Annotated in this window: 179 protein-coding genes, 2 pseudogenes and 1 riboswitch; of the genes and pseudogenes, 97 read left to right on the top strand and 84 right to left on the bottom strand. The window is 69.0% G+C overall.

The genetic code is table 11. The features are described from left to right. The 4 genes and pseudogenes from ON41_RS34045 to ON41_RS34060 all read left to right on the top strand — a co-directional run. Positions 1 to 593 (top strand): annotated as a pseudogene (locus ON41_RS34045) (MlaD family protein); the annotation flags it as partial. After that, positions 590 to 1,861 (top strand): MlaD family protein, encoded by a 1,272-nt coding sequence (locus ON41_RS34050; RefSeq protein WP_051163128.1) that lies wholly within the window; start codon positions 590 to 592, stop codon positions 1,859 to 1,861. The pseudogene ON41_RS34045 and the gene ON41_RS34050, both read left to right, overlap by 4 nt. A gap of 47 nt (positions 1,862 to 1,908) precedes the next feature. Beyond that, the gene (locus ON41_RS34055; protein ID WP_040752612.1) at positions 1,909 to 2,505 is read left to right on the top strand and encodes an Rv1363c family protein; all 597 of its coding nucleotides are present in this window, start codon (positions 1,909 to 1,911) and stop codon (positions 2,503 to 2,505) included. A gap of 102 nt (positions 2,506 to 2,607) precedes the next feature. Continuing rightward, complete coding sequence (locus tag ON41_RS34060) at positions 2,608 to 3,204, top strand: TetR/AcrR family transcriptional regulator (RefSeq protein WP_040752613.1); 597 nt, start codon at positions 2,608 to 2,610, stop codon at positions 3,202 to 3,204. A 118-nt stretch (positions 3,205 to 3,322) separates the two neighbouring features. On the opposite strand, the gene ON41_RS34065 is transcribed toward ON41_RS34060, so the two are convergent. From ON41_RS34065 to mftR, 4 genes are all read right to left on the bottom strand, one after another. Next, positions 3,323 to 3,721: a DUF427 domain-containing protein gene (locus ON41_RS34065; RefSeq protein ID WP_040752615.1), complete on the bottom strand. Its 399-nt coding sequence runs from the start codon at positions 3,719 to 3,721 to the stop codon at positions 3,323 to 3,325. An 18-nt stretch (positions 3,722 to 3,739) separates the two neighbouring features. Then, positions 3,740 to 4,567, bottom strand: coding sequence for an acyl-CoA thioesterase (locus ON41_RS34070; RefSeq protein WP_051163132.1), 828 nt, complete (start codon positions 4,565 to 4,567; stop codon positions 3,740 to 3,742). A gap of 56 nt (positions 4,568 to 4,623) precedes the next feature. Beyond that, complete coding sequence (locus ON41_RS34075) at positions 4,624 to 5,877, bottom strand: amidohydrolase family protein (RefSeq protein WP_040752616.1); 1,254 nt, start codon at positions 5,875 to 5,877, stop codon at positions 4,624 to 4,626. A gap of 112 nt (positions 5,878 to 5,989) precedes the next feature. Next, positions 5,990 to 6,595: a mycofactocin system transcriptional regulator MftR gene (gene mftR / locus ON41_RS34080; RefSeq protein WP_040752617.1), complete on the bottom strand. Its 606-nt coding sequence runs from the start codon at positions 6,593 to 6,595 to the stop codon at positions 5,990 to 5,992. A 175-nt stretch (positions 6,596 to 6,770) separates the two neighbouring features. On the opposite strand from mftR, the gene ON41_RS34085 reads away from it, so the two are divergent. Genes ON41_RS34085 through ON41_RS34095 form a run of 3 tightly spaced genes read left to right on the top strand, consistent with a single transcriptional unit; the run spans position 6,771 to position 9,481 of the window. Next, positions 6,771 to 7,607 (top strand): mycofactocin-coupled SDR family oxidoreductase, encoded by an 837-nt coding sequence (locus tag ON41_RS34085; RefSeq protein WP_051163134.1) that lies wholly within the window; start codon positions 6,771 to 6,773, stop codon positions 7,605 to 7,607. A gap of 44 nt (positions 7,608 to 7,651) precedes the next feature. Then, positions 7,652 to 8,611, top strand: coding sequence for an adenylate/guanylate cyclase domain-containing protein (locus ON41_RS34090; protein ID WP_051163136.1), 960 nt, complete (start codon positions 7,652 to 7,654; stop codon positions 8,609 to 8,611). Between the two features lie 12 nt (positions 8,612 to 8,623). Further along, positions 8,624 to 9,481 carry an LLM class flavin-dependent oxidoreductase gene (locus tag ON41_RS34095; protein WP_040752619.1) on the top strand — a complete coding sequence of 286 codons (858 nt, stop codon included), beginning with the start codon at positions 8,624 to 8,626 and terminating at the stop codon, positions 9,479 to 9,481. 78 nt (positions 9,482 to 9,559) lie between these two features. Here the strand turns inward: ON41_RS34095 and ON41_RS34100 are convergent, their stop codons facing one another. From ON41_RS34100 to ON41_RS34110, 3 genes are read right to left on the bottom strand one after another with little or no spacing between them, the layout of a single operon-like run. After that, positions 9,560 to 10,927 (bottom strand): amidohydrolase family protein, encoded by a 1,368-nt coding sequence (locus ON41_RS34100; RefSeq protein WP_040752620.1) that lies wholly within the window; start codon positions 10,925 to 10,927, stop codon positions 9,560 to 9,562. Positions 10,928 to 10,985: 58 nt separating this feature from the next. Continuing rightward, entirely contained in the window at positions 10,986 to 12,305 is a 1,320-nt protein-coding gene (locus tag ON41_RS34105; protein ID WP_051163138.1) for a CoA transferase, read from the bottom strand. Continuing rightward, positions 12,302 to 13,396: an enoyl-CoA hydratase/isomerase family protein gene (locus tag ON41_RS34110; RefSeq protein ID WP_063709999.1), complete on the bottom strand. Its 1,095-nt coding sequence runs from the start codon at positions 13,394 to 13,396 to the stop codon at positions 12,302 to 12,304. The genes ON41_RS34105 and ON41_RS34110 overlap by 4 nt, the downstream gene beginning before the upstream one ends. 252 nt (positions 13,397 to 13,648) lie before the next feature. Between ON41_RS34110 and ON41_RS34115 the strand changes: the two genes are divergently transcribed. The 7 genes from ON41_RS34115 to ON41_RS34145 all read left to right on the top strand — a co-directional run bounded on the left by ON41_RS34115 (position 13,649) and on the right by ON41_RS34145 (position 19,338). Then, positions 13,649 to 14,131 (top strand): MarR family transcriptional regulator, encoded by a 483-nt coding sequence (locus ON41_RS34115; RefSeq protein WP_040752622.1) that lies wholly within the window; start codon positions 13,649 to 13,651, stop codon positions 14,129 to 14,131. A gap of 82 nt (positions 14,132 to 14,213) precedes the next feature. Further along, positions 14,214 to 15,212 carry an acyl-CoA dehydrogenase family protein gene (locus ON41_RS34120; RefSeq protein ID WP_040752623.1) on the top strand — a complete coding sequence of 333 codons (999 nt, stop codon included), beginning with the start codon at positions 14,214 to 14,216 and terminating at the stop codon, positions 15,210 to 15,212. Further along, positions 15,196 to 16,371, top strand: a complete 1,176-nt coding sequence (locus ON41_RS34125) for an acyl-CoA dehydrogenase family protein (RefSeq protein WP_040752624.1) — start codon at positions 15,196 to 15,198, stop codon at positions 16,369 to 16,371. The genes ON41_RS34120 and ON41_RS34125 overlap by 17 nt, the downstream gene beginning before the upstream one ends. A 93-nt stretch (positions 16,372 to 16,464) precedes the next feature. After that, positions 16,465 to 16,977, top strand: coding sequence for a hypothetical protein (locus ON41_RS34130; protein ID WP_040752800.1), 513 nt, complete (start codon positions 16,465 to 16,467; stop codon positions 16,975 to 16,977). A 166-nt stretch (positions 16,978 to 17,143) separates the two neighbouring features. After that, positions 17,144 to 18,652, top strand: coding sequence for a class I adenylate-forming enzyme family protein (locus tag ON41_RS34135; protein WP_040752626.1), 1,509 nt, complete (start codon positions 17,144 to 17,146; stop codon positions 18,650 to 18,652). A 22-nt stretch (positions 18,653 to 18,674) separates the two neighbouring features. Next, positions 18,675 to 18,977, top strand: coding sequence for a hypothetical protein (locus tag ON41_RS34140; protein ID WP_040752627.1), 303 nt, complete (start codon positions 18,675 to 18,677; stop codon positions 18,975 to 18,977). 19 nt (positions 18,978 to 18,996) lie between these two features. Next, positions 18,997 to 19,338, top strand: a complete 342-nt coding sequence (locus ON41_RS34145; RefSeq protein ID WP_051163140.1) for a hypothetical protein — start codon at positions 18,997 to 18,999, stop codon at positions 19,336 to 19,338. 48 nt (positions 19,339 to 19,386) lie between these two features. On the opposite strand, the gene ON41_RS34150 is transcribed toward ON41_RS34145, so the two are convergent. Genes ON41_RS34150 through ON41_RS34160 form a run of 3 tightly spaced genes read right to left on the bottom strand, consistent with a single transcriptional unit; the run spans position 19,387 to position 21,054 of the window. Beyond that, positions 19,387 to 20,223: a helix-turn-helix domain-containing protein gene (locus ON41_RS34150; RefSeq protein ID WP_040752630.1), complete on the bottom strand. Its 837-nt coding sequence runs from the start codon at positions 20,221 to 20,223 to the stop codon at positions 19,387 to 19,389. Then, positions 20,220 to 20,741, bottom strand: a complete 522-nt coding sequence (locus tag ON41_RS34155) for a DUF6879 family protein (protein ID WP_040752631.1) — start codon at positions 20,739 to 20,741, stop codon at positions 20,220 to 20,222. The genes ON41_RS34150 and ON41_RS34155 overlap by 4 nt, the downstream gene beginning before the upstream one ends. Then, positions 20,722 to 21,054 carry a hypothetical protein gene (locus ON41_RS34160; RefSeq protein WP_040752801.1) on the bottom strand — a complete coding sequence of 111 codons (333 nt, stop codon included), beginning with the start codon at positions 21,052 to 21,054 and terminating at the stop codon, positions 20,722 to 20,724. Before ON41_RS34160 ends, ON41_RS34155 begins: the two co-directional genes overlap by 20 nt. 218 nt (positions 21,055 to 21,272) lie before the next feature. Here ON41_RS34160 and ON41_RS42030 point away from each other — a divergent pair, with 218 nt between their 5' ends. Both ON41_RS42030 and ON41_RS34165 read left to right on the top strand, forming a co-directional pair. Beyond that, the gene (locus tag ON41_RS42030; RefSeq protein WP_157185732.1) at positions 21,273 to 21,425 is read left to right on the top strand and encodes a hypothetical protein; all 153 of its coding nucleotides are present in this window, start codon (positions 21,273 to 21,275) and stop codon (positions 21,423 to 21,425) included. 330 nt (positions 21,426 to 21,755) lie between these two features. After that, positions 21,756 to 22,286 (top strand): class IV adenylate cyclase, encoded by a 531-nt coding sequence (locus tag ON41_RS34165; RefSeq protein ID WP_040752632.1) that lies wholly within the window; start codon positions 21,756 to 21,758, stop codon positions 22,284 to 22,286. A 47-nt stretch (positions 22,287 to 22,333) separates the two neighbouring features. Here ON41_RS34165 and ON41_RS34170 read toward each other — a convergent pair whose 3' ends face one another. From ON41_RS34170 to ON41_RS34185, 4 genes are read right to left on the bottom strand one after another with little or no spacing between them, the layout of a single operon-like run. Beyond that, on the bottom strand, positions 22,334 to 23,941 hold the full coding sequence (locus ON41_RS34170; protein WP_040752634.1) for an FAD-dependent oxidoreductase: 1,608 nt from the start codon (positions 23,939 to 23,941) through the stop codon (positions 22,334 to 22,336). 23 nt (positions 23,942 to 23,964) lie between these two features. Continuing rightward, positions 23,965 to 24,651 carry a TetR/AcrR family transcriptional regulator gene (locus ON41_RS34175; protein WP_051163142.1) on the bottom strand — a complete coding sequence of 229 codons (687 nt, stop codon included), beginning with the start codon at positions 24,649 to 24,651 and terminating at the stop codon, positions 23,965 to 23,967. Then, complete coding sequence (locus ON41_RS43690; RefSeq protein WP_083905832.1) at positions 24,648 to 24,935, bottom strand: ferredoxin; 288 nt, start codon at positions 24,933 to 24,935, stop codon at positions 24,648 to 24,650. Before ON41_RS43690 ends, ON41_RS34175 begins: the two co-directional genes overlap by 4 nt. Further along, positions 24,932 to 26,239 (bottom strand): NADH-ubiquinone oxidoreductase-F iron-sulfur binding region domain-containing protein, encoded by a 1,308-nt coding sequence (locus tag ON41_RS34185; RefSeq protein ID WP_040752636.1) that lies wholly within the window; start codon positions 26,237 to 26,239, stop codon positions 24,932 to 24,934. The genes ON41_RS43690 and ON41_RS34185 overlap by 4 nt, the downstream gene beginning before the upstream one ends. A gap of 258 nt (positions 26,240 to 26,497) precedes the next feature. On the opposite strand from ON41_RS34185, the gene ON41_RS34190 reads away from it, so the two are divergent. After that, positions 26,498 to 26,971 (top strand): hypothetical protein, encoded by a 474-nt coding sequence (locus ON41_RS34190; protein ID WP_040752807.1) that lies wholly within the window; start codon positions 26,498 to 26,500, stop codon positions 26,969 to 26,971. Positions 26,972 to 27,015: 44 nt separating this feature from the next. Here the strand turns inward: ON41_RS34190 and ON41_RS34195 are convergent, their stop codons facing one another. Genes ON41_RS34195 through ON41_RS34220 form a run of 6 tightly spaced genes read right to left on the bottom strand, consistent with a single transcriptional unit; the run spans position 27,016 to position 32,799 of the window. Further along, entirely contained in the window at positions 27,016 to 27,882 is an 867-nt protein-coding gene (locus tag ON41_RS34195) for an alpha/beta fold hydrolase (protein ID WP_040752638.1), read from the bottom strand. Between the two features lie 11 nt (positions 27,883 to 27,893). Continuing rightward, positions 27,894 to 28,283, bottom strand: coding sequence for a Rieske (2Fe-2S) protein (locus tag ON41_RS34200; protein ID WP_040752639.1), 390 nt, complete (start codon positions 28,281 to 28,283; stop codon positions 27,894 to 27,896). Then, positions 28,283 to 29,428: an amidohydrolase family protein gene (locus ON41_RS34205; RefSeq protein WP_040752641.1), complete on the bottom strand. Its 1,146-nt coding sequence runs from the start codon at positions 29,426 to 29,428 to the stop codon at positions 28,283 to 28,285. The genes ON41_RS34200 and ON41_RS34205 overlap by 1 nt, the downstream gene beginning before the upstream one ends. A gap of 12 nt (positions 29,429 to 29,440) precedes the next feature. Further along, entirely contained in the window at positions 29,441 to 30,547 is a 1,107-nt protein-coding gene (locus ON41_RS34210; RefSeq protein ID WP_040752643.1) for an amidohydrolase family protein, read from the bottom strand. Continuing rightward, positions 30,544 to 31,908, bottom strand: coding sequence for a cytochrome P450 (locus tag ON41_RS34215; protein ID WP_040752808.1), 1,365 nt, complete (start codon positions 31,906 to 31,908; stop codon positions 30,544 to 30,546). Before ON41_RS34215 ends, ON41_RS34210 begins: the two co-directional genes overlap by 4 nt. Positions 31,909 to 31,938: 30 nt before the next feature. After that, complete coding sequence (locus tag ON41_RS34220) at positions 31,939 to 32,799, bottom strand: mycofactocin-coupled SDR family oxidoreductase (RefSeq protein ID WP_040752645.1); 861 nt, start codon at positions 32,797 to 32,799, stop codon at positions 31,939 to 31,941. Between the two features lie 349 nt (positions 32,800 to 33,148). On the opposite strand from ON41_RS34220, the gene ON41_RS34225 reads away from it, so the two are divergent. Genes ON41_RS34225 through ON41_RS34300 form a run of 16 tightly spaced genes read left to right on the top strand, consistent with a single transcriptional unit; the run spans position 33,149 to position 50,853 of the window. Next, entirely contained in the window at positions 33,149 to 34,684 is a 1,536-nt protein-coding gene (locus ON41_RS34225; RefSeq protein ID WP_040752646.1) for an AMP-binding protein, read from the top strand. Between the two features lie 38 nt (positions 34,685 to 34,722). Continuing rightward, positions 34,723 to 36,366: an FAD-dependent oxidoreductase gene (locus ON41_RS34230; RefSeq protein ID WP_051163144.1), complete on the top strand. Its 1,644-nt coding sequence runs from the start codon at positions 34,723 to 34,725 to the stop codon at positions 36,364 to 36,366. A gap of 20 nt (positions 36,367 to 36,386) precedes the next feature. Further along, a complete protein-coding gene (locus tag ON41_RS34235; RefSeq protein WP_040752648.1) occupies positions 36,387 to 37,250 on the top strand; it encodes an alpha/beta fold hydrolase in 864 nt (287 codons plus the stop codon). A gap of 2 nt (positions 37,251 to 37,252) precedes the next feature. Further along, the gene (locus tag ON41_RS34240) at positions 37,253 to 38,938 is read left to right on the top strand and encodes a bifunctional 3-(3-hydroxy-phenyl)propionate/3-hydroxycinnamic acid hydroxylase (RefSeq protein ID WP_040752649.1); all 1,686 of its coding nucleotides are present in this window, start codon (positions 37,253 to 37,255) and stop codon (positions 38,936 to 38,938) included. Continuing rightward, a complete protein-coding gene (locus ON41_RS34245) occupies positions 38,895 to 39,869 on the top strand; it encodes a 3-carboxyethylcatechol 2,3-dioxygenase (RefSeq protein ID WP_051163145.1) in 975 nt (324 codons plus the stop codon). Before ON41_RS34240 ends, ON41_RS34245 begins: the two co-directional genes overlap by 44 nt. Further along, positions 39,866 to 41,605: an FAD-binding protein gene (locus tag ON41_RS34250; protein WP_040752650.1), complete on the top strand. Its 1,740-nt coding sequence runs from the start codon at positions 39,866 to 39,868 to the stop codon at positions 41,603 to 41,605. The genes ON41_RS34245 and ON41_RS34250 overlap by 4 nt, the downstream gene beginning before the upstream one ends. Continuing rightward, positions 41,602 to 42,900, top strand: coding sequence for an LLM class flavin-dependent oxidoreductase (locus tag ON41_RS34255; protein ID WP_040752652.1), 1,299 nt, complete (start codon positions 41,602 to 41,604; stop codon positions 42,898 to 42,900). The genes ON41_RS34250 and ON41_RS34255 overlap by 4 nt, the downstream gene beginning before the upstream one ends. 30 nt (positions 42,901 to 42,930) lie before the next feature. After that, complete coding sequence (locus ON41_RS34260; RefSeq protein ID WP_040752653.1) at positions 42,931 to 43,728, top strand: coniferyl-alcohol dehydrogenase; 798 nt, start codon at positions 42,931 to 42,933, stop codon at positions 43,726 to 43,728. Continuing rightward, entirely contained in the window at positions 43,728 to 44,723 is a 996-nt protein-coding gene (locus ON41_RS34265) for a cyclase family protein (RefSeq protein WP_040752655.1), read from the top strand. The genes ON41_RS34260 and ON41_RS34265 overlap by 1 nt, the downstream gene beginning before the upstream one ends. A 21-nt stretch (positions 44,724 to 44,744) precedes the next feature. Continuing rightward, positions 44,745 to 45,350: an NADPH-dependent FMN reductase gene (locus ON41_RS34270; RefSeq protein WP_051163174.1), complete on the top strand. Its 606-nt coding sequence runs from the start codon at positions 44,745 to 44,747 to the stop codon at positions 45,348 to 45,350. Continuing rightward, complete coding sequence (locus ON41_RS39505; RefSeq protein WP_051163147.1) at positions 45,347 to 46,504, top strand: 3,4-dihydroxy-2-butanone-4-phosphate synthase; 1,158 nt, start codon at positions 45,347 to 45,349, stop codon at positions 46,502 to 46,504. Before ON41_RS34270 ends, ON41_RS39505 begins: the two co-directional genes overlap by 4 nt. Next, on the top strand, positions 46,501 to 47,346 hold the full coding sequence (locus ON41_RS34280; protein ID WP_040752656.1) for an alpha/beta fold hydrolase: 846 nt from the start codon (positions 46,501 to 46,503) through the stop codon (positions 47,344 to 47,346). The genes ON41_RS39505 and ON41_RS34280 overlap by 4 nt, the downstream gene beginning before the upstream one ends. Continuing rightward, positions 47,343 to 48,179 (top strand): SDR family NAD(P)-dependent oxidoreductase, encoded by an 837-nt coding sequence (locus ON41_RS34285; RefSeq protein ID WP_040752657.1) that lies wholly within the window; start codon positions 47,343 to 47,345, stop codon positions 48,177 to 48,179. The genes ON41_RS34280 and ON41_RS34285 overlap by 4 nt, the downstream gene beginning before the upstream one ends. Further along, positions 48,176 to 49,366 (top strand): NAD(P)/FAD-dependent oxidoreductase, encoded by a 1,191-nt coding sequence (locus ON41_RS34290; RefSeq protein ID WP_051163149.1) that lies wholly within the window; start codon positions 48,176 to 48,178, stop codon positions 49,364 to 49,366. Before ON41_RS34285 ends, ON41_RS34290 begins: the two co-directional genes overlap by 4 nt. Before the next feature lie 13 nt (positions 49,367 to 49,379). Further along, positions 49,380 to 49,574, top strand: a complete 195-nt coding sequence (locus ON41_RS34295) for a ferredoxin (protein WP_040752659.1) — start codon at positions 49,380 to 49,382, stop codon at positions 49,572 to 49,574. A 43-nt stretch (positions 49,575 to 49,617) separates the two neighbouring features. Beyond that, the gene (locus ON41_RS34300; RefSeq protein WP_040752815.1) at positions 49,618 to 50,853 is read left to right on the top strand and encodes a cytochrome P450; all 1,236 of its coding nucleotides are present in this window, start codon (positions 49,618 to 49,620) and stop codon (positions 50,851 to 50,853) included. Here the strand turns inward: ON41_RS34300 and ON41_RS34305 are convergent. Further along, positions 50,843 to 51,370: a GNAT family N-acetyltransferase gene (locus tag ON41_RS34305; RefSeq protein WP_040752660.1), complete on the bottom strand. Its 528-nt coding sequence runs from the start codon at positions 51,368 to 51,370 to the stop codon at positions 50,843 to 50,845. The genes ON41_RS34300 and ON41_RS34305 overlap by 11 nt on opposite strands. A gap of 116 nt (positions 51,371 to 51,486) precedes the next feature. After that, positions 51,487 to 52,371, bottom strand: coding sequence for a LysR family transcriptional regulator (locus ON41_RS34310; protein WP_040752661.1), 885 nt, complete (start codon positions 52,369 to 52,371; stop codon positions 51,487 to 51,489). Positions 52,372 to 52,511: 140 nt separating this feature from the next. Between ON41_RS34310 and ON41_RS34315 the strand changes: the two genes are divergently transcribed. Continuing rightward, entirely contained in the window at positions 52,512 to 53,693 is a 1,182-nt protein-coding gene (locus ON41_RS34315; RefSeq protein WP_157185733.1) for an MFS transporter, read from the top strand. 260 nt (positions 53,694 to 53,953) lie between these two features. Further along, positions 53,954 to 55,156, top strand: coding sequence for a cytochrome P450 (locus ON41_RS34320; protein ID WP_040752662.1), 1,203 nt, complete (start codon positions 53,954 to 53,956; stop codon positions 55,154 to 55,156). Here the strand turns inward: ON41_RS34320 and ON41_RS34325 are convergent. Next, positions 55,146 to 56,417, bottom strand: a complete 1,272-nt coding sequence (locus tag ON41_RS34325; RefSeq protein WP_083905834.1) for an MFS transporter — start codon at positions 56,415 to 56,417, stop codon at positions 55,146 to 55,148. The two genes, ON41_RS34320 and ON41_RS34325, sit on opposite strands and share 11 nt — an antisense overlap. 296 nt (positions 56,418 to 56,713) lie before the next feature. Here ON41_RS34325 and ON41_RS39510 point away from each other — a divergent pair, with 296 nt between their 5' ends. Beyond that, positions 56,714 to 57,784, top strand: coding sequence for a hypothetical protein (locus tag ON41_RS39510; protein WP_051163153.1), 1,071 nt, complete (start codon positions 56,714 to 56,716; stop codon positions 57,782 to 57,784). A 39-nt stretch (positions 57,785 to 57,823) separates the two neighbouring features. Here ON41_RS39510 and ON41_RS34335 read toward each other — a convergent pair whose 3' ends face one another. Next, complete coding sequence (locus ON41_RS34335; RefSeq protein WP_218003601.1) at positions 57,824 to 58,357, bottom strand: DUF2867 domain-containing protein; 534 nt, start codon at positions 58,355 to 58,357, stop codon at positions 57,824 to 57,826. A gap of 47 nt (positions 58,358 to 58,404) precedes the next feature. Here ON41_RS34335 and ON41_RS34340 point away from each other — a divergent pair, with 47 nt between their 5' ends. Then, entirely contained in the window at positions 58,405 to 58,989 is a 585-nt protein-coding gene (locus ON41_RS34340) for a TetR/AcrR family transcriptional regulator (RefSeq protein WP_040752667.1), read from the top strand. A 48-nt stretch (positions 58,990 to 59,037) separates the two neighbouring features. Here the strand turns inward: ON41_RS34340 and ON41_RS34345 are convergent, their stop codons facing one another. Beyond that, positions 59,038 to 60,207 (bottom strand): helix-turn-helix domain-containing protein, encoded by a 1,170-nt coding sequence (locus ON41_RS34345; protein WP_040752668.1) that lies wholly within the window; start codon positions 60,205 to 60,207, stop codon positions 59,038 to 59,040. Positions 60,208 to 60,312: 105 nt separating this feature from the next. Here ON41_RS34345 and ON41_RS40865 point away from each other — a divergent pair, with 105 nt between their 5' ends. From ON41_RS40865 to ON41_RS42040, 4 genes are all read left to right on the top strand, one after another. After that, the gene (locus ON41_RS40865; RefSeq protein ID WP_083905835.1) at positions 60,313 to 60,621 is read left to right on the top strand and encodes a hypothetical protein; all 309 of its coding nucleotides are present in this window, start codon (positions 60,313 to 60,315) and stop codon (positions 60,619 to 60,621) included. Positions 60,622 to 60,884: 263 nt separating this feature from the next. After that, the gene (locus ON41_RS40870) at positions 60,885 to 61,082 is read left to right on the top strand and encodes a DUF397 domain-containing protein (protein WP_083905836.1); all 198 of its coding nucleotides are present in this window, start codon (positions 60,885 to 60,887) and stop codon (positions 61,080 to 61,082) included. 34 nt (positions 61,083 to 61,116) lie between these two features. Further along, entirely contained in the window at positions 61,117 to 62,154 is a 1,038-nt protein-coding gene (locus ON41_RS42035; RefSeq protein ID WP_157185734.1) for a hypothetical protein, read from the top strand. A gap of 139 nt (positions 62,155 to 62,293) precedes the next feature. Continuing rightward, positions 62,294 to 62,674 (top strand): hypothetical protein, encoded by a 381-nt coding sequence (locus tag ON41_RS42040; protein ID WP_157185735.1) that lies wholly within the window; start codon positions 62,294 to 62,296, stop codon positions 62,672 to 62,674. 314 nt (positions 62,675 to 62,988) lie between these two features. Here the strand turns inward: ON41_RS42040 and ON41_RS34360 are convergent, their stop codons facing one another. Genes ON41_RS34360 through ON41_RS34380 form a run of 5 tightly spaced genes read right to left on the bottom strand, consistent with a single transcriptional unit; the run spans position 62,989 to position 69,974 of the window. Then, on the bottom strand, positions 62,989 to 65,424 hold the full coding sequence (locus ON41_RS34360; RefSeq protein ID WP_246461589.1) for a CaiB/BaiF CoA-transferase family protein: 2,436 nt from the start codon (positions 65,422 to 65,424) through the stop codon (positions 62,989 to 62,991). Between the two features lie 16 nt (positions 65,425 to 65,440). Then, entirely contained in the window at positions 65,441 to 66,409 is a 969-nt protein-coding gene (locus tag ON41_RS34365) for an enoyl-CoA hydratase/isomerase family protein (RefSeq protein WP_040752674.1), read from the bottom strand. Between the two features lie 53 nt (positions 66,410 to 66,462). After that, positions 66,463 to 67,584: a M24 family metallopeptidase gene (locus ON41_RS34370; RefSeq protein WP_040752675.1), complete on the bottom strand. Its 1,122-nt coding sequence runs from the start codon at positions 67,582 to 67,584 to the stop codon at positions 66,463 to 66,465. After that, positions 67,574 to 68,803, bottom strand: a complete 1,230-nt coding sequence (locus ON41_RS34375; protein ID WP_040752677.1) for a M24 family metallopeptidase — start codon at positions 68,801 to 68,803, stop codon at positions 67,574 to 67,576. The genes ON41_RS34370 and ON41_RS34375 overlap by 11 nt, the downstream gene beginning before the upstream one ends. Before the next feature lies 1 nt (position 68,804). Then, positions 68,805 to 69,974, bottom strand: coding sequence for an amidohydrolase family protein (locus tag ON41_RS34380; protein ID WP_040752679.1), 1,170 nt, complete (start codon positions 69,972 to 69,974; stop codon positions 68,805 to 68,807). Positions 69,975 to 70,200: 226 nt separating this feature from the next. Between ON41_RS34380 and ON41_RS34385 the strand changes: the two genes are divergently transcribed. Together ON41_RS34385 and ON41_RS34390 are read left to right on the top strand one after the other, a co-directional pair. Next, positions 70,201 to 70,806 (top strand): TetR/AcrR family transcriptional regulator, encoded by a 606-nt coding sequence (locus ON41_RS34385; RefSeq protein ID WP_040752681.1) that lies wholly within the window; start codon positions 70,201 to 70,203, stop codon positions 70,804 to 70,806. Beyond that, positions 70,803 to 71,306, top strand: a complete 504-nt coding sequence (locus tag ON41_RS34390; RefSeq protein WP_040752682.1) for a hypothetical protein — start codon at positions 70,803 to 70,805, stop codon at positions 71,304 to 71,306. The genes ON41_RS34385 and ON41_RS34390 overlap by 4 nt, the downstream gene beginning before the upstream one ends. A gap of 162 nt (positions 71,307 to 71,468) precedes the next feature. Here ON41_RS34390 and ON41_RS34395 read toward each other — a convergent pair whose 3' ends face one another. Genes ON41_RS34395 through ON41_RS34415 form a run of 5 tightly spaced genes read right to left on the bottom strand, consistent with a single transcriptional unit; the run spans position 71,469 to position 76,165 of the window. Next, positions 71,469 to 71,708, bottom strand: coding sequence for a hypothetical protein (locus tag ON41_RS34395; protein ID WP_157185736.1), 240 nt, complete (start codon positions 71,706 to 71,708; stop codon positions 71,469 to 71,471). A gap of 23 nt (positions 71,709 to 71,731) precedes the next feature. Beyond that, positions 71,732 to 72,403 carry an SRPBCC family protein gene (locus ON41_RS34400; protein ID WP_040752685.1) on the bottom strand — a complete coding sequence of 224 codons (672 nt, stop codon included), beginning with the start codon at positions 72,401 to 72,403 and terminating at the stop codon, positions 71,732 to 71,734. 18 nt (positions 72,404 to 72,421) lie between these two features. Then, the gene (locus tag ON41_RS34405; protein WP_085995904.1) at positions 72,422 to 72,946 is read right to left on the bottom strand and encodes a (2Fe-2S)-binding protein; all 525 of its coding nucleotides are present in this window, start codon (positions 72,944 to 72,946) and stop codon (positions 72,422 to 72,424) included. Continuing rightward, the gene (locus ON41_RS34410) at positions 72,939 to 73,814 is read right to left on the bottom strand and encodes an FAD binding domain-containing protein (RefSeq protein ID WP_040752687.1); all 876 of its coding nucleotides are present in this window, start codon (positions 73,812 to 73,814) and stop codon (positions 72,939 to 72,941) included. The genes ON41_RS34405 and ON41_RS34410 overlap by 8 nt, the downstream gene beginning before the upstream one ends. After that, a complete protein-coding gene (locus tag ON41_RS34415; RefSeq protein WP_444543682.1) occupies positions 73,811 to 76,165 on the bottom strand; it encodes a xanthine dehydrogenase family protein molybdopterin-binding subunit in 2,355 nt (784 codons plus the stop codon). Before ON41_RS34415 ends, ON41_RS34410 begins: the two co-directional genes overlap by 4 nt. Positions 76,166 to 76,300: 135 nt before the next feature. Between ON41_RS34415 and ON41_RS34420 the strand changes: the two genes are divergently transcribed. Together ON41_RS34420 and ON41_RS34425 are read left to right on the top strand one after the other, a co-directional pair. Then, positions 76,301 to 77,374, top strand: coding sequence for an XdhC family protein (locus tag ON41_RS34420; protein WP_040752690.1), 1,074 nt, complete (start codon positions 76,301 to 76,303; stop codon positions 77,372 to 77,374). 123 nt (positions 77,375 to 77,497) lie between these two features. Then, complete coding sequence (locus ON41_RS34425) at positions 77,498 to 77,857, top strand: hypothetical protein (RefSeq protein ID WP_040752692.1); 360 nt, start codon at positions 77,498 to 77,500, stop codon at positions 77,855 to 77,857. Between the two features lie 7 nt (positions 77,858 to 77,864). Here the strand turns inward: ON41_RS34425 and ON41_RS34430 are convergent, their stop codons facing one another. Together ON41_RS34430 and ON41_RS34435 are read right to left on the bottom strand one after the other, a co-directional pair. Then, positions 77,865 to 79,169, bottom strand: a complete 1,305-nt coding sequence (locus ON41_RS34430) for an NtaA/DmoA family FMN-dependent monooxygenase (protein WP_040752693.1) — start codon at positions 79,167 to 79,169, stop codon at positions 77,865 to 77,867. A gap of 22 nt (positions 79,170 to 79,191) precedes the next feature. Next, positions 79,192 to 80,025 carry an SDR family oxidoreductase gene (locus ON41_RS34435; RefSeq protein ID WP_040752695.1) on the bottom strand — a complete coding sequence of 278 codons (834 nt, stop codon included), beginning with the start codon at positions 80,023 to 80,025 and terminating at the stop codon, positions 79,192 to 79,194. A gap of 90 nt (positions 80,026 to 80,115) precedes the next feature. Here ON41_RS34435 and ON41_RS34440 point away from each other — a divergent pair, with 90 nt between their 5' ends. From ON41_RS34440 to ON41_RS34455, 4 genes are read left to right on the top strand one after another with little or no spacing between them, the layout of a single operon-like run. Continuing rightward, complete coding sequence (locus ON41_RS34440; RefSeq protein ID WP_040752697.1) at positions 80,116 to 81,693, top strand: methylmalonyl-CoA mutase family protein; 1,578 nt, start codon at positions 80,116 to 80,118, stop codon at positions 81,691 to 81,693. Next, positions 81,693 to 82,103: a cobalamin B12-binding domain-containing protein gene (locus tag ON41_RS34445; protein ID WP_040752698.1), complete on the top strand. Its 411-nt coding sequence runs from the start codon at positions 81,693 to 81,695 to the stop codon at positions 82,101 to 82,103. Before ON41_RS34440 ends, ON41_RS34445 begins: the two co-directional genes overlap by 1 nt. A 37-nt stretch (positions 82,104 to 82,140) precedes the next feature. Beyond that, positions 82,141 to 83,097, top strand: coding sequence for a TIGR03564 family F420-dependent LLM class oxidoreductase (locus tag ON41_RS34450; protein WP_040752699.1), 957 nt, complete (start codon positions 82,141 to 82,143; stop codon positions 83,095 to 83,097). A gap of 4 nt (positions 83,098 to 83,101) precedes the next feature. Continuing rightward, positions 83,102 to 84,154 (top strand): CaiB/BaiF CoA transferase family protein, encoded by a 1,053-nt coding sequence (locus tag ON41_RS34455; RefSeq protein ID WP_040752701.1) that lies wholly within the window; start codon positions 83,102 to 83,104, stop codon positions 84,152 to 84,154. A gap of 143 nt (positions 84,155 to 84,297) precedes the next feature. Here ON41_RS34455 and ON41_RS34460 read toward each other — a convergent pair whose 3' ends face one another. After that, positions 84,298 to 85,368, bottom strand: coding sequence for a ferredoxin--NADP reductase (locus tag ON41_RS34460; protein ID WP_040752820.1), 1,071 nt, complete (start codon positions 85,366 to 85,368; stop codon positions 84,298 to 84,300). 117 nt (positions 85,369 to 85,485) lie between these two features. On the opposite strand from ON41_RS34460, the gene ON41_RS34465 reads away from it, so the two are divergent. The 3 genes from ON41_RS34465 to ON41_RS34475 are packed head-to-tail and all read left to right on the top strand — an operon-like array spanning position 85,486 to position 88,230. Beyond that, the gene (locus tag ON41_RS34465) at positions 85,486 to 86,388 is read left to right on the top strand and encodes an acyl-CoA dehydrogenase family protein (RefSeq protein ID WP_040752702.1); all 903 of its coding nucleotides are present in this window, start codon (positions 85,486 to 85,488) and stop codon (positions 86,386 to 86,388) included. Then, complete coding sequence (locus ON41_RS34470; RefSeq protein WP_040752703.1) at positions 86,375 to 87,463, top strand: acyl-CoA dehydrogenase family protein; 1,089 nt, start codon at positions 86,375 to 86,377, stop codon at positions 87,461 to 87,463. Before ON41_RS34465 ends, ON41_RS34470 begins: the two co-directional genes overlap by 14 nt. A 2-nt stretch (positions 87,464 to 87,465) precedes the next feature. Continuing rightward, positions 87,466 to 88,230 (top strand): enoyl-CoA hydratase/isomerase family protein, encoded by a 765-nt coding sequence (locus ON41_RS34475; RefSeq protein WP_040752705.1) that lies wholly within the window; start codon positions 87,466 to 87,468, stop codon positions 88,228 to 88,230. Here the strand turns inward: ON41_RS34475 and ON41_RS34480 are convergent. Then, complete coding sequence (locus ON41_RS34480) at positions 88,214 to 89,581, bottom strand: LLM class flavin-dependent oxidoreductase (RefSeq protein WP_040752706.1); 1,368 nt, start codon at positions 89,579 to 89,581, stop codon at positions 88,214 to 88,216. The genes ON41_RS34475 and ON41_RS34480 overlap by 17 nt on opposite strands. Positions 89,582 to 89,721: 140 nt before the next feature. Further along, positions 89,722 to 90,486 carry an SDR family NAD(P)-dependent oxidoreductase gene (locus ON41_RS34485; protein WP_040752707.1) on the bottom strand — a complete coding sequence of 255 codons (765 nt, stop codon included), beginning with the start codon at positions 90,484 to 90,486 and terminating at the stop codon, positions 89,722 to 89,724. 119 nt (positions 90,487 to 90,605) lie between these two features. Between ON41_RS34485 and ON41_RS34490 the strand changes: the two genes are divergently transcribed. Continuing rightward, on the top strand, positions 90,606 to 91,751 hold the full coding sequence (locus ON41_RS34490) for a thiolase family protein (RefSeq protein ID WP_040752708.1): 1,146 nt from the start codon (positions 90,606 to 90,608) through the stop codon (positions 91,749 to 91,751). A gap of 17 nt (positions 91,752 to 91,768) precedes the next feature. After that, on the top strand, positions 91,769 to 92,653 hold the full coding sequence (locus tag ON41_RS34495; RefSeq protein ID WP_040752822.1) for an ArgK/MeaB family GTPase: 885 nt from the start codon (positions 91,769 to 91,771) through the stop codon (positions 92,651 to 92,653). Here ON41_RS34495 and ON41_RS34500 read toward each other — a convergent pair. Continuing rightward, positions 92,631 to 93,449, bottom strand: a complete 819-nt coding sequence (locus ON41_RS34500) for an acyl-CoA thioesterase (RefSeq protein WP_040752710.1) — start codon at positions 93,447 to 93,449, stop codon at positions 92,631 to 92,633. The two genes, ON41_RS34495 and ON41_RS34500, sit on opposite strands and share 23 nt — an antisense overlap. Positions 93,450 to 93,492: 43 nt before the next feature. Next, positions 93,493 to 94,146: a TetR/AcrR family transcriptional regulator gene (locus tag ON41_RS34505; RefSeq protein ID WP_040752711.1), complete on the bottom strand. Its 654-nt coding sequence runs from the start codon at positions 94,144 to 94,146 to the stop codon at positions 93,493 to 93,495. A gap of 207 nt (positions 94,147 to 94,353) precedes the next feature. Here ON41_RS34505 and ON41_RS34510 point away from each other — a divergent pair, with 207 nt between their 5' ends. The 4 genes from ON41_RS34510 to ON41_RS34525 all read left to right on the top strand — a co-directional run bounded on the left by ON41_RS34510 (position 94,354) and on the right by ON41_RS34525 (position 97,027). Next, positions 94,354 to 95,139 carry an enoyl-CoA hydratase gene (locus ON41_RS34510; RefSeq protein WP_040752713.1) on the top strand — a complete coding sequence of 262 codons (786 nt, stop codon included), beginning with the start codon at positions 94,354 to 94,356 and terminating at the stop codon, positions 95,137 to 95,139. Positions 95,140 to 95,183: 44 nt separating this feature from the next. Further along, positions 95,184 to 95,681, top strand: a complete 498-nt coding sequence (locus tag ON41_RS34515) for an MTB12 C-terminal domain-containing protein (protein ID WP_040752714.1) — start codon at positions 95,184 to 95,186, stop codon at positions 95,679 to 95,681. Positions 95,682 to 95,751: 70 nt separating this feature from the next. Next, positions 95,752 to 96,552: a class I SAM-dependent methyltransferase gene (locus ON41_RS34520; protein ID WP_040752716.1), complete on the top strand. Its 801-nt coding sequence runs from the start codon at positions 95,752 to 95,754 to the stop codon at positions 96,550 to 96,552. A 76-nt stretch (positions 96,553 to 96,628) separates the two neighbouring features. Continuing rightward, positions 96,629 to 97,027, top strand: coding sequence for a hypothetical protein (locus ON41_RS34525; RefSeq protein ID WP_051163157.1), 399 nt, complete (start codon positions 96,629 to 96,631; stop codon positions 97,025 to 97,027). A gap of 105 nt (positions 97,028 to 97,132) precedes the next feature. Here the strand turns inward: ON41_RS34525 and ON41_RS34530 are convergent, their stop codons facing one another. Genes ON41_RS34530 through ON41_RS34545 form a run of 4 tightly spaced genes read right to left on the bottom strand, consistent with a single transcriptional unit; the run spans position 97,133 to position 100,719 of the window. Next, entirely contained in the window at positions 97,133 to 97,936 is an 804-nt protein-coding gene (locus ON41_RS34530; RefSeq protein WP_373281379.1) for an acyl-CoA dehydrogenase family protein, read from the bottom strand. Positions 97,937 to 97,991: 55 nt separating this feature from the next. Beyond that, complete coding sequence (locus ON41_RS34535) at positions 97,992 to 99,119, bottom strand: acyl-CoA dehydrogenase family protein (protein ID WP_051163159.1); 1,128 nt, start codon at positions 99,117 to 99,119, stop codon at positions 97,992 to 97,994. Positions 99,120 to 99,122: 3 nt separating this feature from the next. After that, a complete protein-coding gene (locus tag ON41_RS34540; protein ID WP_040752717.1) occupies positions 99,123 to 99,467 on the bottom strand; it encodes a hypothetical protein in 345 nt (114 codons plus the stop codon). After that, a complete protein-coding gene (locus ON41_RS34545; protein WP_040752718.1) occupies positions 99,457 to 100,719 on the bottom strand; it encodes an aromatic ring-hydroxylating oxygenase subunit alpha in 1,263 nt (420 codons plus the stop codon). The genes ON41_RS34540 and ON41_RS34545 overlap by 11 nt, the downstream gene beginning before the upstream one ends. Before the next feature lie 354 nt (positions 100,720 to 101,073). Between ON41_RS34545 and ON41_RS34550 the strand changes: the two genes are divergently transcribed. The 11 genes from ON41_RS34550 to ON41_RS34600 all read left to right on the top strand — a co-directional run bounded on the left by ON41_RS34550 (position 101,074) and on the right by ON41_RS34600 (position 112,888). Then, positions 101,074 to 102,426: an ABC transporter substrate-binding protein gene (locus ON41_RS34550; protein ID WP_040752719.1), complete on the top strand. Its 1,353-nt coding sequence runs from the start codon at positions 101,074 to 101,076 to the stop codon at positions 102,424 to 102,426. Positions 102,427 to 102,436: 10 nt separating this feature from the next. Then, positions 102,437 to 104,560, top strand: a complete 2,124-nt coding sequence (locus tag ON41_RS34555; protein WP_040752721.1) for a branched-chain amino acid ABC transporter permease — start codon at positions 102,437 to 102,439, stop codon at positions 104,558 to 104,560. After that, complete coding sequence (locus ON41_RS34560; protein WP_040752722.1) at positions 104,538 to 105,251, top strand: ABC transporter ATP-binding protein; 714 nt, start codon at positions 104,538 to 104,540, stop codon at positions 105,249 to 105,251. Before ON41_RS34555 ends, ON41_RS34560 begins: the two co-directional genes overlap by 23 nt. Before the next feature lie 34 nt (positions 105,252 to 105,285). Next, positions 105,286 to 106,041, top strand: coding sequence for an ABC transporter ATP-binding protein (locus ON41_RS34565; protein ID WP_051163161.1), 756 nt, complete (start codon positions 105,286 to 105,288; stop codon positions 106,039 to 106,041). Continuing rightward, entirely contained in the window at positions 106,038 to 106,406 is a 369-nt protein-coding gene (locus tag ON41_RS34570; protein ID WP_040752723.1) for a hypothetical protein, read from the top strand. Before ON41_RS34565 ends, ON41_RS34570 begins: the two co-directional genes overlap by 4 nt. Before the next feature lie 39 nt (positions 106,407 to 106,445). Next, entirely contained in the window at positions 106,446 to 107,612 is a 1,167-nt protein-coding gene (locus tag ON41_RS34575; protein WP_040752725.1) for an acyl-CoA dehydrogenase family protein, read from the top strand. Beyond that, positions 107,612 to 108,376: an SDR family NAD(P)-dependent oxidoreductase gene (locus tag ON41_RS34580; protein ID WP_040752726.1), complete on the top strand. Its 765-nt coding sequence runs from the start codon at positions 107,612 to 107,614 to the stop codon at positions 108,374 to 108,376. The genes ON41_RS34575 and ON41_RS34580 overlap by 1 nt, the downstream gene beginning before the upstream one ends. Then, entirely contained in the window at positions 108,376 to 109,590 is a 1,215-nt protein-coding gene (locus ON41_RS34585; RefSeq protein WP_040752727.1) for a CaiB/BaiF CoA transferase family protein, read from the top strand. Before ON41_RS34580 ends, ON41_RS34585 begins: the two co-directional genes overlap by 1 nt. A 163-nt stretch (positions 109,591 to 109,753) precedes the next feature. Continuing rightward, on the top strand, positions 109,754 to 110,575 hold the full coding sequence (locus tag ON41_RS34590; protein WP_040752729.1) for an enoyl-CoA hydratase/isomerase family protein: 822 nt from the start codon (positions 109,754 to 109,756) through the stop codon (positions 110,573 to 110,575). Positions 110,576 to 110,577: 2 nt separating this feature from the next. Next, positions 110,578 to 111,723, top strand: coding sequence for a thiolase family protein (locus ON41_RS34595; RefSeq protein WP_040752730.1), 1,146 nt, complete (start codon positions 110,578 to 110,580; stop codon positions 111,721 to 111,723). A 13-nt stretch (positions 111,724 to 111,736) separates the two neighbouring features. Then, a complete protein-coding gene (locus tag ON41_RS34600; RefSeq protein ID WP_040752731.1) occupies positions 111,737 to 112,888 on the top strand; it encodes an acyl-CoA dehydrogenase family protein in 1,152 nt (383 codons plus the stop codon). Positions 112,889 to 112,894: 6 nt separating this feature from the next. Here the strand turns inward: ON41_RS34600 and ON41_RS34605 are convergent, their stop codons facing one another. The 4 genes from ON41_RS34605 to ON41_RS42045 form a co-directional block, all read right to left on the bottom strand. Beyond that, positions 112,895 to 113,344 carry a nitroreductase/quinone reductase family protein gene (locus ON41_RS34605; RefSeq protein WP_040752732.1) on the bottom strand — a complete coding sequence of 150 codons (450 nt, stop codon included), beginning with the start codon at positions 113,342 to 113,344 and terminating at the stop codon, positions 112,895 to 112,897. A gap of 71 nt (positions 113,345 to 113,415) precedes the next feature. Continuing rightward, complete coding sequence (locus tag ON41_RS34610) at positions 113,416 to 113,625, bottom strand: hypothetical protein (protein ID WP_040752734.1); 210 nt, start codon at positions 113,623 to 113,625, stop codon at positions 113,416 to 113,418. Then, on the bottom strand, positions 113,625 to 113,936 hold the full coding sequence (locus tag ON41_RS34615; protein ID WP_040752735.1) for a transcription initiation factor IIE subunit alpha family protein: 312 nt from the start codon (positions 113,934 to 113,936) through the stop codon (positions 113,625 to 113,627). The genes ON41_RS34610 and ON41_RS34615 overlap by 1 nt, the downstream gene beginning before the upstream one ends. Continuing rightward, positions 113,924 to 114,301 (bottom strand): hypothetical protein, encoded by a 378-nt coding sequence (locus ON41_RS42045; RefSeq protein WP_157185737.1) that lies wholly within the window; start codon positions 114,299 to 114,301, stop codon positions 113,924 to 113,926. Before ON41_RS42045 ends, ON41_RS34615 begins: the two co-directional genes overlap by 13 nt. 381 nt (positions 114,302 to 114,682) lie before the next feature. On the opposite strand from ON41_RS42045, the gene ON41_RS34620 reads away from it, so the two are divergent. Both ON41_RS34620 and ON41_RS40875 read left to right on the top strand, forming a co-directional pair. Beyond that, positions 114,683 to 115,594 carry a helix-turn-helix domain-containing protein gene (locus tag ON41_RS34620; RefSeq protein ID WP_157185738.1) on the top strand — a complete coding sequence of 304 codons (912 nt, stop codon included), beginning with the start codon at positions 114,683 to 114,685 and terminating at the stop codon, positions 115,592 to 115,594. Next, the gene (locus ON41_RS40875) at positions 115,591 to 115,782 is read left to right on the top strand and encodes a DUF397 domain-containing protein (RefSeq protein ID WP_083905838.1); all 192 of its coding nucleotides are present in this window, start codon (positions 115,591 to 115,593) and stop codon (positions 115,780 to 115,782) included. The genes ON41_RS34620 and ON41_RS40875 overlap by 4 nt, the downstream gene beginning before the upstream one ends. A gap of 89 nt (positions 115,783 to 115,871) precedes the next feature. Here ON41_RS40875 and ON41_RS34625 read toward each other — a convergent pair whose 3' ends face one another. From ON41_RS34625 to ON41_RS34635, 4 genes and pseudogenes are all read right to left on the bottom strand, one after another. Then, the gene (locus tag ON41_RS34625) at positions 115,872 to 116,126 is read right to left on the bottom strand and encodes a hypothetical protein (RefSeq protein WP_040752736.1); all 255 of its coding nucleotides are present in this window, start codon (positions 116,124 to 116,126) and stop codon (positions 115,872 to 115,874) included. A 1-nt stretch (position 116,127) separates the two neighbouring features. Then, complete coding sequence (locus tag ON41_RS34630; RefSeq protein WP_169336539.1) at positions 116,128 to 116,715, bottom strand: TNT domain-containing protein; 588 nt, start codon at positions 116,713 to 116,715, stop codon at positions 116,128 to 116,130. A gap of 220 nt (positions 116,716 to 116,935) precedes the next feature. Beyond that, positions 116,936 to 117,076, bottom strand: a pseudogene (locus ON41_RS42050) (RidA family protein); the annotation flags it as partial. A 230-nt stretch (positions 117,077 to 117,306) separates the two neighbouring features. Beyond that, positions 117,307 to 117,753 (bottom strand): 6,7-dimethyl-8-ribityllumazine synthase, encoded by a 447-nt coding sequence (locus ON41_RS34635; protein WP_040752738.1) that lies wholly within the window; start codon positions 117,751 to 117,753, stop codon positions 117,307 to 117,309. 74 nt (positions 117,754 to 117,827) lie between these two features. After that, a riboswitch (FMN riboswitch) is annotated at positions 117,828 to 117,994 on the bottom strand. Positions 117,995 to 118,133: 139 nt separating this feature from the next. On the opposite strand from ON41_RS34635, the gene ON41_RS34640 reads away from it, so the two are divergent. The 3 genes from ON41_RS34640 (at position 118,134) to ON41_RS40885 (ending at position 119,029) form a co-directional block, all read left to right on the top strand. Further along, positions 118,134 to 118,460 carry a PadR family transcriptional regulator gene (locus tag ON41_RS34640; protein WP_040752739.1) on the top strand — a complete coding sequence of 109 codons (327 nt, stop codon included), beginning with the start codon at positions 118,134 to 118,136 and terminating at the stop codon, positions 118,458 to 118,460. Positions 118,461 to 118,548: 88 nt separating this feature from the next. Next, positions 118,549 to 118,803 carry a DUF1048 domain-containing protein gene (locus ON41_RS34645; protein WP_246461591.1) on the top strand — a complete coding sequence of 85 codons (255 nt, stop codon included), beginning with the start codon at positions 118,549 to 118,551 and terminating at the stop codon, positions 118,801 to 118,803. 1 nt (position 118,804) lies between these two features. Next, entirely contained in the window at positions 118,805 to 119,029 is a 225-nt protein-coding gene (locus ON41_RS40885; RefSeq protein ID WP_246829655.1) for a DUF1048 domain-containing protein, read from the top strand. Positions 119,030 to 119,061: 32 nt separating this feature from the next. Here the strand turns inward: ON41_RS40885 and ON41_RS34650 are convergent, their stop codons facing one another. The 8 genes from ON41_RS34650 to ON41_RS34685 form a co-directional block, all read right to left on the bottom strand. Continuing rightward, entirely contained in the window at positions 119,062 to 120,489 is a 1,428-nt protein-coding gene (locus ON41_RS34650) for an aldehyde dehydrogenase family protein (protein WP_040752740.1), read from the bottom strand. Continuing rightward, positions 120,489 to 122,201 (bottom strand): thiamine pyrophosphate-binding protein, encoded by a 1,713-nt coding sequence (locus tag ON41_RS34655; RefSeq protein ID WP_040752830.1) that lies wholly within the window; start codon positions 122,199 to 122,201, stop codon positions 120,489 to 120,491. Before ON41_RS34655 ends, ON41_RS34650 begins: the two co-directional genes overlap by 1 nt. Positions 122,202 to 122,203: 2 nt before the next feature. Further along, on the bottom strand, positions 122,204 to 123,127 hold the full coding sequence (locus tag ON41_RS34660) for an SDR family NAD(P)-dependent oxidoreductase (RefSeq protein ID WP_083905841.1): 924 nt from the start codon (positions 123,125 to 123,127) through the stop codon (positions 122,204 to 122,206). Continuing rightward, positions 123,124 to 124,950 carry a flavin-containing monooxygenase gene (locus tag ON41_RS34665; protein WP_040752741.1) on the bottom strand — a complete coding sequence of 609 codons (1,827 nt, stop codon included), beginning with the start codon at positions 124,948 to 124,950 and terminating at the stop codon, positions 123,124 to 123,126. Before ON41_RS34665 ends, ON41_RS34660 begins: the two co-directional genes overlap by 4 nt. A 56-nt stretch (positions 124,951 to 125,006) precedes the next feature. Beyond that, positions 125,007 to 126,389, bottom strand: a complete 1,383-nt coding sequence (locus ON41_RS34670) for an aromatic ring-hydroxylating oxygenase subunit alpha (RefSeq protein ID WP_040752743.1) — start codon at positions 126,387 to 126,389, stop codon at positions 125,007 to 125,009. Between the two features lie 27 nt (positions 126,390 to 126,416). Continuing rightward, entirely contained in the window at positions 126,417 to 127,301 is an 885-nt protein-coding gene (locus ON41_RS34675) for an SDR family NAD(P)-dependent oxidoreductase (protein ID WP_246461593.1), read from the bottom strand. A 2-nt stretch (positions 127,302 to 127,303) separates the two neighbouring features. Then, positions 127,304 to 128,899, bottom strand: coding sequence for an SMP-30/gluconolactonase/LRE family protein (locus tag ON41_RS34680; RefSeq protein WP_040752744.1), 1,596 nt, complete (start codon positions 128,897 to 128,899; stop codon positions 127,304 to 127,306). A gap of 476 nt (positions 128,900 to 129,375) precedes the next feature. Further along, positions 129,376 to 130,182: a FadR/GntR family transcriptional regulator gene (locus ON41_RS34685; protein ID WP_040752745.1), complete on the bottom strand. Its 807-nt coding sequence runs from the start codon at positions 130,180 to 130,182 to the stop codon at positions 129,376 to 129,378. Positions 130,183 to 130,304: 122 nt separating this feature from the next. On the opposite strand from ON41_RS34685, the gene ON41_RS34690 reads away from it, so the two are divergent. From ON41_RS34690 to ON41_RS34715, 6 genes are all read left to right on the top strand, one after another. After that, entirely contained in the window at positions 130,305 to 131,474 is a 1,170-nt protein-coding gene (locus ON41_RS34690; RefSeq protein ID WP_040752746.1) for an acyl-CoA dehydrogenase family protein, read from the top strand. 41 nt (positions 131,475 to 131,515) lie between these two features. Further along, the gene (locus ON41_RS34695) at positions 131,516 to 132,457 is read left to right on the top strand and encodes an acyl-CoA dehydrogenase family protein (RefSeq protein ID WP_040752834.1); all 942 of its coding nucleotides are present in this window, start codon (positions 131,516 to 131,518) and stop codon (positions 132,455 to 132,457) included. Next, positions 132,454 to 133,233, top strand: coding sequence for an enoyl-CoA hydratase/isomerase family protein (locus ON41_RS34700; protein ID WP_040752747.1), 780 nt, complete (start codon positions 132,454 to 132,456; stop codon positions 133,231 to 133,233). The genes ON41_RS34695 and ON41_RS34700 overlap by 4 nt, the downstream gene beginning before the upstream one ends. After that, the gene (locus tag ON41_RS34705) at positions 133,230 to 134,429 is read left to right on the top strand and encodes an acyl-CoA dehydrogenase family protein (protein ID WP_040752749.1); all 1,200 of its coding nucleotides are present in this window, start codon (positions 133,230 to 133,232) and stop codon (positions 134,427 to 134,429) included. The genes ON41_RS34700 and ON41_RS34705 overlap by 4 nt, the downstream gene beginning before the upstream one ends. After that, positions 134,426 to 135,493 carry an acyl-CoA dehydrogenase family protein gene (locus ON41_RS34710; RefSeq protein WP_040752750.1) on the top strand — a complete coding sequence of 356 codons (1,068 nt, stop codon included), beginning with the start codon at positions 134,426 to 134,428 and terminating at the stop codon, positions 135,491 to 135,493. The genes ON41_RS34705 and ON41_RS34710 overlap by 4 nt, the downstream gene beginning before the upstream one ends. A gap of 143 nt (positions 135,494 to 135,636) precedes the next feature. Then, on the top strand, positions 135,637 to 136,434 hold the full coding sequence (locus ON41_RS34715) for a GIDE domain-containing protein (protein ID WP_040752751.1): 798 nt from the start codon (positions 135,637 to 135,639) through the stop codon (positions 136,432 to 136,434). An 11-nt stretch (positions 136,435 to 136,445) separates the two neighbouring features. Here the strand turns inward: ON41_RS34715 and ON41_RS34720 are convergent, their stop codons facing one another. Next, complete coding sequence (locus ON41_RS34720) at positions 136,446 to 136,880, bottom strand: nuclear transport factor 2 family protein (protein WP_040752752.1); 435 nt, start codon at positions 136,878 to 136,880, stop codon at positions 136,446 to 136,448. A 93-nt stretch (positions 136,881 to 136,973) separates the two neighbouring features. On the opposite strand from ON41_RS34720, the gene ON41_RS34725 reads away from it, so the two are divergent. Continuing rightward, a complete protein-coding gene (locus tag ON41_RS34725; RefSeq protein WP_040752754.1) occupies positions 136,974 to 137,459 on the top strand; it encodes a MarR family winged helix-turn-helix transcriptional regulator in 486 nt (161 codons plus the stop codon). Between the two features lie 10 nt (positions 137,460 to 137,469). On the opposite strand, the gene ON41_RS34730 is transcribed toward ON41_RS34725, so the two are convergent. Then, entirely contained in the window at positions 137,470 to 137,673 is a 204-nt protein-coding gene (locus ON41_RS34730; protein ID WP_040752755.1) for a hypothetical protein, read from the bottom strand. 301 nt (positions 137,674 to 137,974) lie between these two features. Here ON41_RS34730 and ON41_RS34735 point away from each other — a divergent pair, with 301 nt between their 5' ends. The 3 genes from ON41_RS34735 (at position 137,975) to ON41_RS34745 (ending at position 141,041) form a co-directional block, all read left to right on the top strand. Next, a complete protein-coding gene (locus tag ON41_RS34735; protein WP_040752756.1) occupies positions 137,975 to 138,934 on the top strand; it encodes an RNA polymerase subunit sigma-70 in 960 nt (319 codons plus the stop codon). Further along, positions 138,931 to 139,518 carry a dihydrofolate reductase family protein gene (locus ON41_RS34740; RefSeq protein WP_218003602.1) on the top strand — a complete coding sequence of 196 codons (588 nt, stop codon included), beginning with the start codon at positions 138,931 to 138,933 and terminating at the stop codon, positions 139,516 to 139,518. Before ON41_RS34735 ends, ON41_RS34740 begins: the two co-directional genes overlap by 4 nt. A gap of 125 nt (positions 139,519 to 139,643) precedes the next feature. After that, the gene (locus tag ON41_RS34745; protein WP_040752757.1) at positions 139,644 to 141,041 is read left to right on the top strand and encodes a metallophosphoesterase family protein; all 1,398 of its coding nucleotides are present in this window, start codon (positions 139,644 to 139,646) and stop codon (positions 141,039 to 141,041) included. On the opposite strand, the gene ON41_RS34750 is transcribed toward ON41_RS34745, so the two are convergent. The 5 genes from ON41_RS34750 to ON41_RS34770 form a co-directional block, all read right to left on the bottom strand. Beyond that, complete coding sequence (locus tag ON41_RS34750; protein ID WP_040752759.1) at positions 141,038 to 142,738, bottom strand: class I adenylate-forming enzyme family protein; 1,701 nt, start codon at positions 142,736 to 142,738, stop codon at positions 141,038 to 141,040. The genes ON41_RS34745 and ON41_RS34750 overlap by 4 nt on opposite strands. A 15-nt stretch (positions 142,739 to 142,753) precedes the next feature. Beyond that, a complete protein-coding gene (locus ON41_RS34755; RefSeq protein ID WP_040752761.1) occupies positions 142,754 to 143,947 on the bottom strand; it encodes an FAS1-like dehydratase domain-containing protein in 1,194 nt (397 codons plus the stop codon). Between the two features lie 10 nt (positions 143,948 to 143,957). After that, positions 143,958 to 144,941: an acrylyl-CoA reductase (NADPH) gene (gene acuI, locus ON41_RS34760; RefSeq protein ID WP_040752763.1), complete on the bottom strand. Its 984-nt coding sequence runs from the start codon at positions 144,939 to 144,941 to the stop codon at positions 143,958 to 143,960. Positions 144,942 to 145,051: 110 nt separating this feature from the next. Continuing rightward, positions 145,052 to 145,822: an SDR family NAD(P)-dependent oxidoreductase gene (locus tag ON41_RS34765; RefSeq protein WP_040752765.1), complete on the bottom strand. Its 771-nt coding sequence runs from the start codon at positions 145,820 to 145,822 to the stop codon at positions 145,052 to 145,054. Between the two features lie 22 nt (positions 145,823 to 145,844). Continuing rightward, on the bottom strand, positions 145,845 to 147,356 hold the full coding sequence (locus ON41_RS34770) for a class I adenylate-forming enzyme family protein (protein WP_051163167.1): 1,512 nt from the start codon (positions 147,354 to 147,356) through the stop codon (positions 145,845 to 145,847). Positions 147,357 to 147,468: 112 nt separating this feature from the next. On the opposite strand from ON41_RS34770, the gene ON41_RS34775 reads away from it, so the two are divergent. From ON41_RS34775 to ON41_RS34785, 3 genes are read left to right on the top strand one after another with little or no spacing between them, the layout of a single operon-like run. Beyond that, on the top strand, positions 147,469 to 148,635 hold the full coding sequence (locus tag ON41_RS34775) for a CaiB/BaiF CoA transferase family protein (RefSeq protein ID WP_040752838.1): 1,167 nt from the start codon (positions 147,469 to 147,471) through the stop codon (positions 148,633 to 148,635). Further along, positions 148,635 to 149,906 carry an acetyl-CoA hydrolase/transferase family protein gene (locus ON41_RS34780; RefSeq protein ID WP_040752767.1) on the top strand — a complete coding sequence of 424 codons (1,272 nt, stop codon included), beginning with the start codon at positions 148,635 to 148,637 and terminating at the stop codon, positions 149,904 to 149,906. Before ON41_RS34775 ends, ON41_RS34780 begins: the two co-directional genes overlap by 1 nt. Then, positions 149,906 to 150,673, top strand: a complete 768-nt coding sequence (locus ON41_RS34785; RefSeq protein ID WP_040752768.1) for an enoyl-CoA hydratase/isomerase family protein — start codon at positions 149,906 to 149,908, stop codon at positions 150,671 to 150,673. The genes ON41_RS34780 and ON41_RS34785 overlap by 1 nt, the downstream gene beginning before the upstream one ends. Positions 150,674 to 150,817: 144 nt before the next feature. Here ON41_RS34785 and ON41_RS34790 read toward each other — a convergent pair whose 3' ends face one another. Genes ON41_RS34790 through ON41_RS34805 form a run of 4 tightly spaced genes read right to left on the bottom strand, consistent with a single transcriptional unit; the run spans position 150,818 to position 155,090 of the window. Next, entirely contained in the window at positions 150,818 to 151,687 is an 870-nt protein-coding gene (locus ON41_RS34790) for an SDR family NAD(P)-dependent oxidoreductase (protein WP_051163169.1), read from the bottom strand. After that, positions 151,684 to 152,598 (bottom strand): LLM class F420-dependent oxidoreductase, encoded by a 915-nt coding sequence (locus tag ON41_RS34795; protein WP_040752770.1) that lies wholly within the window; start codon positions 152,596 to 152,598, stop codon positions 151,684 to 151,686. Before ON41_RS34795 ends, ON41_RS34790 begins: the two co-directional genes overlap by 4 nt. A 24-nt stretch (positions 152,599 to 152,622) precedes the next feature. After that, entirely contained in the window at positions 152,623 to 153,873 is a 1,251-nt protein-coding gene (locus ON41_RS34800; protein WP_040752771.1) for an acyl-CoA dehydrogenase family protein, read from the bottom strand. A 53-nt stretch (positions 153,874 to 153,926) separates the two neighbouring features. Next, entirely contained in the window at positions 153,927 to 155,090 is a 1,164-nt protein-coding gene (locus ON41_RS34805; protein WP_040752773.1) for an acyl-CoA dehydrogenase family protein, read from the bottom strand. 145 nt (positions 155,091 to 155,235) lie between these two features. On the opposite strand from ON41_RS34805, the gene ON41_RS34810 reads away from it, so the two are divergent. The 3 genes from ON41_RS34810 (at position 155,236) to ON41_RS34820 (ending at position 158,341) form a co-directional block, all read left to right on the top strand. Then, positions 155,236 to 156,528 (top strand): cytochrome P450, encoded by a 1,293-nt coding sequence (locus ON41_RS34810; RefSeq protein WP_040752775.1) that lies wholly within the window; start codon positions 155,236 to 155,238, stop codon positions 156,526 to 156,528. Then, a complete protein-coding gene (locus ON41_RS34815) occupies positions 156,525 to 156,713 on the top strand; it encodes a ferredoxin (protein WP_040752776.1) in 189 nt (62 codons plus the stop codon). The genes ON41_RS34810 and ON41_RS34815 overlap by 4 nt, the downstream gene beginning before the upstream one ends. Positions 156,714 to 156,832: 119 nt before the next feature. Continuing rightward, a complete protein-coding gene (locus ON41_RS34820) occupies positions 156,833 to 158,341 on the top strand; it encodes an HNH endonuclease signature motif containing protein (RefSeq protein ID WP_040752777.1) in 1,509 nt (502 codons plus the stop codon). Positions 158,342 to 158,442: 101 nt separating this feature from the next. On the opposite strand, the gene ON41_RS40890 is transcribed toward ON41_RS34820, so the two are convergent. The 8 genes from ON41_RS40890 to ON41_RS34855 form a co-directional block, all read right to left on the bottom strand. Continuing rightward, positions 158,443 to 158,607, bottom strand: coding sequence for a DUF397 domain-containing protein (locus tag ON41_RS40890; RefSeq protein WP_083905847.1), 165 nt, complete (start codon positions 158,605 to 158,607; stop codon positions 158,443 to 158,445). A 586-nt stretch (positions 158,608 to 159,193) separates the two neighbouring features. Further along, the gene (locus ON41_RS34825) at positions 159,194 to 159,994 is read right to left on the bottom strand and encodes an NAD(P)-dependent oxidoreductase (RefSeq protein ID WP_040752778.1); all 801 of its coding nucleotides are present in this window, start codon (positions 159,992 to 159,994) and stop codon (positions 159,194 to 159,196) included. 100 nt (positions 159,995 to 160,094) lie between these two features. Next, complete coding sequence (locus ON41_RS34830; RefSeq protein WP_040752779.1) at positions 160,095 to 160,913, bottom strand: NAD(P)-dependent oxidoreductase; 819 nt, start codon at positions 160,911 to 160,913, stop codon at positions 160,095 to 160,097. 73 nt (positions 160,914 to 160,986) lie between these two features. Further along, complete coding sequence (locus ON41_RS34835) at positions 160,987 to 161,529, bottom strand: DoxX family protein (protein WP_040752781.1); 543 nt, start codon at positions 161,527 to 161,529, stop codon at positions 160,987 to 160,989. 5 nt (positions 161,530 to 161,534) lie between these two features. Beyond that, on the bottom strand, positions 161,535 to 162,494 hold the full coding sequence (locus tag ON41_RS34840) for an alpha/beta hydrolase (protein WP_040752782.1): 960 nt from the start codon (positions 162,492 to 162,494) through the stop codon (positions 161,535 to 161,537). A 25-nt stretch (positions 162,495 to 162,519) separates the two neighbouring features. Then, entirely contained in the window at positions 162,520 to 164,154 is a 1,635-nt protein-coding gene (locus ON41_RS34845) for a thiolase C-terminal domain-containing protein (RefSeq protein WP_040752840.1), read from the bottom strand. Between the two features lie 193 nt (positions 164,155 to 164,347). Further along, positions 164,348 to 164,542 (bottom strand): ferredoxin, encoded by a 195-nt coding sequence (locus tag ON41_RS34850; RefSeq protein WP_040752783.1) that lies wholly within the window; start codon positions 164,540 to 164,542, stop codon positions 164,348 to 164,350. Between the two features lie 16 nt (positions 164,543 to 164,558). Further along, positions 164,559 to 165,266: an SDR family NAD(P)-dependent oxidoreductase gene (locus ON41_RS34855; protein WP_040752784.1), complete on the bottom strand. Its 708-nt coding sequence runs from the start codon at positions 165,264 to 165,266 to the stop codon at positions 164,559 to 164,561. A 249-nt stretch (positions 165,267 to 165,515) separates the two neighbouring features. Here ON41_RS34855 and ON41_RS34860 point away from each other — a divergent pair, with 249 nt between their 5' ends. From ON41_RS34860 to ON41_RS34875, 4 genes are all read left to right on the top strand, one after another. Next, complete coding sequence (locus ON41_RS34860) at positions 165,516 to 166,982, top strand: aldehyde dehydrogenase family protein (protein WP_040752785.1); 1,467 nt, start codon at positions 165,516 to 165,518, stop codon at positions 166,980 to 166,982. Beyond that, positions 166,979 to 168,187, top strand: a complete 1,209-nt coding sequence (locus ON41_RS34865; RefSeq protein WP_040752786.1) for a CaiB/BaiF CoA transferase family protein — start codon at positions 166,979 to 166,981, stop codon at positions 168,185 to 168,187. Before ON41_RS34860 ends, ON41_RS34865 begins: the two co-directional genes overlap by 4 nt. 17 nt (positions 168,188 to 168,204) lie before the next feature. Further along, positions 168,205 to 169,380 (top strand): OB-fold domain-containing protein, encoded by a 1,176-nt coding sequence (locus ON41_RS34870; RefSeq protein WP_040752787.1) that lies wholly within the window; start codon positions 168,205 to 168,207, stop codon positions 169,378 to 169,380. A gap of 116 nt (positions 169,381 to 169,496) precedes the next feature. Next, a complete protein-coding gene (locus ON41_RS34875; RefSeq protein ID WP_040752788.1) occupies positions 169,497 to 170,654 on the top strand; it encodes a thiolase C-terminal domain-containing protein in 1,158 nt (385 codons plus the stop codon). 7 nt (positions 170,655 to 170,661) lie between these two features. Here ON41_RS34875 and ON41_RS34880 read toward each other — a convergent pair whose 3' ends face one another. From ON41_RS34880 to ON41_RS34890, 3 genes are read right to left on the bottom strand one after another with little or no spacing between them, the layout of a single operon-like run. Next, positions 170,662 to 172,083: a FadD3 family acyl-CoA ligase gene (locus ON41_RS34880; RefSeq protein WP_040752789.1), complete on the bottom strand. Its 1,422-nt coding sequence runs from the start codon at positions 172,081 to 172,083 to the stop codon at positions 170,662 to 170,664. Then, complete coding sequence (locus tag ON41_RS34885) at positions 172,080 to 173,273, bottom strand: amidohydrolase family protein (protein WP_040752791.1); 1,194 nt, start codon at positions 173,271 to 173,273, stop codon at positions 172,080 to 172,082. The genes ON41_RS34880 and ON41_RS34885 overlap by 4 nt, the downstream gene beginning before the upstream one ends. Before the next feature lie 38 nt (positions 173,274 to 173,311). Further along, a complete protein-coding gene (locus ON41_RS34890; protein WP_040752792.1) occupies positions 173,312 to 174,868 on the bottom strand; it encodes an AMP-binding protein in 1,557 nt (518 codons plus the stop codon). A gap of 87 nt (positions 174,869 to 174,955) precedes the next feature. Here ON41_RS34890 and ON41_RS34895 point away from each other — a divergent pair, with 87 nt between their 5' ends. From ON41_RS34895 to ON41_RS34905, 3 genes are all read left to right on the top strand, one after another. Then, the gene (locus ON41_RS34895; protein ID WP_083905848.1) at positions 174,956 to 175,672 is read left to right on the top strand and encodes an enoyl-CoA hydratase/isomerase family protein; all 717 of its coding nucleotides are present in this window, start codon (positions 174,956 to 174,958) and stop codon (positions 175,670 to 175,672) included. A gap of 373 nt (positions 175,673 to 176,045) precedes the next feature. Then, positions 176,046 to 176,660: a hypothetical protein gene (locus ON41_RS34900; protein WP_174411391.1), complete on the top strand. Its 615-nt coding sequence runs from the start codon at positions 176,046 to 176,048 to the stop codon at positions 176,658 to 176,660. A gap of 254 nt (positions 176,661 to 176,914) precedes the next feature. Next, the coding region (locus ON41_RS34905; RefSeq protein ID WP_169336540.1) for a cytochrome P450 family protein at positions 176,915 to 177,630 on the top strand (716 nt) is incomplete at its 3' end.

Consider the following 177,630-nt stretch of genomic DNA (forward strand, 5'->3'; position numbering starts at 1 on the left):
AAGCCGTCGGGGGCCGCGGCGACCGCCTCGCCACCCTGATCCGCGAAACCCGCGACCTGGTCAACAACCTCGCCGCCCGCTCCGACCGCATCCGCGACATCCTCGCCACCACAGGCGATCTGAGCGCCACACTGGCCGGGCAGCGACAAAGCGTGACCGACGCGATGGCCTCGGCCGGGCCCGCGCTGGAGGTCATCGGCGACAACACCCAGAACATCGTCGACCTCGTCGGCCAGGTCAACCGGATCTCCGCGCAGATCGCCAAGTTCCCCTCGATCCAGGGCACCAACGACCGCAGCCTGATCGACTCGATGAACAAGCTCGCCGACGGGCTGAACGTCGCATCCAACACCCCCAGCGCGAATCTGGACGGCCTCATCGGGCTCGTCCCGCTCATCATGAAGGTCACGAACGCGTCGTCCGCCCACGTGAACGTCGACATCGCGCAGCTCGCGGTCGGCGCGACCCCGGACCCGAACAGTCCCGGCGACGCCGGCGGGCGGGTGCCGGACGCCACGGACTGGACGAATTTCGTCGGATCGCTGACCTACACCCTCAACCGTCTGAAGGACAGAGTCGAGCCGGGCCGATGATCACAGCAGTCGTACGAAACGTGATGGAGCCGCCGGCGCGAGCGCTGGTGTACTCGGCGCGGCTGGTGTCGCGCCACAGCCTGCTGACCTCGTGCCTGGGGCTGGTGGCCGTGCTCGTCCTCGGCGCCGGGTACCTGACCATGGGCTCGTTGCGGATCAACCCGTTCCGCTCGCAGTACCAGGTGCGCGTGGAACTGGCGCAATCCGGTGGCCTGCTGCCCGCGCAGGACGTGACGCTGCGCGGCGTGCGGGTGGGGCGCGTGCGGTCGGTCGACGTGAACGGCGACAAGGTCGTCGCCGTCGCCGCGATCGACTCCGGCGTGCGGATCCCCTCGGGCGGCGATGTACGGGTCTCGTCGCTGTCGGCGGCCGGGGAACAGTTCCTGGACTTCCTGCCCACCGCCGACAGCGGGCCCTATCTGTCCGACGGCGCGGTCGTCACCCCGGATCACACCTCGACGCCGACCACCATGGCCGACGTGCTCGGCAGTATGAGCGGCACGCTGACGCAGATCGATCCGGCGAAGATCGAGGCCATCGTCCACGAGGTCGGTGGCGGCTCGGACGGTCCGCAGAAGCTGGCGGCCGTCGTGGACGGCGGCATGTTCATGCTCTCCACGCTGGATTCGGTGCTGCCACAGACCGTTTCGCTGTTGCACAACAGCAAGGCGGTGTTGCACACCGTGGGTGAGATGAATCCGGGACTACAGGCGACCGCCGGGAATCTGGCGCAGACCGCGGCGGGCGTCGACTCGATGACGGGCGGCTACCGGACGCTGGCCGGCAACGGCCCGAACGCCCTGGCCGCGGCGGACACGATCATCGCCGACAACTCGCCGACCATGGTGCAGCTGCTGGGCAACCTGACCACCACCTCGCAGATGGCCTACCAACACATCCCGGCGATGCAAGAGTTCTTCTGGCCGCAGCAGCGGACCGGCTCGACCCTGGACGCCATCCGTTCCGCCATGCACGACGGCGCGGTCTGGGCCATCGTGAGCCCGTACCCGAAGTACGCGTGCGACTACGACCTGCCCCGCGACCCGGGTTCGGCGGCGAATTATCCGGAACCGTACCTGCACGCCCGGTGCACCAACCCCGATCCGTCGCTGCTGCCGCGCGGCGCGGCCAATGCCCCGCGCCCGCCGGGTGACGACACCGCCACGATTCCGCCCGGCGTGGACCCGGCGCAGCGCGCCGATCCGACGCCCACCGGGCCGTACAGCCTTCCGACCACCCCCGGTGGCCCGTTCGTGCCGGGGGGATAGCGCTTCAGGGTCGCGTGACCCGCGACCCGTGACGATGGGAGAGATCCATGAACAGCACATCGGTGGTGACGCCGGAAAAGGATTCCGCCGCACCGTCGTCCGAGGACGAGAACGCGGCGGCCGCCGGCACCGAGGCCGCCACGGAGTCCGCGCGATCGTGGCGGGAGCGGCTGCCGAGCCCGCTGACCGCGGTGCTGATCGCGCTTCTGGTGGTCGCCGTGGTGTTCGCGGTGGTCTTCGGCTGGAAGCTGGAGAACCGCAACGATCGCAGCGACGCGGGCCGGGCGGCCCTGGACGCCGCGCAGAACTACGCGGTCGTCCTCACCAGTATCGACTCCGCGCATCTGGACCCCGATATCGCGGCCGTCCTGAACGGCGCCACCGGCGAGTTCAAGGATATGTACAGCAAATCCGCCGATCAGCTGAAACCGATGCTGCTGCAGGCGAAATCGGTGAGCAAGGGGCACGTGGTCGCCGCCAGCGTGCAATCCGCCTCGGAGAACCACGCCGTGATCATGCTGTTCGTCGACGCGGAGATCACGAACGTGACCAACCCCCAGCCCCGCATCGACCGCAACCGCATCCTCATGACCATGGACAAGGTCGGCGACCGCTGGCTGGCCGCCAAGGTCGAACTGCCCTAGGACACCTCTCTCCCCGCCGAACTGATCATGTGATTAGCATGGCGTAGCAGCCGAACTGCGAGTTTCGCGGTGCAGGCAGGTGCGGACGAGGGAGGTTTCGACATGGCATCGCCGAGGAGGATCGGCGCGCCCGACGCCAAGAATCGCACGGTCCTGATGGATGCCGCCGAGCAGCTCATGCTGGAGGAGGGGTACGCGGCGGTCACCTCGCGCAGCGTCGCGCGCCGCGCGGGCCTGAAGTATCAGCTGGTCTACTACTACTTCCGGACCATGGACGACCTGCTGCTGGCGGTGCTCGACCGCCGCGCCGAGAAGGGGCTGCGGCGGCAGGCGGAGGCGCTGGCCTCGCCGAATCCGCTGCGCGCGCTGTGGGAGTTCAGCACCGCGCCCGACGCGGCGAAGCTCACCATGGAATTCGTCGCCCTGGCCAACCACCGCCAGGCGATCCGGTCGGCCCTGAAGGACTACTCGATGCGCTTCCGCGAGGCGGAGATCACCGCCCTGCGAACGGCGTTGCGGCGCTACGACTTCGACGTCGACGCCCTGCCCCCGGAGGTCTTCGCGGTCTTGACCGCAGGACTGTCCCGCGTCCTCATGCTCGAACAGGCGCTCGGTGTCACGGGCGGCCACGCGGAAACCTTCGACTTCGTCGAGCGCCAGCTGACCCGCCTCGAAGAGACGAAATCAGAGCCCGCTTAACCAAGCTGGCCCTCCACGCTCTTGCTTCCGGCACGCTTTTGGCCGGAATCCACAGGTGGCAGCGATGGATTCCGGCCAAAAGCATGCCGGGAAAGGGGGCGGGCCGGAGTGGTAGGCGTTAGCCCTTGGCGTAGGGAGCGCTCACCGCCGGCACGGCCACCCCGACCTCCAGTCGCACACGGTCCTGATAGAAGGCGATATGCCCGCGCAGCAGGGCGACCTCGGGATACGGCTCGGCATATTCCCAGGCGATCGGCTCCGAGCCCGCGGCCGTCCGCCAGTACCGCGCCGTCCCCTTGAACGGGCAGCGGCTGGTCTGCTCATCGGGAACGAGCAGGTCCATCCGCACATCGGATTCGGGCAGATAGAAGGCGATCCCGTGGTCCTGCTCGGCGACGAGCAGCCCCGCGGTCGTCTCCGCCAGCACCTGCTCGTCACGGACGACCCGGATCGAATTGCGGATTCGGTGGATATCGACCCGGTAGTCCGGCCAGTCGACGAAGCCTGACTGCGGCACGATCTCGTCTCCTCGGTGTCAGAGCGCGGTGGCGGAGGCCGCGGCGCCGGGCGTGCGGAATCCGCGCAGCATCGCGTGCACGGTGTAGGAGGCGGCCAGCCGGCCGTCCCGGGTGTGCACGCGTCCCTCGCTGTGGGCGTGGCCGCGGCCGGTGTAGGTGGCCCGGGTGGCGTACAGCAGCCAGTCCGTCACGTCCGCGTCGTCGTGAAAGGTGATGGTGGCCATGGTGATTCCGGTCGAGATCGACCGGTGCGCCATGGCCTCGCCGAATCCGGCGTGCGGTCGCATCGCCGCCGCGACCGTCCAGTGCGTGATCGACTGGGTGAGCAGCGCCGCGTGCAGGTGGTCGTGCTCGGGAGCGTCGCGGAACCGGGTCCAGACGTACAGCTCCGGTGGCCCGATCCGCTGCGGGTCCGGGTCGTAGGCGTCGTCGACCACGCGCATCTCGCGGCCGTCCACCTCGGTGCCCGGAATCGCCAGCGGCCGCAGCCGTTCCGGGGGAGTGACGTGCGGCATCGGCTCCGCCGAGTGCACCAGGTCGGCCGCCCCGGCGTCGAGGAGAACCATTCCGGCACAGCACATCTGGTCGTGCTGGAGTACCCGCACCTGCGCGGTGGTGAAGGTGCGCCCCGACCGCAGCGCCTCGACCTCGACGGCATAGCGCGCCTCGTGCTCCACCACCCGCGAGAAGATCATCGACGCCGAGGTGACCCGCTGTCCGGGCACCTCCTTGGCGGCGGCCACCACGGCACTGCCCAGCAGTTGCCCGGCCTCGACGACGTTGCGTTCGGTCGGGCCGTGGGCGGGGGCGTGGTAGAGGCCCCCGCCGCACGGCCGGACGTCCATGAGGCGCACCAGCTCCCGCTGGCTCCAGCCCGGGGCGGAGGGCCGCTCCGCCGCCGTCAGCTCGCCCTCGCCGCGTAAGCTTCGGCGTACTGCTTGCGCGACGTCGTCGAGGTGTCGACGTCCTTGGCCTGTTCGCGCAGCGCGCCGACCGTCGCCTGGTCCTTCGCGATGTGCTGGAACGGATCCCAGTTCAGGAAGCGGCAGGCGTTCTGCCAGGTGATCTTGTTGATATCCGCGTCGTCGGCCCCGGCCGCCTGGAGCTCCTCCAGCACGAATTCCGGCGCGTTGGGCCAGATCGAATCCGAGTGCGGGTAGTCGCATTCCCACGCGATGTTGTCGATGCCGATGTCGTGGCGCATCTTCAGCGAGGTCCGGTCGGTGACGTAACAGGAGAGGGTGTGCTCCCGGAAGACCTCGCTGGGCAGCTTGCCGCCGAAGTCGCGCCGCAGCCACTTCTGGTTGGTGTAGTGCCGGTCGGAGCGATCGAGGAAGAACGGGATCCAGCCGACGCCGCCCTCGGAGAACGAGACCTTCAGCTTGGGATAGGTCCGGAACGCCGGCCCCCACAGCAGATCCTGGGCCGCGATCAGCGAGACGCTCGGCGCCAGCACCATCAGGTTGTCGATCGGCGCGTTCGGCGCCAGGTTCAGCACCCGGAAGCCCTGGCCGATATGCAGATTCATCACCGTGTCGTGCTCGGACAGCGCCTCGAACACCGGGCCCCAGTACTCCATGTCGTGGTAGCTGGGCAGGCCGTCGAGGTGCGGCAGCTCCGGCATGGACACCGAATGGCAGCCCTTCGCGGCGACGCGCGCGATCTCGGCGACGGCCAGCGTCGGATCCCACAGCGGCAGGATCGACAGCGGGATGAACCGGCCCGGGTACGCGCCCGCCCAGTCCTCGATGTGCCAGTCGTTGTACGCCTGGATCATCGCGACGGTGATCTCGTCCTTGAAGTAGGCCAGGTGGCCCGCGCTGAATCCGGCGAAGGTGGGGAAGCACATCGAGGCCAGGATGCCGTTGGCGTTCATATCGCGGATGCGCTCGTGCACGTCGTACACGCCGGGGCGCATCTCGGCGTAGCCGGCCGGGTCGTAACCCCACTCCTCCGGCGGCCAGGAGACCACGGCGTTGAGGCCGGTGACGCCCGTCGGCCGGTCCCGGTAGACCCACCGGTCGATGCCCTTCTCGTCGACGACGACCTTCGGGGCCAGGTCGGCCCACTTCTTCGGGACGTGGCCGTCGAACATGTGGATCGGTTCGACCACATGGTCGTCGATGCTTACCAGGATCATGTCGTCGATGTTCACGGGACTCCTCGCTGCTCGTGCTAGTTCGGACGGGTCGACCCCGATCGCGGCGGGAGATCAGCAATCTCCCCTCGTGAGAATCATACTCTCGCCAATGGGGTAGACGATACACTCAGGTGTCGGCGCTGGGTGTGGTGTCGGGGAACCCGGCCGCCAGCGCGCACAGCGCGCTGTCCAGATACGCGGTCAGATCGGCGTCGGCTCGCCGCACCCAGCTGTCGTAGGCGGCGCGGCACACCGCCAGCGTCGCCCGCCCGACCACGAGCGGATACAGCGAATCCGGCGAGGTTCCGGTGCGCCGCGCGGCGAATTCGCTGATCGCCCGCTCCCATGCCTCGTAGTGCACCGCGGCGCTGGCGATCAGATCCGGCACGGTACTGAGCAGGCTCATTCGCAGCCGGAGTTCCGGGATGTCGGTGGCGCGGTAGTCGTTGGCCGCCAGCACGGCCCGGCGGATGCCGGGGAACAGGCCGAGGCCGGGCGGGGTCTCGTCGAGCAGCGCCCGGAGTGCGCGGACCTCGCCGTCGAACCGGAACCACAGCACCGCCGCCTTCGAGTCGAAGTAGCGGAAGAATGTGCGCCCGCTGACCCCGGCGGTGGCGGCGATCTGCTCCACGGTCGTCTCCTCGAAGCCCTGGGCGGTGAACAGTTCCAGGGCGATGAGTTCGAGTTCGCGGCGGTTGGTCCCCCGGGGCCGGCCGCCCCTTGTTTCTGACACGAAGTGACATTACCGTATTGGGAGAATAATATTTCCGTTTTGTCATACGATGACGGAAATCCGGCTCCCGGGAGTTCTCATCGACGCCCTCGCGCGCCAGGTCGAGCAGTGGCACGGAACGGCGGTGGCGTGATGCGTTCGGGACATGACGGCGGGCGGGGAGAGGAGTAGCGCCATGGTGCGGGCTCGAAATGTGGTGAACGGCAGCGGACATCGGCGGGTCGCCGTGGTGACCGGCGCGGCGCGCGGGATCGGCGCCGCCACGGTGCTGGCCCTCGCCGACCGGGGCTGGTCGGTGCTGGCGGTGGATATGGCCGCCGACGACGCGGTGCTGCCGTATCCGATGGGAACCAAGCAGGAACTGCTGGCGGTCGCCACCGAGGCCGGGGGCCGGGTCAACCGGGTCGGCGCGGTGCGCCCGTTCGTGGCCGACGTCCGCGACCCCGACGCACTGCGGGCGGCCGTGGCCGAGGCTGTGGACACGTGGGGCGGACTGGACGCCGCCGTCGGCGCGGCCGGCGTCATCGCGGGCGGAGTTCCGCTGTGGGACATGCCGATCGATCAGGAGCGCGCGGTGCTCGACGTCTGCCTGGGCGGGGTCGTGAATCTGGCACGGGCGGCCGTCCCCGCGCTGCTCGAGCGCCCCGAACCGCGGTCGGGCCGCTTCCTCGCCGTGGCGTCGGCCGCCGCGACCAAGGGCCTGCCGCTGCTGGCGGCCTACTGCGCCGCGAAATCCGGTGTGGCGGGACTGATTCGCGCGCTCGGCGCGGAACTCGGCGGGACCGGCGTCACCGCGAACGCGGTCAGCCCCGGCTCCACCGACACCGCGATCCTGGACGAGACGGCCCGGATGTACGGGATGCCGGACGCCGCCCGCTTCGCCGATCAGCAGCCCGTCGGCCGCCTGCTCCAGCCCGCCGAGATCGCCGCGGTCCTGGCCTTCCTGGCCGGCGCCGACAACAGCGCGATGACCGGCTCGGTGATTCCGGTCGACGGCGGTCTGGCCCTGTGACCGACCCGTTCCCCGCGGGTGTGCGGGATCTGTGAAGGAGTTCCATGTCCGCGCCCCGCGACGGCGTCGACGGGCCGCCCCTGCTGCCCGGATTCGGTGAGCCGCTGCGCTATACGGCCGGGGAGGCCGCGTCCGCCGTCGGCATCCCGCTCGCGCAGGCCCGGCAGTACTGGCGCGCGCTCGGCTATCCGCCGATCGACGAGGAGGCGGTGGCGTTCGGCGCGTCGGATGTGCAGTTGCTCCGGACGATCAGCGGCTACGTCTCCGAAGGGGTGATGGCCGAGGCGGATACGCTGCGCCTGACCCGCGTCCTGACGCGGGCGATCGCGCACCTGGCGCATTTGCAGGTGGAGATCCTGGCCAGCCAGCAGGCCCGGGCGCGGGCCGGTGGCATCGACGTGGTGCATCAGATGATGCAGCGGATGCCGGAGGTGCAGCGGGTCCTCGGGCAGATCTGGGTCCGCCAATTATCCGGCGCCATACGGGGTTTCGAGGAGAGCGCCGAGCCGGGCCCGGACACGTCGGTGGCGGTCGGGTTCGCCGATATCGTCGACTTCACGGAACTGAGCCGCGCCCGCGGGGACAGCGAGCTGACCCGCATCGTCGGCCGCTTCGAATTCCGGTCGACACAGGTGATCTTCGAATCGGGCGGCAACGTGGTCAAGATGCTGGGCGACGAGGTCCTGTTCACCGCGGACGATCCGGCCGCCGTCGCGGAGATCGGCACCCGGCTGATCGCGCAGTTCGCCGGGGACGCCGATATTCCGGGGCTGCGGGTGGGCGTCGCGTGGGGGCCGGTGGTCCGGTATCTGGGCGATATCTTCGGCAACACCGTCAATCTCGCCAGCCGCCTGACCACCCTGGCCGAGCCCGGCACGGTGCTGGCGGCGCCCGCGGTCGCGCGGGAACTGGCGGCCCATCCCGGCTTCCGGCTGACGCCGTTGCCGGACACCGAGATTCGCGGCATCGGCACGGTACGGCCGGCGCTGGTCGACCGCAACTGAGACGAGGTACGCATGGCCGAGTTCTTCCTGTTCCTGCCGCAGGTGCGCCTGCCGGTGGCCGATATCGTCGAGCGCGCGCAGGCGGCGGAGGCCGTCGGATTCGACGGCGTCGCGTTCATCGATCACCTCCAGGCGCCCGGCGCGGAACGGCAGCCGCTGTGGGAGGCGATGACCGTGGCGACCTGGGTGGCGGCCCGGACGAACCGGCTGCGGATCGGCCACCTCGTGCTGTGCGATGCCTTCCGGAACCCGGCCGTGCTCGCGAAACAGGCGGTGACGCTGCACGAGGCGTCCGGAGGGAGATTCGAACTCGGCCTGGGCTCGGGATCGGTGCCGCGGGAACTGGTGCGGTTCGGCGTGACCGAGGAGCGGGCGGCCGCGCGGCGGGAGCGGCTCGGGCATACGCTGCGCGCGCTGACCCGGTACTGGGGTGCGGACGGCACGGACGACGAGGTGCTGCCGCCTCGGCCGACCACCCCGATACCCCTGGTGATCGGCGGCGTGGGACCGAGGACATTGGATCTGGTCCGTGACTACGCGACCTGGTGGAACCTCCCTGCCACCGAGATCGGCCGCCTGCCGGAACTCGCGCCCTCGACCGGCCGGGCCCGGGTCTCCATACAGCAGATGATCGGCTTCATCGGATCGGGCGACGCCGCCGACGAGGTCCGCGAACGCAGCGCGCGCCGCTTCGGCTATCTCGGCGACGGTCTCCACTGCGGCACCGCCCCCGAACTGATCGACCACTTCACCGCCCTGACCCGCCTCGGCGTGGAACGTTTCTACGTCTGGTTCTCCGACTTCGCCCCGCCCCCGACCCTCGCCGAATTCGGCGAGTCGGTGATCGGTGCGATGGCACCGGGGGAGTAGTCGGCGAGTCGGTGATCGGTGCCATGGCAGCGGGGAGTAGTCGGTGATCGGGGTCATGGCACCGGGGGAATAGCCGTATCAGGCGACGTAGACCGGAGTTCCGCCGACGATGGTGGCGGCCACGAGATCCGGTGCGGGGGTGTCGAGGACCTCGTCCGGAGGCGGGCGCAGGAGGGTGAGGTCGGCGAGGGTTCCCGGTGCGATCGTGCGGCGGCGAGCCGGGCGCTGCGGTTCACCGGCGAACAACGCGACGGCGGTGGGGAGCGAAACGCATTCGGGCGCAGCGGGATCGGCGGTCCGGTGGACGGCGGCCCGGATCACGGCCCAGGGGTCGGCGTCGCCGAAGGGGGCATCGGTTCCGGCGGCGACGCCGACGCCGGCCGCCAGGAGTGACCGCAGCCGCCACAGGTCGGGCCGCTCGTCGGCGGGCACCTCGCGGGCGTACTGCTCGGCGCGTTCGACCGGGAAGTGCGGTTGAGTGATCACCGGTATGCCGTGCTCGCGTAACCACGGCATCGAGTCGGCGGGGACGATCGCACCGTGTTCGACACGGTCGCCGCGCCGGATGCCCGCGGCGTCGAGGGCGGCCATGGTCAGGATCAGCTGCACGCGGGTAACACAGTGCACCGCAACGGATCTGCCCGACTCGTGCGTCGTGCGGACAGCCTCGGCGAAGTCGTCGAGCGGCGGGAGCGAGGTGTCGTCCAGCAGGAATTTGGTGGCGCCCAGGGTGAAACGGGCGATGCCAGGATCGGCGATGTCCGGCGGGGCCATGCAGTGCACCCGCTGCACGATCCGTCCGTCCGCGACCAGGTCCGCGAACCGGTCGATATCGGCCTGCGTCAGATCCGGTGTCGCATCGGTGAATCCGGTGATTCCGCGCGCGGCGGCCTCGGCGCTGACCCGTGCCGGGTCGGGAGCGCCGCCGCCCGCACGGCCGGCCAGCCAGGCGTCCATCCGCCACAGCCGCCCGGTGGCCTGCCCGCTCGCAGCACGTTCGACCCCGGGCAGTGAGCAGTCGTCCACATCCAGGAGTTCGCACGCCCGGGAATTGAGGATCCACAACGCTCCGGAACGATGCTGGACGCGCACTGCCCGCCCTGGCACCATCCGGTCGAGCGTGTCCCGATCGAGGGTCCCGGCCGGGCCGTCGTGATACCCGACGCCGCGAATCCAGGCCCCGGCGGGCAGCTCCCGGTCGGCCTGCCGCAGCCGGTCGGCCACGTCCTCCGGGCCGCCGACCCGGACCGACTCCGCGACCGCGGCCGTCGCCCGCACGTGCGTGTGATGATCGTGCAGCCCAGGGATCAGCCACCCGCCGCGCGCATCGATATCGTCCTCACCCGGCTTCGCTCGCAGGCGTTGTCCGCACTCGGTGATGCGCTCACCGGCCCACCGCACGTCGGTATCGGCCCTCCCGAAGACCACCGCATTCCGAATCAGCATCGCCGATCACCGCGCCGGACCTCGACCGGGCAGCGCAACGAGCGAGATGACGACGGGTTCATCCGAGGTCGCCCGCCGCTGGGGCCGTTGGTAGCGAAAGAGGCTGGGGCAGTACCTGTTGCGTGCGGTTCAGGTGGTCGCAGGCGACAGCCCAGCCGTCCGGGCCGTGCGGGATCACCCGGTGCGGTCCGTGCGGCAGGGCGGGCGCGGTCGCGAAGGCGGCCGCGGTGTCGCGCATCGACAGGTCCAGGAGCACGCCGCCGCCCGCGGCGACCGCCGTCGCGGCGGCCAGCGCCGCGCAGATCCCAGACAGCGGATCACCGGCGGCGTCGGCGCAGAAGACCGGCTCGCCCCGGTGGTATCCGACCAGGCCGCCCGCCACCGCCGCGTCGTCGCCGAACGCGACGCGCATCGGATGGTCCCGGCCGTATCCGGTGATGCTCAACCACACCTGCCCCGGCCGGTGCGGGCGGGCGTCGAGCCCCAGACCGAGTTGATCGAGCGCCCGCGGCCGGGACGCCTCGATGACGATATCGGCGGCGTCGATCAGCGCCCCCAGATCGCGGCGGCCCTGCTCGGAGCGGAAGTCGACTGAGACGAACTCGTGGCCGGCATGCAGGTGGTCGAAGAATTCCGGTGTGGCCCTGGCGGCATCGGGCCGATGGACACTCTCCACCTTGATGATCCGCGCCCCCGCGCGGCCCAGCAGCCGCGCGCACAGCGGTCCCGCCCACAGCGACGACAGATCCACCACCACGCAGTCACCGAGACTTCGCCCGGCCACCGGCTCGGCGATCCGGCTGCCGCGCCAGGGCACGCGGCGCCGCAGAACGGCCGGCAGCGCGGCGGCGGGAACCCCCAGCAGCTGACCCCGTTCGGCCAGATGCGCCGCGGGCCACCGCGCGGCCGCCGCCTCGAGCGCCTCCCACGGGTCGGATCCGCCCGCATCGCCGACGATCGCGGGGACAGCGTCGATATCGTCGGCCCGGCTCAATGTCACCGCACACCAGCCGTTCGCGGCCCGCAGCAGCCGGCTGCTCCCGCCCGCGGACCGCTGCCCGCGACGCGCGCGCCCGTCGCCCTCCACCCGGCGGGACAACACCGCGGCGGGATCCGGCTCGACGCGTTCCCCGATCAGCTCGGTCACCGCGCCGAACGCCCGCGCGACCTCGGTCAGCAAGCCGAACGCCGGAGCGGGCGACAGCACCGGCGGCCCCTCCCCGAAACCGGTCATCGCCATGGCCCCGGAAGCGGCCCACGCCAGCGCCGCGCAGTCGCCATCCGTCTCCGACTCGGTTGGGCCGCAGTCGATTCCGAGCGACCGGATCCATCCCCGCACGACCTCCGCGGACGTGTTGCCTGCCCGCTGCCCGCTCATCCAGCGCCTTCCGATCGCCCTGTGGGCTCGCCCGCCCACGCGGAAACGGCCCCGGCGATCTCGCGGCCGTCCGGGACGACCTCGTCGACCAGGCCCCACTCGAGGGCTCGGTGGGCGGGCAGCGATTCCCTGGTGAGCATGAGCCAGGCGGCACGCCAGCGCCCGATGCGGCGAGGAACGGCGACGGTGCCGCCCGCACCGGGCACGAGACCCATGTGCGTCTCCGGGAATCGGAAACAGGTTCCGGGATCGGCGATCACGGTGCCCGCGAACGCGGCGATCTCCGCACCCGCCCCGATGCACGGCCCGTGCACACGCGCGGTGAGCCGCCCGGCGAGGCCATCCATGAGAGCCCACGGCGCGCGATCCAGGCGAACGAGATAGGCGGCCACCAGATCGGTGGCGATCCCGAATTCGTCGAGATCGCCGCCGCTGCAGAACGCCGGACCGCTCCCGCTCAGCTCGATCGACTCGATCTCCGGATCCGCGGCCGCCAGTTGCAGCGCCGACAGCAGTTCCTCGCGCATCCGCGTGCCCAGCGCATTGCGGCGGCCCGGCTGATCGAGCGTGATCGACAGCCGATCACCGAGACGCCGCAGCAGGACGGGGTCGCGATCGGGCGCCGGAATCGGCCGGGCCGGGCCCCGTTCGGCGAGCCAGGCGGCGAATTCGGCGCCTCCCAGCAGCATCGAATAGACCGCGGCCTCGGCGGCCAGCGCGGGCGTGGTCGGCAACCGGGAAGTCTGTCGCAGCAACTGGCCGCAGGCGACGGCGGCGCGGGGCGCGTGCGCGACGGCCCGCCGCAGGCTCTCGACCGCCGAGTCGAGATCGGGCACCCGGACGACCTGCTGCCACCGGTCCGGCGCCGCGTGCTCGGTGAGCGTCAGGGTGGCGGCGCTGAGCAGCGGGCGCATCTCGGGCGTCGGCGGTTCCCGCAGCGCCACGACCACCAGGGGGAGGGCGCGGTCCACGGTCGCGGCCAGCCGTACCGCCTCCGCCGTGGACAGTTCCCGCGCCCGCGGCTCGAGGACGACCAGCGGCGCGCCGGGCCTTCCGTCGGGGCCGAGGTCCAGGCCGGTCGTATCGATCATGCGCGGTACTTTCTGCTCCGGGCGGATGGCGCGGGCACGGGGTCCGTGTTGCGGGATGGTCCGGACCCCGTGCGCGCCCTGCCACGATGCTCGCACCCGTGGCCGATGGGGTTCCAGCGGAATGGCCGTAGTGGGTGGCGGGCTGCCGCGGCTGGTCTCTACCCCATATGGAACGCTCCTTAGTTCTCTGTGAGAATGGTATTCTCTCGATCGACGGGTGGCAATGCCACACCGCAGGAAAGGAGGACGCCGATGCCGTCGGAGAACACGCGCGCCGAGTACGTGGACGTGCTGCGCGAGGAGTTGCGGGTGCAGGCTACCCGCACGGTGGTGTTCCACTCGGCGGTCGCGGCGCGCCTCGGTATCACCGTCACCGATCTGACCTGCCTGAATCTATTGCGCATGCGGGGGCCGCTGACACCCGGCCAGCTGGCCGACCAGCTCGGCATCGCGCGCGGCGGCGCGGTGACCACCGTCATCGACCGGCTGGAACGCGCGGGTTACGTGCGCCGGAGCCGGGATTCGGCGGATCGGCGGCGGGTGCGGGTCGAACTCGTCGCGGTGCGTGCGGAGGTGGTGCTGGCGCCGCTGTTCGGTGAACTCGCCGCGCTCGGCGACAGCCTCCCGCGCGACGACGAGACGCTGGCGGCCCTGGTCGCCTTCGTGCGCGACGTGAACGCGGCCTTCGCCCGCGCGACCGATCGGGTCAGCGAGACCCAGGCGCTGCGCGGCTGATCGGTCGTAAATATACTCTCCCTGTGAGAGAATGACATTCTCATGACGCTGCCCGCGGGGCCGCGAAGGAAGGGAGGCCGCGATGCTCTTCGAGTTCGACGCCGACCAGCGAATGTTGCGCGACACGGTGCGCGAGGTGACCGCGCGCGCCTGCCCGCCATCGCTGATCAGGGATGTCGTCGACAAGGAGGTCGAGCCCGGCACGCTGTGGCAGACCTACGCCGACGTCGGCTGGACGGAACTGTCCGATCCGGCGCTGGCCGTCGAGCTGGCCATCGTGCTCGAAGGACTGGGGCGCGCCACCGATCCCACGCCGTTCCTGGCGACGATGACGCAGTACGCCCCGCTGGCCGGGAACCAGGGAAAGCTCGAACAGCCCGGCGCCGCGGTCTATTCCGGTGTCACGGCCACCGCGGGCGGCGACGGCTGGCGGCTGGACGGCACCGCCCGGCACGTCCTCGACGGCGACCGCGCGCAGCGGCTGGCGGTGGCCACCGACGCCGGGGTGTTCACGGTGCCCGCGGCGGCGGTCACGGCGACGCGCGACGCGATCTTCGATCCGGTCCTGCACCTCGCCCAGGTCTCCTTCGACGGCGTGCGGGTCGGGCCCGGCGACCGGTGCGAGACCGATCCCGAGCGCGCCCGCCAGCACGCCCTCACCGGCATCGCGCTCACCACCGTGGGCGCCTGCCAGCGGATCCTCGACCTCGTGCTGGAGCACGTACGCACCCGTCGCCAGTTCGACGCTCCCATCGGCTCGTTCCAGGCGGTGAAGCACAAGGCCGCCGATATGCACATCGCGATCGAACGGGCCCGTGCCCTGGGCTATTTCGCCGCGCTGTGCCTGGCCGCCGACGACCCCCGGCGCCGGCTGGCCGCGTCCATGGCCAAGGCGTCGGCGGGCGAATGCCAGTCGGTGGTGTTCCGCCACGGCCTGCAGCTGTTCGGCGCCATGGGCTTCACCTGGGAGAACGACCTACAGTTCGCGCTCAAACGGGCCAAGGCCGGTGAGCTGATGCTCGGTGGCGCGGCCTCGCACCGGGCACTGATCGCGGAGGAGTACCGTGCAGCTCTCGTTTGATCCCGACGTCGAGGCGTTCCGCGCCGAATTCGTCGCCTTCCTCACCGAACACCTGCCCGACGCCGCCGAGACGGGGCAGCGCTCGCAGTCGAGTTCCGATGTGCCGGACTGGGCCCGGCGCTGGCAGCGCCTGCTGTTCGACAACGGCTGGCTGCTGCCGGCCAACCCGCCGGAATTCGGCGGCCGCAACGCCTCGGTGCTGCAGCAGTACGTGCACCTCGAGGAGTTGTCCAAGCGCCGCATCTACCACAGCTTCAACCCGCAGGGCGTCGGTATCGTCGCCGCCTCGCTGCTGTCGTTCGGCACCGAGGAGCAGAAGCGGCGCTGGGCCGTGCCGATCCTGCGGGCGGAGATCACCGCGTCGCTCGGCATGAGCGAGCCGGGCGCGGGCTCGGACCTGGCCTCGCTGCGCACCCGGGCGGTGCGCGACGGCGACGAATTCGTGGTCGACGGCCAGAAGGTGTGGACCTCCGGCGCGCACGACGCCGACGTGCTGCTCACCTTCGTCCGCACCGACCCGGACGCGCCCAAGCACCGCGGCATCAGCGTTCTCCTGATCCCGACCGATCTGCCCGGGGTGACCCGGCGGCCGTTCGCCTCGGTGTGCTCGCCGGACGACCTGGACTTCAACGAGGTCTACTTCGAGGGCGTCCGGGTGCCGGCGGAGAACCTGGTCGGCGAGCTGAACAAGGGCTGGTCGGTGGCCAACGGCTCGCTCGGTCACGAGCGCACGATGCTGTGGCTGAGCTACGCCGACCGGCTGGACGATCTGCTGCGCGACTTCCACCCGCGCGACGCGATCGACAACGACGCCTACGCGCGGCTGGTGATGGACACCGAATCGCTGCGGCTGCTGGGTTCGGCGGCGCTGTCGCGGGAGGCGCGCGGCGAACAGGACGTCCCGTCGCTGTCGATCCTCAAGGTGCTGGGATCCGAGGCGATCCAGTCGGCCTCGGAGGCGGCGCTGGATTCCGTGGGGGAGGAGGGCTTCGCCCATCCGTCGACGAGTTCCGACCCGAGTCCGTGGAATCTGGACCACTACTCGGCCGGGTGGTTCGAGCGCTTCGCCCGCAGTTTCGCCGGCACCATCGCCGGCGGCACCTCGGAGATCCAGCGCACCATCATCGCCGAGCGTGTGCTCGGCCTGCCGCGTGGTTGACCCATGAACGTTCGAGAGATCCCTTCCGGCGCAGGGGAATTCGGCACCGTGTACTCCACCTCCGGCTGGCGGGCGCACGCCCGCGAACATCTGCTGCGCTACCGGCTGGCGGTGGTCGCGCCGAACGCCGCCGATGCCGTGCGGCGGATCGGCGGCTGGCTGTGCGACCGGACGATGGCGGGCTGGGAGGTGACCGTTCTGGTCGCCGACGCCACCGAGGTGCGGCCGCTGCGGATTCTCGGCGCCACGGTGCTGGATCTGGAGGCGTCGCTGGCCTCGCCGGTGCACGACACCTGGCCGCATGTCGTCGCGGTGGCGCCGGAGCTGTTCGTCTCCGACAAGCGGGTGCGCCGCGGCGTCCTGGAATGCCTGGACCGCGATCTCATCGAGGTCGTGGTGTGGGGCGGGGACCTGCCCGCGGAACTCGACGGCCGGCTCGGCGCGGTCCAGCATCGGCTCAGTGTCGCGGCACAGGCATTCAAGCGGGCGGCGCTCACGGCGGCGGGTGACCCGGCGGCCGAGATCGGCGGCGTGGAACTGTTCCGCTGCGGGGAACTGCTGCTCACCGGGCCGTGGGGCGGCACGGACCTCGTCTCGGCGGGCTGAGTACAGGCGCGAATATGTTATTCTCGTTTGAGGAGAATGGCGATATCACGAAATTGCCGGGACGATCCGCGCCGCTGCGTGCGACGGGTCGGGCGGCTGTCGCGGAGAGGGTGCCAATGAGCGGTCGGAGTGAGCGAATCGCGCGCGCGGGGAGCGGGGTGCGGGCATGACCGTCTCGCTCCTGCTCGATATGGCCCTGTCCGGCGATCCCGACCGCACCGCGGTGGTCTCGGGCGAGATCCGCTGGAGCACCGGCGAATTGCACGCCCTCGCGCAGGGCGGCGCCGGGGTGATCGCGGCATCCGGCGCGCACAGCGTGGCCTACGTCGGCACCGGCGGGCATCTGCTGCCGCTGCTGATCTTCGCCTCGGCCGGCGCGGGCGTCCCCGTGACGCCGCTGAACTACCGGCTCAGCGCCGACTCCCTGCGCGAACTGGTCGCCCGGCTCGACGAGCCGCTGCTGGTGTGCGACGAGGAATACCACGACATCGTCTCGGGATTCGGCGGCCGGGTCGTGCCCTCCGCGGAGTTCGTGGCCGCGGCGGCGACGGCCGATCCGGTCGCGGTGGACCCGGACCCCGATCAGCCCGCGGTCGTGCTGTTCACCTCGGGCACTACCTCGACGCCGAAGGCGGTCGAGCTGTCGCACCAGAACCTCTTGAGCTACATCACCGGAACGGTCGAATTCGACTCCGCCGAGCCCGCCGACGCCGCGCTGATCTGCGTGCCGCCGTACCACGTCGCGGGCGTCGGCGCGGCGCTGTCGAACCTGTACGCCGGGCGGCGCATGGTGTACCTGCCCGTCTTCGACGCCGCCCGCTGGGTCGCCCTGATCGACGCCGAATCCGTGACGACCGCGACCGTGGTCCCGACCATGCTCGACCGCATCGTGACGGAGCTGGAGCGGTCGGGCGCCACCCTGCCGACGCTGCGCAACCTCGCGTACGGCGGGTCCAAGGTCGCGCTTCCGTTGCTGCGCAAGGCGATCGACCTGCTGCCCGAGGTGGGCTTCGTGAATGCCTACGGGCTGACCGAGACCAGCTCGACCATCGCGGTCCTCGGTCCCGACGACCATCGCGCCGCCCGCGCGGCGACCGATCCCGCGGTAGTGCGGCGGCTCGGATCCGTCGGCCGGCCGGTGCCCGGTATCGAGGTCGAGATCCGCGACGAGAACGGCCGGGTGCTGCCCGCGGGCGAGACGGGCGAACTCTACGTGCGCGGCCCGCAGGTCTCCGGCCGCTACACCGGGATCGGCTCGGTGCTGGATGCCGAGGGCTGGTTCCCGACCAAGGACGTGGCCATGCTCGACGCCGACGGCTACCTGTTCCTCGGCGGCCGCTCGGACGACACCATCATTCGCGGCGGCGAGAACATCGCGCCCGCCGAGATCGAGGACGTGCTGGTGGAACATCCGGCCGTGCGCGAGGTCGCGGTGGTCGGCGTGGAGGACGCCCAGTGGGGGCAGATCATCGTGGCGGTGGTGGTGCCGGAGTCCGGCGCCGCGCCCGATCCGGAGGAGTTGCGCGATTACGTCCGCGCGGGGCTGCGCGGTTCCCGCACACCCGACCGGGTCGTATTCCGTGATTCGCTGCCCGCCACACCGACCGGAAAAGTATTGCGGCGCACCCTCGTAGAGGAATACGGGCCCGCGATGGACGCGGCGTCGAAGAAGTGATCGGCGTCAGGAAAGGACGACAATGGTGAACAATGGGACCCGGCTGCGCAGCCAGGTGTGCGACACCGAGGTGATCGTGGTCAAGGCGTCGGACGGGCTGGACGACCTGCGCGCCGGTGGCGTGCCGATGATTCCGATCGCGGAGCAACCGGCCGCCGGCGCCCAGCTCGACACGAGCCTCGCCGACGGTAACCAGCTGGGCAAGCGGTACGTCGACGACTCCGGCGCCGAAATCCTCGTCACCAAGGCCGGAAAGGGCACGCTCAGCGTCGGCGCCACCCCGCTGGCCCTGAAGGAAGCAAAACCCCTCCCGGCCAGCGACTGACACGAAAGGCGGCGCCGCCGTGCCGAATTCGAAAATGCTCGTCTTCTCCAACGCGGTAGCGGGCCAGGAGGACGCCTTCAACGAGTGGTACGACACCCAGCACCTGGCCGACGTCACCGCCGTCCCCGGCGTCCTCAGCGGCCAACGCTTCGACCTGGCCCCCGCCGCCCTCCCCGGCGGCGACCCCCCACCCCACCGCTACCTAGCCGTCTACGACCTCTCCGGCGACCCGGACGAGGTAGTCAAGGCATTTCAGGCACGGGCGGCGAGTGGGGAGATAGGGCTGAGTCCGGCACTGGACATGGCGAGCCTCGCCGTATCCGTTTGGCGGGCACGGGGTTCGGAGAAGACGGCAGACTGACTCTTCCTCCGAGCGCCACCGTGACGACCCGGCGGCGGCCGAACCGGTCTATCGACTCCTGAACTCGAGCGCCCGCTGGATCAACCCTCGGGCGCGATCCCCTGTCAGCGACTGGCCGACCAGAACGTCGAATGCCCGTCCATACTGGGCTATCTCCCTCGGCTGAGTTACCGTCATCTCCGCCGTCGCTGTCTCGACCATGACCATGCGATTGTCGAATATGGCGAAGTTCGTCATCGATACCCGGTACGGCGCTTCGGCCGGCACGATGCCGATCGTGACCCTCGGCATTCCTACGACGGCGAGCAGCCGGTCCAGCTGACCGGTCATGGTCCGGTTGTCGCCGACCGTCGTACACAACGCTTGCTCCGCAATGACGAAGTGGAACCGATGGCCGCGGCGGTACAGGATCTGTTGGCGTTCCAGGCGTTTGGAGACGGCCTGCTCGATATCGTTCGGTACTTGGTGGAACTCGACGACGCTTCTCAGCACGCCCTCGGCATACTCCGCCGTTTGGAGCAGGCCCGGGATCAGGAACGGGTGATACACCCGCATAACCTCGGTATCGGCTTCCAACTTGATCGACAGCTGCTGGCGTCGTTTGATACCGCTGCCCAATACTCGCCGCCACTCCAGCCACGCTGACTCGATATTGCGGAGCGTGGCGATCAGATCCGGTATCTGACTTTCGGCACCGGTGTGGACGCACCAAGCTCGAACATCGTCATCGGTCGGCCTGGTCTTCCCGTACTCGATCTTCGACACCTTCGTCTGATGCCAACCGGCACGGCGGGCAAGCTCCGTCCCCGTCATGCCCGCATCGTGGCGAAGCTCCCGGAGCCGGGCCCCGAGAGCTTCTTTGGCCTCATCCAGCGAATCCGTCACGGCTCGTCGTATTCCGACAGCGGAACAGCCAGCGACCACACTCGTTCTTTGACCGTCCGGATGTAGCCGACCACGTGAGGATCAGTGGTTACCGCACCGCCGACCCACCGCCCGTTCGTACCGGGCTCGAAAATGGTGAAGGCCACGACCGAGTCATCGAAGATCCACCAATCATCGGCCGTCAGCTCGTCGCCATCGATCCTGTGGCGGGATAGATACCGCACTTCCTCGCCCGCAGCGACATTCAGGCGTGCAACATGTTTCGCGTACCGGGTGTAGTCGTTGTGTGGAACGGTGACCACGCGTGCCCGGTTCACCGCCACACCCCGGCCAGTAGTTTCCCGAACGTGGTCGAGCCATGGTTGAAACCACTCGTAATCGTCGGTTTCGTCGGCTAGGAACCGGACTAGAGGCGGATAGTCCGACGGGTAATAGTCATCCCTGACCTCGAGATGGAACGCCTCCCGCTCAGCCTCTCGAAACAGATCGATGAACGCCTCACCCTGCGCTAGCAGCATTCCCGTAGAACATCCTCTCGACCTTGGGTACCTCAACCGCTGTCTCGCCGGGCGCGATGTCCATCTGGGCGAGCACTTCCAAGTCCGCCAGCGCTGTGCCGTGCAGAAGAAAAGTCCCGCGCCCGGTGTCGGTCATCGTCGCACCCACGAACGTGTTCGGCTCAGCGAACCCCAGAAGCAGATGCGGTATCTCGACGGCTCCTGCCGTACTCGTTTCCCACCCTTGCACGACGTATGTGCCTGTGTCGGTGGAGAAGAGAGCCGGACATCCGCCGCCTTCCGAACCACCCTTGCCGAGGAAACTCAACTTCATGGTGTGGCCTCCGATCGGTTCATGCATGATCATGCTTCGGCAGAGTCGATTATCCACCCACTATCTGCATAATCCTACCTGTTCCAGCTATCAGAGCATATTGAAGCATGACCATGGACTATGCCGATTGCGTCTTCGTAGCGTCTGTGTCGGCCCCCGCGACATGTGACGCCCACCCGGTCGTGGGGAGCCTTCCAACGGCCTAGGCAGGAGTCGAGATGGTGAGGCATACAAGGCTTTACGAGTTTCCGGGCGGCTTTCTCGAACTCTGGGACTACGGCGACGCGGATGACGAAGAACCAGGCACACGCCTGGAACTGTTCGTCACCGATGTCGGGCCGGAAGAGGACCACGGCATGGAGGCTTCCTGATGCTCGACTGGCAAGTCGGGCTGGTAATCGCGATCGGTATCCCGTTGGTAGTCATTGCGGGATGCGCGTTTTGGCCTCAGCGACCGCCGAAAGGCCGTAGCGTGCGTGCGATCCGTGAGCGTATCGATCGCGAACAGGGCTGAGTTTGGCTCTCTGTCCGGGTCACCCCAGGGCCACCGCGAGCATCTCATCGAGGCGTCTTGGCCGCACTCATCACACGCGTGGCCCGTGTCCGTGGCCGCGCTTGACGAGACGCTGAGCCGGCGCTCGGCGACCCAGCGGGCCGGATAACGCCAGTCCACACGTCTACCCGATCAGGAGAAGTCACCAGTGGCCATCGAGCACGAAGCCAAGATCCTCGATATCGACCCCGACACCATCGAGCGCCGCATCCGGGAACGAGGCGGACACAAACTCGGCGAACGCATCATGCGCCGCTACGTCTACGACATCACACCCGGCGACCAATCCAAGTGGATCAGGCTGCGCGACAACGGAACTGGCACCACACTCGCGGTCAAAGAGATCACCAGCGACGCCATCGACGGCACCCACGAAGTAGAGGTGAACGTGGACGACTTCGCCGCCACCAACACCCTGCTCGAGATGCTCGGCTTCACAGCCAAGTCATACCAGGAAACCAAGCGCGTCAGCTTCACCCTCGACGGCGCACAGCTCGAACTCGACACCTGGCCACGAATCCCGCCCTACCTGGAAATCGAAGCCGCCACCAAGGCCGACGTAATCCACACCGCCGAACTCCTCGGATACACCGAGTCCGACCTCACCGGCGAGAACACCATCAAGATCTACGCACGCCACGGCATCGACCTCAACACCATCCCCGAACTCCGCTTCTGACCAGGCCGTCGACTATCTCGCCATGACGGTTGGGCTCTCCGGCCGGGTCACCCCCGGGCTACCGCAAGCATCTCATCGATGGAGACGAACTTGACTCGGGGGCGGGCTGCGGCCGTGCCCAGATCGCGTTCGGCGGTGTCGATGGCGCGCCAGGCGGGCCAGTCGAGAGGGTGGAGGCCGCTGTCGGACATGGTGGTGCGCAAGGCTTCTCGGGTGCCTACCTCGCGGTTGAGGGTTCCGGTGGTGAAGTCGGTGAGGAGGGAGGTTACGGTTTCGGCGGCGCAGGAGCGGTTGGTGCCGATTACGCCTCGGGGGCCGCGTTTGATCCAGCCGGTGACGTAGACGCCCGGGATGGGGGTACCGGCACCGTCGATGACGCGGCCGTGTTCGTGGGGGATGGTGCCGGTGCTGGGGTTGTAGGGGAGGCCGTCGAGGGGGAGGCCGCGGTAGCCGATCGATCGGAGGACCAGGGAGGTGTCGATCGTTTCCGTTGTGGCTCCGTTGTTTTCGGTCGACTGCGTGACGGTGAGCCCCTGGACCCGGCCTTCGCCGGTGAATTCGGCGGGGGAGGCGGAGAATCGGAAGACGATGCGTTTGTTGCCGGGAGTGGTTGGGCGGGCGGCGAATTCGCGGGCGATCTCCAGTTTCAGGGCCGTCTCTACGTCGTCGTCGGGATGGGGGTCCAGGTCACCGCCGTCGATGACGACATCGATGCCGGGCAGGTGGCCCAGGGCGTGGAATTCGCCGACGGAGAAGGCGGCGTCGCGCGGGCCGCGGCGGCCGAGGACGACCACTTCTTCGACCCGGCTCTCCGACAGGGCTCGCAGCGCGTGGTCGGCGATATCGGTGGCGGCCAACGCATCCGGTGGCATGAGCAGCACCCGCGCCACATCCAAGGCAACATTGCCGTTCCCGATCACCACCACGCGCGGCGACGACAGATCGAATTCGCGGCCGGCATGGTCGGGGTGGCCGTTGTACCAGCCGACGAAGTCCGCGGCGGCGTGGTGGCCCGGCAGGTCGGCGCCGGGGATGTCGAGATCGCGGCTGGCGGAGGCGCCGACGGCGTAGATCACGGCGTGGTGGTGGGCGAGCAGGTCGGCGTGCGTGAGGTCGCGACCGATCTCGACATTGAGATGGCAACCGAAACGGCTGTCCGCGAACGCCTTGTCGAAGATCCGCACCACCGATTTGGTGCGCTGGTGGTCCGGCGCGACACCGGCCCGGATCAGGCCGAAGGGCGTCGGCAGCCGCTCGAACAGATCCACCTCCGCGCCGCTGTCCAGCAGTTCGGTGGCGGCGTAGCAGGCCGCGGGCCCCGCACCGACCACCGCGACCCGCAGTGCGCCCGGCGCGACCGGCCGGCGCGCGGCCACCGGTTCCAGCGGACCCGGTTCCAATGGATGGCGGCGGAAGTACTCGGCGTTCATATCGCGGAAGCGTTCCAGCTCCGGGGGCAGATCGAATTCGGAGTAGATCGCCTCCACCGGGCATTCGTCCACGCAGGCACCGCAGTCGATGCACGTCTCCGGATCGATGTAGAGCATCTGGGTGCCGGGTTCGGAGTCGGGATCGGCGGGCCGGATGCAGTCCACCGGGCACGCCGAGACGCAACTGGCATCCTTGCAGCAGTTCTGGGTGATGACGTAAGCCACGTCGACCTCCTCGGATGTGACCGTCAGGGCGTGGTGAGCCCGTGGGCGCAGAAGTTCCAGACCTCGTCGGCGGTGATGGGACGCGACTCGGCCGCGGTCGCGGTCGGCTGAGCGATGAACATGACGGTCTGCATGGTCAGCGCCGCCAGCCGGCGCGGATTCGCGCCGAGATGCAGGCGACCGTCGCGGTCGGCCTCGGTCAGCAACTCCGTGAACAACGCGAACAGCGCCGCGTGCGCGAGCCGGATCTGGGCCGGATGCGAACTCAGCAGCTGCGGCGCGAATTCGGTGAACAGCGGGCGGCGCGCGTGCGGATCGGGACGGCACAGCTGGAACAGCAGCTCCACGGCGGTACGGACCTTGTCCAGCGGGTGCGCGCTGTTGGCGGTGGCCGCCCGGATCTGATCGGTCGTGCGGCCGAGGGCGTCCTCGTACAGCGCCAGCAGCAGATCGTGTTTCCCGTCGAATTGCAGGTAGAAGCTGCGCAGCGACTGCCGGGAGCGGTCGACCACCTCCTGGACGGTGAAGTCCGTACTGCCCTTCTCGGTGATGATGGCCTGTGCGGAGTCCAGGAATCGCTGCACCCGCTGGCCCGCCCGCGCCTTGGCCGAGCGCAGGGAACGCTCCACCGCCCGCTGCTTCCAGGCGGGCAGCCGGTCGCCGTCGCCCGCCGGGTCGGCGTCCGGAGGGTACTCGCCGGTGTCGGTCATCGCCCCGGCCCCCCGTCCCGTGCCTCCGCGGAAGCGGGCGTCGCGGCTCTCGAGTCCCCAGAAGGTATTGCGGGGGAAGAAGACTCGGGGTCGCGCAGGACGGTGATCGCGTGCACTGGGCAGTCCAGCAAGGCGCGCAGGACGCCGTCGCGGTCGGCGGGGGTGACAGTGCCGTCGCCCTCGAGGGAGGCGTAGCCCCAATCGTCGAGGGAGAAGTGCCCGGGGGCGTGGCGTGCGCAGATGCCGAAGCCGTCGCACAGCGTCCGGTCGAGACGAATTCTCACGGGATCATCACCGCCTGGGCGTCGAAGGGGCGGTCGGCCAGGTAGATACCGTCCGCACAGGTCGCGCACCGGCCCGCGAGATGCGCGGCGACCTCGGCGTCGAACCGGGTGACCAGGGCCGCCGCGGCATTGGCGGCCCCGTCGAGGGTGCCGCAGGCGCCCCGGCCGCGCAGGACCACCGACCAGCGCCGCAGCCGGTCGACATCCGCCGCGGTGGCCCGCCCGTCGCGCAGGGCGGAGGCCGCCGCGGCCATGGCTGCGGTGCCGTTGAAACAGGAACCGCACTGGCCGGCGTTCTCGCGGTCGAAGTAGCTCAGCACGGCCGCGCCGACGGCGACGGGACACTCGCGGGTGAGCAGGGCGATCGCCCCGCAGCCGAGGCCGCTGCCGAGCGCGAGGATCGACGCGTGATCCAGTGTGGCGTCGAGTATTTCGCGTCCCACCGTCCCCGCGAAGTAGCCGCCCATGAGTGCGCCGCGCACATCCCGCGCGGGTACGCCGTGCAGGGCGAGCAGGTCGGCGAACGGTGTGCCGTGCGGGAGTTCGTAGAGCGCGGGGGAGCGGCCGGCACCGGTGACCGTGGCCAGGAAAGTGCCGGGAGATTCGGCCGTGCCGACGGTGCGGAACTCCGCGCCGCCGTGACGGTGCACGAACGGCAGGTGGGCCAGCGTCTCGACATTGCTCACCACCGTCGGCGACCCGCCGACGCCCTGCTCGAACGGGCGCGGGGGTTTGTCGGTCGGTTTCGCCGGGCCGCCGTCGATCGCGCGGATCGCCGCGGTCTCCTCCCCGGCGACGTAACCCGGTGCGACGGTGACGAGTTCGATCGCGACCTCGGTGATACCGGCCGTGTCGAGTTCGGTGAGCGCCGCGTCCACCCGCCGCGCGGACTCCTCGTCGGACACGTACACATACGCGCGGCGCGCGCCGGCGACGGCGGCGGCCAGGCGCAGCCCGTCCAGCACAAGATGCGGGCGGTTGCGCAGCAGCCACTTGTCCTTGACCGAGGCCGGTTCGCCCTCCTCGCCGTTGGCGACGACGACGGTCGCGCTCCCGCGCAGATGGGCGTCGCGCACCGTACCCAGCTTGATCGCGAGCGGGAACGCCGCGCCCCCACGCCCGCGCAGCCCGCTGCGCCGCACCTCGTCCAGTAACGCCTCCGCGGAGGCGAGCGGCCGATACCCCCCACCGGCCAGATACTCGGCGCAGTCCTCGACCGTGCCGAGCGGCCGCAGCAGGCGGGGCGTGCACCCCGGCAGCGCGGCCACGGTGAGCGCCCCGGTCGGCGCGAAGGTCTCTGGCATGGCAACCTCTCTCGGCGGAGACTCACTCGTCGGGAGTGCTTGGGGGACAGGGGTTCCCGGCCAACAGCGCGCCGGGAAAGTGGTGGGCGCGGCGTCGGGGAAAGTGGTGGGCGCGGCGTCGGGGACAGTGGTGGGCGCGGTGCCGGGGACAGTGGTGGGCGCGGTGCCGGGGATAGCGGCGTGCTCGGTGCCAGGGGCGGCGGCGGACCCCGCGCCGGGTGTGGCGGCGGGCTGCACGCCGGGGCTACGCTGGCGATCATGAGGACGGCGGTGGTGCGGGTCGATGTGGATCCGGCGGGGGAACTCGGCGGGGAGCAGGTGGCTCGGGGTTTGGGGGTGCTGCGGGAGAGTGCGGGGGCGCTGGGGGCCGAGGTGCTCGACAACGATGTGGTGAACAAGCCGCCGCGCCGGCGGGAGGTTCAGTTGCTGGTTACCGGGGAGGATGCGGAGGCCACCGTGCAAGAGGCGGTTCGGTTGTGCGCCAAGGCGTTCGGGACCGAGGCGGTGGCGGGGGTGGTGACCTTCGTGAGCCGGGGGACCGACGACGACGCGCACGGGGTGCTCGCGGGGTTCGGGCTGAGCGGTGACGTCGTGCGCGAGCCGGGGACCGACGGGTTCGACATCGTGCACGTGACGCTGCCCGAGGCCGACCTGGCGCGGGTGCCGGAGAGCCGGATCCACACCGCGCTGGAGGCGTCGCTGAACTGTGAGGTCCGGATCCGGACGCGGTGAGCGGCGCGGGCGACCGCCCGGCGCCGGTAGCGGATGACCGTCCATCAACTGTCCAGGAAAGACAGGATCGCCGGGGCCGCCTGCACCCACGTCTCGAAGAGGTTGTAGTGGTCCACCCGGCCCGACCCGCGGTCCTCGACAGCCCGCTCCCACGCGTCCTCGGGCCACGGCGGATCGATCAGCGTCGAGCCCTCGATCAGGCAGCTCACCTCGAGCGAGGTGCGCTTGGGATGGTCCAGATCGCGCGCGCCGCCGCGAATGATGAGGGTGGGCACCCGGATCCGGTCGAACATCTCGTCGTCCACCCCGGCGATGGTCTGCCCCGGCTTGGGCACGTAGGCGTTGAGCCACCGCAGCGACAGCTTGACGAACTCGTCCCGATCGAGATCCAGCAGGCGCTGCTTGTTGTCGGGGTTCTGCTCGATCCGCTCGCGCCACTCCCGCATCCGCGGCAGCCCCTCGGGCCCCGCGCCACGCACCACCTGCAAGCTCGGAAGTACATAGAACGCACCGAGATTGAACAGCCCGTACACCCCGCCGACGATGTTCCACAGCGCCAGCTTGGTGACCCGCTCCGGATAGAGCATGGCCGTCAGCATCGAATCGCGCGCGCCGCCCGACCCGCCCGCCAGCACGCACGGCTCGGCATCCAGCGCGTCGAGCAATCCGTTGAGAGTCTCGGCGCGCATATGCGATTCGGACTGCCCGTAGAACTGCACGTCCGAGGCCCCGCAGTTGGGACGGTCCCACAGCAGCACCCGGTAGCCGCCCGCGACGAGTGCTTCGGCCAGCGGGCGCAGGCCGGGCACGTCCGTTCCGAAGCGTCCCCCCGGTGTCAGGACGATGAGATCGCCTGAGCTGCCGAGTATTTCGTAGGCGACCTTGCCGCCGTTCACGACCACCGTGGGCATGCGACCTCCTTTCACGCCTGGACGATCACCGAATCACCGACGACCCGCACCGGATAGGTGCGAATGCTCCACTCGGGCTTCACCGCCGTCGTTCCGGTCGCGAGTTCGAATCCCCACTGATGCCACGGGCAGTAGATGAACTCCTGATCACGCACCATCACCTGGTCACCGGGCACAGAGTCGTCCACGACCGTGCGACCACGGGCCCGGCCGGAACACAGCGGCCCGCCTTCGTGCGGGCAGTAGTTCGCGATGGCGTAGTACGTGCCGTTGACGTTGTAGACGCCGACCCCGTGCCGCCCGATGGGCACCACCTTGGACGAGCCGGGTGGTATCTCGTCGACGGTCGCCACGACATGCTCGCGTCCCTGGGCCAGCCGGGGTTCCACAGGATCGGCCATCACAGCACCCGCCGCTGACCGTCGACGGCCGGCACCGACTCCGGAAGGTGATACGTCTCGATCCCGTTGCGGTACATGACATTATCGCGCGCCGCGACCGGCAGATGTTTCACCAGCCAGCGCGGATCGTCGAACGTCCAGTGCGGGTAGTCCGAGGAGTACAGCAGGATCTTGTCGGCCGACATCCACTCGAACGCCCGGGTCAGTTCGGTCTTGTCCTCGGGGTAGTCCAGCGGCTGGGTCGTGAACTTGATGTGGTCCTTGACGTACTCCGAGGGCTTGCGCCGGATCCCGGTGAACGAGCGCCGCGCCTCGTAGATGGCGTCCATCCGCCACATCAGCGGCAGGATCCAGGTGAAGGCGTGTTCCACGAAGACGATGCGCAGCGCCGGGAAGCGGTCGAAGACGCCGTCGAAGATCAGGCTCATGATCTGATTCGCCGCCAGCAGCGAGTACGTGACCATGAAATCGTGGTTGTAGCTGGGGAATCCGACCGGCGGCATGGGCATCGTCTCGTACGCGCCGCGGCCGAGATGGCAGCTGACCACGAGATCGTGCTTGGTGGCCGTCTCCCAGATCGGGTTGTACTTCGGATCGCCCCAGGCCGGACGCGGCTCGGCCTTGATCAGAATCTGCGCCATGTACGGATGCCCGGCCCAGTGCTCGATCTCCCGCACCGCGCCCTGCGGATCATCGATGGCGGCGCAGATCGATCCGCGCCACCGCTGATGCCAGTTGTTGGTCGAATCCAGCCAGTGATTGGCCAGCCAGTGATTGACGCCGGTCGCCATCGCCTGGGTGGCCTCCGGCAGGCGGGCCGCCTTGACCGTCGGCTCCAGGATCGCGATATCCGATCCGGCCTCGACGATCAGCTGCCGGAACGCGAGTTCCGGGTCGCTGCCGGGGAATTCGCCGCCCTCGGGGAAGGTGTCGGCGCGCATCGCGTAGGTGTGCGCGTAGTCGGGGGCGTCGTAGATGATCGTGTCGCCGACCCGGTGGCTCATGAAGTAGTTCGTCCGGAACGGTTCCGGGATGTACTCGACGAGCTCCCCGCGGCGCGGCACCGGATGGACGTCCGAGTCGACCACCCGGACGGCGACCTGTTCCGGTGCCGGGGCGCGGTGTTGCCGGTGTGCCAGCGTCATGGTCGTCTCCCTCTAGGTGGTAGCCGCGGCGGCGGGAACGTCGATGCCGTAGAGCCGGGACGCGTTGCGCCACAACAGCTTCTCGCGCTGTGCGGCGGTGAGCGCGGACGGCAGCGCGGCGGCGTCGGCGCAGTGCCGGTGCGGGTAGCTGGACCCGAACATCACCATGTCCTCCTTGCCGGTGAATCCCAGCCACTCGGAGGCGAAGTCGGTGTCGCCGGGCCCGTCGAGACCGCCCTGCACGAAGTAGACGTGGCCGGGCAGATAGTCGCTGGGCATGCGCGGCGCCCACGGCGTCTGCTCCAGATGCGGCCGGCCGAAGGTGTCCATGCGCCAGGTGAAGGGCGTCAGCATATCGGCGGCCCCGTCGGACCAGACGAACTTCAGCTCCGGTATCCGCTCGAACACACCCTCGGCGATCATGTTCATCAGGTGATAGATGTAGTTCAGCGACATGAAGCCGAGGTACTGCTCGTAGGTCCGGGTGTGCCCGGACGGCGTGGGCGGGAACGCGATACTCTCGCCGGTCTCGATATGCGCGGCCACCGGCAACCCGGCCGCGGCCGTCGCCTCCCACAGGGGCCAGAACTGCGGCTTACCGTACAGCTCGCGGGACTGTAGCGGGATGCCGACCTGCACCACGCCGGGATGGCTTGCCCACCTGTCGATTTCGCGCAGCGCGCCTGGGATGTCCTCCGGATTCACCCGGATCGTGCCCCGGTACCGGGAGGCGAACCGGTTCGACTCCAGCCACCGCGAGACCATCATCTCGTTGTGCGCGGACAGCATCGCCGTGGTCAGGTGCCGGTCGGGCAGGACGCCGCGGGTCATCGGGTGCAGGACCGCGACATCCACGCCGCGCTCGACGAACAGTTGCTCGCCGGCGAATTCGGGATCCGACCCCGGATACCCTTTGTTCGGTCCCCGCTTGCTCGGCCCGCGCGTGCCCTCGGCGTACTCCCCGCCCGGTGCGCCGTACCAATCCATCTCCGCATCGGGGATGCCGCGGCTGGCGAACGGCTCGCGCAGGAATCCGCGCATATCCCGGTTCGAGGCGAAGAAGATGTGCACGCTCGCGTCGATGACGGGGACGGCGGCGCCGCCGGGTGCCGTCCTCATTCGATACGCGCCCGATCGGGCCGCTCCGTCACCGGCGCGGCGAGTTCCTGCTTGTCACAGATCCGCTGCAACTTCTCCAGGGTCTCCTCGAGTCCCGGGCCCAGCCGCGGGCCTGGCGTGAAGGTGGCCGGCAGCTTGCGCATGCCCTGGATGACGCCGATGGTCTCGTAGTGCACGGTCCCCTCGGGGTCGCAGCGGTAGTCCGGCATCCGGTCCAGGACCGCGGTGACCATCGCCTTGAACACGGTGCGCGCCACATTCGAGCCGATGCAGCGGTGCACCCCGAGCCCGAAGCTGAAGTGCCGGTTGCCGCGCCGGTCCAGGATGACGTCGTTCGGGTCCGGGAAGACCTGCGGGTCGCGGTTGGCCATCGCCCACGACAGCCACAGGCGCTCACCCTCTTTGAACCGGGTGTTCTCGATCTCGAAGTCCTCGGAGATGGTGCGGCCGTCGCCCGGGGCGGGGGTGAAGTAGCGCAGGAACTCCTCGGTCGCCGAGTCGAGCAGGTGCTCGCGCTCGGTGCTGAGCAGGGTGCGCTCGTCCGGATGTTCCGACAGCCATTCCAGCGAGTGCGCGGTGAGCGCGGTGGTGGTGTCGAAGCCGCCGCCGATGAGCAGGCCCAGCATGCCGAGGATCTCGAGGTCCGGCGCCGGCTCCCCGTCGATCCGCAGCTTGATCAGCCCGTCCACCAGGCCGGGGCGCGGATTGGCCTTGATCTCGATCAGATTGTTCAACAGGTCCAGGCCCATGGCCCGGTGCATCTCCGCGACCCGCGCCGCATCGGGCGAATCCTCGGGCGTGTACACCGCCGCGTGCACCGGCTCGCTGTACATCGACCACTGCCGCAACGGGATTCCGAGCATGCCGAGGGTCAGGACGGCCGGGACGATATTGGCGAGGTCGTCGACGAAGTCGATGTGCCCGCTCTCGATCTTCTCGTCGAGGGCGGCCCGGACGATCTCGTCGACGACCGGCTCCCAGCGCTTGACCGCGGCGGGGGACAGATAGGGATTGAGGGCCTGCCGGTAGGTGCGATGCTCGGGATCGTCCATCTCCAGCATGCCGCCGCGCACGGCCTGCACGCGCTGCGCCGTCGGGATCGAAATCCCCTTGTAGCCCTTGCGTTCCCCGTTCAGGTCGTGGTCGTTGGAGACGTGCGGGCACCGGGCGAGTTCGAAGACCGCGGAGCTGCCCGCGGCCACCCAGTGCCCGTCGTAGGTCTCACTCCAGGCGACCGGGCACTTGGCCTGCATATCCTGGGTGATCTCCACGAACCGGTGCCGGTATTCGGGCGTGTGCCGGTCGAAGTCGTACCGGTTCTTCTTGCGGTCCGAATCGGCGACTGTCTCGTCGATGCTCACGATATCCATCCCTCCGCTGATCCCCGCAGATCAGATGTGGTAGTCGTACGACTTCAGGTAGCCACCACCGTCGACGCGCATCTGCGTGCCAGTGACGTACCGGGACTCCTCGGAGGCCAGGTACACGACGGCGTTGCTGATGTCCTCGGGCTCGACATAGGGGATGCGCATGGCCTGCTGCACACCGAAGACCGGTTCGGCATCCGCGCGGGTCGGATTCTCGAGGTCGGGCCGGAACGAGCGGTACATCGGCTCGCTCTGCAACATCGGGGTGTTGCAGTTGGTGGGGTGCACGACATTCGCGCGGATGCCGCGCGGCGCCAGCTGGCGGGCCAGTTCGTAGACGTACCCCGTCAGGGCGCGCTTCGAGTGCACGTAGGCCATGCCGCCCGGATCGTTGCCCGGGTTGTCGATCTTGTTGATGTCGATCAGCGAGGCGGTGGAGCCGGTCGCGATGATCGACGCGCCCTCCTTCAGATGCCCGAGGGAGACCTGGATGGCGTTGATGGTGCCGATCAGGTTCGTGTTGATCACGTCGATCCACGCCTGTAGAGCCGGCTGCCCCTTCATACCGGCGATACCGGCCTGGGCGACGACGATGTCGAGCCTGCCCAGTTCGCGAATCCCGTTGTCCACCGCGGCCTGCAGCTGCTCGGCGCTGCGCACGTCGGCCTTGGCCGTGACCACGCGCCGCCCGGTCTTGCTGACCAGGTTCGCGGTCTCCTCCAGATCTTCGGGCCGCGCGAGCGCGTAGCCGATGGTCGAGATGTCCTCGCACAGATCGATCGCGATGATGTCGGCGCCCTCTTCGGCGAGCCGGACCGCATGACTGCGACCCTGCCCGCGCGCCGCGCCGGTGATGAACGCGACCTTACCTTCGACACGTCCCACAGCTGACCCTTCCGTTCTCTGGTGCCGCTGCGCCGGCAGGCGCGGCGCCGGGTGCGCACGACAAAGGGTCGCAGCGGCCGTCCACTGGCAAGAATTTTCCTTGCAGTAGATGAGAACGTTACTCTTGAGAATCCTGTGCCGCAAGGTTTTCGGCGCGCAGCCGCCCGTCAGGGGATCGCTCGCTCCGCGTCATTAAAGCCGCTCGACCACGGAAGACTCGGGCCAATCTCGGTGAATGTGAGACTTCCGCTAGGTGAGAACGTTATTTTCGTCAACGTCAGAGACGGGCGTATTCGATGGTGCGTTCGGCCCGGAGAGGCGCCCGGTTCCCGGAACGAGGGAGACCCCGATGCGAACCGTCCCCGAACAGTTGCGAACCCGGTACGAGAGCGCGGGCTGGTGGCGTCGCGAGACGCTCGGCGACCTGCTGAACCGCGGCCTCGCCGCGGCCCCCGAGGCCGAATTCCGCGTTCATTCGCAGGTCCGGCCGTGGTCGGGCACCTTCGGCGAGGTGGAACTCGTGGCCCGCCGGCTCGCGGCCGGTCTGCGGGCGCGCGGGGTCGGCCCCGGCAACGCCGTCGCGTTCCAGCTGCCGAACTGGATGGAGGCCGCCGCGACCTTCTGGGCGGCGTCGCTGCTCGGCGCGGTGGTGGTGCCGATCGTGCACTTCTACGGCCGCAAGGAGGTCGCGCACATCCTCGAGACCGTGCGGCCCGCGGTCTTCGTCACCGCCGAGCGGTTCGGCCGGATGGCCTTCGATCCCGCTGTCTGCGCGGGGGTTCCGATCGTCGGCGTGGTCGGGGCGGATTTCGAGACGCTGCTGGCCGACGAGCCGCTGGCCGCCCCGGTGCCGGCCGATCCGGCCGGGCCCGCGCTCATCGCGTTCACCTCGGGGACGACGAGTGTGCCCAAGGGCGTGATACACAGCCACCAGACCCTGGGCTGCGAGGCCCGCCAGCTCGCCGAGCAGAACGCGCTCGATCAGGGGACGCATCTCACCGCCACCCCGGTCGGTCATTTCATCGGCATGATCGGCGCCTTCTTCCTGCCCGTGATGCGCGGCAAGCCGGTGCACCTGCTGGACGTCTGGGATCCGGGCCGCGCCTTGTCGCTCATGGAGAGCGACGGGTTGTCGATCGGCGGCGGTCCGCCGTATTTCGTGACCAGCCTGCTGGATCATCCGGACTTCGCTCCGAAGCATCTCGACCACTTCCGTCATGTCGGGCTCGGCGGCTCGTCGGTGCCCGTCGCGGTCACCCGCCGGCTCACGGATCTGGGCCTGATCGCGTTCCGGGCCTACGGCAGTACCGAACACCCCTCGATCACGTCCTCGCAGTTCACCGCGCCGGAGTTCGAGCGCCTGTCGACCGACGGCCGTCCGATGCCGGGCGTGGAGATCCGGCTGGCCGAGGACGGCGAAATCCTCAGCCGCGGGCCGGATCTCTGCCTCGGCTACACCGACGAGGCGCTGACCGCGCGGATGTTCGACGCCGACGGCTGGTATCACACCGGCGATATCGGCGTACTCGACCCCGGCGGCTGTCTCACGGTCACGGATCGCAAGTCCGACATCATCATTCGCGGCGGGGAGAACGTCAGCGCGCTGGAGGTCGAGGAGGTCCTCGCGGGGATGGCCGAGGTGGCCGAGGCCGTGGTCGTGGCGGTCCCGGACGACCGGCTGGGGGAGGCCGTCGCCGCCGTCCTGCGCATCCGGCCGGGTCGCGAGCTGCCCGAGCTGGATGCCGTCCGTGCGCGTTTCGCGGCGGCGGGGGTGGCGCGGCAGAAGTGGCCGGAGCGATTGTTCCAGGTCGAGGACTATCCGCGGACCGCCAGCGGCAAGGTCCGCAAACATCTGATCCGTGAGCGGATTGCCACATCCATCTGACGAGAATATGATTCTACTCATTCGCGAATGGAGGTCTCATGAATTCTCGCGCAGGATCCGCCGGTTCGCGGGACGGCGAGGTCACCGTCGACGTCGTCGTCCTGGGTAGCGGTGCCGCGGGCCTGACCGCCGCGCTCACCGCCGCCGTGCGCGGCGCCTCCGTGGCCGTCTTCGAGAAGGCGGCCACCGTCGGCGGGACGAGCGCCGTATCGGGTGGCATCGCGTGGATTCCGGCGCACGACCGGTCCCCGGACGGTCCGCTGACGATCGCCGACGCGCTCAGTTACCTGCATGCCCAGTCGCTGGGGTCGATGGACGACGAACTGGTCGAAACCTTCGTGCGCACCGGCGCTGCGATGGTGGAGTTCGTCGAGGCGCACAGCGGGACGCGGTTCGAGATCGCCGACGGCTTCCCGGATTACAAGCCGGAGCTGCCCGGCGGGCGTCCGGGCGGCGGCCGCTCGCTGAGCCCGGTCGCGTTCGATCTCGCCCGGCTCGGCGAGTGGCGCGACCGCATCACCGCCTTCCCCGCCGACTGGAGCAATGTGGGTTTCGACGCCGAGACCCGCGCCCGGCTGCACGCGGGCGCGACGGACGCTTCGGCTGATCTGTGTGTCGCGGGGACCGCACTCGTCGCCGGACTGCTCGCCGGTGTCCTCGACGCCGGGGTCGCGCTGCACACCGGCGCGCGGGCGGTGGAGCTGATCGCCGACGGACGGACCGTCACCGGCGTCCGGATCGCTTCCGAGACAGGTGATTTCACGGTTCGGGCCCGCAACGGCGTGGTGCTGGCGACCGGCGGCTTCGAATGGGATCCGGATCTGGTCCGCGCCTATCTGCGCGGTCCGATGCACGGCCCGGTGTCTCCGCCGAACAACACCGGCGACGGCCTGCGCATGGCGATGGCGCGCGGGGCGGATCTCGGCACCATGAGCGAGGCGTGGTGGGTGCCGGTGGTGCGCATTCCGGGTGACACCATCGAGGGCAAGCCGCGCAGCCGCAGCGTGCGCCTGGAGCGGACCCGGCCGCGCAGCATCATGGTCAACCGCGCCGGAAGGCGGTTCGTCAACGAGGCGTCGGAGTACAACTCGATGGCGGGCGCTTTCCATTACCTCGACCCCAAGGGTGGATACGTCAACGATCCCGGCTGGATCGTGTTCGACGCCGAGCACCTGCGGCGATACGGATTCCTGGGCGTCGCGCCCGGCGACCCGGTGCCCGAATGGTTCTGCGAATCGGCCGATCTCGCCGAACTGGGCGCCAAGAACGGTATCGACCCGGAAGGGCTCACCGCGACCGTCTCCGACTGGAACGGCTATGTCGCCGCGGAGGCCGACCCCGACTTCGGCCGCGGCGCGAGCGCGTACGACGGCTGGTGGGGCGACGAGAACGCGGCCACCCCGGCGGGCCGCACCCTCGGACCCATAGACACAGCCCCCTATTACGCGGTGCCGGTCACCGTCGGCGCCATGGGCACCAAGGGCGGCCCGCGCACCGATCGCGACGGCCGGGTGGTGCACGTCGACGGCACCGTGATTCCCGGCCTGTTCGCCGCGGGCAATGCCATGGCTGGCGTCACCGGCCGGGCCTACGGCGGCGCGGGCGGGACCATCGGGCCCGGCATGGTGTGGGGCTTCCGCGCCGGCCACACCGCCGCGACCGGTAAATCGGTCGATTCCTGAGCAGCAGCGGAGGTTACGAGTTGTCGGAACACGAGAGCATCTGGAGCGATCTCCAGGGCGTCGCCTTCACCCAGGGCTACCTGGATGTCGACGGCGTGCGCACCCGCTACCTGCACGCGGGCGATACCAACGCCCCGGCCCTGATCCTGTTGCACGGGTCCGGCGGCCACGCCGAGGCGTACGTCCGCAATCTGGAGTCGCACTCCGAGCACTTCTCCACCTGGGTGATCGATATGCTCGGCCACGGCTACACCGCGCGGCCCGGCCATCCGCTGGAGATCGATCACTATGTGGCGCACCTGATCGCCTTCCTCGACGCGGTCGGCGTCCGGAAGGCCGGCATCAGCGGTGAGTCGCTGGGCGGATGGGTGGCCGCGCGGACGGCGATCGACCACCCGGACCGCGTCGAGCGCCTGGTGCTCAACACCGCCGGCGGATCGCAGGCCGATCCGGAGGTGATGCGGCGCATCGTCACGCTGTCGATGGCGGCGGTCACCGATCCCACCTGGGAAACCGTGCAGGCCCGCATCAAGTGGCTGATGGCCGACAAGTCCAAGGGCTACGACGATATCGTGGCGAGCCGCCAGCGCATCTATCGGCAGCGCGGCTTCGTCGACGCCATGCGCGACATCATGGCGCTACAGGATCCGGAGATCCGGCAGCGAAACCTGCTGGGGCCCACCGAGTACGGCAAGATCACCGCGCCGACGCTGGTGCTGTGGACCAGCGACGATCCGACCGCCGATGTCACCGAGGGCCGCCGGATCGCCTCGATGATTCCGGGCGCGCGTTTCGAGGTGCTGCCCGACTGCGGACACTGGCCGCAGTACGAGGACCCGGAATCGTTCGACGCCCTGCATCTCGACTTCCTGCTGGGTGGCTGACCGTGCCCGAACAGAACGATGCTGCTGCAACGGCTTCGGCGACCGATGTCGATGTGCTCGTCGTCGGCGCGGGGCCGGTGGGGCTGACGCTGGCGAATACGCTGGGCATGTACGGGGTGCGCACCCGGGTGGTCGAGGAGCGGGCGACGCTGATCGACTATCCGCGCGGTGTGGGGCTGGATGACGAGTCGCTGCGCACCTTTCAGGCGATCGGGCTGGTCGAGCGCATCCTGCCGCACACCACGCCGAATCAGATCATGCGGTTCGTCGATGGCAAACGCCGGCTGCTCACCGAGATCGCGCCCACCGACGCGCCATTCGGCTGGCCGAAGCGCAACGGGTTCGTGCAGCCGCTCGTGGACGCGGAACTGCTGGCCGGGCTGGACCGGTTCCCGGGCGTCGAGGTGGTGTGGGACACGGCCGTGACCTCCTGTGCCGAATCCGGCGACCGGGTATCGGTAGAATTGGCGTCCCCGGCCGGATCGTCCACGGTCACAGCGCGTTACGTCGTCGGCTGCGACGGCGGGCGCAGCGCGACCCGGCGGCAGATGGGCGTGACGTTCGACGGCACCACCGCGCCGACGCGCTGGCTGGTGGTCGATCTCGCGTCGGATCCGCTGGGGCACCCCAATGTCGAGGTCGCCGCCGATCCGGCGCGGCCGAACGTCTCGGTGTCCATCGCGCACGGCATCCGGCGCTTCGAATTCATGATCCACGACCACGAGCCCGACGAACTCGCCGAGGACCCGGATTTCCTGGCCCGCCTGGTGGCTCCGTTCGTCCCGCATCCCGACCGGCTCGAGGTCATCCGGCATCGGCTCTACACCCACCACTCGCGGATCGCGGGCTCGTTCCGCCGGGGCCGCCTGCTGCTGGCCGGCGATGCCGCGCACCTGATGCCGGTGTGGCAGGGGCAGGGCTACAACAGCGGTATCCGGGATGCGGCGAATCTCGGCTGGAAGCTCGCCGCCGTCGTGCAGGGCCACGCCGGGGACGCCCTGCTCGACAGCTACGACACCGAGCGGCGCAAGCACGCCCAGGCCATGATCGACCTCTCGACCATGGTCGGCCGGGTGATCTCGCCGACCGACCGCAAGGTCGCGGCGGTCCGGGACGCCCTGGTCCGGGCCGCGGCCGCGGTGCCGCCGGTGCGGCGCTACGTGCTGGGCATGCGGTTCAAGCCGATGCCGCGCTACGAGCGCGGCGCGGTGGTGCACCGCTGGTCCCGGTCGCCGAACTCCGCGGTCGGCACGCTGTTCGTGCAGCCCCGCGTCGATACCCGCGACCACGCCGACGTCCTGCTCGACGATGTGCTCGGGCCCCGGTTCGCCGTGCTGTGCTGGAACAACCGGCCCCGCCGGGTGCTGGGCGAGGCGGCGTTCGAGCAGTGGAAGGCGCTGGGGGCCAGGTTCGTCGAGCTCCGCCCGCGCACGCAGCTGGGGTGGACCGGGCACGACGATCCCGATGTCGTGGTGGTCGGCGATCGCACCGGCGCGCTCAAACGCTGGTTCGACGGGCAGCACGATTCGGTCGTCTTCCTGCGCCCCGACCGCTGTGTCGCGGGGGCGACCATCGCGCAGCTGGCCCCGGAGCTGAGCGCGGACCTGCTCACCACCCTCGCCCTGGTCCCGGGAGGAGGTTCCGATGCCGCTGGCTCTGTGCTGCGTCTCGCACAGCCCTCTGCTTGACCTCCCCGGGCCGGATGCCGAGCTGCGCGAGGACATCGAATCGGCGCTCGACGCGGCCGCCGATTTCGTGCGCGAGTTCGATCCCGAACTGGTGGTGACGTTTTCGCCCGATCACTACAACGGCTTCTTCTACAACCTCATGCCGCCGTTCTGTATCGGTGCGGCGGCCAGCGGGGTGGGCGACTACGGCACCCACACCGGGCCTCTGGATGTTCCCGCGGAGTTGGCCCGCGATCTGGCCGAGGCTGTGCTGGGGTCGGGTGTCGATGTGTCCCTGTCGATGACCATGCAGGTCGATCACGGCACGGTGCAGCCTATTCAGCGGCTGCTCGGCACGGCGACCGCGCGGCCGGTGATCCCGATCTTCGTGAATTCGGTTGCGGTTCCGCTCGGGCCGTTGCGCCGGGCACGGGCGCTGGGTGCCGCTGTGGGCACGTATCTGGCCACGCTCGGCACGCGGGTGCTCATCGTCGGATCCGGTGGGCTGTCGCATGATCCGCCCGTTCCCACGCTCGCCACCGCGAGCGGTCCGGTGCGTGAGCGCATCGTGCACGGCGGGGTGATGAGCCCCGAGCAGCGTCTCGCCCGGCAGGATCAGGTGATCGCGGCGGCCCGCGAATTCGCCGCCGGGGAAGGGCCTTCGCGCCCGCTCAACCCCGACTGGGACCGCAGCGTCCTCGACATTGTGGACAGTGGCCGGCTCGACACATTCGACGCCTGGGCCAACCCCTGGATCACCGAGACAGCCGGCAACTCGGCGCACGAGATCCGCACCTGGGTGGCGGCTTTCGCGGCGCTCGCCGCCCAGGGCCCGTACCGGACCACCGTGCGGTACTACCGCCCCGCCCCCGCGCTGATCGCCGGATTCGCCGTGCGCGCGGCGCTGCCGGTGCGGGACCTCGACACCGACCCGGACAGGAGGCGACCGTGACCACCGAATCGACCGGCACCGCAGCCGGTTTCGACCGCTCCGTGGACGTCCTCGTCATCGGCTCGGGCGGCGGCGGTCTCACCGCCGCGCTCGCCGCCGACGACGCGGGACTGTCCACCCTCGTGGTCGAGAAGGCCTCGCACTACGGCGGATCCACCGCGCTGTCGGGCGGCGGCATCTGGGTGCCGAACGCCCCGGCGCAGGTCCGCGACGGATTCTCCCTCGATCCGGACGAGGTCGTCGGGTACCTGCGCGAGATCACCGGCGGCCTGGTCACCGACGAGCGGCTGCGCGCCTACGTGGACAAGGCGCCGGAGATGATGGAATTCCTGGAGCGCAGCAGCGCCTGGCTGGAATTCGTGTGGAAGCCCGGCTACGCCGACTACTACCCGGAACTCCCCGGCGGCTCCGCGCAGGGCAGCACCATCAACGTGCCGCCGATCGATCTGCGCGAACTCGGGCCCGACGAGGAGCAACTGCTGCACCCGCTGGCGCTGGCGCCGAAGGGAATCTGGCTGGGCCCCAAGGATCTTCGCCTGTTCTACCAGGTGCGCCAGAACTGGCGCGGCAAGGCCGTCATGGTGAAGCTGATCTGGCGGATGTTCCGGGCCCGCGTGTTCGGCGACCGGATCGCCGCCATCGGGCAGTCGCTGGTGGCCCGGCTGCGACTGGCGTTGCGGGAGCACGATATTCCGCTCTGGCTCGACGCTCCCATGACCTCGCTGATCACCGCCGAGGACGGCACGGTCGTGGGCGCGGTCATCGAGCGCGACGGCGAGAAGCTGCGCATCCGCGCTCAGCGCGGCGTGATCCTCGCGACCGGCGGTTTCGACCACGACATGGCCTGGCGCAAGGAACACGAGCCCGTCATCGACCAGGACTGGAGCTTCGGCAATCCGGTCGCCACCGGTGACGGCATCCGCGCCGGGCAGCAGATCGGCGCCGCCACGGACCTGCTCGACGAGGCCTGGTGGTTCCCCGCGATCCAGTGGCCCGACGGCCGCATGCAGTTCATGCTCAACGAGCGCATGATGCCCGCGCAGTTCATCGTGAACGGCGCGGGGGAGCGGTACATCAACGAGGCCGCACCCTATATGGATTTCGGCCACGCCATGATCGAGGGCCAGAAGTCGGGGGTCGCGCACATCCCGAGCTGGCTCATCACCGACGCGCGCTCGTGGCGCAAATATGTGATCGCCGGACATCTGCCGCTGCCGCGCATCCCGTTCGCGCCGGTGCCGACCGGATGGAAGATCCCCCCGGCCTGGCTCGAATCCGGTGTGGTCGTGGCCGCGAACTCGTGGGACGACCTGGCCGCCAAGATCGCCGTGCCGCCGGATCGGTTGCGCGCCACCGCGGCCCGCTTCGACGAACTCGCCCGCAAGGGCCACGACGACGACTTCCAGCGCGGCGACAGCGTCTACGACAACTACTACGGTGACCCGACGCTGCCCAACCCCAACCTGGCGCCGCTGGGAGACCCGCCGTACTACGCGTTCCGGATGGTGCCGGGCGATCTGGGCACCTCGGGCGGTCTGCGCACCGACGAGCACGCCCGGGTGCTGCGCGAGGACGGCACCCCGATCCCCGGTCTGTACGCGACCGGTAACACGTCCGCGGCGGTCATGGGCCGCAGCTACGCCGGTGCGGGCGCGACCATCGGGCCCGCGATGACATTCGGATATCTGGCGGCCCGGCACATCTCGACGTCCCATTCCAACGGAGGAAGTACATGAAGATCTCGCTGTTCTACGAATTCGCCCTGCCGCGGCCGTGGACCCACGACGACGAACGGGAAATGTTCCAGGACGGGCTGGCCGAGGTGGAGGCCGCCGACAAGGCGGGATTCTCCACCGTATGGCTCACCGAACACCACTTCCTGGAGGAGTACTGCCACTCCACCGCGCCGGAGATGTTCCTCGCCGCGGCCAGCCAGCGCACCAAGGACATTCGCCTCGGCTTCGGTGTCATGCACATGCCGCCGGCGATCAACCATCCCGCCCGTGTGGCCGAGCGCGTCTCGACCCTGGACCGGATCTCCGGCGGCCGTGTCGAATTCGGCACCGGTGAGTCCTCGTCGGTCGGTGAGCTGGCCGGATTCAACATCGATCCCGCCGACAAGCGCGGCCAGTGGGAGGAGGCGCTCGACGTCGCCATCCGCTGCATGATCGAGGAGCCGTTCACCGGCTTCAAGGGCAACCACATCGAAATGCCCGCGCGCAACGTGATTCCCAAGCCGCAGCAGCTGCCGCACCCGCCCGTGTGGGTGGCGTGTACCCGGCCGTCGTCGGTGCAGATGGCCGCGCAGAAGGGTCTGGGCGCGCTGAGCTTCGCCTACACCGGTCCCGGCCCGCTCGCCGAGCGCGTCCGCGGCTACTACCAGGAGTTCGAGGACAAGGCGGAACCGACCATCCCGCAGCTCAATCCGAACATCCTGGCCATCGGCGGCGACCTGTCGATGATGGTCGCTCCGACCGACGAGCAGGCCCTGAAGCGGCTCGGCGTCGGCGGCGGATTCTTCTCGTTCGGCATCATGCACTACTACATGACCGGCCAGCACACGCCCGGCCGCACCGGCGTGTGGGAGCGCTACCTGGACGCGGTCAAGGAGGACGAGACGCTGGCCTACGGCCCCGGCCGCGGCGCCATCGGCTCGCCCGACACCGTGCGGGAATTCCTGCGCGGCTACGAGGAGAGCGGCGTCGACGAGATCATCCTGCTGCTCAACCCGCGCAGCCACGAGGGCACCATGGAATCCATCGAGCTGATGGGCAAGCACGTGCTGCCCGAGTTCATCGAGCGGGACGAGAAGGCCGTGGCCGCCAAGGCGAAGCGGCTCGAGCCGGTCATCGAGAAGGTCGAGGCGCGGCGCAAGCCGCTGGCCTCGCCGCCCTTCGACCCGGACTACGCGTTCGGCGGCCTGCCGACCGGTCGCGGCGGCAAGTTCACCGCCAGCGAGATCCCCGAGGCCATGGCCGAGATCAACGAGGGCCGGGTGCAGGCGGCTCAGCGCGCCAAGGACGAGCAGTAGCGGTCCGGCCGCGAGGACGAGGTGCCTGACATGGTGGACGAACTGTGGCGCTACGACGGCCGGCGGGTCGCCGTGACCGGCTGTGCCTCCGGCATCGGCGCGTGCGTGGCGAGTCAGGTCCGTGACCTCGGCGGCGAGGTCGTGGGACTCGATATCGCCACGCCCACAGCGGAACTCGACGAGTTCCACCGGATCGACATGTCGGACGCCGCGTCCATCGACCAGGCCGTCGAGGCCGTCGGCCCGGTCGACGCGCTGTTCAACGTCGCCGGGGTGTCCTCGGGGATCGGCGATCCGATCCGGGTCGTCACGATCAACTTTCTGGGGCTGCGCCGGTTCACCGACGCGGTCGTGGCGGGCATGGCCCCGGGGGCGACCGTCGTGAGCGTCTCCTCGCTCGCGGCGGCCGGGTACCTCGACCACCGCGAGCAGGCGTCCGGCCTGCTCGGAACCACCGATATGGCGGACGGAATCGCTTGGTGCGAAGCACATCCCGACGCCATCGCCGACGGCGGCTACCGGCTGTCGAAGGAAACGCTCATCTACTACACGATGCGGCAGGCCGTCCCCCTCGGGGCGCGCGGCATCCGCATCAACTGCACGGGTCCGGGCGTCACCGAGACGCCGATCCTGGACCAGCTGCGGTCGGCGTACGGGCCGCAGTATCTCGACACCATCCCCAAACCGCTCGGCCGGGTCTGCGAGCCGGCCGAGCAGGCGGCCGTCCTGGTGTTCCTCAACAGCGGGGCCGCGAGCTATGTGACCGGGCAGGTGCTGTGGGTGGACGGGGGCAATGTCGCCGCCCGAATCACTGAAGGAGAGACATAGTGGCCAGCCTGACCGAATTCCGGCGCGTCGCCGAACGGGTGCGCAACTGGGGCCGTTGGGGCGCCGAGGACGAACTCGGCACGCTCAACTTCATCACCCCGGACAAGATCGCCGCCGCGGCGGGACTCGTGCGGCACGGCCGGGTGTTCCCGCTGGGGGTCGACTTCGACTCCTCCGGGCCGCAGGGCGCGTTCAAGTTCCGGCAGAATCCGGTGCACGTGATGACCGTCGACGGCGGTGACGCGAGCACGATGGCCAAGTACGGACCGGCCTGGGCGCGCAACGGTTTCGGGCAGGAGTTCGGCGGCTTCTTCGCCGGCGAGGACAACCCGTTCCGGTTCAACGACGACATGATCGTCATGCCGCTCCAGGCCGCCACCCAGTGGGACGCGCTGTCGCACGTCTACTACGACGAGCAGCTGTACAACGGCTTCCCGGCGGATTCGGTCACCAGCGCGGGCGCCTTCCACCTCGGTATCGAGAAGGTCGACGGCAAGGGCATCACCACCCGCGGCGTGCTGCTGGATGTGGTCCGGCACCGCGGCGCGGACGTCTTCCTGGAGCCGGGTAATCCCATTACTCCGGACGAACTGGACGAGGTCGCCAGGGCCCAGGGCGTCGAGGTCGGGCGCGGCGATATCGTGCTCGTCCGCACCGGGTGGTGGTCGCGGTTCCAGGAGACCGGCGACGGCGGCGAACCGTACTCGGGCCTGGATTGGATGTGCGCCACGTGGTTGCACGAACGCGAGGTCGCCGCGGTGGCGGCCGACAACCTGATGGTCGAGGACGTGGTGTCCGGCGTCGAGGGCACCTTCCTGCCGATGCACATGCTCTGCCTGCGGGATATGGGCCTGATGCTCGGCGAGTACTGGGATTTCACCGCGCTGGCCGCCGACTGCGCGGCCGACGGGGTCTACGAATTCCAGTTGATCGCACCGCCGCTGCGGTTCGTCGGCGCAGTGGGCTCCCCACTCAACCCCATCGCCATCAAGTAAGCAATGCAGGAGGTTCCGGCCATGACCGCAAGCACCACCAGTGTGCCCGCCGCCGAGACCGCCGGTGGCGGACGGCCGTTCGTCGTCGGCATCGGCGGCACGCTGCGCGCGGGCTCGTCCACCGAGCGCGCGCTGCGGCACTGCCTGGCGGCGGTCGAGCGCCGGGGCGGGCAGACCGCGCTGTTCTGCGGCGCCGACATCACCCTGCCCATGTACAACCCGCACGACCCCGACCGCACCCCGCAGGCGCTCGCGCTGATCGAGGCGCTGCGGCGCGCGGACGCCGTAGTGATTGGCTCACCCGGCTACCACGGCGGCATCTCCGGGCTGGTGAAGAACGCCCTGGACTACATCGAGGATCTGCGCGGCGATCCGACGGTATACCTGGACAACAAGCCGTGGGGCTGCATCACCTGCGCCTACGGCTGGCAGGCCGCGGTCGGCACCCTGGGCCAGCTGCGCGCCATCGGCCACGCCCTGCGCGCCTGGCCGACCCCGCTGGGCGTGGCGATCAATTCGGCCGAGTCGGTCTGGGATGCCGAGGGCCGATTGATCGACGACACCGTCGCCGCGCAGCTCGACATGCTCGCGACGCAGGTGCTGACCTTCGCCGGGGCGCGGCCGTGAGCGCACCGTATCCCCGGGATCGAATCGCCGCGGCGACGGCTGCCCTCTGTGACGGCGGGATCGTTCTGGTCGTCGCCGAGACCGGCGACGGATACCGTGGCGATCTGGTGGCCGCGGCCGAGCGGATCGGCGCGGACACGGTCAACGCCATGACGACCATCGGCTGTGGGCCGACCTATGTGGCCATGCCCTCCGTGGCGCTCGACGGGCTCGAGATACCGCCCGCGGATCCGACTGCCACCGGCCCGGCTCGCGCGCGGTTCCGGGTGTCGGTGGGGCTCGCGGGCGACGAAGGCCCCGGCATCCGAGCCTCGCATCGCGCGAAAACTGTTCGCGCGCTGGCGGATCCGTCCAGCACGCCGCGGGACTTCACGCGGCCGGGGCAGATCTTCCCGCTCGGTTGCGCGGCCGGGGGTGTGCTCGCGGTCCCCGCACCGCCGGAGGCCGCGGTCGATCTCGTCGAGCTGGCCGGGCTGTGGCCCGCCGGGGTGCTGTGCGAGGTCTGCGGGGCCGACGGCGAGCTGGCGCGGCTGGCTGAACTGTTGGAACTCGGTCGCCGCCATGGGATTCCGGTCGTATTGATCGAGGATCTGGTAGGTCATCGCAAGCGCGAGCTGTGCCGGGTGCGGGAGTGCGGCACCGCACGAATTCCATTGCCGATGGGGGAGTTTCGGGCGTTCGGCTTCACCGACGGCTTCGGTCGTGACCATATCGCGTTCGTGCACGGAGAACCCGCCACGAGTGCCGCGCCACTGGTGCGGGTACATATCGAGTGCCTGTTCGGCGACGCGCTAGGGTCCGCGCGTTGCGGCTGCGGGGCGAAGCTACGGTGCGCGCTGGAGCGGATCGCGCGGGCGGGTGACGGGGTGCTGGTCTACGTCCGGTCGCGGGAGAGCGGGGTGCGGATGCTGGCGCGGGTCCTGCCGGCCGGCTGGCAGACCAGCGCCGGCACGGCGCATCCCGTGGAGCACGGTGATCTGCACTCGGCCTTCGACATCGTGGAGCACCTGGGCCTGCGCGAGATCCGGCTGCTGTGCGACGGGGCCGAGGAGCCGTTCGTGCCGGATCAGGTGCGCATCGTCGAGCGGGTGCCGCTGTCGGCCGGAATCGGCAGTCCCGCACGGGATGCCGCGGGAATCGGGAGTGCGTCATGATCGCCGAACGCCGGACCCTGGTCGTGGACGGGGCGCGAACGAGTTACCTGGAGGCCGGGACCGGTGCGCCCGTCGTGCTGCTGCACGGCGGCGAATTCGGCGTCGGGGCCGAACTGGGCTGGGAGCACACCATCGATGCGCTGGCCCGGCGCTACCGCGTGCTGGCCCCGGATATGCTCGGCTTCGGCGAGTCCGCGAAGATCATCGACTTCACCGACGGCCGCGGGCTGCGGATCCGGCACATCGCGCGGTTCCTCGCCCTGCTCGGCGTCGAATCCGCCCATTTCGTCGGCAATTCGATGGGCGCGATCAACCTGCTGGTCGACGCGACCTCGGAGACGCCGCGGCTGCCGATGCGCAGCCTGGTGGCGATCTGCGGGGGCGGGGAGATCCAGAGCAACGAGCACATGCGGGCGCTCTACGACTACGACGCGACCTTCGAGGGGATGCGGCGCATCGTGGCGGCGTTGTTCTACGCGCGGTCGTACCCCGCCGACGAGGTCTACGTGCAGCGACGGTACGAGGCGAGTATCGCCCCGGGCGCGTGGGAGGCGTTGGCGGCTGCGCGTTTCCGACGGCCGGGAGCGGAGCCGCCACCGGGCCCGTCGAGCAAGCGCGCTTACGAACGCATCGCGGTGTCCTCCCTCATCGTCGAGGGGGCCCGCGACAAACTGCTGCCGGACGGCTGGGCCGAAGAGATCGCCGGGCAGATCGCGGATGCGCGCCACACGGTCGTCCCCGAGGCCGGCCACTGCCCGCAGATCGAGCAGCCGGACACCGTGAACCGACTGCTGCTCGAGTTCCTCGACGACGTCTCGAATCGAAAGGACGACACAGCATGAGCGACGAATTGGCCGGCAAGGTCGCCGTGGTCACCGGTGGCGCTTCCGGCATCGGCAGCGCGACGGTGGCGCGGTTCGTCGCCGCGGGCGCCCGGGTCGTCGTCGGCGACGTGGACGCCGAGCGCGGCGCGGAGTCGATCGCGGGTTACGGCGACGCGGCGGTGTTCCAGCAGACCGACGTCGCCGAGACCGAACAGGTCGAGAGGCTGGTCGCCCTCGCGATACAGCGCTTCGGCGGACTGCACGTCATGTGTAACAACGCGGGCGTGCCGGGCACGATGCATCCGAGCCTGCTCGTCGACGACCTCGCCGACTTCCACCGGGTGCTCGGGGTGAATCTCCTCGGCGTGATGGCGGGCACCAAATTCGCCGCGCGGCACATGGCGGACAACGGCGGCGGATCGATCGTCAACCTGTCCTCGATCGGCGGGGTGCAGGCCGGTGGGGGAGTGCAGACCTACCGGGCCTCCAAGGCCGCCGTCATCCACTTCACCAAGTCGGCGGCAATCGAGCTGGCGCAGTACGGCATTCGCGTCAATTGCATCGCCCCGGGCAACGTGCCCACTCCGTTCCTCGCGGCCTCGGCCACCACGATGTCGGCCGAACGCATCGAGCGCTTCACCCGGTCCGTGCGGGCGTCGATGAAGGAGGACCGACCACTGCCCCGCGAGGGCACGCCGGAGGACGTCGCGGAGGCCGTGCTGTACTTCGGCAGCGACCTCTCGGCGTATGTGACGGGGACGGTGCTGCCGGTGGACGGCGGCACGGTCGCGGGCAAGCCGCTCAAGCCCCGCCGGAAACCCGCGGAGCCGTCCGTGGCGGGTGCGCGATGACCCGGCACACGGATGTCCTGATCGTCGGCGCGTCGGTCTCCGGCCTGTCGACCGCGGAGGCGCTGCGCCGCAACGGGTTCGACGGAAAGATCACGCTGCTGGGCGCGGAGCCGCATCTGCCCTACGACCGGCCGCCGCTGTCCAAGCAGATCCTGTCCGGCGCGTGGCGGCCCGAGCGGACCCTGCTGCGGCCCCCGCGCATGCTGGCGGACCTGAATCTCGAGCTGCTGCTCGGGCGGCCCGCGACCGGACTGGACGTGGCCTCCCGCACCGTGCACACGGCCGCCGGGGCGATCACCGCCGAGACGATCGTGATCGCCACCGGCTCGACCCCGCGCACGCTGCCCGCGCCGCCGGGACTGCGCGGCCTGCACGTGCTGCGCACCCTCGACGACGCCCTGGCCCTGCGCGACGACCTGGCGGTCAGCGGGACCGTCGTGGTGGTCGGCGAAGGCGTCCTCGGGGCCGAGATCGCCGCCACCGCACGGCAATCCGGGCGCGAGGTCACGATGACGGGCCTGCTGCACGCGCCCATGGTGACGCAGCTCGGCGACCTGGCCGCCGGACGGCTGGCCGACCTGCACACCGGCAACGGCGTGCGGCTGCGGCTCGGCGTCGGGGTCGACGGTCTCACCGACCGCGGCGGAGAGGTCACCGGCGTCACCCTGGCGTCCGGCGAGACCCTGCCCGCCGATCTGGTCGTCGTCGCGATCGGGGCCGTCCCCGTCACCGACTGGCTGGCCGGGAGCGGGCTGACGCTGGAGAACGGCGTGGTCTGCGACGCGGAATGCCGTGCCGCCGAGGGGATCTACGCCGTCGGTGACGTCGCGCGGTGGCACGATCTCACCGCGGACGCGGCGATCCGACTCGAGAACCGCACCCACGCCGCCGAACAGGCGGGCGTGGTGGCGGCCAATATCACCGGCGCCGAGCGGCCCTACCGGCCGGTTCCCTACTTCTGGACGGATCAGTACACGACCAAGATCCAGGTGCACGGGACGATCACCCCCGACGCCGAAGCCGTTGTGGTGGACGGTGATCCGGCCACCGACCGATTCGTGATCCGGTACGAGCGAGCCGGGACCGCCACCGCGGTACTCGGCTGGAATATGCCCAAGCAGGCTCGGATGCAGCGTCAGCAGCTCGTGGACAGGCAGCGCCCGGCGACGCCCGCGCACGCCCCATAGGAAGGAGGTCCCGATGAAGGTGACCGTCGAGCAGGACAAATGCATCGCGGCCGGTCATTGCGTCATGCACGCGGCCGCGGTGTTCGACCAGCGTGACGAGGACGGTGTCGTCGTGCTGCTCGAGGAGAATCCGCCGGACGAACTCGCCGAGGACGTCCGCCAGGCGGCGACGATGTGCCCCGCCATGGCGATTCACGTCGAGGAATGACCCGACCCTGCGGTCCGCCCGCAGCCGATCACCAGGAGTGACCGTGTCCGAAACACTGACCGACGCCGCCGCGACCGCGGCGGTGCCCGAGTATCCGATGATCCGTTCCTCCGGCTGCCCCTTCGCGCCGCCGGAGGAGGCCATGCGCCTGGGACGGGAGAAGCCGCTGAACCGCGTGCGGATCTGGGACGGCAGCACGCCGTGGCTGGTCACCGGGTACGCCGAATTCAAGACGCTGATGTCGGATCCGCGCGTGAGCGTGGACGACCACCGCCCCGGATTCCCGCACTGGAACGAGGGTATGGCGGCCATCGTGGACAGCCGCCCCAAATCGCTGTTCACCACCGACGGCGAGGAACACAGCCGGTACCGCCGGATGCTCACCAAGCCGTTCACGTTCAAGCGGGTCGAGGCACTGCGCCCGGCCATCCAGCAGATCACCGACGAGCACATCGACCGGATCCTCGCCGGGCCCAAGCCCGCGGATCTCGTGACCGGACTGGCGCTTCCGGTGCCGACGCTGATGATCAGCGAGATGCTGGGCGTGCCGTACGAGGACCACGAGTTCTTCCAGAAGCACGCCTCCCTCAACGTCGACCGCTTCGCGACCAAGGAGCAGGCGGCCGAGGGCCGGTCGACGCTGGCCCGGTATCTCGTCGACCTGGTGAAGAAGAAGCTCGACGAGCCCGCCGAGGACCTGGTCTCCGATATCGCCGAGCGGGTGCGCGCCGGCGAGATCGATATGGGGGAGGCCGCGCAGCTGGGCACCGGCGTGCTCATCGCGGGCCACGAGACCAGCGCGAACATGATCTCCCTCGGAGCCCTTGCGCTGCTGGACAATCCGGAGCAGTTCGCGCTGCTGCGCGACACCGACGATCCGAAGATCGTCGCCAACGCGGTCGAGGAACTGATGCGGTACCTCAGCATCATCCAGAACGGCCAGCGCCGCGTCGCCGTCGACGATATCGAGATCGCGGGGGAGACCGTCCGGGCGGGCGACGGGCTGATCTTCGATCTCGCCCCGGCCAACTGGGATCAGCGGCAGTGGGAACGTCCGGACGAACTGGATCTGCGCCGCCCGGCCGGCGGGCAGCTCGGGTTCGGATTCGGCCCGCATCAGTGTGTCGGCCAGCAGCTGGCCCGCGCCGAACTGCAGATCGTCTTCCGGACCCTGGTGCGCCGCATTCCCACACTGCGACTGGCGATTCCGTTCGACGACGTCGAGTTCAAGCACGACCGGCTCGCCTTCGGCGTCTACGAGCTGCCCGTCACCTGGTAACGCCGCCCGACAGATCGCGCGTGAACATGAGCGTCGCGCTGTCGTCCACCCGGATCGTGGCTCCCGGTTCGACGGGCCGGTTGTCGTAGACGACGCCCCGCCCGTCGGGCAGGTAGCCGCGCCGGACGTAGAGCCGTTGCGCCGCACCGTAATCGGCGTACAGCCCGACGCCGAGCCCGACGGTGTGGCTGCGGCGCCGCGCGACGTCCTCGACCGCCTCCATGAGCCGGTTGCCGATCCCGAGCTCACGATGCTGCGGCAGCACGTTCAGATCGACGACCTCGGGTATCCCGCCGGCCCGGAAAGGCGCGTAGTTCGATGCCCACACCAGCGTGCAGTATCCGGCGAATCGTCGCCGCCGCTCCGCCACCACGCACACCCGCGCCCCCGCCTGCTGTTCGGCCAGGTATCCGAGAAACTGCTCGACCGGTTTGACCCACCCCACCCCGGCGAACTCGGCGGAGATCTCCGCCGGATCACCGGCATCCAACGGCCTGAGATCGACGTCGTCAGTCATCCTCGAATCATCGAACCCAGTCGCGCACCGGGGCAACCGTCGCCGCCGTAACCCCCCTTTGGGACATACCCCCACCCGGTGACCTGCGGGTCCGCGGCAGTCGCCCCGTTCGGTGATTACCGCTCGCCGCTCCAGGTGCGGCGGAGTTCGGTGAGGACGACGTCGAGGGCGGGGCCGCGGTGGCGGCGGGGGTGGGTTGCCACGTGGATATCGCACGGGGGGAGGTGGGGGCCGTCGAGGACGGTCAACTCGCCTGTGGCCGTTTCGGATTCGGCGCTGACCGCGGGAAGGGCGGTCCAGCCGAGGCCGACGGCCGCGCAGCGTTTGACGGCCTCGATGCTGCCGAAGCGGGAGCGGCGGCCGGAGGCGGGGCCCGCGGCGGTGAGGTGGGCGGCGACGTCGTCGCTGTAACCGCAGCCCTCCTCGATGAGCAGGGCGTCGCGGGCGGCGAGGTCGGACCACGTCACGCGACCCCCCGTTGAGGACGGATGATCCAGGAGGACAAGGGGTTCCGCCCCGACCCGCTCGACGGTCAGGTCGGTGACGGGAGCCTGCGGTTCCATCGTGAGGGCGAGATCGGCCGTGCCGCGGGCCACTGCGTCCAGTGCGTCGCCGACACCGCCCGGGCCCAGCCAGATCTGGACGTCGGGTTCGCGGGCCCGGACCGCGGCGACGACGGCCGGCAGCCGGTAGGTGCACAGCGATTCGGGGGCGACGATCCGCACGGTGCCGGAGGGGCGGGCGGTATCTCCCCGGGACAGGGCGCGCAGCCGATCCTCCGCCGCGAGCACGTCCTCCGCGTGCGTGACGAGCCGGGCGCCGAGATCGGTCACCACGACACCGGCGGGCAGCCGGTCCAGCAGGCGGCCGCCGAGCTGTCGCTCCAGCTTCTGCACGTGACCGGTCACCGTCGACTGGGTGAAGCCCAGGTCCGCGGCCGCCGCCGTGAAACTCCCCGAGTGCGCGACCGCGAGGAAGCTGCGCAGGAGTCGGGTATCCACCGGGACCAGCTCCTATCGCGCTTCGTGATGGCCTGCATCGAACTTCATCGTTGGACAGAATACCTCGTCCGCCTGAGTGTGGAGTGGTGCCAAGTGATGAGATCCCGGGCCTGTGCGGTCCGGACAGCGAGGTGGATGCGATGGCTACGGAGGCCGGCCGGACCGGGGTGGCGTGTGGCGGTGACGCCCGCGACGAGGAGACTCCCGCTCGGCGCTCGCGCGGATTCGTCGTACTGCTGGCGGTGACCTTTCTGGCATTCGTCGACTACGCGGCGCTGCTGCCGGTCGTGCCGCTGTGGTCGGCGTCCGGCGGGGCCGGGAGCGCGGCGGTGGGGGCGACGACCGGGGTCATGATGGCCGCCACCGTGGCGACGCAACTGGCCGCGCCCTGGCTGTTCCGGATGCTGTCGCTGCGGGCGATGGTGGCGATCGGGGCCGTGCTGCTCGGTGCGCCGACGCCGCTGTATCTCCTGTCCGCGGATCTCGCGCCGATCGTCGCGATCACGGTGGTGCGGGGCGTCGGATTCGCCTTCGTGGTCACCGCCGGCGCCACCCTCGTCGCCGAGCTGGCCGCGGGCGGCAAGCTGTCGTCGGCGGCCTCGCTGTATGGCACGGCCGCCGCGCTGCCCAATCTCGGCGCGCTCGCGGGCGGCGTATGGGCCGCTCGCACCTGGGGTTTCGGGCCGGTGTTCTGGGGTGCGGCGGTCGCGTGCCTCGGCGGTGCGGCGCTCGCGCTGCTGCTGCCCCGCGGGCATCGCGCGGCCTTCCGGCTCGGGGCGGTGGCCGAGGTGCGGCGGATCGCGGCGCCGGTCGCGCTGTTCCTGTCGACCGCCGCATCGTTCGGGGCGGCCACGACCTTCCTGCCGGTGGCGGTGCGATCGGCCGACGCGGCGTCCTGGGCGCTGCTCGCGGCCTCCGTCGCGCTGGTCGCCGCCCGGCTCGGCGCGGGCGCCGTGGGCGACCGCTACGGCGCGGGCAGGCTGCTGCCGATCGCCGTGCTGAGCTGCGCGGCCGGGTCGGCGCTGCTCGCCGCCGCCCTCTGGGGCGCACCCGCGCTGCTCCTCCCGGGCGCCCTCCTGCTGGGCGCGGGATTCGGCGCCTGCCAGAACGATTCGTTCGTGCTGACCGTGCGACTCCTCGGCGAGGGCCGCAGCGGCGCGGCGAGCACGATCTGGAATATCGCCTACGACGGCGGGCTGGGCCTCGGCGCCGCCGTACTCGGCGGGGTCATCGGCCGCGCCGGATACGCGGGCGCCTTCCTCGGCCTGGCGGCCGGCGTCGCCGCGTGGGCGATCGTGCTGGCTCAGCGCTCTCGCGAATAGCCCTGGCGTTCCCCATGTTCTGGTGTCCCTACGTTCGGACGTCTCCCATGTTCCCGGCGTGCTTTTGGCCGAGAACCCACCGCGGATCCCGGCCAAAAGCACGCCGGGAAATCATGAGAACTACACTCTCATAGATGGAGAAGAGCACTTGCGACAGAGAATTGGTGCATTTACACTAGGCCCTACCCCGATACCTCGATCTCGGCTGAAACTCGCCCGTGGAACCGAGGACTCTGTTGTTCTGCGAGAGGTGAATCTCTGTGACCACCAGCGCGGCCCGCGACGTCTACTACGACCCGTACGACGTCCAGCTCAATGCGGATCCCTACCCGATGTTCAAGCGGCTCCGTGACCAGCTGCCCATCTATTACAACGAGCAGCACGATTTCTACGCGCTCAGCCGCTTCGACGACGTCAACGAGGCGCTGCTCGACCACGGCACCTACAGCTCCGCCCGCGGCGCGATCCTCGAGCTGATCAAGGCCGACTTCCCGATGCCGCCCGGCGTGCTGATCTTCGAGGATCCGCCGGTGCACGACATCCACCGGAAACTGTTGTCGCGCATGTTCACCCCGCGCAAGATCCGCGCGCTCGAGGACAAGATCCGGGAGTTCTGCGCGCGCAGCCTGGACCCGCACGTGGGCACCGGCCGCCTGGACTTCATCGCCGATATCGGCGCGCAGATGCCGATGCGGACGATCGGCATGCTGCTGGGCATCCCGGAGGAGGACCAGGAGGCCATCCGGGACTTCGCCAACGACCAGATGCGCACCGAGGAGGGGAAGCCGATGAAGGCGGCCTCCGAGGGGCTCGCCACGGGTGACATCTTCGGCGCCTACATCGACTGGCGCGCCGAGCACCCCTCCGACGACATCATGACCGAGCTGCTGAACGTCGAGTTCGAGGACGAGACCGGCGCCGTGCGGCGGCTGACCCGCGACGAACTGCTCACCTACGTGAACGTGGTGTCCGGCGCCGGCAACGAGACCACCACGCGGCTGATCGGCTGGGCCGGAAAGGTTCTCGCCGAACATCCCGACCAGCGCCGCGAGCTGGTCGAGAATCCGAAGCTGATCCCGAACGCCGTCGAGGAACTACTCCGATTCGAGCCTCCCGCACCGCATGTGGCGCGCTACGTCACCCGGGATGTCGAGTATTACGGGCAGGCCGTGCCCGAGGGCAGCGTCATGATGCTGCTCGTCGGCGCGGCCAACCGCGACCACCGCCACTTCCCGCCCGACGGCGACGTCTTCGACATCCACCGCGACACCCGCCAGCACCTCACCTTCAGCGTCGGCACCCACTACTGCCTCGGCTCGGCCCTGGCACGCCTGGAGGGCCGCATCGCCCTGGAGGAGATCCTGGCCCGCTTCCCGGAGTGGGACGTCGACCTGTCGAACGCCAAACTGTCGCCCACCTCGACCGTCCGCGGTTGGGAAACACTGCCCGCTATTACTTCCTGAGGCGACGGGGGCCGGCCAGCGCTCTCGGACCACCGAAGTGGGGGAGCCCGAAATAGGAGAACAGCGCGGCGCCGACGATCAGAGTGGCCCCCGCCCCTCCCATGGCGCCGCGCAGCCCGAGTACCTGGCTCAGGACCGCTCCCGAACCCGCGCCGATCGGTAACGCGCCGAAGACGAAGGTTCGGTACCCGGCGTTCACGCTGCCCTGCAGAGTGGCAGGCGTGACCGACTGCCGATACGCGATCGCGTGCACGTTGAATATCGACAGGCCGAAGCCGTAGACGAACAATGCGGCGCCGATCACGATGTCCGCGGCCGAACCTGTCGGGATCGGGATGATCGCGAGTGCGATCACCGCCAGCCAGAAGGACCCGATCATCGCGGCATGCACACCGTAGCGTCGCCCGGCGACCCCGGCGGTCAGGGCACCGGCGAGAGCACCGGCGCCCGCCATCGTGAGTACCACGCCCACGAGCGTCGCCGAGAACCCCAGCGCGCGTACCGCGTAGACGAGAAAGACGGTCAGGATGAACTGCTCGAAGATGTTGAACCAGGTGGTGATCAACAGCAGCGCCCTGATCCCGCTCTCCCGGAAGCAGTATCGAATGCCGTGCCACACACCGGCGATCAGCGGTGTCGCCCCGGTCGCCGGCTCGGGCGCCGATTCGTACCCCGCGATGCGGCGAATCAGAATCGACGAAAACATATAGGACGCCACATCGGCGAGGATCGCGAACGGAGCGCTCAGCAGCTGAACCAGGAAGCCGCCGAGCGCGGGTCCCGCGGTCTCCGCGAACGATGTCGACATATTCACCCGCCCATTGGCCGCGACCAGCTGATCGGGTCGGGCGAGCCGCGGTATCGCGGTCAGCACCGCGATGTCGAATATCGCGGTGAGCGCCCCGACGATCGCCGCCACGACGTACAGAAGCGGCATGTTCACCGTCGACGCGCAATAGGCGGCGGGCACTGTCAGCAGAGCGATCGCCCGGAATACGTTGGCGGCGAACATGACCGGGAGCACCGGTCGAGAATCCAGCCAGGATCCCACCAGCGGAGTCAGCACGATGTTGGGTACCGTTCCGGCGACCGACAGCAGGGCGACCTGCCGAGTCGATGCCCCGGCGACACCGATGGCCGCGAGCGGTAACGCCAGGAGGGTCACCTGCGTACCGATCCACGAGACGGATTCACCCCACCAGAACGTCAGAAACGGCCGTTCGAGAGGAGGGCGACCTCGGGGAACGGGCCTGTCTCTCATGAAGCCCCCAGGAATTGGCAGACAGTTACTGTAGGGCAGCAAACCGATGGAGACCGTGGGAGAAGCGTTCCCAAGAGTGGGGGATCGACGTCCGCCGGCCGCTGGATACTGGGATAATCGTCGACAATGGAGGCCGATATGGAAGAGACGACAAGGATTTTCGGAACTGCGCGCGGAAGTGAGCTGGGCGCGGGCCCGTCGACTATCGAGGATCACCCCGGCCGCTCGTATTCGATTCCGACCGTAGCGACCGTTCCCGCCCGTACCTACTCGATTCGCTCACTTCGTCACCACGGATGACATCCGATCGGACCACGCGCCTCGACGCGCCGGGTCCGGATGCCATCGTCGTCCCGGCCGCTCGGCCGGGACGACGTGCGGCGGAACATATCCGCTTGGCGGAGACGTTGGGTTGCGCTCTCGTGGTGTTCTGCAGTCGTGAGATCACAGCCGGCGATATCGCCGGCCACTGCGCGGACGCCCGCGTCCCTGTCGTCGCCGTCGACTTCGACAGGGAATCGGCACTGCCCGGCACACCCGATTTCCGTACCTCGGAGCTGTTGGACGGCACGCCCTTCCGGCACGCTACCGATTTCAGCGCCAAGCGCAACGCGGCGATTCTGCTGAGTCATTACGCGGGCTGGGATCGGGTGTTCCTACTCGACGACGATACCGTTGTCGCCGAGGCGGACCATATTCGGACGGCCGCGGACCTGCTCGACGAGTACGCGGTGACCGGACTCGCCGTCGACGGATTTCCCGACACGTCCGTTGTCGGCCACGCGTATCGCCGTATCGGCGGGCCTCCGAAGAAATTCCTCTCCGGCGGAGCGCTCATGATGGCGCCGCGGCGCAGGAAGTCGTTCTTCCCGGAGATATACAACGATGAATGGCTGTACATGCTGGACTCCTCCGGTTTCGCCGCACTCGCCCTCACCGGCAGCGCAATTCAGGATGTATGCGACCCTTTCGACGATCCACGCAGGGCCTCGCGGGAAGAATTCGGTGAGGTGATAGCGCTCGGCTTGCACTTCGGTATTCGTGACGGCATTGCGCCACAGGAGCTCGACCAGGACCGCTGGGCCGCCTTCCTGTCCACCAGACATCGATTCCTCGACGATGTGCGACGGACGTATCAAGCGCGAGCGGAGGCGGACAGCGACCGCGATCGAATCCTCGCCTCGATCGAATCGGCACTGCACACCTTTTCGCTCATCACCCCGTCGTTCTGCGTGGCTTATGTCGACGCGTGGCTCCGGGATCGAGAGCGGTGGTCGACCTTCTTGGGTACGACACCGGGAAACCTGTCGACAGGAGACGCGGTTATGCGACTGGGCCTCCCCGCGGCGTTCGCAGGAATGTCGTGAGTGGTATCCCCTCGGCCTCCGGCTGAAACACGCTGTGCGCTAAGACGTTCCGATCCGCGCCGCCGCAGCGCGAAGTACGCCCGGTGCGAGCCGGCGATGGACGGTGGCGAGCGGCGGCCACCAGATCCGTCCGAGAGGGCGGTCGTAGCGCAGGAATGTCGTGAGTGACACCTCTCCGGCGGACGTCTGTACGAGGAGATTTCCGCTCAGGAAGCCGGACGCGGCCTCGAGCCGTATCCGGTCCTCGCCGCGCTCGGTGATCCGCCAGCCCGCGACGGTATGCGGCGACCGTCCGCGGCTGAGCCGCAGCCCCAGCAGGCCACGCCAGATGAACCGTTCCGCGGTGCTGGGCACGTCCCCGAACATGGCCCGCGCCCAGCGCTCCGGCGTGGCCGCGACGTCCGTGCCGAGAGTGAACCGGTCGACATAGTCGATCGACGGTAACGAGCTGAGTGCGAGGACCGAGTCTGGTACTTCGCTGATTCCCACGGCTCTGCGCATCGCGCCCCCTGGGCCTTGCTCCACGTGACCGGATTTCGCGAGTCTCTCCGCCATGCCTGTCTCCGTTCTCATATACGGTAGCGTATATCAGACGGTAGCACTCATATACGGTGCCGTATATGGCGGAAAGGCAGGCGCACGTGGGCGTTACCCGCACGCCGCGCGAGTCGTGGGTGGAAGCGGGCCTCGCGGCCCTGGCCGAATCGGGCCCGGACGCCGTCCGCATCGAGGTCCTGGCCAAGCGCCTGGGCGTCACGAAGGGCGGCTTCTACGGAAGCTTCCCCGACCGAGCGGCGCTCCTGGACGCGATGCTCGACACATGGGAGCGCGAGAGCACCGACGACGTCCTCGACCGCATCGACCGCGAGGGCGGCGACCCGCGAACACGCGTCTACCGCGCAGGCATGCTCACCTTCTCCAACGACCGCCTGCTCCCCATCGACCTGGCCGTCCGCCAGTGGGCACGGCACGACGAGGCCGTCGCCGAACGCCTACGCCGCGTCGACGACCGGCGCATGAACCTCCTCCGCGAGGCGATCGCCACCTTCTGCGACGACCCCGACGAGATCGAGGCCCGCAGCCTCCTCGCCTTCTGCACAGCCATCGGCGAGCACTTCCTCGTCGCCGACCACGGCGACCGCACCCGCGCCGAAGTACTCGCCCGCGCCGCCGACATAATCCTCGCCCGCCCGGGCGGTGAGTGAATCCAGTTTCAGCCCTTCGGGTTTCGGGGGTCGGAAACAGCGCACGGTTCAAACGCCGACGCCGAGCCATGCCGCGAAGCCTTGAAGGCTGTCTGTGCGACGGCGTTGGGCCGCCGCGATTCCGTAGATCGTTTCGCGCACCGACGGGTGAAGTCTGGTTTGCTGGGGCGCGACTCGACGCGCCTTGTTCAGCGCAGCCAACGCTTGATCGGGCTTTCCGATCATCAGCCAGGCCCGGCTCACATCCTGCCAGTGATGCCCTGCCCGGGAACGTGCGATGGTGCCAGGGAGGGCCAGCGCCGAGCCTTCATGGGCCGCGATCCCCGGGTCGCCTGCTTCCAGCTCCACCCCGATGGCGTGGATGTCGGTGTTCGCCGGCCCGAACAGCGTTTCGTAGGACCGGGTTTCGTGCCCCAGGCGTTTCGCCACCTGTCGCGCCGCTGTGATGTGATCTCGGGCGGTATCCGGACGCCGTGCGCGTGCGGCGGCGACTGCTCCCGCCAAGTGTGCCGCACCCCGCACTGACAATTCTCCCTCGCTGGGGCCCTCGACGGTGTCGGTCACCTCGTCGACCAGGCGCAGCGCGATATGGGTGCTGTCGTGGTACATCAGCAGCCGGGTGCGAAGGATTTTTCCCAGCGCCACGTTCAGCGGATCGCCGGACCGCGCCGCTGCCCAATCGAACCGGTCGATCGATGGGACTGTGAGCGCCATATGCCCGAAGCGTCGGCACAGCCGATCGGACGCGTTGTACGCACCCGCGAGGAGTGAGTAGATCCGCGGCTCCGGGTCGATCTCCAACGCGCCGTACAGCTTTCGTATCAGAGCGGGCAAGGCTGTGAGTGCACGCCGGCTATGGCCTGCTCGGTCGGCATCGTTGACGGCGGCCAGCTCGGCACTCAATTCCTCGTATGTGCCCGGCTCGGTACCGCGCACATAGTCGCCTTCGGACAGAATCGCCCGCAGCTCGGACAGCCCTTCCAGCGGCCCGTCCGCCCCCAAGACGTCTCGGTAGGGCTGGCCCGTCAGCAGTTCCGGCTCCACGCCCAGCGTGCGGGCCGCAGCGGCCACGAGCGCCGGACTCGCTGGTCGCCGCCCTTGCTCGACCGCCCGCAGCATGCTGGTGCTGTACCGCAGCCGGTCGGCCAACTGCTGCTGTGACAGTCCGGCCAGCTTGCGCTCACGGGCAATCGCTTCGCCAGCGTGATGAAGGCTCATGTGCCCATGGTGCGCCAGTAGCACTTCTGTGTCACTCCGAGCCCCCGACCACTGCGAATCTTTAACTCAGCAGCCGTCGGTGGACCGCAGGGAACAGGAGGCACAATGCGATATCGACCTACCGCACTGGGGTGGGTAGATCCGGAAGTATCCAGCGCGCCGGTCTGGGACTGCGCACAGGTCGGGCGGCTCGCTAGGCGCCTCGGTTATCTGATCATCTGGCCCGAACCGTCGCTGATTCCTTTGATCGACCAGGTACGCGCCGCCGATGTAGACGCCGTGATCGCTCTTTCGCCCGAGCATCTCACGCCACTCGCGCTGAACGGCTTGATGACTATCGTCGATGTCGAAACGCTCTCTCCACGAATGAGTTTCGCACGCTGGGCCTTGAGCCGAGAGGTATTCCTCGGATGAGGTGGCGGCGGCGAGATCAGGTTACTGTGCAGGGAATCCGTGAGAGGACAGCGCGGGAACAGAGCGCGCTCGGATGGACTCACGACGCGCCTGTCATGTCTCTATCGGTCGATCGGGCGCACACGATTATGCAGCACCATCGGGAGTGCCGGGTCGAGGACTGCCCACGCAAGCGTGCGGCGTTCCGGGTTCTGATCGAAGCTGGACGAGTGAAGCCGGATTCGGGCCGGACCCGTTAGCCTCCCGAGTACCAGTCCAGATGCATGCTTCGGTGGGGAGAGTATGTGGAGGTCGCGTTCCTCGACGAGGACGCAGTCGGTGCTCGGAACTCCAAGACCCCTTCGGGTCCAGCGCTGATTTTTCGCCCTCGGGATAGGCAGCGGGAGTGCACAGCAGATACATCTGGTCATCCGGTCGGCGTGTTGCAGAACGGCAACACTTCCCGAGGGATACAATCGTAAACCTTTCATTCACTCGGCTAGGTATACGGTAGACATGACGAATTTCGGTTACATGTTCTTCACGTTCCGGGCGCACCGACCCCGGCAGGGCGCTACGCCCCTCGTCCTTGGCGAGCTCGACGGCATCTCCAAAGGCTTCGAAACTTCGAGCAGCAAGACCGACGCAGCCGTTACGTTATACGGCCTGCTCAATGGCCTTATCGGTCGCCGGCTCAATGAACGCCACCGACACTTGTCCGTCGCGGCAGTCGATCCTGTTGGCCGAATCATTAAATTTGCAATTGATCTCGGAACTAGCGGTCAGAATTCTGTATTTGTCGACCCTGAGTCTGATGATGAGCCAGTCTTCACCAGGCAGGATCGACATATCGAGACTAACAAACGACGTGGACTATTTGTCGTTCCTACGAGGTCGACTGTTGGCCTTCTCGCGTTAGAGTCGCTGTCGGGCTCAACAGGAAGAGAACAACTGACCAATGTGCTGAAACGTGGATTTCGTGCGCACACTGATCTCGTAATAGACTTCGATGCAGTCGTGCACGAAGAAGCGCTGAGTGCGTATCTGGCGCAGGCCAAGGTAAACGCAATAACCCTGAAAAGATCCGGCCTACCGCACGACATTGCGGAGGAGCTCGAAGTTGGTCAACCTGATGAACCCCTCGGCAGACTAGAGCTAACAATCAGCCGTGGGCGTATCGGTGAGTTCAAGCAGCAACTGGCCGAAAAGTTCCGGCGGAACAGCGACGCGCGCAGCCGCCTGCTGTCCGTAGGGGGCCTAAATTTCGACGAACTCAACGTCAAGATGCAGGTCGGTGAGCGCAATACGACGTTGTCAGTGATGGCTGACAGGATGCCGAGGTTCATTTACCACCTCTCGTCACGTGATCGCCCCAGCGACAAACGCTTCTACAGCGAGGTACTGGGCATGGTCCCCGAGGTGGCCAGGGCCTTCGGTGTAGTTGTCGGTGGGACCTGGCAGACTGGCGAGTGGTCTGAGAATGCTCTGCAGACCGAGGTCACGGTGCCGATTCAGGAGGTGCCCAATGATGGCGGATCGAGCGAGGCGTCGTAGCAAGTTCTCGACTATCGCCCTCGTCATCGACCACTACCATACCTTCCGAGATTCTCAAACGGGCTCGCGGCGCCTCCTTGACCTAGTGTCCTACCTTGGCGTTCCGGCAGGTCTGGCTCTTCTTACTGGAGCGACAGGCATGCGCGCAAGCAATATTCCGGAAGTCCTTGCCGCGGTGGCGATCTTGACTGGGTTGATCTTCAACGTCTTTGTGTTGCTGTTCGATCTCACTATGCGCGCGACTGACAAGACTGATCCCGGTCTTCGACCGATCGTCGACAGGCTAGCCGATGAACTGCGCGCTAACGTATCCTACGCCGTACTTCTCGGTCTTACTCTGACATTTATCCTCGGTGGTCTCGCGATGTTTGGCAACACCAAGCAGCCGTTGTCTGGTCCGATTACCGCTATTATAGTATTTCTAGCCGTTCAAATGTTGCTCACCATCTCAATGATCTTGAAACGAATACGTGCTCTTTACCGTGCATTTCGAACGACAGGCGGCGAAAGGATACCGTAAATCAGCTTTCCCGTTGTATTGGATCGTGAACATTCAAGCAAAGTGGCTAAACAATGGCGATACCTGGTCTATGCATTGAGGTTCACAAACCGCATTCGTCTAACATTGCAGCAGACCTAAATCGCGGTGCGGCATGAGGGCTCGAATTTTACCTCAATGTCGGCGAGCCACCTGTTGAGGTTGGCATTTGCATAAAGGAGGTAGTCTCCTGAAATTGTGCTGGACATGGTCAATAAAACCATTCCTGTGGATTCGCATCTCGTTGTCCACGAGTATTGTGGACGGTCGAAAGTGTTGTAGGTGTTTCGGTTCGGCTATGGAGCGGCGACGGCGGGGGATCCGCCGATCACCCCCTCTGCCTCCAGTTCCGAAATCTCCGGCTCGGTCAGCCCCAGACCGGTGAGGATCTCGCGGTTGTGCTGGCCGAGCAGGGGGGCGGGGGTGCGGTGGAAGCTGTGGGGCCCGGCGGAGAAGCGAGCCGGGACGGTGCTGTGGCGGGCGGTGGCGGCGACGGGGTGGTCGACCGGTTCGAAGAAGCCGCGGGACTGTAGTTGAGGGAGGTCGGCCTGGCGGTGGGGTTGCATCACCTCGGCTACGGGAACGCCTGCGTCCCACAGGGTTTGGACGATCTCGTCCGGGGTGCGGGTGGCGCACCAGACGGCGAGGTGTTCGTCGATGAGGTCGTGGTGGAGCCGGCGGCCTTCCGCGGAGCGTAGTTCGGGGGTCATGGCCCAGAACGGTTCGTCCAGGACCTCTCGCAGCTTGCGCCACTGGGTATCGGTGGCTACCGCGATGGCGACCCAGCGGTCCTCCCGGCCGAATTCGTCCGTGCCCGCGGCGCGGTAGAGGTTCTGCGGGGCGGCCTCGGGGCCGCGGTTGCCGTCGCGTTCCAGCAGGGCGCCGTAGGCGGAGTACTCGATCACCTGCTCGGCGGCCACGTTGAGCGCGGCGTCGACCATCGCAGCCTCCACCAGCGCGCCGTGCCCGGTCCGCCGCCGGTTCTCCAGCGCCAGCAACAGGCCGTTGAGGGCGTGTACGCCCGCGTTCGGATCGCCGATCGAGTAGGGCTCCAAGGGATTCCGGTCCTTGTGCCCGGTGAGCCAGGTGAGCCCGGAAGTGTCCTCGATGATGTAGGCGAAAGCCGGATTGTCGCGCCAGGGCCCGTCGAGCCCGAATCCCGGCATCCGCACCATGATCGTGTCCGGACGCAGTGCCCGCACGTCCGGATAATCCAGGCCGATCTGCTCCAGCACCCGGGGCGTGTAGTTCTCGACGATCACATCGCACGTGGCGGCCAAGCGCCGCAACAGCTCTCGGCCGCGCTCGGACCGGAAGTCCAGCGTCAGGCCCTTCTTGTTGGTGTTGAGCCCGGAGAAGATCGGCGACTTCTCCCACCACTGGTCCTCCGATACCGGCACCCCTGCGATGAGCCGGGTGCCGTCCGGCCGCCCGGCGGATTCGACGTGGATGACCTCGGCCCCCAGCATGGCGAGGAAGTGCGTGCACGACGGCCCGGCCCAGTAGGTGGTCAGGTCCAGCACGCGAAGTTCCCGGAACGGCAACGGATCCGGCGCGACCCTGGGCAGCGCGCCGCGGCGGGTCGGGCGGGCGGCGCGGTACCGGCCGGTGTGCTCGCCGAGACGGGGTGCGGGCCGCGGCTCGGCGAGCAGTGCGGGCCGGGTGCGGTAGGGCGGGCCGGGCTGATGGAATCCGTCGCGCGGATTCACCGTGAACGCCTTGCGCGCGACGTGATGGTCCATCTCGGTCGCGTTGGCGCCGTGCACGACCGGGCCGTTGGGAATGCGGAACGCCGTCGCGAGATCGCGGATCACCTCGGCCGGTTGCCCGGCGAGCCAGGCGAAGATCTCCGGCGCCTTCTCGGTGGCGCGCGCGGTGATCGACGGGGCGGTGCCCTCGTCGATCCACTCCGGATGACCCACCATGGCGCACAGGTCGAACCACTGCTGGGCGGTCCCACACCCCAACGCCACCATGCCGTCGGCCGCCGTCGCGACACCGGGCACGCTGAGCTTCCGCTCGGTGCGGAACGGGCGGCCCAGGGCGTCGAAGAACGACACCGGAAAGTAGGTGAGGCCCAGGATCTGGGTCTCCAGCATCGACAGGTCGACCAGCTCACCCGCGCTCGAACCGCGCGTGCGCAGCCGCGAGGTCATGGTGGCCGCGGACGCGTGGGCGCCCGCGAACCACTCGCCGATCCGGCCACCGACATACACCGGCGCCTGATCGGGCGCACCCCGCCCCAGCCCGACGATGCCGCCGGACCACGCCTGCAGCGTGAATTCCGTGGCCGGACGATCGCGCCACGGCCCGTCGAGGCCGAAGGGGGTGATCGCGGTGACCACCAGGTGGCGGTGGGCGCGGCGAATGGCCGCGGCGGACAACCGGGGATGATCGGTCAGGCGCGAGCCCGGCGACCACACCACGACGTCCGCCGAATCCAGCAGGGCCGAAACGAGTTCCAGGTCGGCGGGATCGTCCGGGTCGGCGACCACGCTACTCTTGCCGCCGGAGAGGAAGCTGAAAAGCGCGCCGTCGTCGTCGATCTCGGCGCCCGAGGCGGACCAGCGGCGCAGCGGATCGCCCTCCGGCGGCTCCACCTTGATCACCTCGGCGCCGCCGTCGCACAGCAGTTTGGTGCAGTACGCGCCCGCGATGCCCGTGCCGAGGTCGATCACCACGCAGTCGCGTAGCGGTAGCCCCTCCGGTCCGGCCATGTCACTCGAAGCCATTGTCTCTCACCGGCTTTCATTCCGGCTGTTTCCGGCCCGACTTACTCAGCCGGAACTCCGGGGGGAACTGCGCGTCGTTGTCCTTGACCGAATTGTTCAGCCCGCCGTCGAAGGCCGTGTCCAGCATGAGTTCGTCGTCGTCGGCGTGGATGTGGCCGCCCATCGACTCGAAGAAGCCGCTCAGCAGGCTGCCCATGTACTCGCCCTGATGCTGCTTCATGACCTCGAAGAAGATCTTCTGCATGAAGACCGTATCCGTGGGCCGGTTGCGGGCGCAGGCCAGCGCGTATTTCGCGGTCTCGGCCTCCAGGTCCGCGCGGGAGACGACCTTGTTCAGAAAGTTGCAGTCGAACATCTCCTGCGCCGAGAACGCGCGGCCGGTGAAGACCATCTCCTGAAAACGCCGCAGGCCCATGGTCTGCGCCCACGTCCACATCCGCGGCCCCCAGCCGTAGTAGCGGAAGGAGGGGTGGCCGAACAGCGCGTCGTCGGAGGAGATCACCAGATCCGCGTCGGCGGCCTGGTAGAAGTGCCACCCGTAGCAGTAGCCCTTCACCTCCACGATGCTGATCTTCTTGAACTCCTGCAGGCTGCGGCACCCGGCCTGGGCGTTGGCGTACCACTGGCTGATGGTGGCGCCGTGGCGGAAGGACTCCCGGGGCGGGTAGCGCACCTCGTCCGGGCCGATCTTGTACTCCGCCAGGCGCGGCCCCTGCGAGGGCGACTTCTGCACCTCCATGAACTCGGGAAGGTCGGCGCCGCTGCCCAGATCGTCTCCCGCGCCCCGGACCACCAGCACCTTGACCTCGTCGTCGACACTCGCGCGGTGCAGCAGGTCGGCGTAACGCAGTCGCGCCGCGATGGTGGGCGCGTTGAGCTGGTCGGGACGGTCGAAGGTGATGGTGGCGATCCGGGTCTTCGGATCCTTGTCGTAGCGGATGATCTTCTCGGCGTCCGCGGCGGCGGATGGATCGGGGTCGGGCATGTCGGATTCCTTTGCCGGAGAGTGCGAACGGCGGTCGTGCGGTCGCGGTGCGGTCAGTGCTCCCAGTGCGGCGCGGCGGTGAGCACGTCGCAGCCGTCGTCGGTGATCAGCACCGCGTCCCGGCCGAAGACCGCGCCGACGCCCTCCTGCCATACGTAGCCGGTGATCGACAGGACCATGCCGGGCTCCAGGCGTTCCGCGGTGGCGGTGGCCGGCAACCGCGGCGACACCACCGGCGGGTCGAAGCCCATGCCCAGCCCCCGCGCGACCGGCATCGACGGCAGCGGCTCGCCCGCCGCCTCGTACGCGTTCAGCAGATCGATCGCCGGTGCGCCCGGCTTGCAGGCGTCGATCAGTCTGCCCCACAGCGCATCCCGGCGGCGGTAGAGCTTCGTGGCGGCGTCGCCCGCGGCACCGGCCGGATAGGTCCGGCCGACCTCGCCGATGTATCCGTCGCCGAGGACACCGGCCGAGACCGCCACCAGATCGCCCGCGCGCACCTGGCGGTCGGCGCCGGCGCGCCGCCACGGATGCTCCTTGGAGGTCACCCAGACCGAATCCTGCGACGCCGGGGTGCTGACGCCGCCCGCGGTCATCGCCTCCAGCAGGACGCCGATCAGTCCCTGCTCGGTGCCGCCCGGCGCCAGCTCGGCCACGGTGGCGGCCAGGCCGGCCTGGGCGACCCGCAGCGTATTGCGCAGCACCGCGATCTCCTCGGCGGTCTTGATCCGCCGCGCGGTGCGCATGGCGAGCTCGCCGTCGACGAGTTCGGCGTTCGGGAACGCCAGCGGCAGCAGCTTCGCGAAACTCGGCGAGAGTGCGTCCGTGCCTACCCTTTTCGCCGTCGCCGCGCCCTCGATATCGCGCAGGACCGCGATGGTCGTCATCGGATTCCACGCGAGCCCGTAGAGGCGCTCGTGCGGGATGTCCTCGGGGATGCCCTCGTCCCAGGTGCTCAGCAGGTGCACCGCGCCGGTCTCGCGCACCACCGTGGCGACGGGACCGAACGGCCGGGTGCCGGCCACCCACAGCTGGGGCGCGCCCGCGAGGTAGCGCGCATTGGCCTGGCGGCCGAGCACGAGGATGTCCAGATCATGGGCTTTCATCTGTGCCAGTGCGCGATCGCGCCGCCCATGCCGCAGGGCGCGATCGTCGGGCACGACCTCAACGGCCATAGGGCGCGTAGGGGTAGTCGGTGAGGGCGATCGAGCCCTCCTCGGTGATCACGATGATTTCCTCGCTTCGGTAGCCGCCGGTGCCGTCCTCCCAGACCACCGGCTCCAATACCAGCACCATGTTCGGCTCGAACACGAAGTTCTCGTCGAATTCGGGACCTAGATCGGTGCCGAGCATCGGCGTTTCCGCCGCGCTGACCCCGATGCCGTGCCCGAGGTAGAAGTGCGGCAGCCAGGGTTCGGCCCCGCCGTTGGCCGCTGTCGCCGCGCGGGTCAGATCGGCCGCCGTGGCCCCCGCCTTGGTGACGTCCAGAACCGCGGTCAGGATCTCGTGCCAGCGTTCGAACTGCTTGTGCTGCCGGGCATTCGGCTCCTGGCCGACGACCCAGGTGCGGCCGAAATCGGAGCAGTAGCCGCCGTAGGTGATGCTGACGTCGGTCCACAGCACGTCCCCGGCTCGCAGCTCGCGCTCGGTGGTGAGCAGCGGCAGGGCCAGATCGCCGTGGGTGGTCCAGACGCCGTCGGCCTTGGTGTCCGGCATGACCTGCCAGATCGCCTCCAGCATGGTGGCGGTGGCGCCCAGTTCGAAGGCCTGGCGGATGAACCGCGCCGACAGGTCGATCTGGCGGCGTCCGGGCGCGAGCGCCGCCTGCACCTCGACCATCGCCTGATCGGTGATGCGGGCGGCGGTGCGGATGCAGGCGATCTCGTCGGGCGTCTTGATCAGCTTGGCCGGGCCGACCACCAGGGCGGCGTCGGACGGCGGCCCGCTCGGAAACAGCCCGGACTGCGCACGGCGCATGGCGCCGGTGCATTCGTCGACCGCTACCGTCGATCCCGAGGGGATCAGGTCGGCGAGCCGCCGCGCGAATTCCTCGACGCCCTCGTCGAATTCGAGATAGACCGGCCCGTGCAGATGATCGGCGGGCAGATCGGATTCCTCGGAGATGCCCTCCCGGAACGGCAGGAACAGGTGCGGCCACGGATCGCCCGCGACCACGACCGCGACCGGGCGTTCGACATGCGACAGGCCGGCGTCGCCGAGCGGCCAGTTGGTTCCGGTCGCGTAGACGACATTGCTGTTGTGCAGCAGGACGAGCGCGTCGACGCCCTGTTGCGCCATGCTCGCGCGCAGCCGCGCCCCGGTCTCGCGCCGCATGCGCGCGCGGTCGGGAACCTCGGGGATCACGAGCGGGGCGCTCGTAGTGGACGATGTCATCTCACAGCCCCAGGAAGTCGATGATGTTGCCGCTGACGATCTTCGCGGCGTCCTCCGGCCCGACCGCCTGCACCACACCGGCGAGCGACTTCTCGGAGTAGCCCCAGGTGCTCTCGTTGTGCGGGTAGTCCGAGGACCACATGACCCGGTCGCGGCCGATGTGATCGATGAGCGACAGGCCCAGCGGATCCACCATGAACGACGCGCGCATGTGGTTGTCCCAGTAGTGCCGCACGTCGTGCTCGATCGGGCGGTTGTACATGTGCTTGTAGGAGGCGTGCATGTGCTCGGCGTCCTGGATCGCCGACGGGACCCAGTTGATCCCGCCCTCGAACCAGCCGATGCTCAGGCCCGGATGCCGGTCGATGATGCCGCTGAAGACGTACTTGGAGAACAACTCCCGGAACGGCGCGACATTGTGCATCATGCCGACGACGACGCTGTTGACCTCGCAGGGCGCCGACAGCGGCGATTCGCCGATGTGGTGGGAGACCGGCACCCCGGACTCCTCGATCGCGTCCCACACCGGGATCATCGCGGTGCTGCCGTAGTCGATGACCTTGCCGTCGTCGTCCTTGCCCGCCGACAGCGGCAGCAGGAATGTCTTGAGCCCCAGTGATTTCAGCTCGTCGAGCGTGCGTTTGGTACCTGCCGGGTCCCACCAGTTGATCAGGCCGACGCCGTAGAAGGCGCCGCCGGAGCGCTCCTGCACGTCGGCGATGTACTCGTTGTACACGCGGAACGCCAGCTCCCGGACCTCCTTGTCCGGGTAGAACAGCAACGCCAGCAACGCGTTCGGGAACGCGAGCTCCTTGGCGATGCCGTCGGCGCGCAGATCCGCGGCCCGGGCCTCGACATTGGCGCTGCCGGACCCGTCCAGCGGGTCGTACTGCATCAGCACGCTGCTGAAATCGCCGGGCAGGAAGGACTTTCCCTTCCGCCCGATCTGATAGGCGCCGTCCTCGTACCAGATCCGGGGGGCGCGGTCCTTCATATTCTCCGGGAACCGCTCGAAGAAGATGTCCTCGGCCAGCGAGATGTGATTGTCGGCCGAGAACACCTCGGTGCCCGGGGGCAGGCCCACCGAGCCCTCGGCGTGACCACGCCGGTCCTTGGGCGGCCCGAATCCGCCGGGCGGATACAACGAAGCGCTACTGGTCGGAACCGACATCTTGACCCTCCACTGGAGCTGTTCGTTATGGGAATGAAGTTATCACAAGAGGAGAGTCACGTATACGTCAGTTGCGCCAGATACCGTTATTTGACCGAGTTGATCAGCGAGAATGTGGTTACCGTCAGAAACGGTGGAGATCAGAATCGAGTGCCGTGAGACCCTTGTCACAACGGGCCAACCAACCTACTGTATGTTCACTAGGTTTTGTCGAAGAGGGGTTTTCGTGACCACACCTCGTCCCTATGCCTCCCTGCTCGCCAAGGGCGAAGATCGCCGGCAGCGGATCCTGGGCGTAGCGCAGCGGATGCTCACCCGGAACGGCTGGCGCAGTACGACTCTGGCGCAGATCGCGCGGGAGGCGGGCGTGAGCCCGGCCGGGCTCTTACACCACTTCCAGTCCAAGGATCAGCTGCTGCACGCGGTGCTGGACGCCCGCGACGCCGCCGACGCCGCCTCCGCCGACCTGAACGGCGATCTCGTCACGGAGATCAACAAGGTGGCGGCCCGCATCGAGGCGTCTCCCGAACTGGTGGGCACCTTCGTGGTGATGCTGGTGGAGAACCTGCTGCCCGAGGCCCCGCTGCACGACCGGTTGCTCGACAGATGGAAGGTCGCCGTCGCGATCGTCGCCGACATCATCCGCCGCAACCAGCAGACCGGACGGTACCGGCCCGACCTCGATCCCGACCTGCGGGCTATCGAAATCGTCGCTTTCATCAATGGAATGGAGATCTCATGGCTGCTCGATCACTCGATCCCGCTGAGCGAGGTGTTCAACGAGTACACCAGGTCGCTGGCGCGCGACCTAAGTCCGGCCGCGGAACGATGAGGTACCGCCTGGACGTCGTCGCGACCAGCATCGTCGATGTCGTCGAGCACGCCGGCGGCTGGCTGTTCGACCGCGCGGTCGCCGGCTGGGACGTCACCGTCCTGCTCGCCGACCCGTCGGACTCCCGCCCGCTGCGCATCCTGGGCGCGGAGACGCTGGACCTGGAGACGGTCCTCGCGGCGGGCGGCCAGGGGCGGCGGCCGCACGCCCTCGCGGTGGCCTGCGAGGTGTGCTCCCTCGATCCGCGCGCCCAGCGCGGGCTGCGGAAGGCGCTGGGGGACGGCGGAATCGAGGTCGTGGTCTGGGGCGAGGGCTGGTCCGCGCCGCCGGAGCACCGGGTCGACCCGGTGCTGCACCGGCTGAGCGTGGCCGCCCAGGCATTCAAGGCCCAGGCGCTCACCGCCGCCGCGGTCCCGGCCTCGGTCGGCGCGACGGAGAGCTTCCGCAGCGGCCTGTCGGGGTTCCCGTCGATCGGCGCGGATCTCAGCCCCGTGGGGTGAAAGGTCCAAGGCCGAACTCATCGTCGGCCCACCTATTGTTTCCGGCGTGCTCTTGGCCGGAAACCTGGCGCGCAGAGGGCCGCGCCGGGCCGACTGTGTGGAGTCGGCCCGGCGCTCCTGAACGGCCGCTGTCAGCCTCAGCGTGCCGCCGGTCTCGCGGCGTCAGTCCCAGAGGGCGCCGCAGGGGAGGGGAGGCAGATCGGGGCGGACGTCGTCGTCGACGGTCACGACCAGGCCGACGCTGACGAGTTCGGCGGAGATGTCCGCGATCTGCGCGGCGCAGCCCTGGTAGTCCAGGGAGAACGGACCGACCTCGATGCGGATGTGCCGGAGGTCCGGCCGCACGTCCGTAGCCGGTCCGCGGAGGTCGCGGACCGAAGTAACGTCGTTACCGAGCAGCATGATCCCTTCTCCGGACGCGGCCCTCACCGCGGCGGCCGGGGTGACCGCCTGCGTCGGAAGAGCGCGAAGAATAGTGCGACGACGGCGAGTACGGCTGCCGGTCCGCCGTAACGCGTGGCCGGATTCGCTCCGGCTGCTGCGAGCAGGTCGATCGGCTCGGCAGGCGTGCGCGGCCGCGGCGCGGTCGCGGTCGCCGTGGTGGTGGGTGTCGTGGGGGAGAGGGGGGCCGCCTCGGGGACCTCCCGCGGTGTGGCCGCGGTGATCTCGTCGGCGAGATTGGTCGCGAACTGCCCGATCAGGGTGCCCGCGACATCGGCCAGCGCACCGCGGCCGAACTGCGCCGGCTTCCCGGTGATCGACAGGTCGGTATCCACGAAAACGTCGGTGGCCCCGCCGGATTCGACGAGCGTGCAGGTGATGGTGGCCTTCGCGGTGCCGTTACCGCGGGTCTCCCGGCCGCGGCCCTCGAGCACCGCGATCCCGGCGGCCTCGTCCTGCGAGACGACCTTGATGACGCCGTTGTAGCTCAGCCCCACCGGCCCCAGCTTGACCTTGATCTTGCCGTGGAAGTCGTCGCCCTCGCGCGAGGTGATGGTGGCGCCGGGCACGCAGGGCGCGATGCGCTCCAGGTCCAGCAGCACGGGCCAGGCCTGCGCGGCCGGGACGGGAATGGTGAAGGTGTTGTCGAGTTTCATCAGGGGTCCTCGGTGTACTCACGCCTGCTGGGCGGTGGGCTTCGGAGAGTCGAGCGGTGCGGGTTCCGGGGCGGCGAGCGCGTCGGCCGCGGCGCGCACCGCGCGCAGGATGCCCTGGTAGCCGGTGCAGCGGCACAGGTTCCCGGAGACGGCCGAACGGATCTCGGCATCGGTGGGATCCGGATTCTCGCGCAGGAAGGCCGTCACCGACACGATGAATCCCGGTGTGCAGAAACCGCATTGCAGCCCGTGCTCGTCGCGGAACGCCGCCTGCACCGGTGACAGCGCGCCGTCGGCGCCGGCCACGCCCTCCACGGTGGTCAGCTGGGAGCCGTCGGCCTGGACGGCGAAGATCAGGCAGGCGCGCACGGCCGCGCCGTCGAGCAGGACGGTGCACGCACCGCACACGCCGTGCTCGCATCCGAGATGGGTGCCGGTCAGGCCGCACCGCTCGCGGAGATAGTCGGCCAGGGTCAGCCGCGCGGGGACCCGGTCGCGGCGCAACGCGCCGTTGATCCGGACCTCGATGTCGACCTCAGTCATTGCTCGCCTCCTGTACGGCGCGCCGCCACGCGCGCGTCACCATGGCCGCCCCGACCCGGCGCCGGTAGCCGGCGGTTCCGTGCACGTCGGCCGGGATCGACTCCAACTCGTCGGTCGCCGCCGCGCCGATCTCCGCGGCCGCCACGGCATCCGCCGCGCGGCCGGTCGCCAGGGCTTCGGCCGCGTGCGCGCGCACGGGGGTGGGCGCCAGGCCGAACAGCCCGATCGCGCAGCGGTCGATACGGGAATCGGCGTCCAGCCGGACCGCGACGGTCGCGCCCGCCAGCGCGAAATCGCCACTGCGCCGGGCGAATTCCTCGATGGCGAACCCGCACCGGCCGTGCCACGCCGGGAAGATCAGGCTGGTGACGATCTCGTCGTCGGCCAGCGCCGTGGTCCACATGCCGGTGAAGAAGGACGCGGCCGGAATCGTGCGCGGTCCGCGCGGCGAATGCGTCTCGATCTCGGCGTCGAGAGTCAGTGCGACGACCGGATATTCGCCCGCGGCGTCGGCGTGCGCGATGGCCCCGCCGATCGTGCCCCGGTTGCGGATCTGGAAGTGCCCGATGAACGGTGTCGCCCGCGACAGCAGCGGCACCGCCCGGCGCACCTCCTCGGAGGCCCCGACGGCGGCGTGGGTGGTGCCCGCGCCGATCTTGACGCCGTCGGCGTCCGCCCGGATACCGCGCAGGTCGCTCACCCGCCGGAGGTCCACCAGGTGATCGAAGACCGCGAGCCGCAGCGCGAGCATGGGCACCAGGCTCTGGCCGCCCGCGATGATCTTGGCCTCGTCGCCGAATTCGCCCAGCAGCTCGACGACCTCGGCCGCGGACTCCGGTGCGTGATACTCGAAGGTCGCCGGTTTCATCGGTTGTCCTTCCCGGCGGCGCGCGCCCGATCGATCATGTCCACGATCCGCGACGGCGACAGCGGTAGCTCGCGGATCTCCACCCCGAACGGCGCGAGCGCGTCGGCGACGGCGTTGAGCACGGCCGGAGTCGAGCCGATGGCCCCGCCCTCGCCGACGCCCTTGAAACTGCCGGGACCGGGGCTCGGCGTCTCGACGTGGCCGATCTCGATATCCGGCACCTCCGACGCGGTCGGCAGCAGGTAGTCGAGGAAGGTCGTCGCCACCGGATTCCCGCTCTCGTCGTAGGCGAGGTGCTCGTAGAGCGCGCCGCCGATGCCCTGCACCGTGCCGCCGTAGATCTGGCCCTCGACCACGCTGGGGTTGATCATCGGGCCGCAGTCCTCGCTGACGATGTAGCGCAACAGCGTCACTTCGCCGGTCTCGATATCGACCTCGCAGGTGCACACGTGCGTCGCGTTGGCCCAGATGGCGATCTGCGGCGTCTTGTACCGGCCGCTGGACTCGAGGCCCGGCTGGATTCCGGGCGGCAGCGAATCGGACTGGAAGTAGGCGATATCGGCGATCTCGGCCAGGGTGAGCGCCGAATCGGGGACGCCGCGCACGGTGGCCCGGCTGCCGGAGAACTCGATCTCCTCCGGCGTGGTGTTCAGCCGGTGGGCGGCGATGGCGAGGATCTTCTCGCGCAGCACCGAGGCGGTCTGTTCGATCGCGCCCGCCGTCATCGATCCCGAGCGACTGCCGCCGGTGCCGCCGCCGAACGGCGTGATCGCGGTGTCGCCCTGGATGGTTCGCACATCGGCCAGCGCCGCGCCGAGCGCGTCGGCGGCCAGCTGCACGACCGTGGTCTCGAGGCTGTTGCCCGCCGAGCCGCCGGCGACGTACACGTTGACCTTGCCCGACGGCTCGATCCGGATGGTCGCGCCCTCGGTGGCGAGGAACGGGCTGGCCCCGGTGGTCGGCTCGAGGTAGGTGCAGGTGCCGACGCCGAGGTAGCGGCCCTCGGCGCGGGCGGCGCGCTGTTCCTCGCGGAAGGCCTCGTAGTCCAGCATCTCGATCGCCTGCTCCAGGGTCTCCAGCGGCGAGACGTGGTCGTGCGGCATGCCGTTCGCGTTCGCCCGCGGGAATTCGTCGCGGCGCAACATGTTCCGCCGCCGCAGCTCGATCGGGTCGATACCCATCCGCCGGGCCGCGTGATCGAGCAGGACCTCGCGGCTGACCGACTCGAACTGCCACGGCCCGCGATAGGCCACCCGCCCGACCGTGTTGGAGTACAGGAACTTCGCGGTGAACGAGGCGTCGGTGACCCGGTAGGGCCCGGGGAACAACATCCCGACGGGAATGCCGCCGACGACCGGCGAGGGCGTCGGATACGCGCCGACGTTCTGGACGTGCGCGATGGACGCGGCCAGGATGGTGCCCTCGGCGTCGAAGGCCATGCCCACGTCCGCGTGCTCGTGCCGGGACATGCCGGAGGCCATCAGGTTCTCCTGGCGGTCCTCGATCCATTTCACCGCGCTGCCGAGCGCCCGCGCGGCCAGCAGGACGCAGGCCTCCTCGCGCAGCGGCAGCTGCTTGAGCCCGAAACCGCCGCCGGTGTCGCGGGCGATGACGCGCACCTGATGTTCGGCGACGCCGATCAGCCGGGCCGCGAACAGGCGCACCTCGTGCGGGGACTGGGTGGAACTCCACACCGTCAGTTCCGCGGCGGGCGCCGACCACTCCGCGACGATGCCGCGCGTCTCCATCGGCACCGGCAGGTAGGCCTGCTGAAAGATGCTCTGGCGCACCACATGTGCGGCCGAGTCGAAGATCGGCTCCAGATCCGAGGCGGGCCGCCCGCCCATCTCGCCCGCCGAATTGCCCGCGAATCCGGCGTGCACCAGATTCGGCGACGACTCCGCCGTGGTGTAGTCGATCACCGGATCCAGCGGGTCGTAGTCGATGATCACCTGTTCGCAGGCGTCCTCGGCGATATAGCGGTCGGCCGCGATGACCAGGACCACCGGGTCGCCGACGAATCGGACCTCCTCCTCGGCCAGCGGCGGTCGCGGCACCGGGGGCATACCGGCCATATCCAGGTCGTAGGAGATCTCGTGGGCGCCGGGGTTGAGATCGGCGGCCGTGTAGACGGCCAGGACGCCCTCGATCTCGAGGGCGGCGGACACATCGATGTCGCCGATCCGGGCCCGGGGTAGCGGGCTGCGGACGAAACAGGCATGCGCCATCCCGGGCCGCGTCACGTCGTCGACGAAGGTGCCCGCGCCGGTGACCAGGCGAGCATCCTCGAGCCGCGGTACCCGCGTGCCGACGACAGCGGTGGCGGTGGCGGTCTCCGTCGGGCTCATGATGCTCCATCCACCTCGATGACTGTGTATGTCAATAATGAGTATGACGCTAGAATAGGATGAGAATAGCATTCTCGCGAACGTGGGGGAACGCAGCTCGAACGGCCGGTCGCGGTCGATGATCGCCAGGAGGTCACCGTGCGCGAACTCGGTGCGCAGCTGCGGCGCTGGCATGCCGCGAATACCACATATGCGGTGGCGACCGTGGTGGGAGTGACCGGCAGCGCGCCGCGCCCGGCAGGGGCCACGATGGTGGTCGACGAATTCGGGAATGTGCGGGGGAGTCTTTCCGGCGGGTGTGTCGAGGGGGCGGTGTACGAGTTGTGCCAGGAGGTGCTGGCGTCCGGAGTTCCTGTTCGCCGCAGCTTCGGGTTCAGCGATTCCGACGCCTTCGCCGTGGGGTTGACCTGTGGCGGCGAACTCGAGGTCTTCGTGCACCGCGTCACCGCGGCGGAGTATCCCGTGATCGAAGCGGCCCTCGGGCCCGGGCCCGTCGCCCTCGTGCGCGATCTGGACTCCGGTGCACTCGCCGCACTGGCCTCGGGCGGTGTCGTCGGCGCGGCCCTCGATGCCGCCGTGGTGAGCCGGGCCGCGGTCATGCTCGACACCGGAGCCACCGGGCTGCGCGTGGTCGGCTGCGCGGATCGGGAGCGGACGGTGTTCGTCGAGTCGTTCGCCGCCCCGCCGCGCATGATCATCTGTGGCGCTACGGATTTCACCACCGCGCTGTGCCGGGTAGGGCGGCTGCTCGGCTATCGGGTCACCGTGTGCGAGGCCCGTCCCGCCTTCGCCGACCACGCCCGGATGCCGGAGGCCGACGAGGTGGTGCGGCAGTGGCCGGATCAGTATCTGCGGGCTACGGAGGTGGACTCGCGGACAGTGGTCTGCGTCCTGACCCACGATCCGAAATTCGACATCCCGGTTCTGGCCGAGGCTTTGCGCCTGCCCGTGGCCTATGTCGGTGCGATGGGGTCGCGCCGCTCCGACCGTGAACGCCGTCGGCGGCTGCGTGCGGCCGGGCTCACCGATCGTGAACTGCTGCTGTTGCATTCGCCGATCGGTCTGGAGTTGGGCGGGCAGACGCCGGAGGAGACGGCGGTGTCCATCGCCGCGGAGATCGTGGCGACTCGGCGCGGGGGGTCGGCGCGGCCGCTGTTCGCGACCGATCGGCCCATCCATCCGGTGCTGCCCGTGACGGAACCCTCGGCCTGACCCGGAAAGTCGCGCGCTCGCAGTGCGATCGCCGCATCCGGGTAGTACTGGTGGCGGCCGGGCAGTACGGTCGCAGCGTCCGGGTAGTGCTGGTGGCGGCCGCTGGGCAGTACGATCGCGACCATGGTGACCGCGCGCGTGCTGGTGATCGGCCTCGATCCCGCCCAGCTCGAGGGCTGGGACCCGGAACCGGTGCAGGCGGCGCTCGCGCGGGGCCGGGCCCGCTTCGACGACTACGGGATCGAGGCCGACTGGTGTCTCGTGGCGCCCGACAAGGATCCGGAGGCGGTGATCACCGCGGCGCTGATCGGCGCGGAGTACGCCTGCGTGGTGATCGGCGGCGGCATCCGCACCTACGAACCACTGCTCGTCCTGTTCGAGACGGTGATCAACCTGGTCCGCCGGCACGCGCCGGACGCGGCCATCGCCTTCAACACCAGCCCCGAGGACTGCGCCGACGCCGCCCGGCGTCGGCTCCGATAGCCCCGCGTCAGTCCCGGAATCGTTCTCGCAGTGGGCGATCGGTGGGGGTGCTGGGGTAGAGGCCGCGGTCGATGAGGCGCGGCACCACCTCGTCGATGAACTCGCGGATGGCGGTCGCGCCCGCCGCGAACATGAGGTTGAAACCGCCGACGTTGCCGTCGTCGTGCCAGGCCGCGAAGTCGTCGACGAGGTCGTCGTAGGCGCCGACGAATTTGCGGTGCGTCGCCCCGCCGCGGCCGACGGCCTGTGCGACGACCTCGCGCACGGTCACCCCGGGGCGCTGCTGAATCCAGGTGTAGAGCCCGACGTAGTTGCCGAAGGTGCTCTTGATCGTCTTCTCCACGTCCTCCGGGCGCGGCAGCAGATGGGTGGGGAACGGCTCGGCGAGGTCGCCGAGCGGAATGTCGAGGCCGAACTGGCCCAGCGCGAACGGCGCGAGGGGGTCCCAGTCGACGTGACCGTCCAGCTCCCGCAGTTTCTCCTCGGCCTCCTTCGCCGTGCGGCCGAGGTAGGGGATGAGACCGGGGACGGCCGGGACCGAGCCCGGCGCCCGGCCCTCTGCGATGAGCGCCTTGTCCAGCGCCTCGCGGTAGACCGCCGCGCCCGCGCGGGTGGAGGAGTTGGTGAACACCATCTCCGCGTGTTTGGCGGCGACCTCGATGCCGGGCCCGGATCCGCCGGCCTGTGCGATGAGCGGCCGCTGCTGGCGGCTGGGCGCGATATTGAGTGGTCCGGAGACTTGGAACAGTGGCCCCTCGTGGTCGATCGGCTCGGCGTGAAATCGGTTACGGCCGTCGGGATCACGGCGCATCGACCGGTTGTCCCACAGTGCCCGCAGGACCTCGAGGAACTCGTCGGCGCGCCGATAGCGCTCCTCGCGATCCAGGTGGTGCCGCAAGCTGTAGTTGAGGGCGAACCGATCGGTCACCGAGGTGACCGCGTTGTACCCGGCGCGGCCGTCGGAGGCCTGGTCGAGCGAGGCCAGCAGCCGGGCCAGGTTATACGGGTCGTAGAAGGTCGTCGACGCCGTCGCGATCAGGCCGACATGCCTGGTGTGCTGGGAGATCGCGGTGAGGGTGGTGATGGGCTCGGCCGGCCCGCCGTCGAATGCCGGGGACCCCTGCATACCGGGGATGTCGCCGACGAACAAGGCGGTGAACAGTCCCTCGTCGCCGAACGCGCCGTACTCGAGCAGGCGCTCGAAGGCGCCGCGCTCGGGAACGCCTTGCGCCCGTTCGTATTCGTAGGCTCCCTGATGCAGGTTGAGGTCGTTGGCCACCAGGTTCAGATGGAGATGGCGTTGCTGGGTCATGGGCGTCTCCCGTCGTGGCGCATCAGTCGAGAAACAGGTCCGGCGTGGGGTTCTCGCCGCCGCCGTAGGGCGTCAGGTCGTCGATGCCGGCGTAGAACGAGAGGGCGTCCGCGTCGAGGAAACAGTTGCCGGTGACCTTCCCGGCGGGGCGCGTCACGATCGCCAGCGCGGCGTCGGCCATGATCTGCGGGCTGCGGGACGCCGCGAGCTGCCGCTCGCCGTCGGGCATGTTGGCGACCGCCGAGGTGGCGATGAACGTCTGCGGCCACAGGCAGTTGAACGCGATTGCGGCGTCGGCGAATTCGGCCGCCCAGCCCTGGGACAGCAGGGTCATCCCGTACTTGGACAGCGTGTAGGCGGGATGCGCGCCGAGCCAGCGCGGATTCATGTTCACCGGCGGCGAGATGGTGAGCACGTGCGGGTTGGCCGCGTCGCGCAGATACGGCAGGCACGCCTGGGTCAGCAGGAACGTGCCGCGAATGTTGATGTCCTGCATCAGATCGAACTTCTTGGCCGACAGCTGCTCGGTGGGTTCGGTGGCGATGGCGCTCGCGTTGTTCACGCACAGGTCCACCCCGCCGAACCGCTCCACCGCGGTGTCCACCACGCGCCGGACGTCCGCCTCCTCGCGGACATCGCCGACCACCGCGGCCGCGCGGCCGCCCGCCGCCTCGATCTCCGCCGCGGCGGTGTGCACGGTGCCGGGCAGCCGCGGGTGCGGGTCGGCGGTCTTGGCGAGCAGGACCACGTTCGCGCCCTGCCGGGCGGCGGCGACGGCGATCGCCAGCCCGATACCGCGGCTCGCGCCGGATATCACCATCGTGCGGTCGGTCAACGGTCGATGCTGGTCGGACATGACACTCCTCGGGCCGGAACGCGCCTGTGAGCAGGCGTTCGCTACCAATGGTATTGGCATTCTCGTTTTCCGGAAGTAGCATATTCGATGATGAACAATCACGTGTACACCTCGTCCGGGATCCCGCTGGAGCCGGTCTACGGGCCGGACGATCGGCGTGATGACCCGCCCCCGCCGGGGGCGTATCCGTTCACCCGGGGCAATTACTCCACCGGCTATCGCGGGCGGCTGTGGACCTTCCGGCAGTACTCCGGTTTCGGCACCGCCGAAGAGTCCAACCAGCGCTACCGCTACCTGCTGGAGCAGGGCGGCACCGGGCTGTCGGTCGCCCTCGACCTGCCCACCCAATGTGGTTACGACTCCGACGATCCGGAGTTCGGTGAGGAGGTGGGCCGGGTCGGCGTCGCCGTCGACACGCTCGCCGACGCCGAGGTGCTGTTCGACGGCATCCCGCTGGACAAGATCAGCACCAGCTTCACCATCAACGGCACCGCGGCCATCCTGCTGGCGTTCTACGTCGCGGCGGCGGAGAAGAAGGGCGTGCCGCGCGACAAGCTCACCGGCACGATCCAGAACGACATCCTCAAGGAATACGCCTCGCGCGGCACCTGGATCTGGCCGCCGGAACCGTCGCTGCGGCTGATCGCCGACACCATCGAGTTCTGCGCGGCCGAGGTGCCGCGGTTCAACGCGATCTCGGTGGCGGGCGCGCACTTTCGCGACGCCGGCGCGAACGCGGTGCAGGAGATGGCGTTCACCCTCGCGGACGGCGTCACGTACTGCGACACCGTGATCGCGCGCGGCCGGATGACCGTCGACCAGTTCGCGCCGCAGATCTCGTTCTTCTTCTACACCCACGGCGACTTCTTCGAGGAGGTCGCGAAATACCGTGCGGGACGGCGGCGCTGGGCCACCATCGTGCGCGAGCGCTACGGCGCGACGACCGACAAGGCGTCGATGTTCCGGTTCGGCTGTGTGGCCGGCGGCGCGTCGCTCTACGCCCCGCAGGCGCAGAACAATCTGGTCCGGGTGGCCTACGAATCGCTGGCCGCTGTGCTCGGGGGCGTGCAGTCGATGTTCACCGCCGCGTGGGACGAGCCGTTCGCGCTGCCGAGCGAGGAGTCCGCGACGCTGGCGCTGCGGACCCAGCAGGTGCTCGCCTACGAGACGGGGGTGACCCGGGTGGCCGATCCGCTCGGCGGCTCGTATTTCGTGGAGTCCCTCACCGACGCCACCGAGGCCAAGATCATCGAGATCATGCGCGATCTGGAGCAGCACGGCGGCATGGTGCGGTGCATCGAGGACGGCTATCTCCAGGGCCTGATCGCGGACGAGGCGTACCGGCTGCATCAGGCGGTGGAGTCGGGCGAGCATCCGGTGGTCGGGGTGAACCGGTTCGTCTCCGACGAGCCCGCCCCCGATATCGGCACCTACGAATTGGACGCGGAAGGCCGCGACCGGCAGTTGAAGCGGCTGGCCCGGGTGAAGGCCGAGCGCGATTCCGCGGCGGTGCGCGACACCCTCACCGCGCTGTCGTTCGCCGCGGAGGGAGACGAGAATCTGATGCACCGCCTGATCGACTGCGCCAACGCGTACTGCACGGTCGGCGAGATCACCGCGACGCTGAAATCGGTGTGGGGCGAGTTCCAGCAGCCGGTGGTGTTCTGATGACCGCCCCGTCGCCCGCGCGCGTCCTGGTCGCCAAGCCCGGCCTCGACGGCCACGACCGCGGCGCCAAGATCGTCGCCCGCACGCTGCGCGACGCCGGATTCGAGGTGGTGTACACCGGGATTCGCCAGCGCGTGGAGGACATCGTGTCGATCGCGCTGCAGGAGGATGTGGCGGTGGTCGGCCTCAGCATCCTCTCCGGCGCGCACGTCGCGCTCACCACCCGCGTGGTCGACGCGTTGCGCGCGGCCGGTGCGGGCGATATCGCGGTGGTCGTGGGCGGCACCATCCCGCAGGCCGATGTGCCGCGCCTGACGGAAGCCGGTGCGGCCGCGGTCTTTCCGACGAGTACGCCGCTGGACACGCTCGTCACCGAGATCCGCAAGCTGACCGGAACCACCGGCGCATGAACCGCCGGGCCTCGAATTCACGCAGTTGGGAGACGCAGTGCGCATCGGAGTGATGATCGGGCCGGAGAAGGGTGACTCCGCGCGCAAACTGGACCGGATGTTGCGCGATATCGAGTGGGCCGAATCCGCGGGCCTGGATACCGCGTGGATCCCGCAGGTGCCCAACGACTTCGACGCGTTGATCACCATCGCGGCCATGGGGCTGCGGACCTCGCGGATCGAATTGGGTACCGCGGTCGTGCCGCTCCAGGCGCAGCACCCGGTCGCCCTTGCGCGCCAGGCGCTTTCGGCGCAGGCGGCCGCCGCGGGACGGCTGGCGCTGGGCGTCGGGCCGTCGCACCACTGGATCGTCCGCGACATGCTGGGCCTGCCCTACGACCGGCCCGCCGCCTACACCCGCGACTATCTCGACGTGCTGAATACCGCCCTGCGCGGCCCGGGTCCGGTGGACGTGGAGAACGAGACCTTCACCGTGCACAATCCGCTCGCGCTGGGTCCGGTGGCGCCGGTGCCGGTCTTCGTCGCCGCGCTCGGACCGGTCATGCTGCGGATCGCGGGGGAGCGGGCCGACGGCACCGTCCTGTGGATGGCCGACGAACGGGCCATCGCGGACCACATCGCGCCCAAGATCACCAAGGCGGCCGCCGACGCCGGGCGTCCGGCCCCGCGTATCGTCGCCGGTCTCCCCGTATGCCTGTGTGCCACAAGCGAAATCGACGCGGCCAGGACACGCGCCAACCGCATCCTGGGCGAGGCCGAGGTATCCCCCAACTACCAGCGCCTCCTGGAACAGGGCGACGCCCGCGACATCGGCGACCTCTGCCTCGCGGGCGACGAGGACACCATCGCCGCGGGCCTGCGCCGCTACACCGAGGCCGGCGCCACAGATCTGTCGGTGCGACTGCTCCCGATCGGCGACACCCGCGACGAACTCGTCGCCTCCAAACGCCGCACCCGCGACACGATCGCCCGCCTGGCCGCTGAGTTGCGGTGAGCACATGCCTCCCACCGATTCCGGGGCCGGGCCGCTGGCTGGAATTCGCATTCTCGAGGTCGGCACCATGCTCGCCGGGCCTTATGCCACGATGATGCTGGCCGATCTCGGGGCCGAGGTCACCAAGCTGGAACCGGTGAGCGGTGACATTTCCCGGCAGGTGAGCGACAGCTACTTCGCTAGTCTCAACCGCGGAAAGCGCAGTGTGCGTATCGATCTGGGTAGCGAGGGCGGGCGGGCGCGCCTGGGTGAACTCGTGGCGGGGTCGCATGCGCTGCTGGTGAATTTGAAGCCGTCGGCGATCCGGCGGCTCGGGCTGACCTATGACGCGTTGCGGGAGTTCAACGAGAAGATCGTGTGCGTGGCGATCACCGGCTACGGACTGCGCGGCGGTGACGACCCCGCCTTCGACTACGTGATCCAGGCGGCCGCCGGGATCGCCGCTCTCACAGGCGATCCCGAAGGGCCGCCGACGCTGCCGGGCTACTCCTCGGCGGACAACTCCACCGGGCTCACCGCGGCGCTGGGCCTGCTGGCGCAGATCGTCTCCGGGCGCGGCGGGCAGATCGACGTCTCGCTCTACGAGGTCATGCTCTCCCAGCTCAACTATCACGCCGCCGCGTATCTCAACGACGGGAAGCGGCCGCGGCGCCGGCCGTTCGGCGCGCACTCGTATTACGTTCCCGCGCAGATCTTCCCGACCGCCGAGGGTTACCTGGCGCTGTTCGTCACCCACGACGGCTTCTGGAAGAGTTTCGCGGCCGAGGCGGGCGTCACCGGATTCGAGCGGATGGCCGACCGGGCCGCGCACCGCGCCGAGGTGCTGGAGGCGGTCACCGCGGCCCTGGCCGCCGATACCGCGACCGGCTGGGAGGCCCGGCTGCGGCCACTCGGCATCCCGGCCGCGGCGGTCCGGGAACTCCCAGAGGCGCTGGACACCAGTCTGGACACCGTTGTCACCGCAGGGGAGTATCGACTGGTCGGCAACCCGATCCGGGTCACCGGGTATCGGCCCGAGTACGGGCCGCCGCCGCGGTTGGGCGAGCACGACGACTGAGACACAGTCGCAGCGAGAGGAGCCCGCGGCCGCCTGGGAACTCCGGACGATATCGCCGCCGCTGCGGCCTTCCTGGTCGACGGCGGGGCGGTGGCGGCCTCGCTGAGCGCCGCGGCGAGTGCGGCGGCCCAGCGCGCGGCCGCTCACTCGTAGTCGACGGTGATCGACTCCGTCTCCGGAACCGCCTGGCAGGTCAGGACGTAACCGTCGTCCAGCTCGTCGTCGGTCAGGGCATTGTTCTGCCGCAGCGACGCGCTGCCCTCGGTTACCTTGGCGATACAGGTGGCGCAGTTGCCCTGCTCGCAGGAGAAGGGAGGCGTCAGCCCCGCCCGCCGAGCGCTCTCCAGCAGGGTCTCACCGTCCTTGCGCGGCACGGTCTTCTTCTTACGGTTCAACAAGATCGTGACAGTGCCGGGCGTGCTGCTCGCCGTCGCCGCACCCGCTGTCCCCTCCGTCGCGACCGGCGTCCCGCTCTCCATTTTTCCGGCATGCTCTTGGCCGGAATCCTCCGGCACCGGCACCGGCGCCGGCGCCCCGAACCGCTCGCTGTACACCAGCCCCGGCCCCGGCAGCGCCAGCTCCACCATCTCCATGAAAGCCTCAGGGCCGCAGACATAGTGGTCGGCGCCGCCGTCCGGGCCGACGAACGCCCGCACCGCGGCGGCATCGAGAAAACCGCCGTCGGCATCCAGATGCCGCACCACCTCCAGCCGGCCGGGGTACTCCCTGACCAGCTCGGCCAGCACCGTCTCGAAGATCATCGAGTCGGCGTCGCGGTCCGCGCACAGCAGCCGCACCTGCCGCCCCGTGGTGGCCAGCGCGCATTTGGTCAGCGACAGAATCGGCGTGATACCGCTGCCGCCGCTGTAGCCGAGCAGCGGGACATCGGTCTCGCGCAGGCAGAACCGCCCGGCCGCGCCGGACATCTGGACCTCGTCGCCCTCGGTCAGATTGTCCAGCATCCAGTTCGACACCTTGCCGCCCGGAACGCGTTTCACCGTCGTCATCAGCTCGGTGTCGGTCTCCGGCGCGCTGGACATCGAATAGGAGCGGAACAGCGCGGTACCGTCCACCGGCACCCGGAACGTGCAGAACTGTCCGGCCCGGTAGGTGATCGGACCGTCGTGCGGCGCCAGCACGAATGTGCGGGCGTCGACGCTCTCCTTCACGATCCGGGTCACGGTCGCCCGTTGGAAAAACGAGGGTCTCGCCATGAACCGCATCCTCCTGGTAGATAGATTCTAGTAAGATGAGAATTACATTCTCACTCACGAGACGGGATCTCTCAATATGTTCTGGAGCACCGGTTCGCCGAGCCCCCGAGGAGCGCTATGGATGTCCGCCTGAGCAGCGAGCAGCGGCAACTGCGTGATGCCGCCGCCAAATTGGCCGATGATCTGGGCCCCGGCTCGGTCGCCGACCTGGACGACGAGGTCCGCCGCGCCCGGCTGGAGCGCGCGGTGGGCACCGCGGGCTGGCGGACATTGCGGACCGACGGCGCGTCCGGCGTCGAGGTCGCGATCGTGGCCGAGGAATTCGGGCGCGGCCTGGTCGATGTCGCCTTCCTCGGCCCGGTGCTCGCCGACGGTCTGCGCACCCTGCCCGAAGGTGAGCGCGGCTGGACGATCGGGATCGGCGACCGTGCCGTCGACGCGCGCGGCAGCAGTCGCGCGGCGATCGTCGACGGCGTGCGCATCCGGTCGGCGGCCCTCGGCCGGGTGGCGCCCGGCGCCGACCTGACCCGGCAGTCCGCGACGCTGACGGGCGAGGTCGAGGAGGTCGGGGAGCTGCCGGCCGACGAGGCGGTGCGCTGGCAGGCGCTGGCCGTCACCGCGACCACCGCCGATCTGCTCGGAACCGCCCGCGGCGCACAGGATCTGGCGGTCGACTACGCGAAGGTGCGCGAGCAGTACGGCAGCAGCATCGGCTCGTACCAGGCCGTGGCACATATCCTGGCCGAGAACCAGGCGTTGATCGAGGGCGCGATCAGCGTGCTGCGGCACGCGGCGTGGGCGGTCGACGATCTGACTCCCGCGGCGGCGCTGGAGGCGGCGCGCATCGCCAAGGTCTACACCGCGCGCGTGGCCCGCACCGTCTGCGAGGCGTCCATCCAGGTCCACGGCGGCATCGGCAATACCTGGGACTGCCTGGCGCACGTCTTCCTGCGCCGCGCGCTGGTCTCGACCGAACTGTTCCCGGTCTCGTTGAAGGAGATAGATCTTGGACTTTCGTGATTCCCCGCAGGAGGCCGAGTTCCGGGCGCGGCTGCGCGACTGGCTGGCCGAGACCGCGGGCCGCTTCCCGACCTCCGGCGACGAGTACTGGGCGCGGCAGGGCGAATGGCATCAGGCGCTGTACGAGGCGGGATTCTTCGGCTCGTCGTGGCCGAAGGAGTTCGGCGGCCACGAACTGCCGCCGGTCTTCGACGTGATCGTCGACGAGGAACTGGCCCTCGCGGGAGCCCCGCCCCGGCCGAGCCTCGGTTATCTCGTGCAGGGCTTGGGCCGGCACGGCAGCAAGGAACTGCAACAGCGGTTCCTGCCCGGCATGATCAACGGCACCGAACGCTGGTGCCAGGGATTCAGCGAACCGGGCGCGGGCTCGGACCTGGCCTCGCTGACCACCACGGCCACCCGCGACGGCGACGACTACGTCATCCACGGCCACAAGATCTGGACCAGCTACTCCGATGTCGCGGACTGGTGCCTGCTGCTGGCCCGCACCGACCCGGATGTGCCGCGGCACAAAGGCATTTCGGCGTTCATCATCGCGATGAAACAGCCGGGTGTGGAGCAGCGGCCGCTGAAGATGATCAGCGGCGTCACCCGCGAGTTCGGGCAGGTGCACTTCGACGGGGCCAGGGTGCCCGCGGATCAACTGGTCGGCGCACCCGGCGACGGCTGGAAGATGGCCATGACCGTGGTCGGGCACGAACGCGAGCCCTCCACACTCGGCTACGCGGCGCGGTACGGAAAGCTGGTGCGGCAGTTGGCCTCCCGGCTGGACGGGCCGCCGCCCGAGGAGCTGGCGTGGGCGGCGGTGCAGACGGAGATGCTGCGGCTGCACGTGCGCCGGCGGCTGTCCGAACAGCTCGACGGCGTGGTGCACGGCCCCGACGGATCGCTCGACAAATTGCTCATGACCTGGGTGGACCAGTCGGTCGGCCACGCGGCGCTCGCGGTCACCGGCACCGAGGACCCCGAACTGCTCGGCAGCTACTTCTACAGCCGCGCGCAGAGCGTGATGGGCGGCACCTCGCAGATCCAGAAGAACATCATCGCCTCCCGCATCCTCGGACTAGGAGTCTGACCATGTACGACCTGCCCGACGAGATCGAGGTCCGGTCCGACGGACCGATCCGCATCATCACGCTCAACCGCCCCGACGCGCTCAACGCCGTCGACGACAACCTGCACACCGGCCTCGCCCGGCTCTGGCCCCGGCTCTCCGAGGACCGGTCGGCGCGCGTCGCGGTCCTCACCGGGGCCGGGAAGGCGTTCTCCGCCGGTGGCGATTTCGCGTATCTGGCGGAACTCGGGCGGGACGCGGAGCTGCGGGCGAAGACGATCGCGCACGGCCGCGACATCGTGCTCGGCATGGCCCGCTGCCGCGTGCCGGTGATCGCGGCGGTCAACGGCCCGGCCGTCGGGCTGGGGTGCAGCCTGGTCGCGCTGAGCGATGTCGCCTACATCGCCGAGACGGCGTACCTGAAGGATCCGCACGTCCAGGTGGGGCTCGTCGCCGCCGACGGCGGGCCGCTGACCTGGCCGCTGCACACCAGCCTGCTGCTGGCCAAGGAGTACGCGCTCACCGGCGCGAAGATCCCGGCCGCGCGGGCGCGCGAGATGGGGCTGGTCAACCACGTCGTCGCCGATCCGGTGACCGAGGCGCTGGCCTGCGCGAAACGCATCCTGGAACTGCCGCGCCAGGCCGTGGAGAGCACCAAGCGCCTGCTGAACCTGACGTTGGAGCGGTCGGTGCTGGCGACCCTGGACTTCGCGACCACCGCGGAGGACCTCACCTTCCAGAGCGAGGACTTCCGCGCGGTGATCGCGAAACTCACCGACCGGAGCTGACGGTCGCGGACCGGCGCGGCGCGGGCGTCAGGCTCGCGGGTCCCAGCCCGAGGTGGTCGCGCAGGGTGGTTCCGGTGTAGGCGGTGCGAAACAGGCCGCGCCGCCGCAACTCCGGGACCACGAGGTCGACGAAATCGTCGAAGGTGCCCGGCGCCTGGGCGGCCGACAGGATGTACCCGTCCGCCTCGCCGCCGCGGAATCCCTCTTCGATCTGATCGGCGATCTGCTCGGGCGTGCCGACGAACTGCGGCAGCAGAACGCCCTGGGCGTAGAGCTTGCCGATATCGCGCAGCGTCAGGTTGTCGCGGACGCTGAGCCGGCGCGCGACGTCGAACAGGCCCTGCGTCCCCGGGACCACGACCTCCTCGATCGGCGCATCGAGGTCGTACCGCGAGAAGTCGTGGTCGGTGTGCACCGACAGCGTGATGAGCCCGGAGATCGGATCGGCGAGTTCGTTGTGGAACGCCTGCTTCTCGCGGGCGATCGACTCGGTCTCGCCCACGAACGGGACGAAGGACGGGAAGATCTTCAGATCGTCGGGATTCCGGCCGAAATCCGATGCGCGCGACTTGAGATCGTCGTAGTACGCCCTGCGTCCCTCCGGCGTCGGATCGATCTCGAAGACCGCCTCCGCCCAGCGGGCCGCGAAATCCTTACCCACCGGCGAGGATCCGGCCTGGATGAGCACCGGGCGGCTCTGCGGCGAATGCGGGACGGTCAGCGGGCCGCGAGTCTTGAACCACGTCCCGTCGTGGTCGACGACGCGCACCTTGTCCGGATCGGCGAACACGCCCGAGGCCTTGTCCTGGACCAGGGCGTCGGAATCCCAACTGCCCCACAGCTTGTGGGCCACCTCCAGGAACTCGTGCGCGCGCTCGTAGCGCTCGTCGTGGCCGAGATGATCGTCGATGCCGAAATTCCGCGCCTCGGCCTGATTGAGCGAGGTGACGACATTCCAGCCGGCCCGCCCGCGCGACAGGTGATCGAGGGTGCCGAAGATCCGGGCCACCTCGTACGGATGAAAGTAGGTGGTGGACTTGGTGATCGCCAGTCCGAGCCGTTCGGTCACGGTGGCCAGCCCGGCGGCCACCAGCGCCGGATCGATGGTCGCCGAGGCCTGCGTGCCGCTGCGCAGCGGCACCCGGATGTCGTCGCCGTACCGGACGGGCGTCGCGAGCAGGTCGGCGAAGAACAGGAAGTCGAACGTGCCGCGCTCCAGCGTCCGCGCCACCCGGGTGTAGTACTCGGGGCCCAGGTAGTCGGTCGTGGAACCCGGATGCCGCCACGCCGCGTGGGAGTGGGTGACGTGCGAGGCGATCAGGAAGCCGGCAAGGTGCAGTTCGCGTGACATGGGAGATCCTCGGGGTCGGGAGCGGGCCGATGCCCGAACCAGACTCCGCGACGGAACGTGTCACGTCAGCGTTTGGAATCAGCAGGACGCGAAGCCGCTGCGTGGCCGCGCCCCCGGGGACGCGGCCGGCAGCACGCCGTCTACTTCGGCGGGAAGCGCAGCGCGCCGTCGAGCCGGATCACCTCGCCGTTGAGATAGTCGTTCTCGATGATCGCGGTGGCCAGCTGCGCGTACTCCTCGGACCGGCCCATCCGCTTGGGGAACGGCACCTGCTTGCCCCAGTGGGCCTCCAGCTGATCGGCGGCCTGGCCGTAGGCGGGGGTGTTCACCGTGCCGGGCGCGATCGTCACCACGCGGACGCCCAGCGGGGACAGGTCGCGCGCGGCGACCAGCGTCATGCCGACCACGCCGCCCTTGGCCGCCGAATAGTTGATCTGCCCGATCTGGCCCTCGAACGCCGCGATCGAGGCGGTGTTCACGATGACGCCGCGGGCCCCCTCGTCGAGGGGATCGGTCTTCGCGATCGCGGCCGCCGAGAGCCGCAGCACGTTGAACACCGCGGTGAGATAGAACTCGATCGTCGTGCGGAACCCGTCGAGCGACAGCGGCGAGCCGTCCTTGCCGACCAGCCGCCCGCCCTTGGCCGGACCGCCGTGGGTGTCGACCGAGATGCGCAGCGGTCCCAGCGATTCCGCCACGGCGATGGCGGCCAGGACCGAGTCCTCGTCGGTGGCGTCGGTGTGCTGGTAGCGGATCCCGAGTTCGGCCTCGAGCTGTTTGCCCTTGTCGTCCGCGACATCGGCGACCACTACCTGCGCGCCGGCCGCGTGCAGGCGGCGCACCGTGGCCTCGCCCAATCCGCCGGTCCCGCCGACCACCAATGCGGAGCTTCCCTTGATCTGCATGTGATAATCCAATCTTGCAACTGTGGCTCTCCTATTGAGAAAATAGCATTCTCGCCGTGTTTCACACGAGCACTCGAGTGGCCGCGCCGAGCACCCGTCGCCGAATTGGAGGCCGTCACATGCCTGAAGCCGTCATCGTGTCCGCACTGCGGACCCCCATCGGTACCGCCCGGAAGGGGACGCTGCGCGATACCAACGCCTTCGATCTGGCCCATCACGTGGTGGGCGCGGTCGCCGAGGGCCTGGACGCCGCCCGCGTCGACGACGTGATCCTGGGGGAGGGCCGCTACGGCGGCGGCGTCGTGGCCCGGCACGCGGCCGTCACCGCCGGGCTGACCGGCGCGCCCGGCGCGGCCCTGAACCGGCACTGCGCGGCGGGCATGTCCGCGGTGCAGACGGCCGCGGCCGGAATCCGCGCCGGGATGGACGAACTCGTGATCGCGGGCGGGGTGAACTCCGACTCCACCGCGCCCCGCGCCCGGTTCAAGGTCGGCGAGGACGAGTGGATCGACCCGTGGGTCTCGCCGAGCCACCCGGATCGCCCGGACGCGCCCGCGATGGATATGTCCATCACCGTCGGCTGGAACGCCGCCGTGCGCGCGGGCCTGTCGCGCGCGGACCTCGACGCGTGGGCGCTACGCTCGCACCGCAACGCGATCGCCGCGATCGACGAGGGCCGGTTCAAGGAAGAGATCGTGCCCATCGAGACCCCGCACGGACTGTTCGACACCGACGAGCACCCCCGCCGCGACACCTCGCTCGAGAAGCTGGGCGGGCTGAAGGTGCTGCACCCGGAGATCGAGGGCTTCTCCATCACCGCCGGCAACGCGTGCGGCGCCAACGACGGCGCGGCCGGGCTCGCGGTCGCCAGCGAGCGGCTGGGGCTGCCCGCGCTGGCCTACATCCGCTCGTGGGCGACCGTCGGCGTCGATCCGGCCGAGACCGGCCTGGCACCGATCGAGGCGATCACCAAGGCGGTCGGGCGGGCGGGGATCTCGCTGTCGTCGGTGCGGGTCATCGAGATCAACGAGGCCTTCGCCTCGGTGCCGATCGCCGCCATCCGGGCACTGGACCTCGATCCGGATCTGGTCAACGTGAGCGGCAGCGGCTGCTCGCTCGGCCATCCGGTGGCGGCGACCGGCGCTCGCATGATCGTCACGCTGGTGCACGAATTGCGCCGTCGCGGAGGCGGTTTCGGTATCGCGGCCATGTGCGCGGGCGGCGGCATGGGCTCGGCCACCGTCATCGAGGTACCGGCTGCGTGAAAACCTCGGCGAGCGGTGTGCCGGTGAGTGAACTCCTCGACCAGGCGCGGGCGGGGTCGATCCGCGCGGTGGGGCGGCTGCTGAGCCTGGTCGAGGGGGAGCGCCGGGGCGAGGTCCAGGCCGCGGTCGCTCCCGCGCCCGTGCGGGTGATCGGGGTGACCGGCCCGCCCGGCGCGGGGAAGTCGACGACCATCGCCGCGCTCGTGCGCGTCTACCGGGAGCGCGGGCTGAAGGTCGCCGTGCTCGCGGTCGACCCCTCGTCGCCCTACAGCGGCGGCGCACTGCTGGGCGACCGGATCCGGATGGCCCAGCACATCGATGATCCCGGTGTGCTGATCCGCTCGCTGGCCACCCGTGGCCACCTGGGTGGCCTGTCGGCCGCCGTGCCCGCCGCGATCGCCCTGCTCGCGGCGCTCGGCTACGGCGTGGTCCTGCTGGAGACGGTCGGCGTCGGCCAGTCCGAGATCGAGATCGCCGCCGTCGCCGACCCCACCCTGGTAATCCTCAACCCCGGCGCGGGCGACGCCGTCCAGGCCGCGAAGGCGGGCCTCCTCGAGGTAGCCGACCTCCTGGTGGTCAACAAAGCCGACCGAGAAGGCGCCGAACAGACCGTCCGCGACCTCCGCGCCGAATCCGCCGCACCCATCCTCACTTTGATCGCTTCGCGTGGCGAGCGCGTCGCGGAACTGGTCGAGGCCATCGAGGCCCACCACCGCACGGACACGCCTGAACGCCGCGCAGCGAGGGCCCGAGCGCAGATCCTTTCCCTGGCCCAGACCCGCCTACGCACCCACGCAGACCTGGACCGCCTGGCTGCCGCGGTCGCCGATGGTGAGTGTGATGCCTACAGTGCCGCTGATTCGCTGCTAGGCGGCGGGCTCAGCTCTGCTCAGGAATCCTGACCATGGCCTCCTGCGCGTACGAGGCGACCAAAGTGCCCTTCTCCGTGAGGATGTCACCCCGCCCGTAGGCGCGGGCGTGGGCGAGCAGGGGACTGTGCTGGCGCAGCAGGAGCCAATCGTCGGTGCGGACGGGGCGGTGGAACCAGACGGTGTGGGAGGTGACCGCCGAGACGAACGCGGTGCCGTTGCCGCTCTGCGCATAGCCTTCCAGCGGGCGCAGCGCCGTGCCGATCAGCGTGAGGTCGGTGGCGTAGGCGACCAGCGCGGGGGCCAGCTCCGGCGCGACGTCCGGCGTGCGCATCCAGAACTCGAATTCCGGTGGCGCGGAACCGAGATCGTCCAGATCCGCGGTCGCGCGGGTCTCCCAGGGCAGCAGGCCCCACTGCACCTTGTGCTCGGCGGACAGCAGCGCCGGAACGGGTTCGACCGTCTGCCGCTCCGGTCCCTGTTCCTCGGCGTGCAGCGAGATCGACGCGGTGGCGATGACGCCGCCGGACTGCTCGGCCACCACCGACACCGTCGCGAACGAGCGCCCGGCGTGATGCCGTCGCACCCGATACCGGATCGGCTCGTCCGTCCGGCCCTCGCGCACGAAGATCGCGTGCAGGGATTTGATCGCCTTGTCGGGCGCCGCCGCGCTCGCCGCCCGCACGAACTGGCCGAGCAGCTGACCGCCGAAGACCCGGCGATAGGCCAGATGCAGATTCCGGCCCTCGAGCAGGGTCTCGGACTCGTCGGACGACGGCGAGGGGGACAGGTCGAGGCAGGAGACGAGATCACTCCACAGTTCGGACATGTACCGAGTGTAAGTCAAATTCTCCACTACGAGAATTAGGTTCTCACTGAATCGCGAAGCCGTGCGCGCAGAATTCCCAGGTCTCGGTGGCCGTGATCGGGTGCTGGGCCTCCTCGCTCGAGGCCCCGGCGGACTGGGCGATGAACATGACGGTCTGCATCAGCATGGCCGCCGTCCGGCGCGAGTTCATCTCGGTGCGCAGCTGCCCGGACGCCTTCGCCATATCCATCAGCTCGGTGAACAGCGAGAGCATCGGCACATGGGCGACCTTGACGTGACCCGGGTGCGAGATCAGCAGCTGCGGTGCGAAATCGGTGAACAGCGGGCGGCGGGCCGCCGGGTCCGGCCGGCACAGTTCGAACAGCAGCTCGACGGCCACCCGCAACTTGTCCAAGGGGTCGGTCTGCCCGTCGGCCGTGGCGCGCAGCTGGTCCGCGGTGCGACTCAGCGCGTCCTCGAACAGGGCGAGCAGCAGCTCGTGCTTGCCGTCGAACTGCATGTAGAAGCTGCGTAAGGACTGTCTGGAGCGGTCCACGACCTCCTGCACGGTGAAGTCCGTGGTGCCCTTCTCGGTGATGATCGCCTGGGCGGCGTCGAGGAACCGCTGTACGCGCTGCTCGGCGCGCAGCTTCGCGGTGCGCAACGACCGTTCGACGGCGCGCTGCTTCCAGGCGGGCTTCTCGCTCGGCGTGGTCACCGGTGCCTCGGTCCCCGGTCATTTGGAGAGAACATGAATGCACTGTACCGGAGAATGAGAGTTACTTGATCCAGAGTAAGTATTTTCGTCTCTGTTGAAGAGACTTACACTTCCGGTTCGGAGAATGATATTCTCGCCACACACCGCGCATCGAGAGCCGGTGCGTAGCCACGCCGGTCCGGTCGTCCCGGAGCTGAGGAGTTCGACGTGTACATCCGCTACGAGGTCGCCGACCGGATCGCGACCATCACGCTCGACCGGCCCGAGGCCGCCAACGCGCAGAACCGGGCCCTGCTCGACGAACTCGACGCCGCTTGGACCCGCGCCGCGGACGATCCGGAGGTGTCGGTCATCGTGCTGCGTGCGGAGGGTAAGCACTTCTCGGCCGGGCACGATCTGCGTGACGGCGGCGGCGAGGAACTGAGCAAGATCACCCTGGAACTCGTCTACACCAACGAGGCGCGCCGCTACCTGGAGTACTCGCTGCGCTGGCGCAATATCCCGAAGCCGACCATCGCCGCGGTGCAGGGCAAGTGCATCGCCGGCGGCCTGCTGCTGTGCTGGCCGTGCGACCTCATCGTGGCCGCCGACGACGCGCAGTTCTCCGATCCCGTGGTGCTGATGGGTATCGGCGGGGTCGAATATCACGGCCACACATGGGAACTCGGCGCGCGCAAGGCGAAGGAGATCCTGTTCACCGGGCGGCCGGTGACCGCCGAGGAAGCGAAGCAGGTCGGCATGGTGAATCAGGTCGTCCCGCGCGCGGAACTCGACGAGCAGACCGCGGCGCTGGCCGCCCGCATCGCGGCGATGCCGCCGTTCGGATTGCGGCAGGCCAAGCGCGCGGTCAACCAGACGCTGGACGTGCAGGGCTTCTACGCCGCGATCCAGTCGGTGTTCGACGTCCACCAGACCGGCCACGGCAACGCGCTGAGCGTGAGTGGCTACCCCATTCTTGTCGCGCTGGACGAGATGAAGTCCCAGACGCGTTAGGCCGCGCACCCACCCCTCTCTGTTCAGTGAAACGAGGAAACCCTATGCACGACTCCATCATTCGCAGGTCCGCGGTCTTCTGCGGCGCGGCGCTCGTCGCGGCGGTGGCACTGACCGGTTGCGGCTCCGACGACGATTCGTCCACCGCGGCGACGACGTCGGCGGCCGCCACCAGTGCCGCGGCCGCACAGGCGGATCCGGCCACGACCAAGGCCGTCACCGACGTCTACACGGCCTTCTTCAGCGGCTCCACCCCCGCCCAGCAGAAGGCCGCGATCGTCCAGAAGGGCGACGTCTTCCTGCCGATCCTGGAGGCGCAAGCGGCCAACCCCCAGGCCCAGGGCACCTCGTCCACCGTCGCCGGCGTCAAACTCACCGACCCCGACCACGCCGACGTCACCTACAGCATCCTGATCGGCGGCAACCCCATGCTCCCCGACCAGACCGGCCAAGCAGTCAAGGAAGGCGGCCAATGGAAGGTAGCCACCCCCACCTTCTGCGCCCTCCTCGCCATCCAGGGCGGCAACTCCCCAGCCTGCTGACCCGACCCCCCAGTGCCGCAGCGCAATCCGTCCCCAGCGCTGCGGCACTGCTCTGCGAGCCAGGAGGCGCATGTCCATACCGACGCTAGCCAGCGAGTACTCGGATACCGCTGCGCTGGCCACCCGCATCGAAACCCACGAGAAGTACTCCGAGCACCCCGGCGACATCATTCGCGCCGTCATCGACGCGCTCGGCCTGCGCGGCAGCGAGGATCTGGCCGACATCGGCTGCGGCGACGCCCGATTCCTCGCCCGCCTGTCCGGCAGCGGTCACTCCGGCTGTCTGGTCGGTGTCGACAACTCACCCACCATGGTCGCAGTGGCAGAAGGGGTAGCGGGAGTGAAGGGCGTCTTGGCCGACGCCACGCTGATGCCGTTCGGGGACAATAAATTCGACGTCGTCACGGCGCGCCACATGCTCTACCACCTGATCGATCCGGTGGCAGCGTTGTCCGAGTTCCGGCGGATCACCGCGCCGAGCGGTTCGGTCGCCGTCACGGTGAACCACGCGAACGCGTGCGGTCGTACCCACGGCCTTGTGGCCGACCACGCCCGCCGCCACGGAATCCGGCCTCCGGTCGGCATGATCAACGCTGTGGTCAACTCGGACACCATCGCCGACATGATGACCGGCGTCTTCGGGAACGTCGCCCTCACCCGCCACGACGACGCCCTGCTGTTCACGGAACCCGCGTCGCTGCTCCGGTTCGCAGCGTCCTTGTTCTCGTTCTACGGCATCCCCACCGATCAGCCGGTCCGTGCCGCAATCCGGGCCGACCTGTCGGCGGCGATCGACGAGTGGTTCGCGTCGAACGACGGCGACGGGTGGCGGGATCCGAAAGGCTACAGTGTCGCTGTGAGTGTCGCCTGATCACGTGAATCGGTGATGCCGGGGCTGGTGTCAGCGTAGGGGGCGGCGTCGCCGGTCCTCGCTTACGCTGTCGGCCATGCTCGAGCGTGCGGATGTGTCGCCCAATCTCACTGATCGAGGGCGTATTGCCTCGTTCCTGCGGTTCAGCACCGAACTTGTCGCCTGGATCGTCACCCCGTGGGCGCTGGCCGGATATTCGGTCGTGCTTGCCGTTGTGGCCGTGGTGGTGCTCGTCGGTGCGCCGACCCTGTTCTCCACGCCGGGGGATAAGAAGCACATTCTCGTTCCGGTTCCGGGCACCGTCACGATCGGTCTCGTCGTGCTCCACTTGGTGGTGGCCGCGATCGGCTCCTGGCTCGCCTGGCAACCGTGGCTAGCTGTTCTGGTCACCGCCTTGGTGTTCGTCACGGCGGTGACCGAGTTACCGCGATGGCGGTGGTTGCTGCATGCTCCGGGCCGTACCCACACCGGCTGAGCGAAGTGCGCGCGGTCTGCCAGAGGTGCGGGCGCCGCGTTGGCGGCTGCGGTGTCGGCGGCGTTGTGTGCGTGGGAAGTTGGAGGTACGCAGGGGTGGCCGGGGTTAGAGTTGAGCTAGGCGGGGGGCCGTGTTCGTGGTGCGGAGGTGGGCCCCTGCCTGTCGGGTCAATTCCCTTGTGCTGCCCAGGAGTCCGTCCAGGACCAGGGTGCGGCGGACGTGGCGGTGGAGGGCGTGTTCGGCGGTGAAGCCTATGCCGCCGAGGACCTGCTGGCAGTGGCGGGCGGTGGTGAGGGCTGCCTGACCGGCGGCAGCTTTGGCGAGGAGTGCGCCAAGATCGCCGTCGGACGTATTCAGGGTGGCCTCTGCGCCTTCGAGGGCCACCAGGGTTTCGGCGAGGCGGTGGCGGACGGCCTGGAAGGAGGCGAGGGGGCGGTCGAACTGTTTGCGTTCCAAGACATGTCGGCGTGCCAGCGCCAGCATGGCGTGTCCGGTGCCGAGCAGCCACCAGCCGAGTGCGCGCCGTCCGGCGGCGAGTGCGGCGTCGGGGAGATCGGTCCCGGATGCGATCGTCCGTAGCGGCAGTTCCTCGTCCACCGAACCTCCGGATTCGCCGTCGCGATCCCAGAGCGCCCACGCGCCACCGGCGAACGGCAGCGGCACGGGCACGTCCTCCGCGAGAGGGACAGCCTGCCGCACGACGTCGTCGAGAACCGCAGCGTGCGAACCGGTTTCGCCGAGCAGCCGGAACACCATCGGCACCGCGAGGTCGGGCGCGTCCGCAAGCAACTCCGGCCAGCCCAGGTCCGTCAGCGCCGCGTCCAGCTCCCGCCCGCGGATGCCGGACATGGTCTTGCGCAGCGTCGCCGCGAGCAACTCCACCTCGCCGGCGTCAAGCTCTGCCATGATCACTCCTCGCTGACGTCACAGGACGGTGTGCCGGGTCGCGTACACACAGCCACGGTCACTCTTTCCCGAGATCGAGTAGGCGCCGGGCGATGATGTTGCGCTGGATCTCCGCCGTGCCGCCGTAGATCGTCGCCGCCCGGGAGTACAGGTACTCCGTGCGCCACCGCTGATCGGTGAATTCGATTGCGCCGGGCAGCAAGTCGCGCGCGGTGTCGAACAGCCGCTGCTCGGCCGTCGCGAGCAGGACCTTGTCGACGGAGGTCTCCGCGCCGAGGCGCGCGCCCTCGGCGAGACGGCGCTGGGTGGCCGCGGAGCGGCAGCGCACCGTGTGCAGCGCCAGGTACGCGGCGCCCAGTTCGGCGTCGTCGTCGAGATCGGTCCGGGCCACCATCTCGTCGAGCCGGGTGAACAGATAGGCGATCCGGTGCCAGAAGCAGGTGGACCGCTCGTAGGGCAGCAGATCCATCGCCACCCGCCAGCCGTCCCCGGGACCGCCGAGCATGCGGTCCCCGGGCACCACCACGTCGTCGAAGAACACCTCGGCGAACTCGTCCACGCCGTGCATCGTCCGCAGCGGCCGCACGGTGATGCCGGGGGAGTCCATATCGACGAAGAACGCCGTGATCCCGTCGTGGCCGGGCCCGGTGCGGGTGAGCAGCACGCAGCGAGCGGCGTACTGCGCCAGGCTCGTCCACACCTTCTGCCCGCTGACCACCCAGTCGTCGCCCCGTGGGGTGGCCTTGGTGCGCAGCGAGGCGAGATCGCTGCCCGACTCGGGCTCGGAGAAGCCCTGACACCACTGCTCCCGGCCGGACAGCAGCAGCGGCACCATCTCGGCGGCGAGTCCGGGCCGCGCGTAACCGATCATCGTCGGCGCGAGCACCTCGATCATCGAATAGATTCCGGGTTCGGCCAGATCGCGCGAGGCCACCTCCTCGCCGAGGACCGCGCGCAACGCGGCCGGACCGCCCAGCCCGGTCACCTCGGCCGGCCAGCCGTAGCGCATCCAGTCCGCGTCGTAGAGCGCGCGCCGCACCCGCAGCAGCTGCTCGACCTGCCCGTCCAGCGACTGGTCCGGGCCCGGCGTCAGGTCGTTGCCGTCCAGCCAGGCACGCAGGCCCGACCGGAATGCGGCGATCTGCTCCGCGGGCTCCGCACCGGCCGTCGTGCCCGGCGCCGCCACGGGTCAGACCACCGGCTCGCGGACGATATCGAGATAGGCCGCACCGGAATCCGGCACGCGCGGCTGCTTCCACACCTCGACCGGGAACGACACCATCACCAGCGACTGCAGCAGGTGGAACAGGTTGCGCGCCTCGTCGGGCAGGTCGTAGAGGTCGTACTTGTCGCAGTACTCCATCGCCTCCTCGAGCCGCGGGAACACGGTGTCGTAGAGGTCCTGCATCTCCTCCATCGAGGAGTCCAGCCGCTTGCGGTAGCGCTCCGGTTCGGTGGGCAGGATCCAGTCCGAGAATCGCGCGAACTCGGCGAATTCGGCGGGGAGCCGGGCTGCGTTCGGATCAGTTGCCATTGCGGTACTCCTTCACGATCCGCTGGGCGGTCTTGTGCAGGTGGCGGAGCAGGATCTCCTGGTCGTTGAGCGGGAACTCGGTGACCTCGCGGGTGGCGACCATGGTCTGCGTCGCCTCCAGGGTGTTCGCGTCCTGCAGCGCGTACTCCTTGAACGTGACCGCGGCCAGCTCCTGCGCCAGCCGCTCGCGGGCATTGGTGGCGGGCACGAAATACAGGCTGGCCTCGAAGATGTGGCGGTCCACGGCGGTCGGCCAGTAGTGATAGGTCAGGAACCAGCCCGGCGCCCAGAACAGTAGCGAGAAGTTCGGGAAGAACTCGAATTCGTCGACGCCCCAGGCCCGGTGCTTGGCCGGGTTGATGCCCTCCGGCAGCGGATCGAGGCCCTCGATATCGGGCCGGTCCCACGGGCCGAACAGCCCGCTGCGCAGCACCCGCTCGATCGGCTTGACCATATTCGGGTCCTTGGGCGGGGCCATGCCGCCCCACGACGAGACCATCGAGTGCGGCGCGTCGATCTCGTAGTGCAGCGCCTCGTAGCCGACGTTGGCCAGCTTGTCGGCCTCGTCCTTGACCGCCTGCTTCATGTGCAGGATCGGCGCGTGGTAGAACTCGGCGAACGCGTCGATGAACAGCTTCCAGTTGCTGCCGATCTCGGCGCGGTAGCTGAACACCTCGCTCATCTTCTCGAACGGGTAGCCCTCCAGGCCCTTGGCGAAGCCGCCCAGGTATTCGGTGAGGGGCTTGGCGTGCTCGTCGAGGTTGACGAAGATGAAGCCCTCCCACACCTCGCAGCGCACGGGCTTGAGCCCGAACTTGCTGTTGTCGAGGTCGAAGAACTCCTTCTCCTGCTGCACGAAGGTCAGATCGCCCTCGAGGCTGTAGCGCCACGCGTGGTACTTGCAGGTGAACTGGCGGCAGGTGCCGGCGGTCTCCTCGCCGGGGTAGTCGTCCCACACCAGCTTGTTGCCGCGGTGGCGGCAGATGTTGTGGAACGCCCGCACCACGCCCTTGGTGTCCTTGACGATGATCAGCGAGGTGCCGATGCAGGACAGTTCCTTGGTGAAGTAGTTGCCCACCTTGGGCAGCCGGTTGATCCGGCCCACGTTGAGCCAGCTCTTGCGGAAGATCGCCTGGCGCTCGTCCTCGTAGAAGGCGGGATCGATGGAGTCGGTGTAGTCCACCGGCTCGGTGCCCAGCTCGGGATAGTTCTCGGTCCAGCTCCCGGCCGCTGGTTTGGTGAAGTGTGCCAAGGGATTACCTTTCGTAGTCCGGCGGCTGTGCCGAAGGTGACGGGCACCGGGGCCGGCGGGCCCGCACCGCGTCATGAGAATCAGATTCTCATTTTTCAACTATAAGATTTCCATGGTACGGAGGCAGTGTCAACGCCAGCGGCGAGTCCCGGCCGCGCCGGGGTCCGCGGACCGGGTCCCCGGGCCCGCCGACGACTAGGCGTAGATGATGCTCTCCAAAAGACATCCATTGATTATCCAATTCTGAGAAGATAGTTTCCATAGCGGGTGCGGCATCGGCCACGACCCGGCCTCGGCCGTTCGGCCCATGGAGGAGGAACTACGGTGAAACCGCAGCGCATAGTCGTTGCCCTGATGGCGGTCGCGCTTCTCGTGGCCGGCGGCTGTGGCCGCGAGGGCGGCACCCGCGGGACCGAAGAGGGTTCGGGTTCGAGTCCGGCCGCCACGGGCGACTTCGGCACCCTGACCGGCGTCTGCGGGCCGGGGAGCGCGAAAAGCGCTTCCGCCCAGGGCGTGACGGCGTCCGACATTCAGATCGGCATGTTCTCCGACATCGGTTTCACGAAGAATCCGGACTTCGTCGACGCGGCGAAGGTGTTCACCTCCTGGTGCAACGCCGCGGGCGGGATCAACGGCCGCAAGCTGAAGACCAACCTGCGCGACACCAAGCTCATGGAGGTCCGCCAGCGCATGCTCGACGCCTGCCGCGAGGACTTCTTCCTCGTCGGCGGCAGCGCGGCGCTGGACGGCCTGGGCGTGAAGGACCGCCTGTCGTGTCTGCTGCCGGAGTTCCCCGCGCAGGTCACCCAGACCGCCAACACGGGTTCCGATCTGCAGCTGGCCGCCGGATCCTCGGCCTCGGAGGCGGTGAATCCGTACACCGGCTTCCAGGACTGGCTGATCAAGGAGGCCTATCCGGATTCGGCCGGGGCGGTCGGCATGATCAACGGCGACTCGCCCATCACGAAGGTCATGGGCGACAAGATGAGCGAATCGCTCACGGCGGCGGGTGCGAAGATCACCTACAACGAGCTGTACCCGATCGCCGGCGTCTCCGACTGGACGCCCTACGCGCAGGCGATCAAGTCCGCGAATGTCAAGGGCCTCATCTTCTTCGGCGACTTCCGCTATCTGGCCAAGCTGGAGGACGTGCTCACGAGCATGAACTACAAGCTGGACTGGATCGACGCGAACGCCAACTCCTACAACAACATGTTCCTCGACGCGGCGAAGAGTTCGCTGAGCGCGCAGAACAACGTGCTGGACATGAGCGGCACCGCCCCGCTCGACGCGGCCGGGCAGGTGCCCGCGGTCAAGCAGCTGAAGGATCTGTTCAAGCAGTACGCCCCGGACGCCGACATCACCTTCCAGGCGTTGCGCGCCTTCCAGTCCTGGCTGTTGTTCGCGAAGTCGGCGAGCAGCTGCGGCGACACCCTCACCCGCTCGTGCGTCTACAACGCCGCGAGCAAGGAGACGGCGTGGACCGGCGGCGGATTGCAGGCCCCGGTGGACCTGTCGAAACCGCTCGCGGAGCAGACCCGCTGCTTCAACGTGCAGAAGGGTACCCAGAACGGCTGGGAGACAGCCGATTTCAAGCCGAACAACGGCGTCTTCCGGTGCGGCTTCACGGCGTACAAGTACACCCGCGACTTCGGCAAGCCCACCACTCTGGCCGATGTCGGCAAGAGTATGAGCGATCTGAAGTGACGGGACGCTGATGGAGCAGTTCCTCGCGTTCGGGATCGTCGGTCTCAGCACCGCGGCCATCTACGCCGTCATCGGCAGCGGACTGGTGCTCACCTACACCACGACCGGTGTGTTCAACTTCGCGCACGGCGCCGCGGGCATGATCTCGGCATTCGTGTACTGGCAGTTGACGATCGGCTGGGGCTGGCCGGTTCCGGTGGCGATCGTCGCGGTGCTGCTGGTGTTCGCGCCGCTGTTCGGCCTGCTGTTCGGCAAGGCGCTGGCCCCCACGCAGGGCCTGGGTGACGCCGAGAAGCTGGTGATGACCGTCGCGCTGCTCAGCGGCCTGATCGTGGTGGCGCGGTGGATCTGGGATCCGAACAAGTCGCGGTCGCTGCCGCGGTTCTTCGCGGACAAGTCCTCGATCGACCTCGGCGCGGTCACGCTCACCTGGCATCAGGCGCTCACCATGGCGGTCGCCGTCGCGGTCGCCGTCGCGCTGCGAATCCTGCTGTACCGCACCAGGACCGGCGCGGAGATGCGGGCGACCGTGGACGATCGCGCGCTGGTCGGGCTCACCGGCGCCGATCCGCGGCGGGCCAACCGGATCGCGTGGATCCTGGGCATCGAGCTGGCCGCGATCGGCGGCATCCTGATCGCGCCGACGGTGGCGCTGGACGCCGCGCAGCTGTCGCTGCTCATCGTCAGCGCCTACACGGCGGCGATCTTCGGCCGGCTGCGGAATCTGCCGATGACCTTCGCGGGGGCCGTGGTGGTGGGCCTGCTGGAGAGCTATCTGACCGGATATCTCCCGCACAACGCCTATCTGCCCGGCCTGCGGCTGGCGGCGCCCGCGCTGCTGCTGTTCGTGGCGCTGCTGGTGTTCCCGCACGGCCGGTTGCGCGGGCGCGACCGCAAGCTCAAACCCGTTCCGCTGCCGACGATTCCGGGCTCGGCGGCCTTCGCGGTGGTGATCGTGGTGTTCGGGCTGATGCTGGCCACCATGCTCAGCGAGCCGGATCTGATCACCTACGGCGCCATGTTCGCGTGGGGCGTGATCGCGCTGTCGTACGTGCCGCTGCTGGGATTCGCGGGGCAGATCTCGCTGTGCCAGCTCAGCCTCGCCGGTGTCGGCGCGGTGGCCTACGCGCATCTCGGGCCGGACGGGCAGTGGTGGGCACTGCCGGCGGCCATGGGGATCGCGGGGGTGGTCGGTGCGGTGGTGGCGGTGCCGGCGCTGCGGCTGTCGGGGATCTATATGGCCTTGGCGACAGCGGCTTTCGCCGTGATCCTCGATCGGTGGATCTTCACGCTGCCCTCGTTCGAGCTGCTGGGCGTGCGGATCTCGCTGTTCGATCAGGGCTCGGTCTCGCTGGTCGGGCCGCACCTGTTCGGGCTGAACCTCGACAGCACCGCCGAGGTGACCGTCTTCGCCGCCGTCTGCCTGGCGCTGGCGGGCCTGGCCGTGGCGCTGTTGCGGCGCAGCAGGTTCGGGCGGCGGCTGATCGCCCTGCGCGACAGCGAGGCCGCCTACGCCACCCTCGGCGGCGGGCTGCTGGTCGCGCGGGTGCTGGTGTTCACGCTGTCGGCGGCCATCGCCGGGCTGGGCGGGGCGCTGTACGGCATGCAGTTGCGGGCGGTCGCTCCGGATCAGTTCAATCTTGTTGCAGGACTGCCTATCTTCCTGATCGTCACCATCGCCGGGCTCGGCGTGGTGGGCGCGGGCATGTTCACCGGGCTGGTATTCGCCGGACCGCTCAACGTGATTCCCGTGCTGTGGCCCGGGTTGCAGAGCCTCGCTCAGGTGCTGCCGTCGCTGGGCGGTATCGCCTTCGGCGGCGGCGTCCTGCGTGAGGGGGCCATCGCGCCGATGCGCAAGGACTGGTTCCCGATGCTGCGCGACCGTCTTGTCGCGCCGGTGCTGGTCCTCGTCCTGCTGGCGCTGTGGGCGCTGCGCGTGGGCGACGTGATCGACGGGTGGATGTTCACCGGCGGCGCGGTCGTGGCCGCGGTCGCCGCCCTCATCTGGCATCGCACACGGACGCGGCCGGAACCCGGGCCGGTGGAGGTGCCGGTGGAGTGGTGGGGCATCAAGCGGCCCTGGGAGACCGAGGACGGGGAGGTGCTGAATCGTGCCGTCGCTACTGGAAGTTGACGATGTCACCGTCGTCTTCGGCGGCAACCGCGCGCTCGACGGTGCGGGGTTGCGGGCCGAACGCGGCGCGGTGACCGGACTGATCGGCCCCAACGGCGCCGGCAAGAGCACGCTGTTCGACGTGATCTGTGGTTTGCGCAAGCCGACCCGCGGGCGGGTGGCGATCGGCGGCGCCGACGTCACCCGGCTGGGCCCGGCGCGGCGGGCCCGGCACGGCCTGGCTCGCACGTTCCAGCGGCTGGAACTGTTCGGCCGCTTGACCGTTCGCGACAACCTGCTGGTCGCCGCCGAACTCGGCAAACACCGGCGGCAGGCCGGCCGGATCGTCGGCGAGATCATCGATCGCCTTGGCCTCGAGGAGGTCGCCGACACCCCCGCCGACGACCTGCCGACCGGCACCGCCCGCCTGGTCGAGGTCGGCCGGGCCGTGGCCGCCCGCCCCAGCCTGATCCTGCTGGACGAGCCCGCCGCCGGCCAGGACCACACCGAAACCGAACGCTTCGGCGGGCTGCTGCGTTCCCTGGCCGACGACGGCACCGCCGTCCTGCTCGTCGAACACGATATGGGCCTGGTGATGAGCGTCTGCGACGAGGTGTACGTGCTGGACCTGGGCAAGGTCATCGCCTCGGGGTCCCCGGAGGTCGTCCGTGACGACGAAGTGGTGCGGGCAGCGTACTTGGGGGACATATGAGTGCTGCTACGTCTATCGGAAGGCGGGAGGACCCATGAGTCTGCCCAGTGCAACCGAAACCATCACGGCGACACCCGAAGTGCCCCCGACCAGCCTGCTGGCCCTCCGGTCCGTCCGCGCCGCCTACGATGCCATCACCGTCCTGCACGGAGTCGATCTCGATGTCGCGGCGGGGCAGGTGGTGGCGTTGCTGGGGCCCAATGGGGCGGGGAAGACCACCGCGCTGAAGGTGATCGCGGGGATCCATCCGGCGGCGTCCGGGCAGTTGCTGCTCGGCGGGCGGGATGTGACGGGGGCCGAGCCGCGGGATCTGGCGCGGGCGGGGGTGTGCCTGATTCCCGAGGGGCGCGGCGTGTTTCCCAATCTCACCGTGCGCGACAACCTGCTGATGATGACGTTCACGGGGCGGCCGCGCGCGGAGATCGAGGAGATCGCGTTCGGGCGGTTCCCGATCCTCGGTAAACGCGCGGGCCAGATCGCGGGCACCATGTCCGGCGGCGAACAGCAGATGCTGGCGCTGGCGCGCGGGCTGGTCACCGATCCGGCGGTCCTGCTGCTCGACGAACTCTCGATGGGCCTCGCGCCGCTGGTCGTCGCGCAGCTCTACGAGGAGGTGGCCGAGATCGCCCGCCAGGGCGTCGCGGTGCTGGTGGTCGAGCAGTTCGCGGCCGCCGTCCTCGGCATCGCCGACCACGCCGCGGTCCTGGTGCGCGGGCGGGTCTCGCGGCAGGGACATCCGGACGCGATCCGTGACGAATTGGCAGCCCTCTATCTAGGAAGTTCCACATGACCGAATCACGCGCGGACCGCTTCGTCCGCGAACTGCAAGACCTGAAGATTCCCGATCCCGCCGCCGGCCGCTCCGGGCTGTGGCTGCGCCTGGGCGTCGTGCTGATGGTGGCCGGGCCGGTGATCGCGGTGCTGGCGTACTTCCTGTCGCACGGCACGACCGACCCGCTGACCCAGCGCGACGCCATCACCCTCGCCGTAGCCGGGGTCGCCGTGACGGTCGCGGGCGCGGCGCTGTTCCTGCGCTACTCGCTCACCAACTTCCTGCGATTCTGGCTGGCCCGCCAGGCTCATGATCTGGATGAACTGGGAAATCGTTTGGTGGGAAACGAGATTCGGCTGGACGGTGTGGGTTCGACGCCCTGAGAGGGAGGTGTGCACGTGTCCGATGACACTGCCGCAGGCATGAATTTCGAGCTGTCCGAGGATCAGGAGCTGATCCGGACGTCGGTGGCCGAACTGTGCCGGAAATTCGACGACCACTACTGGATGGAGAAGGATCGGGACCACGAATTCCCCACGGAGTTCTATCAGGCCATCGCGTCGGGCGGCTGGCTGGGCCTGACCATCCCGGAGGAGTACGGCGGGCACGGCCTCGGCATCACCGAGGCCACGCTGCTGGCCGAGGAGGTCTCCCGCTCGGGCGGCGGCATGAACGCGGCCAGCTCGATCCACATGTCGATCTTCGGCATGCATCCGGTGGTGGTGCACGGGTCCGAGGAACTGAAGAAGCGCACCCTGCCGCGGGTGGCGACCGGCGACCTGCACGTCTGCTTCGGTGTGACGGAACCCGGTGCGGGACTGGACACTCCGCGCATCCAGACCTTCGCGCGCCGCGACGGCGACCACTACGTCGTGAACGGGCGCAAGGTATGGATCTCCAAGGCCATGGAGTCGGAGAAGATCCTGCTGCTCACCCGGACGCAGCGCTACGACGAGGTCACCAAGAAGACCGACGGCATGACGCTGTTCCTCACCGACCTCGATCGCGCGCACGTCGACATCCGGCCGATCGCCAAGATGGGCCGCAATGCGGTGACATCCAACGAGGTGTTCATCGACGATCTGCGTATTCCGGTGGAGGACAGGGTCGGCGAGGAAGGCCAAGGCTTCCGGTACCTGCTCGACGGGCTCAACCCGGAGCGGATGCTGATCGCCGCCGAGGCGCTGGGCCTCGGCCGGGTCGCGCTGGACCGGGCCGTGCGCTACGCCAAGGAGCGCGTGGTCTTCGACCGGCCGATCGGCATGAACCAGGCCATCCAGTTCCCGCTGGCCGACTCGCTGGCCCGGCTGGACGCCGCCGAACTCATCCTGCGGAAGGCCACCTGGCGCTACGACAACGGGAAATCCTGTGGGCGCGAGGCGAATACCGCCAAATACCTGTGCGCCGACGCCGGCTTCACCGCCGCGGACCGGGCATTGCAGACCCACGGCGGGATGGGGTACTCGGAGGAGTATCACGTCTCCCGCTACTTCCGGGAGGCGCGCGTGATGCGCATCGCGCCGGTCAGCCAGGAAATGATCCTGAACTACCTGGGTTCGCACACCCTGGGATTGCCGAGGAGCTACTGATGGCCACTCAGACACTGTTCGATCTCACCGGCCGCGCGGCCCTGGTCACCGGCGCGGCCGGCGGGATCGGCTCGGCCGTCGCGCAGGCGCTGGCCGCCGCGGGCGCGGCTGTGCTCGTCACCGACCTCGACGGGGGCGCGGCGGCCGCGGTCGCGGAGAAGATCACCGGAAACGGCGGCACGGCAGCGAGTTTCGCGTTCGATGTCACCGATAGGGAGGCGGCCGACGCCGCCGCCGAACGGGCTGCGAGCCTGGCGGGCGGCGCACTGCACATCGTCGTGAACAACGCCGGTGTCACCGCGCCCGCGATGTTCCCGAAGACCTCCGCCGAGTCGGTCAAGCGGCTGTTCGATATTCACGCTCTCGGCACCATCAACTGCACGCAGGCCGCCCTGGCCTACCTGCCCACCGACGGAACCGGCCGGGTCATCAACGTCACCTCCGCCGCGGGACTGGTGGGCACCCTCGGGCAGGTGAATTACTCGGCGGCCAAGGCGGCGATCATCGGCATCACCAAGTCGCTGGCGAAAGAACTGGCGCGCAAGAACATTCTCGTCAATGCGCTCGCGCCGCTGGCGGCGACGCCGATGACCGAGACCATCCGCACGGACGAGAAGTTCTCGGGGCAGATGCTCGACCGGATCCTGTTGCGCCGCTGGGCCGAACCCGAGGAGGTCGCGGGCGCGTTCGTCTTCCTGGCCTCCGACGCCGCGTCGTTCATCACCGGGCAGGTGCTGCCGGTGGACGGCGGCACGGTGATCTGATGGACGGCGAGCCGGGACACCCGGGTCCGCTGGCGGGGATCACGGTCGTGGCCCTGGAACAGGCGGTGTCGGCGCCGATGTGCACCCGGACGCTGGCCGATTTCGGCGCCCGCGTGATCAAGGTGGAGAATCCGTCGGGCGGCGACTTCGCCCGCTACTACGACGATGTGGTGCACGGTCAGGCCGCCCACTTCGTCTGGGTGAACCGCGGTAAGGAGTCGATCACCCTCGACCTGAAATCCGAAGCAGGCGTGGGCCTTCTACACAGACTGCTGGCGCGGGCGGACGTCCTGGTGTCGAATCTCGCACCCGGCGCCACCGCGCGGCTGGGGCTGGCGCCCGCGGATCTGTCGGCCCGCTACCCGGACCTGATCGCGGTGGAGATCGACGGGTTCGGGGCCGGCGGCCCGCTGTCCCACAAGCGCGCCTACGACCTGCTCGTCCAGGCGGAATCCGGGGTGTGCGCGGTGACCGGGACCGCCGACGCCCCCGCCAAGCCCGGCCCGCCCGTCGCGGATGTGACGACGGGACTGTATGCGGCGCTGTCGATTCTGGCCGCACTCCAGGGCAAGGCGCGCGGTGCGCCGCACAGCGGCACGATCGCCGTGAGCCTGTTCGACACCATGGCCGAGATGATGGGCTACCACCTGACCTACGCCCGCCACGCCGGAATCGATCAGCAGCCGCTCGGCATGAGTTCCCCCGCCGTCGCCCCCTACGGGGCGTATCCCACCGCCGACGGCCAGACGGTCGTACTCGGCACCACCAACGACCGCGAATGGCAGCGCCTGGCCGCGGAGATTCTCGGTCGGCCGGATCTGGCTGCGGCCGAACGTTTCCGGACCAACCCGGGCCGGGTCGCGCACCGCGCCGAGCTGGACGAGGACATCGCCGCGTGGTGTGCGCGGCACAACCTGGCGGAGATCCAGAAGACCGCCGACGACGCTGGCATCGGCAACTCCCGGTACAACCGGCCCAGCGAGGTGATCGACCACCCGCAGCTGGTCGAACGTGACCGCTGGCGGACAGTGGACACCCCCGGTGGGCCCATCCCGTCCCTGCTACCTCCGGCCATCCTGGAGGGCTATGAACCCCCGATGAACCCGGTCCCGGCCCTCGGCGCTCACACGGACGCGGTGTTGACCGAACTCGGCTGCACCGCTGAGGAACTCGCCGAACTGCGCACGGCGCGCGTGATCGGCGGCGATGAATGACGACCGTTACGACACCCGCCCCACCATTTTTCCGGCACGCTTTTGGCCGGAATCTCGCTACCACCGGTGGATTCCGGCCAAAAGCGTGCCGGAAAATGGAGGTAGGCCGTTCGCGAATGCAGACGGTGGGCTGTTCGCAAGGTGATGAGAGCCGGGTGGTCTCGTGACTGACGAGCCAGTCCTGTTGTCCGAAGACCGGGACCACGTGCGCACGCTCACCCTCAATCGCCCGCACCGCAAGAACGCCATCGACGCCGAGCTGTGGTCCAGGCTGGCGGAGGCGTTGCGGGACACCACCTCCGATCGTTCCGTGCGGGCCCTGGTCATCACCGGGGCCGGCGGCGCGTTCTGTTCCGGGGCCGATATCTCCGTGCCGGACAACAACCATCCGGTCTACCGGATGCGGGCGCTCACCGATGTCGCGGTGCTGCTGCACGAGGTGCCGCAGCCGACGGTCGCGAAGGTCGGCGGGGTGGCGGTGGGTGCGGGCTGGAATCTGGCGCTGGGGTGCGATCTCGTGGTCGCCACGCCGGAATCGACCTTCGCGCAGATCTTTACGCGGCGCGGGCTGTCGATGGATCTCGGCGGGTCCTGGCTGCTGCCCAAACTGGTTGGGTTGCAGCAGGCGAAAAGGCTGACGCTGCTGGCGGAGACCATCGACGCCAGGCAGGCCCGGGACCTGGGCCTGGTCACCTGGATGGTCCCGGCGGAGGAGATCGACGAGTTCACCACCGACCTCGGCGCGCGCCTCGCCGCCGGACCGCCGGTCGCGCTGGCACAGACCAAGGCATTGCTGAACGAGGGCGCCGATGCGACGCTGCGGGAGGCGCTCGCGGCCGAGGCCCGCGCCCAGGGCCTCAATTTCGCGACCGCCGATGCCCCGGAGGCGTTCGCCGCCTTCGCCGAACGACGCGAACCGCGGTTCACCGGACAGTGGACCGTCCGGCGCCCGCCGATCCGCGCACAGTCCGAGAACGGGAGTTGAATATGCGTGAGGTAGTCATCGCGGGCGCGGTCCGCACCGCCGTCGGCAAACGCAACGGCGCGCTGTCGGGCGAGCATCCGGCCGACCTGTCGGCCCTCGTGCTGAACGCGCTGGCCGAGCGCACCGGCGTGGATCCGGCCGTGATCGACGACGTGATCTGGGGTTGTGTCTCCCAGGTGGGCGACCAGTCCAGCAATATCGGCCGCTACGCCGTCCTGGCGGCGGGCTGGCCGGAGAGTATCCCGGGCACCACCGTGAACCGCGCCTGCGGATCCAGCCAGCAGGCACTGGATTTCGCCGCGCAGGCTGTCTTGTCCGGGCAGCAGGACGTGGTCGTCGCGGGCGGTGTGGAGGTTATGAGCCGGGTGCCCCTCGGTGCGGCTCGTGCCTCGGGGCAGCCGTACGGGCCGAAGGCACTCGCACGCTACGACGACTTCTCCTTCAACCAGGGCATCTCGGCCGAATTGATCGCGGAGAAGTGGGGATTCAGCCGTACCCAGGTGGACGAGTACTCTGCCCTCTCGCATGAGCGTGCCGCCGCAGCCCAGGATGCCGGTGCGTTCACCGCCCAGATCGTCTCTGTGCCAACCGAATCCGGTGCGTTCACAGCCGATGAGGGCATCCGGCGCGGCACCACCGCCGAGAAGCTCTCGACCCTGAAACCGGCATTCCAGGACGACGGCGTGATCCACGCGGGCAACTCCTCGCAGATCTCCGACGGTGCGGCGGCCCTGCTGGTGACCACTCCGGAGAAGGCGCGCGAACTCGGCCTCACCCCGCTGGTGCGGTATCGCGCGGGCGCGGTGGCAGGTTCGGACCCGGTGCTCATGCTCACCGGCCCGATCCCCGCGACCGAGAAGGCTTTGGGGAAGGCGGGTTTGGCGCTCGCGGATATCGGCGTCTTCGAGGTGAACGAGGCGTTCGCCCCCGTCCCGCTGGCCTGGCTGGCGGAGACCGGCGCCGATCCGGCGCTGACGAATCCGCTCGGCGGGGCGATCGCGCTGGGCCACCCGCTCGGCGGCTCCGGCGCCGTACTGATGACCCGGATGATCCACCACATGCGCGATAACGGCATCCGCTATGGCCTGCAAACCATGTGCGAAGGCGGCGGTACCGCCAATGCCACTGTCGTCGAACTGATTTCCTGAACGGAGGCACGGCGTGCGACGAGAGCTGTTCACCGGCGATCACGAGGCGTTCCGCGAACTGGCCCGCGATTTCGTCGAGAAGCGGATCGTGCCGGACTACCCCGAGTGGGAGAAGTCCGGCGTGCTGCCGCTGGAGATCTTCACCGAGATGGGCGACCTCGGACTGCTCGGCTTCGCCCTGCCCGAGGAGTACGGCGGCGCGGGACTGCGGGACTACCGCTACAACGTGATCCTCCAGGAGGAGGCGGCGCGCGCGCTGGTCACCCTCGGCACCGTCCGCACTCAGCTCGACGTCATCCTGCCGTACTTCCTCGAATACGCCGACGACGCGCAGCGCGAGCGCTGGTTCCCGGGCCTGGCCACGGGCCGGCTGCTCACCGCGATCGCCATGACCGAACCGGGCACGGGATCGGATCTCGCGGGCATGCGGAGCACCGCGGTCCGCGACGGCGACGACTACATCCTCAACGGCGCCAAGACCTTCATCACCGGCGGCCTGCTCGCCGACCTGGTGATCGTGGTGGCCCGCACCTCCACCGATCCGGACAACCGCCGCGCGGGCCTGACGCTGCTGGTCGTCGAGGACGGGATGCCCGGTTTCACCCGCGGTCGCATGCTGGAGAAGATGGGCTGCAAGGTGCAGGACACCATGGAGCTGTCCTTCAGCGACGTCCGGGTGCCGGTGGCCAACCGGCTCGGCGAGGAGGGCGCGGCGTTCGGCTACCTGGGCCACAACCTGCCTCAGGAACGGCTGACGGTGGCCGTCGGATCGGTCGCCCAGGCCCGCGCCGCCATCCAGGCGACCATCGATTACACCAAGCAGCGCAAGGCATTCGGGACGCCGGTCGCCTCGTTCCAGAACACGAAATTCGAGCTGGCGGCGATGTCCGCGGAGGTCGAGGCCGCGCAGACGATGATCGACCGGGCTGTTGCGGATCTCTTGGACGGTTGCCTCACCGGTGCCGACGCCGCCAGGGTGAAGCTGTTCTGCACCGAGGTTCAGGCCCGCGTCGTGGATCGCTGCCTGCAACTGTTCGGCGGCTACGGCTACATGATGGAGTACCCGATCGCGCGCCTGTACACCGACGCCCGTGTCGCCCGCATCTACGCGGGTACCAGCGAGGTCATGAAGATGATCGTGGCACGGGATCTGGGCCTGTCCTGAACGGTGTCAGTGGCCGGTGCTGTTTCGTTCCACCACGACCAGTGGGATCTCGCGCTCGGTCTGCTCTTGATGCGCCGCCATGTGCGGATACCGTTCGGCGAGCAGGCCGAGCAGGCGTGTGCGCTCGGTGCCTGTCGCGGTGTGCGCGGTGGCCGGGAACCGGTCGATGCCCTCGGGGGTCCGGCGTTCGACGAGCACCTGCGGGTTCGCCACCAAGTTCCGATACCACGCCGGATGGCTGGGCGCGGCCATATTGGACGCCCACAACACGATCCGGTCCGCATCGTCGGTGAGGTAGCCCAGCGGCACCACGTGCGGGTTGCCACTGCGCGCCCCGGTGGTCGTCAGCAGAACCAGATCGGAACCCCGCAGCATTCCTTCCATGGTGATCTGCCCGCCGTTGTCGCGGAAGTTCTCGACCACCGACCGGTTGAATGCGCGAATATCACTGGGCATCGTCACCGCAGCCACGGTAGTACCACCGATCGAGGGAATCCATTACCGGACCATTCGGCCGTTACTCCGTGTCATGAGTTGAGGTATTCCTCGATGGCGTCGAGAGTGCGGGATCGGATGTATTCGTATCCGGTTTCGGCATCGCACAGCCGGTAGCCGTCGCCGCCGGTGCCCGCGATCGAGCGGTCCATCCGGTATCCCGCTCTCCGCGCGCGCCTTTCCATCCACGCCGCGCGTTCACGATCCGGATCGTGCGGGAACATGTAATCCGTGATCGGCATCAGGTGCGCCCACGCGGCTCGAGGTCACGCGCGATCTGTTTCAGGAACGCCTTGCCGCGCCAGGTGATACGCCAGGCGTCCGTATCCGGGCCGCCGCGCCGCTCGATCAACCGCTGAGTGCCGAGGCGGATCACCGCCCAGCGCACTACCCACTGATCCAGCTCGATCTCGGCCGCCAGCTGTGTGACGGTCAGCCACGGCACGCGCGCCAGCAGATCGAGCACGGCCATCTCCGCGGCGGCGACGCGCGCCATGACCGTGGTGAACGGTGTCGCGGCGTTCTCGCTCACGCGCTGGTTCACAAAGTCCATGATTGTGGGCGCTCCCGATGACTGTCCGGTCTGAGGCGACCGGCTTCGATGAGGGTCTGCAATGCGAAACGCTGTCTTGCGCAGCGGCATTCGCGGTGCAGCTGCATTTCCCGGTGCGCCTCCGCGATGCTCAGTGGGTGCGTCGGCGGGGTGCAGGCGGCTAAGAATTTCTGTGCCGCAAGAGGATTCACGGCACGTTCGCGCGGATGGTGTGTCCGGGCGAGGGGACGCTCGTCGTCATGATGGTCCGCAGGCCACAGGCACGACAGGCCGATGACGAAGCTGAACGCGACCGCCAATATCGACAGCACCGTGAGAGCCGCAGCCCAGGCGGTCACCCGGACCACCGCGACCGCGAACGGCATGGGCGAGTCTGTCTTGTTTCCATAGGTATAGAGCCCCCAGATGCGTCTAATGCGTTGTGTCGTACCGGGAATCGCGGTCGAAATCGGGGCGGAACGTCGAACGCGTCGGGGTGCCGGAGGCGGATCGCGAGGTCGGTGCCGTATGCTCGCTCGAGCGAATGTCCGTTGTATCCGCCGGGTGCCCTGTGCGTTCGACCACCCTGGACACAGAACAGCACAGCCATGCGGCTACCACCAGCGAAAACGGGCGATTCAATCGAGTGCGGCCGAATTTGTTGTGTTTCCGCATGATCCGACTCACGTTGTACGACTCACTTTGCGTGTTAGCGTTGATTCGCTTTAGCGCGCTGAGTCATCACTAGGAACGGGGAGGTTCAGATAGTGACAGACCACAGCCAGGCAGATGACAATCCGCGGATGCCGACGCTCCCGAGGCGGCAACTCGCCCGCATCCTGCGGGACGGGCGCGACACGGCCGGCCTGTCCATCGCGCGCGCCGCGATGCTGGTCGATTTGTCCAAGGCGGCGCTACAGCGGTACGAGACCGGGCGGAACGCGCGCATCTCACGGCCGCATATCAGGGCGCTCTGCGAGTTGTACGAGTTCGATGAGGAGCGAACCAAGTTCGTGTTGGAGCTGGCGGAGGCCGCGAAGCAGCGCTCGCCGATCGAGAACTACGGGGACATCATCTCCGATACGTTCCAACTCTTCATCGGACTGGAATTGATTGCTGTGCGGCAATTCTCCTACTCGCTCACGATGCCTGGATTGCTACAGACGCTTGCCTACGCGAGGGGCATAACCAGGAGGTGGGTCGAGAACAACAACGAGCTGGACTCGTCCGCAGTCGATCGGCTCGTCAAGCTACGGATGGATCGGCAACGCGCGATCAAGCGGTCTGTTCACCCGATGCAATTCGAGGCAGTTATCGATGAATCTGCGCTGTATCAGCAGATTGACGGGCCAGATGTCATGCACGAACAGCTGCGCTTTCTCTTGGACGCGAGTCAGAGCCCGAATGTCACGCTGCGTGTTCACCCATTCTCGGCCGGGTATCCGCTCGGCATGGCGAATGCTACTTTCAACATCCTTGATTTTCCGGAGGCGCGATCAGGAGAAATGCAAGAGCCTACTTTGGCATTTCTGGAATCCGCATGGAGGACTGCATACGTGGACGACCCTGCGGTTGTGGACGATTATGTGAGGTTTGTTAATGTTCTCCGTAAGGAGTCCTACAGTCAGAGCAACACCCGCCAACTAATCAAATCCGTAATCAAGAGGTACCAGAAATGAACTGGTTCAAGTCGAGCCGCAGTCAGAATCAAGGCCAGTGCGTCGAGGTTGCCTGGTTACCAGACGGCCAAGTGGGCGTCCGTGACAGCAAGAACCCCGATGCTGGCCACCTGACATTCACACCCGGTGAATGGGACGCGTTCACAGCAAGAATGGAAAGCGGAGAGTTCAAGCGCCCCAACGCATAACCACTATCCCGTAGAACGCATGAGCGCGTGCGAGCCCGGCACTCTTCGAAGAGTGCCGGGCTCGACCATCTCGGCCGCCCGCCCGTGGCTCACCCGGGTGCGTCGTGGCCGGTAAGGGTGCGGTACAACCAGGCCGATGCGTCCGACTCGCTGCTGAACCGTTCTCTGACATCGTATTTCCCGCGTTCGAACGCGCCGACCTCCCAGCCGGTGCCGGGCTGCCCGGGCCGTAGGAACCAGAAATCTGTCGGCAAGGGGTCGTGGGTGTGCACGCCAGGGATCTGGAAGGACTCCGGCGGCAGCCCTGCGGCCAGTAACGCGGCACCGAGTTGTTCGCGATCCATATCAGACCGGCCTCTCCTCGACGAGGTATCCATTCTGTAGCAGCCATGTGACGCTGAGCGCGGTTCCGGCCTCGGGCAGGTACGCGGCTTGCAGCAGGAATTGGGTTCCGCCGCCGGGCTGTTCGAACCACGCGGCGATGGGGCCCGCCTCGACCGTGAAAGGCCTGAGGACACAGTAGAGGTGGTAGTTGCTCTGCGGTGTGCCGGTGGGTGTGTTGAGGTTCTGCGGCGGCAGCGCGCGTGACGGGAAGAGGTCTCCGGCCGGTGCGAGGAAACGCCCACCGGCATACCCGAATCGGTCGATCCGCCGGCCGGGCGTCATGTCCTCCGGATGCCGCACGGCGTGCCCGCCGACCACCTGGAACCCGTCGTCCGGCGGATAGATCCAGCCGGAGTCGTTGCGGTACTTGGTGACGAAATCGCTCACCCCGAGTCCACCGAACCGCTGATATCCGGCCAGCAGCGGCTGCACCGGCGGCGTCTGCGGCAGTGGGTCGGGCCCCAGAAACTCCCTGCCCGGATCGTAGAAACTCGTTGTCGGGGAGGCATTGTCGGGCGTCCCGGGGTTACAGGCCGATTGCGCGGGCACCGGTTGGGCCTGCACAGCCGAAGCCGGACCGATCAGCAGAAGCAGTGTGGCGAAGATCGTTGTGACGACAGACCGATAGCGCACGATAACCCCCAAGCCATGGAAGTAGTTGTGGCTCAGAGGATAACGGTGCGCCGTCCCATCGGATGCAGTTCGGACCACCAGCGTGGCGTGGCGTCTGTGGGGCCGCACCACTGTCCATGATGCGGGGACCCGGATCTCAGTTGAGCACGGCGAATGCCTCGACCTCGACGAGCACATCGGGCTCGAACAGGTAGTCGACGCCGATCACCGACAGGGGCGGCAACGGCCGCGGTAGCCCGAGTTCGTCTGCGACGCACTCGATTCCCGCGACGAAATCATGGTACGGGATGGTCGAACGCGTCATCACCAGTACGCGACCCCGTCGCCGTCGAGTGCCGCCTCACGCCCCTCGGACGGTCGCTGCAAGACCTCATCGACGCACTCCTGCACTGGGCCGCAGCCACACTGCCCGACGTCGAGCGCGCCCGCGCGCGCTTCGACGACCGGGCTCGAGCCGAAGAAATGCGATCGCTGTGAGACCCGGCGGAAGCGGGGAAGGACGCAAACTCAGACGGCAACCCTCTCCGCCGCCAGCGTGGCGGCGATGGCCGCGGCCAGTTCCGCGCCCTTGATCTCGAAGTGCCGGGCGAAGTACTCCAGATGTTCGGCGTGCTCGTGGAAGTGGTGCGGGGTCAGCACCGCCGAGAACACCGGGACATCGGTGTCGAGCTGGACGCGCATGAGCCCGTCCACCACGGTCGACGCGACGAAGTCGTGGCGGTAGATGCCGCCGTCGACCACGAGCGCGCAGCCGGCCAGCGCGGCGTAGTTCCCGCTCAGTGCCAGGCGCTTGACGCGCAGGGGGATCTCGAAGGCGCCGGGCACTTCGATCACATCGATATCGGTGAATCCGCGCTCGGCGAGGGCGTCGCGGCACGCGGCCACGGCCCGGTCGACGATCTCGGCGTGCCAGCGCGCGGCGACCAGCGCGATGCGGTTCGGTGCGGGTGACATGGTGTCCTCCTGTTCGCGATGTCACCCAGGGCATGACGACGCGAACAGAGGATCACCCGGTGAGCGATCCGGTGCCGCGTTCTCTTCCATCCGGACTGTGACCGTCGGCTCCGGGATCGCACCGGAATCTGCTGACCCACCGCATCGGGAGGATGCCGTGGCGCTCGCGGGCTCGTCCACCCGGAACGATCCGGATGGCATCACCGCCGGTGGGGGATTCCACCCCGCCCTGAGAACGTGTACGACCCCGACGTTAACAGGGCCGCGGAATCGGGCACAACGCCGCAGGTCTGGTTCCCCCATGTCCCTCAATATCTTCGCTATTCAGTGCTACTGTCTACTGGTAGTCAGTAGCACTGAATAGTGACGGGGGGTGGTTCATGGGCAAGCAGATGACGGAGATGCTCAAAGGCACGCTGGAGGGCATCGTCCTGGCGGTCCTGTCCGTGAGGCCGGCGTACGGCTACGAGATCACGGCGTGGCTGCGGGAGCAGGGTTTTTCCGATATTGCCGAGGGCACGGTCTATGCGCTGCTGGTCAGGCTCGAGAAGCGGGGACTCATCGACGTGGCGAAGGCCCTGTCGGAGAAGGGTCCACCACGCAAGGTGTACACCCTCAACGCGCAGGGGCGGGAGTATCTCGACGAGTTCTGGACGACCTGGAGTTTCCTCTCGAAACGGCTCGACCAGCTCCGGGCAGGGGGGTGAATGATCATGTCCTACTACACCGATGAGCTCGAGGAATGCGAGAAATGAACTTCTGGGAGAAAATCACAGGTAGCGACCTGACCAGGGAATGCCGAGCCTTCGACGTGCGAGCCGGGGCCCTCCCCGCCGAGTATCAGGCGGCGGGGTAGAGATCAAGATTCATCTCGGGTTCATCGAGGAAACAGCGTCGGAGGGCCAGAGTGTTCACGAGTCGCTGGGCGACGATATCCAAGGCTTCTGCGCGGCGATTGCCGGCGAAAAGGGAGCAAGGAACTTCCGCGACAAGTGGCGCGAGCAACTGAATACACACGTGGCAAGGAAACTGGCCAGGCTAGGAGCATAAGGTGGGGGTCGCCGCCGATAAAGGAGCCATGGAACTCATCGGCACCGATATCGCAGCCTTCTGCGATGACCTGGTGAAAGATTCACCGACGTATGCCGACATTTATCAGGAGTCTGTCAACAAGAGGAAGTTGGCAAGCGAAGGCATCGCACCACCGGCACCAAACCGCCGTACTCGACCAGCTTCCGATCATCGAACCGGGCAGACACCGACCCTGCCGACATGACAGACTTCACCGTGGAGATGCAGGTGCGGTGGCTATGACTCCGCCGCGTAGCCCAGGATCGCTTTCGTTTCCAAATACTCTTCGAATCCGAATTCGCCCCACTCGCGGCCGTTTCCGCTCTTGCGGTAGCCGCCGAAGGGGGCGTGGAAGTCGAAGGCGTCGTTGATCGTGACCCAGCCGGCGCTGATGCGGCGGGCGACGGCGCGGGCCTGCTCGGCGTCGGCGCCCGCGACATTGCCGGCGAGGCCGTATTCGGTGTCGTTGGCGATCGCGACGGCCTGATCGATGTCGTCGTAGCCGAGGATGGCCAGGACCGGGCCGAAGATTTCCTCCCGGGCGATGGTCATATCGTTGGTGACGTTCGCGAACACCGTCGGCTTGACGTAGTAGCCCTTGGCGAGCCCCTCGGGGCGGCCGGTGCCGCCGGTGACGAGAGTCGCGCCCTCATCGATGCCCTTTTGGATCAGCGCCTGGATCTTGTCGAACTGCGCGCCGGACACCACCGGGCCCAGCGCGACGTCCCCGGTCGGATCGCCCACGGAGAGTTGGGAAGCCGCGTCCCGGGCCGCGGCGACGGCATCGTCCATGCGGGAGTTCGGCACCAGCATCCGCGACAGCGCGCTACAGGTCTGGCCCGAATTGTTCATCAGCGTCGCGACGGCGGTCCCCACATTGCCCGCCAAATCCGCGTCGTCGAGCACGATATTGGCGCTCTTACCGCCCAGTTCCTGGGTCACCCGTTTCACGCTCGGCGCGGCGTTGCGGGCGATCTCGATACCCGCGCGGGTCGACCCGGTGAACGAGACCAGATCGACATCGGCGTGCGCCGACAGCGGCGCCCCCACACTGAGGCCGTCGCCCTGGACGAGATTGAACACTCCCGCGGGAACCCCTGCGGCATCGAGGATTTCGGCTAAGATCTGCGCGCTGAACGGCGACTGCTCCGACGGCTTGAGCACCACCGCGCACCCGGCGGCCAGGGCCGGGAAGACCTTGACGGCGGTCTGGTTCAGCGGCCAGTTCCACGGGGTGATGAGGCCGCAGACCCCGATCGGCTCCTTGACGATCAGGGTGGCGCCGCGCTGCTCCTCGAACGAGTACTTCTCCAGGATCTCGATCACCGTCGACAGATGCCCGGCCCCGAGGTCCACCTGGAAACCGCCCGCCAGCGCGGCGGGGGCGCCCATCTCCTCGGTCAGGGCCGCGGCGAGGTCCACGCGCCGGCGGTCGTATTCCTCGGAGATGCTCCGCAGCACCTTGATTCGCTCGGGCACGGCGGTCGCCGACCAGCCCGGGAACGCCTCGCGCGCGGCGGCCACGGCCCGGTCCACGTCGGCCGCCGACCCGTTCGCCACGCGCCCGCACACCTCCTCGGTCGCGGGGTTCACGACGTCGAACGTCTGGTTTCCGGCCGGATCGGTCCATACGCCGCCGATGTAGAACTTCAGGTATTCGCGCATCACTGCTGTCCTTCCGCGTACCAGGTCCGGAACTCGTCGTAGCTGGGCATTTCCTCGGAGTTCGCCTTGGGGTCGACGGCGACGTGGATGACGCCCGGCCGGCCGCTGGCATACGCCCGTTTGATGGCGGGAGCGATGTCCTCGTCGCGTTCGACGTATTCGCCGTAGCAGCCGAAGCCCTCGGCCACCTTGTCCAGCCGGACGTCCTTGCTCCAGTGCACGCCGGGCTGCCGCGCGTCGCTCTCGTGCCCGAAGGTGCGCTTGTAGACGCCGACCTCGAGGCCCCAGGCGTAGTCGACGCCGACCACGCAGACCAGCGGAAGGTTCAGGCGCGCAGCGGTTTCCAGCTCCGCGATCTGGAACTGGAACGACGAGTCGCCGGTGACGAGCATGACCGGCCGTTTCCCGCCGTCGGCCACCGACGCGCCCACCGCGTACGGCAGCCCGGTGCCCAGGTGCCCGAAGTTCTGGTTCCAGATGACGTCGTGCGGTTTGGCCTGCGAGTAGGTCCAGCCGAAGATCGTGGTGGCGCCGCCGTCGCGGACCATGATGCCCTCGGCGGGGAACGCCTTGGTGGCCTCCACGATCATCCGCGCGGGATGTACCGGCGTGCCACCCGACGGCGCGGTCTCCGCCAGCTCCGCGAGCTGCGCGGCGTCCTGCTCGATCCAGCGCTTCACCTCGGGCGTCGGCGTGCGCGGCGTATCGCGCAGGGCCTCGACCAGTTGCGGCACGATCGCGCGCAGGTCGCCGACCAGCGGCACGTCGATGGGCCGGTTCACGCCGATCGCCGCCGGATCCTGTTCGACCAGAATCCACGTCCGGTTGGCCTCGTTCGCCACCCAGTGCCGCCCGCGCCCGAAATGCACCGGCTCGCCGAGTTCGGTGCCGATGGCCAGCACCAGATCCGACTGCACGACCGCCTCGAGCCCCGCCTTCGAGAAGCCGTAGGGGAACGTGCGATCCTCCAGGCCCTCGATGTAGGAGGTGCCGCCGGAGGTCTGCAACACCGGCGCGGCCACGAGATCGGCCAGCTCCTTCACCGACGCCCCGGCCCGCGCGGTGTGCACCCCGTGCCCGACCAGCAGGATGGGCTGTTTCGCCGCCCGGATGGCCTGGACGGCCTCGGCGATCTTGTCCGGTCCGGCGGTCTGGCCGACGAGCCGGTAGGACTGCGGCGGCAGCGCCGGCGGGACGTCGAGATCCTGGAGGATCACGTGCTGGGGGTACTCGATGTACACCGGGCCGGGCGTGCCCGACAGCGCCTTGCGCAGTCCCTCGCGGATGATCTCGTCGGTCTGGTCCGCGTATTCGATACTGGCGCTGTACTTCACGGAGTTCTCGAGCAGCGGGGCCTGCTGCACGAACTGGATCCGGCCGCGCCGCACCCGCTGTTCGGTGATCCGGTCGCGCTGCCCGCCGAGGAAGATGATGGGGGAGTTCTCCACCCGCGCGCACATCACCGATCCGGCCAGATTCGCGATGCCGGGCCCCAGCGTGGCGATGGCCAGCGCGGGCTTACCCGTCATTCGCGACACGGCCTCCGCCATGAAGCCCGCCGACTCCTCGTGATGCGGCGCGACGACATTCCAGCCGCGTTCCTCGGCGAGGTGGAACAGGTGCACGAAATTGGGATCCGGAATGCCGAAGAGCGTGGTGATCCCCTCGGCCTCGAACAAATCCAGAATGCGTTCGTAGACTTTCACTGTCATGCTCACTGTCCTCCCGTGGCCATCGCGAAACTCCTGCCGATGTGCTCGGCGTGGCCCGAAGGGACCACCGGCAGGAGCCAGAAGTCCTTCGTGTCGCGGATGGCGTCGATCTGTTCGGCTACTTCTTCGACCGTCCAGGACGGCCGGTACACGCCCGGTGTCTCGGCGATGAACGCCCGTGCGATGCGTCCCGCGATCGCGACCAGCAGTTCGGCCGTGATCGAACAGGTTTCGTGCGCCAGCCAGCCCACCGCCGGGGCGGTCAGCTCCGGGTGCATCGGCGGGTAGGCCGAGGTGTCCAGCCCGTCGGCCAGCCGGGTCACGGCCGCGGGAACGATGACATTGGATTTCACGCCGTGGTCGGCGCCCTCGAGGGCGACCACATTCGACAGCCCGATGATGCCCGCCTTGGCCGCGGCGTAATTGGCGACCTTGGCGTTGCCGTAGAGCCCGCCGATCGACGAGGTCAGCACCACCCGCCCGTATCCGGCGTCGCGCATCCGGGGGAACGCGGCTCGCACCACGTGGAACGCGCCGCGCAGATGCACGTCGAGGACGGCCTCGAAGTCCTCGTAGGTCATCTCGGTCAGCGACGCGTAGCGGTTGTTGCCGGCGTTGTGGATGAGAATGTCGATGCGGCCGTAGGCATCCAGGGCCGAGTCGACGATCGCGGCGCCGCCCGCGGCGGTCGCCACGGATTCGGCGCAGGCGACGGCCTCGCCGCCCGCGTCCGAAATCTCCTGCGCCACTTGGCCGGCGACTCCGATATCGTCGCCGTCGCCGCTGATGGCGGCGCCGGTGTCGTTGATCACCACCTTGGCGCCCTTGGCGGCGAGCAGCTGGGCGTACGCGCGCCCCAAACCCCGTCCCGCGCCGGTGATCACGGCGACGCGATCATCGAATCTCAGCTCTGGCACGGTGCTCATTCGCTCAGGACCAGCCCCTCCAGCTCGCCCGCGTCCCGCCACGCCCGCAACAGCTCCTCGAGGACGTAGAACCCGCCCCAGAACGGGTCACCCAGGAACGAGCGGCCGTTCGGCTCGCCCTCGCTGTTGTAGTAGCCGGGCGTGCACTCGGTCACGAACGTGCTGTTGTCGACCGTGTTCTCGCGGATCGTCCGGACCCAGCCTTCCTCGGCCTCCGCGCTGGGCTCCACGACCGCGACGCCGCGGTCCTGGGCCTGCTCGACGATGTAGGCGATGTGGTCGGCCTGCTGCTCGAACATGAGGGTCGTGGCCGCGGTGACGCCGCCCTGGATGAATCCGGTGAAGAACAGGTTGGGGAAGCTGTGCGCCGTCATCCCGTGCAGCGTGCGGAATCCCTTGCCCCAGTGCTCGTAGAGCGACCGGCCGTCGCGACCGGCGAACGGCTCGATATCGTACTGGCGCTCGAGCGACGTGGTGATCTCGAAACCGCTGGCGAAGACGATGCAGTCGACCTCGTGCTCGACGCCGTGGGCGATGATGCCCTTCTCGGTGATCCGTTCCACGCCTTTGGTATCCGAGACGTCGACCAGGGTGACGTTCGGGCGGTTGAACGTCGGCAGGTACTCGTCGTTGAACACCGGCCGCTTGCACATGTTGCGGTAGTACGGCTTGAGCTTCTCCGCTGTCTCCGGATCCTCGACGATCTCCGCGACGCGGCGGCGCAGCCGCTCCATCGCCCGGTAGTCCTCGATCTCCTTGAGCTCCAGGAACTTCGCGGGATCGGCCAGAGCCGCCCAGCCGCCGGTCTCGTTCAGCTTCGCGGCCAGGTTGCGGGCGACCTCGGTCCAGCCGTCGCAGATGAGATCCGGTTCGCCGGGGCTGTAGAAGGCGAAGGCCGCGTTGTGGAAGTTGCGCTGGCGTTCGGCGCGCCAGCCCGGTCGCAGCGTCTTCACCCACTCCGGATCGGTCGGATGGTTGTCGCGCTCGAAGATGTAGGACGGCGTCCGCTGGAAGACGGTGAGGTGTTTCGCCCCGCGCGCCAGATGCGGAATCGCCTGTACGGCAGTCGAACCCGTGCCGATGATGGCGACGCGCTTATCCGCGAGCCGGTCCAGGCCACCGTGCAGGTTGCCGCCGGTGTACTCGTAGTCCCAGCGCGCGGTGTGGAAGGTGTGCCCTCGGAAATCCGTGATCCCGGGGATGCCGGGCAGTTTCGGCCGGTTGTAGGGGCCCTGGCACATCACGACGAACCGGGCGCGGATGTCGTCGCCGCGATTGGTCGCGATCCGCCAGCGCTTGATCTCCTCGTCCCATTCGAGGGACCGGGTCAGGGTGTGGAAGATCGCCTTGTCGTAGAGGCCGAAATGCTTGCCGATGCGTTGCGCGTGTTCGTAGTTCTCGTCGCCGTGCGTGAACTTCTCGGTCGGCATATAGCCGGTTTCCTCGATCAGCGGCAGATACGTGTACGCGTCCGAGTCGACCTGGATGCCGGGATACCGGTTCCAGTACCAGACGCCACCGAAATCCCCGCCCAGCTCGACGATCCGGAAATCGGTGACACCGGCCTGGAGCAGCCGATGCGCGGTGATGAGCCCGGCGAAACCGCCGCCCAGCACGACGACCTCGATATCGGCGGAGATCGGCTGCCGCGGCACGACCGGCATATGCGGATCGGCCTCGTAGAATTCCGCGAATTCGTTCTCCGCCTCGAGGTACTGCTGCTGCCCCTCGGGACGCAGCCGCTTGTCGCGCTCGGCCAGATATTTCTCGCGCAGAGCTTCCTTGTCGACGTCGGGCGTTACCGTGGGCTCACAGTGCTGCATTGGGGTTCCTAGATCTCTTACTCGATTTCCGAGGTGGGCAGGCGGGTTCGCCATCGTCACAGCAGCTCGCGCGGCTCACCGACACCCATGTAGGCGGCGAGGTTGTGGTGCAGGTTGACGATGCTGCGCTCGCGGTAGGGATTCGGTTTCGCGCCGGAGAAGCCGCGCGACTTGAGGCCCTTCTGCACCGCCGCCATATTCGAGAAGTCCTGCGGCAGCACGGTTCGCCAGTTGGGGTCGCCCTCCGGCGTGTACTCCCATTCCGTCTCCGGCTCCTCGCCGGGCGGGAAAAGTTCGAAGACCGCGGCCTCGAAGATGCATTTGTCCGGGTCGAATCCGGCGGGCCGGAATCGGTAGCACAGCATGTTGTTCAGCGCGTGGCCGATCTGGAAGTTGGGGAAGATCTGCCAGGCCGTGCCCGCCTTCGCGACCACGTCCGGATCGACCTTGGGCCAGACCACGCCGCGCGCCTCGTCCTCCGAGCGCGCGGTGTCGAGCCAGTACCGCAGCACCTCGTTGGCCGGTGTGCCCTCCGGCAGCTCGTCGACCAGCCGGTTGGCGACGTCGACCAGCGTGCGGGTGGTGTTGGTGTTGGCGTTCTCCCAGGTGAAGTTCTGTAGCGTGGCCGTCGAGACCCGGGCGTCGGGACCGTGACCGAGGCGCACCTTGGCCTGGTTCTCCTCCATGCCCTTCGGCGCGTCGTAGCCGATATTGCTGTGTTTGCCCTGCGCCCGCGCCCAGCCCAGGAACTGGCCGAAGTTCATGAACTCCGGATGGGTGTAGGGGACGTGGTAGGTCTCCATGAACGCCTCGAAGGCGACCTTCCAGTTGCAGTCGAAGGTCAGCCAGCGGCGCCACCGGTAGCGCATCTTCTCCAGTTCGAAGTGCTCGAGCAGGCTGGCGGCCGGCTCCAGGTACTCGCGCAGCGGTCCGGCGTCGGGGTCCATGGTGATCCAGATCCAGCCGCCCCAGGTGTCGACCTGGACCTGGTTCAGCCCGTCGTTGCGTTCGGTGAGCCCGCACGGCCAGTCCTCGCGCTCCGCGGCGAAGGTGTTGCGGCCCTCCAGGTCGTAGCGCCAGCCGTGGAATCCGCAGACGAACTGTTTGCGGCTGCCGCGGGCGTCGTGCGCGCCGGGCGGGGTGTCGATCAGGCGGCGGCCCCGGTGCGCGCAGACGTTGTGATAGGCGCGGATCGTGTCGGGGGCGGTGCGCACGACGATGATCGAATCGTCCTGGATCTCGTAGGTGAGGTAGTCGCCGACGCGGGGGATCTCCTCCACGCGTTCGACCTGCTGCCACACCTTGGACCAGAGTTTGTCCGCTTCGGCGCGGGCGTACTCCGCGGAGATGTACGCCTCGACGCCGATTTCCAGCGGTGTCGACAACGGTTCCGATGGCGCGGCGGCGGTTTCGGTTGTGCCCTCGGCGATTTCGGTCATGACATCCTCCTGATGAACCCGCGGCTGTCAGCGGGTGATAGCGGCGCGGAACCCCTCGTCCTTCAGGAACAGCGAGGTGTTGTCGGCGCCCAGGTGGCTCCACTTGAGATTCAGCCCGCCGTCGACGAGCAGCGTCTGGCCGGTGACATAGGTCGACAGGTCCGACAGCAGGAACAGGATCGGCCCGGCCTGCTCCTCGGGCTGCCCGCGCCGGCCCATGGCGATGGCGCGGCGGTCGCGTTCGGGATCCTCGTCGACGTAGGTGCCGGAGGCGGGCGTCTCGGTGACACCCGGCGCAACGGCATTGACCCGGATGCCGGCTGTCGCCAGTTCCGCGGCCAGGGTGCGGGTCGCCGCTACCAGGGCGGCTTTCGCTGTGCCGTAAGCGATATGGAAAGGAGCCGTGTTCATGCCGCTGATCGAGGAGAGGGACACGATCGAGCCGGGGCGGCCCTGGGCCTTCAGCTCCGCGGCTACTGCCTGGCTGGCGAAGAACATGGTCTCGAGGTTCTGTTCGAACAGCCCGCGCCAGTCTTCGCGGGTGACGCGCGTGGCGGGCATCCAGGTCGCGGGTGCGGCGCCACCGGCGACGTTGACCAGTCCGTGCAGGTCACCGGAGGCGTTGTGGGCGTGCTCGAGAGCGGTGGCGATGCCCGCGTCGGTGGAGATGTCGGCGGTCACTGGGATCACCGAAAGCCCTTCGGCGGCAAGTGGTTCGATCCATTTGCCCAGGTTCTCGGGGGAGCGGCTGACTGCGATCACCGTGGCTCCCGCCTTGGCGATCAACCGCGTCACCGCCGTGCCGATGCCGCCGCCGCCCGCGCCCGCGACGATGACGACTCGGCCTCGCAGGCCCAGACCGTCGTAGCCGAAACCGTTGTGCGCCAGACCATCATTCATGGATTCAGCCATGTTCACGCCTTCTTCCGCAGTGCCATGACGCTGCCCTCAGCGTCGGCGGAGAGGTACAGCGTCCCGTCGGGTCCGGCGGCGATGCCCGCGAAGGGGCCCATGGGGCCGGAGAACGGCGGCGTGCCGAGCAGCGGTTTCGGTGTCACGCCGGGCGGCGCGCCCACCGGCAGGCCGGCGGCGAGCATGGTGCGGGCCTTTGTCTCGAGGTCGACCCCGATCAGGGCCTTGGCGTCGGCGTCGACGATGTGTAACAGCTTGTCGCGCACCAGGATTCCGTGCGGATTCTCCAGGCCGTCCACGACGGTGTCGACGCCGCCGGAGCCGACGGAGACCACGCGCCCGGCCCCCGATTCGGACACCAGGACGGTGCCGCCGGGTCCGAAGGCGATACCGCGCGGCTGATTCAACCCGGACGCGAGGACCTCGGTGCCGCCCGGCCGGATCGCCAGCACCCGGCCCGCGCCCAGCTCGGCGGCGACGATCGTGCCGTCCCCGGCGACCGCGATGCCGTACAGCTGGTCGAATCCGTCGGCCAGGACCTCCGGCTCCTCCGCGGTGCCGGGCCGGTAGCGGGAGATCTGGCCGGTGGAGGTGGCGCAGACGAACTCGCCCGCGCCGACGGCCGTCACGCCGCGCACGTAACCCGGGTTGGCCGGGCTGAACAGCGAAGCGACCGTGTGCAATTCACCGTCGCGCAGCACGTAGAAGAAGGTCCCGTCGGCGACGTACAGGCTGCCGTCGGGGCCGACGGTGAGATCCAGCGGCCACAGCAGGCCGCCCGGCAGCACCCCCCGGGTCGCGCCGCCGGTGAGAATCTCGGTGATCGCGCCGGAGAAGTGCGAGACGAACAGGCGCTCGCCGACGAAGGTGCAGTTGTCGAGTCCGGCGTCCAGCCGCGCCAGCACCTCACGGCCGCCCGTGCGGGGGTCGATGCGCAGTACCTCGCCGGTCGCCGCCTGGGTGGACACGATGAAGCCCTGCGCGTCGAATTTCACCGAGTCGGGCGCACCGAGATCGCCCGCGACTCGCTCCGGCGTGCCGCCGTCGGGGTCGATGCGCCAGATGTCGTTGGTGCCCATGACCGGGTAGTAGAGGAGGTCGTCGGGCCCGGCCGCCATGGCGTTGGGCATCGGCAGGTTCTCCTGGAGCACCTTCGGTGCGCTGCCGTCGAACGGCACCTCCATGAGGCGACCGCCGATCCGGCACTCGTTGACGAACAACCGGCCCCGGTGCACGGTGATGCCGTTGGCGCCGGGCAGATCGTCGCGGATCACGCGGGTGCGGCCGTCGGTGCCGCGCACGCTGACCCGCGCGTCCATGTACTCGGTGGCCACCAGATTGCCGTCGGGATCGAAGGCGAGGTCGTCGGGGGCGACGATATCGCCGCCCTTCGCGCTGATCGTCTCCAGCTCTCCGGTGGTGACGTCGAGTGCGCTGATCTGGCTGCCAGCGACCTGGGCCACGTAGACGCGGCCGTCGGGTCCGGTGCGCAGACCGTTCGCGCCGAAGAGGCGGCTCGGCGGGGTGAGCCGTTCCAGGCTCCAGCCGTCGGCGACGGCGATCGGTGCGGTGGTGCGATAGCGCGCCCCTGTGGTCAAGGCGGGGCCTCCAGTGGGTGAGAAGGACGTTTCCGGTACACGACAGCGCGTGTAACGCGGATCACGCTACTTCAATCCTCATAAGGATAGCAATACTTGCTGGATTACTTACCTGCCGGTAGCGGTAAGAGGGCTTGATCGATCCTCTGGATAACGCCCCACCGCAACGCATTTCGAGCAGCGCCGGGCTCGTGGCCACGGGCGCGTCGGAGCCTCGGTCGTCGCGCTCGGTGTGCGGCGCGGGCCGGAGAGGTGCCGCTGTGTCCAAGGGCGAGTTGTGACCGCCCAGCTACGGCTGGAGAATGCATTATCTAATTGTGAGAATGCTGTTATCGTACCGCCGTGAGCAGGCGCGCAGGCCGACAATGAGCAACCGAGTCATGGTGCTACTCGCGAAACTCTCCTCGCGCCACCCATCGTGGTCACGCGCGGCGCTGTCACGCCCCCCATGTTTCCGGCACGCTTTTGGCCGGAAACTAGATGCGCGTATTCGCGCCGGACTGCACAGCCGGCCGCGCACCCGTGGGCGACGCCGTCACCACTCCGCCCTCGAACCGTTCGAGGACCAGTTCCTGCGTGGCGGCGAGGTGGGCGCGATACAGCTTCTCCGCGTGTTCGGCCCGGCCGGCCTCGATGTCCTTGACCAGCCGCCGGTGTGCGCGCACGGCCTCTGTCGCCTCGCCGGGCGACGGGTACTCGCCGCGGCGGGTGAGGCTCTCGGCCCACGCCTGCTCCTGCGCCGACCACAGCGCGACCAGGGAGCTGACCACGTAGCGGACGGTGAGATTCGGGGTGAACGAGACGATGAGGTCGTGGAATTCGCGCGCGGTGTGCGTGAACGCCACGCCGTCGTCGATCAGCTCGGCCGACCGGTCGACGTTCTCGACGAGCGCGGGGACGACGGTCTCCGCGCGGTCGGGGCGGGTGGCGCATTCGGCCGCGCAGAGCGGTTCCAGCATGCGCAGGCCCGCGGCCAGATCGCCGAGGGTGACGCGGGCCCCTTGCAGGGCGAGCCCCAGGTGGTAGGCCGCGGACGTCTCGTCCGGGCGGTGCACCTCCGCGCCGCCGACGTTCCCGCGCCGGACGGTGACCAGGCCCTCGGTCTCCAGGATGCGCAGCGCCTCGCGGATCGAGGGGTAACTGACCCCGAAATCCTGCACCAGCTGGTCCTGGGTGGGCAGCCGGTAGTTCTCGTCACCGGCCAGGATGCGCGAGCGCAGCTCGGCCGCAACGGTTTCGGCGATACGGCGTTGCGGCACGCGGCCGCGCTTGGGTGCGGTCACCGCATCCGCCCCGGGATGGTCCTCGCGCGCGCAGCCTCGTCCGTCATGGCGGCAGTTTAGCCAACCACATGTTGACCGTACAAATATTGCTATCCTTATGAGGATTGAAGTACTGTGCGGCAATGGACTTCACGATGGGTGAGTCCGCCGCGGAACTCCGGGACGAGCTGCGGCGGCTGATAGCCGAGGAGGTCCCCGCCGGATATCTCGGCGCGTTCACCGACGATCCCTCGGATCTTGCTGTCGCCCAGCGATTCTGCCGTACGCTCGCCGATCGCGGCCTGCTGTGCGCGGCCTGGCCGGAGGAGTTCGGCGGCCGCGGCGCCTCGGTGTGGGAGCAGACCGTCGTCCGCGAGGAGATGTGGGCTCATCACGAGCCGCGCGGGGCCCAGTACATGGGCGTCAACTGGGTGGGCCCGACGATCATGCGGCACGGCACGCCGGAGCAGCAGCGCAAACATCTGCCGCCGATCGCGCGGGGCGAGGTGATCTGGTGCCAGGGCTTCAGCGAGCCGGATTCCGGGTCGGACCTGGCCTCGCTGCGGACCGCGGCGCGCCGCGACGGTGACGGCTGGCGCATCTCGGGTCAGAAGATCTGGACCTCCTACGCGACCATGGCGCAGTGGTGCTTCCTGCTCGCCCGCACCTCCTCGCGGGGGCGAAAACAGCAGGGGCTCACCGTATTCCTGGTGCCGATGTCGGATCCGGGGATCCAGGTGCGGCCGATCCGGTCGATGCTGGGGCCGCATCATCTCAACGAGGTCTTCCTCGACGGCGTGCGGGCAACGGAGGCCGATGTGCTCGGCCGCGTCGACGAGGGCTGGTCGGTGGTGGGGGAGGTGCTGGCCTTCGAACGGGTCGGCATCGCCCGCTACGCCCGCTGTGAGCGGCTGCTGCGCACGGCGCCGGAGGTGCTGGGCGCGCGGTGGGAGTCGCTGCCCGCCGAACTGCGCGGACGCTGGGCGCGGGCGCTCACCCGGGCCCGGCGAGCTCGGCTGCTCGCCTACCAGGTGGTGTCGTTGCAGAGCGCGGGGCAGGTGTCCCCGGGCGACGCGGCGGCCTACCGCATCGCCGTCACACGGCTCGACCAGGAGAGCGCCGCCGTGCTGAGCGAACTGGCCGCGTTCACCACCGGGGACGACGACGCCGTGCTGCGATTCCGCCGGGCGGTGGACGACCACTGGCGGTACGCCAACGCGGCGACCGTCGCGTCGGGGAGTATCGAGATCCAGAAGATCCTGCTGGCGCGGGCGCTGCTGGGTAATCCGCGGCGGAGCGGGGAGGCGGCGTGACGAAGACGACCACCGCGCAGTTCCGGCGGCCCGAGCACACCATGCGCATCGAACTCGCCGGTGAGGCACTGGAATTCGAGAAGCAGGCGCTGCGCGCCCTGCGGGCGGCCGGCGGTGACGAGCTGGTGCGGATCGCCGAGGGGGATCCGGGGCGGCGCGCCGCGCTGGTCGAGCCGGTCCTCGGCGCGCTCGGGGCGTGGGACCTGGAACCCCGGCGCGCCGACGAGGAGCTGGAAGCCGCGGCCGCGCTGTGCCGGAGCGCGGGGTACTGGGCCACGCCCTATCCGGTGGCCGAGCGCCTGGCGCGTCCGGTGGACATGGATGTCGACGGGCTGGTCGTGGTTGCCGGTGACGAACCCGCCGCGGCGATCTCTGATCTCGATCTGCGGTGGGCGGCAGTGGGTTTGGACGGCGCTCGCGGCGAGGTCGTGGTGCGGTCGCCGCGTGGTTCGGCTCGGGAGTCGGCATTCGTTGCGCCCCTGGATATTCGCCCGTTGGATGACCGTGGCACAGCGGATCTCGCACTGGCGCTGGTCCTTCCGTGCTGGACGCTGCTCGGCATGCTGGACCGCGCGGTGGATCTCACCCGCGAGCATGTCCTGGTTCGCGAGCAGTTCGGCCGGCCGCTGGCGGAATTCCAGTCGGTGCAGTTCCAGCTGACCGATGCCGAGGTCGAGCGCCGGGGCGCCGATATGCTCGCCCGGTATGCCCTCTGGAGTATCCAATCGGACAACCCCGATGCCCTGCTGGACGCCCTGGCCCTCCGCTCGGCCGTGCTGGACGCCGCCGAGACGGTCTTCCGCACCGCCCACCAGTTGCACGGGGCTCTCGGTTTCTGCGACGAGTCGCCGCTGTCGTGGCTGTCCCGCTACAGCCTGCCGCTGCGCCGCCTGCCGCTCGGCACGGTGGGGACCGACGAACTGCTGACCCGGCTGTCCGGGCGGCGCGGTCCGGCGGGGCTGTTCGATCCGGAGGGTGTATGACGAGCTACGACCTGCCGCCGGGGCTGACCGTGGAATCCGACGGGCCCGTGCGCACCGTCGTGATCGATCGGCCCGGCGAGTTGAATGCCGTGAACGCGGATCTGCATCGGGCGCTGGCCGAGGTCTGGCGGCAGCTGGCCGCCGACCGGGCGGCTCGGGTGGTGATCCTGACCGGGTCCGGGCGGGCGTTCAGCGCCGGCGGTGATCTGGACTGGATCACGACCTTCCTCGACGATCCCGTCGCGCGGGACGAGAGCATTCGTGAAGGCGCTCAGATCATCGAGGAGATGCTGCGGTTTCCGCTGCCGGTGATCGCGGCGGTGAACGGGGCGGCCGTCGGGCTGGGCGCCAGTATCGCCGTGCTGTGCGATGTGGTGCTGATGTCGGAGCGGGCCTACCTCGCCGACCCGCACGTGGCGGTCGGACTGGTGGCGGGTGACGGGGGCGCGGCGTTCTGGCCGCTGCTGACCCCCATCCTGCGCACCCGGGAATTCCTCTACACCGGTGACCGGATCGACGCCGCCACGGCTGTCGAGGTGGGATTGGCGAGCCGGACCGTCGCGCCGGACGAATTGCTCGGTGAGGCAAGGAAACTCGCCGATCGCCTGGCTGCTCAGCCGCCGGAAGCGTTGCGCGGCACCAAGCGGGTGGTCAACATGTACCTGTCGCAGGCCCTGGGTGGGCCGATGCAGGCGGGTTTCGCCGCCGAAGTGGTCTCCATGCAGACGCCCGACCATCGGGAGCGGCTGCTCGCACTCCGGGATCGGGCGCGATGACGGGGCCGGACCTCACCGAGTTCCGCGCCGAGGTCCGGGACTGGTGCCGCACCCACATCCCCGCCGACTGGCGTCGCGCCCAGACGGGGGCGACGGACGCGGAATTCGTTCGCTTCCAACAGGATTGGTTCCGACGGCTGCGCGGCGCAGGATACGCCGTCCCGCACTGGCCCCGCGAGTACGGCGGCGGCATGTCGATTCCCGAACAGATCGTGCTGTACCAGGAGCTGGCCGCGCACGACGCGCCCCGGCTGGTGCTGTCCTTCGTCGCCATCCACCATGCCGCCGCGACACTGCTGGCCGCGGGGACGGACGAGCAGCGCGAGCGGCATCTTCCGGCCATTCTGGACGGGGAGATCTGGGTGCAGGGCTTCTCCGAGCCGGAGGCCGGGTCGGACCTCGCCGCGCTGCGCACCACTGCCCGCCGTGACGGCGACGACTACGTGGTGACCGGCCAGAAAGTGTGGGCCAGCGGTGCGCACTACGCGGACCGGTGTCTGCTCCTGGCCCGTACGGACCCGGACGCGCCGAAGCGGAAGGGGATCTCGTACTTCCTGCTCGATATGCGCAGTCCGGGGATCGAGGTCCGCCCGATCCGCCAGGCGACCGGCGAATCGCACTTCTGCGAGATCTTCCTGGACGAGGTGCGCATCCCGGCGTCCCAGCTCGTCGGCGCGGAGAACACCGGCTGGCAAGTGGCGCAGCAGACTCTGGGCGCCGAACGCGGCCTGACCATGCTGGAGCTGGCAGAGCGCTTGGGCAACGCGGGATTTCGCTGGCTGGTCGAGACGTGCCGGCAGCCCGATCTCGGCGGCGCGCGCCCGATCGATGATCCGGTGGTGGCGGATCGCCTGGCCCAGTGGGAGATCGAGCTGACCGGCTTGCGCGCGTTGTGCCGCGATCTCGTCGAGCGGCACGCCGCGGGCGCCGTGGGACCGGCCGACGCCTCGGTCGTGAAGCTGTACTACAGCGAACTGCTCCAGCGCCTGACGGATTTCGGCGCCGAGGTCGGGGGACTGTCCGCCCAGACCATCCTCCGCAAGCCGATGTCGGGCGGCTGGGAATCGGGGGCCTGGGTACTCGATTTCATCGGCTCCTGGGAGTGGACCATCCCCGGCGGCGCCAGCGAAATCCAGCGCACCATCATCGCCGAGCGCGGACTCGGCCTGCCCAGGGACCCGGCGGCCTCGCGATGACCGGCGAATACGACGACCTGCACGACGACCTGCGCACGGTGGCGCGGGGCGTACTCGCCAAGACGGACCACGAAACCCCGGTCGACTGGTCGGATATCACGCGCTCCGGCTGGCTCGGCTTGGAAGCGCCTGTCGAAATAGACGGTGCCGGAGCCACTTTCGCGGAGCTGGCGGTAATTCTGGAGGAGATCGGCCGGTCGGCCTCCTACACGGCTTTCCCCTCCGTCGCCACACTCTCCATCGCGGCGCTCAACCTCCTCGCACCGAATCCAGCGCGGGACAAGGTGTTTCATGCCACGGTCGCGGGGGAGGCGCTGCCGGTTCTCGTGCTGCCGGGGGAGTGGTCGGCCAGTCCAGCAGCCTTCACCCTCGCGACGGACTCGACCACCTTACGCCTCACCGGCAGCGCGAGTTTCGTCCTCGATGCCCCCGCCGCAGACCACCTGCTGATCCCCGCCCGCACCCCCGACGGCGAAACGGTGATCGTCCCGATGGACCCCGCCACCCCGGGTATCACGATCACCAACCAGCCGGTCGTGGACACCACCCGAATCTTCGGCCACATCACCACCGGCGACCTCCCCGTCCCTCCGGAATCACTCTGGCACTTCACTTCCACCGCACCCCTACGCCACCTCCACACCCGCGCAGCCATCTCCCTGGCCTGCGACAGCCTCGGCCTCGCCGAAGCCATGCTCTCCGCCACCATCGAATACACCCGCACCAGAACCCAATTCGCCCGCCCCATCGGCTCCTTCCAAGCAGTCCAACACGCCTGCGCCGACATGCACGTCCACACCCGGGTAGCACGCCACCTCGTCACCGCAGCAGTCCAGGCCGAGACAACCGCCTCCGACTCCGCCCCCACCGCCGCATCGATGGCCAAGTCCTACGCCACCACCGCCGCGGTAGAAATAACCGGCAAGGCCCTCCAACTACACGGCGGCGTCGGCTACACCTGGGAATCCGGCCTGCACACCTACCTCAAACGAGCCACCCTCAACCGAACCCTCTACGGCGCCCCAGCCGCTCACCGCCGCCTGCTTACTGCCCGCTACACCTGACAGGGAAGTAGCTCGTCACGCGCTCCCGCCCACGGGGAATGCGCAGGCTGCGGTGGTTCGGAGGTCGGCGGTAGATTGGGGCCCGCTGCTGCCGATCTGATGGGATATTCGCACGTGCACGACTTGGTTCGGGGGGAACGCTGATGGTGTCGATCGTTTTCGGTGTTCTGCTTCTGGTCGGTGCGGTGGCGGCGTTCGTTGTCATGCGGCGGACCAAGGCCGAGTTGGTGGCGATGATCAGTGCGGATACGTTGTCGATTCCGGAGCTCGAGCAGTTTCGGGGGGTGTCCGACGAACTGGGGGCTCGTGGGGGGTTTCGGAAGATCAGTGAGGTGGTCGGGGTTGCGCATCCCCGGCCGGAGGGGCCGTTGACGGCGGAGCTGTCGAAGACGGAATGTGTCTGGTACCGGTATCGGATCGATCGGCACTACGAGGAGGTCGAGCGCCGGGACGGGCGCCGGCGGGTGCGGAAGCGGACCGAGAAGGTGGCCGAGCACACCTCGTGGGAGGGCTACGCGGTGCTCGACGAGCACGGGAACACGATCGGGGTGGACCCGGCCGGCACCGCGCCCGACGGCGTCGTGCAGACGGTGAGCAGATTCGAGCCGCACCACGGTGACGCCGAGAGCATCGAGGTATTCGGATTCCGGCTTCCCGGCGGCCTGCTCGGCCCGTCGAGTTCCACGATCGGATTCGAGTACAAGGAGTGGATCATCCCCGTCGGCCAGCGCCTGTTCATCCTGGGGGAGGTGCACGACAAGATCGGCCCCCTGGTGATCGGCAAACCGGAGGGCAAGGGCCACTTCCTGATCTCGACCCGCACCGAACAGGAGGTCCGGGCGGCCCGCGTCCAACGCCACCGGTTCCTGGCCGCCGGCGTCATCGCGGGCACGCTGATCGGGCTCGGCCTCCTGACCGCGGGAATCATCGCCGCCGTGTAGCCGGGCGGCGTCTAGAGGGCTCGCTCGAGGGCTCCGGTCAGGGCGATCGGGGTGATCTCGAGGCGGTCGAAACGCCAGCCGGCGCCGGTGCGGCGCGCCCCGTAGCGGTGGACCGCGGCAGCGATCGTCTCGGTCTTGTCGTCCACCACGAGGACGGCGACGTCATGGGCCCGCACCGTCGCGGTATCGCCGTCGAGGTCGATGACGAGGTTGCTCTTGTTGTGCAGAGTGGCGGCGTAGGTGTCGTGGCCCGCGCGCACGAGCTCGATGAGCCCGTCGATACCGCTGGACTCCCCGCGCAGCGACTTGACGACGACGTCGGCGGTGAAGAGCCGGTCGGTCTCGTCGTAGCGATGCTCGTCGATCCAGAGACTGTGGCGGGCAACCAGATCCGCGAGTTCCGCGCGGTCGGCGAGGTCTCGAACCAGGGTTTCGATGTCGGACATGGTGACTCTCCAATATTGTTGGTGTGACTAACGTTAGTCGCACCAATGAATGTAGATCGTTAGTGCGACTAACGCAAGGGGTAAACTGTCCGCATGGAGACGAGCGGCGATCCGCACTTCCACCACGACGACGAGACGCCCGAGCGACTGAAGGGTCAGCTCTCACGCCTGGTCGGCATGACGGCGGTGCAGACGCACCGCGTGGCGGGTGACGCGCTGCGCGCGGTGGGCGCCCACAAGGATCACTTCGTGGTGCTCGCCGTCCTCGCCGAGCTGGGCCCCGCGAGCCAGGCGGCCCTGTCCGCGCGCACCCGCGTCTACAAGAGCGACCTCGTCGCCGTCCTCAACGACCTGGAAGACAACGGCTGGACCCGCCGCACCCCCGACCCGGACGACAAGCGCCGCAACATCATCACCGTCACCGCCGCCGGCCGCCGCCGCCTCGACGAACTCGACCGCATCCTCGACGTCGTCAACGAACACATCATGGCCCCGCTCGCCGCCGACGAGCGCGCCCAGCTGTTCGACCTCCTCGGCCGCGTCAACGCCCACCTCGCCACGACGCCGGACCGGCCCTGATCACCGGTACTCACGACCCTTCCTCCACCAGCAGCAGATACGCCGATTCCAGGTGGACGAGGCATTCGTCGGGGCGGTGGGTGCGGTGGATGTCCCAGAGTTCCCAGGCTCGCGGAGGAGTGAGGGCCATGAGGTGCACCTGGCACATGACCTCCGCCAGTCTTCCGTCCGCGTGCACGAAGGTACTGTGCGACAACGGATCCGGTGCAGTCATATGGCCGAGCTTCGATCGGTGACGGCCCGGCGACGACCTGTCCCGCCGGGCGTCGACGGGTGGGATGGGAATCCTGGTCGTTCGCTCCCGATAGTCCTGTATACGAGCCTTTCGCGCAATCCGGTGACAAGTGTTGTGCCCCTACCGATGTGAATCATCACCAAAGGCCGCGCGCGCTTCCTCCGGCAATGCCGTTCCGCCCGCAATGTCCAGCGGGGTTGACGCGCCGGTCCCCCCTAGCTATGGCGGGACTTGTCGCTGGTGAGTGGCTCGGGGTGGGGCAGGGTGCTTGTATGGGCGGGTGTCGGAGTTCGAGGCCTATCGGGGTGAGTTGATCGGGTACTGCTACCGGATGCTCGGGTCGGTGCACGAGGCCGAGGATGTGGTGCAGGAGACGATGCTGCGGGCGTGGCGGGCGCGGGACCGGTACGACAGCACGCGGGCGTCGGTGCGGACGTGGCTGTATCGGATCGCGACGAACGCCTGTCTCACCGCGCTGGACGGCCGGGCGCGGCGGGCGTTGCCGTCCGGGCTGGGCGCGGCCTCCGACGATCCGGGCGCGGACCTGCTTCCCGCACTCGATATTCCCTGGCTGCAGCCGTATCCGGACGTGCGCTTCGAGACCGCGGCGCGCGACGATCTCCGCCTGGCGCTGATCGCGGCGATGCAACTGCTGCCGCCGCGCCAGCGGGCCGTCCTGGTCCTGCGCGAGGTGCTGGAGTTCAGTGCCGCCGAGGTCGCCCGGCAGCTGGAGACCTCGGTCGCCGCCGTCAACAGCGCACTACAGCGCGCTCGCGCGGCGCTGGCGGACGTGCCGGGCCTGGACCAGGTCACCGAACCGGACGATCCGGAGGTGCGGGCCGTGATCCGTCGCTACGCCCAGGCCTTCGAGAACGCGGACGTGCCCGCCCTTGTGCGGCTGGTCACCACCGACGCCGTCATGGAGATGCCGCCGGTGCCGCTGTGGTACCGCGGCAGTCGCGATTACGGCCGGTTCCTGGATCGGGTGTTCGCGATGCGCGGAACCGACTGGCGCATGCGGCCGCTCACCGCCAACGGCCAGCCCGCGCTGGCCGCCTACGCCGCGGCGACGGACGGCGGATATCGCCTGCATACGTTGCAGGTCTTCACCGTCACGGGCGGCCGGATCGCGCGCAATGTCGTCTTCGCGGACCCCGGCGTGCTCGCCGCCTTCGAACTTCCGGAAAAATTTCGCGGCACAGCGATGAGTCGGGACGATCCCGCCGGTAGATACCGGTGAAAGATCCGATCGAACCCAAGGACAAGATCATGAGCGTCATCGTCATCGAATTCGTCACGCTGGACGGACGGCTGAGCGACCCGGACGGCCGCGCGGGCACGCCGACCGGTGGGTGGGCGTTCCGCTACGGCCCCGAAACGGTCGCGGGAGACAAGTTCCGGCTCGGGACGATGCTGGACGACGGGGTCATGCTGCTGGGCCGCAAGACCTGGGAGCTGTTCGCCGGATTCTGGCCGGGCCGCGACGACCCGTTCGCCGCGCGCATGAACGGCGTGGCGAAACTGGTCGCCTCCCGCACCCTGACGGACGTCTCGGCGTGGCAGAATTCGCGGCTCGTCGACGGCGATCTCATCGATGCGGTCAAGCGCGAGCAGCGGGACGTGATCGTGACCGGCAGCCCGAGCATCGTGCACGCGCTGATGGGCGAGGACCTCGTCGACGAGTACCGGCTGCTGACCTTCCCGACCGCCCTCGGCAGCGGCGACCGGTTGTTCCCGGAAGGCCGCACCGTGGATCTCGAATGCCGGGAGACCGAGGCGGCGGGCGCGGCGATCTACACGCGGTACGGCCGGCCCGCACGGTAGTTCCCGGCGGGGTGTTCACGGTCGCGTTCGTCGGACGATGTAGGCCGGGGCGTCAAGTGGTGGGTCCGTGATGTTCAATCCACCGGGTTACCGTGCTTGGGTAGGGCGGAGGGCGGAGGTTCCCCATGGCGAGCACGCGACTTCGGAGTGTATGGCTGGCCAATGTGGCGGTCGGGGCCGCGGCGGTAGCCGTCGGGACGCCGCGACACGCCGGGCCGGTGGTGCACAGGCAGGTGAATCATGGTCGGAGACTGCGTGATTCGATCGTGGCCTCGGATCTCGAGGTGGTCACCGTCACCGCTACGTCGGTGGTGCTGACCTGGACGACCCGGGTACGGGACCGGGCCGGGAAATGGCGGCCGGCCCCGGCGGACACCGAGGTTCGCGTGGCGCCCGCGGACAGGTACGGCACGGCGCCCGCGCTGTACCTCGACGAGCGCCCGACGGCTCACCACTACGCGGAGATCGGCGGCCTGGAGCCGGGGCGCGCCTACCGGTTCGAGGCGTACTCGGGCGGGCAGCGCGCGGTACCGGCCCGGACGATGGTCACCCGGCGGGCCGGAACTCCCGAGAGCACGGGCATATTCAGCACGGCGGCGCCGCCCCCGGGAACGCTGCTGCGGACCATCGCGCTCGCCAACGACCTGCACTACGGCGAACGGGTCAGCGGACTGCTGCTGACCGGATTCCCGTCCGGCCTGCGCCACGACACCGACGATCACCCCGGCGTCATGCTCGACGCCCTGCTGGACGATCTGCGCCGTCCGGACCGGGCGGCGGATCATCTCGTCGTCGCGGGCGATCTCACCGATTGCGGCACGCTCGAGCAGTCGCGTGGGGTGCGGGCGCGGCTCGACGCGTGGGGCGACCTCGGCCGCGACTACTTCGTGTGCCGCGGGAACCACGACGCGCCGCGCGAGGCCGATCACTGGGGCGGCGTCTTCCACCCGCGGCAGCGCCTCACCGAGCACGATCTCGGCGGGCTACGGCTGATCGGGCTGGACACGACGCGGCTGCGGGCGGCGGGCGGCACACTCGTCGCACCCCAGCTGCACCACCTGCGCGAACGGCTGACGGCCGAACCCGATGCCCCGACACTGGTTTTCGGCCATCACCCGGTGACATTCGCGGCGGCCGTGAGCAATCCGGCCGGGCCGGGTTTCGTCCTGGACCGGTCGAGCGCCGCCGCCCTGCACGACATCTACCGCGCCGCCCCGGGTGTCTTCCTGCACCACAGCGGGCACACCCACCGCAACCGCCGCGGCCGGCCCGACAGCGATATCGACGTCGAATTCCTCGAGGTCGCGGCGGTCAAGGAGTATCCGGGCGGATACATGCTGCTGCGGATCTACACCGGCGGCTACACCGCCAACTACTACAAGACCCGCACCGAATCCGCCCGGCGCTGGAGCACCCGCACCCGCCGTCAGTACTTCGGCCTGCACCCCGATCATGCGCTCGGCTCGCTCGCCGACCGCAATCACGCTGTGCGGCGCGACTTCTCGGGGCTGGCGGCGCGCTAACTCCCGGAACTCGGCAGCCGCTCGGCCGCGAGCTTGCGCAGATCGCTGGATTTGATCTTGGCGCTGCCGGTGAGGGCGATGTCCTCCTCGGCGAAGAACAGGACGTGCCGGGGCACCTTGTAGCTGGCCAGTCGTTCACGGAGGTAGGACCGGATCCCCTCGGCATCGAGACCCGTATCGGCGTGCGGCACAACGCAGGCGACGACCACCTCGCCGAGGGTGTCGTGCGGAACCCCGACGGTGCGTGCGACCTTCACGCCCGGGAAGGGGGTGAGGGCCTCGTCCACCTCGCGGGGGGAGACGTTGGCGCCGCCGGTCTTGATGATGTCGGTGAGGCGGCCCTCCCAGTACAGCCTGCCCGCCTCATCGAGGTATCCGCCGTCGCCGGTGTGGAAGTAGCCGTCCGCGTCGAGGGTCTCGTCCAGGGGCGTGCCGACGTAGCCGAGCATCAGAGTCGGTCCCTTGACGCAGATTTCGCCGCGATCGCCGCGGGCGAGGACGTCGCCGCTCAGCGGATCGACGATCTTGATCGTATTGCCGGGCAGCGGCTCCCCGCTACTGCCCGCGATCACGTCGGCGGGCGTATTGGCGGCGAAACACGTGGTGATGGTGAATGTTTCGGTATTGCCGTAGGCGTGTCCCGGCTCGGTGTAGTCCGTCGAGACGCGCGGATGGCGGGCGGCGGGGGTGCTCACGTCCACGAAGCGCAGGCTGCCGAGATCGGTCGCGGTCCAGTTCAACGCGCCTTCCAGCTGCGCCCACTGATGCGGCCAGGCGACCGGGAAGTTCACCCGTTCGGCCTCCATCAGATGCAGCGCCGCACTGGCGTCGAAGGTCGACTGCAGCACGAGGCTGCCGCCCGCGGCGAGCGTCGCGCCCAGCGCCATTCCGAAATTGCCCGACCAGAAGAAGCCGTTCGCCGTCCAGCAGCGGACGTGGTCCTCCGGTCCGAAGCCGTACATCCGCCGGAACCGCCACATCTGGATGGCGACCCCGCGATGCGCGCTGCGGATCCCCTTCGGCCTGCTGGTGCTGCCCGAGGAGAAGAACAGTACGGCGGTATCGCTGGGCTGGACGGAATCCGCTGTCGCCTCGACCAATTCGGCCGGTTCGGCGTCGCCGCGGGCGAGGAACGTCTCCCAGGGATCGATCGCGCCGCCCGGAATCGGCTCGCCGACGACCGCGAGATGCCGCAGGAACGGATAGGTCGCCGACCGGACCGCGCCGGAGGCGGTGGTACTCAGCGCCGGTTCCAGTTCGGTCAGCGTCGCCGCGAAATCCCGCTTGCCTACGGCGCGTTCGAACAGCAGCACCGACACCCCGGACAGCCGGAGCAGGTGGTCCAGCTCGGCCGGGGTGGAGAAGGTGCTCAACGCCACGGCGACGCCACCGGCGAGCGAGGCGCCGAAGACGGCGGCGAGCCATTCGGGCCGGTTCGTCATCAGCACGCCGACCCTGCTGTCCTTGCCCACCCCGCAGGCGCGCAGGGCGCGCGCGACCGCCACCGAGCGTTCCCACAGGTCGTCGTAGGTCCACCGGGTGACCCCGGAATCATGGTGGGCGACAAGCGCTTCGCGGCTCCCGTACGCCGCGGTCACCTCGCGCAGAAAGCCGGGCAGGGTGAGCGTTCCGAGGCCCGGCTCCTCGTCGAGCGGCGGGCCCGCGGCGATCGCTGTCGCCGTATCGTCGGTGGCCATCGTGGTTCTCCCGGCTCAGTACGGCAGCTCGACTTCGGCGGTGCACTTGACCAGCACGCCGCCGTCCTGATTGGTGAGCCGCAGCCGCACCTGGACCAGCGGCACGCCCCACACCGAATCGGCGTCCTTGCCGACGATCTCGGCGTCGAAGTAGGTGACGTCGCCCTCGAAGGCGGGCAGGCGGAAGTCGGCCTTGGTGTGGCGCACCATGCCGTCGTTGCCCGCCCAGTAGGCGAGGTAGTCGGTGCACCAGGCGCCCATGGTGGCGCCGTAGCCGTAGGACCGGGCCATGCCGACCTCGCCGGCCTTGTCGGCGTCGATGTGGCCGCGGGAGGGGCCGACGTAGAGGCCGTCGCGCAGGCGCGGGTCGATCCGGGCGCCCTCCTCGTCGAAGGCGAAACCCTCCGTCCACCCGGGGTCCTGGTTGATCCACGGATCCGCGAGGCCCGCGGGCGCGGTCCAGTGGAAGGTGCCCCAGATGTTGAACAGGAAGGCGCGGTACTCGGTGGTGAAGCTGGCGATGGTGTGCGGGCCGATCACCCGGCGCGGCAGGCGGTCGCCGACCTTCACCTCGTCGAAATGCGGTGAGACACCGGTGCGATTGGACATCAGCCACTCGTGCCGCAGCTCGTCGACCGCGGCGAGTTCCGCGGCGGTCCAGGACTTCACGGGACCGAGCTGGTCGTCGTACATGCCGCGCTTCTTCGCCTCGGCGGCGAGATAGCGGATGGCGGTGGACCTTTCGCGGGCGACCAGGGCGCCGTTCTGGTTGCGGTGCGTGGTGTCACCGCGCGAGAACATCGTCGGCCCGGCGAAATTCGTGTCCGCGACCTTGTAGTCGTGGAAGCGCCGCTCCTGCAGCAGGGTATCGCCGGGGCGCACGGGGCAGCCGTAGAACCACCACTCCTCGCCGCCGAAGATGAGGTGACTCTCGGGGATGTGGCCGACGCAGGCGGGCTGGGCGCCGTGCCCGTAATCCAGTGCCACGGCGATGGATTGGGGCGCGACCAGCCCGCCGTATCGCGATTCCCGGGCGAACTCCTGATCCCAGTGCAGCGGGTTGGGGTAGTCCATCGCCATCACCCAGCGGCGGATGTCGGAGGTGCTGCACGGATCCCACAGCTGACCGCCGCCGACCGGTTTGCCGACCCGGTGGTCGACATCGCTCAGGTCCAGTTCGACGGCGGAATCGGTCTTCTTCTCGGTCACGGCGTACTCCTCAGCGATTCACGTCGACGACGAAGCGGCCGCGCACGGTCCCGCCGACGAGCCGGTCCGCCGCGGCGATCGACTCCTCCAGGGAGATCTCCGTGGCGATGGAATCCAGTGCGGCCGGATCGAGATCGCGGGCCAGGCGGGTCCAGGCCGCGAGGCGGCGGGGCTTGGGGGCCTGGACGCTGTCGATGCCCAGCAGCGTCACCCCGCGCAGGATGAAGGGCGCGACCGTGGCGGGGAAGTCCATGCCCTGGGCCAGGCCGCAGGCGGCGACCGCGCCGCCGTAGCGGGTCTGGGCGCAGACGTTGGCGAGGGTGTGGCTGCCGACGGTGTCGATCGCGCCCGCCCAGCGTTCCTTCTGCAGGGGCTTGCCGCGCTCGCCCAGGTCGGCGCGGTCGACCACGGTGGTCGCGCCCAGCTCCTGGAGATACGCGGCCTCGGCCGACTTGCCGGTGGCGGCGGCCACCGTGAACCCGGCCTTGGCCAGCAGCGCGATGGCAATACTGCCCACGCCGCCGGTCGCGCCGGTCACCAGGATCTCGCCCTGCTCCGGCTCGACGCCGTGGCGCAGCAGCGCGTCGACGCAGAGCGCCGCGGTGTAGCCCGCGGTGCCGATCGACATCGCCTGGCGCGCGGTGAACGCGTCGGGCAGGGGTACCAGCCAGTCGCCGTTCAGCCGGGCGCGCTGGGCCAGCCCGCCCCAGTGGCTCTCGCCGACGCCCCAGCCGTTGAGGACCACCGAATCACCGGCCGACCAGTCGGGGTGCGTGCTCTCGGCGACCACGCCGGCGAGGTCGATGCCCGGCACCATCGGGTAGGAGCGCACGATCGGTGACTTTCCCGTGATGGCAAGGGCGTCTTTGTAATTGAGGGTGGAGTACGCGACGTCGATGCGGACATTCCCCTCCGGTAGGTCCGCATCAGTCACGGTCGTGTGGGCGACCTGCGGGCCCGTATCGGCCTTGTCGATGAGCAGTGCCGTAAACATCGCCAGCGAGTTCCTTTCTCCGCCAGTGGAGATAACATTTGTGAGAATGTGATTCTCCATTGGTGCGAATAATGCTTCCATTCCTGGTTCGGGGTGTCAATCGCCGCCGGTCAGCGGGCGGTCCAGCCTCCGTCGACGACGATGGTCTGACCGGTCACGTACCGGGCGGCGTCGCCGGTGAGCCAGACGACGGCGCCGACGATGTCCTCGGCCTTCGCCTCGGTGGGGAGCGGGGTGTTGCGGCGCAGGTACGCGGCGCCGCGTTCGTCGTCGTAGAGGCTGTCGGTGATCTCGCTGCGGAAGAATCCGGGCGCCACCGTATTCACCCGGATCGAGTGCCGGGCCCACTGCACGGCCAGTTCGGCGGTGAGCCCGGAGAGCCCGGATTTGGCGGCCGCGTAGGACGCCTGCGGGATGCCGGGCACGCCGACGCGGCCACTGATCGAGGAGATGTTGACGATCGAGCCCCGCCCGCGGGCGCGCATGTGCGGGAACACCGCCTGCGCCAGGCGGAAGGGCGCGACCAGGTTGAGCGCGAGGGTCCGCTGGATCTCCTCGGGCGTCTCGGATTCGGCCGGCGCCTCGGAGAATCGGTTGCCGGCGGCGTTGATCAGGATCTCGGGTGGTCCCAGCGCCGTGGTGACCGCCGGGACGACAGCGGCTGTATCTTCGGTGAGATCGCAGGTCACGGGATGGCCGCCGATCCGCGCGGCGAGGTCGGCCAGCCGATCGCCACGCCGCGCCACCACCGCCACTCGTGCTCCGAGGGCGGCAAGGTTTTCCGCGACGGCCTCGCCCAGCCCCGACGACGCACCGGTCACGATCGCGACCCTGCCTTCGAGGCCGAACAGGTCGGTGAGACGGTCCAGTGGATTGCTCATGGACGCCTCCGAGATGACATGCTCACGACTGCCCTCCGGTCGGTGAGACAAGGTCCGCGAGGCGGGTGCGTTCGATCTTCCCCATGGCGTTGAGGGGCAACGCGTCCACCCGTGACCAGATCTCCGGCACCTTGTACCCGGCCAGCTCCCTCCGGCACAGCGCCTCGAGTTCCTCGAAATCCACTGCCGGGCCGACGCTTTCGATCAGCGCCGCCACCTTCTGGCCGAGGCGCTCGTCGGGGATCCCGCAGACCGCGACCTTGGCGATACCGGGGTGCGCGCCGAGGACGCGCTCGATCTCGAGCGGGTAGATATTCGCCCCGCCGCGGATGATCACCATCTTCTTGCGGTCCAGCACCGACAGCGTGCCCGTGGCATCGACCGTGCCGATATCGCCGGTCGGGAACGGGCCCGGGGCACCAGCTTCCACGCGGCCGTCCACCCAGTAGCCGAGCGCCGGCGTCCACAGCCCGGCCCATGGGCCCGTGGTCGCGGCGGCGAGCCGCAGTTCGCCGGGTTCGCCGGGCGCGAGGCGCACGCCCGCGTCGTCGTAGGCGGCGACGTCGTACTGCGGCAGCACCCGGCCGCTGGCGCCGGAGACCCATTCCGTGCCGGGCGGATCGATCGAGACGACGGTCGGCGCCTCGGTCAGGCCGTAGGTGGCGCGCGGCACCGGGCCGTGGGCCTCGGCGAAGGCGGTGCGCACCGAATCGGGGGTGTCGCTCGCGCCGCTCCACACCTCCCGCAGCGAGCCGAGGTCGAGATTCGGGCGGCGGGCGAGATCGTAGAGCTGGGCCGGGGCGCCGTTCCAGACCGTGACCCGATGCCGGGCGATCCACTCGGCGACGCCCTCGACGTCGCGGCGGTCCATGACCACCGCACAGCCGCCGGCCTGCGCGGTCAGCAGCGTCGACAGCACCAGCATGTTGAGCACGGTGAACGGGAAGCTGTCGCCCTTGCGCAACTCCGGGCCCCAGCCGCGGGTGGCGACCAGGACCGCGCCGGGCAGCAGCAGATTGCGCTGGCTGTGCACCACGGCCTTGGGCGCTCCGGATGTGCCGCTGGTGAAGGCGATTCCGGCCGGGGCGTCGAGATCGTGGTCCAGGCGCGGCGCGGCGGGAGCGGTCCGCAGCAGCGCCGACCAGCGCTCGGGGTCGACGGTGGCGGGGGAGTCCACGCGGCAGCGGGGCCCGGCCAGGACGGCGGCGGGCGCGCACAGGTCGACCAGGTGCTGTTGCTCGCTCGGCGACAGGGCCTCGCCGATACCCGCCCAGACCGCGCCGACGCGCTGCGCGCCGTGGAAGGCGGCGACGATGTCGAGATCGTTGGGCAGGCAGGCCGCCACCCGGTCGCCGGGACGCACGCCCAGCGACCAGAGCGCGGCCGCCGCGCGGTCGGCCCGGTCGTCGAGTTCGGCGTAAGTCCAAGCGCCCGAGGCGGCCTCGATCGCCGGGGCGTCGGGCCGTGCGGCGACGGCGGCATCGAGGACCCGGGCGATCGGCCGGAGCGGGCTCGCGCCATTGACACTGTCCACGCAGTCCTTGATATCACTATCCTTACAAAGATTCATCAGATAGACCGGAATGCGCCGAGAACGCCGAGCCGTCCGCCCGGCGCGGGGTGCGGTCGCGAACGAGGACGTGGCGATGGAATATTCAGGTCCGCTGTCCGGAATCCGTGTCATCGACCTGACGGCGATGGTCATGGGCCCGTATTGCACGCAGATCATGGCCGATATGGGCGCGGAGGTCATCAAGATCGAACCCCCGGCGGGGGACAACACCCGCTACATCTCGGTGGGGCCCGAACGCGGGATGGCGGGGGTCTTCGTCAACGTCAACCGCGGGAAACGCAGTGTGGTCCTGGATCTGAGATCCGAGGACGGCAAGGCGGCGCTGCGCGATCTCATCGCGCACGGCGACGTGTTCATCCACTCGATGCGCGCCGCGGCGATCGCGCGGCTGGGTTTCGGGTACGAGGAGGTGGCGGCGCTGAATCCGGCGATCGTCTACACCAACTGCTACGGGTACGGGCGGCGCGGGCGCGACGCCGATCTCACCGCCTACGACGACACCATCCAGGCCGAGTGCGGGCTGCCGTTCGTCCAGGAGCAATTGACCGGCGCCGCGGGCTATGTCGGCACGATCATGGCAGACAAGGTCGCCGGGCTCACCGCGCTGTACGCGACGACGATGGCGCTGTTCCATCGCGAGCGGACCGGCGAGGGCCAGGAGGTCGAGGTCGCGATGTTCGAGACCATGGCGGCGTTCATGCTCGTCGAGCACGCGAACGGGGCGATGTTCCGGCCGCCGCTGGGGAGTGCGGCCTATCCGCGCGCGGTGGCGCCCAACCGGCGGCCCTATCGCACGGCCGACGGGTATATCTCCGCGCTGGTCTACAACGACAAGCAGTGGACGGCGTTCGTCGCGGCGGTGCAACCCGACTGGGCCGGAACGGAATTCGCCACGCTGGAGCAGCGCGCCGCCCGCATCGACACCGTCTACGCCCTGCTCGCCGAGACCTTCGCCGAGCGCACCACCGACGAGTGGCTGGAACTGCTGCGCGGACTGGATATTCCGTGCGCTCCGGTGCGTTCACTGGACGAGCTGTTCGACAATCCCCACCTGCTGGACTCCGGCTTCTTCGAGACCGTGGACAGCGACTACGGGCCGGTGCGGTTCCCGGGGCCGCCGGCCTGGTTCTCTCGCACGCCCGGGCATGTGGCGGGGCCCGCGCCCCGGCTCGGCGCGGATACCGAGGAGGTGGTGCGCCGGTTCCGGCCGTCCGCCGGCACGAACGGGCGGGTGCGGTGATGACGGCCGTGATCGACGCCGTGGACCTGGATCTGCGGGAGATCCTGCGGCCCGGCGACCGCATCGTGATGGGACAGGCGTGCGGCGAGCCGACCACGCTGGTCGAGGCGCTGATCGCGCAGGGCGCGGAGATCGGCCGGCTGTCGGCCTTCATCGCCACGAGCTTCTCCGGGTTGTTCACCCCGGCCGCCACGGACTCCTTCGCGCTGTCGAGTATGGGGGCCATCGGTGCGCTGCGCGCGGTGACCAAGGAGCATCGGCTGGCGATCGTGCCGTGTCACGTCAGCCGGGTCGGGCCGCTCATCGAGGCCGGAATCCTCGGCTGCGACGTGGCTTTCGTCCAGGTGAGTCCGGCCGACGAGAACGGCGAGCACAGTTTCGGGCTCATCAGCGACTACGTGCGGGCGGCGGTCGCGGCCGCGCGGGTGGTGGTCGCGGAGGTGAACGATCGGGTGCCGTGGACATCCGGCGAGCGACTGTCCGCGTCCGAGATCGATTACGCGGTCACGGTTTCCAGGACTCCGGCAGAGGTGCCGCCCGCGCGGATCGGTCCGGTGGACGCCGCCATCGCCGAGCACGCCGCCGCCTACATCGAGGACGGCGCGGTGTTGCAGACCGGTATCGGAGCGGTGCCGGACGGCATCCTGCGATTGCTGCACGACCGAGCGGACCTCGGGGTGCACTCCGGGATGATCGGTGACGGGCTGGTGGATCTCGTCGAGGCGGGGGTGATCACCAACGCGCGCAAGAAGATCGACCGTGGTGTGTCCGTGACGGGTGCGCTGATCGGCACCGAGCGCCTGTACCGGTTCGCGGACCGGAATCCCGCTATTCGCATGTGCGCGACCGGATATACGCACGACGCGGGGGTGCTCTCGCAGCTCGAACGGCTGGTGACCGTGAACTCCGCGGTGGAGGTCGATCTCACCGGTCAGGTCAATGCCGAGCAGAGCGGCGCGGCCTATATCGGCGGCACCGGCGGACAGGTGGACTTCGTGCGGGCCGGTATGCGGTCGCCGGGCGGGCACGCCGTCATCGCGTTGCCCGCGACGGCCAAGGGCGGCACCGTCAGCCGGATCACCGCGGCGCTCACCGGGCCGGTCACCACCGCGCGCACCGACGTCGATGTGATCGTCACCGAATTCGGCGCGGCCGAACTCGCGGGACGCACGCTGGCCGAGCGCACGCGGCGGCTGATCGCGGTGGCGCACCCCGATTTCCGCGAAGAGCTGGAGCGTGCGGCGCACGAGATCCAGCGGAGAGGATTCTGATGTCGGACGCCGTACTCTTCGAGGCCCGCCCGGACGGGATCGCCGTGCTCACCCTGAACCGGCCCGAGCGCCGCAACTGCCTGTCGGCGGACGTGCGGGCCGGGCTGTTCGAGGCGTGGGACCGGTTCGAGCACGACCCCGCGCTACGTGTCGCGATCCTCACGGGCGCGGGCACGAAGGCGTTCTGCGCGGGCGGCGACCTCGAGGAGATGGTCGGCAGCGGCATGGGCGTGCCGCCGCGCGATATGTTCCCGCTGCCCTACGACACCCTCGAACTGTCCAAACCCACCATCGCCGCGGTGAACGGCGCGGCTTTCGCCGGCGGCTGGATGATCGCCCAGGCCTGCGACCTATGCGTGGCGAGCACCACCGCCACCTTCGCCGTCACCGAGGTGAAGGTGGGCCGCAGCTCCCCGTGGGCCGCGCCGCTGATCCATATGATTCCGCAGCGGATCATGATGGAGCTGCTGCTCACCGGCAAGCCCATCGATGCCCGCCGGGCCTACGAGATCGGGCTGGTGAACCGCGTCGCCGAGCCCTCCGAACTCCTCGACACGGCAATAGATCTGGCCACGACCATCCTCGCAGGCGCCCCCTTGTCGGTCCGCGCGGCCCGCGACACGGTCATGCTCGCCACCGAAATGGGCCGTTCTGCCGCCCTCCAGGCCGCCCGTCACGCCGCTGTCGAGTGCTACATGAGCGAAGACGCTCAGGAGGGACCTCGAGCTTTCGCGGAGAGACGAAAGCCGCAGTGGCGGGGGCGGTGACGGGGCCCAACAACCACGCGCCCTCAGCCACTCCTTCTTTTTCCGGCACGCTTTTGGCCGGAATCCACAGTGGCCAGCGGTGGTTCCCGGCCAAAAGCGTGCCGGGAAAAGAGTTGTCGACGGCGGCATGATGGCTGCCGAATACTATGTACCACTCTGTTTTCGGGCCTCGTTGTTCAGGAGGCCGAGCGGCGCGTGGTTGGCCCAGCCCTGCTCGGGCCAGTTGAACCAGCCGGAGGAGGCGTGGGTGCCGCCGTCGGGGTGGAGGGTGGTGCCGGTGAGGTAGGTCGAGAGCGCTGAGGCCAGGAAGACCACGCAGTGCGAGATGTCCGTGGGTGTGCCGACTCGGCCCATGGGGATGGCGACGCGGACGCCCGCCGGGTCGTGTAAGGCGTTGTCGGCGTGGGGGAGTCGGGCCAGGGCGGGGGTCGGGACATAGTCGGGTGCTACGTTGTTGACCCGGATGCCGTCGGGGGCGACCTCGACGGCGAGAGTTCGAGCGAACTGTTCCACGGCGGCTTTGGCGGCCGCGTAGACAGCGAAACCCGGTGCGGCACGGTGGGCTTCGATCGTCGTCATGTTCACAATGCTGCCGCCGCCACCTGCACGCATGCGGGGAACGGCCAGCGAGCAGGCATTCAGCACGGTGCCGAGATTGGTGCGGATCAGGGCGTCCCAGCCTTTCGCCGCCGTCTCCGCGAACGGGGCGCGGAAGGTGCCGCCGACCACGTTGACGAGGGTGTCCACCCGTCCCCAGCGCGCGTCCACGGCATCGAACAGCGCGGCCAAGACCTCGGGATCACGGGCGTCGCCGACCTCTACGAGAGCGTCGCGACTCTCCTCGTCCAGGGCCTGCCGCAGCTCGGCCGCCGCCTCGGTATCCTTGTCCAGCACCGCGATTCGCACACCGTTGACGGCGAGATCGGTCACGATCGCCCGGCCGAGGCCGCCCGCGCCACCGGTGACCACGGCGACCGTCCCGTCCAGCCCCGCCCGCTCCTCGAACCAGCTCATCGCGCCGCCCGGTGCAGATAGGTCTCCCCGAAGGCCGCCAGGAAGTCCAGGGTCGAGCGAGAGTCGCCGGTCCGGTGGGACACCACGACCCAGTCGACGCCCGCCTCCGACAGCTCCGTGAGCGCCGCGCGATGGCGGTCGGCATCGCGCTCGGGCTGCGAGATGCCCTCGCCCTGATAGGAATACACCAGATCGATGTGCCCTTGCCGGCCGGCGGCCAGGGCATCGGCGCGGATCCGCTTCATGGCGCGGGCCATCTCCGCGACCGTGCCCAGCGCCGGCGTGCGGGCCGTGGTGCTCAGCTCCGCGCCGCCGGTCATCGGGATCCACCCCTGCGCGTGCTCGGTGACGCGGCGGCGGCTGCGGGCGGAGTTGCCGCCGATCCAGATCGGGATCGGCCGCTGCACCGGACGCGGCAGGGCCACCACGTCGCGGGCGCTGAAGTGTCGACCGGCGTAACTGAACGGTTCACCGCTCCAATGCCGCGGCAGCACCTCGAGCGCCTCGTCGAACAGGGCATTGCGCTCGTCGAAATCCACGCCCAGCGCATGGAATTCGCTCTTCTGATACCCGGCGCCCAGCCCGAGCGTCACGCGGCCGCCGGAGAGCGTGTCCAAGGTGGCCGCCGCCTTCGCCAGCAGCATCGGATTGCGGTACGGCGCGACCGACAGGTACGTGAGCACCCGCAGCCGCTCGGTCGCCGCGGCCGCGAAGGCGAGAGCGACGAACGGATCGAGGGTCTGATGCCCGCCCGCGCCCAGCCAGCGCGCACCCGGCGCGGGATGCTCGCTCAGCGAGATCGCGTCGAACCCGTGCCGTTCGGCCGCCTCGGCGACCTCCGGCAGGGGTCCCGCGTCCAGCAGGTGGCCGTCGCTGCCCGAGATCTCCGGGTAGTGGAAGATGAAACGCATTGTCCCTACTGCCCTTTCGGTAACTCACCGGCGTCCGTGCTCGACCTGGTTGAACGGCACATTGCGATCGGCGGCGTATTCGCGTGGCATGCCGAGCACGCGCTCGCTGATGACATTGCGCGCCATCTCGGTGCTCCCGCCCGCCAGGCTCCACGCCGCCCGGAACAGATAGTCGAGGCCGACCTTCTCGGTGTCGGCCGGGTCGCCCGAAGCGTGCGTGGCGGCCGCCGATCCGGCGATGCGCACCGCCGCATCCGTTTGCAGCCAGGCGTTCTCGGCGCTGAACAGCCGGGTGATCGCGCCCGCCGAGGGCGGCAGCTCACCGCTGAGAATGGCCGCCGTGACGTGATCGATGAGCTGATCGCGCACGACGTTCATGGCCCGCGCCTCGCCGATATCCTCCCGGGTGCGGGGATCGTCCAAATGCCCGGTGGCGCGCGCCAATTGGAGCAGCTGGTCCACCTCGCCGCCCAGGTGCGGGCGCGCGCCGCTCGTGTAAGGCGAGGTGCCGCCGAGTGCGGCCCGCTCGTGGTTCAGCAGCAGTGTCGCGGCCTCCCAGCCCTCGTCGACGCGGCCCAGCACCGACTCCGGCGGCAGCGCGACGTCGTCGAAGAACTCCTGGCAGAACTCGGTCGAGCCGGTGACCTGCTTGATCCGCTGCACCGTCACGCCCTCGGCGTGCACCGGCACCAGGAACAGGGTGAGGCCGCGATGCTTGGGCGCCTCCCAGTTCGTGCGGGCCAGGCACAGTCCGTAGTCGGCGGCGTACGCGCCGGAACTCCAGATCTTGGAGCCGTTGAGGATCCAGCGCTCGCCGTCGCGGTCTGCGCGGGTGGTGAGCCCGGCCAGATCCGAGCCGCCGCGCGGTTCGGACAGGAACTGCACCAGGAGTTCCTCGCCGCGCAGCACGGCGGGCAGATGAGCGCGCTTCTGATCCTCGGTGCCGATATCGAGCAGGCTCGCCGCGCAGATGGCCAGCGTGGGCACGTTCAGCAGCAGCGGCATCTCGTACGGATTGGACTCCTCGGTGAAAGCCTGCTGATGGGCCGGGGTCAGGCCGCGGCCGCCGTATTCCACGGGGAAGCAGATCCCGGCGAATCCACCGTCGTAGAGGATGCGCTGCAACTGCCGGGCGCGGTCCCACGACTCCTCGCTGTAGGCGTCGCCGTCCGGCGGGGAAGCGGGCGGCAGATTCTCCCGCAGCCACTCGCGCGCGCGTGCGCGGAATTCCGCGACGGGCTCGAGGGCGGTGGCGGGCTCCGTATCGGTGGTCATGGCGGCGACGCCTTCCTTGAGTGTCGGTGCGGCTCTGGGGTTCTCGCGTCGGTTCAGGCGGCGGCGAGCAGGTCGGTGATGTGGCGGCGGTGTTCCTCCGGGGTGCCGTACAGCGCGCGGCCCAGGGTGATTCGCCGCAGGTACAGGTGCAGGTCGTGCTCCCACGTGACACCGATGCCGCCGTGCAGTTGCACGCAGTCCTGGGCGATCACGGGAGCCTTCGCTCCCACATAGGATTTCGCGATGCTGACGGCCTCGGCGGCGGTGGCCGGATCGTCGTCCCAGGCCGCCGCGGCGGCGGTCGCGGTCGCCCGGCAGGCCTCCAGCCAGGTCTTGTTGTCCGCCATGCGGTGCTTGAGCGCCTGATAGGAGGCCAGCGGCCGGCCGAAGGTGTAGCGGTCCGACAGCCAGCCCAGCGTGGCATCGAGGGCGGTGCCGGTCGCCCCGGCTGTCTCGGCAGCGGTGAGGAGCGCAGCGGTGAGCGCCTGCGCCTGGATCGCGCCGTGGGCATCCGGGCCGGTGTGCGCGACGCCGTCGGCGGGGACCACGACATCCTCGAACGACACCCGCGCGGTCCGCCGCACCAGATCCAGCGTCCACGCGGGCTCCACGGTCACGCCCGGTGAATCGGCGGGGACGAGCACCTGGATCGGTCCCTCGGGGCCCGCGGCGGTCACCAGGAACAGATCTGCCTGATCACCCGCCTCGACGCGGTCTTTGACCCCGGTCAGACGGTAGCCCTTGCCATCCGGTTCTGCGCGGGTGGCAAGAGGTCCAGGTGCCGCGGAATACGGGGCAGGCGCGCCGAGGCCCAGGACGTCCAAACCTCGGCCGGGCTCGTATACCGCCCATGTCACGATCTTTTCGCCGGACGCGACAGCCGCTACCACGTCACTCAGCCCCTCGGCGTGGGGCGCCAGACCGGCCAGCACGGCGTTGGTGGTGACGAACGGCCCGGGGGCGCACGCGCGGCCCAGTTCGGTCGCGACCAGGGCGAGTTCGGTCATGGGCCGGCCGGAAATCGTTCCGCCGCCCAGGCTTTCGGGCACCAGCATGGCCGTCCAGCCGAGTTCGGCGGCGCGGCGCCACCAGTCGCGCTCGAAACCCGTACCCGACTCGCCGAGTTCGCGCACGGTCGTGACGGGCATGGTGCTCGCGAGGAAATCGCGGGTGGTCGCCTGGAAGAACCGCTGGTCCGCGGCGGGATCATGGGGCATGGTGCCGGTCCTCTGGTTGACGCGGGGCTACAGATGTGGAAATCTCATACTCACAGATGAGAGGCAGATTCTCAATCACGAAAGTCGACTGGCGAACGGTCCGGAGGGCGTGCTGGTCGCGGGTGTCGAAGGGAACCGTCGAGCCGTGAGCAACTTCGAAGATCTGGATTTCTTCCTCGGGCGGGAACTGGTCGACGATCCGTATCCCTATTTCGACTCGCTGCGGGCGAAATGCCCGGTGACGCGGGAGAAACACCACGACGTGATGATGGTGACCGGATACGACGAGGCGCTCGAGGTCTACAACGACGTCGAGCGGTTCTCCTCGTGCGTCTCGGTGACCGGCCCGTTCCCGGGTTTTCCGGTGCCGCTCGACGAGTCGTCCGATGTCGACGCCCTCATCGCCGAGCACCGCGACACGCTGCCGATGAGCGATCAGCTCCCCACACTGGACCCGCCGGTGCACACCGATCACCGCGCCCTGCTCATGCGGCTGATCACGCCGAAGCGTCTCAAGGAGAACGAGTCGGCGATGTGGGCCATCGCCGACCGGATGCTGGATCAGTACCTGGTTACCGGCGGCGACTGCATCCGGGAGTTCGCCGGGCCGTTCACGCTGCACGTGATCGCCGATCTGCTGGGCGTGCCGGAGGCCGATCAGCACGAGTTCCTGCAGGCGCTGCAGCGCGATCCGCACCGGGAGGGCTCCAGCGTCGGCAGTACCGACGGGGAAGGCATGTCGCACAACCCGATCGAGTTCCTGTATCAGCGGTTCTCGGCATATGTCGAGGACCGGCGGGCGAATCCGACCGGGGACGTGCTGACCAGCATGGCCACCGCGACCTTCCCGGACGGCCGGCAGCCCGAGGTGCTGGATGTGGTGCGGGTGGCGGCGAATCTGTTCTCCGCCGGCCAGGAGACCACCGTCCGCCTGCTCAGCTCGGCGCTGAAGCTGCTGGCCGAGCGCCCGGACATCCAGCAGTACCTGCGCGAGGATCGCAGCCGGATCCAGAATTTCATCGAGGAGTCGCTGCGGATGGAGAGCCCGGTGAAGGGCGACTTCCGGCTGGCCAAGTGCCCGACCACGGTCGGCGGGACCGAGGTGCCGGTGGGCACGGTCCTCATGGTGGTCAACGGCGCGGCGAACCGCGATCCGCGGCGCTTCGAGGATCCGACCACCTTCGAGGCGGCACGCTCGAATGCCCGCTCGCACTTGGCCTTCGGTCGCGGCCCGCACACCTGCCCCGGTGCGCCGCTGGCCCGCGCGGAGGCCCGGGTGGCCATCGAGCGCCTGCTCGAGCGCACCTCCGACTTCCGGATCGACGAGAGCGTGCACGGCCCCGCCGACGCCCGCAACTACCACTACCTGCCCACGTTCATCCTGCGCGGCCTCACCTCGCTGCACCTGGAATTCGACGTCAAGGAGGCCACCCGATGAAGGTCACGGTCGACGAGGACCGCTGCCGCGGCCACGGCATCTGCCTGGGCGCCTGCCCGGAGGTCTTCGACCTCACCGACGACGGCTATGCCGAGGTCACCATGACCGACGTGCCGGTGGAGTACGAGAAAGCCGTTCGGGAGGCCGAGCAGGGCTGCCCGGAGCGGGCCATCGTGGTCGAGTGAGAGTCTCGGCGAAAAGGGTTGACCAGCACGGGGTTTCGGTCGCTTGATCAGTGTGGAATGCTCTGATTCACATCGGTGCGGGTCTGTTGGCGGGGATAGATTTTCGGTAGAATTCGAACATGCATTCGATGGGGGAGGGATCTGGTGAGCAGGCCGTCGGCCTGCTGCACACCGCCGTCTCCGATCTGTTCGCGCTGCCGCTGACACCGCTGACCGACGCCGAGGTCATCGAGGTCATGCAGGAGGCGGAACGCGCTGCGCGGCGGCTGGTTTCACTGCAACATCGGTTGCTGGTCGAGGCGGAGGAACGGTCGCTGCCAGCCCGGTTCGGTAGCAAGGGCATCAAACGGTTCCTCATGGAGACTCTCCGAGTGTCCAGCGCCGACGCGGGGGCTCGGGTGCATCAGGCGGCGTGGGTGGGCACTTTCCACGACATGAGCGGTGACCAGGTCGACCCGAAACTGCCGGAGACGGCGAGGGCGCTGGCCGAGGGTGAGATCTCTGCCGACCACACCCGCGGGATCGCCGCTGTAATGAACCGGGTCCCGCGCGGCGCGACATCCGCCGATCGCGAAGCCGCCGAGGAGATCCTGGCCGGATTCGCGCGCACCGGCTCCCCGGACGACCTGGGCAAGATCGGCGACAAGATCCTGGCCCATCTCGACCCGGACGGCCGACTGACGGATGAGCACGATCGCGCCCGCATGCGCGGCCTCACGGTCGGACGCCAGCGCCCCGACGGCATGTCCCCGATCCGGGGTGAGATCGACCCGGTATTGCGGGCCCTGCTGGATCCGCTGCTGGCCAAATACGCCCGCCCCGGCGTGGCCAACCCGGATGACTCGGAAAGCCCAGCGGCCGAGGTGGATTCCGCCGATCCGGCCGTTCTGGCCGCGGCTGCTCGCCGCGACAATCGCTCCGTGGCTCAGCGCAACCACGACGCGGTGAAGCTGATCCTGTCGTCCGGAATCGTGGCCGAGAAGCTGGGCCGCCACCGCGGTGTGCCGGTCACCACGATCCTGACCCTGAAGATCGACGATATCGAGCGCGACGCGGGAGTGGCGACCACCGCCACCGGAGGCACCGTCCCGCTTCGCGATGCCCTCGAACTGGCGGCACGGTCGCGGCCGTATCTGGCGGTCTTCGATTCTCGGGGGCTGCCTCTGCACCTCGGTCGTGTGCGGCTGGCGTCACCGGCACAGCGCCTGGCGTTGATCGCGGCCCTGCGCGGTTGTTCGCGTCCCGGCTGCAACGCACCCGCGAGCCTGTGCGCGGTCCACCACGTCCGCGAATACCGCGCGGGTGGCCGCACCGATATCGACAACCTGGTCCTCGCCTGCGACGCTTGCCACGCATTGATCCACGACGGCCCGGGCGGATGGAAAACCATTGTCGAGGAACAAGGTTCACCGCGGGCCGGCCGGACGGCCTGGATCGCGCCCCCGCACATCGACCCGACCGGCACCCCACGCGTGAATCATCGGCACCGCGCGGGCGAACTACTCGCCGAGACACTGTCCCGCATCCACGACCGAGCCGAGCGCGAGCGCGAACAACACCGCCGCTGGCTCTGCGACCGCAGTGCCGAACACCAGCGACTCCTCGCCACGCGCACCACTGCGGCGTGACCGGCGGACTACCGCGGTGGTGGCCAGCCGGTCTCGGTCGCGATCGAGTGAGTGTTTCGCCTCGTGTCCGTTCCGTGTGTCTACGACGTCGCCACTCGTGCTTACGCGTTGAGCTGCTCGAACTTTCCACCTTCTACGCCGCCGGTGAACGCGTCCCACTCGCCGGGTGTGAAGGTCAGGTAGCCGGAGCCGGGGTTCTTGCTGTCACGGACGGCAACATCGCCGTTGGGTAGCCACGCAATTTCGACGCACTGGCGGTATCCGATGGTTTTCGTCCGTCACTATCTGAACCTGCCCGTTCTTCAGTGATGACTCCGCGCGCTAAAGCGAACCAACGCTGGTAGCGATCTGGTGGCCGTGCTGTGCTCGAATACAACAACTTCGCCACCTCTACAACAAGCGATTCGGGCCGTCATGCGGTCGTTCGAGTGGCGGTGGACGAAATGAGCGCTTGGGCAACAGTCTTGGCCATCGTTGCGGTGTCGACGGTCGCCTTCGGTCTTGTCATCGGGCTTGCGTCCATTACCGAGCCGACGAGATGCGCGACGGGCGCGGCACTGTCCGCACGCTCGACGACGCGGACTTTGCGAGACGCGCTCGACGGGGCGAGGAAAGGGCCGGTACCCAGATTCGGCAAGATAGGAATCGCTCAGATCTCCACGCGGCCTGGGCAAGTGTCACAATTGGCGATCCTTGCGATGGGCACGACGGCCTGTGTCCCAGCGGGGAGTGGGGCCCGTATACGCGCCCGCAAGCAGAGCAGGCGATCCTGTTCGTCGCGAAGGACCTCGCACCTCACGTCGTTCCGTATTGGCAGCGGGGTGAGCGCCCGGAAATGTCGACCTGATGCTGTTAGGGCGGAGGGAAAGCCGCTGCGATCGCCGCATCGAGGATGCCGAGGTCGGCTCCGAGTTGGGCGGAGACGGCTCGGGCTACGGCTACGTCTTTGCTGAGGAATTGGCCTACCGAGGAGCGGAAGGCTTCGACCGAGTTCTTGTGGGCGATGCTGGTGAGGGCGCGGCCGGAGCTGCTGGCGTGGGGGAGGGCCGACAGGAGGGTTTTCTCGGGGACGCCGAGTTGGGCGCCGAGGCGGACGGCGTCGGCGACGAGGCCGATCTGGGCGGCGAACAAGGCGTTGTTGACGAGTTTGACGCGTTGGCCGGTGCCGAGGGGGCCTACGTGGAGGATGGGGTCGGCGTAGGCGGCCAGGACTTTTCGCGCGTCGAGGACGGCGGTGTCGGTGCCGCCGGCGAAGACGGTGAGTTCGCCCGCCGCGATAGTGTGCGGGCCGCCGCTGACCGGGGCGTCGACTACCTCGATGTCGTAGGGCGCTGCGGCGACGGCGATCTCCGCGGCCGTGTCGGGGCTGCCCGTGGTGTGGATGATCAGTGTCGCGCCGCGCGGAAGGGAGTGCAGCAGTGGGCCGTCGAGGCACACCTCGCGGACCTGGTCGTCGGTGAAGACGCAGACCACCGCGGCACGGGCGCCACGGACGGCGTCGGCGACCGTCGAGGCGGGGTCCGCGCCGAATTCTGCCAGGATGGAACGGGTTTCGGCGGATCTGGCGAGAGCGCGGACGGTATGGCCCTCGTCGACCAAGCGCCGGATCATCGGCAGACCCATGCGCCCTGCCCCCACGAATCCGATCACCACGGATGTCTCCTTCTGTGCGCCTGGTTCCGCCGGTGCCGGAACCTCTGCTGTCCGGCGGCCGGAACATGTTCGGGCGGAGCGGTTTACGGTTGCTGGGCCGTCAGCGGGGGTGGTCCATCATGCCCAGCGTGGCGTCGGCCGCGTTGAGTACTACGCCCGGGTCGACGCCTGCGGTTTCGGCCAGCCGCGCCACCAGGCTCACGTCCTTGCGGAGGAGGTCGCCGGCGTGCTGGGCCAGGCGGTCCAGGGTGCCGCCCGCGGAGGTGATGCGGCCGAGGGCGAAGCTGTTCGCGGTGCCGTGCGAGATCACCTCGCCCAGCTTGTCGGGGCTGATGCCGAGCGCCTTGCCGAGGTCCATGGTGCTCATGGCCGTGGCGAGGTTCGCGGTGAACAGCAGGTTGTTGAGCAGTTTGGTCGACTGTCCGGCACCGAGGTCGCCGAGGTGCACGATCGGGTCGGCGTAGGTCGCGAACACAGGGCGCGCGCGTTCGACGGCATCGGTCGTGCCGCCCACCATGACCAGCAGATTGCCCGCCTCCGCGGCCCGCCCGCCACCGCTCACCGGGGCATCGATGATCGAAACCTGGTGTTCCGCGGCAAGTGCCGCCAGTTCCCGGCAGGTATCCGGGTGCACGGTGGAGTGGATGGCGATGATCGACCCCGGTTTCGACCCGGCCAGCACGCCGTTGTCGCCGGTGACCACCTCGCGCACATCGGCATCGCCGACCACGCACAGGCAGACGAGATCGCTGCGCTCGGCCAGCGCCGCGGGGGAGTCCGCGGTCGCGGCAGGGGTATCGGCGTATGGCTCCAAGGACGCCGCCCGGCGCGCCCACAGCGTCGTCGGGTACTCGCTCTCGGCGATCCGCCGCGCCATGGGCCCGCCCTGACTCCCGAGGCCGATGAATCCGACTCGCATCAGCGGGCCTCCCTGTTCGTTGACGGTTCGGGTATGGGTTGTGCGGCCGCCGCAGCGGTGGCTGCGATGCGCATCAGCGGGCCTCCTCGGTTGCGGCGGTGTCGGTTTCGGCCTTCTTCGGCTCGGCCGGGGCGGGCCGGTAGAACACCGCCAGCAATCCGGCCGTGGCAACCACACCCAGGATCAGCGCGATGCCGCCGCCGGCCCAGCCGGTGATCTCGATGCCCGCGGCGTGGTCCAGGGATAGCCGGCCGGGGCCGAGTAGGCCTAGGGCCACCGCGGCGGTCGCCAGGACCAGCACGTATTCGTAGCCGTCCTTGAAGACGAAGAAGCCGTTGGTGCGGTGGGCCAGCAGGGCCGCGACGAGCATGACCGACACGATCGCGGCGGCGGCGAACGGCGTGAGGAGCCCGAGCGCCAGCAGCACGCCCGCACCGATTTCCGTGAGTACGCTCAGCCACGCCTGGAGCATGCCGTTGCGCAGCCCGAGCGAGGCGAACCAGCGCCCCGTGCCGGCGATCTTGCCCCCACCGATCCAGTGGTTGACGCCGTGCGCGATCATGGTGCCGCCCACGACCAGGCGCAGCAGCGCCAAGGCGGTATCGGCCGCGTCCATAGCCCTCACCTCTCTCGCGGCGCCGGTGCGCCGCCGTCGAATTGTGTTGCCGGACCGGTGAACTCACCGGTCACTGCGGCCACGACGCACTCCTCCACGAAGGAGAGCACCTTCAGGTGGTACGCGGCGGCCGTGTAACCGAGGCTCGAATTGTGTCCGGTGTTCGGTTGCAGATTGAGTACCACGCGGGGGGCCGCGCCGAACAGTGTCGCGATATCGGCGAGTTCCTCCGGCTCGTTGCGCCACACGGTTTCGTGTTCGCCCACGGTCCAGCGCACCGGAATGCGCACCCGCGCGGCGATCAGCGGCAGATCCCTGCCCGCCCAGTCGGTCAGGGCCGCGGCCTCGATGCGCGGGCCCGGTACGGCGATCGTCGCGCCGCCCAGAAGTTCCGGCGGGTACAGCCGGTGGGGCTGCCACAGCAGGGCGCGGACACCGCTGGGCCGGGTGCCCTCCGGCGACGGGCGCAGCAGCTTCTCCGCCGCGACGTGCGGGCGGCGGCCCGTCCCGGCCACCTCCACACCGAGCAGCCCGGCCCCGCGGTCGTCACCCGCCATACGCAGTGCCAGTTCGCAACCGGCCGAATGGGCGAGCAGGAAGGTACCCGCGCCACGCGGGCGGTCCGCGAGGTGGGCCTCGATCGCCCCGTACATCAGATCGACGCGCCGCTGCGGCGGTGAGAGCTGATCGGCGAACGGTCCGGAACTGCCGTATCCCGGCCGGTCGAGCGCGAGCGCGGTGTATCCGAGGCGCTGGGCGGTGCGCAGCAGCGACAGCTCGGGATGTCCCGGGCAGTCGAAATAGGCCGCGGTGGTCGCGCCACCGTGGAGCGCGACCACGACCGCGCGCGGGGACGGCACCTCCGCCAGCAGGCCCGACACCGGGATGCCGTCGACATCGGCTACCACAGGTACCGGCCGGGCGTCGTCGTTCACCGGGGAGAGGTCGGATTGCGTGAGTGTCATTGCATCCCCATCGCTCTCGCCATAGTCAGACATCAGCCCGCAGCAGCATCGCGCCGCCGGGGGTCAGCCCGCCGCTCGATACGACCGCGATCCGCGCGTCCTCGACCTGACGCGGACCCGCCGCCCCGCGCAGCTGGACGATCGCCTCGTGCAGCAGTCCCATGCCGTGCGTGCGGCCGTGCGAGAGCTGGCCGCCGTGCGTGTTGACCGGGATCGTGCCGTCGCGGGCGATGGCCTTACCGCCGTCGAGGAAGTCCCGGGCCTCACCGATACCGCAGAAGCCGAGCGCCTCGATCCAGGACAGGCAGTTGAAGGTGAACCCGTCGTAGAGTTCGGCGACGTCGACGTCGTCGGGGCGCAGCGACGTGCGCGTCCACAGATGCGCGGCCGGGCCGAGCACCTGGGGCTCGTGGGTGAGCGTGCTCTGATCCCACTCGATGCGCTCGACGATCTGCGTGCCCACGGCCTCCACCAGCACCGGCCGCACGGGCAGGTCGCGGGCGGCGTCGACCGCCGAGACGATCACCGCGATCGCGCCGTCGCACGGGACATCGCAGTCGTAGAGCCCGAACGGGGAGGTGATGGGCCGCGCCGAGAGATAGTCGTCCATCGTCATCGGATCGCGGTACACCGCAGTGGGTTCCAGTCCGGCGTTGGCGCGCTGGTTGAGTGCGATCCAGCCGAGCGTCTCGCGCGTGGTGCCGTAGCGGTGGAAGTGCCGCTGCGCGTTCTGCGCCAGGTGGTGGGCCGCCGAGGTGCCGCCGAAGGGGGTCATCCAGCTGGTGGTGCGGCCGCCCGAGGAGGGGATCCGCCCGGCCTTCACCAGTTCGTTGAACGTCGCCTCCCACACCGTGCGGAAGCACAGCACGTGCCGGGCCAGCCCGGCCGCGACGGCCGTCATGGCGGCGATCACCGATCCGCCCGGGCCGAAGGTCTCGATACCGCCGTTGTGCCAGGTTGGTTTCAGGCCGAGCGCGGCCTCGAGGGCGGTGACCCCGCCCTCGCCGAATCCGCCGAGGTTGCCGCCGCCGGGGTAGGAGGACAGGCCGTCGATGTCGTCGAGGGTCAGGCCCGCGTCGGTGACCGCGCGCTCGCACGCCTCGATCGTCAGCTCCAGCGGCGGCGCCATCAACCGGCGGCCCAAGCGGGACATGCCGATTCCGGTGAGCGCCACCTTCTCCTCGAACTTCTCCTGCCGGATCATCGGGCGCACATGGTCGCCGAAGCGCGCCGGATCGATCTCGTCCACCGGTAGCGGTGCGGGAGGCGGCTGGATGGCCGTGGGACGGAACAGCGGCAGCCACACGTCGCCGTCCTGCTGGAACACCACCTCCAGCCGCATGCCGAGTACCAGATCCTCGGGATCGGCGTCGATGATGTTGGTGGTCAGGCGAACTCGCGGATCCTCCACCAGGGCCACCTGCGCCACCACGTACGGTGGCGGCAGGCCGGGCAGCGCGAAGCGCTGGTTCACCGTGAAGCTCGCCAGGGTGGCCTCGCCGGAGACCTCCCGCACCCCGAGGTCGTGCCCGCGGCAGTACCGGCACACCGGCTGCGGCGGATGCTGCAGCGCCGCACAGGTGTGGCATTCCCGGATGCGCAGCCGGCCGTCGGCCCCGGAGGTCCAGAAGAACTCGACGTCCGGGGTCAGCAGTGGCAGGGGCCGGCCGGACGGCTCGGCGGCTGCTGCGGGAGTCTCTGCCACGCGGTCTCCTCTGTTGTTGCGGCCGATACTCGTTCCCGGCATGCTCTTGGCCGGGAACCTCCACTGTCGCTGTGGATTCCGGCCAAAAGCGTGCCGGAAAAAGGGCTGGGCGTGCCGGAAAAAGGGGCTGGGAACGGGGTGCGCCAGGCTATTCAGTGATGGTTATCGCGCGTTCGGGGCAGGAATGCACGGCCTCGCGAACCTGCTCCTGTTGATCTACCGGGACCGTTTCGTCGACGGGGGACGAGTGGCCGTCAATTTCGCTGAGCTCGAACGCTTTCGGGGCGATCATCGCGCACAACGTGTGCCCCTGGCAGCGTTCCTGATCGACGTGGACCTTCACGGGTGTACTTCCTCTCTCAGGTGTTGCGTCCGCCGTTGACGCCGAGGATCTGGCCGGTGATGTAGCCGGCGTCCTCGGAGATCAGGAATGCGCAGGCGGCGGCGATGTCCTGGGGCGTGCCGACGCGCCGGACCGGGGTGCGCTGGATGTGGTCCTCGACCGAGCCGCCGAGCCGGCGGGCCTCCTCGGACCGGCGCAGCATCGGGGTGTCGATGAAGCCGGGCGGCACCGCGTTCACGGTGATGCCGGAGGGGCCGAGTTCCAGGGCGAGGGCCTTGGTGAGACCGTTGACCGCCGATTTCGCCGACACGTAGTGCGACATGAACGGCTGGCCCGAATGCGTGCTCGAGGAGGAGATGTTGACGATGCGCCCCCAGTTCGCCGCCAGCATGTCCGGCAGCACCGCCTGCACGGTGTGGAAGACGCCGTGCAGATTGACCTCGATCACGCGCTGCCACTCGGTGAAGGAGATGTTCTGGAAGCGCTTGAACCCGTCCACCCCGGCCGCGTTCACCACCACGGTGACCGGGCCCAGCTTGGCGCGCACGGCCGTCAGCGCCGCGGCGATCTCCTCCGGGTCGGTGACGTCGGCGCGGTAGGCCAGATCGTCGTCGGAGGGTGGATTGAGATCCAGTGTGGCGACGTGCAATCCGTCGCTGCGCAGGCGCTGGGCGATACCTAGTCCGATACCCGACGCGCCGCCGGTGACCACTGCCGTCTTCACGCCGCGCGCCCCTCTCGGGTGATCTGTTCCCGCACAAGAATCTCCCTTCCAAGTATGAGAACCGTACTCTCGTCATGTTCCGGTCCGCAAGGGTTGCGCGCCGGGCGGATCCCCCGCACGTCGGTGCGGGTTTCCGTGGAGAGTTGCCGGACGCGAACGGATTGTCGCGAGTTGTCCCGGCGCACGGGTACGAATGTTACATTCTCTGTTATCGAGAATGAAGTTTCCATGATCGGCTAGGGAGACGGGATGTCAACGCAGGAACAAGCGGTAGCGGTGGCGCGGCGGCTGCTCATCGATGGGCAGTTGGTCGAGACCGGGCGGACGCTTGCCTCGCTCGACCCCGCGACGGGCGAGGTATACGGCCATGCCCCGGAGGCGGGGGTGGCCGAGGTGGACGCGGCGGTCGCCGCGGCGCGGCGGGCCTTCGACACCACCGACTGGGCGACGAACACCCAGTTCCGGGCGCACTGCCTCAACCAGCTCTACCAGGCCCTGCGCGACAACGTGGAGGAACTGCGCGAGCTGACCATCGCGGAGGTCGGCGCGACCCGGATGCTGACCCACGGCAATCAGCTCGAGACGCCCTTCGAGATCGTGCGCTACTACGCGGGGCTGCTGGCGGACTACGAGTGGAGCGAGGACCTCGGCGAGGTCGAGATCCGCGGCCAGCAGCACCGGCGCTGGGTGGAGAAGGAGGCGGCCGGAGTCGTGGCCGCCATCGCCGCCTACAACTACCCGCATCAGCTCGCGCTGGCGAAGCTGGCGCCGTCGCTGGCGGCCGGCTGCACGGTGGTGCTCAAGGGCGCGCCGGACACCCCGCTGGCCACCCTCGCGCTGGGCGAGATCATCGCCCGCCACACCGATATTCCCGCGGGCGTGGTGAACGTGCTGGCCTCCTCGGATATCGAGGTGGGCAAGCGGATGACCACGCATCCCGAGGTCGACGTCGTCACCTTCACCGGGTCCACCCCGGTGGGCCGCCAGATCATGGCCGCCGCCAGCGCCACGCTCAAGAAGGTGTTCCTGGAGCTGGGCGGCAAATCGGCGATGATCCTGCTCGACGACGCCGACTACATCAAATCCGCGCAGTTCGCGGCGTTCAGCGTCGCCTCGCACGCGGGCCAGGGCTGCGCCCTCACCACCCGCGTGCTGGCGCCCCGGCAGGACCACGACAAGGTCGCCGAACTGATCGCCGCCACGTTCCAGCACGTCACCCACGGTGACCCGAGTGACCCGAAAACCTATATGGGACCGCTGATCAGCGCGAAACAGCGCGACAAGGTCGACGGCATGGTGCAGCGCGCGGTGGCCGCCGGCGCCACCCTCGTGACCGGCGGCGAGAAGATCGATCCGGGCTACTTCTACAAGCCGACGCTGCTGTCGAACGTCGACCCGGACAGCGAGATCGCGCAGGAGGAGGTGTTCGGCCCGGTGCTGGCCCTCATCCCCTACACCGACGAGGAAGACGCGGTGCGCATCGCCAACAACTCCATCTACGGCCTGTCCGGCGCGGTGTTCGGCGCCGACGCGGACCGGGCCAAGGCGGTGGCGCGGCGCATCCGCACCGGCACGCTGAGTATCAACGGCGGCAACTACTTCCACCCCGATGCCCCGTTCGGCGGCTACAAGCAGTCGGGGGTCGGGCGCGAGATGGGCCGGCTCGGACTGGAGGAGTTCCTGGAGCACAAGACCCTGGCGGAGGTGGTGTCGTGAGTAAACCGCTGGAGGGCATCCGCGTTCTCGAGGTGGCGATGTACGGGTTCGTCCCGTCGGCGGGTGCGGTGCTGTCGGACTGGGGCGCCGATGTCGTGAAGATCGAGCACGCGGTGACCGGCGATCCGCAGCGCGGGCTGCGCCGGGTGGGCGCCTTCACGGTCGAGGGCGATCCGAATCCCAATGTGGAGCACGCGAATCGGGGTAAGCGCAGCGTCGGCGTCGATATGACCGTCGCCGAAGGCCGCGAGCTGATCCTCGATCTGGCGCGCCGGGCGGACGTCTTCCTGACCAGCTTCCTGCCGCAGGCCCGCGCCAAGTTCGGCATCGATGTGGACGATATCCGCGCGGTGAATCCGACGATCATCTACGCCCGCGGGAGCGCGCTGGGCCCGCGCGGCGTCGAGTCCGACCGGGGCGGGTACGACATGACCGCCTTCTGGTGCCGCGGCGGTGTCGCGGCGACGGTCACCCCGCCCGGCACCGAGGGCATGATCCAGCCGCCCGGACCGGCCTTCGGCGACACCATCTCCGGCACCAACCTCGCCGGGGGGATCGCGGCGGCGCTGGTGAAGCGGGAGCGGACCGGGGAGCCCTCGACGGTCGACGTCTCGCTGCTGGGCAGTGGGCTGTGGTCGATCGGGCATTCGGTGGCGCTGTCGGTGCAGCAGGACAAGCCGATGGTGGCGCCGGTGCCCGGTGCGCACGGAGCGCCGACCAATCCGCTGTCCGGGCTGTACGCCACCGCCGACGACCGCTACCTGTCGTTCGTGATGTTGCAGCCGGCCAAGTTCTGGGCCGACGTGTGCCGCCACATCGACCGGCCGGAGCTGGCCGAGGATCCGCGCTTCGCCGATGCCGCCGCGATCGCGGAGAACACCGCGGCGGGCGTGCAGATCCTGCGCGAGGTGATCAAAGGCCGCACACTGGCCGAATGGACGGAACGCTTCGCCACCCTCGCCGGGCCCTGGGCGCCGGTGCAGGATTCCCGGCAGGTGGCCGCCGACGGGCAGATCCGCGCCAACGAATACCTGCTGTCCGCAGGCGAATTGGAGCTGGTGTCGAGTCCGGTGCAGTTCGACGTCAGTCCGCCGGAACTGCGGGCGGGGCCCGCGTTCGCCGCGCACACCGAGGAGGTCCTGCTCGAACTCGGGCTGGACTGGGACCGCATCATCGCGCTGAAGACCGCGGGAGCGGTCGCCTAGCGCGGGGAAGGTGACCGATGCCGTACATCGCGTCGATGGGGACGTATCTGCCCTGCTGGGGTAGTCAGGACCGCCGGACGCCCGGGGACGACGAGGACGCCGTGACGCTGGCCGTCGAGGCCGGGCGCGCGGCGCTGGCCGGGGGGACGCCCGTCGAGCGGGTGGTCCTGGTCAGCCGGGATCTGCCGCTGGTGGAGAGCAGTAATGCCGCGGTGTTGCTGGCGGGACTGGGCCTGGATCCGGAGCTCGAGGTGATCGAGCGGCTGGGCGGCGCCCCGGCGACGCTGGACGCCCTGAGTTCGGCCCGGCCCCGGACGCTGGTCATCGGTGTCGACATCGAACCCGCGGGCGCGGCGGCGGTCCTGGTGTCGGAGCGGTCGGGCCTGCAGGTCCGCATCGCCTCCCGGGTGGCGCGCAGCCTGCCCGCGCGGACCCGCAACGCGGTCGGCGCGGTCCACGACTACGGCGATCCCCGGCTGCTGCACGAGCGCGGGCTGGTGGCCTCGCTGTCGGCGGCCTGGCTCGACACCCCGGTGGCGGTCGCGGGGGTCGACCACAAACAGGCTGCGGCGCAATGCCTCACGCCGCCGCGGCTGCCCACGCAGGGCGCGAGTTCCGGGCTCTTCGCGCTGGCGTGGATGGCGGAACACGGCGAGGACGGGTTGCTGGTCGGGGTGGAGCAGGCGAATCTGTCCGGGGTCACGGTGGTGCCCGGGGACACCGAGGTCCGGCGGACCGAACCCGCCGCACGGACCCAGCCGGCGGGCGACTACATCCCCGGCGGCGACCTGCCGATCTCACTGGCCGCCTACGAGCGGGCCTTCGAGGCCAAGGTGCGCTGGGAGGCCGGGCGGCACGGGGACAGTGCGGAACTGGACTTCCCACCCCGCTACCGGGTCGGGCCCGACGGCGTGCTGAGCACCGATTACACGCTGGTGCCGCTGCCACGCACCGGCACTGTCTACGCCGAGACCACGGTGCGGATACCGGTACCCGGCTCGCGCAGCCCGTACTCGCTGGTGCTCGTCGAACTCGACGAGGTCGGTGTGCGGGCGCTGGCGAAGGTGACGGGTGCGGATCCGGGGGCGGTCGCTATCGGGGATCGTGGCCGTATGGTGTTGCGGCGGGTGGCCGTGCGTTCGGGGGTGCCGGACTACGGATACGCCTTCGAGCCGGCGGGGAAGGCGGCGTGATGCGGGCACCGTTCCCTTTCCCGGCAAGCACCGCTCCCTTTCCCGGCGGGCACCGCTCCCTTTCCCGGCATGCTTTTGGCCGGGAACCATCATTCAGAAGCGACTAAGGAGGCGGCATGCGTAAGGTGGCCGTTGTCGGCGCTGGGATGACGCCGTTTGCCGAGCACTTTGCCCTCGGCATCAAAGACTTGCTGCCCATGGCGTTCGCCGAATGCGTGGCGTCGGTAGACAAAGGCATACAGCCGGGGGATGTGCAGGCCGCGTGGTTCGGGGCTATGGGGACTACCGATGGGCCGCCGTCGGGGGTGCTGGCCGATGCGCTCGGGCTGCCTGAGCTGGCGGTCACCCATATCGAGAACTCGTGTGCCACAGGCAATGACGCGGTGCGTAACGCCTTGTTCGGCATCGCGTCCGGCGCTATCGATGTGGCGTTGGTGATCGGTGCGGACAAGTTGCGGGAGACGGCGCAGAAGGACCTGCTCGGGGAGTGGGGGATGCTGATGCGGGATCCGGCGTGGGACTATCAGCTCGGGCTGTTCGGTCCCGCCGGGTTCGCGTTGCACGTCAACCGGTATCTGTACGAATCTCCCGCGACGCGAGAGCATCTGGCCATGGTCGCGGTCAAGAACCACCGGCACGGGGCGCGGAATCCCAAGGCGCGCCTGCGTTTCGAGATCACCATGGAACAGGCGCTGGAGGCGCCGATCGTGGCCGACCCGTTCGGCGTCTACGACTGCGTGCCCCAGAGCGACGGGGCCGCCGCGCTGATCCTGGCCGCCGAGGACGTGGTCGACCGCTACACCGATCGGCCGGTGTGGGTGCGTGGCGTCGGCCTCGGCCTGGATTCCGTGATGCACCAGCACAAGCGGGATATGACCACCTTCCCCGCCACGGCCCGCGCGGCCCGGGCGGCATTCACCATGGCGGGGCTGCGGCCCTCGGACGTCGACGTCGCCGAGGTGCACGACTTCTTCACCGGCATCGAGCTGATCAGCTACGAGGACCTCGGCTTCGCGGATCGCTTCGAGGCGCACAAGCTGGTGGAGGCCGGGGTGACCACGGTCGGGGGGAGTTTGCCGGTCAATCCGAGTGGCGGGCTCAAGTCCAAGGGACATCCGCCGGGGGCGACCGGGGTGGCGCAGTGTGTGGAGCTGTTCGAGCAGTTGCGGGGGACGGCGGCCAACCAAGTGGAGGGGGCGCGGATCGGGTTGGCGCACAACCTGGGTGGGCCGACGGCGGTGGCTGCCGTGACGATTCTGGAAGGGCCGCGCTGAGGGTTGGTCAGCGCAACTGGTCCTTCATGACCTTGCCGGTCGCGTTGAGCGGCAGTTCCGTGAGAAAGCAGACGCTGCGGGGGACCTTGAAGCCTGCCATGCGGTTTCGGCTCCAGGCGATCAGGTCTGCTTCGGTGAGGGTGCCGCGGGCTACGACGAAAGCCTTGCCCACCTGGCCCAGGCGGTCGTCGGGGACGCCGATGACGGCCGCCTGGACCACCGCGGGATGTTCGAGGAGGTAGCCCTCGATCTCGGCGGGGTAGGCGTTGAAGCCGCCGACGATGAACATGTCCTTCTTGCGGCCGGTGATGCGGAGCCTGCCGTCCGGGTCGAGGCTGCCGAGGTCGCCGGTGTGCAGCCAGCCCTCGGGATCGATGGCCGCGGCGGTGGCCTGCGGGTCGTCCAGGTAGCCCTGCATGACGCTGTAGCCGCGGACGAGGACCTCGCCGTCGTCGGCGATGCGGAGTTCCACACCGTCGCAGGCTTGTCCGGCCGTGGTCGCGATCTGTTCGAAGGTGTCGCCGGGCCGCGACGCGGTGGCCGTGCCGGCCTCGGTCAGCCCGTAGCCGGTCATGATCGACCGGAACGGCAGCTCCTCGCGGACGCGGCGGATGAGTTCGACCGGGATGTCGGCCGCCCCCGTGACCGCCGCCCGCAGCGACGACAGATCGTGCTCGCCCCGGGCCGCCAGCAGTGAGTGGTAGAGCGTCGGCGGGCCCGGCAGCATCGTGATCCGCTCGTGCGCGATGAGTTCCAGCACCCGGTCCACCTCGAAGACCGGCACGGGGAGGATGGTCGCCCCGCGGATCAGCGACGAGATCAGCCCCGCCTTGTACCCGAAGGTGTGGAAGAACGGGTTGACGATCAGGTAGCGGTCGCCCCGGCGCAGATCGGCCAGATCGCACCACTCGGCGTAGAGACGCAGCGTCTGAACGTGATTCATCATCACGCCCTTGGGCCGCCCGGTGGTGCCCGAGGTGTAGACGATGTCGGCGATATCGGTGCCGGCGATGTCGGCCTCGAAAGGCGTTCCGCTGCCGAGGAAGTCGGACCTCAGGTCGATCACCGGCACCCCGGCGGTGTACTCGGTCCCGAGGAAGCCCTGCTGCACCAGCACCATCTTCGCGCCGCTGCGGGCGATGATGTCGCCGGCCTCCTCGGCCTTGAGCCGGGTGTTCACCGGCACCAGCACACCGCCCGCGGTGAGCAGCCCGAAGGCCGCGACGATCCACTCCGCCGAATTCGGCGCCCACACCGCGACCCGGTCGCCCTTGCCGATCCCCGCCGCGGCGAAGGCCCCCGCCGCCCGGCGCACCCGGTCGACCAGTTCGAGGTAGGTCCACCGGTGCGCACCGTCGACGACCGCTTCGGCAGTACCGAAGCGGTCGGCGGTGCTCAGGACCATCTCCGGGATGGTCTGCCAGGTCATACCTTCAGCAGCCGCGCCAGGTTGCCGCCCATGATCTTCTTCTGATCGTCGAGCGGCATGTCCTTGATCTCGTGGATGTAGCGCGCCGGCTCGGCCAGGCCCTCCGGATGCGGCCAGTCGGAACCGAACAGCACGTGGTCGGCGCCGATGATGCTCGCCAGCCGGTCGAGGTCCTCTTCCCAGAAGGGGCTCACGTAGAGGCTCTGCTTGAGCGCCTCGATCGGGTCCTGGAAGCCGAAGCCCTCCGGCGCCTTCTTGTAGACGTCCTTGAGCTGTTGCAGCAGCGGCTCCAGCCAGGCGCAGCCGTTCTCGATGACCGCGATCTTCAACTCCGGGAACCGGTACAGCGCACCGTGGCACACCCAGGACGCGACCGCGTCGGCGACCGGCCGCCACTGGTTGACCATCTGGAAGGCGTTGGTCTTGAAGGGCAGCATCTCCGCGTTGGCGCCGTCCCACTCGGCGTCGAACCGCGAGTAGCCGCTGTCGGAGGAGTGCATGGTGACGAGCACGTCGTGCTCGACGACCCGCTTCCAGAAGGGGTCGAATTCGGGCAGGGCGTAGGAACGCATGCCGCGCAGACCGGGCACGGGAGCCGGGCGCACGAGAATGGCCTTGGCGCCGTGCTCGACACACCAGTCCAATTCCTCGATGGCCTTGTCGACGAACGGCAGGGTGACCACCGGGATGGTGAAGATCCGGCCGGAGTGGACGAAATTGCCGTCCTGGCCCCAGTCCTCGAGCATCCACCGGTTCAGCGAGTGGATCACCGCGTGGATCAGGTCCGGGTGGTGGCGCATGCGCTCCTCGACCAGGCTGGCCAGGGTGGGGAACATCAGGGCGCGTTCCAGCTGCAACTCGTCCATGACCTTCAGGCGTTCGACCGGATCACGGAAAGCCGGGATCGCCGACATCGGCTTGCCGAAGATCTCCCGCTTGCTCTTGCCCTCGGGATTGCCGTTCTTGAAGTAGTCCTCCATCGCGCCCGGCCGGGCCACGACGTCGAAGGTGGGGTTGGGGATGTACTCGCTGATCTGGCCCAGGACCGCGATCTTGGTGCGGCCGTTGATCTCCACGTACTGGATGGCGCCCTCGTACTGCTTGGGCAGGTACCTGGTGAGGGCGTCTTTCGTCTCGTAGAGATGGTTGTCCGCGTCGAAGAGCTGGTAAGGCAGCTCGAGCTTGGTCATGGAACCCTCCTTGTCGAATAATGAGAATGTTATTCTCTTCAGGGATGTGCCGCAACGCCCTCGGCGCGTGCGGACGCGAGGTCGTTGCGGACCACGAATTTCTGGATCTTCCCGCTGGCGGTGCGCGGGAAGTCGTCGACGACGTGCACTTCCTCGGGCCACTTCTGTTTGGCCAGACCGGCTTCGGCGAAATGGCCGCGCAGGTCGTCGATGCTCGGGGCCGCGCTGCCGGGGCGCAGGCGCAGCACCGCGGCGGTGCGCTCGCCCAGCCGGGGGTCGGGCACGGCCACCGCGACCGCCTCGGTCACGCCGGGCAGGGTCAGCAGCACCTCCTCGACCTCGAGCGCGCTGATGTTCTCGCCGCCGCGAATGATCATGTCGGACTTGCGATCCGTGACCGTCAGATAGCCGTCCGCGTCCATGACCCCGATATCGCCGGTGTGGTACCAGCCCTCGGCGTCGAAGGCGGCGGCGGTGAGCTCGGGATCGGTGTAGCCGGCGCACAGATCCGGTCCGCGGCTGAGGATCTCGCCGTCCTCGGCGAGGCGGACCTCGACGCCGGGGAGCGCCGGGCCGTCGGTGAACAGCCGCTTGTGTTCGGGCGCGGTGTGGCGCGAACCGGTGATCGAGGGGTGTTCGGTGCTGCCGTAGGAGCGGTAGACGACGATGCCCAGCTGCGCCAGGCGGGTGGTGACCGCGGCGGGCACCGGCGCACCGCCGAGTCCGGCGTAGCGGAGGTAGGGGAGATGCTCGGGGGTGTAATCGGGATGGTCGAGCAGGCTGGTGACGTAGTAGGGCACGCCGCCGCCGACGGCCAGCCGGTGATCGGTCATGAGGCCGAGAACCGTTGCCGGATCCCAGAGGTCGATCAGGTGGATGGGCACGCGGTCCAGTACGGGGATCAGCAGCGCGTTGATCATGCCGATGAAGTGGCCGACCGGCGCGGCGGTGAGCTGGTCGCCGCGGTCCGCCGGATACATCCCGGCCAGCTGGCGGGTCTCGTAGGCGAGGGTGTGATGGGTGTGCACCACGCCTTTCGGCGCGCGGGTGGTGCCGGAGGTGAAGGCGACGAGCGCGGGTTCCGCGGGATCGATCCGCAGCGTGCCCGCCATCGGCTCCGGGTCCAGCAGGTCGTCGAAGTCCTGCCCGACCACGCCGACGATCGGGATGTCCGCGCACAGGTCGGCGATATCCGCGGCGCCGGGCCGGTCGGCGGTCACGAAGACCCGCGGCCGGGCCGCGGGCAGGATGTGGGCCAACTCCTTGCGGCCGTAGAAGTGCACGATCGGCACGACCGCCGCGCCGAGGAATGCCGAGGCCCAGAACACCGCCGCGGCCTCCACCCAGTTGGGCAGCTGGAAGGCGACCGTATCGCCGGGGCCCACGCCGCGCCGGTGCAGACCGGCCGCGAGTCTCCGTGCCATCCGCTCGACCTCGCCGAAGGTCCCCGTCCACGGCCGCTGGGCGGAGTGGATGCGGAATTCGGTGTCCGGGGCCGCCGCCAGACCGTCGGCCAGCAGATCACCGATCGTCTCGGAGGTCCACCAACCCTCCGCTTGATAGAGGCGGACGAGATCGTGGGGGATCGTGCGCATCGATCGAACTCCCCTCCGGTGTCGACACCGGGCGTTACGTATATTCTCTCTATAAGAGAACCACATTTCCTCATGGGAGAACAAGACATGGTTGAGCTCGAGCTGGACGATGGTTTGGCGGTCGTCACCATCAATCGCCCGCAAGCCCGCAATGCCATCGCGCCGGACACGATGGACCAGTTGGACAAGGCGATCGATGCCGCCGCGGAGGCGCGGGCGCTCGTGCTCACGGGGGCGGGTGACAAGGCGTTCGTCTCCGGCGGCGACCTGAAGGAGCTGGCCAAGCTGCGGACCGAGGAGCAGGCGGCCGCCATGGCCGAGCGGATGCGCGGTATCTGCGACCGGCTGGCGTCGTTCCCCGGACCGGTGATCGCCGCGCTCAACGGGCACGCCCTGGGCGGCGGGGCCGAGGTCGCGGTGGCGGCGGACATCCGGATCGCGGCCGACGACATCAGGATCGGCTTCAATCAGGTGTCGCTGGCGATCATGCCGGCCTGGGGCGGCGCCGAGCGGCTGGCCCGGCTGGTCGGACCGGGACGGGCGCTGCTGCTCGCGGGTTCCGGCACGATTCTCGACGCCGCGGCCGCCGAACGGGCGGGGCTGGTGGACCGGGTGCTGCCGCGCGCCGAATTCACTCAGGGCTGGCGCGCGCTGGCGCGGTCGCTGGCGACGGGGCCGGCACAGGAGATCAAGCGCGTGGTCGGTGGCGTTTCCGCGGACGAGGCCGTGGCGGCCTTCGCGAAACTGTGGGTCGCCCCCGAGCACTGGGCCGCCGCCGATCGGGTGTTGAACCGTGCCAAGTGATTTCACCTGTGATTTCACCCGCCAGTGTGCGGGCGGGCCGGGCGCGCGGCCTCCACTGCACGTTTATGCAGCTAGCGTGCAGAAACAGATAGTGACGTAGATCACATTTATAGTAGTGAGGTCTGCGTCACAGCAGCGGATAACCGGGTTACCGTGTCATCGGTAGATTCCCCCGTGGGGCGACGCGGCGCTACGGTCACCAGCCCTGACTCGCCGTCCGCTCGCGGTGCGACCGTCGGCTTCCTCGGATAGGCCGCCGCCCGATCGGCGGCGCACCGAGTCCGGCCGGCCGCCGGACGGTGGGCGTCAGGCACGAAGGAGCCCGGCCGTCGGACTGCCGTGATCTTCACATTCGAGAGGCGGGATGAGAACCATGGCTGTGCGATCCGTCGATCCCAGTGACCAGAACGTTCGGGACATCTACTCCGCGCCGCGCCGGCGGGCCCGCGGGCGACGGCGTCCCCAGCGTTATCGCCTGGCGGTCGTCGCGCCGAGCGCCGCGGACGTCATCCGCCACGTCGGTGGGTGGCTGTTCGACCGCACCTACGCGGGCTGGGAGGTGATCGTCCTGGTCTCCGACTCCTCGAACGCGCGACCGCTGGGCATTCTCGGCGCCACGGTGCTGGACCTGGAGACATCCCTCGCCACTCCGGTACACGGCGTCTGGCCGAATGCCGTCGCGGTGGACGCCCGGACCTATCTGGCCGACGGCCGGGTGCGGGACGGCGTGCACGAATGCCTCGATCGCGGCCTGGCGGAGGTCTCGCTGTGGGGCGACGGCCTGCCCGGCGAACTGAATTCCCGGATCGAGCCCGTCGAACATCGGGTGAGCGTCGCGGGCCGGGCGTTCAAGGCCTGCGCGCTGGACGCGGCGGGGCTGCCCGACGAGCAGGTCCAGGTGACGGAGGCGTTCCGGACGGCGGAGCTGATGTCGGATTGCCGTCGGTCGGGGGATCTGTTGTCGGCCAGGCCGGTTGCCGGGGTCTGAGTTGTAGCCGACCAGGCCGGTTGTCACTGAAAGCTGTTCCAGCGCGGTCATCGTGGCGGTCGCCGATTCGTTTCGGGGGTCGTCGCGGTGACCGCGGTTGCGTCGTGTTCGGGTGCCGCCGCGCCGACGACTGAGGTTCTCCCCCTTCGCCGTTGCTCATCGGCTTATGCAACAGCGAGAATGCAATTCCCGCTGTATGGTAACTATGTTACCGTCGCTACTGGTCGTCTCGATCAATCGCAGGAGTTCTCCGCATGACTGACTTCGATTCGGTGGACTACTTCACCGATCCCGCACTCGTTCCCGATCCGCATCCGTACTTCGACCATCTGCGGTCGAAATGTCCGGTCACGCGGGAACCGAACCACGGGGTGTACGCGGTCACCGGGTACGAGGAGGCCGCGGAGGTCCTGAAGGATCCGGGGCTGTTCTCGTCGGTGATCTCGGTGGGCGGGCCCTTCCCGCCGCTGCCGTTCGCCGTCGAGGGCGACGACATCTCGGCGCTGATCGAACAGCACCGCCCCACCATGCCGATGTTCGAGCACATGGTGACGATGGACCCGCCGCAGCACACCTACGCCCGGTCGCTGCTGGCCCGGCTGCTGACGCCGGCGCGGTTGAAGGAGAACGAGGATTTCATGTGGCGGCTGGCGGACCGCCAGCTCGACGAATTCCTCGCGGACGGCCGGTGCGAATTCCTCGCCGCCTACGCCAAACCGTTCTCGCTGCTGGTCGTCGCCGACATGCTCGGCGTACCGGAGGAGGACCACCAGCAGTTCCGTGTCGTGCTCGGGGCCGCCCAGCCCGGCGCGCGCGTCGGGGCCCTCGATGACGAAGTGCTGGTGTCGAATCCGCTGGAATGGCTGGACGAGAAGTTCGTCTCCTACATCAGCGACCGGCGGGAGAATCCGCGCGACGACGTGCTGACGTCGCTGGCGCTGGCGAAGTACCCGGACGGATCCACCCCCGA

This window comes from Nocardia transvalensis NBRC 15921 (assembly GCF_000308875.1).
Taxonomy (GTDB): Bacteria; Actinomycetota; Actinomycetes; order Mycobacteriales; family Mycobacteriaceae; genus Nocardia; species Nocardia transvalensis.

Bases quoted from the DNA above. Each gene is read 5' to 3' on its own strand.
- ON41_RS34285 (WP_040752657.1), top strand. From the start codon at position 47,343: ATGAGCGACGAATTGGCCGGCAAGGTCGCCGTGGTCACCGGTGGCGCT.
- ON41_RS34070 (WP_051163132.1), bottom strand. From the start codon at position 4,567: ATGGACGTCCGGCCGTGCGGCGGGGGCCTCTACCACGCCCCCGCCCAC.
- ON41_RS34305 (WP_040752660.1), bottom strand. From the start codon at position 51,370: ATGACTGACGACGTCGATCTCAGGCCGTTGGATGCCGGTGATCCGGCG.
- ON41_RS34380 (WP_040752679.1), bottom strand. From the start codon at position 69,974: ATGTCGGTTCCGACCAGTAGCGCTTCGTTGTATCCGCCCGGCGGATTC.
- ON41_RS34055 (WP_040752612.1), top strand. From the start codon at position 1,909: ATGAACAGCACATCGGTGGTGACGCCGGAAAAGGATTCCGCCGCACCG.
- ON41_RS34260 (WP_040752653.1), top strand. From the start codon at position 42,931: ATGGTGGACGAACTGTGGCGCTACGACGGCCGGCGGGTCGCCGTGACC.
- ON41_RS34460 (WP_040752820.1), bottom strand. From the start codon at position 85,368: ATGGCGAGACCCTCGTTTTTCCAACGGGCGACCGTGACCCGGATCGTG.
- ON41_RS34570 (WP_040752723.1), top strand. From the start codon at position 106,038: ATGACCGAATCACGCGCGGACCGCTTCGTCCGCGAACTGCAAGACCTG.
- ON41_RS34670 (WP_040752743.1), bottom strand. From the start codon at position 126,389: ATGACCGAAATCGCCGAGGGCACAACCGAAACCGCCGCCGCGCCATCG.
- ON41_RS34640 (WP_040752739.1), top strand. From the start codon at position 118,134: ATGGGCAAGCAGATGACGGAGATGCTCAAAGGCACGCTGGAGGGCATC.
- ON41_RS34715 (WP_040752751.1), top strand. From the start codon at position 135,637: ATGGTGTCGATCGTTTTCGGTGTTCTGCTTCTGGTCGGTGCGGTGGCG.
- ON41_RS34430 (WP_040752693.1), bottom strand. From the start codon at position 79,169: ATGACCCAGCAACGCCATCTCCATCTGAACCTGGTGGCCAACGACCTC.
- ON41_RS34335 (WP_218003601.1), bottom strand. From the start codon at position 58,357: ATGAGAACGGAGACAGGCATGGCGGAGAGACTCGCGAAATCCGGTCAC.
- ON41_RS34160 (WP_040752801.1), bottom strand. From the start codon at position 21,054: ATGAAGTTGAGTTTCCTCGGCAAGGGTGGTTCGGAAGGCGGCGGATGT.
- ON41_RS34485 (WP_040752707.1), bottom strand. From the start codon at position 90,486: ATGCAGATCAAGGGAAGCTCCGCATTGGTGGTCGGCGGGACCGGCGGA.
- ON41_RS34700 (WP_040752747.1), top strand. From the start codon at position 132,454: ATGACGAGCTACGACCTGCCGCCGGGGCTGACCGTGGAATCCGACGGG.
- ON41_RS34325 (WP_083905834.1), bottom strand. From the start codon at position 56,417: ATGAGAGACAGGCCCGTTCCCCGAGGTCGCCCTCCTCTCGAACGGCCG.
- ON41_RS42045 (WP_157185737.1), bottom strand. From the start codon at position 114,301: ATGCCGTTCGCGGTCGCGGTGGTCCGGGTGACCGCCTGGGCTGCGGCT.
- ON41_RS34110 (WP_063709999.1), bottom strand. From the start codon at position 13,396: ATGATCGATACGACCGGCCTGGACCTCGGCCCCGACGGAAGGCCCGGC.
- ON41_RS34835 (WP_040752781.1), bottom strand. From the start codon at position 161,529: ATGGACGCGGCCGATACCGCCTTGGCGCTGCTGCGCCTGGTCGTGGGC.
- ON41_RS34095 (WP_040752619.1), top strand. From the start codon at position 8,624: ATGGCCGAGTTCTTCCTGTTCCTGCCGCAGGTGCGCCTGCCGGTGGCC.
- ON41_RS34515 (WP_040752714.1), top strand. From the start codon at position 95,184: ATGCACGACTCCATCATTCGCAGGTCCGCGGTCTTCTGCGGCGCGGCG.
- ON41_RS34550 (WP_040752719.1), top strand. From the start codon at position 101,074: ATGGCGGTCGCGCTTCTCGTGGCCGGCGGCTGTGGCCGCGAGGGCGGC.
- ON41_RS34230 (WP_051163144.1), top strand. From the start codon at position 34,723: ATGAATTCTCGCGCAGGATCCGCCGGTTCGCGGGACGGCGAGGTCACC.
- ON41_RS34795 (WP_040752770.1), bottom strand. From the start codon at position 152,598: ATGCGTTTCATCTTCCACTACCCGGAGATCTCGGGCAGCGACGGCCAC.
- ON41_RS34785 (WP_040752768.1), top strand. From the start codon at position 149,906: ATGTCGGACGCCGTACTCTTCGAGGCCCGCCCGGACGGGATCGCCGTG.
- ON41_RS34675 (WP_246461593.1), bottom strand. From the start codon at position 127,301: ATGGCTGAATCCATGAATGATGGTCTGGCGCACAACGGTTTCGGCTAC.
- ON41_RS34425 (WP_040752692.1), top strand. From the start codon at position 77,498: ATGGTGACCGCGCGCGTGCTGGTGATCGGCCTCGATCCCGCCCAGCTC.
- ON41_RS34860 (WP_040752785.1), top strand. From the start codon at position 165,516: ATGTCAACGCAGGAACAAGCGGTAGCGGTGGCGCGGCGGCTGCTCATC.
- ON41_RS34750 (WP_040752759.1), bottom strand. From the start codon at position 142,738: ATGGCCACCGACGATACGGCGACAGCGATCGCCGCGGGCCCGCCGCTC.
- ON41_RS34400 (WP_040752685.1), bottom strand. From the start codon at position 72,403: ATGAAACTCGACAACACCTTCACCATTCCCGTCCCGGCCGCGCAGGCC.
- ON41_RS34885 (WP_040752791.1), bottom strand. From the start codon at position 173,273: ATGACCAAGCTCGAGCTGCCTTACCAGCTCTTCGACGCGGACAACCAT.
- ON41_RS34790 (WP_051163169.1), bottom strand. From the start codon at position 151,687: ATGAGCTGGTTCGAGGAGCGGGCGGGGCTGGACGGGACGGTCGCCGTG.
- ON41_RS34655 (WP_040752830.1), bottom strand. From the start codon at position 122,201: ATGACAGTGAAAGTCTACGAACGCATTCTGGATTTGTTCGAGGCCGAG.
- ON41_RS34440 (WP_040752697.1), top strand. From the start codon at position 80,116: ATGAACAATCACGTGTACACCTCGTCCGGGATCCCGCTGGAGCCGGTC.
- ON41_RS34710 (WP_040752750.1), top strand. From the start codon at position 134,426: ATGACCGGCGAATACGACGACCTGCACGACGACCTGCGCACGGTGGCG.
- ON41_RS34375 (WP_040752677.1), bottom strand. From the start codon at position 68,803: ATGACATCGTCCACTACGAGCGCCCCGCTCGTGATCCCCGAGGTTCCC.
- ON41_RS34225 (WP_040752646.1), top strand. From the start codon at position 33,149: ATGCGAACCGTCCCCGAACAGTTGCGAACCCGGTACGAGAGCGCGGGC.
- ON41_RS34280 (WP_040752656.1), top strand. From the start codon at position 46,501: ATGATCGCCGAACGCCGGACCCTGGTCGTGGACGGGGCGCGAACGAGT.
- ON41_RS34595 (WP_040752730.1), top strand. From the start codon at position 110,578: ATGCGTGAGGTAGTCATCGCGGGCGCGGTCCGCACCGCCGTCGGCAAA.
- ON41_RS34140 (WP_040752627.1), top strand. From the start codon at position 18,675: ATGGTGAACAATGGGACCCGGCTGCGCAGCCAGGTGTGCGACACCGAG.
- ON41_RS40870 (WP_083905836.1), top strand. From the start codon at position 60,885: ATGCTTCGGTGGGGAGAGTATGTGGAGGTCGCGTTCCTCGACGAGGAC.
- ON41_RS34525 (WP_051163157.1), top strand. From the start codon at position 96,629: ATGCTCGAGCGTGCGGATGTGTCGCCCAATCTCACTGATCGAGGGCGT.
- ON41_RS34175 (WP_051163142.1), bottom strand. From the start codon at position 24,651: ATGACCGACACCGGCGAGTACCCTCCGGACGCCGACCCGGCGGGCGAC.
- ON41_RS34390 (WP_040752682.1), top strand. From the start codon at position 70,803: ATGAGGTACCGCCTGGACGTCGTCGCGACCAGCATCGTCGATGTCGTC.
- ON41_RS34555 (WP_040752721.1), top strand. From the start codon at position 102,437: ATGGAGCAGTTCCTCGCGTTCGGGATCGTCGGTCTCAGCACCGCGGCC.
- ON41_RS34290 (WP_051163149.1), top strand. From the start codon at position 48,176: ATGACCCGGCACACGGATGTCCTGATCGTCGGCGCGTCGGTCTCCGGC.
- ON41_RS34565 (WP_051163161.1), top strand. From the start codon at position 105,286: ATGAGTCTGCCCAGTGCAACCGAAACCATCACGGCGACACCCGAAGTG.
- ON41_RS34370 (WP_040752675.1), bottom strand. From the start codon at position 67,584: ATGGCCGTTGAGGTCGTGCCCGACGATCGCGCCCTGCGGCATGGGCGG.
- ON41_RS34340 (WP_040752667.1), top strand. From the start codon at position 58,405: ATGGCGGAAAGGCAGGCGCACGTGGGCGTTACCCGCACGCCGCGCGAG.
- ON41_RS34120 (WP_040752623.1), top strand. From the start codon at position 14,214: ATGCTCTTCGAGTTCGACGCCGACCAGCGAATGTTGCGCGACACGGTG.
- ON41_RS34315 (WP_157185733.1), top strand. From the start codon at position 52,512: ATGGCTACGGAGGCCGGCCGGACCGGGGTGGCGTGTGGCGGTGACGCC.
- ON41_RS34255 (WP_040752652.1), top strand. From the start codon at position 41,602: ATGAAGATCTCGCTGTTCTACGAATTCGCCCTGCCGCGGCCGTGGACC.
- ON41_RS34185 (WP_040752636.1), bottom strand. From the start codon at position 26,239: ATGCCAGAGACCTTCGCGCCGACCGGGGCGCTCACCGTGGCCGCGCTG.
- ON41_RS34105 (WP_051163138.1), bottom strand. From the start codon at position 12,305: ATGAGCGGGCAGCGGGCAGGCAACACGTCCGCGGAGGTCGTGCGGGGA.
- ON41_RS34805 (WP_040752773.1), bottom strand. From the start codon at position 155,090: ATGCCCCATGATCCCGCCGCGGACCAGCGGTTCTTCCAGGCGACCACC.
- ON41_RS34085 (WP_051163134.1), top strand. From the start codon at position 6,771: ATGGTGCGGGCTCGAAATGTGGTGAACGGCAGCGGACATCGGCGGGTC.
- ON41_RS34880 (WP_040752789.1), bottom strand. From the start codon at position 172,083: ATGACCTGGCAGACCATCCCGGAGATGGTCCTGAGCACCGCCGACCGC.
- ON41_RS34730 (WP_040752755.1), bottom strand. From the start codon at position 137,673: ATGACTGCACCGGATCCGTTGTCGCACAGTACCTTCGTGCACGCGGAC.
- ON41_RS34060 (WP_040752613.1), top strand. From the start codon at position 2,608: ATGGCATCGCCGAGGAGGATCGGCGCGCCCGACGCCAAGAATCGCACG.
- ON41_RS34445 (WP_040752698.1), top strand. From the start codon at position 81,693: ATGACCGCCCCGTCGCCCGCGCGCGTCCTGGTCGCCAAGCCCGGCCTC.
- ON41_RS34050 (WP_051163128.1), top strand. From the start codon at position 590: ATGATCACAGCAGTCGTACGAAACGTGATGGAGCCGCCGGCGCGAGCG.
- ON41_RS34575 (WP_040752725.1), top strand. From the start codon at position 106,446: ATGAATTTCGAGCTGTCCGAGGATCAGGAGCTGATCCGGACGTCGGTG.
- ON41_RS42040 (WP_157185735.1), top strand. From the start codon at position 62,294: ATGCGCGCAAGCAATATTCCGGAAGTCCTTGCCGCGGTGGCGATCTTG.
- ON41_RS34435 (WP_040752695.1), bottom strand. From the start codon at position 80,025: ATGTCCGACCAGCATCGACCGTTGACCGACCGCACGATGGTGATATCC.
- ON41_RS34205 (WP_040752641.1), bottom strand. From the start codon at position 29,428: ATGACGCTGGCACACCGGCAACACCGCGCCCCGGCACCGGAACAGGTC.
- ON41_RS34465 (WP_040752702.1), top strand. From the start codon at position 85,486: ATGGATGTCCGCCTGAGCAGCGAGCAGCGGCAACTGCGTGATGCCGCC.
- ON41_RS34345 (WP_040752668.1), bottom strand. From the start codon at position 60,207: ATGAGCCTTCATCACGCTGGCGAAGCGATTGCCCGTGAGCGCAAGCTG.
- ON41_RS34705 (WP_040752749.1), top strand. From the start codon at position 133,230: ATGACGGGGCCGGACCTCACCGAGTTCCGCGCCGAGGTCCGGGACTGG.
- ON41_RS34500 (WP_040752710.1), bottom strand. From the start codon at position 93,449: ATGTCCGAACTGTGGAGTGATCTCGTCTCCTGCCTCGACCTGTCCCCC.
- ON41_RS34725 (WP_040752754.1), top strand. From the start codon at position 136,974: ATGGAGACGAGCGGCGATCCGCACTTCCACCACGACGACGAGACGCCC.
- ON41_RS34155 (WP_040752631.1), bottom strand. From the start codon at position 20,741: ATGCTGCTAGCGCAGGGTGAGGCGTTCATCGATCTGTTTCGAGAGGCT.
- ON41_RS34720 (WP_040752752.1), bottom strand. From the start codon at position 136,880: ATGTCCGACATCGAAACCCTGGTTCGAGACCTCGCCGACCGCGCGGAA.
- ON41_RS34475 (WP_040752705.1), top strand. From the start codon at position 87,466: ATGTACGACCTGCCCGACGAGATCGAGGTCCGGTCCGACGGACCGATC.
- ON41_RS34090 (WP_051163136.1), top strand. From the start codon at position 7,652: ATGTCCGCGCCCCGCGACGGCGTCGACGGGCCGCCCCTGCTGCCCGGA.
- ON41_RS34295 (WP_040752659.1), top strand. From the start codon at position 49,380: ATGAAGGTGACCGTCGAGCAGGACAAATGCATCGCGGCCGGTCATTGC.
- ON41_RS34800 (WP_040752771.1), bottom strand. From the start codon at position 153,873: ATGACCACCGATACGGAGCCCGCCACCGCCCTCGAGCCCGTCGCGGAA.
- ON41_RS34190 (WP_040752807.1), top strand. From the start codon at position 26,498: ATGAGGACGGCGGTGGTGCGGGTCGATGTGGATCCGGCGGGGGAACTC.
- ON41_RS34895 (WP_083905848.1), top strand. From the start codon at position 174,956: ATGGTTGAGCTCGAGCTGGACGATGGTTTGGCGGTCGTCACCATCAAT.
- ON41_RS34875 (WP_040752788.1), top strand. From the start codon at position 169,497: ATGCGTAAGGTGGCCGTTGTCGGCGCTGGGATGACGCCGTTTGCCGAG.
- ON41_RS34195 (WP_040752638.1), bottom strand. From the start codon at position 27,882: ATGCCCACGGTGGTCGTGAACGGCGGCAAGGTCGCCTACGAAATACTC.
- ON41_RS34780 (WP_040752767.1), top strand. From the start codon at position 148,635: ATGACGGCCGTGATCGACGCCGTGGACCTGGATCTGCGGGAGATCCTG.
- ON41_RS34395 (WP_157185736.1), bottom strand. From the start codon at position 71,708: ATGCTGCTCGGTAACGACGTTACTTCGGTCCGCGACCTCCGCGGACCG.
- ON41_RS34520 (WP_040752716.1), top strand. From the start codon at position 95,752: ATGTCCATACCGACGCTAGCCAGCGAGTACTCGGATACCGCTGCGCTG.
- ON41_RS34635 (WP_040752738.1), bottom strand. From the start codon at position 117,753: ATGTCACCCGCACCGAACCGCATCGCGCTGGTCGCCGCGCGCTGGCAC.
- ON41_RS34210 (WP_040752643.1), bottom strand. From the start codon at position 30,547: ATGAGGACGGCACCCGGCGGCGCCGCCGTCCCCGTCATCGACGCGAGC.
- ON41_RS34695 (WP_040752834.1), top strand. From the start codon at position 131,516: ATGCGCATCGAACTCGCCGGTGAGGCACTGGAATTCGAGAAGCAGGCG.
- ON41_RS34650 (WP_040752740.1), bottom strand. From the start codon at position 120,489: ATGCGCGAATACCTGAAGTTCTACATCGGCGGCGTATGGACCGATCCG.
- ON41_RS42035 (WP_157185734.1), top strand. From the start codon at position 61,117: ATGACGAATTTCGGTTACATGTTCTTCACGTTCCGGGCGCACCGACCC.
- ON41_RS40875 (WP_083905838.1), top strand. From the start codon at position 115,591: ATGAACTGGTTCAAGTCGAGCCGCAGTCAGAATCAAGGCCAGTGCGTC.
- ON41_RS34765 (WP_040752765.1), bottom strand. From the start codon at position 145,822: ATGAGCAATCCACTGGACCGTCTCACCGACCTGTTCGGCCTCGAAGGC.
- ON41_RS34405 (WP_085995904.1), bottom strand. From the start codon at position 72,946: ATGACTGAGGTCGACATCGAGGTCCGGATCAACGGCGCGTTGCGCCGC.
- ON41_RS34615 (WP_040752735.1), bottom strand. From the start codon at position 113,936: ATGGACTTTGTGAACCAGCGCGTGAGCGAGAACGCCGCGACACCGTTC.
- ON41_RS34455 (WP_040752701.1), top strand. From the start codon at position 83,102: ATGCCTCCCACCGATTCCGGGGCCGGGCCGCTGGCTGGAATTCGCATT.
- ON41_RS34135 (WP_040752626.1), top strand. From the start codon at position 17,144: ATGACCGTCTCGCTCCTGCTCGATATGGCCCTGTCCGGCGATCCCGAC.
- ON41_RS34200 (WP_040752639.1), bottom strand. From the start codon at position 28,283: ATGGCCGATCCTGTGGAACCCCGGCTGGCCCAGGGACGCGAGCATGTC.
- ON41_RS34585 (WP_040752727.1), top strand. From the start codon at position 108,376: ATGGACGGCGAGCCGGGACACCCGGGTCCGCTGGCGGGGATCACGGTC.
- ON41_RS34610 (WP_040752734.1), bottom strand. From the start codon at position 113,625: ATGCCGATCACGGATTACATGTTCCCGCACGATCCGGATCGTGAACGC.
- ON41_RS34820 (WP_040752777.1), top strand. From the start codon at position 156,833: ATGCATTCGATGGGGGAGGGATCTGGTGAGCAGGCCGTCGGCCTGCTG.
- ON41_RS34245 (WP_051163145.1), top strand. From the start codon at position 38,895: ATGCCGCTGGCTCTGTGCTGCGTCTCGCACAGCCCTCTGCTTGACCTC.
- ON41_RS40865 (WP_083905835.1), top strand. From the start codon at position 60,313: ATGCGATATCGACCTACCGCACTGGGGTGGGTAGATCCGGAAGTATCC.
- ON41_RS34830 (WP_040752779.1), bottom strand. From the start codon at position 160,913: ATGCGAGTCGGATTCATCGGCCTCGGGAGTCAGGGCGGGCCCATGGCG.
- ON41_RS34625 (WP_040752736.1), bottom strand. From the start codon at position 116,126: ATGGATCGCGAACAACTCGGTGCCGCGTTACTGGCCGCAGGGCTGCCG.
- ON41_RS34660 (WP_083905841.1), bottom strand. From the start codon at position 123,127: ATGAGCACCGTGCCAGAGCTGAGATTCGATGATCGCGTCGCCGTGATC.
- ON41_RS34270 (WP_051163174.1), top strand. From the start codon at position 44,745: ATGACCGCAAGCACCACCAGTGTGCCCGCCGCCGAGACCGCCGGTGGC.
- ON41_RS34665 (WP_040752741.1), bottom strand. From the start codon at position 124,950: ATGCAGCACTGTGAGCCCACGGTAACGCCCGACGTCGACAAGGAAGCT.
- ON41_RS34870 (WP_040752787.1), top strand. From the start codon at position 168,205: ATGCCGTACATCGCGTCGATGGGGACGTATCTGCCCTGCTGGGGTAGT.
- ON41_RS39510 (WP_051163153.1), top strand. From the start codon at position 56,714: ATGACATCCGATCGGACCACGCGCCTCGACGCGCCGGGTCCGGATGCC.
- ON41_RS34115 (WP_040752622.1), top strand. From the start codon at position 13,649: ATGCCGTCGGAGAACACGCGCGCCGAGTACGTGGACGTGCTGCGCGAG.
- ON41_RS34900 (WP_174411391.1), top strand. From the start codon at position 176,046: ATGGCTGTGCGATCCGTCGATCCCAGTGACCAGAACGTTCGGGACATC.
- ON41_RS34365 (WP_040752674.1), bottom strand. From the start codon at position 66,409: ATGCCCGACCCCGATCCATCCGCCGCCGCGGACGCCGAGAAGATCATC.
- ON41_RS34745 (WP_040752757.1), top strand. From the start codon at position 139,644: ATGGCGAGCACGCGACTTCGGAGTGTATGGCTGGCCAATGTGGCGGTC.
- ON41_RS34890 (WP_040752792.1), bottom strand. From the start codon at position 174,868: ATGCGCACGATCCCCCACGATCTCGTCCGCCTCTATCAAGCGGAGGGT.
- ON41_RS34100 (WP_040752620.1), bottom strand. From the start codon at position 10,927: ATGCTGATTCGGAATGCGGTGGTCTTCGGGAGGGCCGATACCGACGTG.
- ON41_RS42030 (WP_157185732.1), top strand. From the start codon at position 21,273: ATGGTGAGGCATACAAGGCTTTACGAGTTTCCGGGCGGCTTTCTCGAA.
- ON41_RS34360 (WP_246461589.1), bottom strand. From the start codon at position 65,424: ATGGCTTCGAGTGACATGGCCGGACCGGAGGGGCTACCGCTACGCGAC.
- ON41_RS34645 (WP_246461591.1), top strand. From the start codon at position 118,549: ATGCCGAGCCTTCGACGTGCGAGCCGGGGCCCTCCCCGCCGAGTATCA.
- ON41_RS34605 (WP_040752732.1), bottom strand. From the start codon at position 113,344: ATGCCCAGTGATATTCGCGCATTCAACCGGTCGGTGGTCGAGAACTTC.
- ON41_RS34580 (WP_040752726.1), top strand. From the start codon at position 107,612: ATGGCCACTCAGACACTGTTCGATCTCACCGGCCGCGCGGCCCTGGTC.
- ON41_RS34490 (WP_040752708.1), top strand. From the start codon at position 90,606: ATGCCTGAAGCCGTCATCGTGTCCGCACTGCGGACCCCCATCGGTACC.
- ON41_RS34815 (WP_040752776.1), top strand. From the start codon at position 156,525: ATGAAGGTCACGGTCGACGAGGACCGCTGCCGCGGCCACGGCATCTGC.
- ON41_RS34775 (WP_040752838.1), top strand. From the start codon at position 147,469: ATGGAATATTCAGGTCCGCTGTCCGGAATCCGTGTCATCGACCTGACG.
- ON41_RS34540 (WP_040752717.1), bottom strand. From the start codon at position 99,467: ATGGCAACTGATCCGAACGCAGCCCGGCTCCCCGCCGAATTCGCCGAG.
- ON41_RS34480 (WP_040752706.1), bottom strand. From the start codon at position 89,581: ATGTCACGCGAACTGCACCTTGCCGGCTTCCTGATCGCCTCGCACGTC.
- ON41_RS34690 (WP_040752746.1), top strand. From the start codon at position 130,305: ATGGACTTCACGATGGGTGAGTCCGCCGCGGAACTCCGGGACGAGCTG.
- ON41_RS34840 (WP_040752782.1), bottom strand. From the start codon at position 162,494: ATGACACTCACGCAATCCGACCTCTCCCCGGTGAACGACGACGCCCGG.
- ON41_RS34410 (WP_040752687.1), bottom strand. From the start codon at position 73,814: ATGAAACCGGCGACCTTCGAGTATCACGCACCGGAGTCCGCGGCCGAG.
- acuI (WP_040752763.1), bottom strand. From the start codon at position 144,941: ATGTTTACGGCACTGCTCATCGACAAGGCCGATACGGGCCCGCAGGTC.